Here is a 230,686-nt window from a genome sequence, read left to right as displayed (position 1 = left end):
CCCGGCATCCGGCCGGATGATCTGGAGCGGATCTTCGCGCCGTTCGAGCGCGGCGCGCTCGGTGCCGCGCAGCCGCAGACCGGCACCGGACTCGGGCTCACGATCAGTCGTCTGCTCGCCGGCGTCATGGGTGGGGACATCAAGGTCGAGAGCAAGGTCGGTGCCGGCAGCACCTTCAAGGTCAAGATCCTGCTATCCGAGGTGACCAACCCGACGCGGCATGCGCCGGTGAAGGCCCCCATCTCGGGCTATCTCGGCCCACGCAGGACGATCCTGATCACCGACGACGATCCCGTGCATCGCGACCTCTTGCGCGAGGTGCTGACGCCGCTCGGATTCATCCTGCTGAGCGCGCCGGATGGACCGGCGTGCCTCGCGCTGGCGCAGCACTGCCAGCCGGACCTGTTCATCCTGGACATCTCGATGCCCGTCATGGACGGCTGGACCGTGGCCGAGACCTTGCGCGACAGCGGCCATCGCCACGCGCGGATCCTGATGACCTCGGCAAGCGCCCTCGAAGCTCATGGCCGGCCACTGGCGCAGCCGTTCCACGACAGCTACCTGATGAAGCCGATCGACATTCCCCGGCTGCTGGAGGCGATCCGCCAATTGCTCAAGCTCGAATGGAGCTATCAGACCGACCAGCCCGTAGCCCAGCCGCTTTGGCGGCCTGAGACCGGATCACGGCCGCCCCTGACATATGTCGAGGAGCTGATGGGCCTCGGCCAGATCGGCTATATCAGAGCCATTCAGCTCAAGCTCGACGAGATCGGCAACGCTCACCCGGAGCATGCCGACTTCGTCGCCCAGATGCGCACGCTGGTCGATCGCTTCGACCTCGATCAGTACATGGCAACTCTGAAGACCCTGCATGCTTATGAGCACTGACAGCAAGAAGCGCGATGTCGCGCTGGTGGTCGACGACTCGCCAGAGACGCTCCGGCTCCTGACCGACGCGCTGGACGGCGTCGGAATGACCGTGATGGTCGCGCTCGACGGCGCGGCGGCGATGCGCATCGTCGAGCAGATCACACCCGATATCATCCTGCTCGACGCCGTCATGCCCGGCATGAACGGCTTCGAAACCTGCCGCAGGCTCAAGCGCGAGGCCGGCCTTTCCAACGTGCCCGTCATCTTCATGACCGGGCTCGCCGACACCGAACACATCGTGCAAGGGCTCGACGCCGGCGGCGTCGACTATGTCACCAAGCCGATTGCGGTCGAGGAGATGCTGGCGCGGATCCGCGTGCACCTCGCCAACGCCCGCATGACGCAGAGCGCGCGCGCCGCGCTCGACGTCTCGGGCCGCTTCCTGCTCGCGGTCAATCGCGACGGGAGGCTGATGTGGGCAACCCCGCAGGCGCAGAAGCTGCTGTCGGACAGCCTCGGCACGAGCGAGGAGCTGGTGCTGCCGGAGGCGCTGCGGCAATGGCTGGATCAGGCGCAGACGGGCAAGGGCGGCGCCAAGGCCGCAGCGTCGATCCCGGACCATCCGGAACTGCGCCTCTACTACATGGGAAGCGCCGGCCCGAACGAGTTCCTGCTGCGGCTCGCCAAGGAATCGTCAGGCGAACTGCCGAAGCAGTTTTCCAGCGAATTCGGTCTCACCGTGCGCGAAGGCGAGGTGCTGTCCTGGCTGTCCAAGGGCAAGACCAACCGCGACATTGCGCAGATCCTGGGCCTGAGCCCGCGCACCGTCGACAAGCACCTGGAACAGATCTACGCCAAGCTCGGCGTCGAGAACCGGACTGCGGCGGCGGCGATTGCGACCGGTGTGACGCGGCGGGAGAGTTGAGGCGAGTTGCGAGCTTAGGAACACGCTGTCGTCCCGGGCAAGCCCGTTGACGCGCAGCGTCAGCGGGTGCCGACCCGGGACCCATACCGCCTGATCTATCTTTGAGGCAGGCTGCGTGTTGACCCTTCTCGCCAGCCGACATCCGCCTGTGGTTATGGGTCCCTGCGTTCGCAGGGACGACAATTGAGATTGTGGCATCAGCAAAGCTCACAAGACCGGCACTCACCCATACACGAATGCCGGATCATCCAGATCAATCGCCGGGATTTGATCCTTCTCTGCCCAGTAGTCCTGGCTGTGCTGCCATTCCGGCTTGTCGCCGCGCTTGGGCAGCAGATGCATGTTGCGCATCATGTAGCCCGGATTGAAGTTCTCCGGATCGATCCACGGCAGCAGCGGCATGTTGTGGTCTTCGGGGCGCAGCGCCGGCGTGACCTTGCCGACCCCCTTCTCCTTCATGTGCGCGAGCAGCCGGCACACGAAGTCGGCGACCAGATCCGTCCGCAGCGTCCAGCTGGCGCGGAAATAGCCGAACACCCAGGCGAGGTTCGGCACGCCCGTGAACATCATGCCGCGATAGGTCACGGTCTCGGCGAAATCCAGCGGCTTGCCGTCGATCGCAAACGCGATGTCGCCGAGCACGCAGAGATCGAAGCCGGTCGCGGTGACGATGATGTCGGCCGGAAGCTCGCCGCCCGATTTGAGCTTGATGCCGGTCTCCGTGAAACGCTCGATCTCGTCGGTCACGACCGAGGCCTTGCCGCTCTTGATGCCCTCGAACAGATCGGCATCGGGCACGAAAGCGATACGCTGCCGCCAGGGACGATAGCTCGGCGTGAAATGCTTGGCCGTGTAGTCGGGGCCGAGGATCGCGCTGATCTGGCCGATCAGCTCGTCTTTGACCTGCTCCGGCTCACTGATGCACCGCTTGGTGAACCAGTCCTGCTCGAACAGGATCTTGCGCCTGACGATCTCGTGGATCCATTCTTCCTTGATCTGCAGCCGGCGCAGCTCCTCGGCCAGCTCGATCGCATTGCGGCCGATGCGGAAATAGGTCGGCGAGCGCTGCAGCATCGTGACATGCGCGCATTTGCCCGCGATCGACGGCAGGATGGTTGCTGCCGTCGCCCCTGATCCGATCACCACGACACGCTTGTCGGTGAGATCGAGATCGGCGGGCCACGCTTGCGGATGCACGATGCGGCCCTTGAACTTCGCCATGTCCGGCCACTCCGGGGTGTAGCCCTTCGAGTGGCGATAATAGCCCTGGCACATCCAGAGAAAATTTGCGGTGAAGGTGACCGGCTCTTCGGTCTTGCCCTTCACCGCATGGACGGTCCAGAGATTGGTCGCGCTCGACCAGCTCGCTGACACGATGCGATGGCCGTAGCGGATGTGGCGACCGAGATCGTTGTCCTCGATCACTTCGCCCATGTATTTCAGGATTTCCTCGGCGCTCGCGATCGGCGGACCGACCCACGGCTTGAAGCTGTAGCCGAAGGTGTGCAGATCGCTGTCGGAGCGGATGCCGGGATAGCGATGCGTACGCCACGTGCCGCCGAAACTGTCCTGGCTTTCCAGAATCAGGAAGCGCGTGTCGGGCAGGCGCTTCGCGAGCTGATAGGCGCTGCCGACGCCGGAGATGCCGGCGCCGACGATGAGCATATCGACGTGTTCGGTCGCATGGGAAGACGCAGCCTCCCGGATGGGCGCGATGACGTTCATGGAAGTCCTTGGGATGTCGTCTTGATGTTGTTTCCTCGCGTGACAGGCTGAACCCGATCACGACGACGGTCAACCCAGCGCGACGCACGGCCTCATGAACGCGATGCCGTCAATTTCCGCCGAGCGGCATGCCCCATTGCCGCGCGGTCTGCACGACCCAATCGCGATAGAGCGTGAGCGGCGTGACGCCGGTCATGCCGCCGCAGCCGTCGCCGACGTTCGGCCCGGTCGACCACGAGATCACGCCGATCAACACCTGCCCTTGCGCCTGCGTCTCGAACGCAGGGCCGCCGGAATCGCCGGTGCAACCACCGAGTCCGAACCGCGTGCCTAGCGTCGCCGGATCAACGAGCCGGATCTGCAACGTCCCAGGCTTGCCCGTTGCGACCAGCGCTGCCGAACGGACCACGCCGCCGCTCTTGCCGTCGCCCGGAATCGCGACGCCAATTCCGGCGACCGTAAACGCATTGCCGGCCGCAAGCGGCTGCTGCGGCTCGCCGAGCGCGGCCGGCACGCGATCCCCGGCGGGCGCCTCCATTTCCAGCAGCGCCACGTCGGCCGTAGCGCGGTGCACCAGGATCGACTGCATGCTGAAGCCCGGATGCACGGCGAAGCGCCGCACCGTCTTCAGGACCGGCTTGCGGTCGCGATCGTATTCCACGATGCGGTAATCGAGACCCGGCTGCACGCAGTGGCCAGCGGTCAGCACCAGCTTAGGAGCGATCAGCGCACCGCTGCAGAAATTGCCGCGGGAGCCTACGATCGTGACGACCGAGCGGCCGACGCCGTCGTTCAGGGCCGGAGCATTGCCGACGATGGCAGAGACCGGCGGCGAGACCAGCAGGGCAAAAATGGCGACGATCGCAAGAAACGGCTTCATTGCGGCAGCAATAGCGGCTGCCGTCGATATCGCCAAGCGCGGCGTGCCGTGTTAGCGATCGAAGAAGCCGAACGGGATGTGCGAGGAAGCGATGGTCGAGGCGGTGATCTTTGATTTCGGCGGCGTGATGACGACGTCTCCCTTCGAGGCCTTCGCTCGCTTCGAAAGGGAGCGCGGCTACCCCCTCGACATCATCCGCAACACCAATGCCGCCAACCACCTGGAGAACGCCTGGGCGAAGTTCGAGCGCGCCGAGATCGATCTCGACACGTTCGACCGGCTGTTCGCCGAGGAGTCGCTGGCACTCGGCGGCGCCGAGGTCCGCGGGCGCGATGTGCTGCCGCTGCTCGCCGGCGATCTTCGCCCCGACATGGTCGAGGCGCTCCGCCGCATCAAGGCGGAGTGCAAGACCGGCTGCATCACCAACAACCTGCCGGCCAATGCGATCGGCAGCCAAGGCGGGCGCTCGTTCTACGTTGCGGAGGTCATGGCGCTGTTCGATCACGTGATCGAATCGGCCAAGATCGGACTGCGCAAGCCCGATCCGCGGATCTACCAGATGATGATCGAGACGCTCGGCGTGCGTCCCTCTGACTGCGTCTATCTCGACGATCTCGGCGTCAATTTGAAGCCCGCGCGCGAGATGGGCATGACGACGATCAAGGTGGTCAGCGCATCGCAGGCGATCACCGAGTTGGAGGCCGCGACGGGGTTGAAACTGACTTAGTCGTCATCGCGAGCGCGGCGACGCGATCCAGCATCACACCAAGAGTCTGGATTGCTTGCGCCTACGCCGATGGGCGTCGGCGCAAGGGCGCCTCGCAATGCCGGAGACACTGCTAATCGTTCGTCGGCTTCGCCCGTTCCGGAAATGCCGCCGCCAGCGCCGCGCCGTCGGCCTGCAGCAGGCCGCGCTCGGTGATCAGCCCGGTCACCAGCCGCGCCGGCGTGACGTCGAAACCGTAATTCGCCACCGGCGAGCCCGGCGGCACGATGCGCACGGTCTCGATACGACCGTCCGACGTGCGGCCGGTCATCTCCGTGACCTCCTGCGCGCTGCGCTGCTCGATCGGGATCTGCCGGCCCTCGGCCACCGCGAAGTCGATCGTGGGCGACGGCAGCGCGACATAGAACGGCACGCCGTTGTCGTGCGCCGCGAGCGCCTTCAGATAGGTGCCGATCTTGTTGCAGACGTCGCCATTGGCGGCGACGCGGTCGGTGCCGACGATGGCGAGATCGACCATGCCGTGCTGCATGAGGTGACCGCCGGTGTTGTCGGGGATGACCGTATGCGCGACGCCGTGGTGTCCGAGCTCCCAGGCGGTGAGCGAGGCACCCTGGTTGCGCGGCCGCGTCTCGTCGACCCAGACATGGATCGGAATGCCGCGATCATGCGCGAGATAGATCGGCGCAGTGGCGGTGCCCCAGTCGACGGTCGCCAGCCAGCCGGCGTTGCAATGGGTCAGCACATTGACCGGCTCGCCCGGCTGTTTGCGCGCCGCCGCCGCCTCGATCAGCGCAAGGCCATGGCTTGCAATGCCCTGGTTGATCGTGACGTCTTCGCCGGCGATGTCGACCGCGCGCGCATAGGCGGCGTCGCGCCGCTCGGACGGAGCCAGCCGGCGCAGCATCGTGCTCATCGTGTCGAGCGCCCATTTGAGATTGATCGCGGTCGGACGTGTCGCGATCAGCATCTCATAGGCGCGGTCGATGCCCGGATCGGAGCGGTCGTCACGCATGCCGAGCGCCATGCCGAACGCGGCCGTGGCGCCGATCAAGGGTGCGCCGCGCACCAGCATGGCGCGGATTGCATCCGCCGCCTCCTCGCAGGTCGTGATCTTTGCCACAACGAACTCATGCGGCAACCGGCGCTGATCGATCGCACAGACCGACCAGCCGTCGGCATCGAGCCAGATGCTGCGGTAATGCTTGCCGTCGACCTTCATCGGTCCGTCCTCAAATCAGCTGCGCAGGATGCGGCCTGCGACCGCATCGAGCTTCTTCAGAAGTTCGGGATCGCGCGCCTCGGGCGCCGTGATCAGTGCGGTGTCGAGCGTGCGATCGGAGCCGATCGGGCACGGCTCGTGCTCGCGGGGAAATTCGCGGGCGAGCCGCGCAACCAGCGCCTTGGCCTTGTCGGCGTTGGTCGTGAGTACGCGGATGATGTCCTGCACGGTGACCGCGTCATGGTCCGGATGCCAGCAGTCGAAGTCGGTCACCATGGCGACCGTCGCGTAGCAGATCTCGGCTTCGCGAGCGAGCTTGGCCTCGGGCATGTTGGTCATGCCGATCACCGAATAGCCTGCCGTCTTGTAGGTCATGCTCTCGGCGTAGGTCGAGAATTGCGGTCCCTCCATGCAGACATAGGTGCCACCGCGCGCGATCGCGATGCCCTCGGCCTCGGCCGCCGCAGCCAGATGAATGCGCAGCCGCGGTGACACCGGATGCGCCATCGAGACGTGGGCCACGCATCCCCTGCCGAAGAACGAGCTCTCGCGCTTATGGGTGCGATCGACGAACTGGTCGACCAGCACGAAGGTGCCCGGCGGCAGCTCCTCCTTGAACGAGCCGCAGGCCGACAGCGACACGAGGTCGGTGACCCCTGCCCGTTTCAGCACGTCGATGTTGGCGCGATAATTGATATCGGACGGAGACAGCCGATGTCCCTTGTCGTGGCGCGGCAGGAACACGATCGGCAACCCTGCGATGGCTCCGCGGCGCAGCGGCGCCGAAGGCTCTCCCCAGGGGCTTGCGATCACCTCTTCGCGGGCATCTTCCAATCCCGGCAGATCATAGATGCCCGAGCCGCCGATAATGCCAAGCACAGCCTTCGTCATGACGTCCCCATCTCCAAGGGAGACGAGAATGCCAGCTTTGAGGCAAATTGAAAACAGCTGTGCCGGAGCCAGCAGCCGCAGGCGACCGGGTTACGCGGCCTTGGCCGCCGCCAACTGCCCGGCGACCAGACGCTCCAGCGTCACGACCGACTGGAAGTTCTCCGGCGTGATCAGTTCCTGCGGGATGGTGAAGTCGAACTCGGCTTCGAGCGACAGCATGAGGTTGACCATGTCCATCGACGTCAGGCCGACATCGACGAGCTTCGCCTCGGGCAGAACATCCGTCACGATCGAGTTCTGCGCGAGGATGTCGCGCACGAGCGTCACGACGCGGTGACGGATATCGACATCGAAACCCGGCATGGAGGACCTCTCTTCTCACGGCTGCTTCCGGCATCGTCGGGTCGGATCCGACGCACAGCCGAGAGATAACGCATCTGAGCGGAAAAAAAGTTACGTCCCGCTCGCGTTGCAATCCTGAACTCGTCTTAACGCTAACGTGGTGTCGAGGATTCGTAAGATCGAAACAACCAGGAATTAACCGCCACCTCTCGATTGCATCGCGTTTACCCTGAATTTCGTCGACGCATTTGAATCAAATCCATACCCTGCGTCCATAGCCCGAGAGATGCAGGGTGAAGAGACGCCAAGGGATCGGTCACGCGTAACGGGATGCGCGGGCCGGCCTCTCACGTCGGCACAATCCGGAGACCATATCGGTCATGACTGTCCAGGAAAGCGCGCTTCGTAATCCCATCCTCGACGACCGCGAGCAGCTCCTGCTCGATCGCAACTCATTGTTTCTGCAGCGGACGGCCGCCGTCGCCGCACAAGCCGCCGCCGAGGCCGATGACGTCGACCGCGAGGGACGGTTTCCGAAGGCGGCGATCGACGCCACCCGCGAGCACAAGCTGTTGGGAATGCAGATTCCGGTCGAGCTGGGCGGCTTCGGCGCATCGATCCACGACATCGCCGACGTCTGCTATGCGCTCGGTCGCGCCTGCGCCTCCAGCGCGATGATCTTCGCCATGCATCAGACCAAGGTCGCCTGCCTGGTGCGCCACGGTCGCGGCACCCCCTACATGGAAGCCTTGATGCGCCGGATCGCCTCAGAACAGCTGCTGATGGCGTCCTCCACCACGGAAGGCCAGAACGGCGGCAACATCCGCGCCAGCGCAGCGGCGGTCGGCCACGACGGCGACCGCATCACGCTCACGCGTGACGCGACGGTCATTTCCTACGGCGCCGAGGCCGATGGCCTCGTGACGATCGCACGGCGCGCCGACGGCGCCGCCGCCTCCGACCAAGTGCTGCTGGCGCTGACCAAGGACGACTACACGATCAAGCGCACGCTGGGCTGGGAGACGCTCGGCATGCGCGGCACCTGCTCGACCGGTTTCGAGCTCCAGGTGAGCTGTCCGTCCGACCGGATGTTCACCGAATCCTATGATCGCATCCACGGCCAGACCATGACACCGTTCGCGCATCTGACCTGGTCGTCAGCGTGGGCCGGGATCGCCGCGGCCTCCGTGCAGCGGGCGCAGCGTTTCCTGCGCAAAGCCGCGCGAGGCACGGGCGGACAGATGCCGCCGGCAGCGGCGCACTACACGGCGGCGAGGATGGCGCTGGCACGACTGCGTGCGATGATCGTCACCAATATGGACGCCTTCGCGGCCCACGAATACGACGAGCGGGCGCTGACCTCACTCGATTTCCAGTCCTCGATCACGCTGTTGAAAGTGCAGGCCTCGGAGCTCGCGCTCGAGACCGTGATGCATGCGATGCGCGCCTGCGGCCTCTCCGGATATCGCAACGACGGCGACTTCTCGATCGGACGGCACCTGCGCGACGTGCTGTCCGCGCCGATCATGATCAATAACGACCGCATCCTGGCGAACGTAGCCACAGCCAATCTGATGAGCGCGGTGCCCGCCTCGCTCTACGAATGATCATGCCGATTGCCGCCATTGCCTCCACTCAGGACTTTGCAGAATGAAGATTCCCGTTCTCCCGCAGTCGCCCGAGATTGCCCCTCAGCCGGCCGACGCCCTGGATCATCTGACCGACGCCCTATTCCATCGCATGGGAGCGGATGGCGTCTATGCCCGCACCGCGCTGTATGAAGACGTGGTGGAGCGGCTCGCTGCGCTCATCACCCGCCATCGCGAGCCGGGCACGGAGGTGATGCGTTTCCCTCCGGTCATGAGCCGCGCGCAGCTGGAGAAATCAGGCTATCTGAAGAGCTTTCCCAATCTGCTCGGCTGCGTGTGCGGTCTGCATGGCACAGAGCGGGACATCCACGAGGCCGTCGCGCGTTTCGACAAGGGCGGCGACTGGACGACGTCGCTGTCGCCGGCCGATCTCGTGCTGTCGCCTGCTGCCTGTTATCCCGTCTATCCGATCGCAGCGAGCCGCGGCGCGTTGCCGGTCGGCGGCCTGCGCTTCGATGTTGCGGCCGATTGCTTCCGCCGCGAGCCGTCGCGCCATCTCGACCGGCTGCAGTCGTTCCGGATGCGCGAATATGTCTGCATCGGCACGCCCGACGACGTCTCGGCCTTCCGCGACCGCTGGATGGTGAAGGCGCAGACGATCGCCCGCGATCTCGGCCTGTCGTTCCGTGTCGATCACGCCAGTGATCCATTTTTTGGTCGCGTCGGCCAGATGAAGGCCGTCAGCCAGAAGCAGCAGGCGCTGAAGTTCGAGCTGCTGGTGCCGTTGCGCTCGGAAGAGCAGCCGACGGCCTGCATGAGCTTCAACTATCACCGCGAGCATTTCGGCACCACCTGGGGTATCGCCGATGCCGACGGCGCGCCGGCCCACACCGGCTGCGTGGCGTTCGGCATGGATCGGCTGGCCGTTGCGCTGTTCCACACCCACGGTCTCGATCTGGCGCGCTGGCCGTCGCGGGTGCGCGAGGCGCTGCAGCTGGAACGCCTCGCCAGCGTCGTCGGTTGATATCGCAAACGCCGCGAGCCTTCGGGAGGGATCGGCAGAGGAGTTCATGACCGCGCTCAAACCGCTGATCCGGTGCCGCGAGATCAGGGAATCCGATCTGGAGGCCGTCGCCGAGCTGCTCACGCGCGGCTTCCCACGGCGATCCCGGGACTATTGGCTGGGCGGCTTGAACCGACAGGCGACGCGGGCGGCTCCGCACGGCTATCCGCGCTTCGGCTACCTGCTCGACAACGACGGCAGTCCGGTCGGCGTGCTGCTCCTGATCTACAGCGATCGAGGCACCGCCACGCAGTCCGAGATCTGGTGCAACCTGTCGAGCTGGTATGTCGAACCGGAATTTCGCAACTATGCGACGATGCTGACGAGGATCGCGCAGCGATTGCCCGAGGTGACCTACGTCAACATCAGCGCGGCACGGCAGACCTGGCCGATCGTGCAAGCGCAGGGCTTTCGGGCCTATTGCAGCGGCGTCTTCCTTTCAGTTCCATCGTTCTCATTCGCCGGCCTTGGCGCGCGGGTGGAGCAAGTCGCGACGGATGCGCAAGCCCTGCAAGGCATTCCATCCGATGAAGCCGACCTGCTGATCCGGCACGCTCGTCATGGCTGCCTCAGCGTCGTCGTGAGATCGAAACAGGGGCCGATTCCTCTGGTTCTGCAGCATGTGCGGATTCGGCAAGGGCGCTTCGCGCTCCCCGTGATGCAATTGATCTACTGCCGCGATGTCTCGGACTACGTCGCAAGCGCTGGTGCAATCGGCCGCTTCCTGCTGCGACGCGGCCGCGTGTCCGTCATCATCGACGCCAACGGACCGATATCCGGACTCGTCGGCTTCTACACCGACCGCCGGGGACGGAAATACGCAAAGGGACCACGGCAGCCACGGCTGGGAAATCTCAGCGACACCGAGCTTCCACTCTACGGCCCCTGACTTATGCAGCCGCTCTGACTGCATGCGCATAATCCCAATAGAGCCGGCGCGCCCGGCTGTAGACCGGGCCGATCGGCAGCGTCCGGTCATCGATCCGAACGACCGGCGCGACCTTGGCGAAATTGCCGGAGGAGAAGATCTCGTCGGCGTTCAGGAAGTCCTCATAGCGCAGCGTCGTCTCGACCACGCTCACACCGTCGCCTTTGAGAAGCTCGATCACGCGCTGACGGGTGACCCCGTTGAGGAAGGTCCCGTTCGGCACCGGCGTGAACACGACGCCGTCCTTCACCATGAACACGTTGGCATTGCCGAACTCGGCGACGTTGCCGAGCATGTCCAGCATCAGGCAATTGTTGAAGCCGCGCGAGGCCGCCTCGATCAGCGCGCGCGAATTGTTCGGATAGAGGCAGGCCGCCTTGGCATCGACCGGCGCGCATTCGGCTGTCGGCCTGCGGAACGGCGACAGCGTGATCGCGTTCCCCGTCGGCTGCGGCATCGGCGCCTCGTAAATGCACAGGCACCAATTGGTGGTCTCGGGATCGAACAGGACGCCACCGCCAGCGCCATGCTGCGCCCAGTACATCGGACGGATGTACAGCTCGGCTCTCGATCCGAACCGTGCGATGCCCTCGCGGGCAAGGCCCATCCAGGTCTCGGCATCGACGACAGCCTTGAGCCGAAAATTGACGGCCGACCGATTGACGCGCGCGCAGTGTCGATCGAGATCGGGCGCGACACCTTCGAATGCGCGCGCGCCGTCGAACACGGTCGATGCGAGCCACGTCGCATGCGTCCGCACGCCCATGATGGGCGCATTTCCTTCGCGCCATTCCCCGTCGAAGAACGTCCAGGTCTGCGAATAGCTGACAGGCTTGACGAGATGGGTCATGACGATACTCCCGTTCGACAGCGATCAATTCTGCACTTCTGGGGTGAATATTCTAAGGAATTTCCTCTCATGCCCAGCCGCTCACGGTCGATTCACGCTTGATGGGTACAATGGCCACGCCTTGGTTAACTGGAACCGCCATGCCGCTCGACCCTCGCGCCCAGCGCCTGCTCACAATGGTGGCCGCGGCGGCTCCGGACGTTCGGGACCGCCCGACCCCGGACCAGCGCCGGCGGGCGCTCGCCAAGCTGATGCAGTTCGCGCGCAACGACTGCGGGGCTGTCACGACGCAGGACGGTCACTTTTCCGCTCCCGCGGGTCCGCTCCATTACCGTTTGTACTCGCCGGCCGTAGACACGGAGGACGTTGACGCGCGCCTTCCAGGTTTCGTGTATTTTCATGGCGGCGGCCTGGTAGCGGGCAACATCGAGACTCACGACAGGGTCACGGCGGCACTCGCAGCCGCGTCCGGATGCCGGCTGCTCTCGCTCGACTATCGCCTCGCGCCTGAGCACAAGTTTCCCCGAGCCCTCGAGGATGCGATTGCGGCGGTCCGATTTGCTGTCGCTCACGCGGCTGCGCTCGGCATCGACCGCGACCGCATCGTCGTCGGCGGCGATTCCGCCGGCGCGACGCTCGCGGCCGCCGTCTGCCAGCATGCGATCGGGACGACGGATCTCAGGATTGCAGCGCAATGCCTGATCTGCCCCGTGCTCGACTTTTCGCAACCATGGCCATCGCGCGAACTGTTCGGAACCGGCTATCTGATCGACAGGACGACGTGGGAGGCCGATCTCGCCGACTATCTGCCCGAAGGGACCGAGGCCGACGATCCGCGGATATCGCCGCTGTGCTGCGCCGATCTTTCCGGACTGCCACCCGCCATCATCCACACGGCGGAGTTCGATCCGATGCGCGACGAAGGCAATGCCTATGCGGCGCGGCTCGCAGAAGCAGACGTCACGGTTGCCCATGTCTGTCACCAAGGCATGATTCACAATTTCCACGCGCTCGGCGCGATCCTGCCGCAGGCAAGAGCCGCTCTTGATCTGGTCGGGCAACAAATTCGGTCTCTCCTGCAACCGGCACCGCATTAATTCAACATTTATCGACCACACATCGTTAGGGTTATTTCGTCGTTCTTGTCGCGAATTATTGCCCGCTTTACGCCTGCGATCCTACAACAGCACCACTCGCGGAATACGTGCAGCTCGCTTCGTCGACCGAAGGGAGCGTGGAGATCGCCGATGCGCAACGAGACGATTGCAATCCACGCCGGCTACGAGCCGGAGGCGACCACCAAAGCCGTTGCGGTTCCGATCTATCAGACGGCCGCCTACGCGTTCGACAGCGCCGACCACGGCGCTGCGCTGTTCAACCTGGAAACCGAGGGCTATCGCTACAGCCGCATCTCCAATCCGACGACGGCCGTGCTCGAAAAGCGCGTGGCCGAACTCGAGGGCGGTGTCGGCGCGCTCGCGGTGGGCACCGGGCAGGCCGCGCTCCATTTTGCTTTCGTCAATGTCGCCGACGGCGGCGGCAATATCGTCTCGGTGCCGCAGCTCTATGGGACGACGCACACGCTGCTGGGCCACATCCTGCCGCGCCAGGGCATCACCGGACGGTTTGCCGAGAGCGACACGTCGGAGGCGATCGAGCGCCTCATCGACGAAAACACCAAGGCCGTGTTCGCCGAGACGATCGGCAACCCCGCCGGCAATGTCTGCGACATCGAGGCGCTGGCCAGGGTCGCGCATCGCAACGGTGTGCCGTTGATCGTCGACAACACGGTCGCAACCCCCATTCTGCTGCGTCCCTTCGACTACGGCGCCGACATCGCCGTGCATTCGCTGACCAAGTTCCTCGGCGGCCACGGCACCACGCTCGGCGGCATGCTGGTCGACAGCGGCAACTTCCCCTGGAAAGATCACGCCGATCGATTCCCGGCCTTCAGCCAGCCTGACGCGTCCTATCATGGAATGGTCTACACCGATCATTTCGGCCGCAGCGCCTATATCCAACGGGCGCGTAGCGTCTATCAGCGGACGATGGGCGCAGTGCTGTCGCCGTTCAATGCGTTCCTGCTGCTGCAAGGCATCGAGACGGTCGCGCTGCGCATGGAGCGGCACGTCGAGAATGCCCGCAAGGTCGCCGAATTTCTCCGCAATGATCCGCGCGTGGCGTGGGTCAACTACGCGGGTTTCTCCGACAGCCCCTATCATCCGCTGGTCCAGAAATATCTCGAGGGCCGCGCCTCGTCCCTGTTCACGTTCGGGATCAAGGGCGGCATGGAGGCCGGCAAGGCGTTCTATGACGCGCTGAAGCTGATCACCCGCCTCGTCAACATCGGAGACGCCAAGTCGCTGGCCTGTCACCCGGCGTCGACGACGCATCGCCAGATGTCGGCGGACGACCAGCGAAAGGCCGGCGTGCTGCCCGAGGCGATCCGTCTCTCGATCGGCATCGAGCACATCAGCGACATCATCGAGGATCTCGACCAGGCGCTCGCGCAAGCCTGCGCGCGCCCCCGTCGGCTGGATGCGGCGGAGTAGAGCCGTCCGGCAATGACTCTGCTGTTCGACCGACATCGCAGGATCACGAGCCCTGCTCTCGCCCCCGCCGATCTCGACGGTCGCACGCGGCACCCGGTCGAGCTCACGATCGGTCTCGTCAACAACATGCCGGACAGCGCGCTGAAGGCGACCGATCATCAGATCGCGCGGCTGCTGCAGAACGCCGCGCCGCGACACGTCCACATTCGCCTGCACTGCTTCTCGTTGCCGTCGATCGCGCGCGCGCAGGCGGCTCAGAACCATGTCGCTCAGGCCTACACCGACATCACTGAGCTCGACGGCCTCGGCATCGACGGCCTGATCGTGACCGGAGCGGAACCGATTGCGGCGGACCTGCGCGACGAACCCTATTGGCCGGAGCTGACCTCGATCATCGACTGGGCGAAAACCAAGACGCGTTCGACGATCTGGTCCTGTCTCGCCGCGCATGCAGCCGTGCTGCATCTGGACGGCGTCGAACGGCAGCGGCTCGCGACCAAATGTTCCGGCATCTACGACTGCATCAAGGTTCAGGACGACTGGCTGACGCACGGCATCCGCTCCCCACTCGAGGTGCCGCACTCGCGTCTCAATGCCGTCAACGAGCCGCTGCTGACGGCGCGCGGCTACGACATTCTGACCCGGTCGGACGACGTCGGGGTCGACATTTTCGCGCGCTCGATGCCGAGCCGCTTCGTGTTCTTCCAGGGCCACCCGGAATATGACGCGCTGTCGCTGCAACGGGAATACATGCGCGACATCGCACGGTTTCTGGCGGGGCAACGCGATGACTATCCACGCTTCCCGAAATCCTATTTCAGCGCGGAGACCGAGGCGGTGCTGAACGCGTTCGAGGCGCGCGCCAAGGTGAAGCGCGACCCCACGATCGCAGCCGAGCTGCCCGGACTGACGCTTCGTCCGGATCTTGCCGCTGGCGACGCTGCGCAGCTCCTGTTCACGAACTGGATCAGTTTCCTGGCCAGGCAGGCGGGATAGCCGCGACACCGTCCACACCTCATCCGCGTTCGCCGAGCGAGGCCAGCGCCGCGTTTCCGCCAGCGGCCGCCGTGTTGATCGTCAGCGTCTGTTCGGTGGCGAAGCGTGCCAGATAATGCGGACCGCCGGCCTTCGGACCCGTTCCCGACAGGCCACAGCCGCCGAACGGCTGCACGCCGACGACCGCGCCGATCATGTTGCGGTTGACGTAGATATTGCCGATCGGCAGCCGACCGACCCGGTCGACGAGCTGGCTGATGCGCGAATGCAGCCCGAACGTCAGCCCGTAGCCGGATGCGGCAATCGCCTGCAGCGTGCGTTCGAGATCGTCACCGCGATAGCGCACCACATGCAGCACCGGGCCGAACACTTCCTGGCCGAGATCCGCAGGCTGCGGCAGTTCGAACACGTGGGGCGCCACGAAATGCCCGACGTCCGGTGTAGTTCCGGCGTAGTGGACGCGCGCACTCGCCTTCATCTGCGAGATGTGCTGATCGAGCCGCGCCTTTGCCTCCTCGTCGATCACCGGACCAATATGCGTCGACGCATCCCGGGGGTCGCCGATCCTCAGCTCTCGCGCAGCGCCGACGATCATCGCGATGATGTCGTCGGCGACATCATCCTGCAGGCACAGCAGCCGCAGCGCCGAACAACGCTGCCCGGCCGAGCGGAACGCCGAGGTGACGACGTCGTCGGTGACCTGCTCCGCCAGCGCCGTCGAATCGACGAGCATCGCATTGATGCCGCCGGTCTCTGCGATCAGCGGCAGGATCGCCCCAGGACGATTGGCGAGCGCGATGTTGATGGCACGCGCCGTTTCATACGAGCCGGTGAAGACCACGCCGGCGATGGCTGGATGGTTCACGAGACGTGCGCCGATCGCGCCGTCACCGGGAACGAGCTGCAGGGCCGAGACCGGGATGCCTGCCCCGTGCAGAACCCTGACCGTCTCGGCCGCGATCAGCGGCGTCTGCTCGGCAGGCTTGGCGACCACCGTGTTGCCGGCCATCAACGCCGCCGCGATCTGTCCGATGAAGATCGCGAGCGGAAAATTCCATGGCGAGATCGCGACGAAGACGCCGCGCGGCCGCAGGCGCAGCGTGTTGGACTCGCCGGTCGGCCCGGGCAGGCCGAGCTCGGCACCGAACAGCGCCTCCCCTTCGGCGGCGTAGTAGCGGCAAAAATCGACCGCCTCGCGAATCTCGGCGATCGCATCATCGATGGTCTTGCCGGCCTCGACGGCCAGAAGATGGATCAGACGGGCGCGCTGCGCCTCGATCAGGTCGGCCGCACGCCGCAGTGCCTTGGCGCGCTGCGCCGCGGACGCCGAACACCACGTCGTGAATCCGGCCGCGGCGGCGTCAACCGCCCGGTCGGCAATCGCGACATCGGCCTCGACGACCGTCCCCGCGACGACGCCCGGATCGAACAGGCTTGCAACCTGACGTGACGGGCCACCCTGAGCCGTGCCATCGATGATCGGCGCTGCCGCTGCAGGCGCGGCGCCCGCCCGCGTGACCTCGGCATGCAAGGCCGTCAGCGACGCGTGATGTCCAAGCTCGACGCCGCGTGAATTCCGCCGTGCCGGCCGGTAGAGATCGCCCGGGCGCGGAATGTGCGGATGGCGCGCGGCTTCCGCCTTGCCGATGATCTCGGCCTCGCTGGTCACGAGCTGATCGATTGGAATATTCGGATCGGCAGCGACCGAGACGAACGATGAATTGGCGCCGTTCTCCAGCAGCCGCCGCACGAGATAGGCAAGGAGATCACGATGCTGGCCGACCGGCGCGTAGGTCCGGCAGGCGATGCCGGGATGGAGCTCGCGCAAGGTGGCATAGAGCGCCTCGCCCATGCCGTGCAGGCGCTGGAATTCATAGCCGTTCGTGCCGCCTGCTTCGTGAACGATGTGCGCGACCGTCATCGCATTGTGGGTCGCGAATTGCGGGAAGATGCAGGCGCGCTGCGCCAGCAACTGCCGCGCGCAGGCAAGGTAGTTCAGATCGGTCATCGCCTTGCGCGTGAACACCGGATAGTCGTCGAGGCCGCGCTCCTGCCCGCGCTTGATCTCGGTGTCCCAATAGGCACCCTTGACCAGCCGCACCATGAAGCGCCGGCGATGGGATTCGGCGAGATCGGCGATGAAGCCGATGACCCGGTCCGCGCGCTTCTGATAGGCCTGGATGGCGAGGCCGAAGCCGTCCCAACCTGCGAGCAGGGGATCAGCGACGACTTGCGCGATCACGGCCATCGAGAGGTCGAGTCGGTCGGCCTCCTCGGCATCGATGGTGAAGTTCAGATCGTACGACTTCGCCTGTCGGGCCAGCGCAATCACGACGGGCACGAGCTCGCGCAGCACGCGCTCGCGGCTGATCTCCTCGTAGCGCGGATGCAGCGCCGACAGCTTCACCGAAATGCCGGGACGCTCGGGCAGTATGGCGTTGCCGGCGGCGCGCCCGATCGCGTCGATCGCCTCGGCATAGGACTGCCGGTAGCGCGCAGCGGCGGGGGCGGTGCGGGCGCCTTCGCCGAGCATGTCGAAGGAATAGCGGAACAGCCGGCCGCTGCTTGAACCGGCGCGATCGAGCGCCTGGGCGATGGTCTCGCCGAGCACGAAATGGCTGCCGAGCAGCTTCATCGCCTGCCGGGCCGCGGTGCGCACCGTCGGCAGCCCGAGCCGGCGCGCCAGGCCGGCCACCACGCTCTCCGGCGTCTCGCCCGGCGCGATCACGCGCGCAGCGAGGCCGAGCGCCCAGGCCGAGGCCGTGACCAGCGGCGTGTGCGACTTGACCTCATGATGAAGAAAACCGCCGTGGCCGAGCTTGTCCTCGATCAGCCGGTCAGCGGTGTCATCACCGGGCACGCGCAGCAGCGCCTCGGCGAGGACCATCAAGGCCAGGCCTTCATTGGTCGACAGCGAATATTCCTGCAGGAAGTCGTCGATGCCGCCGAACCGCGAGGCCTTGGCGCGGATGCCCTCGATCAGCCGGCGCGCGGTCGCCTTGACGGCAGGCAGATCGGCCCGGTCCTGGGCGCGGAGCAGGCGATCGGCGATCGCGACGTCATCCTCGGCATAGGGCGGCGAGAACACCGGTGCGGCAGAAGACATCTTATCCAAGCGGCGGCCTCCGGCAGTTCAACAAGTGCTCAGCCTTCCGGAACCGGATGGCGAGCGCTGCGTCGATGCACGCTGCATGCCGCCAAGCTTTGTGGCCCATCGCTGTGTCTGATAGATTGGCGCTGCAGTTCCATTGCGCAAGGATTCCATGGCCCGTCGCACCGGCAGCGCCGATCTTCCGCTCCATTCCGGGCGCGTCCCGGCCTGGCTCGGCACGCGCATGGCCTCGCTCGGCGCCATCATCACCCAGGCGATCGTGCATCATTACGGCCGCGACGAATTCCTCAGCCGGCTGTCGCATCCGTTCTGGTTCCAGTCGTTCGGCGCCGTGATGGGCATGGACTGGCATTCCTCCGGCATCACCACCAGCGTGATCGGCGCACTCAAGCGCGGGCTCAAGCCGCTGTCCGGCGAGCTCGGCATCTACGTCTGCGGCGGCCGGGGCGAGCATTCGCGCAAGACGCCCGACGAACTGCGGCTGCTCAGCGACCGGCTCGGCCTCGACGGCGAGGATCTGGTGCGCACCAGCAGGCTGGTCGCCAAGGTCGACAGCGCCGCGGTGCAGGACGGCTTCGACCTTTATCTGCACGGCTTCTTCGTCACCGCCGACGGCAAATGGACCGTCGTGCAGCAGGGCATGAATGGCGATGCGCGCCAGGCCCGCCGCTATCACTGGCATTCGCAACAGCTTGCGAGCTTCGTCGACGCCCCGCACAGCGCGATCGATGGCCCGACCCAGGGCGAGATCGTCAACCTCACCGATCGCCGCGCAGCGCCGTCGCGCCACGCGCAGCTCGAGCTGCTGACCGATCTCGGTCCCGACCGCGTCGTCACCGAGTTCGAGCGGCTGAGCACGCCGGCGCCCGCGCAGGGCCTGCTGCCGCATCTGATCATGCCTGATCATCACGACGTCCGGCCGAAGGACGTGTTCGCGCGCCGGCTGCACGGCACGCTGGCGGCCGCCGCCGAACGCGGCCCGGTCGACTTCCCCGAGCTGCTGCTGACGCCGGGCGTCGGCGCCCGCACCGTGCGCTCGCTGGCGATGGTCGCCGAGGTCGTGCATGGCGCGCCCTATCGGTTCACCGATCCGGCGCGGTTCTCGCTGGCGCATGGCGGCAAGGATCGTCATCCCTACCCCGTACCAATCAAGGTCTATGACGAGACCATCCGCGTGCTGAAGTCGGCGGTCGGCAATGCCGGGCTCGGCCGCGACGAGGTGCTGGCGGCGCTCAAGCGGCTCGACGACCAGGCTCGCCGCCTTGAGCGTACCGCGACCGGCCCGTCGCTCGGTGCCTTCATCGCAACCGAGCGGGCCGCTTCGCCTGATCTCGATGGACGCTCGGTGTTCGGCTGGGAGCGCGATCTCATCCAACGCACCGGCGAGGTGTGAGGCGATGCCGGCGCGCAGCGCGGGCGTGCTCGCCTTTCGCCGGACAGCCGGCACATTCGAGGTGCTGCTGGTGCATCCGGGCGGGCCGTTCTGGCGCAACAAGGATCTCGGCGCCTGGTCGATCCCGAAGGGCGAGTTCGGCGCCGGCGAGGCGGCCGAGGCGGCGGCGCGGCGCGAATTCGCCGAGGAGCTCGGCACCGCGCTCACCGCGCCGCTGTTGCCGCTCGGCGAGATCAAGCAGCGCGGCGGCAAGCGGGTCGAGGCTTTCGCCGCCGAGACCGACCTCGATGCCGAGACCATCGTGAGCAATGAATTCGAGCTCGAATGGCCGCCACACAGCGGCCGCCTGCAGCGCTTCCCCGAGGTCGATCGCGCCGCATGGTTCGATCTCGCCGAGGCGCGGCGCCGCATCAATCCGGCGCAGGCCGCGCTGCTCGACCGTCTCGCAGAGATCGGCGGACGGTGAGCATCACCATCCGCGTCGCTCACATCACGCGGCGCGGACGTTGCCGAGGAATCGCCCGGTCTGGGTCTTGAGCTGATCCGACTGGCTGCCGAGCTGCGACGCCGCGCTCAGCACCTGGGCGGCGGCGGCGCCGACCTGGCCGGAGGCCTCGCGGACGCCGACGATGTGCTGCATGACACCCTGGGTGCCCTGCGCCGCCTGCTGCACGCTGCGGGCGATCTCCTTGGTCGCGACGCCCTGCTCCTCGACCGCGGCCGCGATGGTCTCGGTGATCTCGTTCATCTGGCCGATCGTGGTGCCGATGTCGCGGATCGCGGTGACGGTCGAGGTCGTCGCGTCGCGGATCGCCTCGATCTGGCTGGTGATCTCCTCGGTCGCCTTGGCGGTCTGCGCCGACAGCGCCTTGACCTCGTTGGCGACGACCGCGAAGCCCTTGCCGGCCTCGCCCGCACGGGCGGATTCGATGGTGGCGTTCAGCGCCAGCAGGTTGGTCTGGCCGGCGATGGTCTGGATCAGCGCCATGACCTCGCCGATCTTCTGCGATGCGTGCACCAGCCTGTCGACCATCGCCTCCGTCCGGGTCGCCTGCCCGACCGCGTTCTGAGCGATCGAGGACGACTGCGTCACCTGCTTGGCGATCTCCTGGATCGACGACGATAGCTGCTCGGCCGAGGCCGACACCATCTGCACGTTCTTCGCGGTCTGCTCGGCGGCCGCGGCCACCTTGGCGCTCTGATCGGTCGTGCCCGAGACGATGCTGGACATCGACTCGGCCGACGTTTGCAGCTCACCAGCCGCGCTGCTCGTGGTCTGGATCACGCCGCCGATCGAGCGCTCGAACTCGTCGGCGATGCGCGCCAGCACCGTGCGGCGCTCCTCGGCCGCCTGCTGCTTGGAGTGCTCCTGCTCGGCTCTGATACGCTCGCTCTCGGCCAGATGATCCTTGAAGATCTGCAGGCTGCGCGCCATGCGCCCGATCTCGTTCCTGCGGCCGGTGTAGGGCACCTCGAACGCCAGATTGCCCTTGGTGAGCTCATCCATCACGGCGCAGGTCCGGTCGAGCGGCGCGACGAGGCCGCGGCCGAGCCAGAAGGCGACCAGACCGGCCACGATCAGACCGGCGAGGCCGCCCATGCCGGCCCACAGCGCGCGCTGATAGACGACCGCATCGATGTCATCGACATAGACCCCGGCCTGGATCGCCAGCATCTTATCGCCGCCGCCATAGGCGCCGACATAGGACATCTTCGGCAGCTCGGTGGTTCCCCCGGCGCGCGGCACCCGGTATTCGACGAAGCCGCCACCGGCGCGCGCGGTGCGAACAATGTCCTGAATCAGCAGCTTGCCGGTCGAATCCTTGAAGTCCCACCGGTTGACGTTGATGTATTTCGGATTGGCATGGACATAGGTGACGCCGGCATCCGACATCCCGGTACCGTAGACGCCGAGGTAATCGGCATATTGCCCCCAGCGCATCGCGCCGATCGCGGCAAAGGCCTGCTGGCGGGCTTGATCCGACGGGATCTTTCCGGCTGTCACCGCCGCGTCATAATAGCTCAGGACCTTCATGGCCGAGTCGACGAGGTTGCGGACCATGGCCTGCCGTTCTTCGATGACGGTTCCACGCAGCATCATGATCTGCATGGCGGATACGGCAAAGAGTGTGACCGACATCACTGCGATGATGGCCGCCAGGCGCTGGTAGACAGTGAGGTGTCGCATTGTCCAAATATCTCGGTTTATGCACTGTTAGAAGCATACCGACCTGAACTTAACGGAATGCTATCCCTGGCTGCTGAGACCCGACTAATCAGCTCGCGTCAGCAGGATTCTGTTAGGGCCGCTTCACAACTGAGACCGGCCACGTGGATGGACAGGTCCGCGAACGGACAGACGATCTCCACCAGCGGTCGCAATGCAGGTTCACGACGGACATTGCAGACATGGAACTTCATCGTCGCGGCGCGTTCAGCGCCCGAGCTTTGCCAAGCGACACCCTCATCCAATCGAGGGCGCAGGGAAGACCAGGCATCGGCTGATTCCTGCGGCCCCCGTGCGGAAAGAATGCACGGGGCAGGAACCACAGGTTCAGCCGGATCGCCCGGCCTTCCCTGCGCAACGGTTTACGACTTATACGCGCTCTCCTCGGTGCACCGGGCTTGTTGGCCACCGTGCGCAACAGCGCGCCTTCAGCGCGCTCTCGCGGGATACCAGCATCGGGGTATCAGGACCACGCGACTTCGCCGTCCGTGCCGGCGGCCCTCGTCAGTCGCCGCCTGCACGTCCATCGCATCCCGCCTCAACGCTCCTGACGATGCGCAGCGCCCCTCGTCGATGAGGCGGGACCGGGATAGACAATCATGATTTCCGATAAAGCGAAATACAAAAATTTTCGCGCGCGCATCTGGACAGAGGTGATCGCATTGGACGGCCGATCGAAATTCGCGTTTTCGCGCAGGCCGATTCGACCGCGTTCGGAGGCATCGACGCGGGAGCGGCTCACCCGATCACGGACCGATTTGCCCGACGGGCACGCCAGCGAACGCCGCGTGCCGTCCTAGCCGCCAGCCATTGCGCGCGTCGGTCGACGTCGCCGCAACAGCAGCAGGATCACCACGGCGGCGCAGGAGCACACCAGGCTCAGCGCCAGCGGCGCGTTGCTGCCGTAACGGGTGAGCAGCTCGACCAGGATCGGCGCCGACACCGCCGACAGCAGGTTGAGCGGCAGCCCGATCTGCGCGGCCGTCTTGGCAAACGCCGCCTTGTCGTAGAACACCAATGGCATGGTGGCGCGCGCCACGGCCAGCGCGCCGCTGCCGAGACCGTAGATCAGGATGAAGGCGGCGATCGCGGCATGCGAGCCGCTGCTCAGCATCAGCAGCAGCATCGCGACCGGCAGCGCCAGGCCGGCGACGATCGCCGTGGCAATGCCGTCCCAACGGCCGCCACCGAGGAAATCGATCGCGCGGGCGCTGATCTGGATCACGCCCAGCATCGACCCGAAGCCGATCGCCTCCGCCGCCGACAGGCCTTTGGTCTTCAGGAGCTCGATCAGCACGGCGCCCATGCCGAACGCGACGAAGGCGTTGAGGCCGGAGGCGCCGACCAGCAGATAGAACGTGCTGCGCGCCGGCGCGGCCGCGGGCGGCGGCGGCGCGACGTCCGATGCCGGCGGCAAATGATCATGGACGCGCCGCGGCAGCAGGAACACGAACAGCGGCAGCGAGACCAGGAGCAGCAGGCCGGCATAGACCAGGCATGTGCTACGCCAGCCGATGAGCCCTGATAGCGCCGAGGTGAGCGGCCAGAAGATGCTGCTCGACAGTCCGGTGACCAGCATCAGCGCCCCGATGGCGCTGCGCGCGCGCAGGCCAGCGACCTCGTTGAGCACGATGTAGGAGGCGGTCGAGAGCGTCGCACTGCCGGCGATGCCGAGCAGCAGCCACGCCGCATAATAAGACAGCGGCCCCTGCGCGGCCGACAGCATCACATAGCCGGGCGCCGCGAGCAGCGTGCCCGCGATCATCACCCGCCGGCCGCCATGCTTCACGAACGGCCGCGCCAGCAGCGGCGAGCACAGGCCCATCGACATGTACAGCACCGACGTGCTGGCGAAGATCGCGGTCAGGTCCATCTCCAGATCGGCGCCCATCTGGCGGCCGAGCACGGCCGGCAGACTGAGCGTGCCCCAGGCGATCAATTGCGTGACGGCAAGCACGACCAGGACGCGCAGAAGAGAGGGATCGGCGATGACGGGGGGCATTTCCGGAGATTGAGCACTGCAGGAGGGTGGCGCCTGGACACGACGCACGGCGCGATAATGCTTTTAGAGCATTCGGGCCGCGTCAGCCCCGCTGTTTCGGAATTGCCGCCCCGACGAAGGCGGGGTACTCGCGCTATGCGCGGGCGATCGGGAGCCAAGGCAGACGTTGCGACCGGCTGCGGGCAAGAAAGCTGGACCACGTGGCAGCGCTCCAGCACGGCCGGCCTCCCCAGTTCAATCGGTCTGCGCTGCTTCATCGAGGCAGCGGCTCGGTGCCACGTTCCAGAACGTCGAGATATTTGCGGTAGGCAAAGACGCGGCGACGCAGTCGCCCGGTCGTCTCGCGGACGATGCCGACTTCGGCGAGGCGATCGAGGGCTTTGCCGACGGTCGGAATTGACAGTTTGAGCTCGGTCGATGCCGCCTGAATCGTGGTGAGTGGCCGACGCTGCATGAAGTCATGGACACGATACGCGGAGGCCGAGCTGCGCCCGAGTGTTTGGATTGCGGCACGATCTTCTTCAAGTAGGATGATCAACTCACCGGCAGTATCGACCGCCTGTGCAGCGCCACAAAGCATCAGCACAATCAGAAGCGGCCAAGACGACCGTCTCCATCGCGAAACGCGTGGATCGTCTCGAATTGCACATGCGCAAGCCCCGCCTTGATGAGCGGCTCATCTTGTTCCACTCATGTTCTCGGAACTTTAAATTAGGACAGCGCCCAATTAAAGGACACCCCTCTTTCGTTTAATTACGGTGTCCGAGCAACGCTCCGGGGCGCGGCTGAAGCGACGCCCCGCGAGTAGGGGGCGTCAGCCGCCCGAGACGCAAGACCGCCACGCGAGGCCTTGACTGGATGCTGAGCGCCGCCAAGGCTTGCAATTGCCATCACGAGGACAGTGCATGTTCGTCGCGCTTATTCGGGACAAGTCGGCCACATTCCCGGACATCGACAATCCCGAATCCATCACGGCGCTGAAGATATGGAGCTGCAGTTTCCGGAGCTTCAGCTCTCTGTCGTCTTTCCCCAACTTGCGAGAGCTGACGATCCTTGCCTATCCCGACCCGAGCTTTGATCACATCGCACAATGTTCGAAACTCGTGAGCCTCAGCGTCTGCCACTTTCCGAACGCGCACGATCTTGCGCCGCTGCAGCGCCTGAGCAACCTCGTCTCCTTGTCGCTGGCGACTTTGCCAAGCTGGGATTCGAGCGGCAAGGTTCAGGCGATCGACGCGCTGGAGCCGCTTGCCAGGATCGACGCGCTGCAACATCTGGAATTGTTCGGCGTCCGGCCGCTCGACAGATCATTGTCGCCATTGAAATCCTGCAAGAACCTCAGGTCGCTGCGCTGCTCCAAATATCCCAAGACGGAGATCGAGCGATTTTACGCGGAGACCGGATGCTCGAACGAACGATGTCCGCCTCCCACACTCATCCGCGAGTGAAACGGTGGAGATGAGCCAAATTCGAACTCCCGCCAGGTCGAACATCGCCGCCCATCGCAACCAGGCCCACACGCGCCCCACCGGAATGCCACTATTTCTTGCGTCAAATGTGACTCACACCATCACTGGCGCGTCACCCTGTGGGCGAAACCGTCGGTTCATGGGGCGAAAAACGGCTTGAGACCGGCCGAAGGGAGCGATCGTGGAGAGCGGATCGTCGCGCTTGCGGTGCGCACGGCAATGTCACTACTGTGTATGCTCGTGCCCGGTGTCTCCATCCGTCCGCGACCACTGGTTCCGGATGTCGGATCCAGGACAAGTTCGGCTTGGTACGCTGGATCGGGCTCGATCACTACGGAGCAGAAGCAGTGTTCAAACCGGAAAGCTTCCCGATCGAGAAGATCTTCGTTCCCGAGAAAATGCGGAAGGCCCTCAAACCCGAACTGGTTCAAGAACTGGCGGAGAGCATTCTCGACATCGGACAACAGTCCCCCATCGTTGTTCGGCGGGAGAAGGACCGCTTCGTTCTGGTCGAGGGGCTGCATCGGCTGGAAGCCTGCAGAGCGCTCGGGGAACGTGCCATCATCGGACTGCTGGTCTCGGCTGAGGAGGCACGTCAGAAGCCGCCGGGGTCCCAGGCTGCGGACCCGGAACTGCAGAACATGGAGCGGCTCCGAAAGCTCCGTCTCGAAAGGGAGGCCGCGGAGAAGCTGGCCGGGACTTCGAGAGCGGACCTGGCGACGAACGCTGCGACGCGTCAGCGAGAACACCCGGAGAAGACCAACCGGAGCAAGCTGAAGGCGGCGCCGAAACAATCGGGTCGCGAGCGTTCGGGATCATCAGCGAGGACGCTGTCGGATTGGATCAAGCAACAAGAGCGCAGTGGTGGTCGCTACTGACGGTTCACCGGGCTGCCGCGCGACCGCAGGTCGCCAACTGCAACATGTCATGCCTCGTGCGCCGTATCCCGACGCGAGGGCGTTGGACAGCGCAAGATTTCAAACCCTCGACATTGACCGATGCACGCGGTCGCCCTGATAAAAAGTCACGCGCGGCAAGCCGCGCGTGACTTCGGTGACACTGCGTTCAGGAGCGACTTCGCGCTCAGTTGTACTCGAACTTGGGCATCGCCTTCAGCTGATCCGCCGTCAGATTGATGACTGCATGATCCGGGTACCACCGCTCGCCGCTACTTCGGACCGGCGCTGCTGTCGTTGCCGCTCCAGTCGTTGTCTGACGTCCGACATCGGCGGTTTTGGGTGATGCCGTCGATGCGACTTTCATTTCGACCGCTTGATTGCTGAACTTGAGCTGCTCATAGCTGACCGCGACCATCCGCTCCCCAACGCCGAGAAATCCACCGACACCAAGAATCGCCGTCTGGATCGTTCCCGTTTGATCCACCAGGAGGTCCGAGATGTCGCCGAGCTTCTCATTGTTCTGATTGTAGACCTCGAGACCGATCAGCTTGTAGACCCGCCATTGATTGCTGTAGGCCTGATTGGCGCCAGCCACGGTTGCTTCGGTCCGCGTTGCCGATGCCGGGGTTTCCGCCATTGCGGTGCTGGCGGCGAAAACGGCCGCGACCGCTCCGACGAGGATGATCTTCTTCATTGTTCTGCTCCGGGACATGCCTGCTCATGAGACTGAGAAGGCGGGTGAGCGTCGGGGGCGTCGCAGCGAATCTGGCAGCCCCTTTCGCTTCGGGAGGTCTACTCGCACGACACGCGATGGTTCCGGCGTTTGGGCGTATTGGAGCACGAACAGCTTGTGGGCGGTACGGCTTCTGCGAACGACGCACGCCAGAGGCGACTTTCATACGGCGAGCCGTATTCATCCCTTGGAGCGACCAAGCAGAGCGAATGCGACAACGGCGAGACCAAGCGTGCAAGCAGCGACCACGGTAAACGCCGTCGTATAGGCGTACGGATCGTTGCGCTCGAGCAGCGCGCCGATCAACGCGATCCCGAATGCGAAGCCGATCTGTCGCATCGTCACTGAGATCGCCGATGCCGTCGCCGCACGATCAGGCGGCACAGCCGAAACGGCCGCAGCCGCGATCTGCGCATTGAACACCGCGCAACCGCACCCGCCGATCAGCAGCGCACCGACGACGGCCCAGATGGCCAGTGGCGCGCCGAGGTCGCGGGCCGCGAGTGCGAGCAGGAGATCCGCTCCACCCACGATCCCAAGCCCACCGGCAAAGTACCAACGCGCCGGCAGCTTCGCCGCCAGCTTGGCGCCAACAGATGGCAGCAGGACCATGGGCACCGTCAGCGCGGTCAGCAGAAAGCCTGTCGCAGCCGGGCTCAGCGCCATGGGCCCTCTGGCCATTTGCGGCAAGTGGACGAGCAGGGCCCAGAATCCGATCGAGCCCGCGATGGGGACAAGGCACATCGCGACAAATCGCGACGAGCCAAATAGCGCGAAGTCGAACGCGGGCGCAACGTGCTGCCGCTCGACGCGGATGAAGAGCGCCAAGGCGCCGACGCACCCGCCAACCACGACTGGCATTGGCATGACGACCGGCCCTGCAGGGCCGTGACCAGCCAGCATGAGGGACGCGAGCGACCCGACGGCCAGCGCGAGTGCTGCCGGCCCGGCCCAGTCCAGCGGAGCATACGTTCTTGAAAGGGCCTGGTCGCTTGCGGTTCGCGCCGTCAGCAGCACCAACGCGACGCAAATCGGCAGGTTGATCCAAAACACCCAGGGCCATCCCGACACCGCCGCAATGACAGCACCAAGCGGCGGCCCGGCCACCATCGACGCGCCGATGACTGTGCCGCATATGCCGAACGCCCAGGCCCGGCGAGGGCCGGGATAAGCGACCGCGAGGAGTGCTGACGCGGACGCCGTCAGCGCGGCGCCGGAAATCCCCTGCAGCACGCGCCAAGCCAACAGACCTGAGAGGGTGGTCGCGGTCGCACACAGGGCCGACGCCAAGGCGAAGACAACAGCGCCGGTCATGAACATGCGCCGTCGCCCGTAGCGATCGGCGACCGGGCCCGCCAGCGGCAGCGCGAAGATCAACGCCAGACTGTAGACGTCGATCACCCAGGCCTGGTCCGCAACGTCGGCGGAAAGGCTGGACGCAATATCCGGCAACGCCGCCGACAGCGCGGTGAGGTCGAACTGAAACAAGAAGCCGCTCACACACGCGGCGATCAGCGTTGATAGCGCGCCACCAGCGTGCTGCGAATCCGCGATCGCGTGTTGCGCCGTCCTGTCCACCGGGGACGGAGAGGCGGCTGTCCGGTTTGTCGAAGACGCGTTTGGCATGCCGCTGTCATGCCGCACGCCATCGGCGAAACGCGAATGATCGTTCCTCAAAACGGCATGAATCTATATCATGCCGCTGGACGACCTGCCCCAAGGACCAGCTTGATGACCCGACGTCTGCCACCCTTCGGCCCGCTCATCGCGTTCGACGCCGTCGCCCGCCACGGCTCGTTTACGCGTGCGGCCGATGAACTGGGTGTGACCCAGAGTGCGGTCAGTCATCAGGTGCGCCGTCTTGAAGACTTCTTCGGTGTGAAACTCTTGAACCGACTTAATCCCGGGGTCGAGCTGAGCGGCGACGGCGCAAAATTACGCGGCGAACTGGCACCCCTGCTGGACGGAATAGCGGGCCTTGAGCCGAGCTTGCGCCGTCGACCCGGCCGGCAAACGCTGCGCCTGGGGGCCGGCTCTTCGTTGGCCGCATGGTGGTTGGTTCGCCGGCTGAGAACCTTTCGCGCGCTCCACTCGGATATCGAGATCGACTTCGTGCCCATCGAGTCCGAGGCTGCTGGCGAGCCGTCGCTGGACGTGCGGATTTTGTGGACCACGCTGCCAGAGTCCCGTGCCACGTCATTGCAGGCGTCGCTTTTTCGCGAGCGTGTCTTTCCAGTCTGCGCTCCGTCGCTGCTTCCGCGTGGTAGGCCGCTGTCCGACCCAGCGGCGCTGCTCGACCTCCCGTTGATCCAGAAAGGTCATACTCCATCGGGTGAATGGAGTTGGGCCTATTGGTTGCCGAAACTTGGGCTCGAGCGCGCCGCGCCGCGCGGTCTTGTCCTGGGAGACATGGGCCTTTGCCTGACAGCCGCCGTGGACGGAGCCGGCGTCGCCATCGCGCGCTCGCTCCTCGTCGCCGATGCGATCAACGACGGACGTCTTGTCCCTGCGCTTGCAACCACTCCCGATGTGCTCTCGACCAAGGTCCACGTTGCACGCTGGAAGCCGGACCTGATCGGAGACCGCAACACCCAGGCTCTGGTCAGCTGGCTCGCGCAGGCCGCCGAGGAGACCAGCCGTGGTGTGTCGAACGGCTCACCCGCGTGATGGCTCGTTCGGCACAACGGCGTCGCTCAAGCGCCGTACACGAACAAAGCTCCAATGGAATTAGTAACGCGGGCCTGCACGCCAGGTCGCGTGGCCACGACGTTCGCTATCCCTGACGACGGCATCAGGCTGAATGCAGTCGACAGCGCATCCGCTTCGGTGGCGGTTGGCGCAATGACACTCACCGTGCTGTAGCGCTGCGGACTGCGTCCCGTCGCTGGATCGAACAAGTGGGTAAACCGGCCTGCGGAATCGAACCGGAATCCGGCGCCGGCCGATGTCGCGACGGCACGATCGACGAGGTCGACGGTTTCGGCGAGCGCGCCCGGATGGTCGGGATCGGCAAGGCCGACGCGCCACGGCGTCCCCTCGGGTCTCGCGCCGATGGCCCGGACCTCGCCCATATTCACCAACGTCGTCGAGAGCCCCGCCGCACGCAGTCTGTCGACCACACGGTCGGTGGCATAGCCCTGCGCAATCCCGTTCAGCGTGATCGCTGCGCCGTGCTTGACCAGAACGACACGATCCTCATTCACAACGAGTCCGTGGCGGCCGACCTTCGCCAGTGCTTCGGCCAGCTTCGCTGGCGAAGGCCCTCCGCTATCCGGGCTGTCGGACGCGAAATGATCCGCATAGAGCTGCCACAGCGGCTGCACCGTCGGATCAAATGCTCCGTCGGTCAATCCGCCGAACAGCAGCGAGGCTTTCAGCAACGTCACCATGTCGGCGTCGGGAGCGACGAGAATGCCGGTGCGGTTGAGGGTACAGATCGCAGAGTCCGCGCGGTACAGGCTGAACTGCTGCTCCAGCCGCCGCACATCCTGGATACAACGCTCGACCAGCCGTGCGGCCTCGGCCCGGTCCGGATGATGGATCTCGATCGACACCTGTGCGCCGAGCGCGGATCCGCACCAACGCACCGGATCGCCCGCCGCCGCGGCGGTTCGCCTGCCGGTCAGGAATGCCGATCCGGCTGCGCATGCGGCAATGACGATCATGCGCCGGCGGGTGAGACTTCGATCGAACATTGGCCGTTCCTCGTCAGTGGAGCCGCGCGTCCGAATGATCCTGTTGGCTCGGCTCGCCGGGCGCGTCGCTGCCGAGCACATAGGCACGCGGGATGTCCGTGAATGTCGTGACCCGGCCGCCATTCGTCGCGGCAAAGGCGGCGGCGGCCTCGCGATTCCCGAACGGTATTGCCTCTGCCGCGCCCATACCGCCCTTCTTGCGACTCTCGATGACGAAGAATGCCTTGCGCGCGTCGATCCAGTTCGTGGCACCCGGATCTTCCCAGCTTGCCGCACGCGCCATGTCCGAAACATAGATCGCCCGGATGTCGCGGGGCTGCTCGGGCATCAAGGTGAACGCCACGGTATCGCGGACCGAGGTGAACCAGAACGGGTCGATCCTGCTCGCCGTGATGATCTGCCCCTTCGGACCCGGATGCTCCATCAGGTTCATGCCGCAGAACACGCCGGTCGCATCGCCGTTGAGCGTGACCGGAGGCGGAACGGCTGATGTGTCCGCATCCTGATTGCATCCGGCCAGGAAGACGGTGACGAGAAAGGCGCAAAGCACACGCAGCGTCATAATTCCCTCCGCGCAAAAAACACGGTCGCGAGCCCGAGCGGGGCGGCAATCCAGACCATCAGGCCCAGCAGCAGCGCGCCGACGCCCACGCTCGCGGTCCCGGCCAGTCCCGCCATGCCCGCGAACTGGCTGACGTTGAACCCGGTCAGATTGGTCAGCCGGTAGAGATCCGTGGGATTGAGAAACAACAATGCCTCGAGAACCGGCGCCGAGATGATGCGCCCCTGATCGATCACCAGGACACCGAGCAGCCCCATGTCGAACACCAGAACCATCAACAGCCAGATGCCGACCGAGAGTCCCGCCGCGGTGCCGCGATCGCGAACCAGGCTGCTGATCAGGTATCCGATCGCGACAAAGACCGCGCCAAGCAGGATCGAGGTCCCAAGCATGGAGGCGAAGGCATACCAGCTTGCCGCCAGCACCGAGGCGCCGGTGACGGCAAGCGCAACGGCGGCCGCGCCATAGCCGATGACGGTGGCGAAGGCGAGGATCAGGACATGCCCGCAGAATTTTCCGAGGAGGACCTGATAGCGCCCTACGGGATAGCTGAGCAGCAGGATCATGGTGCCGCGCTCCATCTCGCCGACCACCGCGTCATGCGAGATCAGCAGCGCAATCAGCGGCAGCAGAAAGATGGTGAGACTGGACAGGCTGACCACCACCACGTCAAGCGCGCCGGCCCCGACGTTGCCGGTGGGCGCGCTGCCGAGAAATGTCAGGGACAGCGACAGCGCCGCCAGCAGCAGCGTGGTCGCCAGAACCCAGCGATTGCGCAGCCCTTCCTTGATTTCCTTGCCGGCGATGATGATGATGTTCCTCACGCGGAATTCTCCCGAAGAAAATGCGCATAGAGGTCATCGAGGGTCGGCGCCATGATCTCGATATTGGTGACGCGGGAGTCGCTGGCCGCGACCCGCAGCAACGCCATCTTGCGGGCCTCATCGGGCACCAGCATGACCCGGCCGTGCGGGGTTGCGGCGCCAGACCCGTTCATCCATGCCGGTGGGACGCCGCCGGCGCCGGGCGCGAGATCGAGCGAGACCCGGATCGGCAGTTGCGCGAGCGAGCGCAGTTCCGCCAGCGTGCCCTGCGCGACCAGAAGCCCGCGGTTCATGATCAGAACATGCTCGGCGCGATCCTCGAGTTCGTTGAGCGCATGCGAGGAGATCAGGACGGTGGCGCCGTCGTCGCGAAGCTCGTTGAGGATTTCATAGAAGGTCTGGCGCAGCGCGGGATCTAGGCCCGTCGTCGGCTCGTCGAGCAGCAGGACGCGCGGCCGTCCCAGCAGCGCCTGGGCCAACCCCAGACGTTGCCGCATGCCCTTGGAATAGGTTCCGACCCTGCGATCGGCGGCATGCATCAGGCCGACGCGGTCGAGCAGCGGCCAGGCCGAGGCCGGCTTGATCTGTTTCAGCCGTGCATAGAATGCCAGCGTTTCGCGCCCGGTCAGCGCGGCGTTGAACGCGACGTTTTCCGGCAGATAGCCGAGTAGCCGGCGCGCCGAGAATTCGCCGGCCGCGGGATCCTCACCCAAGACGCGGACCGCGCCGCGGTCGGCGCGAATGAGGCCGAGCATCAATTTGATCAATGTGGTCTTGCCGGCGCCGTTATGACCGACCAGCGCGCTGAGCCGACCCGGACCGAGGTCGAACGAGACGCCGCGCAGCGCCTTCACCGCGCCGTAGTCTTTCTCCACGCCGTTGACGGCGACGGTGACGGTCATCGCAGGCTCCGGCTGGACGTTGGTTTCGGCGGCGGCGCGATCAGGGGATGGGTATCGACGACACCGCCGGGATAGAGCGCGGGAAACTGCGCCTGCGCCCAGCGCAGCACCTGCACCGCCGGACTGTTGATCAGCACCTTGGCCGCCGGCGCGGTCCACAGCACACGATCGACCAGATCGTTCGGACGATAGGCGGTGTCGGCGATGCCGTCGCCGTTGAGATCGAATGCCGGATTGTCGCTCCAGTAGTTGCCGCGACCGCCCTTCGACCAGTCGAGGTCGCGGGTGCCGACATATTTCACCTGGTTGCGGTTGCCGACAAAGGCGTTGCCGGTGATCTCGTTGCCTTCGGAGCCGGCCGTGAAATGCACCCCGATGCCACAGCCCTCGAACCAGTTGTCTTTGAACTTGTTATGGTTCGTGTTGTAGATGAAGACGCATTTTTCCGGTCCGCTGCGCAGACCAGGGGTGCGCTTGATCTCCGGCACCATGCCCCGCTCGTCCTCCGGACCCTCGCCCTGGCTGGTTGCGATGGTGTCGAGCGCGCCGCCTGAGACCCGATTGCGGTCGATCTCCGAATAATTGGCATAGTTGAACAGCATGCCGTGGTCGCGGTCGCGATCCGAGATGTTATTGCGGATTTTCAGCCGGTTCGAATACATGATGGCGTAGCCGACATGATTGCCGACGGAAACGTTGCCGCTCACTTCGCTGTCGTTGGTGTACATGTAATGCACCGCGAACCGCACCTGCTCGAAACGGTTGTTGATGAAGCGGTCGTTGCGGCTGGTAATCGTGAAGATGCCGTCGCGGCCGTAGCGGAAGGTGTTCTCGGCGATGGTGACATCGGGCGCGTTCCACAGCGACACACCGTTGCCGGCCTCCTGCAGGCGCCCGCCCCGCGCACCTTCGACGATGTTGTGCAGCACGCGTGAGCCCGACGCACCATGAACATAGATCCCGAACAGATTGCCTTCGAACCGGTTGTTCTCGATCAGGGCGCGCTCCGCGCCCTTCTCCAGGAACACCCCTGAGTCCATGGTCTCCAGATCGTGGCCGGATCCCCGGATGGTTACGCCCCGGATCGTGACGTCCGGCGCCGTCACGGTGACGACATTGCCGGCGCCCGCGCCGACCAGCACCGCGCCCGGCCGTCCGGTGATGACGACGCGCCGGTCGATCCTGATCGCGCCCTTGTACTCACCCGGCGCGAGCTCGATCACGTCGCCGTCCCGCGCCCGGTCCAACACCGCCTGCAGCGGCTGCTCCAGGGCGGCCTTGATCGTCTCCGCAACCGCGAAGCCCGGAACTCCGGCGGCGAAGATCACCGCCGGAATGATGCGCGAGAACCAGAGCACGCGTCGTTCCCCTCAAGACGTCTTGGGTTCGACGAACATGCGGCCCTTCATCTCCATGTGCATGGCATGGCAGAACCACGAACAATAGTACCAGTAGACTCCGGCCTTATCTGCCGAGAACGAAACCGAGGCCGTCGCCATCGGCGCGACTTCCATATTGATCCCGTAGTTCGTAATTGCGAAGCCATGGGTGAGGTCCTCCACCGCATCGATATTGGTGATGTAGATGGTGACCAGGTCTCCCTGTTTGACCTGGAACTGCTCCAGGCCGTACGCTGGCGCGGTTGACGTCATGTAGACGCGAACCTTGTTGCCGTCCCGGATGACCTTGGAATCGGCCTCGAGGTTGATCCCATCGGCCTTGGCCTGTTTGACCGCATCAGCAAACATCGGATCGGCACGATCCCAGATCGAAATCGGGTTGATCTTGGAACGATGAACGATCGTGGCGTCATGGGGTTCGGCAAAGCTCGGACCGTCATGAACCAGTTTCATCTTGTCGCCGGAGATATCGATGAGCTGATCGTTCTCCGGCTTCAGCGGACCGACGTTGAGGAACCGATCCTTGGAAAACTTGTTCAGCGAGATCAGCCACTTTCCGTCGGCTTCCTTGGTCTGCCCCATCGACGTGTGATTGTGGCCGGGCTGATAATGGACGTCGATCTTCTGGATGATCGGGTCGACCTTCTCGCCTTTGAACGCACGCTTTGCCAGGTCGATGTTCCATTTGCACACCTGACTGTCGAGGAACAGCGTCGTATAGGCGTTGCCCCTGCCGTCATACGCCGTATGCAAGGGCCCAAGACCAAGTTCCGGCTCCGCAACCACGACGTCACGCGGCTTGATCTTGTCGTCGAAAAGCTGGTCGAACAGCCGCACATCCATCACCGTGACTGTCGGCGAGAGCTTTCCGGCAGCGACGATATGAATGCCGTCCGGCGCCGTGTTCATGCCATGCGGATTGTTTGAGACGGGGACATAGCGCGTATATTGCGAGCCCTTGCGGCCATCGATCACCGGCACGCCGTTCATTTCCTTGAAGTCGCCCTTCTTGACCGCCTCTTCGATGCGCTTGAGGTTGAAGATGACGACCCAATCCTGTTCACTGGCGGTCATCTCCGCCAGCGTGACACCCTCCTCCGAATTGTAACAGGTGGAGAAGGCATATTTGCCTTGGTAGTCGGCGTCGACATTGTCGAGGTTGCCGCTGACGATCACCTGCCAGGCGACCTTCATGGTATCGCCATCGATCGCGCTGAAGATCGCACGATACTGCTTCGGATCGTCGAGGGTCTTGCCGTCGTTTGGCAGCGGCACGCCATCCTCGCCGTTTGCGAATACATAGCCGGTGCGCGGGTATTTCTGCACGCGCAGGCCGTGCACCGAATGCTGGTTCGGAAGCTGAATGATCTTGTCGCACTTCATGACGTCGAGGCGCACCCGCGCGACACGGGTATTGGCCTTGTCGTTCATGAAGGCGTAGCGCCCGTCATAAGTGCCGTCGGTGAACGAGAGATGCGGATGATGTAGGTCGCCGTTCGTGTAGGTGCCGCCGCGCGTCTTGAGAAATTCGCGGGTTTCGGGAAGCAGCCCCTCGGTCAGCACTTTCAGGCTTTCGTTGGTCAATCCCCAGCCGGTGGCGCTGCAGCGATTGAACACCGGAACGCGCATCAATTCGCGCATCGAGGGAAGCCCGACAATGCGCAGTTCGCCGGACTGGCCGCTGGAAAAGAAGGTGTAATATTCGTCGAGTTCGCCGGGCGCCACCTCGGTCTTCTGAAGAACCGCGGGTCGCGCGGCTGGCGCTTGCGGAGCGGCGGTCTTGGTCTGCGCATCGGCGGTCGTGACAAATCCCTTGCCATCCGTGCCGAGACCAACGCCGCCGGCGAGACCGACACCCGCGGCCGCCGCGGTCGTTCCGAGCAGAGTACGCCGGCTGACGTTCTTTCCGTTTTCGCTGTCGCTCATCATAGCCTCCAGGGCTTTCAGGTTGCAGGTGGTGTGACCGCATCGGCGGTCGGCAGGTCGATAGGCTTGCTGCCGGCGGTGATAATCGTGCTCGGCCCCTTGCCGCCGCCGCGCATCGAGGGCGACGACAGCGCATCGCGCTTCTCGCGCTTCAGCCGCACCTGAATCATGTGCGGGCAGCGGTGGTCGTCGAAATACAGCTCCTGGCAATGCATGCAGTAGATGCACTCATTGACGTTGATGTGCCCCTCGGGGTGAATCGCCTGTACCGGGCATTCCTTGGCGCAGCGCTGGCAGGGCGAGCCGCATTCAGGCCAGCGCCGCAACCACTCGAACATCCGGATCCGCCCCGGAATCGCCAGCGCCGCACCGAGCGGGCACATGTAGCGGCAGAAGAAGCGCTCGACGAACAGGCCGGCGGACAGCGTCGTCAAGGCGTAGATGACATACGGCCATTCGCGCGCGAACTTCAGGACGATGGCGGTCTTGAACGGCTCGACCTCCGCCAATTGCTCCGCAAATGCGGTGGAGTACAGCGACATGCCGAACAGGCCGAGGAAGATGATGTATTTGATCGGCCACAGCCGCTCGTGCAGACCCCACGGCAGCCTGTATTGCGGAATCTTCACCGCCTGGGCGATGTTGTTAAGCAGTTCCTGCAGCGCCCCGAACGGACAGAGCCAGCCGCAGAATGGCCCGCGTCCCCAGAACAGAAGTCCGGCGGCGATCGAGGCCCAGAGCAGGAAGATCAGCGGAGCCGACAGGAAGTATTCCCAGCTGAAGCCGGTCAGCAGCGAGTTGGCGAAGGTCAGGACGTTGACGACAGAAAGCTGGGCGTTCGCGTACCAGCCGAGCCAGACCAGGATGAAGAGCAGATAGCCACGGCGAATCCATGCGTAAAGCCTGGGGCGGCGCACCAGCGTATTCTGGAAGAAGAAGATCAGGGTCAGCGCGCCGAGTGCAAACACCGTGGTGGCGATCTTGACTACGTCACCGCGCCAGATCTTCATCCACAGCGGGTCGTCTTCCGACGGCGCAAGAATGTTTCCCGCCGCGATCCTTGCGGCGACCGGGGCCTCGCTCGCTGCGTGCCCCGCCGACGGTACGGCGGCGGCCTGCGGCCGGAGCGGCGGCGCCGGCTCACGTTTTTGATAGGCGTCCGGCAGCGTGTAGCCGAGATCGAAGGTGAGCCAGGCTTTTTCCCGAGTTGCGACCACGCGCTGGACCAGGAGTTGCAGCACCCACGGCTCGGTCGGATCAAGGGCAAACTCCGGGGGCACCACGAACAGCGCAATCTCGGGGAACTCAGGCGCGCCAGCGGCGGCAAGGCCCCCCAGCCTGGTGTGGTCGCGGTCGCGAAAGCGGATACTGTTGGTGTCCTGGATCAGTTCGATGCGGTCAAAGATGCCGCCGCGGACATACGCCGCTCCCTTGAACGAATACCGGCCCGATCCCGCGACCACCAACGCCTGCTGGCCGGGCTTGAGCCGGCCTACCAGCCGGTTGAAGCCTTCATCACCGAGCAGGCTGCGGCCGATGGTCGACACCGCGACGTCGGCAACGTAGAGGTCGATAAAACTGTCGTCGGGATCGCCCTCCTCGGGATGCGCGGCCGCTCCTGCGCTGCCCGATTTCTCGAAGGCCTTGTTGACGTCGGCAATGGTGAGGGTCAGCCGGCGGACCGAACCGTCACCGACGAGGCTCGCCCAATCGCGAATCTCGCTCTTTCCGGGATCGATCACCTTGGCGGCCTGCGGCGCCGCGCTGGCGGTGGCGTTACCCGGAGCGCCGAGCCGGCCGCCCCTGATCAGCTTGGTTGCGGAGCGGACGATGCTGTCGCCCATCACCAGCACGGTGACGGTGGCGCCACTGACGATGTCGACCTGCGGCGCGGGCGCCGTGCCGCTCGCGACGCGGCCCATGTCGGTGCCGATCAGCTTGTTGACCGCCTCCAATATCCGCGCCACCGGAATGCCCACGAGCACGATGGGTTCCTTGTGATCGACGAGCTTGAGGCCGGTAATCACCCCCTTCGGATCGATGCCGATCAACAGCTGGATCGGCTTGCCGGAGTAGCCGATGGCGTTGGCAAAGTCGGAGTTCAGGTAGACGAAGCCTGCGAGTTGATCATCCTTGTAGGCGGGCGCAATCGCAGGATCGCCCTGCATCGGTCCAAAACGGTTCGCGCCCGGCACCAGTTCCGCCGGCTCGGCCTTGGCCAGATAGTCGTTCAGCCGGCCCGCGGCGCAAGCCTGGCCGAGGCCACCGAACCAGCCGAAAATGGTCAGGGCTGCAACTACGACAATGAGGTTGACGGATTTGTTCAAAGCGCATGGTTCCAGAATTCAGCAGAACGCCGTTGTTCTGGAGTGCGAGCGTCATAGTCCGCGACGTCTTGCTTAGGACACCGCCCAGCTTGATGTTTGCGCTGGATCAAACTGCGGCACTGTTATCGAGTCAAACTACAAAGAGAGGATATCCGACATGCGCAGTGAGCCGCTTCTGACCGCCGTGCCGCCGGGTCCGGTGCGGAACTTGGCCGAGCTCTACGCGATCGCGTTCGATTTCGCGCAAAAGGCTGTCCAGCGCTACGGTGAGCTTGCCGCGAGAGACGACGACGGCTTTGCTCCGCTGCGCCGCGTCTTCGAAGCGCTCGTCACGCGTGAGCGTGATCGTGCCGCAACTCTCACGACCGCATGCCGCGCCGCGTGCGGCAAGCCTCCTGATGCGAGCGATCTGCGCTGGGCTCCGCTTGATCTCGTCCCGGCCGCGGAATTGGCCGAGATCGAGAACTCCGGATTGTCGACCGCTTACACCGCGTGGGCGCTCGCGGTGCGCCAGCGTCAGCGCGGCTTCGTGTTCTGGACCTACGTCGTCGCGCTTGCCGAGGACGCAGCCGTCCGGCAGACCGCGGAAGGCTTGGCGCGCGAGGCGCTCGACGACGGCAATCTGCTGCGTCGTGAGCGTCGGGCAGCCTGGCGGACCGAGCGGAGGGCCGCAGCTGATGCCGCCGCGAAAACCGGCGCAACCGAGCAGCCCGAATCGGCGGCGTTGCTGGAGAGCCTGCTGCTTCGGGACATGATGACCTGGGCGCAGGGGTTGGACCCCGCCCAGCGCCAACAGCTCTTGACCCTCGGTGCGGCTCCGCTGCCGGAGCCGCTGCCACCGCCCGACGGAAACCGCACTGACGAAGGCATTGCCGATATCGAACAGATCAAGCGTCGCGCGCTGCGCCGCGCGGAGCAGCTGTCCAACATCTATCTCGACGAAGCCGATCGCGCCGGCGATCACAACGGCATGGAGTTAGCGCAGAAACTTGCCGGGCATTCCATCATGCGCCTCGCGGGGCTGCGTCAACTTGCCGCCGAATCAGGATGGCGATGATCCGCAGACCAGCGGATGCATCTTCTAGCTCGCGCCGGCCTACACCGCCTTCGACATCGCTTGGCGGCAACTAAGTCGAACGATTCGAACGAGAGATCTGCGGGATCTCTCCGGTTGCGATATGTAGCTTGGCACCGCTGGACATCACGCAAGGCCGTTATTGGTCCAGCAGGTCGAAAAGCTCCTCGACACGTTTCAACGGATGCTCTTCGCTCTTGCTCGGATAGATGACGCGGTCTCCATCGCGTTGCAGCAGCCGCGAGCACGATTTCCTGAGCCGCCCCGCGAGCAACGTTGCCGCAATCGCCTCCGGTCCTACATCCAGCCGGATAATTCCCCTCTCCTTGCAACTGATCCTGAGCCTCGCGACGGCGAAGAAATCGACCGCAGACGGCGGCAGCTTACCAAACCTGCGGAGCGTTTCGTCCTCGAGCTCCTCCAGCTCGTCTTCACCTCGGCACCGAGCGGCCCGAACATAGATTTCAAGCCTGACCGCTTCCGATTGCACGTAGCTCGACGGCAGCAGTTCCGGAATCGGCAAGTTCAACTCCGGGACCCAGAACGCGGACATTCCAGCGCGATCGCCTTCCAGTGCCAGATTCAGCAGATGGCCATAGAGCGTGGACCCGAACACCTGCATGTGGCCCGACTGTTTGTCGGAGAGCAGATCGCCACCGCCGCGGAGGTCGAGATCCCGTGCGCCGATCGCAAATCCCGCACCAGGCCGGCTGAGTTCTTCGAGAACGGCCAGCCGCTTCTCCGAACGCTCGGAACCTGAATCGGTGAGGAAATGCGCAAACGCCCGGATGCCGCCGCGCCCCACCCGTCCCCTGAGCTGATGCAGCTGAGCCAGCCCGAACTTCTCCGGCCAGCATACCACGATGGTGTTCGCGCGCGGGATGTCGAGACCGCTTTCCACGAGGTTGGTCGCAAGCAGAACATCTGCGTTGCCCTCGACGAACCCCATCAGCCGCTCGTCGAGCTCATCGGCGGGCAGCTTGCCATGAAGGCTGGTGATGCGCAGTTCAGGCGCGAGGGAGTGAATCCGGGCCAACATCGGATCGAGATCCTGAATCCGGGGGCAGATGACGAAGCTCTGACCGCGCCGCCTGTGCTCGCGCAGCAGGGCGGCGGCGATCGCGGCATCGGACAGCGGCGCGACCCTGGTGGCGATCGGGACGCGATGAACCGGCGGCGTCGCGATCACGCTGAGATCCCGCAATCCGGTCAACCCGGCCGCAAGCGTGCGCGGAATCGGTGTCGCGCTCATCCAAAGCCGGTGGCCATTCTTGTTGAGGCTCGACAGCGTCGCCTTTTCAGCCGCACCGAAATGCTGCTCCTCATCGATGATGACCAGGCCGAGATCGGAAAATTTCACGTCCTTTGATGCCAGCGACTGGGTTCCGATCACGACTTTCAGTGCCCCGGTCTTGAGGCTGTCCTTCACCTGCCGCGCTTCGGCGGCCGACGCGACCCGCGAAAGGTTTCCGACCTCGATGCCGAGAGGTGCAAAGCGCTTTCGAAACGTCTCGACGTGTTGTCGCGCCAACACCGTCGTCGGCACCACGATTGCGACCTGCTTTCCCGCCAGCACCGCGGCCGCAGTCGCGCGCAACGCCACCTCGGTCTTGCCGAAGCCGACATCGCCGCAGACGATCCGGTCCATCGCGTGGCCCGAGGCCAGATCATCCAGCACGTCGCCGATGGCTTTCGCCTGGTCTACCGTCGTGAAATACGGAAATCGGGCAACAAACTTCTCGTAGCTGGCAGCGCGTGGCACCAGCTTCGGCGCCAATCGACGCCGTCGCTGGCTCAGCCGCTTGGCAAGTTGCTTGGCGACAATCTGAATTTCGTTCTCGGCGCCGGCCCGGCGGGGCCGCCATGAACTTCCATCGGCCTTGTCGAGCGAAACGTTGCCCAACTCCGATGCGTAGGGCCAGATCAAGGTCAGCTCAGCCAGCGGGACCAGCATCGCGTCATTCCCGGCGAACACCAGCCTCACCATTTCCCGCGCCGACAGGCCTGCTGCGCCCATCGCACGCAAGCCGTCCAGGCGGGCCAGCCCCCGCTGCAGATGGACGACCACCGAACCAATCGGAGGAACGTCCACCGCATCGAATCCCGGCGTCCAGACCGGGCTCATCGTTTGAGGATGATGCGCCCTGCTTCCGAGCACGTCGCCGGCCGTGATGACCACGATGGGCTTCTGCCCAGGAATGACAAAGCCCGCATCGAAGCCCGCCAGAACGGCCGCCTCGCGTCGGCCTCTGACTGTCGCTTCCGCCCAGTCCGCGACGCATGGCGCCTTCACGCCGCTCATCCGGGCCATCAGGCGCAAATCCGCCTCCACGGCAGCGACGAACAGGAGGCGCGCCCCCTTGCGTTGCGCCTCCTCGACGAAAGTGCGCAGGGCCTTGCGGGGCGAGGCCAGCCTGGAAAATTCGGGAATCGGACGATAGGTAGCGGTCGGCGGCAGCACATCGATCTGCTTCGTCGCCTGCTCCCATTCCCGTCGGCTCAGATAGGCGCGATCCCGCTCCGCGCGGGCAGCCGCTTCTTCGATCGTGCTCAGCCAGGCACCGGCCTGCGCGGGTACGGCCGCGTCGGCGATCCATGTGGCGCGCGCGCAGTAGTCGAACAGGCTGGACTTCTTCCGGCCGCGATCCGTGAATGCCGCCCGCTCGGACATCGGGTCCACCAGCAGCTCTTTCAGCTCGGAAACGACTTCCTGATCGACCGGATTGAATGCCGTGATCTGCCGGATCTTGCCGCCGGAATGGCCGATCCGGAACGGGCCGGGCGCGCCGGCCGGAAATATCTCGAACGTATTGCCGTGAAACAGCACGCCGCCGGGAAAATCCGGACTGTCGTCGAGATCGTATCCGAGCCCTTCGAGACGGGCCTTGAGATCGGCTTCCGAATGCGCACCGCCGATCTTCAAGGTCAGGTTGACCCGCGACCAGTTCGCCGGCAGCGGCAGCCGTTCCATCACGGCTTCAGGCGTGGTGATCACAAGGATCGGCTTCTTGGATGCGGCAAGGCGTCTCAACACCGAGCTTCGCCGGCCGGCGATGTCTTGCGAGGGCTTCAGCTGATCGAACGGCAGCGTATTCAATCGCGGGAAGACGAGCACGTCGCAGGCGGGGTCGAGCGCGTGGATGATCCCGCCCAGCCGTTCCGCCCGGCCCTCGTTTTCGCAGAGAAACACGAGACCGCCGCGGCCGGATGTCTGCCACTGCGTCAGCAGATGCAGTGCCAACATCCCCAGCGGAGATGAGGAGGATATGCCGGGCCGGGACGAAGCTGTCTTCCTTGACGAAGTGGCGGCGTCCTTTCGCGAAGCAGCCTTCTTTCGTGGAGCAGTCGTCTTTGGTGAAGTCGCCTGCTTTGGAGAAGCGGTCTTCCGCTGCGTTGCGCTGCGGGCAGTACGATGAGAAGATGTCACAGAGGTCTCGTGTTGGATCGGCGACGCGAGGCACGGCCGGCGAATCTGCAGCAAGCTTTACAGGATTCGATATCCGAAGGCACACCCAGTTCGCGGAGAAGATTCCGATCACCTGACTCTTGTTCCGAGATGATCCTGGCAAATCGCAACCTGAAGTGCATGCGTCGTGGATGCGCCGAACAAGCTGAAGGTCTTATCTAACCGGGCCTGAGCCCGATCGACTTGATCACGGGAGCCAGGCTTGCCGACGTGGCTTCAACAATACGTTGGAACTTGTCCGGGCTCGACTGGCTGTCCGGCTCCAGACCTTGGGAACGGTAGGCTGCCTGCAGAGCCGGGTCCGCCATGACCGCGCGCGTCGATAGCGCGATCCGGTCGACGATCGAATCCGGGGTCAGGCTGGGTGCAAACAAGCCGAACCATCCCTCATATCGAAGATCCGGCATGCCGGATTCGACTGCGGTCGGTATCTCCTGTGCCGCGCTTAGCCGCGTGTCGGTGGTGACCGCGAGCAATCGAAGCCTGCCGGCCCGGCTCAGTTGCTGCAATTGAATCGACATGACGGCGATCAACAATGGGATTTGACCGCTGACGAGATCATTCGTTGCCGGCGCCACGCCACGATAGGGAATATGGACGATATCGAGCCCGCCTGCCTGCCGCTTGAACATTTCGCCAACGAGGTGATTTCCGGTGCCAACGCCGGGCGTGCCATAGGAGAGCCTGCCGGGATTGACCTTGGCGTACGCGATCAGGGCTTGCAGATCCCGCGCGGGCACCGAAGGATGAATCGCGAAGACGAGCGCGCTCGAGACCAGCCGGTAGATTGCTCGGAAGTCGCCGGCGGAGTAGGCGGGCCGTTCTGCCAAGGGAATGATGACCTGCGTGCTGCCGTTGCCCAGAAGAAGCGAATAGCCGTCAGGCTTTTCGCGCGCGACTGCCGCAGCGCCGATCGCTCCGCCCGCCCCCCCGATGTTCTCGGCGAAAACCGGACCAAGCTGCGATGCCATGCCGTCGACCCAGGGGCGCCCAATCTGGTCACCCGATCCACCCGCGGCATATGGAATGACCAGTCGAATGGGGCGCGACGGATAGTCGGCGGCTCTTCCGTTGCGCGCGACTGCGGCAAGCGCGCCTGCACATGCGGCGGCATTGATGAGTTGTCGGCGTGAGAGCAAACGCATGTTCAATTCCGCAAGTCCTCAAGCACCCCAGGGACGAGGCCACTCCTAACCACTCATTCTCAGCCCATTCCAAGTCACGACCACTTGCAGGATCGGTTGTCTGGGCGATCGCATCAGCTCGATCAGGTAGATCCTGCGCGCTCCCGCCGCAACCAGCAGCCTGCCGGTCGGGCTCGGCATTCGCTTGAGCCATTCGTTCGAAACAACATGTCCGCAGCACGTGGCACGGCAACCGGGTTGGCTACCAAGCCGGTCCTGCCGCTTCCGCCAGTTTACTCCACGCCTCGATCTGGTACAGAAATACCAAGCAATTCTTGACTCCCTGCCGAGGGGACGATGGCGCATGCCAGACAATGACAATCAGGACTCGGCCATTTCATTTGGGCCATTTCGCCTATTCCCCAAGTCCAGGCTCTTGGAGAAGGATGGCGCGCAGCTTCATGTCGGCGGTCGTGCCCTCGACATCCTCATCGTCCTTGCCAAGCGGCCCGGCGAGGTCGTCGACAAGCGGGAGCTGGTCAAGCGCATCTGGGCCGACGTGCATGTCGATGAAGGCAGCCTTCGCTTCCACATCGCCGCCTTGCGCAAGGTGCTCGGCGATGCCGGCAAGTCAGCCCGCTATGTCGTGAACGTCCCCGGACGCGGCTACTGCTTTGCCGCTCCGCTCGCCCAGGCGGTGCCTTCGGTCGCCCCTGCCTCCGTCGAAGCCGCCGCGCCTCGCGCACCGCTGCCTCCTTCGCTCGCGAAGATGATCGGGCGGGAGGACGTCGTTGAAAAGATTTCAATCGGGCTCTCGCTGCACCGCTTCATCACCGTGGTCGGCCCGGGCGGTATCGGCAAGACCGCCGTCGCGGTCACCGTCGCGCATCGCCGCTCCGCGGACTTCGTCGGACAGGTCTTCTTCATTGACTTCGGACCGTTGAGGGATCCCAGACTCGTCGCGACCGCAATCGCCTCGGCGGTGGGGCTGGCCGTCAGCGTGGACGATCCGCTACCGGCGCTGCTGGCAAATCTGCAGGACAAGCGGACGCTGCTGATCTTCGACAGCTGCGAACATGTGCTGGAGACCCTGGCGCCGCTCGCCGAACGTCTCGTCCGCGACGTGCCGCAACTGCACGTCCTTGCCACCAGCCGGGAGTCGTTCCGCAGCGAGGGCGAACGGATCTTTCGACTCTTCCCGCTGGATTGTCCGCCCCAGCGGGACGATCTCGGCGTTGCGGAGATCCTCGCCTACCCCGCGGCACAACTGTTCGTCGAACGCATCGCCCAGGGCTCGGGGCCATTCGAGCTCAGCGCGGAAGAGGCGCCGTTCGTCGCGGACATTTGCCGTCGCCTTGACGGCATCGCGCTTGCAATCGAGCTCGCGGCCGGCCGCGTCAACGCATACGGCATCGCCGGCACGGCGGCGCTCCTCGACAGCCGCTTCTCACTGCAATGGCGCGGCCGGCGCACGGCCATTCCGCGACACCAGACACTGAGCGCCGCTCTCGACTGGAGCTACGATCTGCTGTCGGCCTCCGAACGCACCATCCTGCGACGATTGTCGGTGTTCGTCGGACCGTTCACGCCGGAGGCTGCCGCGGCCATCGCATCCGGCGACGGGCTCAGCCCGTCCGAAACGAGCGAGGCGATCGACAACCTCGTCACCAAATCGCTGATCGTCCCGTCGGGCGCGCGGACGCTGCGCTATCGCCTGCTGGACACGACACGAACCTATGCTCTCGGAAAGCTCGCCGGGTCGGGAGAAGAACGGCGTCTTGCGCAGCGCCGCGCGGAGTATTTCCGCGACCTGCTCAATCGCGCCGAAACCGAGACATCCGCGCCGCTGCACGCATGGTTGAACACCTATGGCGGCGAGCTGGACAATGTACGCGCGGGGTTGGACTGGGCCTTCTCCGCCGACGGCGACGCTGCGCTCGGCATCGCGCTGACGGCAGCCGCCGTCACGCTGTGGGTGCGCCTGTCGCTGTTCGCCGAATGCCGCGAGCGGACGAGGGCCGCGCTTGCGGTGCTCGGCGACGACGCCGACGGCGTCGACCGGCTTCGCGTGCAGCTCCTGGCCGCCCTCGGCTGGTCGCTGATGTACGGCGAAGGCCGGGCGCGCGAAGCTCGCCCGATCCTCGAGGCGACGCTGGAGCTGGCGGACCGGCTCGACGACAAGGATTTTCGGCTGCGGGCGCTGTGGGGATTGTGCATCGACCAGTTCAACAATGGTGAGTTCGGCAACGCGCGCGCGCTTGCCGATCGCTTCACCACGATCGCGGCAAGCTCCCCCGACACGACCGACCTGATGCTGGCCGACCGGCTGATGGCGGTCGCACTGCATTATCTCGGCGACCAGACCGAGGCCCGGATCCGCATCGACCGGGTGAACGCCTCCCTGCATGTGCTGACCGAGAAGCCGAAGATCTTCCCGCTCGATCTCAGGGTATCGACGCAATATTTCCGGGCCCGCATTCTGTGGCTGCAGGGCCTGGCCGACCAGGCGCTCGAGCTCGCCGCACGCAACATCGAGGAAGGGCGAGCGAACGGCCACGCGCTGACCTTCTGCAGCGTGCTCGGGCAAAGCGCCTGCCTCCTCGCCTTCTTCGCCGGCGACTACGATGCCGCGCAACGCCATGGCGCCGAGCTGCTCGGACACGCCGACCGCCACGCGATCCGACTCTGGGGTCTCTGGGCCCGCGCCTTCAACGCGATGATCGTCGCGAGGAGCGGGGACATCTCGGCAGGCCTGCCGCTGCTGCGCGAGGAGCTCAATCGCGCAGGCGACGCCCGTGTCCTGCCGCGCTTTCTTCCCCTGCTGGGCGAACTGGCGGCATGCTCTGGAGAGGCCGGCCAGGTCGATCGCGGTCTCGCCGCCATCGAGGACGTCCTGAAGCGCTGCGACGACCGGCAGGAACGGTGGTATTTGCCGGAGTTGATCCGCATCAAGGGCGAACTGATGCTCAAGGACGCGGAGCAATCGACCGGCGCCGAGGCGTGCTTTCGCGAGGCCATGGCAATCGCAACCCAACAGGGTGCCTGCTTCTGGGAGCTGAGATGCGCGATCAGCATCGCGCGCCTTGAGATGACGCAGGGCCGCAACGCGGAGGCGGCGGAAGTTCTCGAGACGATCTGCGGGCGGCTTACCGAGGGAGCGGACACCGCCGACATGCGCATGGCGCGTGGCCTGATCACGCAGCTTCGGGCCTGAGCGACGTTGGCGGCAACAATCGGTCGACGCGATCTTGCAGGCTCCGCTCGTGGGTCCGTCCCGCGGCAACGGCCTTCAGCCCAGCCCCTCGACGATGCGAACGTCGCGCTCGCAGGCGTTGCCCATCGCCTCGAGCGCCTCCTGATAGGCGGGACTGTCGTGAGCGGCGATAGCGCGTTCGACGCTATCGAACTCGATCACGGTGGTGCGCTGGGCAATGCCCTGCTCATAGGTCTTCGCGGCGGCACCGCGGGCAAGGAAGCGGCCGCCATTGCCGGTGATCGCGGGCCCCGCGAGCTTCGCATAGGCGGCCAGCGCATCCGGATCGGAGATGGAGCGATAGAAGGTGATCCAGTATCCCTTCGCCATGGCTAGCCTCCCGCAGCAGCTTGCGCGCGCCGCGGCAGCTTCCAGCCGGGACGGATGAAATGACAGGTGTAGCCGTCCGGATAACGCTCGAGATAATCCTGATGCTCGGGCTCGGCCTCCCAGAACTCGCCGGCGGGCGCGACTTCGGTCACCACCTTGCCGGGCCAAAGATGCGAGGCCTCGACGTCGGCAATCGTGTCTTCGGCAATCCTCTTCTGCTCGTCCGTCGTGTAGAAGATGGCTGAACGGTAGCTCGTGCCCCAATCGTTGCCCTGACGATCGAGCGTCGTGGGATCGTGAATCTGGAAGAAGAATTCCAGCATCGTCCGGTAGCTCGTCTTCGCGGCATCGAAGATGATCTCGATCGCCTCGGCATGCCCTTCGTGATTGCGATAGGTCGCGTTCTTCACCTGTCCGCCGGTGTAGCCGACCCGGGTCGAGATCACGCCCGGCTGCTTGCGGATGAGATCCTGCATGCCCCAGAAGCAGCCTCCGGCAAGCACTGCGCGCTCTTTTGTCATGTGACGTGCTCCAATTGATCGAGATCGTGTTTCAGCGAGCATAGTGGTTGAAGACAAAGTCTCGGGCTTTGACAATCGAATGGCAAGCAAAGCAGGTGCTTTGCACCGCCTCGCCGACGGGTTCCCCGTCATCGAATTGAGCAAACCCCCAGCCGCCGCTGGCGGCGTATCTGCTGGAATCCTTGACCATGACCTGGACTCCGTTCTTGGGCCGTCCGGCCACGTAGGACTGGGGATGGCCGAAGGCCTGGGCGCTTTCCTCGAGTGGGTCGTAACTCCAGGCGAGCCGGACAATGATAGCGCCATCCGGGTACGGGAGCTTTCCTTCCCGCGACGTCGCAATCGCGATGTCGTTACCGAGAATGGCGCGCAGATCGTTGAGCTTTCCTTCTTCATGAGCCACGGAGATCACCCTCCAATCACGGTACCCGGATGGCAGTTTCAACCCGGAGATCGGGGCCGAGTCGTCATCAGCCTGTCCCGTTGCGGGAGCCATGCATGCGATCCCGCCGACCAGCACTGCAACCGTAAACGGCATGACGAAGCCCCTGCATCGCGCGCGCATCGTGAAACCCTCACTCTTGGAAGTATCGGACGTTCGGCTCATTCCGCTGTCGAGCGCCAGAAATCGAGGATAGCCTTGCTCAGTTCGTCCGGGCATTCCTCCGGGAGAAAGTGACCGCAGCCGTCCCCCGGCTGAGCCAGCGCCGGGGCGATCGAGCCGCCCTGAACGCGGTCTCCGATGGTCGTAACAGTTGCCCGAAGCGCGTCACCCACGCCTTCGGATCCCCCGAGCGCCAGGACCGGCATCGTCAACCGCTTTGCCGCCCGCAGCTTCGCTTCCGCGAGACCCGCTGCGTCGAAGTTCGACCGGTACCAGGCAAAGCCGGCACGCATCGCTCCAGGCGCGGAATACACCCGCGTATACTCCTCGAGAGCTGCCGGCTCGATCGCGGAGGATCGGAAGCTCTTGGTCGCGAATATCCAGGCCAGGAAAGCCTGCTCATGTCCCTGGACCAGCATTTCCGGGAGATCGTTGAGCCGGTTGAATGCAAATTGCCAGCTCTTCAGGTTCATGGCTTCGCTCGGGATTCCGACCGTCGCGAATGTCGTCACCCCCGGGATGTTCGATTCGGTCAACACCAGCCGTTTGACGTCGGCCGGATAGTTTGCAGCCAAGGCATGCGCGATCCAGGTGCCGACATCGTGGGCGACAATGTCCACCCCTCCCGGGGCGGCAAGGCTGGTCGCTTCAAGAAACCCATGCAGGTCGCGCGCGGCGGTGTCGAGATCGTAACCACCGAGCGGCTTGTCGCTGTCACCGAAGCCGCGAGCGTCGAGCACAACGACGCGGCGCCCGGCACCGACCAGCAACGGCAGGACCTTCCGCCAGGCGATCCAGCTCTCGGGCCACCCCGGAATGAGCAACACCGGATCTCCGCTGCCAGCCGTGACGTAGTGGAACCGCGTGCCGTCGATCTTCACGACGTGGTGATCGACCTGATCGGCACGCAGCTGCTCCGTGCCCTCGGCCTGGGCGCCGGTGACGAGAACAGCGACCGCAGCCATCGCAGCGGCCAACAGCCGGCGCCCGCTTCGCGTAGCGCTTTCCAAGCCTGTAAGAGCGCGCATCATGGCCCTCCTTGCGCTGGCTTGCGCGGATCATCGTGGGGGTCGTGATATTCAAGGCCAAGCGGACCGATCGCGGAAACCTGCGTTACGTACTCGCCTGATTTCGCCCAGTGGAAATGCCAGGTCTCGCCGGGCAGGACGATGACACTGCCCGGCGGATAGGCTGTCACCTTGTCGCCGTCGAAGACTTCGCCGAGCCCGATGTAGAAGACACCCGACATGACCGTGTAGATGCGGTCCTCCGGATGCTTGTGCGGCATCAGCTTCGTATCCCCGGGCACCTTGACCCGGACGACGTAAGGGCCGGGCTCGGCGGGATGGCCGACCATGACGGCCAGCCGCGCGCCCGGCGGAAACGCCGGGAACGGCTTCCACGCAATGTCCTCGGGCAGGATCGCCCGAAACCTGTCCTCATCAGGCTGATGCTGGTGGGCCATGGCGCGCTCCCTGCCGTGTCCGGCTAGATCAGCTTGGCGTCGAGCGTGATCGCAGCATTGAGCACTTTCGACACAGGGCAATTCTTCTCGGCTTCGCCGGCGATGCGGGCAAAGCCGGCATCGTCGAGGTTCGGCACCTTGGCGCGCAGGGTGAGCGTCGATTTGCTGATCTTGAAACCCTTGCCTTCCGGCTCGAGCGTGACGGCCGCCTCGGTAGAAAGCTCGGTCGGCGTGAATCCCGCGAGCTGCAGGCCGAAGGCCAGCGCCATCGTGAAGCAGCCCGCGTGTGCCGCCGCGATCAGCTCTTCCGGATTGGTGCCCTTCTCGTTCTCGAAGCGGGTCTTGAACGAATAGGGCGTCTCGGCGAGCACGCCGGATTCGCTGGACAGGTGCCCGCTGCCATCCCGGCCGGTGCCGCGCCAAAATGCCGTTGCCTTGCGGATCATGATGTTTCTCCTTGCTGATGGTGGTCTTGCTCACACCTTGAGCGCGTTGGGGTCGATGGGCATCTTTCGCAGCCGGGACGGCGTTGGCGATGGCGGGAACGATGCCGGACGTGCCGGCCTCGCCCATTCCGCCCGGCGGCTCCGCACTCTTGACGAGGTGGACCTCGACTGCCGGCGCATCGTTGATGCGCAGCACCTGGTAGGTATCGAAATTGGCCTGCTGCACACGGCCGTTCTTGAGCGTGATCTCGCCGTAGAGCGCGGCGGTCACGCCGAACATCACGCCGCTCTGGAGCTGCGCCTGAACCGTGTCCGGATTGACCACGGTGCCGCAATCCATCGCGCAGACGACGCGATGAACCCGGACCGAGCCGTCCTTCGCGATCTCGACTTCGGCAACCTGCGCCAGCAGACTTCCGAAGACGTTCTGCAGGGCAATGCCGCGCCCCCAGCCTTTCGGCAATGGAGCACCCCACCCGGCCTTTTCGGCGGCAAGATCGAGCACGGCCTTCGCCCGCGGATTGTGATCCAGCAGCGCGCGGCGATAGGCCACTGGATCCTGCTTGGCAGCCGCCGCCAGCTCATCGATGAAGCTCTCGGTGACGAAGACGTTGTGCGAGGGGCCGACGCTGCGCCAGAAAGCCGTCTGGATGCCGGGCGGCTCGACGCGCACATACTCCACGTGGAAGTTCGGAAGTGCGTAGACCAGATCGATCGCGCCTTCCGTCGTATCCGGATCGAGGCCGTTGTTGAAGGCGGGCGGAAGATAGCGCGCGATCACCGACGAGCCGGCGAAGCGATTGGTCCAGGCGACAGGCCTTCCATCCCTGTCGAGGCCCGCCTCGATGCGATCCACCCAATAGGGCCGGTACATGTCGTGCTGGATGTCCTCCTCGCGCGTCCACACCACCTTCACGGGACCATCGACCTGCCTTGCGATCTGGACCGCGCGCACCGCGCCGTCCGCTTCCAGGCGGCGCCCGAAGCCACCGCCGATGAGATGATTGTGGACGATCACCTTCTCGATCGGCAGGCCGGCGGCCTTCGCCGCCATCGCCTGGACCCGCGCGATTGCCTGGGTGCCGAGCCAGATCTCACATTCACCGTCGCGGACATGCACGGTGCAGTTCATCGGCTCCATCGTGGCATGCGCGAGGAACGGCACGTGATAGTTCGCCGCAATCCGTGTCGCCGCATTTGCCATCGCCGTTCCGGCGTCGCCGACGTTCTGCGCGACCGGGCCAGCCCTGAGGGTGGCCTGCTCAAGCTCGCGCGCGACCTCCTCGGTCGCCAAGGCTGCATTGGCGCCCTCGTCCCATTCGATCTTGAGGGCTTCCAGCCCCTTCTTCGCGGCGCCCATGTGATCGGCGATGACGGCGACCGCATCGTCGAGCCGAACGATCTGGCGCACGCCCTTGATCAGCTTGGCGGCGCCGTCGTCCACGCTCTTCACGCGGCCGCCAAACACGGGCGATTGAGCCAGCGTCGCGATCTTCACTCCCGTCGGCCGGGCATCGATGCCGTAGACCACGGAGCCATTGACCTTGCCCGACGCGTCGAGCCGCTTGGCTGGCGTTCCGATCAGCTTGAATTCCGCCGGGCTCTTCAGCACCACATTCGTCGGAAGCGGCAGACGCGCCGCATCCGCGACGAGCTCGCCATACGACAGGCGCCGCCCGCTCGGGCTATGGATGACCTCGCCGGCTTCGGCGTGACAGGACTTGGCCTCGACGCCCCACCGCTTCGCGGCCGCCTCGATGAGCATCAGGCGCGTGGCGGCGCCGGCTTCGCGGAGCGGCTTCCAGGCACCTCGAATGGCGTTCGAATTGCCGGTCGCCTGAACGCCCAGCAGCGGATTGACGTAGAGCTTCTCGTTCGGCGGCGCATGCTCGAGCCTGACCCGCTTCAGATCGACCTCGAGCTCCTCGGCGATCAGCATCGGGATCGACGTATAGGTGCCCTGCCCCATTTCGACATAGGGCATGGTCAGCACGACCTGGCCGTCATTGCCGATACGAATGAAGGCGTTGGGCGCGAAACCGTCCGCACCCGTGGCGCTGCTCTGGCCGAGCGGCACGGCAAAGCCGATCACGAGGCTTCCGCCCGTCATCGCGGCGGAGACCAGAAAGCTTCGGCGGGAAAGGCTCGTGTCGGACGAGCGGGATGTCGCGCGATCGAAGATCATGGTCAACCCTCCTTCACACGCGTTTGCGCGGCGAGCTTGATCGCCTCGCGGATGCGGACATAGGTGCCGCAACGGCAGATGTTGCCGCTCATGGCATCGTCGATATCCGTATCGGTCGGATGCGGCTTGTCCGTGAGCAGCGCCGTCGCCGACATGATCTGGCCGGACTGGCAGTAGCCGCACTGGGCGACCTCGCGGTCGAGCCAGGCCTTCTGTATGCGTTCGCCCGCCGCCGTCGCGCCGATCGCCTCGATCGTCGTCACTTTGGAGTCGCCGATGCTGTCGATGGCCGTGATGCACGAGCGAATGGCGGAGCCATCGAGGTGGACGGTGCACGCCCCGCACAGCGCCTGACCACAGCCGAACTTGGTACCGGTCATGCCGAGCACGTCGCGCAGCACCCAGAGCAGCGGCGTGTCGCCGTCGACATCGACACTGCGCGGCGTTCCGTTGATGTTGATCGTAAAGCCCATGATCAGGTCCCCTTGTTCCGGATTGGCCCGGCACGACTTGCGGTCGCGCCGGATCGTTCATGTCGGCACCGGTGCTCCGCGCCCTGTGGTCGAGCGCCGCAGTCTTTTCGTCAGTCGCCGAGCTGCCCGACGTGGAAGCCGAGCCGGCTCTCGACGTCGCCCGCGCGGTGGAAGCCGCGCGCCATCAGCGCCTTGATCCTGTTCCGGCTTGCCGGACGGCCGAGCGAGGCCAGGAACGCGTCCCACTCCGGCTTGATCTCGAGGTCCGGCGGCAGGCTCGCGACATCGACGAGGCGTTTGGTCTCTGCGATCGCGTCCTTGTCGAAGGATGCGATGCGCATGGCGAGCGCCTCGACGAAGCCGTCGAGCTCGGCGTCCGGCAGCGACCGGTTGACGTAGCCATAGCGTTCGGCGAGATCGCCATGGATGTCGTCAGCGCCGAGCAACACCTCGAGTGCGCGGCCGCGACCCATCAGGCGCGGCAGCCGCGCCATCGGCCCGCCGCCGGGCACCAGGCCCGCGCCGACCTCCCATTGCGACAGGATGGCCTTCTCGCGGCTGGCGAAGCGCATGTCGCTCGCGAGCGCGAGTTCGCTGCCGACACCGGTCGCGCGTCCGCGGATCGCGGCGATGGACACGACCGGCGCCCGGCTGAGACGCACCAGCATGTCTGGAAGGGCCTGAAGGCCGGTCGGACCGGGCGGGACGCGTTGGGAGTCCTCGAGCGGTGCGAGGAAGTCGTAATGCGTGATGAAGAAGCCATCGACTGCGCTGTCGAACACCACGACCTTGACCTGCGGATCGGTCTCGATGGCGGTGATGATGTCGCTGAGCAGCGGAAGGTGTCTCGGGCCGAAGATGTTCACCGGAGGCATGTCGAAGGTGACGCGCCAATATGACGGCAGCCGGCGCTCCAGCCTGATATCCCCGGTCGTGAAACTTCGTTCTGGGCGATTCACGGTTTGCACTCCTGATATGGTCCTGAAGGAGGGACGCGCGATGGTGCGCGTCCCCGTTTCGTCTCAGATCGACTGGCGCAGCGGACGGAATGCGGTACGCATTTCCGCGCAGAACAGCGCGGGTTGCTCCCAGGCCGCGAAGTGCCCGCCCTTGTCGAGGCGGTTGTAGTGGATGAGCTTGGCGTAGGCCTTCTCGGCCCAGCTGCGCGGCGCCGCATAGATCTCGTCCGGGAACACACTGACGGCGACCGGAATCTCGACGTGCTTGGGTTCGAAAAAGACCAGCTTGTTCTCCCAGTACAGGCGCGCCGACGACACAGCCGTATTGGTCAGCCAATAGAGGGTGATGTTGTCGATGACGTCATCCCGCGACAGACCTTCGATCTTTCCGTCGAACACCCGCGCAATCATGGCGGTGCTGCGCGCGTCGTGATCGAGCATCCAGGACGCAAGACCCGCCGGCGAGTCCACGAGGCCATAGAGCGTCTGCGGCCGGTTCGACATCTCGATCGCATAGCCGAGGCCGTGCTTGTAGAAATCGTCGAGCTGGTCGTAGGCAGAGTTCTCGTCGGCGGAGAGTCCGGATGGGCGCGACCCGCCAGGCTGCAGCGCCTTGGCGATATCATCGGGAACCGTTGCGGGCATGTTGGTGTGGATGCCGAGCAACTCGGGCGGCGCCAGCAGCGCCATCTGCTCGGTCACGGCGTTGCCCCAGTCCCCGCCCTGGGCCACATAACGGGTGTATCCGAGCCGCTTCATCAGCACGACCCATGCACGCGCGACGCGCTGCGGGTCCCAGCCCAGCGTCGCCGGCTTGCCGGAAAAGCCATGGCCCGGAAGCGACGGGATGACCAGATCGAACGCCTCGGATGCCTTGGCGCCGTGCGCCGTGGGATCGGTGAGCGGGCCAACGATCTTCATCTGCTCGATGATCGAGCCGGGCCAGCCATGCGTGACGATCATCGGCAGGGCGTTCTCGTGCTTGGAGCGCACGTGAATGAAATGGATGTCGACGCCGTCGATCTCGGTGATGAACTGCGGCAGGGCATTCAGCCGCGCTTCCATCTTGCGCCAGTCGTAGTCGGTCTGCCAGTAGCGCACGAGCTGCTGGACGGTCGTCAATTGCACGCCCTGCGACTGGTCGGTGACGATCTCGCGATCCGGCCACCGCGTGGCCGCCAGGCGGCGGCGCAGGTCGAGCAGGTCTTCCTCGGGAACGTCGACCCGGAATGGGCGGATTGCGCCGCTCGCCGTCGCCTGCGCGCGATCCGGAGGCAGCAGGCTCGCGACGCTCGCAGCAACCGCGCCGATCGCGGCTTGGCCCAGCAACTGGCGGCGGTCGGGATTCAGGACATCGGTGCGTATTTGTATCGGCATCGTCAATCTCCCTGGCTTTGCTGGCGACGTTGACCGAATTCGAAGTGGATCGATCGGTTCGTGCTGCAAACACATTGGCGCAGGCGCCGGCCATTTGCCCGTTATGGATTGTTAGACCGCGTTAGCCGTTGCGAGACGGGCGACGCGTAGATCCCGCCATGGATCTCGTGCGCGAACTCGAGGCGAGGCGTCCCGGACGCATCCAGCAAAACCTCACGGCGCTGCGACCCTCGACCACATCGAGACGACGCAGCGCCATCACGATTCTCCTGATCCTGTTATCGCGCGTCAGGACGGCAGGGGCTCGCCGGCCTGCTCACGCACGATGTAGTCGGCGTACCAGTCCGCCCAGTTGTCATCGTGCCCACCGGCGCGCTTCTCGTGCTCGCCATGCGCGGACGCTGCACGCCGCAGCGCTGCGGCGAGCTCTATTGACGAGGTGAACGCCGTGTCGGCGGCTTCGACGCGTCCGGGAAGTCGTGCGGTCACCTCCTGGAAGAGCCAGCCATTGCCGTCGGGATCACTGAACGAGGCGAACGAGCGATAGCTGCCACGCTCGGGATCGACACCGTCGATGCGACGGCGGCCGAACAGGTATGGCGCATCGGGTCCGGTGAAATTGCCGCCGGCGTCGTGGAACGGCTCACTGACTTTGACACCCCGGCCGAGCAGCTCCTTGCGGGCCGCTTCGATATCCGAGACGACGAGGTACAAGCCTTGCGCCGAACCGGGCGCCGCTGCCGTCACGTTCGTGCCAAAGATCACCGAGCAGGCCGAGCCGGGCGGCGTGAACTGGATCACGCGGTAGTCGGGGCCGGACGCAAAATCGGCGTCCAGCCTCCAGCCCAGACCCGTGTAGAAGGACTTCGCCCGATCGACGTCGGAGACGGGAATGACAACGATCTCGAGCCTTAGATCAATTCCACGCGATGTCGAGGGCCTGGCGTCAGCTTGCCGGCCCATCTCGGTCGTGGTCATGGCGGCCTCCCTGGTTCGAGGATCTGACTTCGTGCTTTTCGAAGCCCCAATCGGCAGGGTGACCATCGCGCGATCCAAGGAATATTGCGCGTTATGGGTTGTTAGAGGTCGTTAGCTGTTGCGAGCAGCTCGGCAGGCCCGTCGCGGCCGCCGGATCCCCGCCCGGCGGGGCTTGCGCCCGATTTGATCTGGCGCCCGACGCCGGTTCCGACCTAAAATCCAAACCAGTTCAAAGCGCTAAGAAAGACGACGCAACGATGCCGCCGCCAGCGCAGAGTCAGGAAACGATCTCGTTCGGTCCGTTTGAGCTGACCGTCAACGAGAGACGGCTGACGAGAAATGGTGTCCGCATGGAGCTCGGGGCGCGGGCCTATGAAATCCTGGTGACGCTGCTGTCGCGCCCCAACGAGATCATCGACAAGACCGAGCTGATTGCGAAGGTCTGGCCCGGCATTGCGGTCGAGGAGGGCAGCCTGCGCTTCCACGTCGCGGCCCTGCGCAAGGTGCTCGGCGACGGCAAGGACGGCGCGCGCTACGTCTCGACGACACCCGGACGCGGCTACAGCTTTGTCGCGGCGATCTCGCGGACGCCCCGCCCGGTTCGCAACCAGCCTCATCCCCTCTCCGACGGTTCGCCGGCATTCGTGCACTACAATCTGCCCAACCGGCTGAGCGCGATGATCGATCGCGAGGACGACCTCGAAAGGCTGTCGAAACAGCTCTACGCCGAGCGGTTTGTGACCATCGTTGGCTCTGGCGGCATTGGCAAGACCACCGTCGCGGTGGCGACTGCCCATCAACTACGCGCCGTCTTCAACGGCGCAGTTCTCTTCGTCGATCTGAGCATGCTGAGCGATCCCAGTCTTGTCGCTACCGGCGTCGCCTCCACGCTCGGCCTGTCCGTACAGAGCCAGGACGTTATGTCCAGCCTGATTGCCCATCTCAGGGACAAGTATCTTCTGCTCGTTCTCGATACCTGCGAGCACCTGATCGCGGCCGTCGCCGTGCTCGCGGCGGCGATCTTCAACAACGCGCCGCAGGTTCATATTCTCGCCACCAGCCGCGAAACGCTCCAGGTCGAGGGCGAGCATGTCTACCGGCTGGACCCGCTTGCCTTTCCTGTCGACGACCGGGAACACCTCTCGGCCGACACCGTCCGGACGTTTCCAGCCACCCAGTTGTTCGTCGAACGCGCAACGGCCAGCGGCGCCAATCTGGTCTTCGACGACTCCGATGCCGCCATCATCGCACGCATTTGCCGCAAGCTCGACGGAGTCGCGCTTGCCATCGAGCTGGCGGCACGTCGCGTCGATGTCTACGGGTTGAACGAAACCGAGGCCCTTCTCGACCAGCGGCTGTCGCAAATGTGGGCGGGCCCCCGCACCGCGCCGCCACGTCAGCAGACGCTCCAGGCGACACTCGACTGGAGCTACGGCCTGCTCTCCGAAACCGAGCGCATGGTGCTTCGCAGGCTTGCGATCTTCGTCGGAAACTTCACGCTGGACGCAGCCCTGGCCGTCGTGGCCGGCGACGGGCTCGATCAGGCCGACGTGTTTGCGGCGATCGACAGCCTGGTCGCCAAATCGATGGTCGCGACCCGTTCGCTCGGCACCGTCATGCGATATCGCCTGCTCGACACCACGCGCACCTACGCGCTCGACAGGGCGGCCGACGACCGCGAGGCCGCGGCCCTGGCGGTTCGCCATGCCCGCTATTGCCGGCAATGGCTCAAGCGAGCCGGCTCCGAATGGTCCAGCCTCTTGTCCGGGACAGAACGGGCTCCCTATTTTGCCGCCGTCAGCAATGCTCGCGCTGCGCTGGAATGGTGCTTCGGCCCGAACGGCGACCTGCGAACTGGCATCGAACTCGCAGCCGCCGCCGTGCCGGTCCTACTGGCCATGTCGCTGCTGCCCGAATGCCATCACTGGTCGGAACGGGCATTGGCCGCCGGCCAGGCCGCGAGCAGATCGGAGCAGATGCATCTGCGGGCTGGCCTCGGCATCTCGTCGATGCATCTTTACGGAGAAAATGAGCACGCACGCGCCGCCCTGAACAGCAGCCTGGAGATCGCGCAGGAAGAGCGTGACGCCCCCAATGAAGCCGGTCTGCTCGGCATGCTCCACATGTTCCACTTCCGGGGCGGCGACTTCGACGTTGCGCTGTCCTTTGCGCGGCGGTGCCGGACCGTCGCCGACGATGTCGACGACCCCGCAGCGCTTGCGCTCGCACATTCCATCCTGGGTCGATCGCTTCTGATGATGGGAGATCTGAGCGGCGCGCGCGTCGAGCTCGAAGAGCTGTTCAAGACCTGGTCGCCGTTACAACAGAGCAGCACGATCTATCTCGTCCATGACAGGCATTACCGGGCCGGCATCGCCTTGGCACGCACGCTGTGGCTGCAGGGCTATCCGGCCCAGGCCGTGCAACGCGTCCATGAGTTCGTCGATGGCGCGCGGCAGATGGATCATCCGGCTTCGGTGACCGTCCTGCTCGCATGGTCCGCATCGATCTTCCTGTGGACCGGAGATCTGCGCAATGCCGAGAGGCATATCGATGCATCCATCACCATGGCCGAGTCAAACTCGCTCGGTCCGCTCGCAGCCGTCGGGCGCGCGCGCAGAGCGCAACTTGCCATTCGGCAAGGCGACGCCGTTGAGGGCGTTGCGAGCCTGAGCGCTTCCCTCGCAGCGATCCATGCCGTGCGCTACGAGCTCATCACCACCGAGTTCAACATCTCGCTGGCACAAGGCCTCGCAGCGACGGGCCGGCTCGATGGGGCAATCGCCCACCTCGACGAGACGATCCGGAATGTCGGTCGCAATGGCGACACCTGCTACATGCCGGAATTGTTGCGGGTGAAGGCAGGATTGCTTCAGTCGATGGCCCAGCCGCGCATCGAGGAAGCCCAGGCCTGTCTGGAGCAGTCGCTGGCGCTGAGCCGCAGTCAGGGCGCGCGAGGCTGGGAATTGCGCGCAGCGCATGATCTTGCGGTGGTGTTGGCCGGCAAAGGCCAGCGGCCGGCCGCGGACCAGATGCTCCGGCCGGTGTTTGACAGGTTCAACGAGGGATTCGACACGGGCGATCTACTTGCCGCAAAGCGGCTGCTGGCGAGTTTGTCGTGATCGCATTCGACGCAACTGGGCCGGGCGCTACGAAGAACTTCGACGACCGACTTCAATCGGCGAGGGCTGACATTGCAATGGTCACGCGCGTGCCGTCTTGCCCGGTCTCACCGTGCATCCGGGCGCGGATGCTTCGCGCCAGGCCTTCCAGAATACGACTACCCGTGCCCTGAAGCGGCCCGGTCACACCGACCCCGTTGTCGGCCACCGTGCAGAACCAGCATCCGTCGCGCCGGACCACATCGACACGGATCAGTGCATCCTTCTTGGTCGGAAAGGCATGCTTTGCCGCGTTTGTGATGAGCTCGGTCAGCATCAGGGCGAGCCGATGACATTGCGAAGCCGGCAGCATGCCGTCCTCGATGGCGGCTTCACAACGGATCCCTGCAGGCTCCAGGATTGCCTCCGACACGGCCCCGCAGAGTGCCTCGAAGAAGGTTGCGACGGAGACCGCCGGAAGATCCTCGTCATTCGACAAGAATTGATAGAGCCTGCCGAAGGCGACGAGACGCCGCTCGAACCGGTCCACGGCAGCCGACACTTCGCCAGGCCTCGCCCGCGTCAGATCGCGGCGGACTGACGCACCGAGCAGCGTCAGCGTGTTCTTCATCCGATGATGCGATTCCCGCAGCACCAGGTCCCAGTCCGCCTGGTCGCCGAGATTGGCGGCCCGATGAGATTGAACAATATCGTCTTTTGGACGAGTTCCGATACCGCGCATCGCAGCCTCCCCCGCTAAAAATCAGCCTTGGCCTGCACCCATCATGGAGGAGGCCTGCGATTTTCGCTCGTTAGACGTTGCAAGATTTTGTTATGATTGTTGCGGCTACACGGCGATGCCGTCGGCCTAGCAGCCCGCTAGGCGTCGGTTCTAGTTCGAAGAATCATACGCAAATGAGCGAAACGTTCGACGGACGAAAAGTACGTGGCAGAGTATGACAACCAGGATTTGGCCGTTTCTTTCGGGCCATTTCGGCTGTTTCCGAAGTCGCGGCTGCTGGAGAGGGACGGCGCGCCGCTTCACGTCGGCGGCCGCGCGCTCGATATCCTGATCTGTCTTGCCGAACGCGCCGGTGAAGTCGTCGACAAGCGCGAGCTCGTCAAGCGGGTGTGGGCCGACGTGAATGTGGACGAGGGCAGCCTGCGGTTCCACATCGCCGCGCTGCGCAAGGCGCTTGGCGACGGCGGCGAAGGCTCCCGCTACGTCGTCAACGTGCCCGGACGCGGCTATTGTTTCGCCGTGCCGCTATGGCGGCCTGCGCCGTTGGAGGATCGACCGACCGAGATCGCCTCGTCGGTCCGCGTCCTTCCAGCGCCCCTCGCCAGGATGATCGGGCGGGACGATGCGGTTGAAAAGATCACGTCCGAGCTCTCCCTTCATCGGTTCGTCACGATTGTCGGTCCGGGCGGCATCGGCAAGACCTCGGTCGCTCTGGCCGTTGCGCATCGCCAGCTTGCTGCGTTCGACGGCCAAGTCAGCTTCGTCGATTTCGGCGCGGTGACCGATGCCAGGCTGGTGCCCGGCAGCATTGCCAGCGCGCTCGGCCTGACCGTCAATTCCGAGGATCCGATACCGGGGCTGCTGACATTCCTGCGCAGCCGGCAAATGCTGCTGGTGTTCGACAGCTGCGAGCACCTCCTCGACGAGCTCGCGCCATTGGCCGAACGCCTGGTTCGCGAGGCGCCGAGCCTGCACGTCATGGCGACGAGTCGCGAATCGCTTCGCTCGGAGGGCGAGCGTGTCTACCGACTGTTCCCGCTGGATTGTCCGCCGCAACGGGACGGACTTGGCGTCGCCGATATTCTCGCCTATCCCGCGAGCCAGCTCTTCGTCGAGCGAATTGCCGAGAGCCTGAGCGAATTCGAGCTGAGCCATGACGAGGCGCCTCTCGTTGCCGACATCTGCCGGCGCCTCGACGGCATCGCCCTGGCGATCGAACTCGCCGCGGGCCGGGTCAACGCCTACGGAATTGCCGGGACCGCCGAACTTCTCGACAGCCGCTTCTCGCTGTTGTGGCGCGGGCGGCGCACCGCCATCCCCCGGCACCAGACGCTGAGCGCGGCGCTCGGCTGGAGCTACGACCTGCTGCCGGCGACCGAAAGCGCCACGCTGCGCGGCCTGTCGGTGTTCGTCGGTCCGTTCACGCTCGAGGCCGCGCTTGCCGTCGCATCATGCCAGGGCGTCAGCGAGCCGGAGGCCATGGAGGCGATCTCGAACCTGCTCTCCAAATCCCTCATCGCGACCTCTCCTGCGCAGCGGCGGCTCCGGTATCGACTGCTCGACACCACCCGCGCCTTCGTCGCGGACAAGCTCGTCGAGAGCGGAGAAGCGCCGCGGGCCGCGCGCGCTCACGCCGAATATTTCCGCAACTTCCTGCTCGATATCTCCCTCAAGTCCAACGGCTTGCAGAGCGCAGGCGGGTTCCTGCCCTATGCAGATCACCTACCCAACGTGCGGGCCGCGCTGGCCTGGGGCTTCTCCGAGGAAGGCGACCGGGTCATCGGCGTCGATCTGGCCGCTTCGGCGGCCCAGTTCTTCCTCGAGCTGACGCTGCTGACGGAGTGCTACCGCTGGACCCAGCAGGCGCTGGCATCGCTCGACACGGCCCCTGCGGACGCCCGGCAGGAGATGACCCTGCAGGCGGCGCTCGGCGTCTCCGTGATGTTCACGCAAGGCAATACCGAAGCGGTCCAGTCGGCCTTCACACAAAGCCTGCAGCTCGCCCGGGAGCTCGACGACCTGCATTGGCAGCTATGGCTATTGCGCGGACTGCACATTTATCTGACCCGCGTCGGGGATTTTCACGGAGCGCTCGCGACCGGCGAGCAGGGCGAGAGCGTTGCCAGCAGACTGAACGACCCGACCGGCACGCTGAACGTCGAATGGATGCTTGGCGTGGCACATCACCTGATCGGCAATCAGGACAAGGCCGTTCAGTTCTGCGAAAGCGCGATGGTGCACAACCCGAGCTCGCAGCGGCTGAACATCGGGCATCTCGGCTATGACGACCGCATCGTCGCGCTGGTCGCGCTGGCGCGCGGCCTCTGGCTCACCGGCCGGCCCGATCGCGCCATTGAGGCGGCCCGATACACGGTTCGCGAGGCCGAGGCGCTCGAACAGCCCCTGACGCTGGGCATTGCGCTGATCTGGACGATCTACGTGTTTCTGTGGGTGGGCGACTGCAGCAGCGCCGAGAGCATGATCGAGCGGCTGATCGACCATGCTGCGCGACACTTCCTCGGGCCTTACCACGCGGTCGGTATCGGTCAGAAGGGCTTGCTTCTCCTGCAGCGCGGCGACGTCGACGGCGGCATCGAGCACCTGCGCCGCAGCCAGGCCACGTTGTATGCGACGCGGCACCGGATCATGACGACCGTCTTCGCGACGGCGCTTGCGGAGGGACTGGCGTCACAAGGCAGGCCCGAAGAAGCTCTGGGCACGATCGACGAGGCGATCGCCCAGATCGGCGACCACGGCGAATCCTTCGACATGCCGGAGATGCTGCGGGTCAGGGGGGACATCCTCGCGCAATTGGGGCACGACGCGGAGGCCGAGAGCTGCCTCGAGAATTCGCAGGCCCTGTCGCGCCGGCAATGCGCCCTCGCCTGGGAGCTGCGCGGAGCCCTGAGCCTCGGCCGCATCTGGCAGCGGGCCGGACGCACCGGCGAGGCAAGCAGCATGCTGGCGCCGCTCGTGGCACAATATCAGGAAGGGCTCGCGACCCGCGATCTGGCCCGTGCAAAGGATTTCCTCGGCGCCATCAATTGAGGGCATCTTCATACGTCATACCGCCGCGTCGAGCCCTTGCAACTCCTAACAATTTCTAACACGCCAAGCTGCCCGTGCCCCGCCATGGTGATTCCACCTCTCGGTGGATACGACAAGACATGGCTCTTCTTGACGATGTAATCGACGCGAACGGCGGCATCGCCCGCTGGAACAGCCTGAGCCGGTTCACGCTGCATCTTTCCGTTGGTGGGACGCTGTTCTCGAGCGCAGGACGTGCCCGCGAATTCAAGGACGTCATCGCGGAGGGATCGACACGAACACAATCGATCCGCTTCACCGGCATCACCGGCGGCGATCGGTCGGGCTCGTTTCAGCCCGACGCGATCACGATCGAAAGCGTCGATGGCGAAGTCTTGCAGACCTGGAGCAACCCTGACCTCGCATTTGACGCCGGCCCGCAAGTTCTCGCGGACGAACTGCATCTGATCTTCTTCTGCGGCGTCACGATCTGGAACTATCTGACCACGCCCTTTCTTCTCGCCCGTCCCGATGTTGTCGTCGAGGAACTGCCGTCCTGGGGGGAAGGCATCGAAACCTGGCGGCGCCTGCGTGCACAATTGCCGCCCAAACTTGTCACCTTTGCGGGCGAGCAGATCTTTTACTTTGACGAGAATGCCCTGCAGCGCCGGACCGATCACGATCTTTTTGGCATGAAGGTCGCGCACTACTCCTGGGCCCATGAGAGCTTCGACGGCATCGTGGTGCCAACCCTTCGTCGCTCGCAGACGCGTCAACCCGACGGAACCGTGAACGCCAAGCCTGTTCTGATCGACGTCGAGATCTTCGACGCGTCTTTCGAGTAGCGGCCGCAAGACACGAGAGCAGGACACCCGCTCTCAACGTCTAACACTACATAACGGGCCAACAGCCCGACTTCGGTGCAGAGTTGACCGCGAGCCGTCAACGACATCGCAGAGCTTGCCTGAAACAACCCGAAACAACGAAGACAGGAGAGTGACATGTCCGACAAGATCAATCATGGTCGACGTCGCTTCTTTGGCCGTGCAGTCATGACGCTGGCGGCGGCACAGCTTTCGCTGAGCGCAACGGCCACTGCTGAGACCGGTCAGTCCGCGAAAGCCGGCACGACCGTCAAGCCGGGAGGCAATCCGTCGTTTGTCGCGCTGAAGCAGATCAATGCCGGTCTCCTCGACATCGGTTACGCCGAGGCTGGCCCCGCCGACGGATCGCCCGTGATTCTCCTGCACGGCTGGCCCTACGACATCTACAGCTTCGTCGATGTCGCGCCCATCCTTGCCTCGGCCGGCTATCGCGTGATCGTGCCCTATTTGCGCGGTTACGGTACGACGCGTTTCCTGTCCGACGCGACCATCCGGAACGGACAGCCGTCGGCCATCGCGACCGACATCATCGCCCTGATGGATGCCCTCAAGATCGGCAAGGCGACGATCGCCGGCTTCGACTGGGGCGCGCGCACCGCCAACATCCTGGCGGCGCTGTGGCCCGAGCGCTGCAAGGCAATGGCCTCGGTCAGCGGCTATCTCATCGGCAGCCAGCAAGCCGGGAAGATGCCGTTGCCGCCGAAGGCGGAACTTCAGTGGTGGTATCAGTTCTATTTCGCGACCGAACGCGGCCGCGACGGCTATGACAAGTATCGGCGCGAATTCTCGAAGCTGATCTGGCAGCTCGCTTCACCGCAGTGGCACTTTGATGACGCGACCTTCGAGCGCAGCGCAACGGCTTTCGACAATCCGGATCACGTCGCGATCGTGATTCACAATTATCGTTGGCGCCTCGGTCTCGCCGAGGGCGAAGCGAAGTACGACGATGACGAGAGGCGGCTCGCGCAAGCCCCCGTCATCGGCGTGCCCACGATAACCATGGAAGGCGACGCCAACGGCGCGCCGCATCTCGAGCCGTCGGCCTATGCAAAGATGTTCTCGGGGAAATACTCGCACCGCACCGTCAAGGGCGGTATCGGCCACAACCTGCCGCAGGAGGCTCCCAAGGCATTTGCCGACGCGATTATCGACGTCGCCGCCGGCGTGTAATCGGCGCGGCGTTGGTGCGCGAGCAAAGGGAAAGAATATGCAATGCGCAAAGCAATCATCGTTGCGGCACTAACGGTCGCTATCCTCCTGGCACTGATCCAGTTCGTTCTGCCTTTGTTGTTCGGATGACCGGGATTTGCTCCGGTCGTCGAGGGAGAGAAACCGCATGGGACGCGTGCTTTCGGTGAATGTTGGCTTGCCGCGCGACATCGCCTGGCAAGGCAAGACGGTCCATACCGGCATTTGGAAGGCGCCGGTGAGCGGACCGCGCAAGGTACGCGGCCTGAACATCGATGGCGACGGACAGGGAGACTTGGCAGGCCACGGCGGCGAGCACCGGGCCGTGTTGGTGTATCAGCATGAGTCTTACCAATACTGGCAGAAGCAGTTGGGCCGCGCCGACTTCACTTACGGACAGTTCGGCGAAAACCTCACCGTCGACGGTTTGCCAGACGCGGAGGTGTGCATCGGAGACCGCTACCGGATCGGAAGCGCTCTGTTCGAGGTGACGCAGCCTCGCGTGACGTGTTACCGGGTCGGCGTCCGCATGAATGAGCCGGAAATGGCCGCACTGCTGGTCAAGCACGGCAGGCCCGGCTTCTATCTTCGTGTGCTGGAGGAAGGGGAAGTCGAAGCCGGCGACGAGATCGCGCTGGTCGCGTCCGGACCCGAGCGCATGAGCGTGTCCGAGGTCGACGCGCTGCTTTATCTGCCCGGTCACCCTCGCGAACAGCTGGAGCGTGCACTGCGCATTCCGGCGCTGAGCGTCGGTTGGCGCCGTTCCTTCGAGGCCTTGCTCGCCCAAGAGAGCGAGGGTGGAGCGGCATCGGGAAACGCCGGACTTGGTCCGGCATCCGGCCCATCGCCGGCATGGTCCGGGTTTCGCTCCTTCCGCGTGGCGCGCAAGGTGCACGAAAGCGACAACGTGACTTCGCTGCTGCTCGAGCCCGTGGATGGCCAGCCTGTCGCCACCGCGCTTCCCGGACAGTTCGTGGTATTGCGCCTCGGAACCTCATCCGAGAGTGCGCTCATGCGCAGCTATTCGCTGTCGGGACAGCCGAACGCCGCATTCTATCGCATCAGCGTCAAGCGCGAGCCGCACGGCGCGGCCGGCACCTACATCGACGAGCAGCTGCGGGCTGGTGACATCGTGCAAGCAAGCGCGGCGCGCGGCATTTTCACGCTGCGCCCGGGCGACGCGCCCGTTGTTCTCCTCAGCGCGGGAATTGGCGTGACGCCGCTGCTGGCGATGCTTCACGCGCTATCAGCCGGAGCTTCGACGAGAGAAATCTGGTGGTTGCACGGAACCCGCAACGGCCGCGAGCATGCTTTTGCTGCCGAGACGCGCGAACTGCTCGCGGCGCTTGCGCTTCATCACAGCTACGTCTGCTACAGCGCGCCTGAGCCTGGGGATCGGCTCAAGTCCGATTTCGACGCTGTCGGACGGCTGAACACGCAGGCTCTTGCAGAGCTCGGCATTCCCCACGATGGCGACTTCTACATCTGCGGTCCGTCGACCTTCATGAGCGACTTGACCGCTGGCCTCATTGCGCTGGGCGTCTCGCCGGAGCGCATTCACACCGAGTTGTTCGGTGCCGGCCCCTCGATTGCTCCGGGCATTGCCGTATCCCCGCGCGAGGCGCCGCACCTGCCAGCAGGACCGGCCGGCGGAGGACCCATGGTGTCCTTCGCCCGGAGCGGTCTCGATGTTCACTGGGGGCCCTCCTACAAGACACTGCTGGAGCTCGCGGAGGCCTGTGACGTGCCTGTGCGGTGGTCATGTCGAGCTGGCGTATGCCACACCTGCGAGACCGGACTGATGGCTGGGACGGTCGGCTATCAGCCGGCCCCCGTTGATGCACCGATGGAGGGGAACGTGCTGATCTGCTGCGCCCACCCTCAGGGCGACATCGTGATCGATCTGTGATGGCCGCGGGCCGCGGCTTCATGGAGCCATAGAGGAGGCGTTCAAATGCGATCCGACATGACGCCAGGGGCTACCTTCCCGGACTACGAGCTTAGCGACCACACAGGGAAGCATCGAAAGCTCTCCGAGTTGCAGGGGCAGGATCCGATGGTGGTCGTGCTCGGTCGCGGCGGCTTCTGTCCAAAAGATCGGCGTCAGGCCGAAGGATTGCTTGAGCTCCACCGTGAGATGGAGGTGGGCTATTGCAGGCTGGTCACGATCACGACCGATAACATTACCCAGACCTACGAATATCGCAGCGGCGTCGGAGCGCACTGGCCCTTTCTGTCCGACACGCGGCGCATCGTGCAAAAGGACCTCGATATCGCCGAGTACACCGATCCCGTCCATAATCCGATGATTCCGCACGTCGTGGTGCTGGAGCCAGGCCTTGTCATTCACAAGATCTACAATGGCTACTGGTTCTTCGGACGTCCCACCGTCGAAGAACTTCGGCAGGACCTGCGAGCCGTCAGCAGGAAATGCAGACCGGACTGGGACATCACGACGCCGGAACTGAGAGCCGCATGGCAGCAGGGTAGAAAAGAACTGTTCTATCCGTACGGCAGAGCCTCCGCCCTGCCCCCGGGCGAACAAGACTAAGCGGACCGCGATAGGAGCGCGCTCATCCGAATTTCTACGGTCATCGAAAGCCCTCAGCGGCGCTTAACAACGCTCAACGAGCGCCGCCCGCGTTGGCATGACCTGCATGGGCAACAGCACCCACGCGAAAGGTACCTGCCGGACCGGTCACTCCAGTCGCACCAGCGGGCCTTGAGCGAAGGGTTTCGACAGACAGCCCACGGTGCGCGCCCTATTGCGACGTGCAGCAAACCCGAGGCATCCAGGTCACGCCGACAATCCTCAAGCCGAGGGAAGTGTCGGCGCAAAAAGCATCGAATGCGTCTGGTTTGCTCGCGCGAGGCTGGTCCAACGCTTGGACGGATAGCTGCCGCAAGCGCCTGCATCGATTGCTCAAAGCCGGCGCCGACTTGGCAAATTTGAGCTACCTCAAAGCGCATTCTGTAGATCCTCACAAGATGGGCTGCAGTCGAATACATGTCGTTCGGGTGCCGATGGCCCCCACTCGAACGGCTTCGCATCGAGGTGACGATGAAGATTCTGGCGGACGCCGAATCCGCGCTCAAAGAGGTCGAGCGCGATAGCAACAGGCTACGATCAAAAGAGCTTCGCGAGGCAATCCAGCAGCACATCAACGAGCAACGAGAGGCCATCAAGGCGCTGCGCCGGCTTTACAACTAGCGACGCGTCGCCAAGGCGCGGCTCGGTCTCGGAACAGCGCGGTGGTCCCAGCTCACGGAGTGGCGCCGCCGCGCGCTGATCTCGGGGATGGAGGCAACCGGGGCACGGAGCACGTCACGGCTGGCGGACCGCCGCATCGAAGCAGCGCTTCCGATGGGTACGGCTTCCTTGCGATGCCGGCCAGGACCGCGTGTCTGCAGGCGGCGTCCGAGTGTTTGCTTGGCTCGGCGATGGTTATCAGGCCGCGGCAAAACTCGTTCTCATCTCAGCCACGAACCGAGACGTCATCGAGCGAGGCTTGGATCCACGAAAAGTCCCCCCGACTAAATCCCAGGCCAGAGGGATCTAGTAGTCTGGGGATCTTCTAGGCGGCTTTCAAAATCGATGTTCGATTCAGGAGATAGCTGGCGCGCCCGGAACGATTCGAACGTCCGACCCTCAGATTCGTAGTTCAAAAACATTGCTTCGCCACGCTATCCGACTGTACGCCACGGCGCAACGGTAGACGCAAAAGTCCTTAATTTCGAGACATTTATCGTACATCCTCGCACAACGTCGGGGTCGGACCGTCGAACTCCCCGATTTGCCAAAACCGTTTGAAAAACCGTTTTAGTTTTGGAGCGCTCCGATGGCCGATGTCCGCCTCCTGCTGACCGACAAGGAAATCGCTCGCCTGCCGACCCCGAACGAGGGCTGGTACCTGGCGCGGGACACCGAACTGAAGGGCTTCTTCGTCGTCGTCGGAAAGCGGAAACGAACCTTCACCGTCCAAGGCGACCTCCGCGAAGACGGCAAGCGAGCGACGTCCGTCCGGGTCGCAATCGGCGACGTCAAAGAGCTTTCGACAAGGACGGCCCGCGCGACTGCCAAGGAATATCTTGCTCAGATCAGCCGGGGTCAGCACCCCAAGCCCGGATCGAAACCGAGTCGCATCGCGGGCGGCGGTGACGGCACGACGGCGCACCAGTCCGGCGGCATCACGCTGAGGCAAGCTTGGGAGCGATATCGCGACGCCCACATGATCCGAAAAGGCCGCAGCGAGCGCACGATCGAGAGCTATCGGGATCACGTGGAGCGGATCTTCGCCAATTGGCTCAATACGCCATTGGAGGATCTGGGCAGCCATCCGGCAAAGGTGGTCGAGAGGCATGACGAAATCACCAAGGCGAACGGACCCTATATCGCGAATGGCAGCATGCGGACTCTCCGAGCCATCTATGCCCACGCCCGCAAAGCCAACAAGACCTTGCCGCCGGATAATCCCGTCGGGGCGATCGACTGGAATGGAGAGAAGCGACGCGACACCGGCATGGGACCAGGTGACCTAAAGGCCTGGTTTGCCGAACTATCCGCCTTGGACAATCCGATTCGCCGCGAATTCCATCTCTTCACGCTGCTTTCGGGATGTCGGCCGACCGCGCTACAGGAAACAACTCCCGGCGATATCGACTTCAAAAGGCGGATCTTGCACATCCCGAGGCCTAAGGGCGGCTCGAAGCGAGCCTTCGATATTCCCCTGTCGCGCGAAATGATCCGCTGCCTGATCCGAGTCATGCGCTTTGGACATCAGATGCATCCGTCGCACGCCCGGGCGTGGATATTCCCGGCCGACAGCGTATCGGGACATATCGTCGAGCAGAAGGAAGATCGGGCCACGCTGTCGAAGTGGGGTAACGATCTACGGCAGAGCTTTCGCACCATCGCAGCTGCAGCTGGCGTATCGGAGTTCGATGCAAAGCTGCTGATGAACCATGCAATTCCAGGCGTGAACGCTGGTTACATCACTCGCCCAAAATTGCTCGAGGATCACCTACGACGACAACAACAGGCGATCAGCAGCGCCGTATTTGCGGCATTGAATACGAATAATCCAAGCATCCGTCGATGGCTGAAATCCACCAGCTCGCAAATTCTCAACGCACAAGTCCCTATTATTAATAACGACGCGCGGGCGGAACAAGGACAGTCGTCAGCGACGGCGGCGTAGCAAGAGTGCGCTCAGTGGTTGAGGGGAAGGCGCACCACCGATACCGACTTTCGCGTGCCATCCGCGGGGAGGGCACGACGGGCTCAGCCTCTTGCAGAGGTTGGAGCTCGAAGCCGGCGTTGAACTAGTTTTCACGAGTATGCAGCGAGGGAGAGCGTCCGCCAAATTGCGCGCTCCAAATCGCAGTCGGAGATTTAATCCAGGGCCGCGCTATACTTCTTTCAACTCGCCGCCTCTTTCCGCGACAAAGCCGGGCAGAGCTTCGATCCACATCGCCGGCTCCGGCGCCAGACCGGCAGCTCAACAATCGCGTCAGCGAGTCTTTCAAGGTCTTCGGCGCGATCGAGTACAAGCGCGACGACGAGCGGGCCTATTGGGGAACGCCCCTAGTGCCGGTTGCCTTCTCCGGGCCGTTTGCCAGGACTGGCGGCGGCGCGCTGTCCGGCAAGTACAATGGCGACAAGCTGCCGGCGGGCGCGCGTTTCAGCAACTACCTCAAAATGGGCGGCCGTCAGGCAACGATGGCGCGACGCTTCGTCAACGACAAGACCCTGACCTCGACCGAGCGCTTCGCCGCGATCGCCGCGGAAGCCGGGATCTCCGTGGTCACGCTGGCCACGGCGTGGAGCAAGCAGCATGACTTCGTCGCCTCGACCATCGTCGGCGCGACACATCCCGACCAGCTCGACGATATCCTAGCGGCCGCCGACCTGACCTTGGACGCGGATGTCCTCACCAAGATCGACGCAGTGTCGAAGGAGATCCTCTACCCGATGGGCTGAAGGTTGAGACGTTCGCCCGCATCCGCGATTGGGGTATCGTCTTCACTGAGGCGCTGGCGGAGAGTGTGTCCGCCACACCTATCAATCTAAGAATTTGATAATATGCAGTTTTGGACTTGGCCTATAGAGTTCGACACCCGGATTAATACCCGGCCTTACCCAAACCCCATTTTCACGATACCCTCCTGCAAGGTAGTGGCGATTGCCGTTGCGGAACTGCCCCTCATTCCGGCCGCTTGTAAGGCCACGGTACCGTAACCGAGAGGTTCGCCGCTAACGAGATCGGCCGCGTGACGCCCCGCGTTCCAGTCCCGCCTACCCCGGCCCGTCTGTCGTCCCAGTTTCCATTCTCCGTCGTCCTTCTCGAAGGTCTCGCCGACACGGAGCCATCGCAGCGTTCCGGCACCTTCAGCAGGTCCGTCGACGCACTTGCCTGAGCAACTCGCGGCTTCGAGCCGGATCTCACGATCTTGGCCGAAACACCGTATACCGGCCTCCTCGGTCGCCCCCCGCGGTTCGAGCTTGATCAGCGCTCCAGGCGCCTTCGAACGGGCCGTCCTGGGCGAGCGGCAAGCGAAAGTTCGCCATCTGAAATGACACTTTCGCCATTCACCAGCAGATGCGCGACGCCCTGGCTTGGCGCATTCATGTGATGGAAATCGGCGCGATCAGACAGCCGATTGAGGTCGAAAACGACAAGATCGGCATCGCAGCCGGGCTGCACGCGTCCCTTGGTCCGCATCTGCGGCGTGCCAGGCTCCAGAATCTGGGCAGGTATCAAACTGCACTTGCGAATGCCATCGATCAACGACATCTCGCGGCGCTCATGAACCCACTCGCGCAGAAACTTAGAAAACGTGCCGGACGAGCGTGGATGCGACGTCGCGTCGGCCGGGAGCGGCCACTCGTCGCCGGTGTAGGTGGTACCATTGGCCAGCGTCCACGGCATGGCATCGGACGCGATGGCCCCACCGGGAAACATGACGGCGATATCAAGCAGGTCTCGATGCCACGGGTTAACCGCCACGTCGAGGAAATGCAGCAGCACCAGGGCGCCGGGGTCCTTCGATTGGCAGTCGACCAAGTCCTCCCGATTTCGAAGCCGACGACGATCGACCAGAAGCTCGATGCTCCCATAGTCCGATCCCATGCGTGCCGCGAAGTCGCGATCCGAGAAGAACTCGGCGCTCACTACGGTCGATCCTGTTCCGTACGGGTAGGCCTCGACCGTGACCTTCAACCCTTGCAACTGGGCGGTCGAAACCAGCCTGGCCGCCCGCTCCACGTCGTGAAGGCTGGTGCTGTTGAAGTGGCAAATGTGCATATGCGCGCCGGTCGACCCTGCGAGTCCGATGAGCCGGGTATAGGCATCGATGGAGCTGCGCGGATCAACATTGGACATGTACGCGATATGGGTAAATGTCGGCACGCCTGAATGCGCGGCGAGCTCGCAGAGCTGCGATAATTCCTTCATACCCGTCCCGGGAGCATACCCATTTGGAAAACCTATCCCGAGTCCCCCTTCTCGCAAACCTGTATCGACCCGGTCCAGGATATCGTCCAACTCCTCGGGGCTCGCCACGTTGTCGATCCACCGCCTGTCGCCTGTCGCGCGGCCCATGCCTTCAAGACCTGGGGCGACCTGCTGCGCGGTCATCGTCGCGATACGGCCGAACACCCAGCCGACCGATGCGCCATAGTTGAGAACCCGTCCCATATGGGCCTGTTCCGCATACCATCTTCCAACCGGAAGGACCCCAAGCTCGAGCTCCAGCGCTGTGGTTACGCCATCAAAAGCCTGCATGCGATCGGCCGGGATCGATTGTCCGTGCGCATGAATGTCAATGAAGCCGGGGCTGACGATCAGGCCTTGCGCATCGATCGTATCCTCGCCGGCCTCCAGCCCATCGCCGACGATCGCAATCTTGCCGTCCTTGATTGCAACGTCAGCGATTCCATTGAAGTTCGTCTCCGGATCGATCACTCGTCCGCGGCAGATGACCAGGTCGTATTTGCTCATCTATTTCCGTCCCATGTGGCGTCGATCAGAACGCTCTGAAAATGCTCGGCTTTCCTAACAAAATGGGACCGTCGTCAAAGCGACCGGTTTCCAATTCGAGCAATTTCACCGACGATGCCGCGACGGAACAAAAGCACACAGGCGACAAAGATCACGCCCTGGATCACCTGCACCCACTGGCCGAAGCCGGCCAGGTATTCCTGCATGGCCACGATCACGAAGGCGCCCACCACCGGCCCGAACACCGTGCCAAGACCACCCACCAGCGTCATCAGCACGATCTCGCCGGACATGCTCCAGTGTACGTCGGTCAGCGAAGCATTCTGCGCCACGAAAACCTTCAGCGCGCCGGCCAGACCGGCCAGCGAGCCCGAAAGGATATAGGCGAGCAGCTTGTACTGGTCCGTCTTGTAACCCAGCGAAATCGCGCGCGGCTCGTTCTCGCGGATCGCTTTCAGCACTTCGCCGAAGGGCGAATTGATGGTGCGGTAGATCAGGAGAAACCCGCCGAGAAACCCGACCGTCACGACGTAATAGAGGGTGGTCGACTTGGAGAGATCGAGGACGCCGAACATGTGTCCTTGCGGGATGCCCTGAATTCCGTCTTCGCCGTGGGTGAACGGGATCTGCAAGTAGATGAAGTATAGTAGCTGCGACAATGCCAGGGTGATCATCGAGAAATAGATGCCCTGGCGCCGGATCGAGATGTAGCCAGTAACGACGCTGAGCGCGCAGGCGGCCAGGATACCGACGATGATGCCGAGTTCGGGCGGCAGACCCCATACTTTCAGTGCGTGCGCGCTGCAATAGCCAGCCGTCCCTAAGAACATCGCGTGCCCGAACGACAGCAGACCGCCATAGCCGATCAGCAGGTTGAAGGCGCAGGCGAGCAGCGCAAAGCACAGCGCCTGCATGACGAAGAACGGGTAGATCCCCGTCCAGGGCACGATGGCGAGCAGCGCCGCCATGATGACGAACACGATCATCTCGTCGCGCATCGCGCGCGGGGTGATCGGCAGAGTCTCGTCGGTGATCGATGTCATGTCAGGCCGCCCGTCCGGTCAGACCCGTCGGCTTCACCAGCAGCACCAGGACCATCAGAACGAAGACCACGGTGTTGGAAGCCTCGGGATAGAAATATTTGGTCAGTCCCTCGATCACGCCGAGAGCAAAGCCGGTGATGATGGAGCCCATGATCGAACCCATGCCGCCGATCACGACTACCGCGAACACGACGATGATCAGGTCGGCGCCCATCAGCGGCCGCACCTGGTTGATCGGTGCCGACAGCACGCCGGCGAGCGCGGCGAGGCCGACGCCGAGGCCGTAGGTGAGCGTGATCATACGCGGCACGTTGATACCGAAGGCGCGCACCAGCGTCGGATTCTCCGTCTCCGCCCGCAGATAGGCGCCGAGCCGGGTCCGCTCGATCAGGAACCAGGTCGCCAGACACACCACCAGCGAGAAGATGACCACCCAGCCACGATAGACGGGCAGGAACATGAATCCGAGATTCATGCCGCCGCGGAGCTGATCAGGGATGGCGTAAGGCAGGCCCGAGGAGCCGAAATAGTTCTGGAAGATGCCCTGCACGATCAGCGCGATGCCGAAGGTGAGCAGCAGGCCATAGAGATGGTCGAGCCCGGCAAGCCACTGCAGCAGGGTGCGTTCCAGGATCATGCCGAAGATGCCGACGATGACCGGCGCTAGCAGCAGCGCCCACCAGTAGTTGATGCCGCCGATGTTCAGCAGGAAATAGGCGCAGAACGCGCCCATCATGTAGAGCGCGCCATGGGCGAAGTTGATGATGTTGAGCATGCCGAAGATCACGGCAAGCCCGAGGCTGAGCAGCGCGTAGAACGAGCCGTTGATCAGTCCGACCAGAAGCTGTGCGTAGACGGCTTGCATCTTTCTCCCACCTTGTTGCCTCAGACGCCGAGATAGGTGTGCAGCTTGTCCTGGTTCGCCGCGAGATCGGCGTTGGAGAAGCCGTCAATGACCTTGCCGTGCTCGACGACGTAGTAGCGGTCCGCCACCGTGGAGGCGAAGCGGAACTTCTGCTCGACCAGAAGGATGGTGAAGCCCTCCGTCTTGAGCCGCGCAATCGTGTGACCAATCTGTTGGATGATGACCGGCGCCAGCCCTTCCGTCGGCTCGTCCAGCATCAGGAAGCTGGCGCCGGTGCGCAAGATGCGCGCGATCGCCAGCATCTGCTGCTCGCCGCCCGACAGCTTGGTACCCTGACTCTTCAGCCGCTCCTTCAGGTTCGGAAACAGCTCGAAGATCTGGTCGAGTGTGAGCCCGCCCGGCCGCACGACCGGCGGCAGCAACAGGTTCTCGCGTACGTCGAGGCTGGCGAAAATGCCGCGTTCCTCGGGGCATAGCGCCATGCCGAGCCGCGCGATCTCGTCCGAGGTGGCGCGAATGATCTCTCTGTCGCTGAAGCGCACCGAGCCCGTGCGCTTGCCCAACATGCCCATGATCGACTTCAGGGTCGTGGTCTTGCCGGCGCCGTTACGTCCAAGCAGGGTGACCACTTCACCCGCATTCACGTTGAAGTTCATACCGTGTAGGATGTGGGACTCGCCGTACCAGGCCTGGAGGTTCTTGACGTCGAGAATGGTGCCGCCGTGGGCGCCGCTCTCGGCGATTCGGGTCGCCATCATCAACTCAGTCATGTCCGGCTCCCAGATAGGCTTCCTTGACGCGCTCGTCTTTGGCCAGGTCGGCGTAGTTGCCTTCCGCCAACACCTGGCCACGGGTCAGCACGGTGATGACGTCGGACAGGTTGGCGACAACGCTCAGATTATGCTCGACCATGAGGATGGTATATTTAGCGGAGATGCGCTTGATCAGCGCGGCGATCTTCTCGATGTCCTCGTGCCCCATGCCGGCCATAGGCTCGTCCAGCAGCATCATCTCGGGATCGAGCGCCAGCGTGGTCGCGATCTCCAGCGCTCGCTTACGTCCATAGGGCATCTCAACCGCTGGCGTGTTGGCGAACTCGCTCAGGCCGACGTCGTTCAGGAGCTCGTGGGACCGGCCGTTGAACCGGTTGAGCACCGTCTTGGAGCGCCAGAAGTCGAACGATTGCCCGTGCTGGCGCTGCAGCGCGACACGGACATTCTCCAGGGCCGTCAGGTGAGGAAACACCGCCGAGATCTGGAAAGAGCGGACCAGGCCGAGGCGCGCAACATCCGCTGGCGCAGCGGCTGTGATGTCCCGTCCCTTGTAGATGATCCTGCCCAATGAAGGTTGCAGGAACTTGGTCAGGAGATTGAAGCAGGTGGTCTTGCCGGCGCCGTTCGGACCGATCAGCGCGTGGATGGTGCCGCGGCGGACCTTTAGTGAAACGTCACGGACAGCAAAAAAGCCTTCGAATTCCTTCGTGAGGCCGTGGGCCTCGATCATAAACTCGGTCACGGACCTATCGCACCCAAAACGAGACAACCACGGCGTTCTCTACGATCGGCCTCAGCCGCAACTGGCGGCGGTGCCCCGCGCATGTCGAGGCGCCCGCCGGGCACTTAGTTCCACGGCCCCTAGTTGCCTTGCGCCTTTAGCAACGGGCACTCGCTCCGGTTCAGCGGTTCATAGGCGTCGGCCGCCGCAATCTTCTCGATCACCTTGTAGTAGTCCCATGGCGTCGTTATCTCTGACGGCTTCTTGACCTCAACAAGATAGAAATCGTGGATCAGCTTGTTGTCGGCACGCAGCCGAGCTCCCCGGGCGTAAAAATCGTCAACTGGCAACGCCCGCATTTTGTCTAGAACGGCCTGGGTCTCATCCGTTCCCGCGGCAGCCACCGCCTTAAGATAGTGTGTCACAGCCGAATATACCGAGGCCTGCGGTGCGGTCGGCATGGCGTTGTGACGTTTGTAGAACCTTTGAGCGAATGCGCGCGTCTCGTCGTTGAGAGCCCAATACCAGGCCGTGACCGTCGTAAGCCCCTGAGCCGTCTCGGCGCCCATGCCATGGACATCCGTCAGGAACATGAGCTCGGCCACGGGCTTCTGCGACCCGGTATTCATGCCAAACTCGTTCCACTGCTTCATCGAGTTGACGAGTTGTGTGCCCGCGTTGGCAAACGCCACAACTTTGGCGCCGGAGGCCTGAGCCTGCAGCAGGAACGAACCATAGTCAGCATTTCCCAACGGATGGAATACAGCGCCGAGCGATTTTGCTCCCATCTCAGCAAGGACACGCTTGGATTCGTCGATCATATTGCGTCCGAAGGCGAAATCGGCAGCGATGAAGAACCAGGTATCATATCCCTCGGACACGAGTCTTCGTACCGATCCGGTAACAAGGTTGTAGTTGTCATGTAACCACACCAGGCCGGTCGGCGAACATTGCTTGCCGCCGATCTCGGTGGTCCCCACGGCCGCATACGCGACGATCTTTTTCTTGTCACGTGCCACCGACTGGATGGCCAGTGCGACCGCCGAGTTGCCAACGTCCGCAACCATATCGACACCGTCGACGTCGAACCATTTCCGCGTGATCTGGACGCCAATATCAGGCTTGTTCTGATGGTCGGCGACCACGATCTCAACCTTCAAGTCCGGTTTCGATTGCCGAAAGTCTTCGATGGCCATCTTGGCTGCAACGACGGAGCCTGGCCCGGCCAGATCTGATAGCGGTCCCGTTTGATCATTGATGATGCCGATCTTGACCGAGCCATCGGAAAGATCCGCGGCGCGCCCCCGCTCCGCTATCGTGAACGGACACAGCACCAAGGCAACCCCCAACATCCACCGCCGAAGCTGGACATGCCGCGATCGGTACTCAGCAACTCGATAGTTCACCATATGCCCGCCCTTTCCAGTCACGCGAAAAATTCAACAATGATCTCCCCTTGGCCCGGCGCTGTTCTACGCGCCGAACCTGGCCCCCACCTTGTCGTTCGCTCCTGGTTGTTCCGGGCTGCCTTACTGGCACCTCGTTATATGCTGGTGCCGACAGCTCGCCTGACGAACTCCAGCCGTCGCGCCTGGGCAGGTGCGACCCGCTCCTTCATGGCGGCGAGGACCTCCGCCGGCGCCGTCTCCGGCGAGCCTGCATTGAACGGGGGTGCGGGATTGTACTCCATGCGAAGCTGGATCATTTCGGCCGCCTGCCGGTTGATCAACATCGAGACCAATGTCAGCGCGAAGTCGATCCCCGCAGTGATACCGCCGCCCGTTATTCGATTGCGATCGACGCATACACGTTGTCGCGATACCGACGCTCCGAAGAACGGCAAAGCGTCCACGGCTGTCCAGTGCGTGGCCGCCTCGTAGCCCTTCAGCAGTCCGGCCGCACCGAGCACCAGCGAGCCGGTACAAACGGACGTGACGTACTTCGCGCCCTTCTCCTGCTTGCGCAGAAATTCGAGGACTTCCTCGTCCAGCATCAGCTCATCAGTGCCAAAGCCGCCCGGAACGCAAATCACATCGAGCTGCGGGCAATCGGCCATCGTCGTGGTCGGCGTCAGCGCGATCACGGAGTCACTCGGTACCGCTTCAATGCGTTTCCAGATCAGATGCACGGCCACATCCGGCAGACTGGAAAAGACCTGGGCGGGACCGGTTAGGTCGAGTTGAGTGACGTGGGGAAAGACCAGGAGACCGATCTGCAACGGGTTCGACATTTCTCAACCTTGAAATCGCGCTTGACGAAGTAAGTCTGTCATGATGGCCTTTGGCTCGAAATGGCTTATTTCCCTCAATATTGGACATGCTCATGATCGGCTTCCTGATCTTTCCCGATTTCCAGTTGCTGGACGCGGCTGGACCGATCTCGGTCTTTGAGATCGCGAGACGTCAGATCCGAAACGCACCCACAGTGCAGGTCATTGCGATCGCGCCAGGCCCTGTACGCAGTTCTTCCGGCACCGAGATGCTGGCTCGCGGCCTGCGGCCCTCGAGTAGAATCACCACACTATTTGTTGCTGGTGGAGAGGGGGTCGACGCCGCGCTACGCTGCAAGTCGACGATTTCCTTTATACAAAAGATGGCCGGACGCGGCGTCCGGATCGCAAGCGTTTGCTCCGGGGCGTATCTGCTCGCCGAGGCGGGCATTCTGGACGGTCGCCTTGCAACGACGCACTGGTCGCTCGCACCTGACTTCATTAAACGCTATCCCAAAGTCAAACTCGAGGCGGACCAGATTTTCACCAGGGATGGCGGCGTGTGGACATCGGCTGGGGTCACCGCGGGGATAGATCTCGCGCTCGCCATGATCGCCGAAGATCACGGCGACAAGATTTCGCAGGCGACAGCGCGGCAACTCGTGCTCTATCATCGCCGCAGCGGCGGACAATCGCAATTCTCTTCACTCCTCGAGCTGAAGACACCGAATGGCCGTTTCGGCGGCCTGCTGTCCTGGGTGCGCGAGAACCTCGACGCGCATTTGACAGCAGAGACCCTTGCCGAACAAACCGGATTGAGCACGCGACATTTCGTCCGCACGTTCATCGCCGAGACGGGGTCGACACCCTCCAAAGCCGTGGAACGGTTGCGGGTCGAGGTGGCGCGGGAGCGGGTACAATCCTCGGGCGAAGCAATCGAGCACGTTGCGCAAACCACGGGATTTCGAGATCCCGAACGGATGCGCAGAGCGTTCATTCGCGCATTCGGTCAGCCTCCGCAGTCGCTGCGACGCGCGGCGCGCCTCGCCTGACTTGCGTGAGCGACCGATCGGAGCATTGCCAGGATGCCCCGACGCTCGCGTAAGTTCTTCCAGCAACGCTGAGTTGGCGTGAAACGAGGGAAACTCGCCGTTGTGCTTCGGCTTCTCAGCCTTGAAGATCAGGCTTCTGAAGCGATAGAGGTGCCCTCTTGACTGCAACCCCCTTAGAGATCGGCCTCCTGTTCTTTCCCGGCATGACCCAGCTCGACGTCACGGGACCGTTCGAAGTGTTGGCGCGTCTTCCCGGAGCGCGGATTCATCTGCTGTGGAAACGGATTGAGCCGATCACGAGCGATGTTGGCCTGACGTTGCTACCGACCACCGCTTTCGCGGATTGCCCACAACTGGATGTCCTCTGCGTCGGCGGCGGGCCCGGCCAGATGGCGTTGATGGACGATTTGGAGGTCATGACCTTCGTGGCGAAGGCCGGCGCGACCGCGCGCTATGTCACATCGGTTTGCGCGGGCTGCTTCATCCTTGCGGGCGCGGGTCTTCTGGACGGCTATCGGTCGGCGTGCCACTGGCTCTCGCGTGACCAGCTTGCAATACTCGGCGCGATCCCCGTCGAGGACCGTATCGTGGTGGACCGCAATCGCATCTCCGGCGGCGGCGTGACAGCCGGGATAGACTTCGCGTTCCAGGTCGCCGCAGAGCTATGCGGATCCGAGGTCGCCAAGCGCCTGCAGCTGATGCTGGAATACGATCCGAAGCCACCTTTCGATATCAATGAGCGGAATGCACCGCCTGAGATGATCGCGGAGATCCGTGCATCCGCGCGTTCCATGCTCGATGAGAGGCGGCGATCCAACGAGCGAGCCATGGCGCGCCTCCGCGCCGGACACGTGGATAGCCGGACGGCGTAGGGCCGCATGTCGGACGTTCTTGCAAGCCGACTGCAAGTCCCTAACATCTGCTGATCCTAGTCAGCGGTGATGATCACTTCGATGAGATTCGGCACGCCGCTCGCAATTCCCGCTTCGATGGCGGCCGCGACGTCCGCCGGCCGGTCGACGCGCTTGGCAGGCAAGCCCATCGAGCGGGCCAGAGCGAGATAGTCGACCGCCGGATTGTCGATCTCCATCGCCAGATAGGAGTTGGCCTGCGCCGACAGATAATGCGTCTGCGACTTCATGAAGTTCTTCAGGACGTTGTATTCGCGATTGTTCATGACGACGAATGTGACGGGCAGCTTCTCATGGGCTGCGGTCCACATCGCCTGCGGCGAGTAGAGAGCCGCACCATCGCCAACGAGCGACACGACGGGCGCCCTGTCCAGCCCGAGCGAGCAGCCGACAGCGGCCGGCATGCCCCAACCCAATCCCCCGCCGCGCAGAAACGAATACTGATTCGGACTCGCACTGTCGAGAAACCTGCGGACGTGGGCGGACGTGGCGATCGCCTCGTCGACGATCGCCACGTCCGGTCCGATCGCACGGACCGCCTCTCGTGCGGCGACGAGCGGCGACACCGATGCCTGCGCCAAGCCGGCATCGGCGATCGATGCCAATTTGGCGCGCTGCACCTGGCGCCGCCCGGCTAAATTCGCCACGAGCTTTGAATAGGCGCCCGCATTGGCCTTGGTGGCTTCGCGCAGTACAGGCAGCAACACCTGAAGCGACGCCTTGATCTCTCCCATGACCGACAGGCGCGTCGTATAGGTTCGTCCGAGATCACGGACGTCTGACGACAGCTGGAAAACGTCGCAACCGGGAGGGACAGCCGACCCCTCGGTGTAGAGGATCGTGATCAGTGACTTCCCGCCCAATGCGAAGATCGCATCGTAGTCCGAGAGGATCTCCGCGATCGATCGCGCCATCGTCGGCAGATTGCCCGACCAAAGCGGGTGCGATGTCGGGTACGGGATCCGCGAGGGCCAAGACGATCCATAGACGGGAGCGCCGAGAATTTCGGCGAGAGCGACGACCTCGGAGGCAGCCTGACTGGTGTAGATCTCGTCGCCGGCAATGATCGCCAGCCGACCGGGCCTGATTTCCGCGAGGTGCGAGGCAAGCAAGCCTAGCGACCCGGCGGTGAAGCTCCGGTCAATATTCGATGTGCCGGAAATGCCGATCGTGCTCATTTCTTCCATCACGTCCATTGGAAATGAGAGGAAGACGGGGCCGCTGGGTGCCGCATTGGCGTCGTGAAAGGCGCGTCTGACAAGAACCGGGAGTTGATCAGCACTTGCGATTTCGCGGGCCCATTTGACGGCGGGCTCCGCGATCCGGACGAGGTCGCCGAACAGCAGCGGATCGCTGATCGTGTGGCGCGAATCCTGCTGGCCAGCCGAGACCACGAGTGGCGTCTGCGAGACGCTCGCGTTCAGCAGATTTCCCATTCCGTGGCCGAGGCCGCCTGCCGTATGCAGGTTGAGAAAAGCCGGCCGGCGGGCCGCCTGCGCGTAGCCATCCGCCATCGCGACGACAGAGGCTTCCTGAAGCCCGAGCACGTAATGGATGTCGGGCGTCCGCACCAACGCGTCCATCAATGGAAGCTCCGTCGTCCCCGGATTGCCGAAGATGTATCTGACGCCTTCGCTTTCAAGCACTTCGAGCAATACCTCAGCGCCTCGACGCGCATTCACTTTGCCGACCTGGGCAACACCGCTGTTCATCAGGATCTCCGTTGAGGGCGCTTCGCGCACGCATTCGCTGCCGGCTATTCGAACGCGACGTGACGTACACCTGGATGACGCGTGAGGCGCTGGACGAGGTTGTCTTTCTCGATCGCCGGGACGGCCGCGAACTCGAGGCGCGCAATGGCTCCGGAGCAGGCATCGCTCCAGCTGACGCGTTTGAGCGTCGCACCGAACCGCTGCAGGTCACCCAGTATCCGCAGCAGGCTGTCGCTACCGGACGACAGTTCCGCAATGATCTTCAATTCGCCGCTGTCCAAGTTCAATGCGCTTGCTCCGCCGTCTACGATAAGATTATCTTGGTATGGCGCGTTGGGTTGTGCTTATTCTTTGAATGAATTGGCTTCACTACAGAACAAGATCAGGAAAAATGCGAACCAGACAGAATGTACGTTCTGACGCAAATCGTGGATCGGAAATCCTGGACAGCATGGATCGCAGGATTTTGTCAGCCCTGCGGGAGGATGGACGGCTCACCATGACGGAATTGGCGGCACGCGTCGGGCTTTCCCAGTCGCCATGCTGGACCCGTGTCAAGCGACTGGAGGCGTCAGGAACGATCGAAAAATATGTCGCGCTGCTCGACCACAGGGCTATTGGACTTCCAAACATCGTCTTCATAGAAGTCACCCTCGACAAACATGACGAGAAGGTACTCGAGCAGTTCGGTCGATCGCTGGCGAAGATGCCGGAGGTGATCGAAGCCCACCTCGTTACAGGAGACTACGATTACCTCGTCAAGGTTGCGGTCTCCGGAACCGAGCATTACGAACGCTTTCTGCGCGAGAAGCTCTACCGCATTCCGGGTATCCGTCATTCTCGCAGCACATTCGCGTTGAGAGCTCTAAAGCAGATGGCTTCGGCGGACCCTATGGTTCAATAGCAAGAGGCCATGAAAACAGGAAAGCCAATCGCCTCACGCATCTCCCTCAAGAGCGACCCGGAGGGGCTGCACTTGGCTTGCTGAACTTATTCGTTGCGTGGACTCAATTCGCAACTCGTTGCATACGGTCTGATTTTATTCCTTCGGCAACAGTTTAATGCCCAGCGCCGGCTCCTTTTAATCCACCAGCAATTTTCTGCCTGCCAGGAATCTCGATCCAGCGATGAACGCCGCTCTCGCATTCCTGCACGGCAGAAAATATAGAACCTCGCTCAGCGTCAGCGCGCGTGACAGATGGACCACAACCATGAATTCGTCGTATTACTCGTTGGGCAGGTGACCACTACGCGACACCTCCTTCTTGACGCCCTCGTTATACTGTCAATTTTCGTTTGAATCATCGGCGATCGGTCCTGCCCACGGGACGAAGCCGTCGAGATAAGATCGCTTGGCGTTGTCGACCCTATATCCGTAACACACCTCGCATAGATAGGCGCAGCCTGTGACGGCGAGAGCAGCATCCATGGTGACGACGAACGCGCCAACGTCGATGCGCTCAGGCATGGTGAAGCGTTCGTGACCGATGCAAGCAGGCCCGTCCCATAAATCCGAGACATGGAGCCATACCTGAGCGGCCATTGCGCAGCTTCCGGCGGCGACCGACGATCAAGCCCTCATCCAGGAAGGCGGTTGCATGCTTGTTAGCATCTCTAGAATTGTCGTCATCCAGCTTCTCGCCTTCGGGCTGCAGATGAACGTTGTGTCAGCCGCTGAGCCGCAAGCAAATGTATCGGGCGATGTGGTCTCCATGCTCAAGACGCTCATCCGCTACGACACCACCAACGCGCCAGGAGATACCCGCGAGGTCGCGGCCTATCTCAAATCGGTGTTCGATGTCGCCGGCATCCCCAATGAGATCATCCTGGCCCCGAACGGCAAGGCCGCCCACTTCATTGCCCGCCTGAAGGGAGATGGTCGCGAGCGTCCCGTGCTGCTGGCTGCCCACACCGACGTAGTGCCGGTGCAGCGCGAGCGCTGGAGCGTCGAGCCGTTCGAGGCGATCGAGAAAGACGGCTTCGTCTATGGCCGCGGCGCACTCGATAACAAGGGCTCGGTCGCGGTCTACGCCCAGGCCATTCTGAAGCTTGCCAAGGACCCCGCGCCACGCACACGGGACGTGATCTTCCTCGCAGAAGCCGACGAGGAGCAAGGCCAGTTCAACACCAACTGGCTGGCAGAGCACCATTGGGACAAGATCGATGCGGAGTTCTCGCTCAATGAGGGCGGCAGGACGGTTCTGATGCCGGATGGGCGAATCCAGCAGTTGCAGATCAGCTACGCCGACAAGCTGACGCTGAACCTGAAGCTGAAGGCGCATGGCCCGACTGGCCATTCGTCGCGTCCTCTTCCGGTGATGGCCAGCGCCAATGGCCAGTTGATCACCGCGTTGGCAAAGCTACAGTCTCATGAAACTGCGGTGCGGCTGTCGCCCGAAATCCGTACCTATCTCGAAAAGTCCGCCAAGCTCAGTGCGCCTTCGCTGGCTGACGCCATTGCAAGGCTCCTCGCCGCCAAGGACGCCCCCGCGGAGCTGGCTGCCGCTCGCGACGTCGTTGCCAATGATCCCGGCGGCTGGGGGATCGAGGGGCTACTTCGCGACACTCTCGTCATCACCGTGCTCAATGCGGGCCAGAAGCCGAACGTCATTCCGGGCGATGCCGAGGCCGTGCTGAATGCGCGCCTCCTGCCCGGCATCACCGTCGAAACGTTCATCGCCGAGTTGCGGCAGGTGATCGACAATCCCGGAATCGACATCGAGATCCTGAGCGCGCGGCCCAAATCAGAGATCGCCGGCTTCTACGCCGCTTATGCCAGGATCGCCCCCTCAAATCTCAAGACCGCGCTGTTTGACGCTATCGAGGACAGTGCTGCGGCGATGTGGCCCGGCGTCAGCATCCTGCCGACGCTGCTCGTTGCCAGCACGGACGCGACGCCTTGGCGCAGGCGCGGCGTGCCGGTCTACGGCATCGGCGCCGTGCCGTCGGATCCGAACAGCGCGAGCCGCATCCACGGCGATGACGAACGCGCAGGGGTCGCTGCACTCAGGCAGGGTGAAGCTTTCGTGTACGGCATCCTCAAGCGAATCACAGCACCATCCTAGGTGAGTTCGCCCTAACCCGGATTGAGCTTGATGCCGAACTGCGGTGCGACGCGGCGCAGTTCGGCAATGAACGAGCGATGCAGCAGCGATGGCGGCGTGTTGTCGCGAAACACCAGCACCTCGCGGAATTCCACGACGGGCCGCATCGGCCGGGTCACGAGGCCCAGTTCCTTGAAGCCAGCCGCTGCGCATGGGTTGACCATACCAATGCCGACACCGGCCAGCACCAGCGCACAGACCGTGCTGGAGCTCGGCGTCTCGACGACGATCCTTGGCCGGACGTCGCGCTTCTCCAGCACCTGTTCGAGGCGCTGACGGGCCTTGTCTTCCGGTGCCAGCGCAACGAAGGGACAGCCCTCGATGTCCTCCGGCGTGATGGTCTCCTTCAACGCGAGCTCATGTCCTGGCGGCAACGCGCAGACGCCGTGGCTGCGGCCGAAGTGCTCGTGATGGATGCCGGTCAGGTCGACCTCGTCGGCGGCGATTCCGAGGTCGAAGCTGCCGCTCGCGACGAGCTCACGGACAACCGACGAGGCGCGGATCTGCAGCGTGACGGGAACGCCGGGATGGCGCTTGTTGAAGGCGTGGATCGCCTTCGGCATCAACGTATTTGCGAAGGCCGACAGCGACGCGATGCGGATCGCGCCGGCACCGAAGTCCCGAATCCGCGCAGCCTCCGCACGAATCCGGTCGAGGCCGACGAAAGCACGATCGACCTCGGTGAACAACAGCCGCGCCTCAGCCGTCGGCGACAGCCGCCCGCCCGAGCGATCGAACAGGGCAAAGCCGACCGAACGTTCCAGCTCGGCGATGGCACGGCTGACCGCGGGCTGCGTGATGTCAAGCAGCTCGGCCGCGCGCGATGCGGATCCAGTCAGGATGACGGCTCGAAAGGTCTCGATCTGGCGGTAGTGCATGTTCTCCCGTCCCATAAGCTGGACGCATACGATGATGCATCTACTTCAATTGTAAGCATAGGCTGGCAAGGTAGCCTTTGGCCATTCCAAACGAGGCTTGCATGCACGATCTGACCTGCTGCGTTCAGCACCCCGCCGTATCCCACGAGGGCTTCTCGTCACTCGCGGTCCCCACCTATCGCGCATCGACGATCGTCTATGACGACCCGCAATCCTTTGCGAAACGTTCGGAGCGCGGGCTCGACGGCTACACCTACGGCCTGCACGGCACCCCGACGACCCGCACGCTGGAGGCGCAGCTCACCGCACTTCACCGCGGCGTCCGCACCATGCTCGTGCCATCGGGACAGGCCGCAGTCGCCGTGACAATGCTCGCGGTGCTGCTGCCAGGACAGAAGGTCCTGATCCCCGACACTGCCTATCCTCCCGTACGCAGGCTGTGCGAGGACTATCTGGCGCCGCGCGGTATTGGACATGCGGTCTATGATCCCCTGATCGGCGAGGGCATCGCCGATCTCATCGATGCGCAGACCCGGCTGGTCTGGATGGAATCTCCGGGCTCGGGAACGATGGAGGTCCAGGATGTCCCCGCCATCGCCAGGGCCGCGCGCGCGAGGGGCGTGCTGACCGGCTGTGACAACACCTGGGCAGGTCCGCTGCTGTTCAAACCGCTCACCCATGGCGTCGATTTCGCGGTGGAGGCGCTGACAAAATATGTCGGAGGGCATTCCGATCTGCTGCTCGGCTCGATCACCGTGAACGACCTCGCCTTGCGCAAGTCCATCAAGGACGTGCTGCGCATGGTGGGTATCGGCGTGTCGCCCGACGAGGCGGCGCTGGCCCTCAGGGGCATCGAGACGATGGGCGTTCGGATGACACACACAGGCCGTGTCGCCAGGCAGTTCGCCGAACGTTTGCAGAATTCGCCGGTCGTCAGCCGGGTGCTGCATCCGGCACTTGCCTCCTGCACCGGCCATCACCTGTGGGCGCGGGATTTCGCCGGGTCTAGCGCGGTGTTCAGCATCGTCGTGAAGCCCGAGTTCAAGGAGCGGCTCTATCCCGCGATGGCCGGGCTGAACGTGTTCGCCATCGGCGCCTCATGGGGCGGCACCCGCAGCCTGATCGCTCCGATGAGCATCGCAGGCGACCGCACCGTCCGGCCCTGGGACGCATCGGAAACTCTGGTGCGCATCAGTGTCGGCCTCGAGGAGCCTGCCGAACTCTGGGCCGACCTCGAGAGATTTCTCGCCGCCATCACCGCAAACTGACGCCTCCCCCCCCCCGAACAGCAAAGGATGAGCCGATGAACGTTCGCGCCGCGTTGATCATGGCCGTTGCCGCCGTCATCGCCGTCGATGCGGCCGTCACGACCGGCCGGGCCGATGATGGCAGGCTCGTCGAGATGCGCACCACCGGGACAATGCGGGTCGGGGTGACCCTGACCAGTGCGCCCTGGACCTTTCTCGGTGGCGACAACAAGCCCGCGGGCTATGACGTCGAAGTCGCCCGGGAGGTCGGCCGCCGGCTCGGAATCGCCAACGTCGTGTTCATCGGTGACAGCTTCAAGAACTTCATCGAAGGCCTGCGCACCAACAAATACGATGCTGTCTTCAACGACCTGACCCCGACGCCGGAACGAGCCACGCTGGTCGACTTCGCCGAAGCCTATGGCGTCGAGGATTTCCGCATCTTCGTCAAGACCGGCAATACGACGATCAAGGCTCTCGAGGACCTCAAGGGCAAGACTGTCGGCGTCACCACCGGCACGACTAACGAGACATGGGCACGCGCGAACATCCCGCAGGCGAAGATCGCGGGCTATGAGAACGGCAGCTTCATCTTCCAGGACCTCGGCTTCGGCCGGGTCGACGCCACCATCATCTCGCATTTCGGTGGCCTGCGTTATGCGAAAGCGACCAATCTCGGCGTCACCGAGATCGGAGGACCGCTGACCTATCAGCTGTCCGCGCCGGCCATCCGCAAGGGCGAGCCTGCCCTCAAGGCGGCCATCGACGGGGCCATCCGGGAGATGCTCGCCGACGGCACAATCGATCGTCTCGGCGAGACCATCATCGGTCATGACTACAAGATGTCCGATGCCATCGCGAAAGCGAAGGCCGAGCAGGCTGATGCGAAGCCATGATGGAACTGTTGGTCCGGGCCTGGCCCCTGCTTGAGACGGCCGTGCCGATGACGCTGTTTCTCGGCCTCTCCTCGTTTTGCCTCGGCAGCGTGCTGGGCTTGGTCATCGCCTTTCTTCGCCTCGCTCGTGCGCGCCTCATCCGCTGGACTGCCTTTGCCTACGTGTCCGTCTTCCGCGGTACGCCACTCTTGGTTCAGATGCTCCTGATCTATTTCGGCCTGCCTCGGCTCGGCCTTACGCTCGATCCGTTGTCCTCGGCGATCCTGGCGCTGACGCTGTTCTCGGCCGCCTATCTCAGCGAGAATTTTCGCGCCGGCATCCTCTCGGTCGACAGCGGGCAATGGGAGGCAGCCGCGTCGCTGGGTATGGACCGTTATAGGACCATCAGCCGCATCATCCTGCCGCAGGCCCTGCGGATCGCGCTGCCTCCGGTCGGCAGTCGCCTGATTGCCCTGATGAAGGACACGTCTCTCGCATCTGCCATCACGGTGGTCGAGGTCACGCGAGTGGCCGAGCAGGTCGGCGCGGCCTCGTTCCGCTATCTGGAAATGTTCCTCATCGCCGGAGCAATCTATTGGATCATCAATCAGTTCCTCACAGTGGCGCAGATGCTGCTCGAGCAGCGCCTGTCGAAGCACGTGCAATGAGCGCAAGCGACCAAGCCGAATGCGCCGTCTCGATCCGCGGGCTCCAAAAGCGCTTCGGCACGGTCGATGTATTGCAAACGATCGACCTCGATGTCGCACCTGGCGAGGTCGTCGTGCTGGTCGGCCCTTCCGGCTCGGGCAAGACGACGCTCCTGCGCAGCATCAATCTGCTCGAACGGCCCAGCGCCGGCCGGGTTACAGTCGGTGGCGACACCTTGAGCTTCGCGCCTGGCGTCCACACCACGCGCGCCGAAACCCTGCTGACGCGACGGATCCGGCTCAAGACCGCCATGGTGTTTCAGGCCTTCAACCTTTTTCCACACATGACCGCACTGGCGAACGTGGCCGAAGGTCTCATCAGCGTGAAACGGCTGGACCGTGAGAGCGCCCACGCGGAGGCGCTGGGCCTGCTGGAGCGGATGGGACTAGGGAGCAAGGCGAATGCCTATCCCGCGACACTTTCCGGCGGGCAGAAGCAAAGGGTCGCGATCGCGCGCGCCCTGGCGATGCGACCGCAAGTCATGCTGTTCGACGAGCCGACCTCGGCACTCGACCCGGAACTGCGCCGCGAGGTCTTGAGCGTGCTGCGCGACATCGCGGCCGGCGGCATGACGATGGTCGTGGTCACCCACGAAATGGCGTTCGCGCGGGAGATCGCCGACAAGATCGTATTCATGGAGAATGGTCGCATTCGCTTGTCCGGATCGCCCGATGCGTTCTTCGGCAGCAAGGATCCGCGGATCCTGCAGTTCCTAACGGCAATCCTGGCGTAGCTATGGTCCCCTTAAACGCTGACCATCAACGGCACGCCAGACTCTACGCCGGCAGTGCCCTGCCCCAGAACGCAAAATCCTTCGCGGCAAACTACACAGCCTTGGGCTCACTGAGATCGCGAAGTTTACACCCCCAAGGTGCGCTGCGGCGTTCGAAGCTACTTATTGTGTCGCCCGCAGCCACGTACTCGTCCGTCGATATCCAACGGAAGAGATTTGCTCCATCTCCTCAAAGCTCGGCAATAGCGCCACGGGCTACATGACCGCGTAGAAGTTGACTGCCCGGATTCGGGGGGAGTTACCGCATGACCCGTCAGAATCCTCAGTGCTTCTACGATCGACCCGCGTGACATTTGAGAGACAGTTGGCGCGCATTTTCGTCTGGGTCGCTTGGTGCACTCGCGAGCAAGGTCGGTGCCGTCGACTCTCCTCTCGCACCATGATTAGGTCCAGGTACTCCAACGAGGCAGTGACTCGTGCGGCAACGGCTGCAACTCCATATCCCCGCGTTTTTGTTGGCGCTGATGATGCAGATCATCGCGCCCGTCGCGGCGTCATGGGCAGCGGCTTCTGCCGTCTCCGATCCATTGACCACCCTTGGCGATATCGCGATCTGCCACTCCGGGAGCGGGGAAGCCGGCAGGCAGCCTGACCAGACCGACCGCCATGTCCACGATGGTGTTTGCGCCCTGAGCTGCCTTGCGGCGCATGCCAGCGCAACACTGGACACGCCAAACATCGCCGTTGCCGCGCCCTGTCGATCGCCGTCGACCGTGGTCTGGCACAACATGGCCCAAGACCTGGAGGGCTCGCTTAAGGGCACTCAGGCCAAGGCGCGCGCTCCTCCTTCATCGAACTCCTGACTTTTCCAAAAATCGCAAGATCGTTGCGGCCGGCCGGCCGCAATTGATGCTGTTGCCGACCGTTGGCGGGCCGTGCGCCCGAGTTAGAGAGATTCAGATGTTTCGCTTTCGTGCCTTGGGAGGCGTGAGCTTCGTTGCCCTTCTCGCCGTTCCCGAAGTCGTTCTTGCCCAACCCTCAGAACTACCCGGCGTGACTGTCCAGGCACCAGGCCAGACACGACCTGCTGCCGCGATCGTTGCCGGAAACAGGTCGGGCACCAAACAAGCGAGGCGCGCAAGCGCAAAGCCCACGGCACCAACAGCTGCGGACAAGCCACTCCCAAATGCCCTCGGAACGTATAATCCAGCACTGGATTTGCCGGGTCTCAAACTCCCGCCGGGAACCACGCTGACGACCGCGGGGCCCGTCGATGGCTATCGGGCGCTGTCTGCGTCCTCCGCAACCAAGACGGCGACGCCGATCGAGCAGGTCCCGCAGTCGATTCAGGTGATCCCCAGAAGCGTGATCGCGGACCAGAACAACGTCACGGTCACCGAGGCCATCCAGAATGTCTCCAACGTGCAGGGAACGAATACGCTCGCAATTGGCACCACGGGACCTTTTGGCCAGACCACCATTCGCGGTTTCCTTGCCCAACAATATCTCGACGGCATGTTCAACATGTACAACGTCGGCGACCGCGATTCGCTTGTGAATGTTGAACGGATCGAGGTGCTGAAGGGACCAAATGCCATCCTGTATGGCGGCGGAGCCGGGAGCCCGCTCGGTGGCGCCATCAACATCGTCTCGAAGCTGCCGACAGACAAGGCAAGCCTGGAAACAGGTGTGACGTTTGGCTCGAAGAGCTACGTGCAGCCGTATTTTGACGTCAACCAGCCGCTTTCGCCCGACAAGACCGTGCTGTTCCGGTTCACGGGCGCTTATACGTCAAACAACACATTCGTCGATGTTGTGCATCAGGACCGCTACTCGCTGAATCCAACGCTGACACTGACGAATAAGGAAGACACGACGCTGACGATCCAGGGGCGCCTCTCGCGGCTCGAGCAGCAGGCCTACCAGGGCTTGCCGGCGGTCGGGACCGTGGCGGGAAGCTTCCGCCTCAATCCGGATCTCTACATCGGCCCCTCGAACATTCCGAAGAGCTACAGCGAAGTGAAGAGCGTCACAGCGACGTTCGACCACAGATTCGATCCCATCTGGTCCTTCAACATCAAGGCACGCTGGGCGGACCAGAACTTCGATCAGAGGAGCCAGACGACACTCAGCGCGGCACCGGATTTTCCGCCAACCACATGGGCCCTGCAGAATATCGAGCTCTTGCAGAAACAGCGGGAGATCTCCGTCAATCCCAATCTGGAGGCGCGGTTCAGGTTGGGACCGACCAACAACGTCTGGCTCACTGGCGCCGACTACAGCCGCATCACGGATCGCGGTCACATGAACGCCGACCTCGGCGTTCTGCCGGTTGATCTGTTGAACAGCCCCATGTTCCCGACGCCGTACACGGACCCCAGCACGGCCTCGCCGACGTTTTTTTTGTATACCGACATCAATAGCGTCTACACCACCAAGGGCCTCTACACGCAATTGCAGTCGACGATCTACGACCGGCTTCATATCCTCGCCGGCGTGCGGCTCGCCAGCATCAATATCGACTATGTCGAAAACTACCCGTTTAGTTTGGGCGTCTTCTCGCCGACACAGTTCGGGTCCGACACGACCAGGGCTCTGCCCCGGGCCGGAGCCGTTCTCGATCTTGTTCCGGGACTTTCGGTCTACGGCAGCTATAGCGAGGGCATGCAGGCATCGACCTTCACTCAAGCCTTGAACACCAACGTTCAGCCTGAGACATCGAAGCAGGTCGAAGGCGGCTTCAAGTTCAACATCAACGACCAGTTGACCGGCACCGTGGCGGCGTTCGACATCCGGCGCCAGAACGTGCCTGTCGTCATTGGCGTCGGCGTCGGGGCCCAGTCTGCGCAGGAATCCAAGGGCTATGAAGCCGACTTGATCTGGCAGCCCACCAGGAATTGGAAGGTGATTGCCAGCTACGGTCACACCGATGTCAGGTACTCCGACTCGAATTCGGGAACGCCGCAAGGCAACAGGGTCCCCGGCGTGCCCGAGGATTCAGGCCGCTTCTGGGTCAACTACACCTTCGACTGGCCCGCTCTCCGAGGCTGGAGCGCCGGCGCTGGTGTCTATGTGGCGTCCTCGCAGTACGTCGACAACTTCAATCTCTACAAGACGCCGGGATATTTCACCGTCGACGCCAAGATCGCCTATGAGACCGAGCACTGGCGGGCATCCTTCAATGTCAAGAACCTGACCGGCCAGAAATATTTCGTGCCCTTCACCTGGTTCGGCGGCCAGGTGGCCCCGGGCGACGGCCGCGCCTTCTATGGCACGCTGTCCTATCGATACTGATATCGTCGTCTCGGCTTATCACCGTCAAGGGAGTGAACGAATGATATCGAAACGAGACCTGCTTCTCGCCTCTGCCGCAGGCCTCGCCACGGCGGGTCTGCGGTCCGCTCCGGCCGCCGACGTCGCGGCCGGAACGACGACCGCTCATGACATGTCGCAAGTGCCCGCGAGCTGGATGGGAAAGGAGCAAATCGCCTTCCTCGTCTATCCGGAGTTCACGGCCCTCGACATGGTCGGGCCGCACGCCATGCTGACCGGCCTCATCGGCGCGACGACCCACATTGTCGGCAAGAGCCGGGACATCGTGAAGAGCGACACGGGACTCATGTTTCAGCCGAGCACGACCTTCGATGAGTGTCCGCTCGACCTGGACATCATCTGCGTCCCCGGTGGCTCGACCGGCACGCTCGCCGCCATGCAGGACGACGGCACGCTTCGCTTTCTCAGGGATCGCGGATCGCGCGCCAAGTTCGTCACCTCGGTCTGCACCGGTTCATTGCTGCTGGGAGCGGCCGGACTTTTCACCGGCTACAACGCGACGTCGCATTGGGCGACAGTTTCGCTGTTGCCGCTGTTCGGCGCGACGCAGAGCGACGACAGGATCGTCCGCGACCGCAACAGAATCACGGCCGGCGGCGTGACCTCGGGTATCGATTTCGGCCTGTCGCTGGTCGGGCAGTTGCGCGACAGGCAATATGCGGAGTCCGTTCAACTGATGGCTCAATACGCGCCAGAGCCGCCATACGACGCTGGAACGCCCGCAAAGGCTCCGGTTGAGGTATCAAAAATGATGACCGAGATGTTCGTCGACTTCAACAAGCAGGCCGAAAAGGTCGCCCGACAGGTTTATCCCAGATACCGCAATGGCTGAACGTCGGATGGATCGGCATAAGCCAGTGTGACACTCAGGAGTTGAAGATGCTCAGAAAAGCTTTGGTTGCACTGATGTCGCTGATGATCGTTCCGGTCGCCTGCATGGCCGCGCCGACAGGCTCTGACGAGGCATTCATAAGCCAGCTTCTTCATGGCATGTTCGATAAGCCGCAGGAGCCGCTTTCGGTCGAACCGATCTTGGTGTCAGGCAAGCACGCAGTCGCCGATTGGGCCCAAGGCGAGATGGGCGGCCGTGCCCTATTGCGCAACGAGCATGGGTCCTGGAGAATCATCCTCTGTGCCGGAGACGGCATCAAGACCAGGGACGCATTGGCGAGAGCTGGCGTCCCGCTCGCGGATGCCGAGAGGCTCGAAAAGGATTTGTCGAGTGCCGAAGCCAGGCTTCCGCCCGAAAAAGCTGCGATGTTTTCACGCTTCGAAGGCATCGCGATGATGAATGGTGATACGGATCAACATAAGCCGGCGCATGGAAGCAAAGAGTAGGAAGCCATTCTGACTCGTCGTGATTTGGCATCGTACTTCGTGCGTTGCCGCTTATCTCGTAGAGTCTTAGGACAACATCCGTCACTGAGACGGCGGAGCCCCGAAGCCAATCATTGGATACGCGACCCGATCGGCAGAGGCGCGGAATTCCATAGGCCTTGCCGCATTTGATCGTTCATCACCCGACACGTGCGATAATAGAGGCGCAACACCGACTTCGTCGATATCCAGAGCCGATGGAAAGCAATGGACTATTTGGTCCAAATCCTGAGCGGGAAACTCCCATCCCGACCACAATCCATGAAGCCGTGATACGACTCGGAGAAGACTCCCTTATACGTGCACTTGCTGCCTTCGAAATCCAGCGTCGCGCTGATGCGAGACGACCGCCTGTCGAGATCGACACGGATCTCGCCCACCGATTCTTTCGGGCCATCGCGCGTGCAGAGTCCGACGTGCTTTACCGTCAGTGGACCAGAGAACGTCCTTGTTCCGTTCAAATCCTGCCGTGACGCCGTGCCGCTGAGCTCGTATTCGCCAGCGTATCCGGTCACCCCATGGATCAGCAACGGCTCAGCATGAATAGGTAGTGCGAGAACGTTCGCAATCAGAAGCAAGCTGAACGCTCTCACAGAAACCTCGCCTCAGTTTGCCACGCTCGGACTTCAAGTCGCCAAGAGAGACGGAAGATGGCGTTACCCGTCATTGGATGACTCCCCTGAAATCGTCGGCACATACGCCCGAAGCCAAGCGGGTCGACGCAGGCATCGCGTAGATCGTGACCAAGTCGTCTTATGAGATGCACCAGGTATTTGCCTCGCCCTGAGCATTCGTACCCTCACACGAAAGAACGGAGTGAGGGGGACTCACCAAGGATGGGGCTCCAGGTAGTCCCCCTCTCCGCCGCACCGCGACGGCTGCGGTGGCGGCGAAAGCTGCACCTGCTCGTCACTCAGCCACTAGAGCGCGCTCAGATAGGCCACGAGGTCATCGATCTGGGCGTCGGTCGGCACGAGACCCGTGTCCATTTTTTTGGCATAGACCCCCCACATCAGCTTCACGGCGTCGCGCAGCGAAGCGGTACGCCCATCGTGGAAGTACGGAGCGGTCGACGCCACAGCGCGAAGCGACGGCACCTTGAACTTCCCGCCGGTCCCGATGTCGTCGCGGCTGGATTTATCGAGACTGGGCAGGACATGGCAGGTGCCGCAGCCACCGTCGCCGATGAACAGGTCAAAGCCTCGTTTCACCGCTTCTGTAGCGATCGGTGAAGGCGTGCCGTCGTCGTTCAGCTGCCAGTTCTTCGGATAAGGCAGTGACCGGACATAGGCCGCCAAGGCCGCCAAATTCTCCTTGGACGGTTCGGCTCCCTTCATCCGATTGACGATGATCCCGCGAATGCTCTCTTCGAGCGTTGGCGCCGTGCCGGCCCACCCATACACCGAGCGCTCGCCGGCCCCCCACAAAGTCGGCGTGCTGCGGCCGTTGGCGTCGCCGTCGGCAACCACCTCGAGACCGACATAGGTCTTGTTGTTGGTATGGCCCGTCGAAAAGTGACAGGTCGCGCAGGAGACACTGCCCCCGCCCGACACGCTTGTGTCATTGAAGAGCTGCAGCCCCTTGGCGACGAGCGCCGGGTCCGGCATCGGGGAATTTTCCGCGCCCATGGCCGGCGTCACAAGCAGAGCAATGGAGACAGCGAGGCAACGCAACTTGAAAGACATGATATACTCCTGAATGTCGTGATTGGTCGACAGCGCTTGCGCTGAGTGCGCACGACGCTTGCCTGAAACTCCCAAGGGGATGGTCGGGACCAGGGCCGCGTCCGGCGAATGGCATCGTCCGTCGCGGCGCAGTCGTGACCATCGGTATCGATGGTCAGGAGATGCCCCAACGGGCATCGCTCCCGATCAAAACCGGGTAAAGCGGGTCAGGCGATTGGTGGACCGCGGGGGCTACACAGCGTTCGCCGGCGTCCGATATCGACACGGCCGTCTGCCGAGCAATGGACGGAGGCGCTATGCTCAGACAACCGAGGCACTGCCAATGACGGGGCAGTCGGCGGCACGCCGCTCGCGCCGAACATGGCGCCGCCCGTCAGGCAACAGGTGGGAAGGTGCGACTGCTGGTGCTCCTGCCCAGAGCCATCGCGACTGGTGGTGTTACCCTCGGATCTGCAGATGTCCGAAATCGCCGGCTCCGCGGAGCCAGCCATCGCCCCTGCCGTAAGGCTGAACATCAGAGCCTGGAACGCGAGCAGATAAGCGAGGCCGAGCGCGACACAGGCACGCGCTCGTAGCCGCTTATTGCCGAATGAACGGAACATAGTCCGACTGCTTGTCCTGCTGCAGGGGATTTCTTGATTGACCGATCACCGGACGAAAACCCGCGCCTGTCATGCAGCAACTATCAGCCTGAGCTGTGGCCGAACTGAGGTCTCGCGTCGGCGCGCGCTTCATTTTCGTTGAGCTCTCATCGAGCGGCAATTCTGCGGCTTTGTCGCGCCATCGTGGCTGCGACGGGCATCGTCGCCAGGCCATTTTCGTGTCCCGTGGCGTCGCGGCCGCGGTGGGGCACTGGCGGCTCTCGCCAAACTGATCAGCCTGCGACAGACCGACGATGGCCTCCTCGCCGGAGACATGCCGACGGTCTCGTTACGGCGCTCGATTTCGCCGCCGTCCCTCTCGATCGGATGGGTCGAGTGCAGTTTGGCGCGATGCGCAACTGGGTAGCTCATAGAGACCGGCACGTGGGATCTCTGAGTCGTCCATCCAGGCGGTAAGATTTGACAGCTCGACGCAGATCTGGTCGCCCACCCAGGACCTGTGCGCTCGGCAAGCTAACCAGGCGTCGCCTTTCGCGGACGCAGTGGCGACGACGTCGGAGAAGGCAGGGCCTTGCCGACGGCAGCGCCGCCCACCGACATTTCCTGACTTCGGGAGGTGACCCGTCCCGTGCCAGCACGACCGCCATTGTGCGGAAACAATGCGACATATTCGTCACACTTGTAACCGGACGATCCGCCGCGGCTTCGCGACATATGGACTCGCCCAAGCTCGACACTATCGTTCGCGGGACCGGGGTGGTGGGACAAAGTCATGCGGGGAGGACGACGAGCAGAGCGACACTCTACCGCCATGCTTGCGGTCGCTTTGCTGTTCGTCTTCCAGACGATCCTCGCCGGCTCGCTCGCCTCTCGCATGGAAGGCAGCGCTCTGGCGTTCGGATCGGCTTTGGAGCTGTCGATCTGCGCTTCCGATGATCATTCATCATCGGAGATCGACCCCAAGAGCCATCCGCCTCTCCACAAGTCTCTCTGCGACATCTGCGTGTTCGCAGCACACGCAGGGCTTGCCCCCGCACCCGCCACGATTCACATCCATCAGATCGCCCCCGCAAGCGATGTCGCAGATTCCAAACCTGCCGCAGCCACGCTTGCGCGACGACACCAGCCACGGCTGACGAGAGGTCCCCCGAGCGAGGCCTGAGATTGACCTCACCGTCCTCAGCGTCCATCGGAGCATCCTACCGTGTCACATCGACTGCCCACCCTGGGTGCGGCGGCGGCTGTTGTTGCTGCTCTTATCGAACCCGCACAGTCCCAACCCCAATCAGATCGCAATCTCCCCTCCGTTACGGTGGATGCGCCCACCGAGAGGAAGCCGGCCAAACCCGTGCGCCGCGCCAGCTCCAGCCAGCCGCCGGCAGCGCGGCCGCAGCAGCGGACGGCTCCGCCGCCGACCCAGACGCAGCTCCCCAGCGGCGTGATCGTCAACCCGGCCCTGCCGGTCACCCAGACGACGGCGGGTCCCGTGCAGGGCTATCAGGCGCTGACCGCGACCGGCAGCACCCGGACCAACACGCCGACGGAACGCATTCCGGCCTCGATCAACGTCGTGCCCCGCGCCGTCATCGACGACCAGAACAGCCTGTCCGTCGCTGAAGCCACCCGCAACGTCAGCGGCGTTCAGGCCACCAGCCCGCTGCAGACGCCGGCCTACGAAAGCGCCCGCATCCGCGGCTTCGCGGCCGAACAATGGCTGGACGGCCTCACGAGCTACTACAATGCGGGCAACCGCGACTCGCTCGTGAACGTGGAGCGCATCGAGGTGCTGAAGGGCCCCAACGCGATCCTGTATGGCGGCGGCTCCGGCGCGCCCCTCGGCGGCGTCATCAACATCGTCTCCAAGCTGCCGACCAACCGCGCGTTCAGCGAGTTCGGCTCGACCTTCGGCAGCTACGGCTTCGTGCAGCCCTATTTCGACATCAACCAGCCGCTGTCGAAGGACGGCACGGTGCTGTCGCGCCTGACGGGTGAATACACCTCCTCAAGCTCCTTCATCGATACGATCGACACCAAACGCTATGCGATCAACCCGACGCTGCTGTTCACCAACAAGGAGGATACGACGCTGACGATCCAGGGGCGGTTCTCCGACTGGCGGCAGCAGGAGTATCAGGGTCTCCCAGCGGTCGGCACCGTCACCGGCGACTTCCGGCTCAACCGCAATCTCTTCATCGGTCCGTCGAACATTCCGAAGTCGTACTCGACGACCCAGAGCGTGACCGCCAAGCTCGATCACGAGTTCAACGAGGTCTGGTCGGCGAACGTGCAGGTCCGGGCGGGCAAGACCCGCTTCCAAGAGCTGGCCCAGGACATCTTCTCCAACGCGCCGGCCTTCGGCTCGACCTGGGGCGTGACCAACCTGGCCCTCGGCCAGGAGCAGAAGGAGCTTTCGGTCGTCGCCAATGCGCTCGCCAAGTTCCGTCTCGGCATCAGCGAGAACAGGCTGCTGTTCGGCTACGACTATAGCCGCGTCACTGATGTCGGCGCGATGTATGTCGACCCGGCCCAGTTCTTTGCAGGCGGCGTCCCCGTCGATCTGCGCAATCCGGTTTACCCGGCCTATGTCGAGCCGGTCCGCGGCCCGTTCTCGGTCGTGGTCGACGGCGACAACGTCTACAGGACGCAGGGCTTCTATACGCAGTGGCAATCATCGCTCTGGGATCGCGTCCATCTGCTCGGTGGCGTCCGGCTCGCCAACCTGCACATCGACAGTGTCCAGCCGGCCTTCGCGACGACGGATATCACCGATGTCACCAAGGCCCTGCCCCGCGTCGGCGCAGTCGTCGATCTGGTCAAGGGCTTCTCGGTATTCGCCGACTACAGCGAAGGCCTGAAGGGCAACCCCTTTGCGCTCTACTCCGGACCTCCGAAGCCGGAGACCTCCAAGCAGACGGAAGCGGGCATCAAGTTCAACTCTGGGGCCGGGCTCTCGGGCACGCTGGCGGTGTTCGAGATCAATCGCAGCGGCGTTCCTATTTCGGATCCGAACAATCCCCTCGTCAGCATTCCCGCCGGCGAGCAACGGTCCCGCGGGCTCGATCTCGACGTGCTCTGGCAGCCGACGGCGCAATGGTCCGTGCTCGGCAGCTACGCCCATGTCGATGCGGTGCTGACCAAGGATGTCGCGGCCACGGTGCGCGCCGGCAACAAGCTAAACTGGGTGCCTGCCGATTCCGGCAGGCTCTGGGTCAACTATCGCCTTGACGGCCGCTGGCAGGGCTGGAGCCTTGGCGCCGGCGTCTATGCGGCATCGGGGGCCTATGTCGATCCCGCCAACCTCTACAAGACGAGCGGCTACTTCACGATCGATTCGAAGATCGCCTATGACGACCCGCGCTATCACGTCTCGTTGACTTTCAAGAACCTGACCAACGAGAAATACTTCGTACCCTACGCCTATTTCGACGGACGTGTCGCACCGGGAGAAGGGCGCACCGTCTACGGCAAGCTGGCCCTCAAGTTCAACTGAGCAGGCATCATGGAAACGACACGACGAGACCTGGCCGCGCTCATTGCGCTGGCCTTCTCCGGCGCAGCAGCGACTGCGGCGGAAAGCGACAGCGCGTTGCCGCCGCCCGCCCACGACATGTCCGCGATGCCGGCACATTGGACCGGGAAGGAGCAGATCGCCTTCCTGATCTATCCGGCCTTCACCGCGCTCGACATGGTCGGGCCGCACTACATGTTCACGAACCTGATGGGCGCCACCACCCACATCGTCGCCAAGACGATGGCGCCCGTCACCAGCGACACCGGTCTCGTCTTCACGCCGAGCAAGTCGTTCGACGATTGTCCCGATCAGCTCGACATCATCTGTGTGCCGGGCGGGACATCCGGGACGCTGGCGGCGATCCGCGATCCCGCGACATTGCGCTTCCTGGCCGATCGCGGCGGCAAGGCGCGCTTCGTCACCTCGGTCTGCACTGGCTCGCTGCTGCTCGGCGCGGCCGGGCTGCTGGACGGCTATCGCGCCACCTCGCATTGGCTCACCCGCTCCATCCTGCCGGCGGTCGGCGCCATCCCGGCCGAGGGACGCATCGTACGTGATCGCAACCGGATCACCGCCGGCGGCGTCAGCGCCGGGCTCGATTTCGGCCTGTCGATGGTCGGGGATTTGCGCGACCGTCAATATGCCGAGGTCGTGCAATTGCTGGCCGAATACGCCCCGGAACCGCCGTTCCAGTCCGGCACGCCGGCTCTCGCCTCGGCGGCGACACGGAAGCTGATGGACGATATGTTCACCGGTTTCCTGGCAGACGCCAAGGCCGCCTGCGAGACCGCTCGCAAGACGTAGGGGAAGGCCGGCGTGGCATGCCTGCGAGCCTCACGACAACCATATGATAACCATTGAACCCGATTGGGGGTCAGCGTGAACCGCGATGGACTCAGATCGTTTTCGACGCACGTTCTCATCCCGTTCGTCATGGGCACGAGCCTCGGCGTGCTGTTCATGTCCGCGATCTATCTGCTCGACGTCGGCGGATTGCGTTCGCTGCTCGTCGGGGCCGGCGCAAGTCTCTTCGATGTCGGCCTCATCCCGATTGCGTTCGCATTCGGTTCGCTCGCGATCGGCACGAAGGAGTTTCTGATCGGAGACTAGCGGTCAACAAGACGGCTTTGACGCAGCGCAACGACTTCCGAAGCAGCATCGCGTCAAATGCCTCCACAATGTTCGACTTCGATCAGCCTCTCTTCATCGCCGGGTTGCTGCTTGGCTTCTCCTCGAGCCTGCATTGCTTTGGCATGTGCTCGGGGATCGCATCGAGTTTGCATTTTGCAGCTCAGTCGGGTCGGTCCTGGCCGCAAGACGATCCTTGGTCCGCGGCGGTTCTGATCAATGGGGGTCGAATTGCGGCCTATGTCCTGGCGGGCGCCACCGTCGGCGCAGCCGGGTCGAGCGTGATTGGCGCGTTCGACCACACATTGGAGCATTTCATCCTGCGCTGGGCCGCGGCAGCGGCGCTCGCCTGGATCGGACTTTCGATGCTCGATCTCGTGCCGTGGCCGACGGGCCTCCATCGCCTGGCATCCTATGTGAGCTCCAAGATGACCCGCATCGCTCGCACAGCGAGCCTTCCTCCCAAGATGGGGCTCCTGATGAGCGGCGTGGCCTGGGGCTTTCTGCCATGCGCCATGGTCTATGCAGCGCTCTTCTATGCCATGCTGTCCGGCTCATGGCTCGGTGGCGCGCTGGCCATGGGCGGCTTCGGCGTCGGCACCCTCCCCGCGCTGCTGGCGGCCGGCCTCGGCCTTCCGATCCTGCGCCGCAGAGCTACTTCAACATGGCTGCGCAACGCGGTTGGCTTGGCCATCATCACAGTCGGGGTCGTCAGCGCCATCATCCCGCCATCGACATTGGCCGCATGGTGCCGCTCCTGATCTGCGTCCCTGTCAGCATCCTCTCTGCTCGATCGAGTCCGGATATCCGACCCGACTAACGCCCGCGAGGGTCCATCGAACCTTGGCAAGTCGAGGAGCCGCGTTGTGATGCGCGTCGAACCAGGGGCATGCCACCGCGGGCCGTCGTCGGCAAAGGAAACCGTTCACTCGAAGCTGCAGCACTAGAACTTGAACGACGTCTCGATCTCGTAGGTCCGCGGTGCTCCGAGGAAGATCTGATCGGGATAGTTCGGATCGCTCCAGACCGCATACTTCTTGTCGGTCACGTTGCGAACGCGGAAGGTGACGCGGGTATTATCGACGGTGGGCAACACCGGTGACTTCGGAATGTCGACGAATGCGAACAAATCCGCGGTGGTGTAGGCCCGCATCGTGACTGTGTTGGCATCCGTCGTGAAGCGATCACCGACGTGCCGCACGGAGAAGCCAAGCTCGACCGGGAACCAACCCGGATTGAGAAAGCGATAGGATGCGCCGCCATTGACGACCAGCGACGGAATGTTCGGCGGCGTGTTGCCCGAATAGGTCCCGCCGGTGAAATCATAATCAGCGTAACGCGCGTTGACATAGGCAACATTGGCCCAGACCTTGGTCTCCCGCGTCGGGCGCACGGCTCCTGACAACTCGATGCCCTGCGATTTCACCTTGCCTGCGAGATTGAGCCTCTGACCGGCCTGCGCGGAGTAGACATTGCTCCGCTCGATGTCGAACAGCGACAGCGTCCACTCGGCCCGACCGTCCCACAGCAGGTTCTTGACACCGGTCTCGTAACTCCGGGCGGACGTCAAGGTGAGCTTCTGCGTCGGGCTGAGCAGGAACAGGCTGCCGACCGAGAGATCGCTGGCGGTAGCGTATTGGCTATAGAAGGTCAGCCCCGGAACGGCTTCCCAGGTATAACCGATCCGCCCGGTCACGGGGTCCCAGCTCGCCGAGTAGGGAAAGCCCGCCTTTGTGGCTCCCGCGGAGTTCACCGAAGTTCTGTCCAGCGTAAAGGGATTGTAGCGCAGGCCGCCGATCAGCGCGAAGTTGTTGGTGATCTTCAGCCGGTCTTCCAGATTGATCGCGAAACTGTCGATCGCGGCGGTCTGTCGCTGCGTTTGCAGCTCTCCGTAGTAACCTCGTACTGGATCGACCAGGGAGACCTGGTCGTACGGGTAAATGGCTGCACCGGGCCGGGCAAAATCGAGATGGTAGACCTCAAATCCCGTTACCAGCCGATTGTCGAGGCCAAGAATGTTCGAATTCCAGGTCACGTCGGTATTGTTGCCGACCATGTTCTGGTTGTGGTGGACATAGAAACGCTCGCGGTCAACCGAGTTGCTGGTCGAGTTGAACGCAATGACCTCGTTGTTGTACCAGTCGCGGCTGGCGTTGTAGTTATAGAATTGGCTTCGGACGGTCACGTTGTTGGTCGCGGCCCATTCAAACCCGCCACGCACCCACGACTCCTTGATGGTCTTGTGACCATCGAGCACGTTGTAGTTGGTCGACAGAGTCCGACTGTCGATCGTCACGTTGTTGAGCGGGGTAAGGTTATAGTCCGATATCTTGTTACCGGACACGATCCCCGAGGTTGCGAAAGCACCACTGTAGGACGAGGGCACCAATGGCGTGCCTTCGTAGAGTTTCGCCTGATAATCCTTGAATTCGGCAGCCGCGAACACCTTGAACGTATCCGTCAGCCGATAGTTCAACTGTCCGGACACGTGGAGGTTCTTGGTGTCGGTGCCGTCGATGAAGCCGACCTCCTTCGACTTGCTGATGTCGAAGCGATAATCGAGCCCCTCGATCCTGGTGCTGCCGCCCGCCCCGTAGCCGGTGCGGATGCTGCCGCGGGAGTCGAAGCCGACGAAAGCCTCCTGGGTGATCGGGCCGGTGTGCGGCGCTTTGGTCACGAAGTTGATCGCGCCGCCGACGGCGCCCTGGCCGGACACGATGGAGGACGGCCCCTTCAGGAACTCGACCCTGTCGAGATTGAACGTCTCCATCGTCAGCGCCGTGAAGCCGGTCGGGCCGATATTGATGCCGTTGTAGGTGACGTTGATCTGATTGCCCTGGAAGCCGCGCATGGCATAGGCGACGTCATTCGGCGCATCGCCCGCTGTCACGCCGGTCGCGCCCTTCACCGTGTCGACCGTCGTATGATAGCCCTGCTCTCGAATCGTGTCGGCACCGACGACTTCGACGCTCGCCGGCGTCTCGCGCGGCGTCAGCCCGAGGCGGCTGGCGCTCGCAGCAACACCGTTCGTATTCAACGGCGTCGCGCTTCCGCGCTGGTCACCCTGGCCCTGTCGAGCCGCAACAGAACCAACAGGCGCCACGCGTTGTATGTTGGACCGAACTGCGGATTGACGCCTCTGCGTATCAGACGGACGCGGCGACGTCGTCGTTCGCCGCGGCTTTGGCGCGGAGACATCGACCTGCGGAAGCAGCGCCGGCTCTCTGGCCGCTGTCGACGTCTGCGCGGCCGCATCGACCGAGACGACGCATGAGCCGATTGCGATCGACACGCTGATCGCCGAAACCGAGCACAGAAAATAACGCACAACCACCCCCAGCAATGCTGGTGAACGGCCGCCCCGTTGCTGTCGTCCACCCGAGCCCTCACGGCTTCTTGATTAATCAGTCTCGTCGAGTATGATGTCAAGAACGAAAGATCATACTGTTACTTGGGCCCACCATCTCGTGTGCCGAATGTAACTCATTCGGCACGATCGGAAGCCACGCAGCTGATCGTGACGTTTCAATGAAAGAGCACCGATGCTCGACGCAATCGCCGTGACCAAGCAGTTTGGCGACAAGACTGCCTTGGATGAGGTTTCGCTCAGCGTTTCGCCGGGCGACATCTATTGTCTGCTCGGGGCGAACGGTGCCGGCAAGACGACGCTGATCAATCTCTTCCTGAATTTCATGCAGCCGACGTCGGGACAACTGAAGATCAGCGACCTTGACGTGACGCAATCACCGCTCGAATCCAAGCGTCTTCTCGCCTACATTCCGGAGCAGGTGACGCTCTATGCGACGCTGACCGGCGTCGAGAACCTCTCCTTCTTCTCGTCGCTGGCAACGGGCGAACGCCTGCCACGCCAGCGGCTGCTCGACTTGCTGCAAGCGGCCGGCCTGCCTGTCCAGGCTGCCGATGACCGCGTCTCGACCTATTCGAAAGGCATGCGCCAGAAGGTCGGCATCGCGATCGCCCTTGCCAAGCAGGCCAGGGCGCTGCTGCTCGATGAGCCGACATCCGGTCTTGATCCCTCGGCGGCCAACGAATTCTCCGAGCTGCTGATCAACGCCAGCAGGTCGGGCGTCGCAGTGCTGACCACGACTCACGACCTCTTCCATGCCAAGCAGACGGGGACACGGATCGGCATCATGAGGCGCGGGCGCCTCGTGGAGGAGCTCAAGAGCGAGGATGTCAGCCATGCCGATCTCGAAGCGCTCTATCTCAAGCACATGAAGAACTGACGTGTTTGCGTTCATTGCCGCCAAGGACACGCGCGAAATCATCCGCGACGGCAGACTGCTGTGGGCGGGCGGTCTCATCTGCCTGCTCCTCGCAGTCGCGCTCGCGGCCGGCTGGCAACGCCATGCCCAGGTCAACAGCGAGCGAAGCGCAGGCCAGGCGCTGGACTATGAGGCCTGGCTGCAGCAGGGCAAACGCCATCCGCACGATGCGGCCGAGCAGGGCATGCACGTCTTCAAGCCGGAGCCGCCCCTGTCGATCCTGGATCCCGGCATCGAGCCGTATGTCGGGTCCACCGTGTGGCTGCAGGCGCACCGGCAGAGCGAGCTGAAATTTCGGCCGGCGCAGGATGCCACCGGACTGCAGCGGTTCGGCGAATTGTCGCCGGCCTGGGTGCTTCAGGTCCTGATGCCGCTGCTGATCATCGCGATCGGGTTCAACGCCATCAGCGGCGAATATGAACGCGGAACACTGCGGCAATTGCTGAGCATTGGCGTCTCTCCCCGAAGTCTCCTGCTCGGCAAGGCTGCGGCCCTCGGCGGCTGTACCGCCCTTCTCATCGTCCCGGTTGGATTGATCTTCTCCGCCATTCTGCTCGTGCGCGTCGAAGCCGCAGCGCGCCTCGACGTGCTCAGCCGGATCGGCTTTCTCGTCCTGGGTTATGGTCTGTATCTTGGGTTTTATGTCTTCCTGACGCTTGCCGTTTCTGCCTTCGTGCGGTCGTCACGCGCTGCGCTCGTCATTTTGCTCTCGTTCTGGGTCGCGACGGCATTGATCGCACCGCGGGCGGCCTCCGAGGCAGCGAGCCTGATCTATCCGACTCCATCGCGCCTCGACTTCGACCAGCACCTCTCGCACGACATCGGAGAGGCGGCCGATCAAGCCTGGGCCGCGAATTTCGGCGTCCGCACCCAATGGGACGCCGCGCTTCCATTGAGCAAATGGGGGGCCGCGCTGAAGGTCGACGACCATGCCGGCTATGGCGTTCTCGATCAGACATTCGGCAGATTGTGGGACACGTTCGAGCGCCAGGAGCGGTTGCAGCGCTGGGCCGGGTTCGTGGCTCCCATCACAGCGCTGCGCAGCTTCTCGATGGGGCTCGCCGGGACCGATTTCGCTCAGCATCGCGACTTTTCCTCGGCTGCCGAAGCTCAGCGCCGCACGATCCAGGACATCGTCAGCGACGACCTGATCAAGCACGCCGACCCCCTGGGCAATGCCCATTTCACCTATAAGGCCGGCCCGGAGCTGTGGGCCAGCGTGCCGCAGTTTCACTATGCGCTTCCGCCGGTGTCGTTCGCGCTGACGCATCATTGGCAAAGCCTGTTACTGCTGGCGGTTCTTTTCGGTCTGGCAACCGGGCTCGCCTACCGAGCCGTGTCGCGGCCCTTGATGCGCTAGATTGGACATCGGCAATGCACTCCCGACACGCTCGCTGGTCTGCGAACTTCTGGCTCATCGTCCGGCACGAGACGCGCGTTCTGCTTCGCGACCGGACATTGCCTCTCGTATGCGCCGTGTTGGCACTGATGGTCGGTTGTGGCCTCTTGGTGGGCATGGCGCAGGCCTCGCTCCGCGAACGGATGATCGCCGAGGTGACGGAGCACGAACGCGAGGCCCAGCAGAAGAACCAGGACACCCTCAGGGCCGTGCTGACCGGCAGGGAGACCCTGGTGCCCTTCTCGAATCCGGCCAATCCCGCCGCTCTCGCCGGCACGCTGGCCGGAAGGCATACGGTGCTGCCCAATGGCGCGCTCGCGGCGCTGGCCGTCGGCCAGTCCGACATGATGCCGAACTACTACCGCATATCGTATCTGAGCAAAGTGCAGTTCATGTACGATTCCGAGATCGAGAACCCCTGGAATCTCCTCAGCGGACATTTCGATTCCGCCTTCGTCATCGTGTTCGTGCTGCCTCTCCTGGTCATCGGCCTGGCCTACAATCTGCTGTCCGCAGAGCGCGAGCAGGGCACCCTGAGAATGCTGTGCTCGCAACCGCTGTCCCTGGCGACCTTGCTGACCGCGAAGGTCACGGTGCGTCTGATCGCGGTGCTGAGCGTCGTCATTCCCCTGCCCTTGATCATCCTGCTCGCGAGCCGTCCGGAAACCCGCGCGCTCGGTCCGATCCTGCTGATGCTGTCCTGGGCGGTGCTGGTTGCCGGCTACACTCTATTCTGGTTCGCAGTCTCCGCATTGGTCAACGTACTCGGACGCCCCTCGTCACAGAACGCCTTGATCATGGTCGCGCTCTGGACCGTGCTCGTCCTCATCCTGCCGGTCGCGATGAACCTCGCCGTCAACGCCGTCAGCCCCGCGCCATCCCGGACAGAGCTGGCCAGCCGGACGCGAGTCGTCACCGCCGACGCACTCCGCGAGTACGAGAATCTCTACAGCGCGGACTATCGCTACGCATCCGATCCGGAAGCCCTTGCCGTCAAGGACGGTCGTATCGAGGTGCCCTCGCGCATGCGGGCCTTCTTCCTCGCCAAACAGCGCGTCGACGAGCAGATCGAACCGCTGCTCAAACGCTTCGATCACCAGCTTCTGGAGCAGCAGCGCCTCGTCGACATCGTCGGCTTCTTATCGCCGGCGATCATCGTGAACGAGGCCCTGAATTCGGTGGCCGGGAACGATTCGCGCCGCTTCGTCGCCTTCAAGGCGCAGACCGAAGCATTTCACAACGTTTGGCGCGCGTTCTTTTCGCAAAAGATTCTCGAAGACCGTGCGACAACGACGGATGACTTGGACCTCCTGCCGAAATGGCGCTGGGCGGAATTGACGGCAGAAGAGACACGTTGGCGGATCTGGTCCCGCACGGCCTTGATCTTCCTGCTCGTGATCTGCATCGGCTCACTCGCGGTCGCGAGGGCGGCGCGCCATCCAATCGTGTAGGCGCACGGTCAAGCTTGGCAACCCTGCCCTTCGAGGCTCACCAACGGCGCTCCGACGACGATCCTCTCGATCCGTCGAGCCACCTCCGGAAACGGCGCAGCGCCATAGTGTACGTACGGCGCACTGAACGATCAGCTTGCGTGCTCTGGCGTGAGATACAGGGGCGACTGCACTCACGATGAGCCATCGCTTACGCGATGCGTTTCCGGACGAGGCTCGAAAACGTCCCGGGACATCGAACGCACAAACTTCAATGAGGGCAAAGTTTACGCGCGATCCGCTAGTAAGACAATGCCTGACAATCCTCATACTGAAAAACAGCTTTCAAATTCAATCCAGCCGGATCTTTGCACCTGCGACACGAGCCGAGTGTCGCGCACGCGCGACCGATGTTGTCGAGAAGAGCCGTCAGGAGCTGTCGTTTGAGCAAGATCAATTCGACAATTGCGGGCCGAGGGCACTCTCGGCGTGCGCTGGCATCCACCAGCGTGCGACGCCCGTGCCGACCAATCTACGCCAGCAACTTGCAGCCGATGCTCCAATCACCCTCGACGACCTGCAGCAACGCGGCGCAGCGGACGTCTCGCGATGTCTGAGCGGCGGTTTTCGACGCGAGGCATGAGCGGTCGCGCCAAGGGCCGGTGTCCGCCTGTGTGTCGGCGCGGCACGACGATCCTCGCCTGGCTCGTCGCCTATGCCCTGCTCTGGCAGGCGCTGGCAGCCAGCCTTGGCGCCGTGGCCGGCCTCGAGCCGGAGCAGACGTGGATGGCGGGCGCGATCTGCTCATCGACCGCCGATGGCAATGGCGCTGAACCCCATGGCCAGCCGGCCAAGCCGGGCGCAGATCATGGTGCAGCCTGTTGCATTCTCTGCTTGAGCCCATCGCTCGCAGCCGGCGGCGTCTGCAGCACGGCGTTCCTTCCAGTTCGCATCGGCATCCAGTTGAGACCGGATGGCGGCTCCCCCGTAACGGAGCTCGCAGCGATCGTTCATCCCGGCCAGCCGCGCGCTCCGCCTCATCCCACCTGACCAGCGCTAGCCATCTCGAAGTCCGAGCCTGCCGGCCTGCGTGAACGCCGACGATCGATGTCGGGCGCCATGCATCGATGGCCGTGCAACTCCGCCGTGCCACAGCGGCCGGTTCGCGACCTCCCATGTTCCGATCATCGGCAGACCACGTGCGCATTCGCCGTGGCGCCGCGAGAGCCACCATGTCAGACATCCAGACTTCCTTTTCGATCCCGCTTTCCAACACCACGGACGCGCCAAATCTCTCCGGTCTCAGGTCCATCGCCGCAGAGACCGAAGCCGCAGCGACCGCTGCAGGCCCCGATAGCAAGTCCAGCCCGTTCAACTTCGTGATCTCGCCGCATGTGGCGATCGGCGGTCAGGCCGCCCTGTTCATGGGCCTCGCCTTCAGCACCCCACTGGCAATGCTGTCGATCGGGGCCGCCGTGATCGGCTTGTGGCCGATCAGCCTGTGCACCGGCGCAGCCATGACGGCGCTCGTCATAGCGATGACGTATCACCGCTCGTCGCTGCGCCGTTACGAGCAGATCTATCTGCACGGTGGCGCGCTGGTGATCGAACGGACGGCTCACACCGGCAGGTCCAGGCGCACCGAGATCCCCGCGCTCGGTCTGAAGTTGGAAGCAACCATCGATCCCGATTTCGGTCAGCTCGGTATTGCCCTCCACCACCGCGGCAGGCGCTTCGAGATCGCGCGCGACCTGTCTCCGGCCGAGCGACCGACACTGCAGGCTGCCTTCCTCGGCGCCATGCAGCAAGCGGGATACTTCATTCCAGTGACCACACGCCGGCTGCCGGCGATCGGCATGTCGGAGCGTCGGACATGACGCCGGTGAAGCATGCGCATCTGCCGGAACGACAGCGACCTCTCTATCCCGGCAATTCCTTCAATCCGCCACGACCGGTGCTCTCGGCATTGCTCCACGGGCTGTGCTGCCGCTGTCCGTGCTGCGGATGCGGACGGCTGTTCAACGGCTTTCTCGCGATAGCGCCATCCTGCGCCTCTTGTGGCGAGGACCTGCATCATGCACGCCCGGACGATGCCCCAGCCTATTTCGTGATACTGATCGTCGGCCACATCGCTGTGTTCCTCGCGCTGGCCATGGAGCAAGAGCTGGCACCACCGCTCTGGGCGACGATGACAGCGGCGATCATCGTGACCTGCCTGCTGACCGCGGTCCTGCTGCAGCCCACGAAAGGCGCGATCATTGCGCTGCAATGGGCGCTCTGGATGCATGGCTTCGATCCCACACAGCCTCACGACGATCCGACACATTGTCCAGCGGACCTCGTGGCCGACGACGGCGTCGCAGAACGGCCTTCGCCCGTCGGCGCCATGCCACATCTACCGGCCTGACGCTCCATAGGCCCCTATCGCGCTGGCCGGCGGCTGCTGTCGCGGCCGGCGCGCAGGTCACCAGACCAAAGCCGAAAGTCTCCTGCCCCGAGCCGAAATGGCTCGAGGCAGGTCTTGGTCAATCCGACAACGCCTCGTCCGGCAGGTGCATCTCGTGCCAGATCGCGTTCAAGACGCCGAAGCCGACGGCGAGACCGACGCCGAGAATCCACGTGAAGTACCACATCGTGAGTCTCCTTTCATTTGCTTTCAATACAGCTTGTGGCCGTCGGCCTCGACTTGCGCAGTGGTCACGTAGCCCCGCAGCACGCGGTAGACGAGTGCAGTGTAAGTGAGCACGACCGGCAGGAATATGAGCGTCGCGATCAGCATTACGAAGAGCGTGAGCCGGCTCGACGAGGCATCCCAGACGGTGAGGCTCGCTTTCGGATCGAGCGAGGACGGCATCAGGAATGGAAACATGCTGACCCCGGCGGTCGCGATGATTCCGAAGATGGAAACAGCGCTTGCCAGGAAAGCGGCAAGCGGACGCGCGACGCGGCTCGCCGCGATCAATCCCAGCGCACCGAGAAACCCGAGCGCGGGCGCGGCCATCAACCAGGGATGACTTGCATAGTTGGCGAGCCATTGCCCGGGCTGACGCAGGACGGTCTTGAGGAGTGGATTCGACGGACCAGCCACATCGACGTCTCCGGCGAGACTGTAGCCGGAAATCCCAAGCGCAATCCAGACACCGGCCAGCGCGAACAACACGATCGTCACGAATGGAAGCATGGACGCAACTGTCCTGCATCGATCGGCAACGTTCCCGGTGGTCTTCAACGCCAGATACGCAGCGCCATGCGAGGCCAGCATGCTCAGCGACACCAATCCGCAGAGCAGGCCGAACGGATTGAGCAACTCGAACAGTCCGGAGCCGTCGTAAAAGATCCGCAGGTCCTGGTCGATCCGGAATGGAACGCCTTGGAGCAGGTTTCCGATAGCAACGCCAAAGACGAGGCTTGGAACGACGCCGCCGGCAAACAACGCGTAATCCCACGCCGAGCGCCAGCGCGATCCTGGCATCTTGTTGCGGAACTCGAATCCGACCGGCCGCAAGATCAAGGTCGCGAGCACGAGGAACATGGCGATGTAGAAGCCGGAGAACGCCGCGGCATAGACCATCGGCCACGCCGCGAAGATCGCGCCGCCGCCGAGGATCAGCCAGACCTGGTTGCCATCCCAGACCGGCCCGATCGCGTTGATCGCAACGCGACGTTCGGTATCGGTTCGTGCCACGAAGGGCAGCACCGACGCGGTACCGAGATCGAAGCCGTCCATGACGGCAAAGCCGATCAGCAACACGCCGAGCAGGACCCACCAGATCAGACGAAGAATTTCATAGTCGAGGAGAATTTGCATTGTGGGACCTCATTCGGCGGGGGCGGCAATGGCTGCGGCGCGATGGCCGGAGCTGGGAGTGACCGCGTGAGGCGCGAGCGCCTTGACCGGTCCCATGCCGATGTATTTCAGCATCAAGGCGACATCGATCACGAGCAGCGTGGAGTAGAACAGGACGAAGCCGGTCAAGGTGAAGAGAACCTGAGGGACCGACAGGGTCGATGAAGCCAGCGCCGTCGGTAGAACACCGTCGATTGCCCAAGGCTGCCGGCCATATTCCGCGACGATCCAGCCGAGCTCCGCTGCGATCCACGGCAGTGGCCATGACCACACGGCCGCCCGCAACAGCCAGCGCCGGTCGAAGACGCGCCGGCTGGCCGACCAGAACGCAACCCCGAGCAGCGCGATGAAGTAGAATCCCAGCGCAACCATCGCGCGGAACGACCAGAACAGCGGCGTGACCCGCGGCACGGTGCTCCACGCAGCCTTTGCGATCGTAGCGTCGTCGGCCGTGCGCGGATCGCTCACATAGCGCTTGAGGAGGAGCGCATAGCCGAGATCCTTGGCATGGTCGTCGAGCGCCTTGCGCGCGGCCTGGTCGGTGCGGTTGGCCCGCAGAGTATCGAGAGCCCCATAGGCCACCAGACCGTTGCGAATCCTCGCCTCGTTCTCACGCACGAGGTCGCTGATGCCGAGCAGCTTCTGATCGAGCGAGCGGGTCGCGATCAGGCCGAGCGCCCACGGAACACGGACTTCGTAGCGGTTCTCGTGCCTGTCCTGGTCCGGGATCGCGAATGCCGTGAATCCGGCGGGGGCCGGCTCGGTATGCCACATGGCCTCCAACGCGGCGAGCTTCATGCGCTGGTTCTCGCTCACCGTGTAACCGCTCTCGTCACCGAGCACGACCACCGAAAGTGCCGATGCGAGCCCGAACGATGACGCCACCACGAAGGAGCGCCGCGCGAAGGCGAGATGCCGCCCGCGCAGCAGATACCAGGACGAGATCGCCAGCACGAAGATCGAGCCGCAGACGTAGCCGGCGCTGACGGTGTGGACGAATTTAGACTGGGCCACCGGGTTGAACATCAGTTCATAGAACGACGTCAGCTCCATCCGCATCGTATCTGGATTGAAGACTGCTCCCACCGGATTCTGCATCCACCCGTTGGCGATGAGGATCCACAAGGCGGACAGGTTCGATCCGATCGCGACGAGCCAGGTCACGACGAGATGACCAAGCTTGGAGAGCCGATCCCAGCCAAAGAAGAACAGGCCGACGAATGTCGATTCGAGGAAGAAGGCCATCAGCCCTTCGATCGCCAGCGGCGCGCCGAAGATGTCGCCGACGTAGTGGGAGTAGTAGGCCCAGTTCGTCCCGAACTGGAACTCCATCGTGATTCCGGTCGCAACGCCCATCGCGAAATTGATGCCGAAGAGCTTGCCCCAGAACTTCGTCATGTCGCGCCAGATCTCCCGGCCTGTCATGACATAGCTCGTCTCCATGATGACGAGGATGAAGGATAGTCCGAGCGTGAGGGGAACAAAGAGGAAGTGGTAGAGAGCCGTGAGCCCGAACTGCAGTCGGGCGAGGCCAGTTGGGTCGAGGTCAAACATGTGATCCTGCTGAGAATGAGGGCTAACGTTGCTCGACGCCGATCACGCGGGCGACGGCGTGATCGGAAGCCACGACGCGCGAGTCGTCCAAGGCGACGAACATGCGCATCGAGAGCACGACGAGCAGCTTGATGCAGAGCGCGGCAGCGATCGTTCGTTGCAGCGGCGTTTTGGGACGCAGGCCAGCGTCGACGAATGCACGTAAGGAGACGAGCAGCGGCCACGATCGGGTATCGACCGCCGACGGACACAACGGTGCCTGTCGCCGCGGATCCGCGACCTTGGGCGGCCGCTCGTCGGCTGAAGCCGGACGGCGGAGCAATGACATACTTGTTCTTTGCTGATGCGCTGGAAGACTGGATGGACAGAGCGTGACGGAACGATTGGTTGTCCCGGGAGCGCCTACTGCCCTGACGAGCCTATGCGATCCGAGCAGCGGGTGGGGCGCGAGGCCACGCCGCGGAGCCTGTCGTCGTCACAACCACCAGGACAGCGGCATAGGGGCCGCACACCAGCCTGGTGTGGCCTATCGGTGCAGGGATTGCGGTTTCGGACGAAAGTCCGGCATGTCCATTGCTGAGCGGAAGACAGAACAGACAGAGCGGTCCGTCGTGCCCCGAATCACCCGTCTGCTCGTCCGGAACACGATGGCCGTCGGCATCGGTGATGATCAAGCCGCCGGCGGAGCAGATGACGTTCCAGCCGTTCAGCAGAGCCCGCGCGGCAAGATCGGTGCGAGAGGGCTGGAACGAGAGCGCGATGCCGAACAGGATATTGAACGCGACCGCCGTCAAGCAGACGACGGCAACGAGCTGCCGGCGTCCGGCGTCACGCGTCCGATCGATGAACGTATCGTATGGGCGCTTCAATCCGCGCGCTCCGGGAGTTTCAGGCAGCTACGATACCGACACGATCGGCAGCATCGATTGATCGAGATCAAGCCAAGCGACACGGGGCATCGACTACGAGAGCGACAACTCCTGAGAAGCTCAATCAGGAGATCGAACGCTCATCCAGTACTCCACGGGCTCGCCGACACAGACGCCTTGAGACTCCGCACAAGTGAGGCGCCGCCTTCCAAGCCATGATGGCGGATCTCGGCATCGTACTCGCTCCTCGTGCTGTGCGGACTCGGTGTGGCAAGTCCGAACCTCCGCGATCGAGATCGACGTCGATCCCGCGACAACGTTTGGCCTCGCGGGTCTACCGTGTCACGCATAGGGGACCGCCCGGTGCGGAGAGCAGCAGGCCGAGCGTTCCCGTGGAGGCGATGCCAAGTCCGATCAGAACGCGGGCGCTGCGGGCAGGAAGCAGGCTGGGCATCGCGCTCAAGCCGAGCGCCGTGGCCGTGACCGAGGGAAGCGTCCCCAGTCCAAAACCCGCCATCAGCAAGGCTCCGCCTGCGCCAGATCCCGTCAGCATGGCAGTCAGCAACGACGCATAGACCATGCCGCACGGGAGAAAACCCCAGATGAGGCCGGAGAACAGGGCGGTGCCTGTGGTCGACGCAGACGGCGACACCTCCAGTGCAAGCATCGCGCGGGAGACGGGCCTCAGCAGACGATCGAACACCGACAGAGGCGGCAGCAGGCCGGCAACCGATAGACCGATCCAGCCAAGACTGGCTGCAGCGCTCCATTGCAGGATGCGATACCCCGCTTCGCGGTCGAACAATCCATAAAATTCGGACCCGAACGCCCCCAGAACGAAACCAGCGGCACAATAGCCGAAGATGCGACCCGACTGCGCGATGAGCAGGATCCCGGCGCGCCGGCGCACCGAGCCGTTTGGCGCCTGAACGAACAGCAGCGACGTGGCGATCGGTCCGCACATGCCCATGCAATGCAGGCTCGACGCAAGACCCAGAAGAATGCCGCCGAGAAATGAGAATTCCGAGATCATTGCAGCTTTGCGTGCTGGTGCAGAGGGGCAGCGTCCGACGGCTGAGAGGCTCCGCCAATCGGAGAAGCGGCATCATCGGGCTTCGATCCGTTGATCGCGATCAGCATCAACCCGAGCAGCCAGACCGGGGTGGCCACCAGTGCCGCGTAGAATGCGACATCCATCCCGAACAGCGCACAGCCAATGATCAGAAGCAGAAGCAGATTTGCGATCAGCATCGTCAGGCTTTCCGGCGCGCCGAGCGAACTGAAGAAGGTCGATGACGCCTGACCGCCGGAGCTGGGCGAGGCACTCCTGCTCGGCAGCAGGGGTCCTACGGCCTGTTTCACCTGCTTGACGCCCATCAGCAGGACCGCGGCCAACATCGTGAATGCCATGACAACGATCGCTGCCAGCATGACGAATGGGAAGGCAAGCACGCTCGCAATCGCCCTGCCCGCTTCTGTTGCGACCGCGGCTTGCACCATTTGACGGCGCTTCGGCATGACCAGCGACCTCAACCGGGCCGCCGTCGGCATGGACGCGGCGACCACCATGCACGCGAGCGCTCCAAGGACACCGCCTGTCACGCCCCACACGGCGTAGCCGAGAATGCCGGCACCGAGTCCGTTGAGCAGGATCAGGACGGAGTTTTCTGAATCTCGTGACCGGGTCTGTTGTCGGGTATTCATTTCAGATCTCCTTCTGGTTCGGTGGGTCCTCGTCGTAGAGGATGCGTTCGGCTGCGCCCTGAAGATCCTCGTACTGGCCCCCCTTGATCGCCCAGAAGAAGGCGAACAGGCCCAAAGTCCCCAACGCAAGTGCGATCGGGACGAGCACCAGCAGAACATCCATCAGGCCTCTCCCCGCATGGAGAGGTTGAGACGCAGAGCATTGAAGGTCACCGCCAGCGAGCTCGCTGACATCGCGAGCGCGGCGATCCAGGGCGTGACGATTCCAGCCATCGCGACCGGGATCCATGCCGCATTGTAGACGAACGAGAAGCCGATATTCTGGATCACGATGGCACGCGCCTGCCGCGCGGTCCGCAGCAACATCGGCACCGAAGCGAGGCTCCGGCCCAACCACACGCAATCCGCGGCGCGGCCTGCGACGTCGGCCGCTTCCGCGGGCGCCAGCGATGCGGTTGCGGCAGCAAGGGCCGGCGCGTCGTTGATGCCATCCCCGACCATCAGGACACGGCGACCTGCCTGCAACAGACGCTCCACCCGCGCGATCTTCTCGCGCGGAGACACTCCTGCGTGCCAGTCGGCAATACCGACCGCAGCAGCAATGTCTCCGACGGTTTCGGATCTATCTCCGGAGATGATCGCGAGCCTGTAGCCGCTCCGGCGAAGCGCAGCGACCGTCTCGACCGCACCGGGCCGCAGCTCGGTTGCGAACGAAAATCGCCTGGGCGGGCTGCCGGGGCTCACCAGCCAGGCCTCTGCGTGGGAATCGAGAGACGGTTCGATCTGGCACCAGGCTGCCGATCCGAGGCGAACCTCGCCGTGCGGCCCGTTCCAGCTCAGTCCGAAGCCTGGCACCTCCTGGACGTAATCCAGCATGGGCGCGTCCGGAATGGCGTTGCGGATCGCCACGGCAAGCGGATGGCGGCTGGCGGCTGCAAGCCCCGACGCCAGGCGCAAGATCTCGGCGTCGTCGGGATGCTCGCTCAGCACCGGCTGCGCGAGTGTCAGCGTACCCGTCTTGTCGAACAGGATGGTATCGATGCTGGCCAGCCGCTCCAGCGCCGTTTCGGATTTCAATAGCAGTCCGGCTCGCATCAGCCGGCTCGCCGCGACGACCTGGGTCACCGGAACGGCCAGTCCAAGGGCGCAGGGGCACGCGATGATGAGCACACTGACAGCATTGACGAGCGCAACCTGCCAGCCGGCTTCCATGAGCAGCAGCCAGCCCACGAACGTGGAGGCGGCCAGCACGTGCACGACAGGCGTATACCAGCGCACGGTGCGATCGGCGAGCGCAACGAAGCGGCCTCTCTTCTGTTCGGCGGCTTCCACGAGGCGGATGATGTCCGACAGGACGGTCGACGCCCCGGCCGCCTGGGCCAAGATGCTCAGCGGCGAAAGAAGATTCAACGTACCTGCAAAGACCTGATCACCCTTCGTGACCGGCTTCGGTGCCGACTCGCCGTTGATCAGGGATGTATCGACCGAGGAGTGTCCAGCGATGACCACACCATCGACGCCGATTCTTTCGCCGGCTGCCGCCAACACCAGCTCGCCGGATTTGACCAGGTCCGCCGGCGTGGCGCGCGAACGACCATCGTCACCGATGACGCTCACGGGCCGTGCGGCGAGGATTGCCAGATTCTGAACCGCCGACCGCGCCTTGGCGCGCACCTGCTGGTCCAGATAGCGCCCGAGCAGCAGAACGAACAGCAGCGACAACGCGCCATCGAAATAGACATGCGGGCCGCCGCGGACGGTCTCGGCCAGGCTCATGGCTGCGGTCAGGATCACGCCGAGCGATATCGGAACATCCATGTTGGTCCGGGCGCGCCGGACGGCAGACCATGCCGATGCAAAGAAGGGCGTCCCTGCATAAACGATCGAAGGAACAGCAATGAGCGCGGACATCCAGTGGAAGAAGGCCCGCGTCCCTTGTCCCATGCCCCCGTCATGCCCCACCCAGACGGCCCACGACAGCATCATGACGTTCGAGGCGGCGAAGAAGGCGACCGCCAGCGCCTTGAGCAGCGTCGACTCGGTCGCCCGATCGCGCTCGACGAGCGCTTCAGCCACATACGGAGACGCCTCGTAGCCAAGGCCGGCGAGCATCGCGATGATCTCGTCGGCGAAATCCGCCGTGCCGTGCCACCTGACATCCAGACGTCGCGTCGATAGGTTGAGGCGCACCAGCTCGACCGCCGGCTCTCGGGACAGACGGCTTTCGATCCGTCGAATGCAGGCGCCGCAGTGAACCTCCGCGACCAGCAGACTGAGGCCGCAGCCGCCGTTGCCGCGACATGCGACATAGCCTGCCTTCGTTCCCGGTCCAGGCATCGCCGCCGCGCGGCCCTGCTGTCCAACGTCGAGCAGCGAAACAGTGGTCATGACTGAGTACGCCCGCCAATCATGATATCCTGGACGTGACGGTCGATGGCATCTCCTTTGCGTACGACGACCCGAAGCATCCAGCGACCGCCGAGCGGGAGCCGGAGCTGCGCATCGTAGTTCCCCGGCGACGTCTCCTTGAGGTCCGTCACGATCGCCTGGGTGTGCCGCGTCACCTGCGTGGCGACGACCTGAACGAGAGCTGCCGTGACGGGCGCGCCCGCCTTGTCGCGAACCGAGACGAGCAGGATGTTCTCGGCGCCTGCCGATCCTGCGTAGGAGGTGCGGACGGTCCAGCCGCGCGCCTTCTGAGCTGCTTCCGCCACGAGAACGTCATTGTAGTGCAGGCCGTGCTCATAGGGCTGTTCGGTGACGACTCCCGGAAAGGTGGAGACGGCCAGGAAGATGAAACGCGCTTCGAGTCCCGCCAGTCCAAGAAAAACGACGACGATCAGGGCCGGAATCCACCGGTCATTCGCGATCAGATTGCGGACGATGCGGTTCATGGTGCGCGCGTCCCGCCCTCGGGACCCCAGAAGTAGCTCACCACGGTCGCAACCACCGCACCGCTGCCGGTGTCCACGACATGGAAAGTCAGATCGCGGCGGCCGGCGGGCGCCGCGATCGAGGGGACGGAGACCACCAAACGGAATGTGGCTTCGCCAGACGGCGTTCCCGCAAATCCAAGCTCGTCCGCGTGCGCGCCTTGCTCGGCGCTTCGGCTGACCTGGACGACCGCTCCGGCCAGATCATCGACGGTAACGCGGAGCCGGGACCGCTCCGCCCGGCGATCGGCGACACGAAGTGTGAAGATGTTGCGGATCGAGCCGTCGGACAAAGTGACAAAGGGTGGCGCGCGGTCGTGAGTGATCGCGACGTCGATCGTCGTTCGCTCGAGCAGCGACCACACGATCAGGCCCGAGGTGATGGTGAGAAGAGCCGCGAAGGCAACCGGCCTGATTCGAAAGCGGCGAATACCGGCCGTCGATCCGGCATCCGGGGATGCCATCTCGCGTTCACTGACAAAAGAAATGAGGCCGAGCGGACGGTCCAGCTTCTTCATCACCCCATTGCACGCGTCGGCACAGAGGCCGCAACCGATGCAGGCCAACTGCATGCCGTCACGGATATCGATGCCCGTCGGACACACCGCGACGCACAGACCGCAATCGACGCAATCGCCGCCCTGACCGTCCGACCGCGGCCTTGCGCGCTTGAGCGGCCCGCGAGGCTCGCCCCGTTCCGACAGATAGCTGACGATGAGCGTGTCGCGATCGAGCATGGCGGCCTGGAATCGAGGCCATGGACACATGTGCGTGCACACCACCTCGCGCGCGAAGCCCGCAAGGAGGTAGGTCGCGGCGGTGAAGACCAGGACGAACGTCGCCGCAGCAGCGGAAGCCGAGCCTGTCAGGAACTCCGGCCAGAGCACCCTTGCATCGACGAAATAGGAAACGACGGTCAACCCCGTCGCGGCGGAGATCGCGAGCCAGAGCCCGTGCTTTGCCGGCGTTCGAAGCCAGTCGCGGCCATTCTGGGGATTGGCGTGGCGTCGGATGCGGTCCTGGCGGTCGCCCTCCAGCCATCGCTCGATCATCACGAACAGATCGGTCCAGAGCGTCTGCGGGCAGGAAAATCCGCACCAGACGCGACCAACCAGGGTATTGGTCAGGAACAGTGCGAACGCCGCGGCGATGAGCAGCGCCAATAGCAGGAACAGATCCTGAGGGCCGAATTCAAAGCCGAACACATAGGCATGGGCCGACGCAAAGTCGAAGAGAACGGCCTGTTGCGGCCGCCCGGCCTCGCGTGACCATCGCAGCCACGGCAGCAGATAGAGTGTCCCGGCGACAGCAGAGAGAACGACGGTCTTGACCGTACGCCAGCGCCCTTTGACCCGCCTCGGACGGATTCCGCGCGCGAGCTTGCGCGGGATGCGAGACGCTCGACCTGAGGCGGCGGTCGTCGCGGTCATTGCGCCGCTCCGGAACGCTCGCCGCCGCCGAGAGAATGGACGTAGACAGCAAGCATCTTCACCGTCTCGTCCGAGAGGCGCAGACCGAACGCGGGCATGACGCCGTGCCGCGGATGCGTCACTTGTGCCATGATCTGGGATTTGGCCCCGCCGTAGAGCCAGATCGCGTCATTGAGCCGAGGCGCTCCCATTTCGCGTCCGCCCTGCCCCTGTGCCCCATGGCATCCGACGCAATTCTGCTCGAAGATCGCGGCCCCCGGCAGGGATCCCCTGCCGTCATGGCCCTTCGCATTCGGGTTGAGCACTTGGACGTATTCGGCGACCTGCTCGATCTGCTGGGGCGACAGCATGCCTCCGAATGTGGGCATCATGCTCGATCTGGCTTCGTCCGAGGCGTTACGAATGCCATAGCGGATGGTGCGGTAGATTTCCTCGATCGACCCGCCCCAGATCCAGTCGTCGTCGATGAGGGACGGAAACTGTCCGATCTGGCCGCCTGCGCTCGCGCCATGGCAGGCGATGCAATTGACGACGAAGGCGGCATGACCTCCGTTGAACGCAAAGCGCGACAGATCCGGATCTTTGAGGATCGCCTCGACGGGCAGACTCGAAATGCGGGAGAGATAGCTCGCCTGTTTCTGCTTGGCGGTCGCGATGTCCTCCGCCAGATCGCTGCGAGCGGACCAGCGCAGACTTCCGGGTGCAAAGCCACTCAGCGATGGAAACGACGGGTAGAACACGATATAACCCAGCGCAAAGGCGATGCAGACGAACCACGCCATCAGCCACCACGCCGGCACCGGTGTTCTCAGCTCCTTGATGCCATTCCAGACATGCCCGGTCGTATATTGTCCGGTCAGCGGATCCCGTTCAGGCGCGGCCATTGTCATCCTCCTGGCTGAATGGAATGCGAGCATGCGCCTCCATGGCCTTGCGCTCGCGCGGATCGAACACGCGGAGTGCGATCCAGCAGATCACGACGATTGCGAGCAGGAGGAAGCCTCCTTCTGCGTAGCCGAGGAGAACTTCATTCATCGTGCCCGCTCCGTCGTCCCGCTGTCATAGGGCGCAAAGTCGACCATCGTCCCGAGGACCTGGAGATAGGCGATCAGCGCATCCATCTCCGTGATACGTTCAGTTTGTGCGGTGAAGGGGCCGACGGCGACCTTCGGATAGCGCCGCTTCAGGGCCTCGACGTCGCCGTCATCGGGATTGGCCTGGGCCCTGATGTCCGCTTCGGCCGCGGCGACCATCGCCGCGGTGTAGGGAACCCCGAGTTGGCTCAACGTGAGAAGATGCATCTTGATGTCACGCGTCTGGATCGGGCGACGGCGCAGAAACTCATAAGGCGGCATGATCGATGACGGCAGCACGTCGCGCGGATTGATCAGGTGGGCTGTATGCCACTGGTTCGAGTACTTGCCGCCGACGCGGGCAAGATCCGGCCCCGTCCGCTTCGATCCCCACAGGAACGGATGATCGTACACGCTCTCAGCGGCAAGGCTGTAGTGCCCGTAGCGATCCACCTCATCACGCAACGGGCGCACCATCTGGCTGTGGCAATTGTAGCAGCCCTCGCGCATGTAGATGTTGCGGCCGATCTGCTCGAGCGGCGTGTAGGGTCGTACGCCCTTGACGGGCTCGATCGTGCTTTCGATCTTGAACAAGGGGACGATCTGAATCAGACCGCCGATCGCGATCGTGATGAATGTCAAGAGAACGAAGAGAGGCGCGCTCTTCTCGACGACTGCGTGATTGATCATCTCGATTCCTTCATTGCGCCGGAAGCGGAGCTGCGGCGCCGCGAATCCGATCAGGCACGACGTTTGCGAGCGGCTGGGATATCGTTCGGAACAGATTGTAGGCCATCACGATGCCGCCGCTCAGGTAGAACAGGCCCCCGACAAATCGCGTCACGTAATAGGGATGCAGCATCGCCACGGTGTCGCTGAACGAATATTGCAGGAATCCCTGCTCGTCATAGGCCCGCCACATCAGACCCTGGGTGATGCCCGACACCCACATTGCGCTGATGTAGAGAATGATCCCGATGCTGGCGAGCCAGAAGTGGGCTTCGATCAGCCCGGTGGAATAGAGCGGCCGGCGCCATAACCGCGGTACCATGTAGTATGTGGCGCCGAAGGCGATGTAGGCCACCCAGCCCAGCGCCCCGGAATGGACATGCCCGATGGTCCAGTCGGTGAAGTGCGAAAGCGCGTTGACCTGCTTGATGGCCATCAGCGGTCCTTCGAACGTTGCCATGCCGTAGAATGCGACGGCGACCACGAGGAAGCGAAGAATCGGATCGGTTCGAAGCTTTCCCCATGCGCCGGACAGCGTCATGATGCCGTTGATCATGCCACCCCAGGACGGCATCCAGAGCATCACCGAGAAGACCATGCCGAGCGTCTGCGTCCAGTCCGGCAACGCGGTGAAGTGCAGGTGATGCGGTCCCGCCCAGATGTACAGAAAGATCAGCGCCCAGAAATGAACGATCGACAGCCGATAGCTGTAGACCGGGCGTCCCGCCTGCTTGGGCACGAAGTAGTACATGATGCCGATGAAGCCCGCGGTCAGGAAGAAGCCGACCATGTTGTGGCCGTACCACCACTGGATCATCGCGCTCTGGACACCGCTCCAGAGCGAATAGCTCTTCGTGGACGTGAACGAGATCGGAACCGAGAGATTGTTGACGACGACCAGGACGCCGACGGTCAGGATAAAGGCCCAATAGAACCAGTTCGCGACGTAGATATGCGGCTCCTTCCGGCGAGCCACCGTCCCGGTGAAGATCACGAAATAGACGATCCAGACGATCACCAGCCACAGGATCGCGAACCATTCGGGTTCGGCATATTCCTGGCTCTTGGTCACTCCGAGCACATAGCCGGTGGCGGCCAGGATCAGCGTCAACTGGTAGCCCCAGAACAGAAACTCCGACAGACCGCGGCCGCCGAACAGGCGGGTCTGGCAGGTGCGCTGCACAACATAGAGTGACGTACCCATCAGGGCGTTTCCGCCGAAGCCCAGAATGACGGCACTGGTGTGAACGGGACGGAATCTGCCGAAATTGACCCATTCGGCGAAGTTCAAGGCAGGAAAGGCCAACTCGCCTGCAATGAACACCCCCGCCGAGAAGCCGACCAGCGCCCAGATCACTGTGGCGACGGTGAACAGCCGGACGACATCATCGTCATAACGGAGGGGCGGACGGACGGATTCGGACATGGCTAGCCTTGCAAGGAGCAGGAGGTCTGGGAACGGGGTACGCGTGCCGAGCTTGCTCTTTCGCAGCAAAGGGCTAGGCTTTGCGCTTCGACGGCGCGAGGCGGCAAAGACCGCCCGCGGCGTCCGGGAAACGCGGACCGCAGCAGCAGCAAAGGCGAGCTTCGCCGGGAGGTCGTTGCATGATCGAAATGACGTCGGCCGGGCGCAAACTGATCGATGCCCCCATGGACGACTCCGACGACGAAGACGTTGGATTCATCCCCGCCGGCTATATCGCGCCGCCCGCCATCCGCGATATTCCGGTCACCGACGTGTTCGCGTGCCTGCGGCAGGGCATCAGCGATTTCCGACGCGCCACCAGCTATGGACTGCTCTTCAGCAGCGTCTACGTCTTCGGCGGACTTGGGCTCGTTGCGGCCCTTCTGATCGACCGACAGGAATACCTCATTTTCCCGGTGGTCGCCGGATTCCTGCTGATCGGTCCGATCACCGCGGTCGGCCTCTACGACATCAGCCGGCGCCTGGAAGCCGGCGAACCGCTGCTGCTCCGGCCGATCCTGCTCTCGTTCATGCGGCATGGCGGCACACAGCTGCTGCTGTTCGGCTGCGTTCTCGTATTCGCGATGGTGGTATGGTTGAAGGCGGCTGGCGTGATCTACGCCATCGCATTCGGCCTTTCTCCGATGCCGATCAGCGAGCTGCTGACGCGGGCCCTGAACTCGCCGCGCGTCATGGCATTTCTTCTGGCAGGCAATGCGGTCGGAGCGATCCTTGCGACGCTCGTTTTCGCGATCAGCGTCGTCGCAGTGCCCTACCTGCTCGACAAGGATACGGATTTCATGACGGCGCTGACGACCAGTCTCAGGGCCGTCATCCACAATCCCGTCACCATGCTGATCTGGTCTGCGACGATCAGCTTCCTTGCCTTCATTTCGGTCATGACCGGGTTCATCGGCTTCTTCGTCACGCTTCCTGTCGTCGGCCATGCCACTTGGCATCTCTACCGCCGCGTGGTTATCCATCCGGAGATCAACGACGCCCCATGAGGTCCGGCCATGTCTGATACCATTTTCCTCGCACTGCTCGCGGCAGCCCTGGTGGGGGTCTACAGGACGGTCGCTCCGCATCTGGCTACGGACCGGCGGACCAACGACCGTGCCGCGACCGAGCTGATGTCGGACCAGACCAGTTGGTGGATCGGCCTGCTGCTCGGTTTTGCCGCCATCGCGGCGGTTGGAATTGCTGCGGTCACCGAGGATGCCAATTTTCGACTCTTCGCGCTGATGTTCGCATTTTTCGGCACGGCCATGAGCGCGGCCGAGATCATCCGCCGCGTGGATGCGTGGCGCCGCATCCGGGCAAATGCCGCGGAAACGATTAGATAGCTGGAGCAGCGCCGGGGATTTGGCAACGGCGGCGGTCGCCCGCGAGAGCGAGGCGGGATAAGCAAATCGCATGTTTGGTTCCAGGATCGCGCAAGTCTGGTCCCGTCGTCGGAATTCCGAACGGACGGCTCAGGAGTCAGACGACGACATCTGGAGAAGGCGGTCCTCGGATACAGTGCCTGCGCGTTTGCAGGAACGGGATCGGCGCATCGCTCGGGACGGCAAATTCCAAAGACAGCCTGTCGCGCTCAATCCGCACGTGAGACGCGTCGATGGGCGGAAGGCCGGGGGCGCTGGCGAGGCGGCAAGCATCGCAATGTTCGACCTGGATCGAACCGTCAGTCTCGCCGGGCGGCGAGCGCTTCTCGGTCAGGCAGAGAACCGGACGTGAACCGTCCGGCAAAACATACGCAGCAAGGGGATCGGAGGGGATGGCAAGGGGACGATGACCGGCGCCAACGGACAGCCCGGCGAACAGATAAAGACCTGCCGCCAGGATTCTGATCGTCGCCGATCGCAACCTCGTCAACATCGCTCCTCTCACCCTGGTTTCTAGAAATGGCGTTTGTGCTGAACGCGGTCCAGGCGCGGTTGCCGGACAACGAGTCTCACTGCCGCTCGTCGTCGCCGCAGGTTCCACCCTCGGCAGTCCATTTGCCGCGCGCCAGAAGGAGGCTCCTCCTGGTCGTAGGGCAACAACATGATTGCAAAGCCCATTTGCGCGCTGGCAAATGTCAGACCGAGCATGAACGTCAGAAGCCCGATGACAAGCCAGCCCCGCTCGGCATGCGCGATCAGTGAGCCGATACGCGCGACGTCGAAGACCACGAGACTGGCAACAGCGAGGGCGGCGATCGCAAATCCGATCAGCGCATTCCTTGCAAGCAAGCGAATCAGACGGGGCATTCGAGACGCTCCAGCGAAGAAGGACGAGCTGCAAAACCCAACTCGCCACGAACAGGGACACAACCAACGGCGCGTCGCCGGCGAGAGAACCGCATCTGCAATTCCGCTCGATCTCTCATGATCGCTGCTCCGGCCGAGCCTCCGAGCACACCGCCAGGAGACCTTGGAAGTCATCAATGCGGAGGATCTCCCGCGCCTTTGGCGTAGGCGTGCTGATGAAACCGCGTCGGCGAAACTCGGCAAAGCATCGAGACAAGGTTTCGGTGGTCACGGACAGGTAGTTTGCGATTTCATAGCGAAGCAGTGGAATGCGCAGCTCGATCGGCTCGGCATCTGCGGCTCCGCCGTTCAGAAGCTGAGGCGTTTCGCGCTTCGCCCATCTCGTCAGGAAGTCCGCGAGCCGCTCACGGGCCGAAAGCTGCGTGATTGCCACGCAGTGGCTGAAGCTCGCGCTCATCTGCGCCTGGAGCTGCCTGTTGATCGCATGAATGCTGTTGCTGTCAACTTTTCCGCGCGCGAGGACCCTGACCTGGACCGGCGTCAGGGTTTCGGCGCTGCAGAGATTTCGGCCATCATCTGACAGCCCGAAACAATCGCCCGCTCCGAGCAGGGCCACGATCTGTTGCCCGCCGTTGCGTGCTGGCGCCAACAGCTTCACGTGCCCGGTTACGATCTGAAAAACCGCGCCGGCACGAGATCCTGCGCGGTGGACGGTATGGCCAGCCGCGAAGCTTCGAATTTCATTCGCACTGGACAGCACCAGGGAGCGCGGTGCGGAGGCTCGCTCATACCCCAATTGTTCGAGTTCAATTCCGTCGTGCGAAGACGCAGGCGCGCCGGCACGCGTCAGCGCACCATCAAGAAGGCTGTTCATGGCTCGATCAATCAATCGGATAGCCGCGACCTGCGGCAATTGCGCACGCGCGCGCACGAAGCGAGCGGCGGCGCGATTTGGCTCGAACTAACCGATCTGGAGCACCGGGGGAGCCCGCGGCCAGGCGCCGAACGCCGACAGCCGCACGACGGGCATCGAGGCCGGTCGAGAGGCAGGATCGGCCAGCACAAATTGAGCGGGCACCGGAATTTCAATCGCCGGCGCCAGCGCGACATTTCCGTGCATCAAAGGCAGGCAGAAAACGCAATGCTCGGACGCAGGCCCCGCCTGGCCCGTCTGATCATCAGGGACGCGGTGACCGTCAGCATCGAGGACGGTCATCCCGCCGGCCGAACAGATGATCGTCCAGCCGTGATCCAGGACCGCAGCCGTGAGCTCCAACGGAGCCGACCTGAACGGAAGGGTCAGCGCGCCGACGAGATTGAGCGCGACCGCGACCATGCAGAACAGCGCCGCGAGCGTTCGCCGACGCTCGCCCCGCGATTCATTGATCGACGTATCGTATTGGCCGCTCAACTCACCCGCTCCAGCCTGGACCGTGACCAACAAAGGCGGTCCAGGATTGATCCGTCATCTTCAGACTACCAAAGTCCCACCTGACGGCTGTCGTCCATCACTTTACCGCGCGGCGCCATTTGTCAATGGATTGAACATGCCGTTTTGCATCTTCCCTGGCTCGCTGCGGGACGATCGGTGCGACCGTCGGGCCAACGCCGATAAATTCCCAATCGATCCAACGCATTAGACGTTCCCGCGCGGCCGCGGCGAGCAAGCCGGCTCACGTGGACAAGATGACCAATTGACACGACCGAACCGTGAAATCACGCGATCGTACCAGATGATGGTATCGCCCTGGCCACACCATGATCACCCTCATCAAAACCTAAGCGCATAGTGTTTGGAGGCTCAGATCCAACGCTTGGATCTCCCTGTCACGGGCACCACAACCTTGCCGCGCCGACCGGCGCGCGAGCTTCCCACTTCTGGTGCCGAGCATTGGCACTGCGAGGACGGGCCAGCCATAAGCCACCATCGGAAAGCCGATGTTCGCCGCGGCGACGACACACATCCCGTCCCTTGTTCGCTGCTAAAATTTCCCCCGACTACTCGAAATGCGAAGCCGAAAGCGGAATCTCAAGACCAGAAGATTGCAACCGTTTGACATAAGTCAGAGCGATCCGGTGCGCGAGGTGCTCCGCTTATCCTCGCTTTCGCGACATTCCAGGAACGACGTTGAACCATGTACCTGCGTCACGATCCTGTCCCGGCAGAGCTTTGCTGCAGCGGGCGCCGATTATACCGGCGGCCGGTTCGGAGCTTCGGCCTCGACAACGGTTGGGCCTCGCCCTCTGACGTGATTCAGAGCGCACGGACGACCGGCCTCGATCGGCCTGCCGCGTGCCTGGCCGCCCACGGGCTGGTTCGTCGTTGCGACGGAGTTCTTTGTCAATTCGAATACCAACCTGAAGACGGAGTTTGATCCCATGAACCATCGCATCACGCGCCGCTCCTTGATCGCCTCAGGCATCACCTCCGTCGCCGTGCTCGCCACATCATCGGCTCGTAGCGAGGACATGACACTGTCGCCGACTCAATGGACGGACAAATACGGCCTCATCAAGGATCTCCCCAAGGACAAGGAGCCTCTGACCGACGAGTTGAAAAAGTATCCGCGATGTCGCTACTGCGGCATGGAACGAGCCAAATTCAGCCATTCGCGCCACCTCATCGTCTATGAGGACGATGCGGTCGATGCGACCTGCTCCCTGCATTGTGCAGCGATCGGCCTTTCACTCAACATGGACCGCGGGCCGAAGTCGATCTACGCAGGCGATGCTGGCGCCGACGCGGCATCGAAGCCGCTTGTGCTTGTCGACAGCGCGTCCTATGTCGTCGATCCATCGAAGCCCGGCACGATGACCAAGGTGTCTGTGCTGGCCTTTGCCGACAAGGCGAAGGCCGAGGCAGCAGCGAAGGCGAGTGCGGGAGCGGAGGTCGTCGACTTCAACGCGGCCTTACGCAAGGCCTATGTGGTGATGGCGGACGACACGATTATGCTTCGCCAGAAACGCCGCGAAACGCGGTCGAAAATGTAGCGCGAACAGGGGCCCCTCCACGCCACGTCGGCGCCGACGGTGACGGGAGGGGCTGACAATTCCAGGAATGCTTCAGCATGACACTGACCAGCCATCCGAGCCGCCGCGTGGTGATCGGCGGCCTTGCGGCTCTCTTCTGCTCGGAGGTCAAGGCGACACCGGTGCATTTGCCGCCGCCCGGACCGCGCGATACCTGCCCCGTGTGCGGAATGTTCGTCGCGCCGTACCGCTTCTGGGTTGCCACCATCGCCTACGCCGATGGAGAGGCCGCGCATTTCGACGGCGCCAAGGACTTGTTCAAATACCTCACGGACATGCCGCGCTGGGCCGGCGGAAGGAAAATCACGGACATTGCGGGCATCGGCGTCACCTCCTACTACGATACGCGTCTGATCGATGCCAAGGACGCCATCTATGTCATGGGATCCGACGTGTTGGGACCCATGGGTCATGAGCTCGTTCCTCACGAAAGCCAGGACGACGCCGAAGAATTCAGGCGCGATCACAAGGGTAAGCGGATCGTTCGGTCGTCCGACATCACACCGGCCCTGCTCGCAGCCCTTGACGACGGGCGATTCGAGTGAACCGGCGGGGGTCGTCCCTGGTCGTCGGTCTCTGGGCTGGGCTGGCTGCGGCTCTCGCCGGGTGCATCGCCGTCAGCATGCAGGGTCGAGCAGGAACCGGCGTTGTCTCCAACCTCGTTGCTCGCCTTGGGCTGACCGATGTCGCTTTGCTGAATGAGGCTCGATACGTCCGAAACCCGGCCCTGGCAGATCTGCATTCCGCATTTCAGGACGGCCCCGGAAGCCTCGAGCACTTCCCGACCGGTGCGCTGACGGTGCCTACGACGCGGGGCCTCGGCGGCAGAGTGGAGACGACCGAGCCTTGACGGCCTTTGCGCGAAACCGCCATCTGCTCGATTTCGCAGTCTCCTCGCTGCTGCGGCAGCGCGGGCGAACGATCCTGATCACCCTTGTCTACGCGACCATCGTCGCGCTGCTGGGCTCGGTCCTTCTATTCGGGGCCGCACTGCGCGGACAGGCATCCGCGCAGCTTGCTGTCGGTCCGGACATCGTCGTGCAGGCGATGGTGATGGGGCGGCACGACTTCGTCACGGCGACTGATCTCGACATGCTCAGGTCACTGCGCGGCGTCAGACGGGCGGAGGCGAGGCTTTGGGGCTATCTCTACGACAACTCGACGGCGGCCAACTACACGCTGATGGCCGATCCGGAGCTTTCTGCCGGCGAAGCGGCAATCGGCGAGGGCGTAGCGCGCCTGCGCAAGCTTGACGCCGGCAAACCGTTATTCATGGTGTCACCTGCAGGCAAGCTCGTCAGACTCAAGGTCGCATCGGTGATTGCGTCCGAGTCGGCCCTGGTATCGTCCGATCTGGTGCTGATGAACGAAGCCGACCTGCGGGCCTTCTTCTCCGTTCCCCCCGGAGTCTATACCGACCTTGCGCTGTTCGTGGCCAATCCTCAGGAGGTAGCGAAGATCGCCGAGAAAGGCGCCAGCCGCCTGCCGGGTCACCGCTTCGTTACGCGCGCGGATCTTGCCCGCTCTTACGAGGCACTGTTCAACTGGCGCGAGGGGGTGGTTCTGATGGTCATGGCATGCGCAATCATTGCGTTTGCTATCTTCGCGTTCGACAAGGCGTCGGGCCTTTCTGCGGAAGAGCGCCGCGAGATCGGCATTCTCAAGGCCATTGGCTGGGATACATCCGACGTGATCGCCCTCAAGCTCATGGAGGGCGCAATTGTATCGGGAACGGCCTTCCTGCTCGGCTTCACGGCAGCCTATGCCCACGTGTTTCTGTTCAGGGCCGGCCTGTTCGAACCCGTTCTGATTGGTTGGTCGTCGCTGTATCCGCATTTTAGACTCAGTCCCGACATTGACGGGCTTCAGGTCGCTACTCTGGCCCTTCTCACTGTTCTCCCCTATTTCGCGGCGATACTCGTGCCGGTCTGGCGGAGTGCATCGGCAGATCCGGGCGAGGTGATGCGATGATCGAGCTCGACGACATCAGTAAGACATACAATGCAGGATGCCCCAACGAGGTTCACTCGCTGTGCTCCGTCAGTCTCAGCATCGCAGGACGAGCGATGACGGTGCTCGCCGGACCGAGCGGGTCCGGCAAGTCCACGCTCGTCTCGATCATGGGATGCCTTACCCGGCCAACCTCGGGCCGCGTGCGTCTGAACGGAGAAACCGTCTCGGCGCTACCGCAGCGTTTTTTGACCAATTTGCGCCGACGCACTTTCGGATTCGTGTTTCAGCGCTTCAACCTCGTTCGCGGCATTACTGCAGTCGAGAACGTCATGTTGCCGGGCTATCCCGAGGGCCTGTCGCACGCAAGGTTGAGGACCCGCGCCGTCGAACTATTGGCAGACTTCGGACTGGAGCATCGTGTCGACCACCGGGTCGAGACCCTCTCCGGTGGTGAAGTGCAGCGTGTCGCGATCGCGCGCGCGCTCGTCAACGATCCCGACATCATCATCGCTGACGAGCCGACCGCCAGCCTCGATAGAGAACGTGTCGCTCAGTTCCTTGCCATCGCCGCCGATCTGAAAGCGCGCGGCAAGACACTGATCGTAACCAGCCACGACCCGCGGATCACGGGCGCCCCCATCGTCGACGGCGTCGTTTCCCTCGCCGACGGACGGGTTGCGGAGGTGTCACCATGATTCTGCAACCGGCGGTTCTTGCGCTTCTTGCGGCTTCCTGCTTGTCCGCACTGGTGATGTTGCCCGCCTGCGTGTTCGCGCTGCAACTTCTCCTGCAATGGGATCCCGCTTCCGGCAGCGAGAGGCAGATCAGGTTGGAGAAGATGACCTATCTGGTCTCGACCCAGGTCGCCTTCGTCGCTGCCGTGGAACTGGTGTCGCTCGCGGCCTTCGCCTTCAACGCGGACCGCATGTCGGCGCTGTTCGTCGGCGCAATGTGCGCAGTTGGTACCCTGAATGCCAGCGTATACGGCTTCCCGACTTTGTTCGCCAAGATCGCCGTATTCTTCGTTACCTTCGTCTGGCTGATCCTGGACAGGACCGACGCCTGCGGGCGCGACTATCCGTTCATCCGGCAGAAGTACTTCGGAATCCTGCTGCTCGGCCCCCTGATCATCCTCGAGTCCGGCCTGCAACTGGCGTATTTCGTCGACCTCAAGACCGCGACGATCACCTCGTGCTGCGGCAAGCTGTTCGGAGACTCTGGCCGCGAAGCTGGCGCCGACATCGCGGGCATGAATCCAAAGCTCGCCCTCGGATTACTCGTCGTCGGACTGTCCATCACAATTGCACTCGCCGTTTTTGCACCCAAGTCGCGTCTGGCCGCGCGCCTCCTCGGGCTCGCCAGTCCGGCAGCTTTCATCATCGCAATCGCTGCCGTGATCTCGGTCATTTCGGTGCATGTCTACGAGCAACCGCACCATCATTGCCCGTTCTGTCTGCTGAAGCGCGAGTACGGATATTTCGGCTTCATGCTCTACATCCCGCTCTTTGCCGCAACGGGGACCGGCATGTCCGCCGGACTGATGGCGGCCCTTCCCGAACGGGCCAGCCTCGCCGGCCCCATGCCGCAGTTGCTGCGTAGGCTCAGTCTGGTCACCATGCTCGGGCTTCTGGCTTTCGGCGGTCTATCGCTTTGGGCCGTAACCATGTCGCGCCTTGCGTTGACCTGACCGCGATCAGTCACACAGGCCTTCCCAAGATGCGAGGCTGCCTCCACCCGCAGCATGTGCCTCGCGCAACTGCCACTACGGCTTCACAAAGCCAGCTCCCTCTGGCGATGTACGCCAGGGCACGATGCGCCTAGCTAGAGCATCACTCGCTCAGGGCGTCGGCATGAGCCGCGGCTTCATCGCCGAACTCGCGCCCGCCGACATGGCCACGTGCATCGAGATCAATCTGATCGGCGCGCTCACGAGCGCTCATGTCGCCGCGCGCGGCATGCGGGAGGCCGGGCGCGGCTGGATCTGGCCGACGGAAGGGCTCGGCAGCACGGGCCCGGTCCTGCCGGGCAGCGGCCCCTATGCCGCCAGCAAGGCGGGGGCGACCAAAGCCTTCACCGTGCTGGCGCGCGAATGTCGTGGGACCGGAGTGAAAGTCGGCTTCCTCTGTCCGACCCTTATGCCAACCAACCTGGTGAAGCCAAAGTCCGACCCACGCGACCAACGCCGCCTCGAACTCACGATGAGGCTTCTGGGCGAAACGCCCGAGCATGCCGCAAGCTGGTTCGTCCCGCGCATGCTCACCACGCGACGCACGGGCACCCGTCTGAGCCGGACGAGGCCCTTGCAGCTTGCCGGTCGAGCGCTCGTCCGAAGCATCCGGAGCGGACGCGATCTCTCGCTTCTAGCTCAGCAAACCGTCCGCTCGCGATAGCGGCGCAGGTAACGGACAGCTGGCGCAGAAGGGGATGCGCGGATTGATCCTCGGCAGATGGCCAGTTGGACGACGGCGGGATTGACGCCCATGTCGAGCCCAAAGCCATTGTCACGCCAACCCGTGTTCGAGCGCGATTCGCGCAAGATCCATCAAGCTTCGGGCGCCGAGGTTTTTCTTCAGGACGGTGCAATTGTTGGCGATGGTCTTGTATGAGACATCCAAGGTGTCGGCGACCTCCGCAGGGGTCCGGCCCGCGCCCAAGAGCCGAAGAATCTCGAGCTCCCTTGAGTTCAGATCGCGAAGAGGACTTGATCCTCCCGACGCCTTGAGGAAGGCAAGCTTGCAGGCAATCTCCTCCGAAAGATAAACGGCACCTCGCCCAACCTGGTACATCGCGTCCACGAACCTCGCCGGGTCGTCGTTCTTGGATATGTATCCCTTCGCACCGACGTCGATCGCGCGGGCGGCGAATACGGGATCACTGTGCATGCTGAGAATCACGATCCGAGCTTTCGGATCGCGCAGCAAAATCCGTCGGCACAATTCGAATCCAGAGATGCCCGGGAGGTTGATGTCGATCGCTGCGACGTCCGGACTTGTCGAAAAATACTTGGAATAGCCGGCCTTGCCATCCGCAGCGTCGACCAGCTCGATCTCGGGATTGTTCTCGATCAAAGCTTTGCAACCCGAGACGATCAAAGGGTGATCATCGACAACGAGAATGCGCATACATCTGCCCGGCGACATTTCAAGGAACGATGTAACTATTCGTCCTGCCGACAGCAAGCGCCGCAGCGATTGCCGACCTCAATTCCAAGAGGAATAACTGTCTCCGATTGTAGCAGGAGCAAGACCTACTAGACTGAAAAGTGATCCGGGCGATGGTGGAGGCTTGTTCAACCCAAGCGCCACATCAACCAATGGTTGCAATTGTGCACGCTCGTTTCGTTCAATAAGCGTCGTCGAACGCCCATGATTTAGCATGCCAACATCCGCTGCCTGGGCTGCGCCACGCCAACCGCTGATATCGCACCTTTTGTACTGTCTCCAGAGCGCCCGGCACCGGATGAAATCGGACGCCAGATCGCGCTCGCCCCGAGACCAAGCAATCGGGCTTGGTCCGCGCGGGAATTTTTTCCCGATAAGTGCGGGACATTCTGGTGAACCTACATGTCTCCAGGACCCATTTGCGCTCATCTGCGGAATCATCTGCGCGTTGTGCATCGAACTCAGAATCCCTTTCGTACTTTCGCCCCGATCCGGCACGACGGTGAGTTTTGAGCGACGACATCAGAGTTTGATCCGGACACGAACTCGCATGGATGTCGCCTCGCGGCACATCGGTCGTCGTCGAGCTGGTCCGCGGCATGTCTCGCGGCAACGCCAGGTCAGGAATCAGAATGAGCCCCCCAACGTCATCTCGGCCATCGCAGCGATCCGGCACTCTTGCATGCCGGATTTTGATCGCTGCCATCATTGTCGTTTCCGGATTGTATTGGTTCGATCGAGGGGCCTTGGCGCAAGGTCCCTCATCGCCCGCCGGAAGAACGCTGGTCGAGGCAGGTGGCTTGACGTCTTTTGCCACAGTGCCATCGGACGCGGGCTCATCGTCACCGACGGCACGCACTCCGGCACCCGATGGACCATCAAATACACCCGGCGCGAGTGGGGCTGCAGTCACGGCGCAGCCGCAAACGCCGGTGACCGGTGAGCTCGCGCAAGACGCGACACGCGCGCCCAGCGCATCCCCTCTTCCTCCACAGCAGCCCGCCCATGGCAGCGAAGCTACGCCTGCCGAACTTTCCCCCTTGGGCATGTTTCTCGGTGCCGATATCGTCGTGAAAAGCGTGATGATCGGCCTGGTCCTCGCCTCCGTCCTGACGTGGACAGTGTGGCTATACAAGATTGTCGAGCTGCATCTCGCAAAACGGAACGTCCGGGCGGGGCTGCGTGTCCTGACCAGCGCACCGACACTTGCGGCCGCGGCATCGGAGTTGGGGCTTCATCGCAACATCGCTGCCAAGTTCGTCGCAGCTGCGCAGAGGGAAGCCGAACTCTCAGCCGGTGTTTCCGAGCATGGCGTGAGAGACAGGCTTTCCTGGCAGCTCGAGCGTGTCGAGGCCGCTGCGAGCCGGCGCATCGCGTCCGGCATGGGATTGCTTGCCACGATCGGCGCTGTCGCCCCCTTCGTTGGCCTTTTCGGCACCGTCTGGGGCATCATGAACAGTTTCATTGGCATCTCGCGCCTGCACACCACCAACCTTGCCGTGGTGGCTCCCGGTATCGCCGAGGCGCTGCTCTCGACCGCGGCCGGCCTCGTCGCCGCGATTCCGGCGGTCGTGATCTACAATGCATTCACGCGCGCGATCGGCAGTTACCGCGCGACATTGCGGGATGCGTCGGTCGCCGTACTCTGTCTGACGGACCGCATTCCGGTCCACTCGCCGCCAACATGGATCGCGGCGGAAGCGCCGACCCAGCCCATCACCGAAGCCGCAGAGTAGGCGCTGCAATGGCCTTTCGAGCCGAAAGTGGCGACGATCTCACGATCAACCACGAGATCAACGTCACGCCGTTCATCGACGTGATCCTGGTGCTCCTGATCGTCTTCATGGTCGCGGCACCGCTCGCGACCGTGGACGTACCGGTCGACCTGCCGAAATCAACGGCTGCGCCACAGCCGCGGCCGGACCAGCCGATCTTCGTCACGCTCAAGGCCGATCGCTCGCTCGCGATCAGCGACACGCCTGTGGCGCGCGAGGCGCTCGGAGGAGCGCTCGAAGCGGCGAGCGGCGGCGATCGCGACAAACGGCTGTTCTTCCGCGCCGACAGCGCGGTGAGCTATGGCGAGGTGATGGAGGTCATGAATCTCCTGCGCGCGACCGGCTACACCAAGGTCGCCCTGGTCGCGCTGGATGTCAGGCAGGGGACATGAGCAGCCGACCAGCCGCTTGGCACGACGAAGAAGACCAATCACCCTGGACCGGATTGGGCTTGGCGGCGACGATCGTATCGACCGCGCACATCCTGGCTTTCGTCGGCTATCTGGCGTTTTACCGCCCCACGGCCGATCTGGCCGCAGCGCCCGTCGTCACCGTCGAGCTCCTGCCGCCTCCGACCGAACCGCCATCTCAGACCGTAGGCCAGGCGCCGACGCAGAACGCGCCCGTGCCGCAGCCGGCGGAAGAACTTGCACCGCCGCCAGCGCCCTCTCCTGAGGACCGTCCGCCAGAACCAGAACAACAATCGGCGGCTGCCGAGCCTCCACCGTCTTCGGCACCGGCAGAGCAGACGCCGCAGCCAACGGCGCCATCCGAGACCGCGGAGCCGCTGGTCGAGGCTCAGGCGCCCGTCGAAAAGGTGGTCGAACAGCCGAAGTCCGAGACGAAGATCGGCCCGCCCCCGGCCCGGCGGCCCAAGGTCGAGCACGCGGATCGCAAGAAGCCTGCTGCCAAGTCGGCTGAAACCGCCCCCGCACAGGCCCCCAAACTCATTGCACCGCCTCGACACCAGGCCGATGCGAGTGTCGGCGCCGATGACGGACGCTCGGCGTGGCTCGGCGAGCTGAGGGCCCGGGTGCTGCGCGAAAAACGCTATCCGGCGGCTGTCGAGCGTCAGAATGTCACCGTCCAGCTCAACTTCACCGTGACCCGGAACGGCCGCGTTCTGTCGCGCCACATCACACGCAGCTCCGGTTCGCCCGCATACGATCAGGAAGCGTTAGCCATGATCGAACGCGCCCAACCGCTCCCGCCTTTTCCGCCGAGTATGCCCCAGGCCCAGACCGTCCTGACCATTCCGATCACGTTTACTCATTGAGAAAGCCGGACGCTCGCCAGGAGGCCCGGAGATCGGCTCCGTCCTGTCACCAAGAACGTTAATCGCGTCATCGCAGCCGGTTAGCTTTGGAAGGCGCACATGGTTGCGTACGCCAGCGCCTGGTTTCCGTTGGCCAAATATGCTGGGCCGCTGATCGGCACTGGCCGACGCACCACAGCTATTGAGAGGTATGGGAACGAGTCCGATGAGATCGTGACGGATGGCTTTGGCGCCTATTGAGCAGCCGATCTTCGGCTTGCGCCGCGAGGATCGTTCGGGGACCCGCGCAGCCTGGTGAGCATTGCGCACGTCGCAACGGCCATAGCCTTGCAGCACTCGAGAACACGAGCGAGAGCGGTGCTGGCGCAGCTCCCTCACGTCGCCGAAGCCGCGACATTCCTCAGTCCGTCGCGGCTTCGTTGCACCCGTGGCGACGATCATGTCACCTCGTTGCTCGGCTTTAGAGGCTCACTTTCATGCTGAAGAGGAAGGTGCGCGGGTCACCGACCGTGATCCAGTTCGTCTTGCTTCCCGACGACGGATAATAGGTCGTGTCGAACAGGTTGTTGACCTTGAAGGACAGTGTCGTCAGCGGTCCTCCAGGCTGCGGCTTGAAGCTGTAGGACACGCCGGCGTTGGCGATCACATAACTTGGCAGAAAGAACGTGTTCTTCGAATCGACGGCGTTCCTGGTGGCACCGCTCAGCCCCGCGGACACCGTGAGGCCGTCGAGCGCTCCGTCCATGAAATGATAGGCACCGAACAGCGCAAAAATGTCGCTGGGCGCGTTGACCACCTGCTTGCCGATCGTGTTGTTCGCCGCGATGTCGTCGGTCACGTAGACGCGCTGATGGCTGTAGGCGACATTGACGTCCACGTTCGGCGTGATCTTGCCGAGCAGCGAGAGCGCAACGCCTTCCGAGCGCTGGGCCTGCTGAAACGTCAGGGCGCTGCCGATCAGTGTCTGGACGTTGGTCTTGTCGATCCGGAACACGGACGCTTGCGCCAGCAGTTTGCCGTCCAGGAACTTGGCCTTGATGCCGCCTTCGTAGCCGGTGCCCTGCTGAGGCAGGATCGGTCCGACGAATTTGAGGTTCACGCCAAGGCCCGTGGCGAAGATGTTGGGTCGATAGGATTTCGAATAATCGGCGAACAGCGAGGCGCTGTCGTTGATCTTCAACAGAGCCGAGGTCGACGGCAGGAAAGCGTAAGACGTATAGTCGGTTTGGGTCGAACCCGCATAGCGCTGATATTCATAGATCTGTGCGTAGCGGCCACCGCCGGTGAGCGTCAGCCTGCCGAGTGTGACGGCATCCTGCGCGAATACGCCGAGCTCGCGGATCTTCTGCAGTGAAAGCGGCTCGCCAGCCGGATGGCTCGTGGCGGTCAACGTCCCAAAATTGGCCTGACCATAGACCGGATTGTAGAGATTGAATCCGCCGAAACTCTTGCTGTTCCACACGTTGTTTTCGGTCAGCGTCGCGTCGTAATAGTCGGCGCCGGCCTGGACCTCATGACGCAGAATTCCCGTGTCGAAGCGGTGGGCGCCGCTGAAGCCGATGAGACCTTGGTCAGTGACGCGGCCATCGGGCCCGTTCGTGGAGAAGTAGCGCTTGAGGTCGCCAGTCGCGGCATTGAAGTCGCTCTGGTTGTCGGACCGGATCACCGACTGGTTCATCTGCGTGGAGGCATAGGAGTATTTGAGATGAAAATCGGTGTTTTTGTCGAGATTGAAGTCGGTATGGCCATGAACCCAGTCGTATTTCTCGCTATAGTTCGAGAATGGCTCTGAGTATGACACCGTCCGCGGGATATTCAGCGGCGCGTTGTTGAAGCTGGTGACACCCCGGTCATAGGGTTGCCTGTTCTGCCCATGCTCGTAGGCGAGCACCGAATTGACCATATCGCTGTAATACGCCAACGTCGGCGCAATGAGCTCATCGCGGCTGACCGGGTTGCCCGTGCGCCAGGGGTCGCTCTTCGACGCACTGGCGACGAATCGGTAGGCAAACACGCCATCGGCCGTCTTGGCCAGCGGCCCGGTCGCATCGATCGAACCTGCGAAGTTCTTGAAATCGCCGCTGGGCAGGCCGCCAAGGAATTCCGCCGTGTAATGGGCTTCCGGGAGCGGCAGCTTCCGGTTGACGTTCAAAACGCCGCCCTCAGACGAATAGCCATAGAGGTAGGAGGCGGGCCCGCTGAGAAGTTCGACGCTGTTCGAGTTCGCGTTCAGCGCACGATTCATCGGCGCTCGAACACCGTCGACCAGCAGCCCGTTGCCACTGCCGACCAGGATCGCGTCCGTCGTATTGACCTCGAATCCCTTCAGGGTGAGGTAGTCCGTGTTGCCGCCGGTACCGTTTCCGGCATAGACGCCCGGAATGCTACGGACCGCTTCGACGAGGCTTTGCGGCATCTGCTGCTGAAGCGTCTGCGGGGTGACGACGTAGACCGAGCGTGGCGTGTCGAGGATCGGCTTGTTGACGCCGGTCACATCGGATGTCTCGGCGACGGCCCCGTTGTATTTTCCGCTGTAAGGATCGTATTGCGTCGGTGCGGAGACGACGACTTCCGGGACAGCGATTGGAGCCGTCCCTCCGGCAGATTGAGCGAAGGCGTTGTGCGCCACCGTCGTCAACAGCATTGTAAGCAGACTGCGTCTCACCATGTCACCCCAGATCCCCTCAGTGATTTTCTATTAGCTCTGCTTGATAGCTAGGAACCGATTCAGGCAGCAACACAGCGCAAATTTGCCAAACGCAAGGTTGAGACAAAGCAGGCAACCAACTTCCAATTTTTCCCGAAATCCGATTACGGAAATTCCCTTGGACGAAGCTTCATGCTCCCGGCAGGCTTCAATCCAGACCAATGGATCACGCAATTGATGTGTCCTTGCCACGCCTGGAAAATACTCTCCTGCAAGGCTTGCGTGTTAGTTGCCAATATCGATCGGTGATTGCCGCTTATCAGAATGCATCCGTCAGTATCGCCGGACGGCTCGCGTCACAACGCGTGCGTGATCCGCGCCATGGTTGAACTTGCGAATCTTTGGATCAGACATGCAGAATCAACGGTGACTGACACGAGACTGAAGCTCGGGGTGATCCCGAGCTTCGGATCTCCAAGTACGGAAAGAGGGATCGGACCACTGGCTCGAAGGAGCCTGCGCGCGCCGATTTCTCCTCGCCGCGCTTGGTCTCGTAGAGCCGCGCATGCCTTGGTTCTGACGAGGCAACGGTCAGAAGCACCGGAGCAAAAGCCGCCGTTCAGCCGGCTCGTTGCCGCTCCGCGGCCGGACCGTGCCTTCGCGACAAAACAGGCTTGGGCGGCTGAAACCTGAACACCGTGCCTCCGTCCACGCTCGACCCGCCATGCGCCGTCGTCCCGAAGAGAATGCCGTCGCAATTGACCAGAGCGGCGGCCGGATTGGCGCCGTCCAGGCCGCCGCTGAATTGATAGACCATCTGGAAATTGCCGGTGCTGGGATTGATGCGGAACAGGGTGCCGAAATCCCCGGCTCCTCCCCCTCTGGTGCTTCCATAAAGTTGGCCCTTCACTTCGACCAGGGCCGCGGCCGGGTTCGCTCCATCGTCGCCGCCAAAGAAGTGGAGAACCGACAGGGCTCCCGAAGCGGGATCGATCGAGAAGACCGTGCCATTGTCCGACGCGCCGCCTGCGAAGGTCGTTCCGTAGAGTCTGCCGCGGACATACGTGAGCGCACTCAGAGGCTGAGCACCATCGCTCCCCGCGAATGCGTGCAGGACCCTTTCCGCGCCCGTGGCCAGATTGATGGCGAACACCGTGCCCCGCCCCGAGGCCCCGCCGCCAGCCGTCGTTCCAAAGAGGTTGTCTCCAACCCGGACCAGCCCGGCCACGGGAGGCTGTCCGTCGCTTTGCCCGGCGAAGGAATAGACGACGATGGCACGGTTGCTCCCAGGGGCGAACTTGAAGACTGTCCCGCAGCCGCCACCACCACATCCGGCCCCGCCACCGAGCGCGGTGATCCCATAGAGCACGCTGCCGACCTCCAGCAGACCCGACTCCGGCAGCTTGCCGTCGCTATTGCCCTGGAACGAGTAGCTGACCGTTTCGCCGGCCTGGGGCGAGATCGTGAAAATGGTCCCGCAACCGCTGCCGCTGCAGGGATTGGCCCGCCGAGGACCGTCGTGCCGATCAGATAAGGACCAAACTTCATCACGCCGGCATAGGGAACGGCGCCGTCGGGTCCTCCGAAGGAATGAAGGATCTTTTCCGTACCTGCCGCCGTGATCTCGAAGACCGTCCCCTTGCTCGAGGTGCCGCCAGCCGACGTCGTCCCGAACAGCTTCCCGTCCGCGTTCAACAGCGGCCCTGGCTTCAGGCCGTCGCCCGATCCCGTGAAGGCGTGGAGCGTCGTCAGCGTCTGGGATTGCGCGGCAAACGGCACGAACAGCGCGCAGGCGCTGATCAGTGCTGATAAGGCAAGTCGCGACTTGATCATGGGTGATGTCTCCATGGACGCGTTACTGTGAGCACTTCCTGTGAAGTTGACTAACCGAGACGAGGATCCGCCCTCATCGTCGCCGATTAGTTCAGTTGACGCGTGTGCACGATCAAGCGGTACGTTTTGGGGCGGTATCGCGAAAGTCTCGCGACATCTGTTTTCATCCGATCCCGGATAGTGCGGGTAGATTCACCCGATGTGTTAGTTAAAAAATCCCTTCATGGATGCGTAGAACCGGTACAGGCTGTCGGGATCTGTCAGTCCGCGCGTGCGCCGGACCCAGTCCCGCTTCTCGAAGTACCGAGGTCCGTGAGGGTTCTCATCAGATCCCACGGCGTCACCGAGCTCCCAGAGCTCTCGCCCGTCGGCATGATAGTGGGTGAACATGATCCGGCGCGGGATGTCGGGATTGCGCGCAATGAGCGAGCCATGCAGTAGGTCGTTGGAGAAGATCAGAACGTCACCTCTACGAAGCATCACCGGGACAGGCTGAGCACCGGTCTCCTCGATCCAGTCGGCGAGGATCGCCATCGAGTGATCGCCGACCTCGCCGTGCCAGCTTAGCCAATCTTCCGCGCTGCCACCGTGCTGCCAGAGCTGGTGCAGGCGGTCGCGGCTGTTCGGAATGGCATCGAGCAGTCGATCCGGAAATGAGGCGAATTCGACGTGCGACCGCGGCAGCACCCACATCGGGCCCGCGTCGGGATGAACGTCGTCGACAGGGGTCCAGGCGATCGCCCGGCCGCCCGGCGGGCGCGTCGCCATCCCGAAATTGTGGAGATGGGGCGTGCCGCGTCGCGCCGCGTTGACCGGCAAGGCGCCTGGGGATTGAGCCAGAAGCCGCGTGTACCGCGCCACCGGCGCCTGACCGAACACCTGGTGAAGCGCGTCACGAATCGTTGGATGGAGGGCAATCTGCTCCACCGCATCGATCTCGTTTCCTGCCTGCGCCACCCTCACCATGGATTCGATCCGGTCGCGGGCGGGTGCGGTCGACGGAACAATGAGGTCCGGACGCAGTTCGCGCAGCGTTGCGAGAGACGCCGCGCATGCGTCAATCTCAGCGGCTGACAGGACGTCGTGAATCACGATGTATCCGTCGCGGGCAAACGCCTCAGGCCAATTTGATCGAAGCGTCTCTGCCGTTCTTTCGACGATCTCGGTCATGGCGTGCCGCCCTCCATGGCTTTGATCAGGCTGCGCGGACGCATGTCGGTCCAATTCTCGTTCACGAAAGCAAGCGCCTCGGCGCGCGCAGCGTCCCGCAGCCGGACCTCCCAACCGGGAGGAACGTCTGCGAAGGCGGGCCAGAGCGAATATTGCCCCTCGTCATTGATGAGAACGAGGTATCGGGCCTCGGGATCTTCGAACGGATTGGTCATGAGAGGATCTCCTGCTGGTTGGCTTGCGTCAGTAGGTCGTTGAGGATGTGACAGATGCGAGCGAGCGGGCCGGGTTGCAGCATGTCGCCATGGCGACAGGGAATGAGGTGGCGATGGAGCGTCCCGCCAACTCGGTCCGTCCAATCGAATGGCGGCAAGGAGCCGGCATCCGCGATGAAGAGATGCGCGTCACCTTCCAGACGGGGCGGCTCCCAGCCCGTGGCCATTCGCACATTGTTGCGCGTGATCTCGACGAGGGCGTCGATATCCCCTGCACTGAGCGTGGAGAGCACACCGCGGTCGGCTAGCAGCGCCTCGCGCAGGGACCCCGCGCCCTTCCGCCGAGGAACCGCCCCCAACATCGCGACCTGATCGGCGAGCAATTCATCGTCATGGAGCGGCATGGCCTGATCCGCAGCGCGGACCGGATAGGCATCGAGCAGCGCGACGATCCCAGGAGCCGCGCCCTGCCCTTGCAGACGGCATGCAATGGCATAGGCGGTCAAACCACCGAACGACCAACCGAGAAGATGGTAGGGACCTTCCGGGCGGACCTTGCGCATGGCCGCCAGATAGTCGTCCGCCATCGACTCGATGCTCGAAGCAAGCGAGTCGCCGTCCTTGAAGCCACGGGCTTGCAGCGCATATATCGGCTGATCGGCCGGGAGATATCGCATCAATCGCGCATAGACCCAGCTCAGGCCACCACCTGGATGGATGCAGAAGAGTGGCGGTCTCGTGCCGGCAGCTCTGATCGCGATGAGCCCCTCCAAGGGATTCCCCTCGGGGGCGACGTGATCGATGCTGTTCGCCAGGGCTTCGACCGTCGGATTGTCGAACAGCGTGCGGATCGAGCAGTTGACCTGGAAGCGGGCTCTGACCAGCCCGATCAGCCGCATCGCGCGCAGCGAGTCGCCACCCAGCGCAAAAAATTCCTCGTCGACACCGACCTCGGGCAGGCCGAGAACCTCGGCGAACAGTCTGCCCATCTCTTCCTCGCGCCTGTCACGCGGGGCGCGCCTGCCCGAGGACACGGCGCGTTCCGGCGCGGGCAGCCTGTCGCGGTCGAGCTTGCCGTTGCGGGTCAGCGGCATGCGGTCCAGCATCATGATGTGCGACGGCACCATGTAGCCCGGCAGGTAGGCCGCCAGCGACGCCCGCAGGCTCGCCTCAGCATGCACGGCATCCTCGCCCAGCACGACATAGCCCACGAGCCGCCGATGCCCCGGCTCGTCCTCGCGCAGGATCACGGCCGCCTGCCTGACGCCATCGAGCAGCGAGAGCCGGCTTTCGATTTCGCCGAGCTCGATGCGGAAGCCGCGCATCTTCACCTGAAGATCGGAGCGGCCGACATACGCCAGGCTTCCATCCTCGCGCCGCAAGGCAAGATCGCCGGTCCTGTAGAGTCGTCTGCCGTTGTCCGCCGGATCGGCGACGAAACGTTCGGCGGTCAGATCTGGGCGCCCGAGATAGCCCCGAGACACGCCGCCTCCGCCGACGAAGACCTCGCCGATGATTCCGATTGGCACTTCGCGCAAGGACGTATCTAGGAGGTGAATTTCGAGATCATCGATCGGGCTGCCGATCGGGCTACCGCCTGCGTCCGGCGAGACCGGCAGGAGCAGATGCGTGACATGGACCGTCGTCTCGGTGATTCCGTACATGTTGACGAGTTGCGGCCGTTCGGTTCCGAACCGGTCGAACCAAGGCCGCAGCCTCGCGACGTCGAGCGCCTCGCCGCCGAAGATGATCCAGCGAAGCGCTAAACTCGCAGCGAGCTCGGGCTGCAGTTCGATCGCGTCCAGGAGCTGGTAGAACGCCGACGGGGTCTGGTTCAGGATCGTGACACCTTGCGCCTCGACCAGGGCCAGGAAGGCGCCGGGGTCGCGCGACGTCTCCCAGGGAACGATCACGAGGCGACCGCCATGCAGGAGCGCGCCCCAGATCTCCCAGACCGAGAAGTCGAACGCCACCGAGTGGAAGAGCGTCCAGCAATCCTGTTCATTGAAGGCGAATTGCTGCGTGGCCGTGAAGAGCCGCAAGACATTCGCGTGGCTCACCACCACGCCCTTGGGGCGCCCCGTGGAACCGGATGTGTAGATCACATAGGCGGCTGCCAGCGGATGCACCGTGATGGCGAGCGGCGTTGACGGTGACGAGGCGATGCAAGATGCGGTCCTGGGATCATCGAGGACGATCGCCGTGATGCCGTCGCGCAACGACAGGTCTATCGCTTTCACGGCCACCACGAAGGCCGCACCGGATTCCGTCAGGATGTCAGCCACGCGGGCGGCCGAAAGCGCTTCGTCGAGCGGGATGTAGCAGCCCCCGGCCTTCAGGATCGCCAGCATCGTGGTGACCTGCTCCGCACCTCTCGGCAGAACCATGGCCACGGATTGACCGCTGCGCAGGCCCAACGTGACGAGATGCCGGGCGAGCCGGTTGGACGATGCATCCAGCTCGGCATAGGTGATCTTTCGCGCTCCATCGACGATGGCCGTCGCGCCGGGCCGCTGTTCGGCCTGGCGCGCGAAGACATCGCAGATCGAAGGTTCGGGCTGCTCGGCCACGGCGCCACGCAGCGCCGGTGCGACGGACGACCTTCTCGTTCCAAGAGCCCCCACGGGCCGATCGGTCTGCCGCGACAGATCGTCAAGAAGCGCAACGAATTGCGCGGCAATTCCCTGCAGCGTCGTTTCCGGAATGATGTCCGCGCGGGCGTTGAACCTGATTTCGAGCGAGCCGCTCGGTACGATGACGATCGAGAGCGGATAATGCGCGAAATCGACGCTCCAGACGCGGGCGACCGCGAGGTCTCCCACCGGCCGCGCAAGCGCGGCCCGGTCGAGCGGGTAGTTCTCGTAAGCCAGCAGCGTGTCGAACAGATCGCCCAATCCGATGGCCCGCTGGATGGCCGTGAGGCTCACATGCTGATGCGACAGCAGCGCGGCTTGAGAGGCTTGAACCCGTTGTAGAAGCGCATGCGCGCTTTCGTCCGGACGCAGCACAACCCGCAGCGGAAGCGTATTGATGAACAGGCCCACGCTCGACTCGACGCCTGGCAATTCCGCCGGCCGGCCACCGATCGTGATGCCGAAGACGACATCGTTGCGTCGCGTGAGCCGTCCGAGCAGGATGGCCCAGGCAACCTGCATCACGGTGTTGACGGTCAGATTGTTGGCGCGCGCGAGGGCAAGGAGGCCAGCCTCCGTATCGGGGGCGAGGCCGCGCCTGATCTGCAGGTGCGGGCCGTCGCCCGGAGCGGCGGCGCCGGCCAGCCGGACCGGCTGGTTGAGTCCATTCAAGGCGTTGAGCCACGCGCCGATCGCGGCTTCACGATCCTGCGCGGCGAGCCAGGCGAGGTAGTCCTTGCGCCGACCCGGAGCAGCCAATTCCGCCGAGGGATCGGCGTTCAACGTCATTAATTCGCGAATGAGGTTCGGGATCGACCACCCGTCGATGACGATATGATGGAAGGTGCAGAGCAGGCTGTAATGCTGCGCGTCACGGCGGATGAGGCGGAAGCGGACCAGCGGATCGGAACGATCCAAGCGGAAACCCGCGCAGCGATCCGCGTCCATGATGTCGCGAACGGCCTGATCGGGGGCGAGGTCGCTTTGCTCCGGCAGGCTGATGACGCGCCAGTCGAGCGGCACCGTGCGGCGGATCGCTTGCACCGGCCGCGCATCGCTGGTGTCGAGGAAGGTCGCCCGCAGGCTGTCATGCCGGTCGATTAGACGAGCAGCTGCCGCGCGCAGCCGCTCCTCATCCAGCGGACCTTCGAGGTCGAGAACGACTTGAGACACATAGAGCGCGCTCGCCTCTCGCTCGTAGCGGGCGTGGAACAGGAGGCCTTCCTGGAGCGGCGCGAGGGGCAGAATATCGACGGCGTCGGGGACGGCCCTGAGGAGGCCGTTGACCTGCTCCTGCGACAGCGCGACGAGCGGGAAATCTGACGGCGACCGCCCGCCCCCGCCCCGCGCCACCGAGCTCGCGATGTCGGCAATCGCAGCGTGCCAATGATCAGCGATCGCCGCGACATCCGACGCGCCGATCAGACGGGGAGCGAAAGACCAGTCGAGATCGAATGCCGCCCTGCCGTCTTGTTCCTCGCGGGCGATGGCATTGACGGTCAGGATATGTGCGAGCGGCAAGTCGTCGTCGGCGCTCGCCGCGAATTCGTCGAGCGCACCTGCCGAGCGTCCCAGATAGTTGAAGAGGATCTGCGGCTCAATCCCGTTCGCGGTCAGACTCCGGGCGTCCACGTCGCCCTTCTCGGCCAACGCGCGGAGGATGCCGTAGCCACTGCCATCTCCCGGTGTACGTCGCCGCTGCTCCTTGATCGTCAGCACCGCGTCATCGATCGCGCTCGACGACGCGAGATCATCGAGCGACAGGAGGAGCGGATACATCACGGTGAACCAGCCCACCGACCGCGAGACATCGAGAGACCCGTGGCTGCGTCCGTGGCCTTCGACGGCCAGGAGCAGGGTCGGCCGTGCATCCCCTTGACCTTGACGCCAGCGTCGAACGGCGATCACGAGCGCCGTCAGCAGGATGTCGTCAATGCTCGCGGCGAAGGCTTGCGGGATCGGCCCAAGCAGCGCCAGGGTCACCTCATGCGGCAAGGTCGTGCGGAGCACCTGTCGGGTGCCGAACGTATCGCGTGCCCGGTCGAGGGAGACGTTCGGCAGCAGCTGGCCCGTCGAATCGAGCTGCCCGTGCCAGAACGGGAGCTCATGCCGGCGCGACGAGGCATCGCCGGCCAGTTCGCGCGCGTAGGTGGCAAACGGCGTCGAGGGCTGATCGAGTGCGCGTCCGCGAAGAAGGTTGTCGAGATCTTCAATCAGGATCCGCCAGGACACACCATCGCAGACGAGATGATGCAGGCAGAGCAGCAGCCAGAGCCGATCCTCACCTGCAAAGATCGTTGCCTGCAGCATGATGCCGCGTTCGGGCGAGAGAGCCGACGCCAGCCTCTCGCGCTCCTCCGCAAGCTGCGCTCTCCACTCCGTCGTAGCCGCGGCCTTCTGTGACACGTCTGGTGGTGTGGCAGCTTCAACCGGCAGGATCGTGATGGCGTCGGCAAGCTGCTTGGCGCGGAGCATCTCGTGACGACGCCAAAGCGTGCCGACGGCTTCGATCACCGCAGCGGCGGTGGTGTCCGCCCCCAGGTCGATGACGACCGACTGGGCGTAGCGCCCGATGGGACCGCCGCGGCGCGACAACCATTGCATGATCGGTGTCGGCTCGAACGACGTCGCCGCGGCAGGCCGCGCGGCGGCGTCCGCCTTCACGGGCCGGGCTGCGGCCGCAAGGGCGCGCACCGTCTGCAGCTCGAACACCTGTTGCGGCTTCAGCACATAGCCCGCGCGACGGGCGCGGCTGACCAGTTGGATCGACAGGATGGAATCGCCGCCGAGCGCGAAAAAGCCCGCATCGGCACTCACGCGATCGACCTTGAGAAGGCCTGCGGCGATCTGCGCGAGTGCGCGCTCAGCCTCCGTCGCCGGCTCGACGAAACCCTCGGCCTTGCGCGTCGGGGTCAGCAGCCCGGCCCGATCGATCTTCCCGTTGGCCGTCAGCGGGAACTGGTCGAGTGTCACCAGATCGTCCGGCACCATGAAGTCCGGCAGCCGGCCCGCCAGCAACTCGCGCCAGTGCGGAGGCGCGGCGCGGGCGATGGCATAGGCCACCAGCCTCTGCCGCCTCGCCTCGTCGGACCTCGCCAGCACCAATGCCTGATCGATGCCCGGCAGTTCGAGAAGCGCCATCTCGATCTCGGCGGGCTCGATCCGGTGACCCCGCACCTTGATCTGATGATCCGTGCGGCCGAGGAAGACGAGCGCGCCATCGCCCCGGCGCTGCACGAGGTCGCCAGTCCGGTACATCCGCGCGCCGCGACCGCACCAGGGAGCTGCGACGAAGCGCTCGGCGGTGAGATCGGGGCGCCGGAAATAGCCGCGCGCGAGCCCGGCGCCCGCAATGTACAATTCGCCGGGCAGTCCGTGAGGAACGGGTTGCAGCGCCTCATCGAGGATCAGGAGCCGTGTGCCGGCAATCGGTGCGCCGATCGCGACGGCGCCCGCTTCCGGATCGTCCGGCCGCACTTCATAGGCGACGCAGCCGACGACCGTTTCGGTCGGACCGTACTCGTTGATGAGACGCGTGTCCGGCGCCCCTCTCCGCCAGGGCTGCAGCGTTTCCGCTGCCAGCGCCTCGCCGCCGATGACGAGCCGCTGCGCCAGTCCGGCGAGACGTTCCGCGGTCGACATCTGCGCCAGCAATCCGACCTGGGTCGGAGTCAGCTTGAGCAGGGAAAGCCGCTCACGCGGATGGGCGAGGAGATCGAACTGACGCGCCTCATCGAACAGCGTGACGCGTTCGCCGGCCAGGAGCGGCAACAGCAGGCTCGTGATGGTTGCATCGAACGCGACCGAGGTCGTGACCGCTGCACCACCGCCCTCGCCGAGGCGATAGGCGTCGATCGCCCAGCCGGCGTAGTTCGCAAGCCCGCCATGGGTGACGACGACTCCCTTCGGCCGTCCGGTCGTGCCGGACGTGAAAATGAGATAGGCCGGACTGTCCGCAGACGGAACGGTCGCCGGAAAATGCTCGCCGATCTCAGGGGCATCGACCAGACTGATCTCGGACCGCAGGCGTTGCCTTGCGGCGGCGTCACCGAGCGTCATGCGGACGTCGGCTTCTGCGATGAGGGCCTCGATCCGCGCGTCGGGATATTTCGGGTCGAGCGGCACGAACGCGGCGCCGGTCTTCAGGACGGCGAGGAGCGCTGCCACCAATGCGGCTCCGCGGTCGAAAATCAGAGCGACCCGATCTTCCGGCCCCACGCCCCTTTTCGTCAGGCGCGCGGCAATCGCATCCGCCCAGACGTCGAGATCTTGGAACGTCAACTGGTCCGGCCCGCTCTCGACGGCGATCGACGTCGGCCGACGTGCGACCTGCGCGTTGAACAGCGTGATCACGTCTCGGGGCTGCGTGACCGGGTCGGGACCGCTGATCAGCCCGGGCTGCGAATCCTCAGCAGAGCTGGCACTCAGCGCACCGACGGCCTGATCCGGGTCGGCGCAGAGTCCGAGCAGAAGACGCCGAAAGCGGGCAAGCAGTTCTTCACCCACGCCCGGCTCGAACAGATCAGCGCGATAGTTGAGCCGGAAGGCGAGCTGCCTGCCTGGAAGCGCCAGAAACGAAAGCGTGTAGTGCGATGTTTCACGCCCCTCGACAGCGTCGATCCGCAAGCCGCCCGCGCCGAGGCCGGCTTCGCGGTCAGGATAGCTTTCATACACCACCAGCGTATCGAACAGTTTGCCGTCCGCGATGCGCTGGAGATCGGCCAACGGCACGTCGGGATGTGCGAGCAGGAAGGCGACCCTGTCCTGAACGGATTGGCAGAGCTGCCGCAACGTCATGTCCTGCCGGACGGAGACCCACAGCGGGAGCGTATTGATCAAAAGACCGACGATCTGGTCCGCGCCTGGGAGTTCCGGGGGCCGGCCCGAAACGGTGATCCCAAACGAAACCTCATCCTGGCGCGTCAGACGCGACAACAGGACCGCCCACGCGGTCTGTACCAGCACGCTCGGCGTGGTGGACAAGGCTGCGGCACAGGCTGCGATCGCAGAGGTTTCCACAGCGCTCAAGCACTCGCGCGCAACGGCGTGGAGCATCGACCGGCTTGCATCCTTCTTCTCCACCAATGGCGTGAGAGGCGGGGCACCGGCAAGGGCTTCGGTCCAGGACTTGAGAGCCTCGGCCTGATCTTGAGCGGCCAGCCATTGCAGAAAGCGACGATGGGGAACGGCCGCCGGGAGACCGACGCCGTCATACAGCGCGGCGAGATCGCGGATCACGACCGGAATCGACCAGCCATCGAGAAGAAGGTGATGCAGACTGAGGACCAGCAGCGAGGTCCCGTCGTCTCGTCGAAGCAGCGTGAAGGCGACCAAAGGAGGCCGGGCGGGGTCGAAGCGCCTGGCCTGGTTGGAGGCGAGCCAGGCCTGCTCGTCATGCGCATCGGCGATGCGTACCTCTTCCCAGCACAGCTCGACCGCTGATGAGACGATCTGGATCGGACGATCATGGCCCTGGTGCTCGAAGCATGAGCGCAGGATGGCGTGTCGCGCGACGAGGCCAGCACATGACGCGCGCAGGCGGCCCGGATCCACCTGCCCTCCCAACCTCAAGACCAGCTGGACGAGATAGGTGTCATCGCCCTCGTCGTCATAAAGCGTGTGGAACAGCAGTCCTTCCTGAAGCGGCGTGAGCGGAAGAACATCCTCGAGCTGCGCCCGCCGCGCAGCGAGCCCGTCGATCTCGGCCTGTGACAGCTTGACCAGCGGCAGATCGGCCGGCGTCAGGATCGAACGGACGTCGTCCCTGCCCGCGAAATCGAGGACGGACCGGAGGGCGTCGTCCCACGACCGAGCCAGTGCTTCGACGGTCGAGCCCGCGACGAGATCGGGTGCCCATGCCCATTCGATCGAAAAGACAGGACCGGATTTGTCATCCCTGATGTGCGCAAGGACCTCGATGGCATGCGCGACAGCCATATCGGGATCGCGGACGACGCCCAGCGCCGGATGCTCGGGCGCCGGCAGCCATGATCCCGCTCCGTCGCTGAAGCGGCCGAGATAGTTGAAGCAGATCTCAGGCGTCGCAGCGTCCCGAAACGGCTGGCCTTCGGACTCGTTCAAGTAGCGCAGCAGCCCGAACCCCACGCCATTGGCGGGGATCGTGCGCATGGCCTGCTTGACGCTGCGCAGGAGCGCCGGAAGGTCGCCTGCTCCGTTTCCGGCAGGACCGCCCAACACTGCGGGAAAGAGGCTCGTGAACCAGCCCACCGTCTGGCCGGCGTCGATCCCCGCGACGACGTCTTCGCGTCCGTGCCCCTCGACGTCGATCCTCAGCGCACCATCGTCCGACTGCGCGGTCCGGCGCGCAGCCATGAGAAGCGCCGTCAGCAGAAGCTCGTGGATCTTCAGGTTTAGCCGGCCGGGAGCGGCGAGGAGCGATCTCGTCTCCGCCGGCGTCAGAGATCTGGTCATGCGGTTGACCACCGCGACACGATCGCGGGCCGCGGTCAGCGGGCCCGATGCGAACCTGATCGTGGGTGCATCCAGAACACCGCGCCAGTAGGGACTCTCGCCGACGACCGCAGAGCTTCGCGCCGCGCCGCTCAGTCCAAGAGCCCAGGCGCGAAAGGTCGACGGCGGTGGCGGCGGCAGCGCGGTCCCGTGCGTGAACTCCTGCCACAACGCCGCAAGTTCGTTCATCACGATGCGCCAGGACACGCCGTCGATGGCAAGGTGATGGATCACGAGGAGCAGGCGGCGTCCGCGATCTCCGGACTCGGGAGCGAGTCGCGCCTGCAGCAGCCGGCCTTCGAAGGGCTGAAGCTGCATCGCTGCCTCCTGCTCCGCCAGAACCACGTCGGCCCCAGCCAGCAATGTGGCAACCGCGCCGGCATGGAAGCCGGCTTCGGCCGGACGCACCTCGAGGGTCCAGTCGACGTTGAGACGAAGCCGCAGCGCATCGTGGCGGGCGGCAAGCCGATCGAGCAGCAAGGCCACCGCAGTTTCGGTCAGGTCGGCGGGGACATCGAGCAGAATGGATTGGCTGAAATGGGCGCTCTGCCCGCGATCCCGCAGCCAGAGCATGATCGGCGTTGCCGGCAGCGATGTCCCCGGGATCGGATCGGACGAAGGACTATCGGCAGCCGGGCTGGCCACGAGCGCAAGTCCGGCGACGTTGGGATGACGGAAAACCTGACGCGGACTGATGGACAGGCCGCGCGCGCGGGCTCGCGCCACCAGCCGCAGCGATGTGATGCTGTCCCCGCCGAGATGGAAGAAGTTTGAGTTTGCATGGATGTCGGGTGTGGCGAGCAGGTCCGCGAAGATGTCGGCGATGATCGTCTCGGTCGGCGTCGAAAGCGGGACGGCGGTCTCGCCCCAGCTCCCGGCCCGCGGCGCAGGCAGCGCGGCACGATCGAGCTTGCCGTTGGCGTTGAGCGGCAGCGCGGCAATGCCGATGAAGGCTGACGGCACCATGTAGTCCGGCAGCGTCTCGGCCAGATGAGCGCGCAGCTCCGCAGCCGGCGGCAGCGCATCGCGCGCCACGACATAGGCGACCAGCGAGGCGAGGCCTGATCCGAGGTCGCGCGGCACGACGACGGCATCCTTGATGGCCGCATGACGCACCAGCCGCTCTTCCACTTCGCCGAGCTCGATCCGGTAGCCGCGGACCTTCACCTGGTGGTCGGAGCGGCCGAGATAGTCGAGGTTGCCGTCGCTACGCCACCGGACGATGTCGCCGGTGCGGTACATCCGCTCGCCGGGAGCGCCGTAGGGATTGGCGACAAAGCGTTCGGCGGTGAGACCGGGACGGTCGAGATAGCCGCGCGCCAACCCGACACCAGCGAGATACAGATCGCCGGTGACGCCGGGAGGCAAAGGTTTCAGAGCCTTGTCGAGCACATAGACGCGCCGGTTGCGCACCGGCTGCCCGATCGGCGGCACCTCGTCGCCGCTGTCAGGCGCATGCCACGCGGTCGCGTAGACGGTGGCCTCCGTCGGGCCATAGACGTTGGAGATGCGGCAGCCGGGACGCTCGGCCCGAAGCCGGCGGATGAGGCGGGCCGGCAAGGCCTCGCCGGCCAGCACGACGGCGGACAGGTTCGGCGGCAGGGCGGCGTGATCGAGCAGGCTCGCCAGCGCAGACGGAACGCCGCTGATCATCGCGGCCGGGCCCGCATCGCCGGCATGCTCGGCGAGCGCGAGCAGGTTCTCCAGGAGATCGATGCGCCCTCCCCGGCACAGCGGCGACAGGATCTCGAAGACGGAGACGTCGAAGGCGAGCGATGTCGTGACGAAGACGCGGTCGAGGCTGCGGCCGTAGGTGTCGTGGGCCCAGGCGATGAGATCGGCGACGCCGCGCTGCTCGATGACGACGCCCTTGGGCAAGCCGGTCGATCCGGAGGTGTAGATCACATAGGCGGCGTTGCCGGGAGCCAGGTGGTGATGGCCCTGATGCGGAGACGGATCGGTCTCCTCAGCGGCGAGCGCATCGTGGCCCAGACGCAGGCAAGGCAGGTCCGCCGGCAAGCGCTCCACATTGGCGTCATCGGTCAGGGCGAAGCGGACATGCGCGTCGCGGATCACAGCCGCGATGCGCGCCGGCGGATAGGTGGCATCGAGCGGCAGGTAGGCAGCCCCGCTCTTGAGCACGCCCATCAGCGCCGCAATCAGATCCGGCGTCGCGCGCGACATCACGATGGCGACGCGGTCCTCGGGCCCGATGCCGTGAGCGAGCAGCGTATGGGCGATCCGGTTGGCACGACGATTCAGCTCGTCATACGTCCAGGCGGCAGCACCGCAGACCACCGCCGTCGCATCGCGCGCACGCTGAACCTGCGCCTCAAACCACGCCGCGGGCAGCCTCTCGGGCAGCGGGGCCGCCGTCGCGTTCCAGCGACCGAGCACCAGATCGCGCTCCTCCTCCAGCAGCAGATCGACCGCACCGACACGGCCATCCATGTCAAACGTCAAACACGAGAGGAGATGCAGGAAGCGCTTCTCGAACAGTTCGATCGTCCTCGGGGCATAGAGTGACGTGCTGTATTCGATGACGCCGCTCATGCCGAGCGGACGGAGATCCGGATCACGGTGATCGCGAAAGGTGAACGACAGGTCGAATTTCGAGGTCTTGGTCGACACCGCGCGGCGTCGGACCGACAATCCGGGCGCCTGAGGCAACGGATCGGCGTTGCCAAAGGCCAGCATCACCTGAAACAGCGGATGGAGAGAGAGCGAGCGCGGTGGGTCGAGGAGCTCGATCAGGCGCTCGAACGGCAGAGCCTGATGGTCGTAGGCGGCGAGATCTGCCTCCCGAACCCGGGCCAGCAGAGTTCTGAACGACGGGTCGTCTGCGAGGCCGGTTCGCAGCACCAGCGTGTTGGCGAAGCATCCGACCAGATCGCGGAGCACCGGATCATGGCGTCCATCGATCGGCGTGCCGATCGGCACATCCGTTCCGGCGCCGAGCCGGGACAACAGCACCGCCAGCGCCGCATGGATGAACATGAAGAGCGTGGCATCGGCTTCGGCCGCAAGGTCGAGGATGCGGCGATGCAGTTCGACAGGAATGACGAAATGGTGCTCGTCACCGCGGTCGTCGAGAACCGCCGGACGGACGTAATCAGTTCGAGGCGTCGCTTCCTGCGGCAAGCCGTGGAGGGTCCTCTTCCAGAAGGCTTCGTCATCCGGCAGGCTCGATCCCGGCGAGCCATCGCCATCTCCGCCCCGCTCGGAGAGTGCGACATCGGCATATTGGAGAGGCAACGGCGCCAGCGTCGCGGGGCGACCGGCACGCCGATCCGCATAGCTATGGATGAGATCCCGCAACAATGGCGTCAGCGACGCGCCATCGATCGCGATGTGATGCACGGTCAGAAGGAGAACATGCAGCTCCGGAGCAATCCGGAACAACACCGCGCGACAGGGAATGTCGGCCTTGAGATCGAAGGGGCTTCGTCCTTCGGCCAGGATCGACGCGTCGACTTCCGCCGCTTCGACCTGCACGGTCTTCAGTTCGAGATTGATGCTCGTTTCGGCAACGACGATCTGAAACGGCTCGCCGTCCTCCTCGCCGAAGCAGGTCCGAAGCGGCTCGTGGCGCCGAACGATGTCGTTGATTGCGCTTCGCAGCGCAGCCTCGTCGAGGGGACCCGCAAGCTCGATCGCGACGGGAACGTGATAGGCGGGCAATGAGCCTTCGAGGCGATCCAGCAGCCAGAGGCGGCGTTGGGCTCTGGAGAGCGGGATCCGTTCGGGCCGTGGACTAAGACGGATCCATTGCGGCTGGTCGTCACTCCGATCGCTGCCGGCAGCTTCCCTCTCGACATGCTGCGCCAGCATGGCCACGGTCGGCGATCTGAACACCGTGCTGAGCGGCCAGCGTCCCCCCACTCGTCTGCGCAGGGCAGCGACCAGGCGAACGGCCAGCAGCGAGTCCCCGCCGAGATGGAAGAAGTTCGAGTTTGCATGGATGTCGGGTGCGGCGAGCAGGTCCGCGAAGATGTCGGCGATGATCGTCTCGGTCGGCGTCGAGAGCGGGACGGCGGTCTCGTGCCAGCTCCCGGCCCGCGGCGCAGGCAGCGCGGCACGATCGAGCTTGCCGTTGGCGTTGAGCGGCAGCGCGGCGATGCCGATAAAGGCGCCGGGCACCATGTAGTCCGGCAGCGTCTCGGCCAGATGAGCGCGCAATTCCGCTGCCGGCGGCAGCGCATCGCGCGCCACGACATAGGCGACCAGCGAGGCGAGGCCCGATCCGAGGTCGCGCGGCACGACGACGACGTCCTTGATGGCCGCATGACGCACCAGCTGCTCTTCCACTTCGCCGAGCTCGATCCGGTAGCCGCGGACCTTCACCTGGTGGTCAGAGCGGCCCAGATAATCGAGGTTGCCGTCGCCGCGCCAGCGGACGATGTCGCCGGTGCGGTACATCCGCTCGCCGGGGGCGCCATAGGGATTGGCGACAAAGCGTTCGGCGGTGAGACCAGGACGGTCGAGATAACCCCGCGCCAACCCGACGCCGGCGAGGTACAGATCGCCGGTGACGCCGGGAGGCAGCGGTCGCAACGCTTTGTCGAGCACGTAAACGCGCCGGTTGCGCACCGGCTGCCCGATCGGCGGCACCTCGTCGCCGCTGTCGGGCGCATGCCACGCGGTTGCGTAGACGGTGGCCTCCGTCGGGCCATAGACGTTGGAGATGCGGCAGCCGGGACGCTCGGCCCGAAGCCGGCGGATGAGGCGGGCCGGCAAGGCCTCGCCTGCGAGCACGACGGCGGACAGTTTTGGTGGCAGGGCGGCGTGGTCGAGGAGGCTCGCCAGCGCGGACGGAACACCGCTAATCATCGCGGCGGGGCCCGCATCGCCGGCATGCTCGGCGAGCGCGAGCAGGTTCTCCAGGAGGTCGATGCGACCTCCCCGGCACAACGGCGCCAGAATCTCGAAGACGGAGACGTCGAAGGCGAGCGATGTCGTGACGAAGACTCGGTCGAGGCTGCTGGTATAGATGTCATGAGCCCAGGCGATGAGATCGGCGACACCCCGCTGCTCGACGACGACGCCTTTGGGCACGCCGGTCGATCCAGAGGTGTAGATCACATAGGCGGCGTTGCCGGGCGCCAGGCGGTGATGGCCCTGATGCGGAGGCGGATCGGTTTCCTCAACGGCGAGCGCATCCTGGCCGAGACGCAGGCAAGGCAGGTCCGCAGGCAGGCGCTCGAAATTGGCGTCATCGGTCAAGGCGAAGCGAACATGCGCGTCGCGGATCACGGCGGCGATGCGCGCCGGCGGATAGGTCGCATCGAACGGCAAGTAGGCAGCCCCGCTCTTGAGCACGCCCATCAGCGCCGCAATCAGATCAGGCGTCGCGCGCGACATCACGATGGCGACGCAGTCCTCGGGACCGAGGCCCTGGGCGAGCAGCGTATGGGCGATCCGGTTGGCGCGACGATTCAGTTCGTCATACGTCCACGCGGCGCCACCGCAGACGACGGCCAGTGCGTCACGCGAGCGGCGGACCTGCGCCTCGAACCAGGCCCCGGGCAGCATCTCGGGCAGCAGGGCGGCCGTCGCGTTCCAGCTGCCGAGTACCAGATCGCGTTCCTCCTCCAGCAGCAGGTCCGCCGCGCCGACACGGCCATCGACGTCCGACATCAAACGCGACAGAAGATGAAGGAAACGTCGACGAAACTGCGTGAGGTCCTCGTCGTTGCGCCGCCCGGCATTGGCGTTGAAGTCGATCCGCAATGCGGGTTCGTCACCGTTCGGATAGGCGACGACCGAGTAGTCGTCGACCGGACCGTTCGAGAGGTTCTCGAGCTTCGCGGTCTCGTCCCCGAATTGCAGGAGGTCGAAGAACGGGATGACGTTGACCACGACGGAGGTGAGCTCATCCCCTGCCCCGGTCAGGGACAGGTCGCGGCGGATATCCTCGAGGCGTGTGCGCTGATGCTGGAGCGCGGCCTTTATCTTCAACCGGATCTCGGCCAGAAACTCGCGCCAGCTGGCGCGGGGATCGACGGTCAACCGAAGCGGGACCACATTCGAGACAGTGCCGGGCGTGTTCCGCGCCACTGCGCCGGACCGCGCCGAAACCACGAAACCGATGACGGTATCGCCAGATCCACGGCTCGACGAAGAGATCACCGCCGCAACGGCACAGAGGAGGGTTGCGATGCTCAGGCCGGTCGTCGCAGCCATCGTCCGAAGAGCGGTGGTCAGCCCTGCGGAGAGATGTTCCGTCTGACGTCGAAAGCCATTCCAATCCGGATCATGCCCTATCGCGGATGCACCATGAACGAAGCCATCGAGCTCGTTTCGCCAGTAGGCGCGGTCCTGCAAAGCGTCATCGGACGCGCGATAGTCGCGATCATCAGCCAGCAGTTCCGCGAAGGCCCCGAACGGCCTTGGGGAAGTCTCCCTTCCCGAGACGAGCCGACTGTATGTGTCGGCAACGCGCTTGGCAAAGAGCGCACGTGCAAAGCCATCCATGGCGATGTGGTGGTAGAGCTGGCACCAGGCGAAATGACCGTCTTCGACCCGCAGCAACAGCAAGCGTGCGAGACAGTCACCTTCGATATCGATGGGGACGGCGAGCTCGTGCGCGAGTCTGCCTGTAAGATCGGCGTTCGACGGGAGCGGCGTTTCATCCTGCACGAGGTGCCATCGCGGTCGGACACCGAGCCGTTGGACAGGCCCCCGATCCGAGCGTGAGAACCGGACGTGCAACGCATCCGTCTCATCGACCGTCTGCCGGAGCGCACGCTCGAAACAGCCGAGATCGAGGGTGCTGGGAAGATGGATCACCTCGCCGACGGTGTAGGAAGGACTGTCAGGCTGCAGCGCCTGCGCGAGCCAGATCTCCAACTGCGCAGCGCTGAGCGAAACCAGAGGACCTGTCATCATTGGGAAGCGCCGTCAGTTGGGAGAACAAGAGATTGAGCCTGTATCGGGTTCCGGTAGTCGCTAAGGCGATGGCAACCGCCGCAGCCTGCGCCAGCGCACGCGGCTATGGGCGGCGCGGGACAATGAGCGGATAGGCCGGGCTGAGCCAGTGCTGGCCGATATCGCCGATGTGAATCTCACGGTTCGTGAGAACCACGATCCCCTTCGAACGTCTCGGTGCGAGGCCGAAAAATGCGCGGAAACCGGAGCCGCCGCCGCCATGATAGAGAAGATGATCGCCATGGGTGGTTCTCGACCGAAGCCCGATCGTCATATCGAGTTCAGGCATCCCCGTTGGCCGTGACACCGTCAGCATGCGGGACAGAGCGGATTTGGCCGGCGACGACTCGCGCGCCAGGAAGGCGGCGAGAATCCGGTGCAGATCGTCGATCGAGGTAGCCATGTCCGAACTGCATTCGTAGAAATGGAAGCCTGTCTCTTGCGTCCCGTCCGGCAGAGTCCTTCGTGTCCTGGACACCGTGTTGGTCATGCCGAGCGGATCAAGGAGATACCGCCTCAGGACCTTCAGGTAGTCATCGGCCTCGCCATGACGCAACGCGAAGCCAAGCAACGAGATTCCGAGCGAACAATACTCATACGTCCTGTCGCTCAGATCGCCCTCGAACGTCTCGAGATAGTTGCGAAGACCGTCTTCCGAGCAATTCACGAGCTCCTTGACATAGGCCGGCAAGCCCGACGTGTGCGTGGCCAGGTCGGCCATCGAAATACAATCGGCAAGCGTTTGAGGGAGCCGCCACTCGCGAGGGAGCCTCCTTCCTAACGCGGTGTGGATCGTGATCCGGCCGGCCTGCTCCATCATGCCCAGCAGCAGCGAGGCGAGGAATTTCGAGATCGATCCCAGCGGAAAGGCGACATCCGTCCGATCGCTGGCGCGCCGCTCACCGGGCGAGAACAGCAGGAACTGATCGCCCTGCTCCGTCACCGTGGCGACGAAAGCCTTGGCGTCGGAGGACTCGTTGCGAAATCGCCCTTCGAGGATGGCTTCGATTTCGGCAAGGGACATCGTGGCGCCGATCGCCTCGGCCCGCGCGACGACCGCACGAACTGCAACCGCAGCTTTGGCTGGTTTGAAGCTCTCGACATGGCGGGCCAGCAAGGCGATCGTCGGCGCGGTGAACATCGCAGTCGCGGCGACGTCGGCACCGATATCGCGACGGATGGCACCGGCGATGCGCAGCGCCAGCAGGGAATTGCCGCCGAGGTCATCGAAGAAGTTGTCGTGGATGCCAACCGTCTCGAGTTGGAGCGCGTCTGCAAACAGCCGGCCGATGATCTCTTCCATCGCGGTTCGCGGAGCCATCGGCTCCTGGCTCGCGAAGCTGGGCGCCGGGAGGCTGCGCCGATCGAGCTTGCCGTTCGGCGTCAATGGCAGAGCCTCGAGCCTGATGATCACGGCCGGCACCATGTAGTCCGGCAGCTTCGTCGCGAGCTGGCGCCTGAGCACTTGCGGGTCAGCACCCTCGTGGACGACGTAGGCCGTGAGGAGATCGCGCCCAGCTGATCCTTTGTGCAGCACGACTGCGCTCTGACCGATCCCGAGCTCGGCGAGCGCGGCCTCGATCTCCCGTGGCTCGATGCGAAACCCGCGCAGCTTGAACTGCGAATCCGCGCGGCCCGCGAACATCAGATATCCATCCTGGTGCCAGCAGGCGCGATCGCCGGTCCGATACATGCGCTGACCGGCGGGTCCAAACGGGCAAGCGACGAAGCGCTCGGAGGTGAGATCGGGGCGCCGCCAATATCCCCGCGCCAACCCTGCGCCCGCAATGTACAACTCGCCGACCACGCCGGCGGGTAACACGCGAAGCCGGCGATCCAGAACATAAGCCCTGACATTGTCCAGCGGCCGGCCGATCGGCACCGGCACTGTCCGGGCCGGACGCTCCGCCATCTCATGGGTCGTGCAGAAGGTGGTGGTCTCTGTGGGGCCGTAGCCGTTCACCACACGGAGATCCGGGCACGCTTCAAGAACCTTGCTGATGGCCTCGGCCGAGAGCACGTCGCCACCGGCCACGACTTGGCGAAGACCCGCGAAGGAAATCGGCGACTCATCCGCAATGAGATGAAACAGGCCAGCCGTCAGCCACAGATCCGTGACCCCATGCGAAGCGATGACGTTTTCCAGCGTACGCGAATCGAGCGTGCCGGGGGGCGCCACCACGATCGAGCCGCCGTTCAGGAGCGGAACCCAGATTTCGTAGGTCGAGGCATCGAACGCTACCGGCGAATGGACCAGCATCCGGATAGGCGCCGACTGCTGCCAGCGGCGATCGCGGACGAGGTCTGCCACGTCACGATGCGTGACGACGACGGCCTTTGGCTGCCCGGTCGAACCCGATGTGTAGCAGAGATAGGCCGGATGATCCGGCAGCAGCGCGCGGGAACGCACGATCTCCGCCGCGGCGGCTTCGCAGACGTCATCCGTACCCCAACTCGTGCCGGGATCATCGATAACGATGATGCTGTCGCCGTTGAGCTCGGCGCCGGCCAGAGCCTCGATACTCGCGCGATCGTCATGGCACGTGACGATGGCAACCGGATCCGCATCAGCCAGAACCAGCGCGAGCCTGTCACGCGGGCTGTCGAGATCGAGCGGAAGATAGGCCGCCCCCGTCTTGAGGATTGCGAGCAAAGCCAGAATGAGCTGCTCGGAGCGGCGCATTGCAACCGCGACCCGGGTTTCTGGACGAGCGCCGAGGGCATTCAGGGCAAGGGCGATACGATTTGATTGCCTGTCGATATCGCGGTAGCTGAGTTTCACGTCGCCAGCGATGATGGCGATATCGCTGCCGGCACGTTGGACAGCCGCGGCAAACGTGTCCGGCAGGGTCGCATCCGGGACGTCGTTGCTGGTATCGTTCCAGCCCGTGAGGATCCGCTCCCGCTCTCCAGGTCCGAGGAACGCGGCCGACTCGACCGGCGCATCGGGATCCGCAACGAGAGCTGCGAGCAGAAGATCGAACTGCTGGCGAAATTGCGCGACATCGGAGGCGCTCCGCCGAGAGCCGTTTGCCTTGAAATCGATCAAGATCTCGTCGTCGTCCGGGTGGTGATAGACCACGATCGCAAAATCATCGACCGGGCCATTCCCCATATTGCGAAGGCGCACCGTGGACCCGCCAAAGCAGATGGGTCCATAGAACGGCGTGTAGTTGACGACGATCGAGGTGAGCTGGTCGCCTTGACCGAACAAGCCGAGATCCCGCCTGACGTCCTCCAGACGTGCCCGCTGATGCCGGAGCCCCCTTTTGACCTGCCTGCCCGTCGACGAGATCAGCTCGCTCCAGCGAAGCCCCTTTGGTACGCCCAACCGCAGGGCGACAATGTTGGACACCGCACCAGCGATGCTCCGCGATGGACCATCCGGCCGCGCGGCGACGACGAAGCCGATGACGGTGTCGTCGGTATCCCTTCGAACCGAGGAAAGGACGCCAGCCACAGCGCAGATCAGGCTGGGGAGGGTCGTACCGGCGGAGGTGGCGATGGCCTTCAGCCGCGCGGTTTGATCACGACATAGACGTGCCGTCTGCAGAACCGCCGCATAGGATGCCTTGGCTCCCTGCCCCTCCAACCTGTCATCCAGTCCGGCGAGCGCCTCTCGCCAATATCTGCGATCGTCCTCGGCCCGCTTGGAACTGCGATAATCGCGATCGGCAGCCAACAGAGAGCCGAAATGTTCGAACCGGCGCGGCGCCGGCTGGCCGTCACGAACGAGACTCCCATAGTGTTCGGCGACCCGCGTGGCGAACAACACGCAACTCAAGCCGTCCATCGCAATATGGTGAAAGAGCTGGCAGTACTCCCAGGCTCCATCCTGGCGCCGAAACAGAAACACCCGGAAGAGCGCGCCTTCCGCGAGCGGCAACGGCCAACGCAAAGCCTTATCGATGATCCTGTCGATGTCAGCCGGTGGCAACCCGAAGCTGCGCTCGCCCTCTAGGCTCCAATGCGGAGCAACACCCAGGATTTGCAGCGGTCCCGTCTCGTCCGAAACGAACCGCACATGCAAGGCGTCGGTCTCATCGACCGTCGCCTGCACCGCGCGCTCGAACAAGGTGATATCGAGCTGGCCCGGAAGCGTCGCCCTCTGGGCCAGCGTGTAAATCGGACTCTCTGGCGCGAGTGCCTGCGCGAGCCAGATTTCGCTCTGCGCAGCCGACAGGGCAGTCGCCGCCGAGGGCGCCATTTTCAGTTGCGACGCGGCAGGCGTTGGACCGGACGCATCTAGGACAGACGTCGAGACGTGCTGCATGTTCAGATCATCTGCATTTCGAATAGGCATCGCAGAGCGACGCCAGGATCAGCCTGTCTCCGGTGAAGGGCTCGCGGCCATGCGCCACCTGCATGTTGTCGACCAGGAGCACGTCGCCCTGCTGCCAGTCGAAATGCACCTTTTCAGCTTCGAAGGCCGCTCTGATCTCGGCGAGTTGGGCGGAGGGAATCTCGCTGCCATCGCCGAAGCACGCGTGACGTGGCAGATCCTCGAGTCCGAAGGTCTCAATGAGCGCATCGGCCGTCTCACGACCCAGGCTCGTGACATGAAACAGGTGGGCCTGATTGAAGAAAATGGTCTGGTCCAGCGCATGATGGCGCGCCACGCCCTGGGCGAGTTGCCGCGTCCGCAGACGCTCGCCGTCGTCCACCCATTCGAAGTCGATCTCCAACCGCCGGCAAATGGCGCCCACCTCCTCGCGCGACTCGGTCTGGAAGACGTTCCGCCAGCTCAGATCGAGTCCGTCATGATAGTTGCGGAGATAGGCGACCCCTTTCGTCCTGAAACTGTCGAAACAGTCCGGTGAAATCCGACTCATCACAGCAACCATGTCAGCCAGCGGCGTCTGACCACCGGTCCGCGGGGCGCGCGCGCAGGCGAACAGGAGCTTCGTCGGCCAATCGCGCTGGTACGCATTTTCGCAATGCATCGGAATCGTATGCATCGCCGGATACTCGGAGGCGGTATAGGTGGCACCTCCAAGCTTCTCTCGTGGTGTCGAGCGATATTCGTACGCCAGCGCCTCGTTGGTGAGCGCCTGGATGACGACCTCGAATCGTTCGACCGAGTCGATCGAGAAGCCACGGAACAGGATCGCTCCATGCTGCAAGAGCAGATGGTCGATGGCGGCGCGATTGGCGCGCAGAAACGGGCCTGCCTCGAGATCATCTCTCACCGGCCGCACGACCAGCGGTAGACGCCCGTCCTCGCGCAACGGCTGCGCGGTTACGTCAGATCGATCCAACAAGAGAGCCTCCCTTCAAACGGGCCCTTCTGCCGTTGCCTTCATCCACACGCACAGCGCGACTAAATCGCGGCATGTGTCCGGGCATGGGCCCAGAGCGCAATCGATCGCTGCGCCGATCGTCGATCAGGCGCCGACGACAACGATGGACTTTGCGACGGATGTCAGGAGCTTTGCGGCAGCAAGCTAAGAAGTGCCTGAAAGCTAGCGCCGCCAGGACACGATGATTTCGGTCGAGGCTGCCGGAGATGCTTCAACGGCCGACTGCATCGATCGACTTCGTTCAACCGCCTGGGAATGCTGAGCACTGAAATGACATTTGACCATGTCCCCTCCCGAAATCCGGCGACGATCCGCTTTGGATGAAAGTGGTAACCTGAAACCAATTTTGCCCGCAACTCCGCCCACCGCGAAGCTTTCGCGGGCCAGCCGCTTCGTTTCCAGATTCTCCCGAAATCTGTCGCAACGACTCCTGTTGTCGAGACGCAGCTTTCCCGAAATGCCGCATTGCTGACCTCGGAATCGAAAAATGATGTATCCGCGCCACGCTCGAACAAATAATCCAGACGCCTCATACAGTCGTGAGGGTCGTGGACGACGCCGACCGTCGTGACAGTTGTTTGATACTATGCCGACGCATGGTCACAATGATGGCCTTCGCTCGCCCATCGTGACGTCGACTCTCCGTCGGCCGAGCTGAAATAACTCATATTCATCAGGCGGCTGTTCAAAGACGCTTTTTGTCGTCTGGACTACGCTGTAAAGAATCAACCTCAATTGAATGCCAAACCTCCCAACGAGACCTACTCTGTGACGAATACGAACGACACGCCCTGGATCGTAAAGTGGCGGAGCACCTCAGCAGGACGCGCCACTCTCCTGGCATTTCCGCATGCTGGCGGGACGGCATCGATGGCACGCCGGTGGACTGATCATCTGCCGGACTGGTGCAACCTATGGGCGATCCAGTATCCCGGACGCGAAGCGCGTTTTGCCGAAATGCCGTTCAGTCGAGCCGAGCCGCTAGCCGACGCCATCACCGCGGCCGTCATCCCCCATTTGTGCGGTCCGGTCTGCTTCTTCGGTCATTCCTTGGGCGCATTGCTGGCTTTCCTGGTCACTCAACGGCTGATTGCTGCCTCGCAGCCCGCCCCTCGTCACCTGATCGTCTCGGGACGGCGCGCACCGCATCTTCCCGATCCGCAAGACCCCTCGCACGGCCTGCCCGAGCCCGAGTTCATCGCGCGTCTACGAAGACTGAACGGCACGCCTCCTGAAGTCTTCCATCATGTCGGACTGCTGGATCTCTTGCTGCCAATGCTGCGCGCCGATTTCGCAGCGAGCGAAACCTACCGATACAAGCCAGGTCCACCACTGTCATGTCCGGTCACGGTCTTCGGCGGCATCCGTGATCCGCTGACGACGCCAGACGATCTCCGCGCCTGGGCCATATATGCCCCGGAACGCACGGCCACGCACATGTTTGATGGCGACCACTTCTTCTTCCGCTCCGCCGAGGCGGACGTTCTCACACACGTTGCTGCGATCGTCACCCGAATCGCGGCTCAGCAGTGACCACGATCGACATTCTGCTCGGGCGAGCACCGACATCAGTGCCGTCATCGCTATCACCTGATGCGTTTGGTCAATGATGTCTGACGAGGTCGCATAGGCTCAAGACAACAGTCGACGCCTTGACACGCCTCGAAAGGAATGATCGGCAGAAGCCCGGGGCAAGGATAGACGATACTGCACGGCTCAACAGGTCGCTTCACTGGTCACGCGGGCGAAGAAATCGCTTCGAGATCGCAGATCATCATACGTACCGTAGCCTTCTATGCGCCCGTCGTGAACCACGATCACCGCATCGCCTATCGCCATGGCGCTGGGTCGATGCGTCACCATCAAGATCGTTGCCCCCGCAAATGATTCGAGAATCTGGTCGATTACCCAGCGTTCGGTCACGACGTCGAGCGACGACATCCCCTCATCGATCACTACGATGTCGGGGACGCGGAGGAACAATCTCGCCAGAGCAAGCCTCTGTCGCTGGCCGCCCGAGATCGTGGCACCGCGATCGCCGAGCAGAGTGTCCAGGCCATGGGGCAAATTGCTCAAGAAATCGTCCAACCCAGCGCGGTCAAGCGCTGAAAGCAACTCCTGATCGGACGCCGACGGGCGCGCGATCAGCAGGTTGAAGCGGAGCGTGTCCTTGAACAGGAATACATCCTGAGACACGCATCCGACCCGCTCATTCAAGGTCCGCACGTCAAAGGTGGCAATATCCTGCCCGAACAGCCGGATCGATCCGTGGTCCGGCGGGTACTGCTTCGTCAAGGCCTTGACGATCGAACTCTTGCCCGCGCCGCTTGGTCCCGTGATGACGATGCGCTGCCCCGGCGAGACGGTAAAGCTGACCTCCTTGAGGACTGCAATCTGTGCGCCGGGATACGTCAATGATACCTGCTCGAACTCGATCGCAGGGCATCCGGGGGCGGAAACGGTCGCCGAAGCAGGCCTGAGAACGGAAGCCGGAGCGCGGGACAGCTTTTCGATGAATTGTCCGAACGTCGCAAGCGACCGATTGATCTCGGCGAACATGTTGCCGAGAGTCTCGATCGGCGAAAGTAGCGTCAGGGCGTAGGTACCGACAAGTACGAGATTGCCGACTGAACGCCCCTCTTGAACAACATCGTAAAGGGCAAACATGAAGGAGGCGCCGAAGAGGCCGACGAACAGCAGCGCATTCACAAGCTGCATCTGGGCGCTGACGTTCCAATAGGCAGCCTGCGCATCTCGATCCTCATCGAGCGCTTTGCGGTACCTTGCGAGCAGAAAGTCGTACCCATTGAATTGGCGCGCGACTTGGATATTGGCAATCGAATCCACCAGTGTCGTATAGGTCCTGCGGCCGGCGACCATTGATCCCGTCTTGAGCGCACCGAGCTTTCGACCCTGGACACGATGGTTGACCATGAATAGCACGACATAGACCGCGATCAATCCTGCCATGATGACGTTCCGGTTGGCCGCAAGCACGGCGATGGCGATGCCGATCTGCACGAGCGGCGCGACGGCGGAGGACGAAAAGCTTCTTATGATGATGTAAAGATCGTTCGACGCCTGCGCGATCTCCTGGCTCAGTTCGCCTGAGTTTCGCTTTGAGAAGAAGCTGTCTGATTGCTCGCAAAGATAGTCGAAATATCCAGCAAGCAGCGAGCTGTTGGCGTTGAGCCGCAACGTGCTCTGGAGCTGGAGCACCAGCACACCGATGATTCTCGGCAGAGCGATCGTTGCCAGATATCCGAAGACCAGAAAGACGATGTACCAGCCTGAACCGGACCTTGCCTGCAGCAGACCATCGGTCAGACGACCGAGAAGAAGCGGCGACATCGCCATGCAACCTGACGCGATGATCACACAGAGCACGGTCACCACAATCATCCGCCGCTCCCTGAGCCGGAGGTGGCGGGTCATCCAGACCGACAGCTTGATCCACTCCTTCATGACGAAAACACCTCACGGCACTGCGTCTTGCGCACGCACATCGATCGTCGACCCCGTCGTCGCCTGGAGCGGAAATGGATTCCACACGCTGCTCCAGCGGCCGTCGGTCCGACACAGCGTAGTGCCGAAGTGACCGCGGCCGACCGCACTCTGCGGGCAGGTCTGCGCATTTGCAGCGGGGGCTGCCGCCGGTATGGAGGCTGCGCCAGACAGCGCGGAGCGGCTCTCAATCTATTCACGTGCCGAAACAAATACCGAGTTCGTGCTGCCTTTCAGCCGATGGTCTCGATGGGTAACTTGGCTACGATCTGAACGGCAACGATGGGCCCAGTTGCGCAAGCAAATCTTGCCGGAAAACGGCCAGCCGAACTCCGGTTCCTCCTGAACTGTCGGGCAAGACGTCCCCGTTTTGCGCGCTCAAATTTCCCGAATGACCATCATTCAAGCTTAAGTGGCCATAGACAGAGCCCTTTTTGTCACGCTCGATATTTTTGTTCGACAAGACGTTTGCTGCTCCGCATCGCGATTGCTGCGCGCGGTTCGCCCTGTGGCGCGGGACCAAACCAGCGCCCTTTCGTTCCACGATCCACCTGGCAAAAGGGCCGAAACGAGCATTCATCTGATCCGCATGTGCTCCACAACAGAAAGCCCGCGCCGGTTTCCCGTGGCGGGCTCTCTATTCAGCGGACCGTTTCGCTCCGGTGCAATTCACTTCAACAACTTGGCGACCGACTTCAGCTCTTTCGAGTCCAGCGTGCCGTCATTGTCGGGATCGGCCGCCTTGAATCGGCTTGCGACGAGGGCAAGATACTCGTCCTTGGTGAGGGTCCCGTCGTTGTCTGGATCAGCGGTCTTGAAGTCCTTGGCGGACACGCGTCCACGCAATTCCTTGGAGTCCAGCGTCCCATCATGGTCGCGGTCGAGACGATCGAACAGGGCATTGGCCGCAGCGCGAACCTCATTCGTGTCGGCGGTGCCGTCCTTGTCGGGGTCGATCGAGATCATCAGTTTCGATGCGGCCGGCGCGCTCGTCGCCATCGTCGACGTACCGGCCATCGCGGCCACGCCAAAGGCAACCGCCGTCGCTATCGTTCTGAAATTCATTGAATTTGTCCTTTTCTTACGCCCGCCAATGGGCCGCGATTGATGCAGACTGACACATATGGAAATGCGCCCCGTTCGCAGGACGCGCGCCGAATGTACAACTGTGGCCCAATTTAGGCCGCACGATTTCGCAAACGCAATAGGCCGAAGGGCCGGGAAATTACTGGGCGCAGCGCCGCTCTTCTGACCTTGCGATCCGGAGAAGCCATCCGACGGACGCGTCGAATTGGCGTCATGCACGGCTTGAAGCAGGCGCATTTTCGGGCTCCGGCCGACGTTATGCGGGCCCTATGCACGATGGCTTCCCATCTGACTTCACCCACCGAACGCTGAATGAGTGAAGCTGGCAGCTGACGCGCTGGCTTCGGTCCTCGCTCCGAAACAACGACATTGGGCTGCACAACCGCGACGGCGAACTCGTCGCCACAAGTTCGCCGCACGCCAAATGAGTCGCTAGCAATACAGCAGCAAGACGGCGAAGCCGAAATGCTCGGGACTTCTTCCCGCGTATCGTTGGCTGTTTTGACCACAGTCACGCCCCTCAACTTGAGGTATACTCATAACTATCAAGTTTATCTTCCTCGAACTTTCGCCACAGATATCGATGAGTTGTTCGATGTCACGCGGTAGAAGGAGACCTATGCATGCAGCGCACGATCTCAGTCAAGGCGTCGAGCTCCTTCAAGCGCTCTGTGTCGCACTTCCGTCGTGGCCTCCGGGAGCTTACGACGCTGACGGCTTCAAGCAGCGCGTCTCGTACACGGCGTCCCGTACCGGGGATACTCATCGTTCTGGCTGTGGCGCAACTGATCCTTCCGAGTCTGGATGCCAAGGCGCGGGATGTCGACGGTCGATACGCTTCCTCTCCCCTGAAGAGCTGGTTCGAGACGCTGCGTTCGCAGAAGGGCCCGTGTTGTTCCGATGCCGATGGAACGGCTCTGTCCGATATTGATTGGGACGTGACCGACGGTCAGTACCGCGTCCGAATCGAGGGACAGTGGTGGAACGTCCCCGAAGAAGCCATCATCAAAGAACCGAACCGCGCCGGTCGGACCATGGTCTGGCCGGTCTACTATTGGCAGCTCGATCGCGCCTTGCGCATCGACATTCGCTGCTTCATGCCGGGCCACATGACTTGAGCGATAGTCGTCTTCCTTGCTCCTGAGACCAAGCCGAATCAATGAAGCCTAGACGCTCAAAGCTGAGAGCAAGGAATGCTCAGGAAGCGTCATCAACAAGTCATCTTGTTCGAAACATGAACCACTTCGCCGGATGCGACATCGCCAACGTTTCCGGACACGAGTTTGCCTCGAGACGTCGGATCGCAGCCAGCGTCTCGGTATCGCCCATCGAGATGTCGTCGGTACATCGCGGAAGGTCATGCTTGCCCGCCTCTTAGTGCGTAATTCCATGATCATTCTGAAGCGCGAATCGGATCAAGTCGGCCAAAGTCCTGACCTGCAGCTTTGTCCGCATCGACGAGCATGCGTTGGTGACCGTGCTGTAGCTGATGCCCAGCTTAGTGGCGATCTGATCGTAGTTGTTCCCTCTTGCGAGCAGCGACAGAATCTGGATCTCGCGGTCGGTCAGATTTTTGGATGCCAATTCGTCACTCTTGTTACGCAACAGCGCAACCTGCACCGCGATCTCGTGACTGAGATGCGTGGATCCAGTTGCTACTTTCTGAAATGCAGCGACGAACTCCGAAGAAGGTGAATCCTTGAGCACATAGCCGGCCACGCCACTGTCCAAAGCGCGTTTCACGATGGTCGGATCATTGTGCATGCTCAAAACCAGGATCCGCGTCTTTCGTTCGGCCTGAATGATCCTCTGAATCAACGACAATCCGCCGAGATCGTCCCCGGCCAGCGTTAGATCGACGATCACGACATCGGGCCTGTGCCTCAGGAATGCGCCATGGCCCGTCCGGACATCGGTGGCCTCGATGATCGGATCGACGCCGATATCCTGCAGAAGATGCCTGCAGCCCTGCAGCATCATGGGATGATCGTCGATGAGAAGCGCTGAGGTCATGATATGACATCCTCCGAAAGCACGACGACGGGGACATCACCTCCGTCGGTCGCAAGCACGACGGTCAGCGTCGTGCCGCATGATGAGCTCTCAAGCCTGAAGGCGCCGCTCAGCGCCTCAACCCGTTCGCGCATTCCGGCCAGTCCCACGCCGGCTTTGAAGGGCCGGCGCAATCCGATGCCATCGTCATCGACCCGGATGAAGACAAATTGCCGTCCAAGCATGTCCTTTTGATTGATCATCAAAATGATTTTCTGCGCCTGCGCGTGCCGGATCGCGTTGAACATGCCTTCCTGGACGCATCGGTAGATCGTGAGGTCCAGGATCGCACCATAGCTCTCCTGTAGCTCGCCGATCGTCTGCTCGAATTCGGGCGTATTCTCCGTCCTATCGAACTCGACGAGCAGCTTGATCAGGCAATCCCTCAGCGGGATCTGCCCCAGCGCCATGGGGCGAAGCCGGTCGAGCAGCCGTCGATTGATTCCTTGAATCTGCGACACGATGTCGACGACGTCCAAGGCCCTCTCGTGCAATCGGCCAAGATCAGGTCGATCCTTGGACATCCGGGCAATCGACGTCGCGCTGGCTTCCAGGGTGAAAAGACATGGGCCAACCTCGTCATGGAGTTCCAGAGCCGTTCGCCGCCGCTCTTCATCCTGCGCCGTCAGCAGCTTCAAATTTAGGCTGCGATTGGCCTGATACGCGCCGGCAAGTGCCTCAGCAGTCTGATTGAAATGGTCTGCAATGATGTCGAGCTCCGTCATGGATGTGCTCGGCAGGCGTACGGCATAGTTCTTGTCGCCGAGATGTTTCAGGCCGGAGACCAGCCGCGTGAGCGGCTTCAGTATCCGCCCGAACAGAAGGAACAATGCGAAGATGACCGCTGCGTTCAGGCAGCACGCTGTGAGGACCAGTGCGCGAACATAATTCCATGCCTCGTTGATCTCGTCGCTCGGATCCGATGTAATCACGACGGTGCCGAGTCTTTGGCTGGCCGCGATGATCGGAAAGTTGTTGCGCTCGACGGGTGGCGCGACGAGGCGGGTGAACCATTCTGGCGCATCATGAATATCGGCGCCTTCCAAGATCTTGTCCGACGATGATGCCGGCACCGCGACGGATCTGCCTTCGGCATCGATCACGGATATCTTGATGTGACGAACGGATTGGAAATGCAGATCGATGCTCTTCAGCAGCACTGACGCCGGCATGAATTGCAGCAGACGTATCGTATCTGCCGTAAGGGCATCCGCAAGCCGCATTGACGACGCGATCTCCCTACGCGTATTCGTTCGTGCGTTCAAGACAACCACCGTGGTCGTCAACGCCGCGGCGACGCAATCGATGAGAAGCACGATGGCGATCAGACGAAGCCGCAGCGAACGAAAGGAAAGCGACGTCAAGAACGATGCCGCGGCTTGCTTCCAGGCCGCCTGCGCAGTCGTAGGTCCAACCGATGTCGCCGGCACCAGTGAGGACTTCATCATTTCGCGTCCGTGCATGCAGACTCCCTGCAGGCATTTGCATGCCTGAACTTTGCACCGACATGCTCGAGCGCCTGCGTACGTCCCTCGCCGTTGCGCCTGAGGATCAGATAGTGCTGGCACATTTCGCCATAGAGCTTTCTGTCCGATGACAGGTCGGCGGCGTCGACCATGCCGGTCAGGATGTCGACATAGCGCTCGGGCTGCCCCGCTTCCGCCAACGCGTCCCCCGTCTGCGCCGTCCGGTTTGCGATCATGCGCTCGTCTTCGTAGAAGCGCGAGACAGCCTGCCGGATCGCCCTCCGCAACCGGTCGGCCTCCGAATCGCTCGCAAGGACGTCATGGCCAACCTCCCGGCTCCGCAGCCAGAGCGCGGTCTCGATCTTGTCGGTGACTGAAAGCCATGTCGAGACCTCCTCCGGCTTCTTGACGACGACTGTTCGTTCTCGCCGCGCGTCCGGCTCCTCGTTGCAGGCGGCAAGAGCCAGCACGTATCCCAGCAGCAGGACGAACAGAGCGCGGCGCATCACTCCGCCTCGGCCCTTGCCTTGATCCCGTCGAGGCCTGCCCGGAACAATTCCCGCAATGCCGTTTTCGCGGCCTCGTCGTTGAGTTCGTCCGGCGGTTCGTTCTCCGTGTCACCGCGGTAGACACGCGCAGACCATTTGACGCTGCTCCCCTGCGCGTCCGGTGTCACGACCAGGGTCGCCGAGTAAGAACTCGCCGGCAAGGCTTTGACGTTCGGATTGAGCATTCGGTAGGAATAGGTCATTCTGGCCGGGTCATATTCATCGACCTCCTCCTCGAGCGTCTCGCCGTTGGTGAAGGTCAGCACCCGCTTCTGGTTCGACCCTTCGCTCGCCTTCACCACCGCATCCCATTTGGAGATGCCGGCATAGTCGCCGGCCACGGCCCATACCTTGTCCGGTGCAGCCCTGATCGTGACGGTCTCCTCGACTTTCTGCGGCGTCGGCCCGTGTGCGAAGGCCGCCGTGATCAGAAAGAGCAAGCAGGAAGCTGCATAAACAGGGTGAAAGCTCATCGGAAAACCTCACGGTTTGGCGGATTTCAGGCTGGCGAGGCGCCGGCCCAGCGGCGAGAAGACGGCGAGAAGAGCCGACAGAGCGAGAAGCCCCGGCAGCCAGCGCAGGTCGGTCAGCCCATGGCTGGCACGCGGCACGGACACGGGCAGATAGGCCTCGGTGAGTCCCGCCGGACCATCCAGATGCGCGTAGGCGAGGCCGGTCTCCTGAGCGAGTTGCTTCAGATAGGGCTCTCGCACGGACGACAGGTGTTCCGATCCCTTCGCCGCCACCGACCCGAACGGCGCATTCCGCGGATTGTAACCGGGCCTGGTCTCGGCGTCGGGCGGCGGCGGTCCGAAGCGGTTCTCGTGCGGCACGTCTTCCGCGCCCCAGAAGCCGACCTCGTTGCCGCGATCGTCGAATTTCGGGATCGGCGAAAGCGAATAACCACCGGCACCGACGATCAGGCCCCTCACCTCGTTTCGCTTGCCCTCGAACGGCGGTGGGCCGGACGCTGGCAACGGCGGCGCCTCCTGGCCATCGGTGATGAAGATCAGGTCGATGCCGAGACTTCTGGCCATCTCGATCGATCGGAACAGACCGGCGGCGATGTGGCTGTCGCCCTCCCAGGCCTCGCGCCAGTCGATCGCATCAATCGCGCCCGACACTGCGCCGTAGTCGCGGCAGACATCGATCGGCTCGAACAGCAGGAACGGCACGCGCTCGCTGAACAGCCCCAAGGCCAACCGGCTCGGACACGGCAGTCGGCCGATCATGTCCTTCAGCGCGGTCTTGGCGATGGCAAGGCGGCTGGCAGGCTTGCCCGCAGCCTGATAGTCGCGCGTGTTCATGCTGCCGGTGATGTCGACGACGACGAGCACATCTGCGCCCACCAGCGTCATCGGCAACGGCGGCAAGACGATCGCGGCATACAGCAGGACCAGCGCCGCCTGCAGGAGCAGAGCCAAGGGATCGCGCAGTTTCTGCCGCCAGCGCCACATCGCAACGCCTTCCCCGAACGACGTCATGGCAGCCCCTGCGGCTTGCCTGGGATGTCCGTCCAGATCTTGTTCCGGTCGGCCTTGATGTCGTCGCCCGAGGTCCGCTCGAACGCCGGAAAATCGCGGATCAGCCGGGAGGCCACGTCGAAATTGAACTTGGCGTCCCAATCGTCGGGCGCCAGCGTCAGCGCCCGGCGGTACGCATCGCGCGACAGCACGACGAAGGGGCCCGCGCTGTCGAGCTTGCTTGCAGTGATGAGGTCGAAGGCCTGGCGCAGGCGGCTGTTGGCGAGATCGAAATGCGCGATGGCCGCGAGCCGTCCACCGTCCTGCCTGTCGAGCGCTTCCAGATATGGCCGCACCTCGTCGGTCCGGTCGTGATCGAGCAGGAACGAGATGCGTGCCAGCAGCAATTCGGCCGGTGCGTTCAGCGCGACGTCCACGTCATGCCCGGCCCTCAACCGTAGGATCGTTTCATTGGCTTTCGCGATGCGAAGCGTCCCGGCAAGCAGCGCAAGACATGACAGAACGAGCAAGATCAACACTGCGACCAGCAGATGCGATCGCCCGCGTGACCAGAGCGGCGCCAGTTTCTTGAACGTCCGGTCAGGACGAGGCTCGTTGCGACCAATCGCGAGGGCCCTGTGCGTGAGGTCGCTCATGCCGTCGCCCCGACGGGCGCTTTGGCTGCGCCAGCGCCGGTCACCAGACGCACTTCGAGCAACTTGCCGGCGACCAGCACAACGGTGAACACACAGGCGAGCGCGTAGGCCAGCCCTGTCAGATCGCGGCGCGGAAGGCGTTCGACATAGGTGATCGGAAAGCGTTCGAGCTCGTCGATCTGGTCGATGGCATCGGCGACCTGATCCGGGTTCTCGGCCTGGAAGGCGCGATATGGGACGCCGAGAGTCTGGAAGAACAGGTTGAGAAAGCGCTCGGGCATGGCCCGCGGCGTATCCTCACCCGGACCTGGCTTGTCGAACATGCCGCGGCTTCCGGCCGTTCGCAGGAACAGAAAGAACAGATCCGCCTTGAACTTGCGGAATTCTGCGCGGAGCTGATCCTGCAGATGGGTCTCGATCACGGCGCCGCCGTCCGACACCAGCAGGATCGCGTGGTGCTCATCCGGATGATCCGCGGCAAACATCGACAGCGCCATGCCGAGCCCGCGGGCCATGTTGGTGAAGTCGAGGCCTGGGCGGTCGCTCGCATCGATCGCGGCCCTGACCGCGTCGTGATGATCGGTCGGCGGCAACACCAGCATTGGCGACGTCGAGAAGGCCGCGACGCCGAACAGATCGTGCGGTCGCCTGCCGACGAAATCGCGCAGCAGCCGCTTGGTGGCCAACGCCTTGGACTCCTCGCCACCGGCCGGCGTTCGACCGGCAAAGGTGTCGTTCATGCTGCCGCTACGGTCGAGCAGGATGACGACCTGCGCTCCCTCGCCGGCCCGGCTCACGATTTGCCCGACACGATACGGACCGGCGAGCGCCGCCACGACCAGCGCGATGGCGGCGACAGCTGAGCCGCGCAAGGTCCAGGCAATGAGCGTCGACAGCGGATCGGCGGGAACGACGGACACCGAGCCCACCCGGGTCTCGCGATGCGCGGAAAACATCAGCGGCAGCATCGCCAGCACCAGCGCCAGCAGCACCCAGGGACGGTCGACGGCGAGGTTCATGGCCCGGCCCTTTCTGCGACCGCCAGCTTGCGCGTGAGCGTTTCGATCCGATCGAACGAAAATTCTCGCCGCGCCCGCTCGGGATCATTGGCGAAGAACGCCAGACGCGACGCACCGAAGAAATCGCCCAGACCATCCTTCAGGGCGCGATAGGCTGCATGGCGCTGCAGGAAGAGATCGAGGTCATCGGCGAGCACCGATCTGTCGTCGGCGCGGTCGATGCCTCGATGCAGAATTTCGAGCGCCTCAAGATAGGCCGCGATCTCGTCCTCGCGGCCACGCAGCCGCCGCAACCGATGAGCGGCCTGGGAGAATGTACGGGCCGGACGCCGCAAGAACGGCCACCAAGCGCGATTATATGCCACCAGAGCCAGACACAGGAACGCAGCAGCGAGCGCTGCGATCAGCGACCAGATCCACGGCGAAAGATCGATAATCGCAGCCCGGCGATCCGGTCGCAAATAATCCTTTGGATCGCTCTTGACCGGTGGGGCCACTTCGCGCAGCGGCGAGACGCCGATGGTCCAGGCCGGCACCTGGAACGAGGCGGTTTCGTCGCCGCGATGGAACAGCAGCGGGATCGTCGGGATCTCCTGTTGCCGGACGTCGAGCGCATCGTAGAAATTCTGGTAGATGATCGTCAGGACATAGCGGCGATCGCCGCCGGCGGTGTCCTGCTTGACGTCGACAGACCGGATGTCGAGCCAATAGGCGACGCTGCCCGGACTTGGCAGCGAGGCCGGGTCGATGCTGGCGTCGCCATCGACGATGAGCGTGATATCCGCCTTGATCAAATCGCCGACGAAATAACCGATATCCCGCGGCGTCCGGATCGTCACCTGCTTCACGACGGGCACGTCGGCCGCGAACGCAGCCGGCGCCGAGATCGGCACAAGGGCCGCGAGCACCAAAACCGCCAAGCCGATCAGCCGGATGAACGTCTGCATGACGGCTCTAGGCCTCCATGAGCTGCCGCGAGATCAAGTCGACATCTATGACATCCGTGATAAGGACGGGGGCGCGCCCGAACCTCAGCAGGATTCGCCGGATACCGGCTCGGCGCTCAGCCTCCTGCGCAAGCCAGCGGCGCTTCAGGGCCGGACGCATGAACACGACCTTGCGCTGCAAGGTCTCAAGATCCGTCAACTCCAGCAAGCCCCAATCCGGCAGATCGCTGCGCTCTGACGAGTCGTCGATCACGACCGGGATGAGATCGTGCTGGCTGAGCGCCTCACAGCCCGCCTCCAACAGATCGAGCGGCAGCAGGAAGTCGGAGACGACGAAGACTATCTTGCGTCTGCCGCCGAGCCGGCGAGCGGCGTCATGCAGGCCTTTGGCATCGCGCCCGCGCCATTCGGCCTGGCGCAGCAACGCCTCGACGTCCACCGCGCTGCCAAGGCGCCGATTCGGCGGAATGAAGCAGTCCGGCCGAATGTCGCTATCGAAACCGATCAGGGCGAAGCGGTCGCCGCTGCGGATCACCGAGCGCGCCAGCGCGCCGCAAAGCTCGGCGACCAGGTCCTGCTTCCGGGCCCGCCCCTCATAGGACAGCGATCGTGTCATATCGACCAGCGCATAGACATCGATCGCATTGCGCTGTTGGAAGCGGCGCACCAGGGTGGCCTCGAACGGATCACGCAACGTGCCGCGGACATCGATCCGACGCGCGTCGGGATGCGCCATGAACGGCACCTGGTCACGAAACGTGCCGAAGGTGCCGATACCCCGGCTCGCATGCGCGCCGGCCCGCAAGCCGGAGATGCGGCCGCGCGGCCGGTAAACGATGTCACGGGACTCCGTCATGGCGCGGGCACGCTGGCAAGCACCGCAGTGCAGAGATCCCGGACGATCTCCTCACGGCGCATTTCATAGATCGGATCGAGGAAGATCCGATGCGCCATCGTCTCGACGAAGATGTCGCGGATATCCTCGGGCACCAGCATATCGCGCCCCTCCAGCCAGGCGCGCACGCGCGCCGCACGCACCGCGAAGGCAAGTCCCCGGGGACTGCCGCCGCCCTGCACGAGCCGCCCGGTGTCGACGCCGGGGATCACAATGCCAGCAGCAGCCGGACGAACGATCGCATCCCACAGCCGGACCACATAGGTCTGCAACGCCTCGCTCGTGTGGATGCTCATCTGGATCAGCGGCGCACAGACGACCAGGGACTTGAAGTCGAGCGCCGGCGCGTCGATTACCTGCAGCAGCGTCTCCGTGTCGTGGAAACGGGGATCGAACACCAACTGGCGCCTGACATCGGTATCAACAGGCGCCTCGACAGCAATCTCCATCAGGAAGCGATCGCGGGCCGCGGCAGGGAGCTCGAACGTCTCTTCCTTCTCGACGCGGTTGCGGTCTGCGTAAACCTGCATGTAGGGAAACTCGAAGGTTCGGTTGAATGCTGTGACGCTGCGTTCCGCCATCAGACGGAGAAGCAGTGAATGCATCTGCGGCCGCGCGCGGTTGATCTCGTTGAAAAAGAACACGGACAATTCGTCAGATCGCCCCAGGATCGCCGACGGCTCGACCCTCGGCCGGCCGTCATCACCGAGAAAGGTGTGATAGAGCAGGTCGCTCGGCATCATGTCGACCGTCCCCTCGATGCGCTCGTAGCTGCCGCCAAGGGAGCGCGCCACCGCACGCAATAGGGTCGTCTTGCCGACGCCGACATCGCCGGCCAGCAAAACATGCCCGCGCGCGAACACCGCGATCGTCACCAGACGGACCGCACGCGGCTGCCCGACGATCACCTGCCTGACCGACGCCTCGAAGTCTGATGCGGCGGATCGCCAGCGCTCCAGCAAGGAGGCGGTTGAAACGGCATCGTTCATCGAGACTCCGGAAAGTGACGATCAGCTCTTGTCATGGGCCGCGAAAGCCGAACGGATCGCTGACTTCGACCTTCCATATGGCCTTCCGATCGACTTTCAGCATCGCGCAGCCGGCAGAGATAATGCACGCCGCCGGCTCGTCAGCACGAGACGCAGACTGGAACGGCTCACCGAGCTACTTGTCCGCGATCTTGTCGACCTCATAGACGAATCTCCCGGTCTTGCGGAAATTCTCGACGCGACGCGCGTTGCGCGCTTCCATCTCGCGCTCGGATGCGTCCTGCTTGGCGACCTCCTTCGGATCGAGCTTGGGATCATATTTGGAGCCGGCAATCTTGTCCGGGAAGCCTGGCTTGGGTTCCCAGCAGTTTCCTGGCGCCTTGCACTTGGTCCCGTCATAGGCCGACGCCGGGACGGCCATTCCCGCTGCCATAACCGCGACGATCGCAATGATGGAGTTCATAGCTTTTGTCATTGGGTCTCCTCCTCTTGCTGAAGCTTTTTGTTGTCGTCCAAATACCCTCTCACGCCACTCAGCAGCATTCATGGCGCTTTGCACAGTCCCGGCGGATCATCCGGGAAGGTCTCTCCTCGCTTGAACGGCGTGAACTTCCTTCTCTGATCGGCTGTCAACCACGTCGCCGCCTTGACGTCATCCTTGTAGATATGCCGGACCCACGCCATCACCTGCAGCATCTGGTCGAGCGTCAGATCATCATAGTGCGGACCCATCTGCGCCCTGGCGCCGCCAAAGATGGTCTCGAACAAGCCCTGGTCCGTCGTGTTCTTTGGATAGGTCCAATAGTCATCATTCAGACCCGGACCGATCTTTCCTTCCCCGATCTCGCCATGGCAGCCGGAACAGGATGTGAGATAGAACGATTCACCTGGCTTGAGGCAACTGGCGTCCTCGATATAGGGATTGATCCCGGTCTGGAAGAACTTGCGCACGCCCTCTGTGTTGCGGCCTTCCTTCTGCGCATTGGACAAGTCGAGCGGCTCCCCCGTATCGGTGTTGCGGAGATCCATCGAGGTCGGCGGTATCGACTCGTCGGGTGTTGCAAACAGGCCTTGAGCCGTCATCCAAAGCACAAAAGACCAGACGACGAGTAACGATCTTCTCATTGTTGATCCTAACGCGATTCCAGTGATCGTTACTTAGTTCGAGCTCTGGCCCTTGAGGATCGGAATACCCTCATCTCTGAGGATGTCCGCGATCTCGGGTGCCACCTTTTCCAGAGCGGTGTCGAGTGCAACCAGAAGCGCTTCGTCGCCATGCCGCACGCCCATCGATTGATCGTATTGCTGCGGGATCCGCTCGCCGTCGCGGTCCGCGTCATCCTTGATCGGCACCATCTTGAGCGCCGCATTCGCCTTGACGTAACGGGCAATGTCGGGAGCGAACACCGCCGCGACGCCCGCATTGCCGCTTTCGACCTCGGAGACGATCTTCTGCGGCGGGATCTGCGTGTACTGGTTGCGCGGCGACCGGAAGCCCACCAGCGAATACAGATAGGCCATGTTATCGGTGTACTTGCCGATCTCCTTGAGCATGACTTCGCTCGGCGAGCCGAACTCGACGACGATGTGACCCACAGATTTGATCTGCGGATCCTCCCATGACTCGAGTTCAATGTTCCTGTCCTTCCGGGTGACAAACACGTAGCCCGCACGGTAATAAGGTTTCGTCGTCAGAACCCGCTGATCGCCGCTGTCGAGGCCGACGACGACGTCGCATCTGCCCTTGTCGAGCCAGTCGCGGACCAGATAGATCGCTGGCTTGTCCGCGAAAACAAAGACCGGCTCGCGCCCCATTGCCTTCGCCACGACACTGGCGATCCTGTTCTCGAAGCCTGTCTGGTCTTTCGACGAGAACGGCAATTCGTTTCCGGCCGCACAGATGCGCAGCTTCGATGCATCGGCCTGCTCAGCCACGGTTTTCCCGCCTATGAGAGCGGAACCGGTCGCCTCGGCCGCGGCCGCCGGCAACGGGGGCTGCATCAGGCAGGCGAGGATGATGGCGGGTGCAAGCGTGGAAGACATTAATCGTGACATGCTGAACTCAGTGGTTTTCGGAGTGGTTTTCGGAACACCGAAGGAGATGCGAGGGAGCAGATCGAGGCGGGCTCGATTCGGGCGGCCGTCCGTTCCGGCCGTCGGGGCCGGAACGGAGTCTTGGTCTGCGTCAGTATCGCAGCGAAGCCTAATTCGACGACTTGTATTCGCCGAGGTTCACGTCGTCGAAGGGGCCCTTGCCGTTCAGCGAGAAGACCATCACGCCGCCGCCCATCTGGGTGTAGTTGGCGAGCTGCTTGAAGGCACCGACCGCGCCGAGACCCGCCGTCGGATCCTGCAGGTCAAACACCAGACCGACGCCCGGCCAGCCGCCGACGCCATAGTAGATGGCGACATACTGGGTGCCGTCATGCATGTAGGAGATCGGGTAGCCGATCACGCCGGAGGGCAGCTTGAACTTCCAGAGCAGTTCGCCGGTGTCGCTGTTGCGGGCCTTGATGAAGCCGTCGAGCGTACCGTAGAAGACGAGATTCCCCGCCGTCGCCAAGGTGCCGCCCCAGACCGCAAAGCGCTCCATCTTCTCCCATTTGAACTTGCCGGTGATGGCGTTGTAGGCTTTGATCTGGCCGAGGCCCTCGTAGTTCTGGCGATCACCCTTGGGGCCGGGATACATGTTCAGCGTGGCGCCGACGAAGAACTGTCCCGCCCGGTAGGGCAGCATGAAGGGTTCCCAGTCCATGCAGATGTGGTTGATCCCCATGAAGAACAGTTCCTTGGTGGGATCGTAGGAATCATGGCCCTGGTTGTGATAGCCCATCGCCGACGGACAGATGTCCTTGGCGAGGTGGTCCATCCTCGTGCCATATTCCGGGTCGCGCACCGGCTGACCGCTGGCGAGATCGACGGTCTTGAACACGTTGACGGTGTCGTCGATCTTGTTGGCTGACACCAGATCGCCGTTGGTGCGATCCAGCGTGTAGACGATGCCGTTGCGATCGGGGTGCGTCAGCAGGCTGCGGGTCTTGCCGTCCTTATCCTTCTGCTCGGAGAGCATCATGACGTTGACGCCGGCATAATCCCACTCGTCGTGCGGCGTCTTCTGGTAGCCGAACTTGGCTTCGCCAGTGTCGACGTCGCGGCCGAAAATGGTCATCGTCCACTTGTTGTCGCCCGGACGCATGGTCTCGTTCCACGGCGCCGGGTTTCCTGTGCCGAAATAGACCAGATTGGTCTTCGGATCGAACGCGTACCAGCCCCAATTGGTGCCGCCGCCGACCTTCCACGCGTCGCCTTCCCAGGTCGAGAGGCCGAGCCCCTTCTGGCCATATTGCGGGTTCTTGAGGTTGAAGTCGGACGCCAGCAGCAGGTCCTTGTCGGGACCAGTCGCATAGGCCCGCCACTTCTGCGCGCCGTCGTGAACGTCATAGGCCGTCAGATAGCCGCGAACGCCGAGCTCGGCACCGGACGATCCGACCAGCACGGTGTCCTTGACCACATAGGGCGCAATGGTGAGCGTCGAGCCGACCTTGATGTCGGAGTTCTCCATCTTCCAGAGCAACTCGCCGGTCTTGGCGTTGAGCGCCTCGATATGCCCATCGAGCAGTGTCTTGAGGATCAACGGCGGCGTCTTGGCGTCTCCCGGCCAATAGGCCAGGCCACGATTGACGATGTCGCAACACGCCACCGCACGGGCGGCCGGATTCTGCTTCGGCTTGTCCTGCCACAGGATCCGCGTCGGATCCTTGAGATCCAGTGCAAATGTATTGTTCGGGAACGAGGTGTGCACGTACATCGTTCCGTTGACGACCAGCGGCGCCCCCTCGTGACCGTTGAGCAGTCCCGTCGAGAACGTCCAGGCGGGCTTCAGATTCTTGACGTTCTCGGTGTTGATCTGGGTCGCCTTGCTGTAATTGTCCGAATTGTAGTCCTTGCCGGGCATGATCCAGTTCTCGTCGCTTTGCGAGAGCTGGTCGAGCTTGTCGTTCGCACTTGCAAGCCCTGCTCCCCCCAGCGAACCCATCGCAAGAAGCGCTGCAAACGATGCTGTTTGTAATCGCCTGTACATGATAGGCCCATCTCCTGCTGTTTCCTGCCCTGCCGGGATCGACAGTGCCGCGCCCATGATTTGACGGAGTGCGTTTGGCCGCACTTCCAGCGAGCCCCACTCCAATGAGGATCGCATTGAACGATGCTAGATCGTCGAACCAAGGAACGCACCAGGATGATGTCTTAAAAATCGGTCAGACCTTTTGCGGCCAAGTCGGGAAACTTTCCTATGGCACCGTTCGGCGATGATGGGACTACATAGGACAGCACTGCTTGTCTTCTTGGGAGCAATCATCGAATGACGCGGCACGAGGTTCGCCCCGATGCAAATCAAAATCGCTTCGACAATCAGCATCGTCGTCGCCTTGTTGACACCGTTAGGCCACAAGACGCTCGAACCGACAGCGGCAGCCCTCTATCTAGAGGAACATCGCCGGCCGATGACGAGCGACGACTACCGTCGATATCCGGGGGCCGGTGTGCTGTTTTGTCGTGATGAGGCGAAGCTGTTCAAGAAGGCCGCCACGGCTTGGCTGATCGGCGCTCGATCGTTGGTGATGATGAACGCACACAATTTCCGCAATCGCGAAGGGAACGAAACTCGATCCGTCAATGACTGCTATCTTCAGATCAGCGGCAGGAATTACGATTTCGACGGAGATTTGGAGCTTGGCATTCCCAGTGACGGCAAGGCCTTGCATATTACCGACGATTGGGCCCTGGCGCACCTTGCGCATCCCGTCGAGGTGACCGTCAATCCGCAGCCTGCCCCGACAATATCGACACTTCCGACCGGCGATCTCATCGTGACGGTGACGATGGTCTCGCCAGCGGGCCACGGGAACTACAATGGTTCGACCAGCATCGAGCCGTGCCGCATTCACCAGGTCGACCCTCCGACGGAAGGCGGGATCCGTAGGGCGCGGCACGATTGCAACGATGGCTACGGCGGATCCGGCTCGGGCCTGTTCGACAAAGGCGGTCATCTGGTCGCGATGCAGAGCGCTTCACTGGACATGAACCGGCGGCTCGCCTTTGATCGAGAGCTGCACTACGGCTCCGCTCTCCTGATCGAGGGCGAGCTCCGTGATGCGATCATGAGGAACCTCGAAAAGACGCCATGAGCCCATATAACAAGACAGCGTCCGCGGCGTTCGCGCTTTTGATGATGAGCGGAGCGCGGTCATGCGCCGAGTCCTCGATCGAGCGCGGCGCCTACCTCGTCAACGCAGTGGCGGCCTGCCGGAGCGGTCATACGCCGCGGGATCCGTCTGCAGCTCCGCTGTCCGGCGGCCCGCGATTTGGCAGCGGCGCGTCCGCTGTGTTTGCGGCGAATATCACGCCCGACGTCGAGACCGGACTCGGGACCTGGTCGAGGCAGCAAATCATCGATGCTCTGCGCCTGGGCGTTCGGCCAGACGGTTCGCATATTGGCCCGCCGATGCCACAAGGAGCCTACCGGTTCATGTCGGACGATGATGCTGCGGCGATCGCGGACTATCTGCGGAGTATCGCGCCGGTCCGTAACGCCGTTCCCCGCGCACCGTCTCCATCGCCAGCCGCAGTCAGTCCAACTCCCGCTCCAAGGCCGAGCAGCCAGCGGGACGACCCAGTCTCACGCGGCTCGTACATCGTGACCGCCCTCGCGCACTGCACCGAATGTCATGATCGCGGCACGATCTCTCCGAGCGGGAGCACCGTGCCCAACGGCCGCGTGTTCCGCGGTGCCTGGGGCGTCGTCACAGCTCCCAGCATTGCGCCCGAGGCGTTGATCGCTCACACAGATGCTGAACTGGCGAAGCTGATTACCACGGGCCAACGCGCCGACGGTTCCGTGCTGCGTGGCCCAATGCCGGTGGCGGCCTACGCCTGGCTACGGCCGGACGATCTCGCTGCGATCGTCGCCTACCTGCGCGATCAATCGCCCTCTTCGCCAAAGTCATCTCCCGTGCGAGACTCGACGGCACCTTCGGTGCCGGTCGACACAGCGCGCTCACCTGCAGATCGAGCGAGATAGGATGTCAACGAGATGAGTCATGGAAGGTAAACACGCCGTTGCGAGTCCGCCCGCCGCACGGTCTCGACGTCAATAGAAGATCCGTTGGCGTCTGAGCATGCCGAGATCACAACGACGAAGTTACTCGCGGCGATCGGCGCGCCATCGCCCGATCGACTGCAAAGAAGAACCGTTCTTCGTCGCGAAGCCGGATGAGCCGGCTCAATCAAACAAGCCCGCCTCAGAGAGGCGGGCTTGATGGGATAGAATAGACGAGCCACGCACAGTGCTAAAATGCGCGGCAGGACACTCATGAAGTTCTGATCGACAAAAGGCAACATGAAGAAGATGCAGATTTGATGGGAATTTTGCCCGATCGATGTCCACGGACACGACGAGCGCCGCTCAAGCAATTGATGCGGCAACCTCCGTGCTGCATCCGGCAAACGCTCAGACCCTTTCCGGTGATTGTGGAAGCAACGGTCTCCACCGGCTTACAGCCGATCTCGTCGAGTGCTCCCGTCGACCGAAGCTACTACTTCCGCGGGCTGATAAGGCGTTTTAAGAAATCGGTTCCCTGCGACGGCGCCGCAGCACTCGGCACCGCTTCGGTCCTGCTCTCGCGCGATCCGGCCATGCGTGGTCGTTCGCGGCTCTTCGCACCTGTCTTGTCCGTCGAGTGGGAGTCCTGACGACTCTCTCCGGATTTCGATACGACAGTGATCACGATCTTCTCGGAGACGACAGGAGGATCGAAGCTGAGATGGTTGGCATCGCCGAGCGCAAGTTGCAGCGTATGCTTCCCCGGCGGCAACTCGACGACGGCCTCGGTCTCTCCCCCGGCGTAGTGAATGTGATTCTTGTCGTGTGGAATCGGCTGACCGGCCTCGATCGGCTTGTTTGTGTCGATGAGCAGATGATGATGACCACTGCCAGGAAAGTTGTCACCTGCATGGGTGACCGACATGTTGCGCAAGCCGAACCGACAGCGGAACCCGCGCTTGACCGTGTCGCCGTCGCTTGGCGAGATGATGTAGACATAGGCGCCCTTCGGCGCTTTTGTGCCTTCTCCCAAGGAGGGATGAGCCTGGAGAAGCAACGGCGCGGCGAACGCCATGCAACGGAGCAGTCTTTTCCGCATCACATTAATTACCTACATCGATGATGCCACTCGAAATCCGAGCGTCGGATATCTGAAGCGACCGTCATAATTGTCGCGGCTGGCCGCTCGCACATATCGCGGCTCGCTCTTCCACGAACCCGATCGGATGACGTGAACATGGCTGCCGTCGGCGAGCCATGGCGTGTTGTCGGCCGGGGCGCCGTGATAGTTCTTGTGCCAGCCGTCCGAGACCCATTGATCGACCCCGCCACCCATGTCGAAGAGACTGAAAGGGTTGGCTCGAAAACTGCCGACCTTCACGCGTTGCGCCGCGCCGGACTCGTTGCATCCGCCGCAGCCCGCCATGCCGGCCTGCATCTGATCACCCCACCAAAAGCGGGTTCGACGTCCGCCGCGTGCGGCATATTCCCATTCTGCTTCGCTCGGAAGCCGATACGCCTTGCCGGTGTGCTGCGACAGCCACGCAACGTAGTCCTGGGTATCCTGGAAACTCACATTGGCCATCGGATGGTCGTCAGGGCCCAAGGCGATGTCCGCGCATTTTCCAGCAGCCACGCAGTCCTTCCATTCACCGACGGTGACCGGGAAGCGTCCGAGCGCGAACGGTCGAATATCGACATGGTGGATCGGTGTCTCCGATGGATCATCGTTGCTTCCCATGCTGAAGGCGCCGCCAGGGATCGGCACCATTTCGGGAATGCGTGGTTTGGCGACGGTGCCCTGCCCGACGTCGACCGCTGGCCTTGCGACCATGATGGCATCACGGCTCGACGACGAATCGTCGGCCGCCCGCTCGACGTCTGCGTCAGTCCGCACGCTTGGCTTGGCCGCGTTTGTGCTGCTCGGCGCAAAGTCCGACGGGGCGGCGTTCGGAACGGCCTCTCTTGCGGAGGCCATCCTGTCGTCGCCGGATGACGGCGGCACGGTCGCTTCGCTGGATGCGGTCGGGCCAACATCAGCGATCTGCAGCGAAGACGATGCTTCCCCGCCCTGCAACCGCGCCCATAGCTGCCATGCCACGGCGACGAACAGCATGATCGCGACGCAGCCGCTCAATGACCAAGCCGCAACCTTCACCCGCGAACGCGTCCCTCGCGTGGGCCTGATGTCGACATCCGCCATTCGGTCTGACGGATCGGAAGCGTCGGTCGCTGTGCGATCGGATGTCCAGCCGCCGGCTGGATGAGGCAGCGCATCCTGCAGGGATCCGCACATCATCAGCAGCAGGTCTCGTTCGTCACCACGCTCAAATCGCTCATTGATCTCCGGACAAGAGATCTGATCCCTCAGGTGCCGAAAAGCCGGAGGGTGCAAGCGGCTCGCTGCGACTTGCACCGGGCGGCCGCAGCGCCCGCATGTGGTGGTCACGAAGCTAGTCGGCAGCGCGTGGGCGGAGGTCGCCGCAGATTGCCGGGGACGTATGGCGATATTCATGCCGTTCTCACGCGGACTTGCCCACTTCATTGCTCCCAGGCTGCAAACGCGTCCTTGAACGAGAGATCGCCGTCCGGCCCCTTTTCGATCGACAGCAAGGCCCTGGCTCCGCCCTCGTAGACGATCGGGATGTCGAACCAGGACTTGCCTTTCAGCAGGACCAGGTTGCGCTTGGTGTCGACGTCGACGGCAGACAGCGCGACCATGAAGAATTTCGACGTGACCTTTGCCGTCTGAGCCGACAGAGGCACGCCGCGCGCCACCTCGCTGCCTTTCATCGTGATGCCCTTGACCGCAGCGATGACTGGAGCGGAGGGGTCGGCGGGAGGCTCGAAGGTCAGCTCCATGACGTGGCTGGCTGGCAGCTCGGAATCGACGTTGCGCCGTAACGACAAAGCGACCTTGGCATGGTTGTCCAGCTCGATATCGGCCTTCAGCACGCCGGGCGACTTCGTCGCGGCAGCACGCTCGAACCGCCAACTCACTTTGCCCAAATACCGCTTGCCTTGGGCGTTGCGCGCGTCCTCTTGATACAACACGGCCTGCGCCGGAGCGCTCGCGCCCTGCCCTGCGCTCCTACCGACCGTCACGGGCCTGGCGTCCGGCAGGATCCGTTCCGAGCTGACCTTGTGCGGCCCGAACTCGTCGGCTCGCGCCACGGCCGGAGATGCCGCCCCCCAACCTCCGGAACTCTCACTCTGCGCTCGCCGCCAATACTCGGCTCCCGTTGCCAGGATCCCGAGCAGCACGACGGCAGCCATTGCAGCTCGACGGGACCACCTGCGGTCCGCATTCGGCGCGGACTCTGCTTCAACTGGTGCAAGCGCAAGTGAGGGCGGTGGAATGTCCGGAGCCATCGTGACGATCTCCGTCAGTCGTAGGCTTTCGAAATGCATCGAACGATCGGATTGCCCGCTATCTGTCGAACCGTCCGCTGAATGGATTTCAGTACGGCGTGCGGGGCCGGAACTTGCATCCTTTAGTGCGTCGCTTGCGCTGAGACGCGGCGCAAACCGCGATCTCGCCGTGCGTGGAGACGCTTCCGGCTCCACCTGACCGCTCGGCTTCCCGACCGCGCGTTGCGCACGAGAGCGACGCGAGACGGAGAGATGCTGCGCGACCTTCGCGATCTCGTCCTCGATCGCCCCTGCGGCCAAAACAGCCGGCGACGCGGGCCGTCCAACCATCGCGCTGCTAGGCCTGACCACCAGCTCTGCCTCGGGTTCAGGGCTGCGCCGCTTCAGCGGGCCGGAAGATCTTTCCGTTGCATCCAGGTTGACAGTTGCCTCGGGAAACGCCGCCCGTATCAGATGAGCAATGGGAACTCTCGCCTGCAGCATCTCACTCAAGACGGGAGGCAGCCGCGACAGATCTCGGCCACTCGGCGGGACCCGGCGTTCGACACGCTCCTCGCCATCCACGAGTGTCCCGAGGTTGTGATCAACGAGCAAGACCTTCCTGGCGCGCGACATCGCCACGAGCCCATCCAGGTCCGATTGAGGCGCGCCATCCAGGATGAGCAGATCGAAGCCGCCGATCTGGGGCGCCAGCAGCTCGGGGACACGCCAGCTCGGAAGCATGTGACAAGGGATGTCCTCGACGCACGTCTGTAGCGCCTCGCGTGCCGCGATCCAGAAACGGCACGCCGTCTGTCCGGAATAGGCGCTCGCAAGCTTTCGCATTGCGTCGGCAAACTGAGACAGCGCGCTCTCGCCTGCTCGCCCTTGCTCTGCATCAACGCGAACCGCATCCGCGCGCCAATGACCTCGCCCATCAGTTCGCCAGAGCGCTTCTCGAGCTGTGCGCGCTGCGTCGAGAGCTCAGCGAGCAGCCGGTGCCGGTCGAGCACGCCCGCCTGCATCAGGACTGCGTGGTTCCAGGCCATGCGCCAGTCTCGATCCAACACGGGATCACGATCCGATCTCGCCGGCTCGGACCGCAGCAGCCGAGCAAAGGCTGGCGCTCCCCTCTCCGCGGCCATGACGGCAGCCGCTTCAATGAACTCGAAATCGGGACCACAATCACTGAGCGCCCGGATACGATCACGCAGGGCGTCCCATCGTCTTTCGATCTCGCAAGGCGGTATGTCATCAACACCGATGCGGGATAGGATATCCACGCGTCCGGCGACGGCCAGTTCCCCCTCGCCCGAGAACAGCTCCTTGAGACCGGTCAGCTCGCGTTGGCGTGCAGACATGCGAGCGAGCGTCGCCCTGAGCGCTTCGCCCAGCTTTCCCAGTTGCTTCGTATCCTCGAGCATGTCGTCGGAGATCACGAGCACGGAAAGCGCTTTCCGGACCCGTCGGATGGCCATCGCCGCAGAAACCACGCCGACCTCGATGAATCTGGCGATACGCTCCAGCGTCTCGGCCGTGACGACCAGATCTCCATCGAGTGGCGGAGCACCGAGCTCGCGAGCGAGCGAGCGCCAGGTGGCATGAAGCTCACGGAAATCGCGGCGCCAGACCAGATGGTCGCGCACGGAGACCCAATCGGCCACCTCTGCCGGAGGACGTCCGGCAATCCTGATAGTCTTGAGCGATCTTCGCGACCGCCGGCCGAGCGACAACGATACGGCGAGCCCTTGATCGCCGGCGGAGAGCCGATCGACGGCGTCGATCAATGCGTCGTCGTCAAGCGCTTCGTCGGGCACGTCGACTGCGCGCGCCCCCAACTCCGCTCGTCTGGCGACCAGGAGAGATGCCGCTCGCGCCCAGCTGATGATGATGCTCGCCCGATCAGATTCCCCCTCGTCGTCGGCGAGCGGAGACACGCGGGTGAGCCAAGGTTCATCAAGGAGGACGCGTCGCGCGGCGATGAGCGCCTCGATATCTTCCGCCAGCCTGCCCGCGCCCGAAGCCCCCATCAACGCGATAGCGCGGTGCGCAAGTTCCTCGCCATCTCCGCCGCCGTTTTCGGGAGAGCAGGACCCGAGCAGATCCTGGTGCAGCCTCGCCACTGCTCGACCGTCAGGTAGACAAGTGATGTCAGGCAGAGTTTCCGCCAGGTGTCGGAGTTTATCGGCAGTGCGACGGCGCGCTTCCTGGGCTGCCACGACCGCAACGACGAGCGGGTCTTGTGGGCCGATGATCCGCGAGGGGCGGTCGGCAAACCAGGTATGGTCGTGGCCGCCCGAGAGGAGCTTCGTCAGCGCCTCGTACGGCTTTTCTGTCTCGGCGGCACCGATGACATCCCGCAGATCATCGCTGACAAGATCTCCGATCTCGTCGTCGAGCTGCGCCAGCTCCGAATGTGTCGTAACGACGTTACGCTCCAGCCGGGAGATCTCCGTGACCGAATCTTGGAGATCGTCGCGATTGAGCTGCGACTGCAGTCGCGCGGCCAGCGCTCCGGCCTTCCTGAGAACCGCATCGTCCGAACCGATCAGGCACGTGGTGAAGTCTCGAACAGTCTGCGGCACCGTCTCATAAAGGCCGAGCAGCGCGTCATTCCTGCTGGAAACGACTAGCACCCGCATTCCCATCGCCAGATAGTGACAGATGAGGTTGGCGATCGCCAATGTCCGCTGCCCACCCTTGGCCGTGTCGAGCATGGCACCATCGGAAACCGCGAGTTGCCGTACCACAGCGGCCAGACCGGGTTGCGAAGGGAACGGGAAGAACAGATCCGCAGCATCCGCCTCAGGTTGCGACGTGGAGACGACCGGTTCGCCGATGTTGCGGGATAGCCGGAGTTGCCGGCCGCGTGGGGCTCTTGGGAATGCTCCGAGCAGCACGTCCGCCATCGACGACAGACAGCACCGGCCGCCCCCGGCACGCATGCGCGCCTGCCTCAGCAGCTCGACGTCCCGTAGCGCAGGAAACATCGCGCGTGGACGAGCGCGCAGGACCCAGCGGTCTGTGTCAATGGCCGTGCTGGAGGCAAGTTCGTCGTTGCCAGCGGCTGTTGCTTCATGGTGGAGCTGCGATGCGACGAACGTGACGACCGGCGCCAGATCATTCGTCTTGAATGGGGACAGCTCTCCCGATTGCGAAAGCGCGTCGAGCATCCGGCCAGCCGCTTCGCAGAGCATCTCGGACTTGTCGGGCCTCAGCATCGCGATGGCGTCCCGATTGATGCGGGGGCCAGCGAGGCATGGCCTGACCCTGATCTCACCGTCGGCCCGGTCACTCACCTCGATATCGATCGGATGCTCGATCAACGGCAAGCTGACCGGGTGGCCAGCGTTCCCTTCTGTCAGACCGACCAGCCCCCACACGACCTCGCCATGAAAGCTAGTCCGCACTTGCGCCCCGATGTCTCGGAGCCGCCGATGGATCTCCAGATTGCGGCGGACACGGCGTTCGGCATCGGCCCACGCGGCCCAGACACCCGTGACGTAACGGTCGATTCGCTCGACGATATCGGGACGGTCAGTGGGCTCGATTGAAAGGGTGAATGCTGGCAGTGCTCTTGTATCGGGCTCGACGGCTCGAAAGCTGTCCAAACTTGCGCGTCCTGACGAGATCAGGAAGTCCTTCTCGGATTCGCTGACCGTGATGATGTTCCGGTCGGCGATGACGGGGCTGCGATCCGGGTTCGAGGACACACTGACCCATCCATGGAGATCGACATCGAGCGGCGGTGGCTTGGCTGAGGCGGCGAGCTCTATGGCGAGCCAGATCGGCCCGTCCGCATCGTATGTGTTGACGACAACGCCCGGAAGCGCCTCGAGCTCTTGCGCAGTGAGGACGAGATCTTCCGTACCGGCACCATCGTGCCCTCCCGGCTGGCGTGAGCCATCCGACTGAAGGCGGGCGACATCCGTCAGGAGCTCGAGCAGGTCATGCACCCTCTCGACGCCGAAAGCCGAATGGGACAGGCGGTTCATCGGCAAGCCATCTTCGACCTCCCTCCCGCTGCAAAGACCTGACCGAGGCCGAACGGATGAGTGGAGGTGGGAGATCCTGCCGTATCAGGCGCCGCGACGAGCCAAAAGGCAGGCTGCGCGTCAGGCTCGTCGGTTATCATCGTCGTACGGAGACCGGTATCCAGGCCCGGCATCAACGCGCAAACCCGGAGACGCACGATCTGCAGCGCATGCGGCGTCATGTGCACGTCCTTTCGACAGCGAATGAGACGCCGGCGTTGTCCAACGATCTGACGGCAATCGCACGCCGACTCTGTGACACAAAAGGCAGTGGAGCGCGGCCATTGTCGTTCCAAAGCGCCGTTCGGGAAAAACTCACGTCTCGTCTGCGCAAAACGTCTCAGCTGACCGCTGTTGCGGGGAAGGTGTCGCCGGTAGCACAGCACGGATCTGACAAAGCGTCTTCCCATCCTTGCCGATCGCTCCTCATGCTTGAGTCCGCCCAACACCGGAAGACGCTTCTGATTCATTGCCACAAATTCGACGCCGCGGGGCATTCTCTCATCGCGGAGCCGAGACATTATCCCGGTCAGAAAGCCGCACATCTCCCGACTTGGCGACACTATTTGCCCATCGCGGACTCCCAACAAGCTACCTTACTACTTAATCAGCTTATCGTCGTGCGCGAGGTCTTGTCAGACTGGCTTTGGATAATTTTGCAGTAACTCATAATAAGCATCGGCATAAATGCGAAAAATCAGAGATCAACCTGAGCGCTATTTTGTAGTCTGGAGATCTCTGCTGAGAACCATCGATACCCAGACCTTCGCAACGAGCGCAACAAAGGGATACATATCTCGAACTTTCGCCATACAAATCGACGAACTACGCAATTATGAATTATTGTCGTCGATCGCCCGCCCTCGGACTCTTCGTAACAGAAGAGCTCGGTATGGCTCTTCTCGCAGAGCTGCAATCCCGAAGGCTCTTCAAAACGATCCATTCGGCTTACATGCCGAGCGAACGATCGGCTCCGCACGTCACGGGCTTGGGCCCGCTCATCCACATCTCGACGAACGACTCGAACGTCCGTAGGGGCCTGCTGGACGCTCGACGCGATCCTTGAGAGTGACAGCCTAGGATGACGTCGTCGACGTCGCGCACAGCGATCAACCAGGAACAACAAGGTAGGAGGACGCCATGGCCAATGAGCGGAAAACCCAATCTGTCTCGTGGATCGTCTCTCTCGGCACTTCGCCAGACTCACCTGAGACTGGTCATGGCATCCACACGATGCCCGATCCCGCGCCTCCTGCCCCATCATCCTTCCATCCCGCAGGCTTCGACATCGCACCCGAGCTGGCTCTGGTGGACGTCCGGCATGGGGAAGAACAGTCTCACATCGCTCCCGGTCGCATGCCCGCCATCACCACAGACTCGACCGGCGCGATCGGACACGACGATGCAACACATAGCTTCGCGACTGCACCTCTGCCCTCTGGCGCAATCACCGCTGACACGGCGGCATCGCCCATCCTGACCGACGACGCTCCCCTGATGGTTGCTTTTGATGTGCCCCTAGGTGGGCAATCCCAGGCGGATGCCAACCACGCGACCGCAATGGTCGATGGCGGAGCCGCCCTGAGCACCCCAAACGACGGCAGTCCGCGCCAACATGTGCTTCCTGACCCGGGCAGCGATCTGCTCGTTTCCAGCAAGGAGAGCAACAGCGCCGCTGACACCAGTACCCGCACGAGCGCTTTCGCCACGACGGCCTCCACCGAAGCGCCGCCCACGGATGATCTGTTCGACGACCAGTGGCATTTCGGGTTTCTCGGCGACATTCAGAAGATCTGGGAGGAGTTCACGGGGGCCGGTGTTCATGTCGGCATCTACGACGACGGCATTCAAACGGTGCATCCCGATCTCGCGCCGAACTATGACGCCGGCCTGGAAGTCACCGTCGGCGGCGAGCACCTCGATGCCAGCCTCCCCATCACGACCAGCCTCGGCGGCGCGCACGGCACCGCCGTCGCCGGGTTGATCGCCGCCGCGCGTGACGGCTTCGGCACGGTCGGCGTCGCCTATGGCAGCAGCATCACCGGAGTCCCGATCTTCAGCGGCACCGCCAATATCAACGGCAACTTCGCAGGCTTCCTGGAGGCGCTCAGCCAGGCAGGCAAGTTCGACATCATTTCCAACAGCTGGGGCGCTCAGCCGATCTTCTACCAGGCGGCCAATGCATCGAACGCGCAGATCGTGGCGGGCTTCATGGCCGCGGTCGAGTCCGGCCGCGGCGGCCTCGGCACGATCATCACCAAGGCCGCGGGGAATGACGATCTCAATGCCAATGGCGACGCCGCGGATACGTCCCGCGCGACCATCGTGGTCGGCGCCTATGACGCGACCGGAGATGCAGCCTGGTATTCGAACTTCGGCGCCAACCTGCTGGTCTCCGCGCCGTCGAGCGGCGATCGCCGCGGCTTCCTCGACCCGGCCGACGTGCATATCGATCCGGGGCTCGTGACGACCGATCTGCTGGGCGATCTCGGCTATAACATGAGCGGTGACCTGATCGTCCCGTCCGACTATACTAACCAGTTCGGCGGCACCTCCGGTGCGACGCCGATCGTCTCCGGCATCGTCGCCCTGATGCTCGACGCCAACGCAGATCTCGGCTGGCGCGACGTCCAGAACATCCTCGCCTATTCAGCGCGGGAGATCGGCAGCGGCATCGGCGGCCAACCCACCGCGTCGGAAGACAATAGCTGGTTCTATAACGGCGCCAACAACTGGAACGGCGGCGGCCTGCACTTTTCGGAAGATTATGGCTTTGGCGCGGTCGATGCCTACAACGCAGTGCGCATGGCCGAGGTGTGGAGCCTGTTCGCGGCCCCGCAGGTCAGCGCCAACGAGACCTCGGTGTCGTCGACGTTCTCCGCCGGCGCCGCCATCAGTGATCTGACCAGCACGGACATCCAGTTCGATTTCTCGGGCAAGGATTTCGACGTCGAATTCGTCAACATCGACATCGACATTGCCCATAGCGCGTCGACAGCCTCGGTCGTCATCGACATCTTCGGCGGCATCGAAGGCATCGGCTCGAAATATCTCGCTGATCTCAGCATGTCGTTGATCTCGCCGGATGGCACTGTCGTCGAACTCGCCGACTTCAACCGGGATTTCATCTTCGACGACGCAACCGGCGGCGTACACCTCAGCCTTGGCGCCAACGCCTTCCGCGGGGAGGACGTCAACGGCATCTGGACCCTGCGCATCACCGATTCCTGGTTCGGCAACGAGGCCGGGCGTCTCAACGCCGCCACCGTCACGCTGCACGGGCGCGACGACGCAGCCGGCGGCAACGACCTCTCGAACGATGTCTACCACTACACCAACGAGGTCTTGTCCACGCTGGCCAACCAGAGCTCCCGCCAGACGTTGAGCGACGACGGCGGCAACGCCGACTGGCTCGACATGGCCGCCATGACCGGCAACCTGATCGTCTCGCTCGTCAGCGGCGACACCTCGAGCGTCGACGGTCAGGCGTTCCTGACCTTCGCCGCCGACACCGCGATCGAGAACGCGGTCACAGGCGATGGCAACGACGTCATCACCGGCAATCAGCTCGACAACAAGCTGTGCGGCATGCGCGGCAACGACATGCTGATCGGCGGCGACGGCAGCGATACCCTGTCCGGGGGCGCCGGCAGCGACGTTCTCGAGGGCGACCAGGGAGCGGATCATTTCCTGTTCGATCGCGCGCTCGATGCGACGGCCAACCTCGATATCATCGTCGACTTCTCGCATCACGAGGATACGATCTGGCTCGACTCGTCGATCTTCGCCGGCCTCGATCTCGGAACGCTCAGCATCGACGTGTTCTATGTCGTCGGCCAAGGCTCGCTGACGGCGCTTGACCGCATTCTGTATGACGCGAGCACCGGGGCTCTCTTCTTCGACGCCGATGGCAGCGGCAGCGCCGCCGCCGTGCAGTTTGCGCGGCTGTCCGATGCGCCTTCGGACCTGTCGGCCGACGACATTGCCGTCGTCTCCTCTTCGCCCCAGGCGATCGTCGCAGCCGACGATCGGACCGTCGAGGCGCCGCCGACCGTCACAACCGCGCCGGCAGACCGTCAGGGGGCGGGCACGGTCATGGGGACCTCGGCAAGCGAGACCCTGCGGGGCGATGCCGGCGACAACGAAATCTACGGGCTCGGCGGCGACGACATCATCTTCACCGGGCCAGGCAACAATTTCGTCGACGGCGGTGCGGGTATCGACACGATCATCGGCGGCGACGGCAACGACACGCTGATCGGTGGCGGGGCGTACCCGTTGCTGGGCGATTCGATCGCCGGCGGCGGCGGCAACGACCTGCTCATCGGCAGCGACGATCAGACCAATGACGAGGCCTGGAAGTATCTCGGAGCTCGTGGCGACTACCTCAATGGCGGCACCGGCAACGACAAGCTCTATGGCCTGAGCGGTGACGACCTGCTGGTCGGCGGCGATGGAAACGATCTGCTCGTCGGCGGCTCCGGTAGCGATGACCTGATCGGCGGCGACGGCGACGACCGCCTGCTGCCCGGCAGCGGCGACGTAGACTACGTCACCGGCGGCGCCGGCCTCGACACGCTGGTGCTTGCCGGCAAGGAGGCGGAGTATTGCATCTACATGCTCGATACGCTGACCCCGGCGTTCCATGACCAGACCGTCTACTTCGAACGGATCGTCAACGGCGTGGCCGAGCGGACCGGAATGAAGTACGACGATATCGAGCAGATCGCGTTCGCCGATCATACGAGGGCGCTCTCGCGCCCCGTCGTCGACGTCATCCAGAACGGCTATTTCCAGCAATCCTACGATCCGATCGAGCGTCAATATGACGGCTACGAGATCGGCTCCGTCATCGACTGGGCCGACGACGTCACCATCGCGGATCTCGGAGCCGAGCATGGCAAGCGCGACATGCTGCAGACGGTCGGCATCGAGCACACCTATGGCACGGTCGACATCTCCAGCGATGCCCTGACCCTGCTCGAGCTGACCTGGCTCGGCAGATACACGCCGAATGGAAATGCGCTCAACCAGGAGATGACCGAGACCGTGACGGTTCACGCCGCCGCGGGTACGCGCGAATTGACGTTGATGACGTTCGGCATGAACATGGGAGCCGACGCCAAGATCATCGACGACACAGCGACCAGTGTCCGTCTGGTGTCGGACCCCGTCGGCTCCGGCCTGCTGGCCGACAAATGGAACGGCGCAGCGGTCAACGACTTCAATCTGTCGTTTGCGTCGGCCACATCGTTGACGTTCCTGCACGTGAACGGCGGCGCGATCAAATGGTACGTTCCGAACGTCACGACGATTACGGCGCCCTTCACCGGTTTCAGCCCGGTCGAGCATCTGTCACAGCTCGGTCAGTTCGGCATTCTCACCATCGAGACGCCATTGGACGACAGCCGGCTGGCGACGGCGGGCGGTGACGCCGGCTACTCCTTCTCCGGCGGCATGGGCAGCGAACAGATCCGCTTCGGCAATCTCGGCGACGTCAACATGTCCAATGACGGCACGCAGGGCGAGGACGCCGGCACGAATGCCGGGCGCGGACTGCGCGGCAGCATCAACCTTGGCGCCGGGGATGACGAGGCGCGCATTCTGGGAAGCGGCGCATTCCAGGATGGCGGCACGCTCGATGGGGGCGTATCGGAATTCACGCCAATCGGCTCGCCTCCCATTCAAACCGAAGTAGCCGGCGATACGCTACGGATGACCTTTGCCGTTGCCGCCGCGATCGGTGACATCAGCGGGCGCATCCAGAACTTCGAGACCCTTCAGCTCGACGCGACATCGCTCACCAACCAGGTTGTCGACGTCGCCCATTTCGACAGTCTCGCCAAGCTGCGCTTTACCGGAGGGACCCATGCCGATGTCGACAACTCGGTCATCGGCGTCGTCGACCATTCCGACGTGACCATCCGCTCGGTGTCCGATCCCGTTCAGTCCGTCGACGGCCTCGGCGGCTTCCTGTTCACGACCTATGGGAACGATTTCGGCACGCTTCATCTTGATCTCGCTGGGGATTCTGCCAACGATACGATCACCCTGCATTTCATCGGGCTCGCAACGGATGGCGAGGACCAGGGCACGATCCACATCGTCGACGCAGAGACGGTCAACATCACGACGGACTCGCGCGATGCGACTTATCATGACGCCCCCTTCGATCCGAACATCGACATCCCGCCCCTGTCGTCCGCGCCGACGGACGCGCTTGCGCAGATCCTCGACCTCGATGCAACGACGACATTGAAGATCTCTGGCAATACCGGCTGGGATCTCACGGTCGATGGCACGGATATCGGCGCGCTGCGCACCCTCGATGCATCGGGCGTCACCGGCGAGGGCGCGGTCGGTTCCGTGAAGGCGATCGCGCAGACCAGCGAAGCCGTCGTCTTCACCGGCGGCATGGGCAATGACGAGCTCACCGGCAATGTCGGCGACGACACGCTCGCCGGCGGAGCCGGCGGCAACGACACGCTCGATGGCGGCGCGGGCACGGATACAGCCGTGTTCACCGGCACCATCGCGGATTATGCCATCACCATCAACGACCGCGTGGTCAGCGTGACGAACCTGCATGACGGCACGGTGGACACCGTCACCAATGTCGAGCTGTTCCAGTTCGCTGACGGCACACTGACCGACCGGGACATCGGGCTGCCGCCGCCCAATCAGCCGCCGACCGAACTATCGCTCGCGAACGCCGTGACCGAGATCGCCGAGAACAGCGCGACCGACGAGCGGATCAAGATCGCCGACATCGTGGTGACGGACGACGGCCATGGCACGAACACGCTCGGCCTCGCCGGCAGTGACAGCGGCCTGTTCGAGATCGACGGCAACGCGCTCTACCTGAAGGCCGGTACGGTGCTCGATTTCGAGAGTGGCAAGACGCAGCTCGACGTGACTGTCACGGTCGACGACGCGGCCGCCGCCGGCTCGCCCGACGCCAGCATAGCTGTCTCCATCGCGATCACCGATGTCAACGAGGCTCCGACCGACATCGCGCTCGGCGGCACAGCAGTCGCAGAGAATGCGGTTGCGGCCACAGTCATCGGCATGCTGTCGGCATCCGATCCCGACGCGAACGATGTCCAGAGCTTCGAACTGACCGACGACGCAGGCGGGCGCTTTGCAATCGTCGACGACAAGCTCGTGGTGGCAGACGGTGCCGTCCTCGATTTCGAGACCAATGGCTCGCACGAGGTGAGCGTCAAGGTCACGGATTCGGGGGGCCTCAGCACCGACAGGACCTTCTCGATTGATGTCACTGACGTGAACGAGGCAGCCTCGGTGTCACTCGCGCCCGTGCTGTCCTCGATCGCGGAAAACACGCCCATTGACGCCCCTCTGAAGGTTGCCGACATCATCCTGCGCGATCCGGATACGGCGAGCGGCTTCCGGCAGAACACCCTTGCGCTCGCCGGCAGCAATGCCAGTGCGTTCGAGATCCTCACCGTCGCGGGCGTCACCGGGCTCTATCTCAAGGCCGGCGCGCAACTCGACTACGAGCAGATGCACGGCCTGGACGTCTCGGTCGTGGTTGACGACGCCTCGATCCCGGGGGGACCGGAGGGGACCGTATCCTATCATCTCGCCATCACCGACGTAGCCGAGACGCCTGTCATCCGAGGCACCCCCGGCAATGATACGCTCGTGGGCACCGACGGCAACGATCTGTTCGACGGCGCCGGCGGACGAGACACCTTCATCGGTCATCGCGGCGACGACATCTATCTCGTCGACAGCGCGAACGACAAGGTGATCGAGCGTTGGCACGAGGGGACCGACACGGTCGAGAGCTCGGCCATCAACTATACGCTCGGACACAATGTCGAGAACCTCGTGCTGCTCGATGGCGCCAGAAACGGCAATGGCAACTCCGAATCCAACGCCATCACCGGCAACGCTGATGACAACCGGCTCGACGGACGCGGCGGTGACGACATCATCGAAGGCGGCGGCGGCAATGACGATTTGCGCGGAGGCGCCGGCATCGACACCGTGTCCTACGAGCATGCCACGTCGGCCGTTTCCGTGAGTCTCGCTATTTCATGCGCGCAGGACACGGGGACGTCGACCGGCATCGATACGCTTCGGGGTTTTGAGAATCTCAAGGGCTCCTCCTTCGACGACCACCTCGAGGGCGACCGCAACGCCAACGTCATCGAAGGCGGCGCAGGCAACGACGTGATCGATGGTGGCAGGGGCAATGACACGCTCACGGGCGGCGACGGCGCGGATGCCTTCGTGTTCAGCTCACCGCTGTCGTCCGGCTGCCGCTGGACCCCATGGGGGCCTGGCAGGGATGAGTGGAGCCATCACGGCGCGGAGAACCACGACACGATCACGGACTTTTCCGTCGCCGACGACACGATCTGGCTCGATCACCAGATCTTCGCGGCGCTGCGCGGTCACGAGGGCCAGGCGCTGTCGGCCTCCGAATTCCGCGTTGGATCGAAGGCGCTCGATGGCGATGACCACATCATCTACAACGCGGAGACCGGCATGCTGATCTACGACGCCAATGGCAACAAGGCCGGCGGCGCGATCGAGATCGCGATCCTCTCCAAAGGCCTCGCCATGACCAACGAGGATTTCCTCATCGTCTAGCCGAGCGCTGCTGGGCGATGGTGGAATAGGCTCCCCCCTGCCCTCTCGTGCCGGATCTATCGCTGGGGCCAGGCGCAGTTCATCAAGTGGAGAGATGACCATGTTGTTCGGAAAGAAAATCGCCTCGGACGAGGCGACCGCTTCACAGGCCGCTGGCGACCCGGTCCGTGCCACGCCAGCCGCAGGCACCGCGGCTGCAGGCGATACGGCCGCTGCCACAGCAGGAGCCAATGAAGCGTTGAGTCCCGAGGACCTCAAGAAGCGCATGATCGCTTCGAAGCAGATGGCGGCTGCGTTCGGCGAGATCGTGACGCTTCTGATGCGCTCGCCCGGCGACAAGCATCAGTCGCTGGCTGACCTCGAATGGCTGGTGGTTCCCGCGGTCGTGCGCGGCCAGTACGCGCTCGCAGAGGCGCGTTCGAAGGACACCGGCGCGACCGTCCCCGTCGGCGCCGTGCTGTGGGCGCTGGTCTCCAAGGAGGTCGACGAACGTCTGTCCGATCCCTCGCATCCGCTGCGGCTGAAGCCGGACGAGTGGCGCTCAGGCGACATCCCGTGGATCATGCACGCAGCCGGTGACGTGAAGGTTCTCGCCGGTCTCGTCAGGAGCCTGCCGCAGGCTGCTCTCAGAGACCGTCAGCCGAAGATGCGGGTGCGCGGCGCGGACGGCAAGATCTCCGTCGGCCATCTCGACATCAAGAAGAAGACCGCGGTCGACACCGCGGCGTCGGGGCCCCATCGGGATCTCGTCGATGCGTGACGGGGCCGCGGCAGGCCTCTTCGCCGGGCCGATGCAGAAGGCGCTTGCCCGCTGCAGCCTGATCTTTGCGGGTGTCGCGGTGTTCTCCGGTGCGATCAATCTGCTGGCACTGACCGGCTCGCTCTACATGCTGCAGGTCTACGACCGCGTCCTGCCGTCGCGCAGCGTGCCGACCTTGATCGGCCTGTCGCTCCTGATGCTGGGGCTCTACGTCGCCAACGGCTTTCTGGACTTCGTTCGCGTGCGCGTGATGAGCCGGGTCGGCGTCAGGATCGACGACGAGCTCAGGGACCGCGTCTTTGCCGCCGTGCAGCTGCTGCCGCTGAGATCGCGGCACGGCGGCGACGGCTTGCAGCCGGTGCGCGACCTCGATCAGATCCGCTCGTATCTCTCGGGACTCGGACCGACCGCCCTGTTCGATCTGCCATGGATCCCCGTCTATCTCGCCGTCATCTTCGTGCTTCATCCCCTGCTCGGCGTCTTCAGCGTTGCAGGCGGCCTCGTCCTCGTGGCCCTGACATTCGTGACGGATGTCAGGAGCAAGGGCCCCTTGAAGGCGGCGGCGCTCTCGGCCTCGCGCCGGCTTGCGCTGGGCGAAGCGGCACGCCGCAATGCCGAGGTCATCCAGGCGATGGGCCTCGGGCCACGTCTCGCCCGCCGCTGGAGCAAGGTGAACGCCATCCACATCGATGACCAGCTCGAGGCATCCGACGCAGTCGCGGGAATCTCCGCCATCTCGAAGGTGTTCCGCCTTCTGCTTCAATCCGGAATGCTCGGGCTCGGCGCCTATCTCGTCATCATCGGCTCGCTCTCCGCCGGCTCCATCATTGCGGCGTCCATCATCATGTCGCGGTCGCTTGCGCCGATCGAGACATCGATCGCGCACTGGCGCGGCTTCGTCTCCGCGCGGCAGAGTTATCGGCGGCTCTCCGATCTCTTCAGGGCGCTTCCGCCGGTGCCGACCGCCGGCGTCCAATTGCCGGCGCCCAAGTCCTCGCTCGCGGTTGAAAATCTCTCGGTCGCTCCGCCCGGCGCGGGCAAGCCCGTCCTCCTCAACGTCGCCTTCGCGCTCAGCGCCGGCGATGCTCTCGGCATCATCGGACCGAGCGCATCGGGCAAGTCGAGCCTGGCGCGGGCTCTCGTCGGGGTCTGGCAGCCGCTCAAAGCAAATGGCAGCGGCCCGACGGGCGGCGTCCGCCTCGACGGTGCGACGCTCGATCAATGGGCGCCGGCGGAACTCGGACGGCACATCGGCTACCTGCCCCAATCCATCGAGCTGTTCGACGGGACGGTGGCGGACAATATCTGCCGCTTCGACGAGACCGCAACCAGCGAGAAGATCATCGCAGCAGCGCGCGCCGCCGGCGTCCATGAGCTCATCGTGCATCTTCCCTCGGGCTATGAAACGGAGGTCGGCGAAGGAGGCAGTGTGCTCTCCGCCGGTCAGCGCCAGCGGATCGCGCTCGCACGCGCGCTCTACGGAGACCCCTTCCTGGTCGTGCTCGACGAGCCCAACGCCAACCTCGATCACAGCGGCGATGTCGCGCTCACCGACGCCATTCTCTCCGTGCGACAACGTGGCGGCATCGTCATCGTGGTCGCCCATCGTCCCTCCGCGCTCGCAGGCATCGACAAGGTGCTGGCGCTGGTCGACGGGCGCGTCCAGGCCTTGGGCGCCAAGGACGAGATCCTGCGGCGCATGCTGCAACCGGCCTCCGTGGCCCAGCGTCCAGCAGCCTCTTCCACGTCGGGCCTCAAGGTCGTCACCGAGGCGCTCGCCGGGGCTATGCCATGATGAAGCGGGAGCAGGTTTCGGAACGCACCAAGGCACGGGTGCATGGCTACATGCTCTCGGGCTTCGCCGCCATGTTTCTCCTGGTCGGCGGGATCGGCGGCTGGGCCGCAAGCACGCAGATCTCGGGCGCCGTGATCGCGTCGGGTCTCGTCGTGGTCGACAGCAGCGTCAAGAAAGTCCAGCACCCGACCGGCGGCATCGTCGGCGAGATCAAGGTCAGGGACGGCGCCAAGGTCCGAGAGGGAGAGCTGCTCCTGCGTCTGGACGAGACGCTGACGCATGCCAATTTGGAGACGGTGACCAAGCAGCTCGACGAACTCATGGTGCGCGAGGCCCGGCTCAAGGCAGAGCGAGATGGCCTTGCCGAGGTGATTGTCCCGGCGAAGTTGGAGGCACGCCGGCGCGAGCCTGCCATTGCGGAGCTGGTTGCTGCCGAGCAAAGCCTGTTTGCGACCCGGCGGGATTCGCGAGAGGGACAGAAATCGCAGCTCAGGGAGCGCGTGACCCAGCTCAAGGAGGAGTTCCGCGGCATCGCAGGCCAGATCACCGCCAAGGGAAAGGAGATCGCGCTCATCGGCAAGGAGCTCGACAGCCTGTCGGGGCTCGAGGCCCAGAGGCTGGTGTTGAGCGCGAAGATGCTTGCTCTGCGGCGCGACACCGCGCGGCTCGAGGGAGAGCACGAGCAGCTCAAGGCATCGGCCGCGCAGACCAAGGGAAAGATGACCGAGATCGAGCTGCAGATCCTGCGCATCGATCAGGAATTCAGGTCCCAGCTGCTCCAGGAGCTCACCGAAAATCAGTCGAAGCAGGCCGGCCTCGTCGAGCGTCGGATCGCCGCCGAAGATCAATTGAGGCGAATCGACATTCGAGCGCCGCAGTCCGGTATCGTGCATCAGCTCAACGTTCACACAGTCGGCGGCGTGATCAATGCCGGCGAGCCGGTCATGCTCATCGTTCCGGAAGGCGACAAGCTCGTGGTCGATGCCAAGGTCGCACCTCATGACATCGACCAGGTGCTGCAGAGCCAGCAGGCGTTCGTGCGCTTCGCCGCCTTCAACCAGCGCCGGACCCCCGAGCTCGAAGGTCTGGTGCACTCCGTCGCGGCCGATCTGACCAAGGACGAGCGCTCGGGCGAGCAGTTCTTCACGGTCCGCGTGGAGATTCCCGACGTCGAGCTCGCCCGGCTCGACGGCAAGCGGCTCGTGCCGGGCATGCCGGCGGAGGTGCACATCCGCACCGGTGATCGCACGGCGCTCTCGTATCTCATGAAGCCGATCGAGGACCAGTTCTCCAAGGCCTTCAGGGAGAGATGATCTTGCCTGAGCTGGGTGCCGCAGCCCGCTGAAACTCGAGAAATCAACATGGGCATCGCGCGGTGACCGGAGCAATCGGCTCCGGCCACCGCATGTTGGCTGCTACGGCTGCTTCGGTCGGATGGCGTCGGCCGTCGCCTGGATGAAGGCCTGGATCTTGACCACGTCCTCCTCCTTGAGCTTGCCAGTGAAATCAGGCATGCCGCGGTCGCGGAATGGTCCGTTGAAGACGATGTCCTTCAGCTTGGTGATCTCCTCGGCCGGCACGTAGCCGAGATTGCGGATGTTGCCGCCGCGATCGACGCCGGGTACGCCATGACAGGTGGCGCAGGCGGCGACATAGAGCGCCGTACCTTCGGGCACGTCCTTCGGGTCGTATTTCACGCCCTGCAGCAGGCCCTCGGTCTGGTACTTCACGAACTCCGGCAGCTTCGCCTTGGCACCGACGGCGAAGGTGTAGACCGTACCGGGCGTGCGCAGCTCGGTGGCGCGCGCCGCAAGCCCATAGACGCCGCCCCAGCCGACCGCAATCGAGACATATTGCACGCCGTCGATCATGTAGGTTGAGGGCGCGGCGACCACGCCGGTGCCGGTCGGCGTCTCCCACAGCTTCTTGCCGTCGCGAGCGTCATAGGCGACGAAGCGGCCGTCCGCGGTGCCCTGGAAGACGAGGTTGCCGGCGGTGGTGAGCGTGCCGCCGTTCCACGGCGAGGCGTGCTCGATGCGCCAGACCTCCCTCTGCTGCACCGGGTCCCAGGCGAGCAGCCGCCCGAATGCCGGCGCCTTCGGCGGCGTCGCGTTCAACGCGAAGCCGAGATTCCACGCCGTCACGCCGCCGAACTTGCCCGGGGTCGGCGCATTGTTGACGAAGGTCTTCTCCGGCGTGAGGTTCACGGGGATGTTCTGCGCGGGAAGATAGACGAGGCCGGTTTGCGGATTGAACGACATCGGGTGCCAATTGTGCGCACCATAGGGACCGGGAATGGAATCATAGGGATCGTCGCCGCGCGCGGCGGGCACCTCGACCGGGCGGCCATTGGCGTCATAGCCGGTCGCCCAGTTCACATCGACGAAGTTCTTGGCCGAGATGAACTTGCCGTTGGTGCGGTCGATCACGAAGAAGAAGCCGTTCTTCGGCGCGTGCAGGATCACCTTGCGCGGCGCGCCGTCGATGGCGATGTCGGCGAGGATCATCGGCTGGGTCGAGGTGTAGTCCCAGTGATCGCCCGGCGTCTCCTGATAGTGCCAGATGTATTTGCCGGTGTCGGCGTTCAGCGCGACGATCGAGGCGAGATAGAGATTGTCGCCGCCGGAGGGGCTTCGGATCTTGCGATTCCACGGCGCGCCGTTGCCGGTGCCGAGATAGACCATGTTGAGATCGGGGTCATAGGTGATCGTGTCCCACGGCGTGCCGCCGCCGCCGTTGATCCAGTACTTCGTCGACGGATCCCAGGTCTTGGCCGCCGCTTGCATCGACTCGTCCTCGAACGGCTTCGACGGATCGCCGGGAATCGTGAACCAGCGCCACAGCTGATTGCCGGTCTCGGTGTCGTAGGCGGTGATGTAGCCGCGCGCGCCATATTCGGCGCCGCCCTGGCCGATCACCACCTTGCCGTTGAACGCGCGCGGCGCGCCGGTGATGGTGTAGGAATGCTCGTGGTCGATCAGGGTGTCCTTTTCCCAGACCTTCTGACCCGTCGCCGCGTCCAGCGCGATCAGCCGCCCGTCATAGGCGCCGACGAACACCTTGCCCTTGTAGACGGCGACGCCGCGATTGACGACATCGCAGCAGCCCTTGTAGCCGAGCTCGCGCTTCACGCCGGGATCGAACGTCCAGATCTTCTTGCCCGTGCGCGCGTCGATCGCATGCACGACGCTCCAGGAGGCGGTCTGATACATGATGCCGTCGACGACGACGGGCGTCGCCTCGACGCCACGCTCGGAGTCGAGATTGTAGCTCCAGGCAAGCCCGAGATCCTTCACGTTGTCGGCGTTGATCTTGTCGAGCTTGCTGAAGCGTGTCTCGCCGTAGTCGAGACCGATGGTCGGCCAGTCCTTCGACGTCGCGGCATTGACCTTGATCATCGCGCTGTCCACGGCCGAGATCGTCGCCTTGATGCGATCGGGCGTCAATTCCTGCGCGATCGTTCCGCCTGCCGGAATGACGAGCGCCACACAGAGGGCGGCAGCCGCGCGCAGAGCCGAGCGAGCTCGCGCTCGATGCAGACCTTGTCTTACTTCCATGTCGTTCCTCCATGGATCTCTATCGGATCCTTCGCGCATCGTAGAGGCCGGCAAAAGCGAGCGTCAAGAAATGACGAACAAGTCGCATCATCCTTCATCCAACTATTTCGATTTGATAGTTGTCGCATCAGGATCTTCCTGCCCTGACGTGGAAAACTTCCCGATTTGATTGCGCGTTCTGTCCTGAAAGCTCGTCGCAAAATTCAGGGTTCACCCGTCCGTCGCGATAGGTTACGCTTCAGGCATTCATCATCTTTCCGATACCCATCTCGGTCTCCGGCTCCCCCAAGTGCCGGAGGCCGTCTTTTGCCAGCGCCAAAGTTGTTGCTGATTTGCGTCCCTAAGGAGCTATTCCTCAGGATCGAGCGTTGCCGTTGTCTCAGTTCACCAATTCGCATTCGCCGACAACTCGAAGGTCGGCGGAACGGCGAGGTAGACCTGGTCGGGGTAACCAGGATCGGACCGGGCGGCATCGAGCATATTCGTTGTGTTGCGCACGCGAAAAGAAAAACGCATCCGCTCGAGCCCCTGCCATGCCAGTCGCGACCCGGAATGTCGACGAAGGCAAAAGATCGGCTCTCGTGTAAGCAACACGTCTGTGAGATTGTCGTCGAACAGATAGCGCTGTCCGACATGCCTGACGGAGCGCACGATCTCCACCGGCCACCGACAATCATTGAAGTGATAGGACGCGCCAGCATCGATGATCACCGGTGTCTCGCCCTCCATGAACTCGTCCCGGCTGCTTATCACCCTAGCTTCGGCAACCGAATAGACCGAGCACCTAGTTGCATACAATCGCGCACGATCGCCTATTTTTTCGGCAGATGCCGAGCTTGATTGTGCTAAGCACCATGCCATCTCGGATGCTCGCAAGCCTCTGAATTTGCGAACATTTCTCGACAAAGCGAAACGCCGACCGAATGGTATGATCTTTGCGACAAAACATCATACTCGTTGAGTGCATCGCACCCCCAACGAGATGTGTGGTTGAGGGCCGAGACCTATGTTCAGGACAGTTTTGGTTGCGAACCGCGGCGAGATCGCCATGCGGATCATGCGTACGCTCAAAGCAATGGGCGTGCGTGGCGTCGCCGTCTATTCCGACCCTGATCGCACCACTCCGCACGTCAGCCTTGCCGATGCAGCGGTCCATCTTCCTGGTAAGTCCGCGGCAGATACCTATCTGCGCGCGGATCTGATCATCGCCGCAGCCAAGGCCGAGGGGGCTGACGCGATCATACCGGGCTATGGCTTTCTTTCCGAGAACGCCGATTTCGCTGAGCAATGCGAGGATGCTGGCATCGCATTCATCGGACCCACCTCGCAGCAAATTCGTAGCTTCGGCCTCAAGCACGCGTCGAGGGAGATCGCCGCACGTGCGGGCGTCCCACTCGTTCCAGGAACCGGCCTTCTCGACAGTCTCGACGAGGCACTGCAATCGGCAGATCGCATTGGCTATCCCGTGATGCTGAAGTCGACGGCTGGCGGCGGCGGCATCGGTCTCACGCGCTGCGCCAACGCTGGCGAACTTTCTTCGGCCTATGACACCGTTCAGCGCCTAGCTCAGAACTTCTTCAAGGATTCCGGCATTTTCCTCGAACGTTGCATCGACAATGCCCGGCATGTGGAGGTTCAGATTTTCGGCGACGGCCACGGTGCCGTAGCCGCACTCGGCGAGCGCGATTGCTCGCTCCAACGCCGAAACCAGAAGGTCGTCGAGGAAACGCCAGCACCAGATCTCCCTACCGCCACCCGCCTGCGTCTGCTGGAGGCCGCAAAGAAACTCGGTATGGCTGTGAGCTACCGATCCGCCGGGACAGTCGAATTCATCTACGATCGCGCACGCGACGAATTCTATTTTCTCGAGGTCAACACACGCCTGCAGGTCGAACATCCAATCACCGAAGCCGTTTGTGGCATTGACCTGATCGAATGGATGGTGCGGACAGCCGCTGGCGATCCGCCCAACCTGACGTGTTGCCCCCAGCCGCGCGGCGCCGCGATCGAAGTCCGGCTTTACGCCGAAGATCCGGTTCATGATTTCCAGCCCTCGCCAGGGATCCTGACCGAGGTGGTTTTTCCCAACGACGCACGGATCGACGGCTGGATCGCAACCGGTACGGAAGTCTCGCCATACTACGACCCGATGCTCGCCAAAGTCATTGTTCACGGCGCTGACCGTGACGAGGCGATCGCGAAGATGAAAGCGGCACTCGCTGTCACGCGAACCGCCGGGATTGCAACAAATCTGGACTATCTCCGGGAGATCATCGAATCGCCGATGTTCGCATCCGGCGATGTTTCGACCAGCGCGCTTTCGGAGCTTGCCTACCGGCCGAACGCGGTTGAAATCGTCGTAGCCGGAACCCACACGACCATCCAGGACTATCCTGGTCGTGTCGGACACTGGAATGTCGGCGTACCGCCGTCCGGACCCATGGACGACTACGCCTTCCGGCTCGGCAACAGAGTTGTCGGGAATGAAGAAGCTGCCGCGGGGCTTGAATGTACGCTCGCGGGTCCGACGTTGAAATTTCATTCGAATAGCGTGATCGCACTGACGGGTGCATCCACAGAGGCTACGCTCGACGGCTCTCCAGTCAAATGGTGGGCTCCGGTTGAAGTCAAGGCTGGTCAAACGCTTGTCTTGGGTCGCGTCAAGACGGGATGCCGAACCTACGTCTCTGTGCGCGGCGGCATCGATGTGCCCGTCTATCTCGGGAGCCGCTCGACCTTCGTGCTGGGTCAATTCGGTGGCCATGCGGGGCGCCCCCTGCGGCCCGGCGACGTTCTCCCCCTGGGCCGTCAAGCTTCCCTGGCACCGGGTGCCGCGCCCAAGGCACTCATTCCAACCTACACGAATGAGTGGGACGTCGCCGTGCTGTACGGTCCCCATGGCGCGCCCGACTTCTTTACAGAGGACGCGGTTTCGACGTTCTTTGATACCGCATGGGAGGTGCACTACAACTCGAACCGATTAGGCATTCGTCTGATCGGACCCAAGCCGAGTTGGACGCGGACCGACGGGGGCGAAGCAGGCCTGCACCCATCCAACATCCACGACTGCGAGTACGCTGTCGGATCCGTGAATTTCACCGGCGACATGCCGGTGATCCTCACACGTGACGGGCCGAGCCTTGGCGGCTTCGTCTGTCCCGTCACCATTGCGAAAGCCGAGTTATGGAAAGTCGGTCAGGCCAAACCCGGCGACCGCATTCGCTTCAAGCCGATCAGTTTCGATGATGCACTTGCGCTTGAGAAGGCGCAAGACAAGGCAATCGCCACCCTCGTCCCTGTCCTCTCTCTTGAGACGGGTACTGCGCCGGCTCTTACCCGCTCGACGACGGTCTCCGCCACGATTCTCTTGGCATTGGCGCCGGAGGGCGATCGCCCGGCGGTCGCATACCGCCAAGCCGGCGACCGCTACGTTCTGCTTGAATACGGCCCGAACGAACTCGATCTTCGCCTGCGCTTCCGTGTGCATGCGTTGATGGAGGATCTCAAGGCCAATCCTGTCCGCGGCATTCTAGAGCTATCGCCTGGTGTACGCTCGCTTCAAATCAATTACGACAGCCGCGTCATTCACCAGAAAGATCTCCTTGACGCACTGCTGGCCGCAGAGCTGCGCTTGCCAGCCGTCGACACGATGAAGGTCAAGACCCGCGTCGTCCATCTTCCAATGGCCTTCGAGGATTCCGCAACGCTCGACGCGGTCGCTCGCTACGGCGAAACCGTTCGCGGCACCGCTCCGTGGTTGCCAAACAATGTTGATTTCATCCAGCGGATCAACGGCCTGGACCATCGCGATCAGGTCCGAAGCACCATATTCCAGGCCAGCTACATGGTGCTGGGGCTCGGCGACGTCTATCTCGGCGCGCCATGTGCCGTCCCCGTCGACCCGCGTCACCGCCTGCTGACATCGAAATACAATCCTGCCCGAACCTTTACGGCGGAAGGTACAGTTGGTATCGGCGGCGTTTATATGTGCATCTATGGCATGGACTCGCCGGGCGGCTATCAGCTTGTCGGACGCACGCTTCCGATCTGGAACAAATTCCTGAAGAACCCAGTGTTCGCGCCGGGCGAGCCTTGGCTGCTGCGCTTCTTCGATCAAGTGCGCTTCTACCCAGTCGACGAGGCGGAGCTGACGCAGCTACGCGAAGACTTCCGCGAGGGACGCGCGACTATTCGCATCGACGAGGAGGTTTTCGATCTCGGTGCTTACCATGCGTTTCTCGACAAGGAGAAAGAGAGTATCGCGACGTTCAAGAAACGGCAGCAGCTCGCGTTCCAGCAGGAGGTTGCGCGCTGGCAGGCGGATGATGGCCAAGCGTCAATACGGGACGACGTCATGGCGGACGATGACGAGGCATTGGATGGCCACCTCGTTGCTTCGGATTTGCACGGGAACGTGTGGAAGGTGCTCGTGGAGGAAGGGCAAAGGGTCGAAGCCGGATCGCCCATTGTGATACTCGAAGCGATGAAAACCGAGCTGAACATCCTTGCCCCCGTCACCGGCACCGTCCGCGCACTCTATTGCCGGCCAGGCCGGCCGGTTGCCACCGGCGACCGGCTTCTCGTGATCGAGCCTCTCGTTTGATGCCGTTTCAAGGAAGACGAATGTCAAAGACGTTTCCGACCGTCGCCTCGCTCCATACGGCGTATGCGCATGACCTTTCGCCCAAGGAAATGATCGCCAACGTCTACCGCCGCATCGCAGAGGTCAACGATCCCGGAATTTTCATCACGCTGATACCGCAGGATGCCGCAGTAGCGGCGGCGGGCGCGTTGCCTGCTTTCGATCCGGTCACTTATCCGCTATGGGGCGTCCCCTTTGCGGTCAAGGACAATATCGACGTCGCAGGAATGCCGACGACGGCCGCCTGTCCGGAATTCGCTTACCTCGCCGCGTCGACGGCATTCGCCGTGCAGAAGTTACTTGATGCAGGGGCCCTGCTCATAGGCAAGACCAATCTGGATCAGTTCGCGAACGGCTTGGTCGGCATCAGAACTCCTTACCCGGCGCCGAAGAACTCTTTCAACACGGACTACGTTCCGGGGGGATCGAGCTCCGGTTCGGCGGTTGCCGTCGCCCATGGCCTCGTGACCTTCGCGCTCGGCACGGATACTGCGGGCTCCGGACGCATACCGGCGGGCCTCAACAACATCGTGGGCCTCAAGCCGTCGCTGGGTAGCGTGTCGAGCTCGGGAGTCATCCCGACTTGCCGTACGCTCGATACGATATCCGTGTTCGCGGGCACTGTCGCCGATGCCACTCGCGCATTTCAGGTGATGGCAGCATTTGATCCAAAGGACGCTTATTCCAGAGCTCTTCCGGTACCGCCTCCTAGCGGACTACCGCCCGGAATGCGCGTCGGCATTCCCGATGGCAAAGGTCGACGCTTCGGCGGAGATACGCTGTCGGAGGCCGCGTTCGATGCCACGCTCGCGGATCTCTCATCGGTGACGGGAAACACAATGCCGACTCCCGTCGACATGACCGCGCTGTTCGACGTTGCGCACCTGCTCGACAGCGGTCCTTGGGTAGCAGAACGCCTGCATGCGATCGGCAACATGATTGCGGCCAAACCGGAAACGTTACATCCGACCATGCGCAAGATCATCGAGTGCGCAAAGTCCCTCTCGGCGGTCGACACATTTGCAGGACTCTACCGGCTCGGAGAGCTCCGCCGCATCACCGACGCAATCTGGTCGCACGTAGACGTTCTCATCGTTCCGACCTATCCGCGACCGCGCAAGGTCGACGAGCTCATGACCGACCCGACTGGCCCCAATGGCGAGCTCGCAACATATACGAGTTTCGTGAACCTGCTTGATCTGTGCGCATTGGCCATCCCGGGTCGGTTCCGCTCCGACGGCTTGCCGTCAGGCGTTACGCTGATCGCGCCCCGCGGTCGCGATGGCCTCCTCGCTGCATTGGGAGAACGGTTGCATTCAGTTTCTTTAAACGGCATCGGGGCCAGCACGGACAAAGTCCCACCACCGTCTGACAGCTCTTCGATTGCCGCGCCAGGGGAAATTGAGCTCGTTGTCGTAGGCGCTCATCTGTCAGGCATGCCGCTCAATCACGAACTCACAAGGCGCGGCGCGAGATTCCTCCGAGCCGAACCAACCACAAAGGACTACAAACTCTTTGCACTCCCAGGCGGGCCGCCCTACCGTCCTGGATTGATGCGCGTGCCCGACGGGACCGGGGCACAGATCGCTACAGAGGTCTGGGCGCTGTCGGCGGAAGGTCTCGGTAGCTTCATCACGGGAGTCCCGGCACCGCTCGGGATCGGCACCACGCGCCTCGCCGACGGAACGTCGGCCAAAGGCTTCATCGTGGAAGCCGAAGGCATCGTCGGCGCCAAAGATATTTCGGAGTTCGGGGGCTGGCGAAATTATATCGCGAGCCTGTCCACAAGCTAGAGACGGGCCAAAGTCATTTGGTATTTTTGCAACATTCGGGTGTATGCGAGGACATTGCAAGACCGGACACGAGAGCGACTGGAACCTCGTTCAGATCGTCAAGAACAGTGACGATCCGGGGAGGAGACCGCAATACACGTTTGAAAATCGCAGCGCTGCGCAATCGTCGCCTATGGTCATCCATTCATCGCTCGACGCACGAGGCCTTGCGCCGCTACACCGAAGATGCTGCAGCGGCGCGAGCACGGTGGCATGATCAGGCTTCGGCTCGCAGCTCCCGCGCTGCAGCAACCATGTTCACGAGCGCAGGGCGTACCTCCTCCCACTTCCGGGTCTTCAGCCCGCAATCGGGATTGATCCAGAGCTGGTCATCGGACAGCCGCTTCCTGGCCAGCAAGAGCAGTTCCTTCATCTCCCCGACTTCGGGGACGCGCGGGGAGTGAATGTCGTAGACGCCGGGGCCGATCTCGTTGGGGTACTTGTAGGTGTTGAACGCATCGAGCAGTTCCATCTTGGAGCGCGAGGTCTCGATGGAGATGACGTCGGCATCCATCGCCGCAATGGCGTCGATGATCTGGTTGAACTCCGAGTAGCACATATGCGTATGGATCTGGGTCTCATCGGCAACGCCCGTCGAGCAGACGCGGAAGCTTTCCACCGCCCAATCGAGATATGCCTGCCAGTCGGACTTGCGCAGAGGCAGGCCCTCGCGCAGCGCTGCCTCGTCGATCTGGATCATCCTGGCGCCGGCGGCTTCGAGGTCGTTCACCTCGTCGCGAATTGCCAGTGCGATCTGGCGGCAGGCCTCGCTGCGCGGGATGTCGTCACGGACGAACGACCAGTTCAGGATGGTCACAGGTCCGGTCAGCATCGCCTTCATCGGCTTCTCGGTCAATGATTGCGCATAGCGCCACCACCCGACCGTCATCGGCCTGGGACGCGTGACATCACCGAACAGGATCGGCGGACGGACGTAGCGCGAGCCATAGGATTGCACCCAGCCGAATGTGGTGAAGGTGAAGCCGCCGAGCTGCTCGCCGAAATACTGCACCATGTCGTTACGTTCGAACTCGCCATGCACCAGCACGTCGAGACCGATGTCCTCCTGCCAGCGCACCGCACGCGCCGTCTCCTCCTTGAGGAACTGCTCGTATTGCGCATCGCTCAGCGTGCCGTTGGCGTGAGCGGCGCGCGCGGCGCGGACCTCGGCCTTCTGGGGGAATGACCCGATGGTCGTCGTCGGGAACGCCGGGAGACCGAACTTGGCGCGCTGCAGCGCGGCCCGCTCGGCAAACGGATGGTGCCGGCGGCGCATCGCCTCGTCGATTGCGGCCATCCGCCTGGCGACGCCTGCATTGTGGATCTTGGGCGAGGTCTGGCGCGCAACGGCTGCGCTCTCCGATGCGGCCAGCTCATCGCCGACCGACTCGCGGCCGCCGCCCAGAGCGCGGCCCAGCGTCGCAAGCTCGCCCATCTTCTGAATGGCGAAGGCCAGCCAACTCCTGATGTCGGCGTCGAGATCGGTCTCCAACGCGAGATCGATCGGCGTGTGGAGCAGCGAGCAGGACGGCGCGATCTGCACTCGGTCCTTGCCGAGGCTCGCCACGACGGGCTCGATACCGTCGAGCAACGCCGGCAGATTTGACCGCCACACATTGCGGCCGTCGATGATGCCGAGCGAAAGCACCTGCTTTCGACGCGCGCCGGAAGCGATCGCGCTCAGTTGCTCCGGAGCACGCACGAGGTCGATGTGAAGGCCGGCAACCGGCAGCGCCAGCGCCGTCTCCAGATTGTCGCCGAGCGCGCCGAAATAGCTCGCCAGCATGATCTCCAGTCCTGGAACTGCTTCGGCAAACACAGCATAGGCGCGGTGCAGCGCGTCACGAGCGGCATCATCGAGATCGAGCACCAGGATCGGCTCGTCGAGCTGCACCCATTCGGCGCCGCGCTGCTGGAGTTCGCGCAGCACCTCGACATAGACCGGCAGCAGCCGGTCGAGCAGCGACAACGGCTCGAACGACGCATCGGCGCTCTTGCCGAGCTTCAGGAAGGTCACCGGGCCGACCAGCACCGGACGGGTCTGATAGCCGAGGCCCTTGGCCTCTTCATATTCCTCGATCGGCTTGCGCGAGGACAGCGCGAAGGTCTGGTCCCTGTGAAATTCGGGCACCATGTAGTGATAGTTGGTGTCGAACCACTTGGTCATTTCCTGTGCCGGAACACCGTGCGAGCTGCCGTGCTGATGATGGGCATGACCACAATCGGCATCATGAGCATCGCCCTGCGCGCCGCGCGCCATTGCGAAATAGGTCGCAAGAGACACCTGGCCGCCGGTCCAGCCGTAAATGGCGGGAATCGCCCCGACCATCACGCTGGTGTCGAGCACCTGATCATAGAGCGAGAAGTCATTCGACGGAATGACGCTCACACCGAGCGATCGCTGCCGCGCCCAGTTCGCGGCGCGCAATCCGGCTGCGGCCGTGAGCAGATCCTGCTCGCCGGACTTTCCGGCCCAAAAGCGCTCGAGGGCAAATTTCAACTCACGACGCGGGCCGATCCGCGGCGTGCCGAGCGTAGCGACTGGAAGAGAGAGTAGACATAGCTTCAACCCCATAAATGGGGGCAAAAGGCCATGGCGGACGCAATGCAGGAAAGACCGCGCAAGCGGCTGCTGCCTCGCGCACCACCGGGACACCCCGCCCGTGGACGATATGTTGTCGAGGCAGGTCTCCTGGCTCGCGGGTCAACGTCAGCATCCGGCCTTCCCGAAGCATCGGCTTCAGTGACACGATAAGGATGCAAACTCGCCGCTTACAGTTGCGGGGGCAGCGCCGGCATTGCGACTGATCGAGACTGGATCAGTGGCGCACCGGCTTCCCTCTTAGCTCCGGATCAAGTAGGATCTGGAGAACCACGACAGTCTCGGTTAGCCGCAAGACGTTGAGGCCGTCAAGATCGCCGCCCCATCTCCACGCCGATGAGGATGTGGGGTACTGCCCACAACGCTCCGGCACTCCTGACCTTCACGATGGCCGGTGGGACGATGTCACTGGCCTCCGATCAGCGCCGAGGCATGCCCTGCGGGATCAGGGTCTCGACGATCGAGGCATCGAGCGCCTCATAGTCATGCAACCCAATCGTCGCATAGAGTTCCGCGCGGGTCTGCATTTGGTCGACTACTCCATGCGCTCCGCCGTCGCGTGCGATCGCGGCGTAGAGATTGGCCTGCGCCTTGTTCGCGACCCGCAATGACGACACGGGCCAGATGACCATCGCGTAGCCCATGGCTTCGAACTCTGCGGCCGTGAAGAACGGTGTCTTCCCAAACTCCGTCATGTTTGCGAGAAGCGGAACGCCCGGCAGACGCTCGGCAAAGACGCGGAACATCTCCTCGGTATTGAGCGCTTCCGGAAAGATCGCATCGGCGCCGGCCTCCATGTACAGCTTTGCACGCGCGACGGCGCCTTCCAGCCCTTCAAGCGCCGCGGCGTCCGTTCGGGCGATGATCACCATATCCCGGCGCGCCTTTGCCGCTGCGGCTACCTTGGCCGCCATGTCATGCGCGTCGGCCAGGCGCTTGTCATTGAGGTGACCACATTTCTTGGGCAGCAGCTGGTCCTCCAGGTGAAGCGCGCCCGCGCCTGCGTCCTCGAAGACGCGGACAGCATGCATCACGTTGAGCGCTTCGCCGTAGCCGGTATCCGCGTCGACGAGCAAGGGCAGCCCGGACGCGCGTACGATCTGGCGGATGAAGAAGGCCACCTCTTCGACCGTGATGATTCCGAGATCGGGGAGCCCCATCGACGCAGTCATTGCGGCGCCGGAGAGATACAGCCCATCGAAGCCTGCGGCCTTGGCCTGCAGCGCGGCCATGCCATTGTGAGCACCTGGAAGCCGAAGAATGCCGGGTCGTTTCAGCAGCTCTCGAAAACGGCGGCCGGCGGAGACGTGCGGCAGATCGGCAGCGACGACATATGGCATTTCAGAGCCTCGGGGCTAGGCGGCGCGGACCGACGACGAGTGGCCTCGTCGGTCGATCGGCACGAAGGTCTGGTTTTCGGGCCCGACATAGTTTGCCGACGGGCGGATGATCTTGTTGTCTACGCGCTGCTCGATGATGTGTGCCGCCCATCCGGAGGTCCGCGAGATGACGAACAAGGGCGTGAACATCGCGGTCGGCACGCCCATCAGGTGATAGGACACGGCGCTGAACCAGTCGAGATTGGCAAACATCCGCTTTGTCTCGGCCATGACGGCCTCGATGCGGTCGGCGATCTCGAACATCTTCATCGCGCCCGCCTCCCGCGACAGGCGACGGGCCACCTCCTTGATCACCTTGTTGCGTGGATCGGCGATCGTATAGACGGGGTGACCAAACCCGATGACCACCTCCTTTGCCGCAACACGGCGGCGGATGTCGGTCTCGGCCTCGGCGGCGTCGGCATAGCGCTTCTGCGTCTCGAATGCGACCTCGTTGGCGCCGCCATGCTTGGGGCCGCGCAGCGCGCCGATCGCGCCGGTCACGGCCGAATAGATGTCGGCGCCGGTGCCCGCGATCGACCGCGCGGTGAATGTCGAGGCGTTGAACTCATGCTCGGCATAGAGGTTGAGCGAGGTATGCATGGCCCGCACATGCGTCTCGGACGGCCCTCGTCCGTGCAGGAGACGCAGGAAATGGCCGCCGATGGTGTCGTCATCGGTCTCGACCTCGATGCGGCGGCCATTCTGCGCGAAATGATGCCAATAGAGCAGCATCGATCCGAGTGAGGCCATCAGCCGGTCGGCAATGTCGCGCGCAGCTGGATGGTTGTGGTCATGTGCCTCGGGCAGCACGCAGCCGAGCGTCGAGACGCCGCTGCGCATCACATCCATCGGGTGGGAAGCGGCCGGCAAGGTCTCCAGCGCCGCGCGCACGGCGGACGGCAGGCCGCGCAGGCTCTTCAGCTTGGCTTTGTAGCCCGCGAGCTCGGCCGGCGTCGGCAGACTGCCATGGACGAGCAGATGCGCGATCTCCTCGAACTCGCAGGTCTCGGCGATGTCGAGGATGTCATACCCCCGATAGTGCAGGTCATTGCCGGTGCGACCGACCGTACAAAGAGCGGTGTTGCCGGCCACGACGCCGGAGAGCGCGACCGATTTCTTGCGCGCCGGCGTGGCCGGCGTCGTCGATTGTTCTGCCATGGATCCTCCGTTCGTTCGTCTTGTCGTTCGCTGGCCCCTGTCTCAGGACGCCCAGTCGAAGATTCCCCGTGCGCGGCTGTCTCCGAGCTTCTCCGGGTCGACCGAGAATGTGAGCGACGCGACATCCTGTGCCGACAGCTCCGGCAGACGCTCCACGAGAGCAAGGAATCGATCCTGCTCGGCAGCATGGACGACGCCGGCCGCGAGCTGCCTGAACTTGTCGACATATTGGGCACGGGCAAACGGCCTGGCACCAAGTGGATGGGCATCGGCCACCGCGATCTCGTCCTCGATGATCGATCCGTCATCGAGCGTTACGACCACGCGCCCGCCGAACGCCTTCTGCTTCGGATCGTGACTGTGGTAGCGCCTCGTCCATTGCGGATCTTCTGATGTCGAGATCTTGTGCCACAGCGCGATGGTCTCGGGGCGGTTGGCTCGCTCCGGCGCATAGGATCTCGCGTGATGCCAACCACCGTCCTCGAGCGCGACCGCGAAGATGTACATGATCGAATGGTCGAGCGTCTCGCGGCTTGCATTCGGGTCCATCTTCTGCGGATCATTCGCGCCCGTCCCGATCACGTAGTGGGTGTGATGGCTGGTGTGGATCACGATGCTCTCGATCCTGTTGAGATCTCCAATTCTCGGTCCCATTCGCCGCGCAAGATCGATGAGCGCCTGGCTCTGATATTCGGCCGAGTGTTCCTTGGTATAGGTGTCGAGAATCGCGTGCTTGGGCTCGCCCTTTTCCGGGAGCGCGACGCTGTACTCCGCCTTTGGCCCGGACAGCAGATACGCAATGAACCCGTCCTCCCCTTCCCAGGCCGGCGACGGCGCACCTTCGCCGCGCATCACGCGGTCGACCGCCTCGATCGCCATCTTGCCTGCGAACGCGGGCGCATAGGCTTTCCAGCTCGATATCTCGCCCTTGCGCGACTGCCGGGTCGTGGTGGTGACGTGAAGCGCCTGCTGCACGGCTTGGTAGATCGTTTCGGCCGGGAGCCTGAGCAGCGCGCCGATTCCCGCCGCCGCCGACGGGCCAAGATGGGCGATGTGATCGATCTTGTGCTCATGCAGGCAGATCCCCTTGACGAGATCGACCTGGATTTCATAGCCGGTCGCCACGCCGCGCACGAGCGCCGCACCGTCAAGGCCGCAATGCTGCGCCACGGCGAGGATCGGCGGAATGTTGTCGCCGGGATGCGAATAGTCGGCGGCGAGGAAAGTATCGTGAAAATCCAGCTCGCGCACGGCGACACCATTTGCCCAGGCCGCCCACTCCGGTGAGAGGCGCTGCCGTTGGGGCAGACCGAAAACCGTCGCGCCCGGCTTGAGAGGATGGGCGATGGACTGCGCTCGCGCGCTCGCAACCGGACGGCGCGCCAGCGACGCAGCAGCGACGGCCGCATTGTCGATGATGCGATTGCCGATCATCTCGATGATTGCGGGTTCCACTGCAACCGGATCAGCCGCGACCTCGGCAATCTTCCAGGCCAGCTGATCTGCGCGCGGCAAGTTCTCTGACGATTTGTGGGTCCTGACCTTGTGCGACTTCACGACGACAAATTCCTTTCGATCTCGTCTGGGGCTGGGACATCGATGGGCGTCGGACGTCCCGCGGCATCGACGGCAACCATCTCGAAGGAGCCGCGCATGGCGACTCGCCGCGAGCCCGTCACCAGCGTTTCCGCGACGACTTCAACGACGACGGTCATCGACGAGCGTCCGATGCGCTCGACGTGGGCAGTCAGCTCGACGAGCTCTCCCACGCGAACCGGTTCATGGAATTGCACACGGTCAGATGCAGCCATCACCACCGCACGGCGTGCCCGGCGGGTCGCGGCAACGAACGCCGCCTTCCCCATCAGACTCAGCGCCGCGCCACCAAACAGCGTGCCGTAGTGATTGGCCTGCTCGGGAAAGACGATCTCGACGAAGCGGGTCGGTTCGGCCGCGCTGGAGGTAGGCTGAAGAAGGACTTGCATCGATGAGGCGTCCGGGTGCTCTTGCAAGTTGGTTCGGTGTTCGCAATATCTGCAACGCGAGACACGCGCCTAGTGCTGAAATGGCAAAGCTTTGCGAAGCTCCTCGCGCAATTCAGCGAAGCTTGCGAAGAGACTTGCGATAAGACTTGCGGAGAGCCCGATGAAGAAAGCCTATATGGGAGTACGCTTGAAGCGGCTGCGCGAAGAGCGCCGGCTGACCCAGCAGGCGCTTGCATCGGCCATCGGCATCTCGCTGAGCTATCTCAATCAACTCGAGAACAATCAGCGTCCACTGACGATCCCGGTTCTGCTCAAGCTGAACGCAGCGTTCGGCGTCGATATTCAGCTGTTCTCGGAAGATGACGAGACGCGCTTGATTGCCGACCTGCGCGAGGTCCTGTCCGATCCGCAGATCGGCGAGACGATCTCCACGGCGGAGCTGCGGGAGCTGGCCGCAAACATGCCGGCGATCGGTCGCGCGCTCGTCACCCTCAACAGCAAGCACCGTCAAGCGATCGAACGAGCAGCGGCGATGGCAGCGCGGCTGGGTGAAGACCGCCAAGCGGAGACCGTAATCCTGCCGTCGACGCCCTACGAGGAGGTCCGCGACTTCTTCTATGCGCGGCACAATCACATCGCAGAGCTCGATGATGCCGCCGAGCACATGGCGCAAGCCCTCACCCCGACGGGAATGGTGACGCCGGCCATTCTCAGCGAGCATCTGCGCGCCAGTCACGGCGTCACGGTCGCGATCGACGGATCATCGACGGGGTCGCACCGCCGCTTCGATCCGAAAGCAAAGACGCTGCATCTATCACGTCTGCTGGAGCCCGGGCAGCAGGCGTTCCAGCTTGCAACACAGATCGCCATGCTGTCGCTCGACCGCGAGCTCATGGCGCTCGTCGAAGGCGGCAGTTTCAGGAACGCCGAGACGAGCGTGCTCGCCCGCATCGGCCTCGCCAACTATTTCGCAGGAGCATTGATCATGCCCTACGGCCGCTTCCTCGCCGAGGCGAGGAGACTGCGCTATGACATCGAGCTTCTCGGCGATGAGTTCGGCGTCGGCTTCGAGACGATCTGCCATCGTCTGAGCACGCTGCAGCGTCGCGGGGCGCGCGGCGTTCCCTTCTTCTTCATCAGGGTCGATCGCGCCGGTAACATCTCGAAACGCCAGTCGGCGACGGACTTCCATTTCTCGCGAATCGGCGGAACCTGTCCGTTGTGGAACGTCTACGAGGCGTTCGCCAGTCCGGGGCGCATTCTTACGCAACTCGCGCGGATGCCGGACGAGCGAACCTATCTCTGGATCGCGCGCACGGTCACACACCGAAGGGGCGGCTATGGCTCGCTGAACAAGACGTTCGCCGTCGCCCTGGGATGCGACGTCAGGCACGCCCCCGAAATCGTCTATGCAAGCGAATTGAACGTCGACAATGCTGCGTCAGCCACTCCCATTGGCACCGGATGCAAGGTGTGCGAACGTGCGAACTGCCCACAGCGCGCCTTTCCGCCGCTTGGGCGCCCGCTGGTCATCGACGAAAGGCAATCGTCCTTTGCGCCATATGCAAGTTCAGCCAGATGACATCGTCAGCCCGATGACACGTGCATGAGTGCAGAGCGTGATCGTTACCTCGATACGTCCAAAGTGGCGTCCTTGCGCACGGTCGAGTTCTCCCCCTCGCAGCAGCTGACCTCGGGCAGCACCAAGAAAGCGAACACAGCCCTGCGGCTGATGCGCTCGATCTTTCGACAGAAGCTCGATTGCGTGGTGCAAGATACTGCATCCGGTGTCTCGATCGCGTGCCCGCGTGCGACAGAAGCCGAGATCCTGTCGCTCTGCGCGGTCGTCGAGGAACGGCTCGGCCTGTTGCAGCAGCAGCCTCTGTCCGCCAAGACCGTGGAACAGATTCTCTCGATTTCAGGGGCCGAACGACGGCGCTGGTCGAAGGACGGTCGCTTGCCAAGCGCCGGGCAGTCTTTCTTCAGTCAAGGCAAGAAGCAGGTGAGCCTTCCCATCTACGCCCCAGAGGTCATCCGCAGCCTGGCCGCGCGCCCCGATCAGGTCGCGGCGTGGCGGCGCGCCGATGCGGGCACGGAACCGCGTCCCCTCCACAGCGAATCTTTCCAGGGCCGCTAACGAATCGTTGACACTCCGCATCGAATATCACCACATATGGACGTCACGGTTCCACTGCTTCGCAAGATGTGGTGGCTAAGAGGGAAGCCGGTGAACCACTTTGACAGGTGGAATTCCGGCGCTGCCCCCGCAACTGTCAGCAGCGAGCTGCCTCCGAATGACGTCACTGGCGCAACCGCGCCGGGAAGGCGGGAGGCGAGCGATGACCTGCGAGCCAGGAGACCTGCCGCGACAACCTGAACGTCCACGGGCGGGGTGTCCCGGCGGTCGCTGGCACGGCATCGTTCGGCGTTTCGCCGCGCGGTGCGCTGCTGCGCCCCTGTCTGCCCCGTCCAAATGCAAACTGCGCATCACGGGGCCCTTGATGTCACTCAGCTCGACCTTCGCCGACAGCGATTCCGCATCCATCATCCAATTGCGTTCCGACCCGCCGGCTGCCGCGCAAAGCGCGCCCGGCATGCAGATCATCCGCCGCAACGGCAAGGTCACTCCATTCGACGCCACCAAGATCTCGGTGGCAATGACCAAGGCTTTCCTCGCCGTGGAGGGCAACAGCGCGGTTGCATCGCGCCGGGTGCATGAAAGTGTCGAGCAGCTGACCGCCGAGGTCGTCTCGGCGTTGATGCGCCGCGCCGGCGACGGCCGAACCTTCCACATCGAGGACGTGCAGGATCAGGTCGAGCTCGCGCTGATGCGCAGCGAGCACCACAAGGTTGCACGCGCCTATGTGCTGTACCGCGAGGAGCGTTCACGCAAGCGGGCCGCAGACGTCGCCGCCGAGCGGACGCAAGCCGCGGAGCCGGTGCTGCGCGTCACGCTGGCCGACGGATCGCGCGCCAGGCTCGACCGCCGCCGGCTGGAGCTGATCATCAACGAGGCATGCTCCGGTCTCGACGGCGTATCGGCTGCGCCGGTCCTCGCCGAGACGACCCGCAATCTCTACGACGGCATCACTCACGACGAATTGGCACTCGCGCCGATCATGGCCGCACGGACCCTGGTCGAGCAGGAGCCCAACTACGCCTATGTCAGCGCCCGCCTGCTGCTCGACAAATTGCGCGGTGAGGTGCTCTCTCATGTCCACGGCGTTGCCACCTCTGCGTCGCAGGCCGACATGACGACCCGCTACGGTGAGTATTTCCCGGCCTATGTGAAGACCGGTATTGCTGCCGAGCTGCTCGATCCCGAACTCGCCCGCTTCGACCTCGACAGGATCGCGGCTGCCCTGAAGCCGGAACGCGACCTCAAGTTTCAGTTCCTCGGCCTGCAGACCCTGTATGACCGCTATTTCCTGCACGAGCGTGGCAAGCGGATCGAGCTGCCGCAGGCCTTCTTCATGCGCGTCGCCATGGGCCTCGCGCTCCGCGAGATCGACCGCGAGGCGCGTGCGATCGAATTCTACGATCTGCTGTCATCGTTCGACTTCATGGCGTCGACGCCGACGCTGTTCAACGCCGGGACGCTACGCCCACAATTATCGTCCTGCTTCCTGACCACCGTATCCGACGACCTCGACGGCATCTTCAAATCGATCAAGGACAATGCCCTGCTCGCGAAGTATTCCGGCGGACTCGGCAACGACTGGACGCCGGTCCGCGGGCTCGGAGCGCACATCAAGGGCACGAATGGCGAGAGCCAGGGCATCATCCCTTTCCTGAAGGTAGCCAACGACACCGCGATCGCGGTCAACCAGGGCGGCAAGCGCAAGGGCGCGGTCTGCGCCTATCTCGAGACCTGGCACGTCGACATCGAGGAGTTCCTCGATCTGCGCAAGAACACGGGCGACGACCGCCGCCGCACCCACGACATGAACACCGCCAACTGGGTGCCGGACCTGTTCATGCAGCGCGTTGCCGAGGACCGGGAATGGACCTTGTTCTCGCCCGACGAAGCGGCCGATTTGCATGACCTGACGGGCAAGGCCTTTGCCGAGCGCTATGCGGCCTATGAAGCCAAGGCCGCACGCGGCGAGCTCAGGGTGTTCAAGACCGTCCGGGCCGCCGATCTGTGGCGGCGCATGCTGACCATGCTGTTCGAGACCGGCCACCCCTGGATCATCTTCAAGGATCCCTGCAATCTGCGCTCGCCGCAGCAGCACGCAGGCGTGGTGCATTCGTCGAACCTCTGCACGGAGATCACGCTCAATACCTCCCACGACGAGGTGGCCGTCTGCAATCTCGGCTCGATCAATCTGCTCGCCCACGTCACGGCCGACGGCCTCAATTTCGGCAAGCTGCAGCGGACGGTGAAGACTGCCGTGCGGATGCTCGACAACGTCATCGACATCAACTTCTACACCATCCCCGAGGCACGCCGCTCCAATCTTCGTCACCGGCCGGTCGGTCTCGGCCTGATGGGTTTCCAGGACGCACTGCACGCGATGCGGATTCCGATTGCCTCCGAAGCGGCGGTCACGTTCGCCGACAGCAGCATGGAGGCGATCAGCTATTGCGCAATCGCAGCGTCGTCCGATCTCGCCGCCGAACGCGGCCGCTACCCATCGTTCGACGGTTCGCTGTGGTCCAAGGGCATCTTGCCGTTCGATTCGATCGAGCTGCTCGCCGAGGCGCGTGGCGGCGTCGAGATGGATCGCTCAGCAACGCTCGACTGGGACAGCCTTCGCAAGAAGGTCACGACTTCGGGCATGCGCAACTCCAACGTCATGGCGATCGCACCGACCGCGACCATTTCGAACATTTGCGGCGTCGCCCAGTCGATCGAGCCGAGCTACCAGAACCTCTACGTCAAATCGAACATGTCGGGCGATTTCACCGTGGTGAACGAGTTCCTGGTCCGGGATCTCAAGGCGCTCGGCCTCTGGGATGAGGTCATGGTGTCGGACCTGAAATATTTCGACGGCAGCGTCGGACAGATCGACCGGGTGCCGGATGACATCAAGGCCCTCTATGCAACCGCCTTCGAAGTCGACAGTGCATGGCTGATCGAAGCGGCCTCGCGCCGCCAGAAGTGGATCGACCAGGCGCAGTCGCTCAATCTCTACATCGCCAATCCCTCGGGCAAGAAGCTCGACGCGCTATATCGCCTCGCCTGGAACCGCGGCCTCAAGACCACCTACTATCTCCGGTCTCGCTCGGCGACCCATGTCGAGAAATCGACGCTGAAGGGCACCGACGGCAAGCTCAATGCCGTGTCCGCCGCTCCGGCGCTGTCGCATGCGCCGATTGTCGTCCCTGCAGCGGCGATGCCCGACATCGACGGTATCAAGGCGTGTCGGATCGACGATCCCGACTGCGAAGCGTGCCAGTAAGAACAGCAAGAATAAGAAGGGAAGCCACGATGCTAGACTGGTCAGATACCGAGCCCGCGGTCGCCACGGTCCGTTCGCTCGCCCCTCGGCGGCAGGCCGTCCTCGCGAGGCTCGAGCCGGCGAGACAGGAGCCCGCAGACCAGAGCGGTCTCGGCGCGATCGATCGCGCCGGAGGCCGCGTCTCCGTCGACGACAAGCGGATGATCAACTGCCGCGCCGACGTCAATCAGCTGCTGCCGCTGAAGTACCGCTGGGCGTGGGAGAAGTATCTCTCCGCCTGCAACAATCATTGGATGCCGACCGAAGTATCGATGCAGGCCGATATCGCGCTGTGGAAGTCGCGCGACGGACTCACCGACGACGAGCGCCGCGCCATCAAGCGCAATCTCGGCTTCTTCGCAGCCTCCGAGTCGCTGGTAGCCAACAACATCGTGCTGGCGATCTACCGCCACCTCACCAACCCGGAATGCCGGCAATATCTGCTGCGACAGGCCTTTGAGGAGGCCGTTCATACCCACACCTTCCAGTACGTCGTCGAGAGCCTCGGTCTCGACGAAGGCGAGCTCTTCAACATGTACCGCGAGGTGCCATCGATCACCGACAAGGCGGCCTGGGCGCTGAAGCACACGCAGCACCTCGACGACCCCACCTTCAGGACCGGAACGCCGGAGCATGACCAGGCCTTCCTGCGCGATCTCGTCGCGTTCTATGTCGTGTTCGAAGGCATGTGGTTCTACACCGGCTTCGCGCAGATCCTGTCGCTCGGCCGCCGCAACAAAATGGTCGGCATCGCCGAGCAGTACCAGTACATCCTACGCGACGAGAGCATCCATTTGAACTTCGGCATCGACGTCATCAACCAGATCAAGATCGAAAATCCGCATCTGTGGACCCCTGACTTCCAGGAGGAACTGCGCGGCATGCTGCGGGAGGCAGCCGAGCTCGAGGCCGCCTACGGGCGTGATACGATGCCCCGCGGCTTTCTGGGACTGAATGCAGCGCTATGCGAGCAGTACATGCACTTCATCACCAATCGCCGCTGCGCCCAGATCGGACTGCCGCCCGTGTTTGCGGAGGCAGAGAACCCGTTTCCATGGATGTCGGAGGCGATGGATCTGAAGAAGGAGAAGAACTTCTTCGAGACGCGCGTGATCGAGTACCAGAATGGCGGCGCGCTGAGCTGGGACTAGACCGCATCGCCAGGAACGTCGATGACATGATGCCGGGATCCGCAATGGATCCCGGCACATTCGACGCAGAGCAAGTGATCTATCAGACCAATGTTGCGGCCGGCCCGGCCGGTCGCATCCATGCATGAGCCAGTGATCCATCACCGCTAAATAAGCGGCCGTTGTCGGCGTCTTCAGGCCTCTCACCAGCAGCCAGCAACTGCCGGCTGCGAGGACGAGGACGGTGAGACAGGTCAGGATGGTCGGCGCATGGAAAGGCGCCACGGCCCACTCCGGCTCGATGATCACGCCGCTGCCGAATGCTCCGCTGCTGTTGGAGCACAGAGTTGCAAATGCCGGGTCCGCGGCAATGTCGGCCGCGATCCGGGCGCTGCACCCCGGCTCGGGAACGTCCGTTCGATCTGGACACTGACGGCGGGACTGCTCGGACGGCATTCGCCGCCGTTATGGCCGGGCATCGTCGATAAATCGATAGCCGAACGCGGGTTGCCTCGTTGCGCCGTGCCTCGCTTCGCGAGTCGCTCGCAGAAGTCATCCCGGCCGGAGAGACGACATGGTTGTCACGCTTGAGCAACAGTGCAGGTTAGACATCCGTATACCCGATCGACCGATTGACTCGAACTTTGACAAACTCTTAACATGAACGCGACGGTGCCCCCTAACAGGGGCTCAAAAGGGAATGCGGTGCCGGACAAGTCTCGCAGGAGACATGATCGAAGGCCGCAGCTGCCCCCGCAACTGTAAGCGGCGAATCTCGCGCCAGATGCCACTGGGAAATCTCGGTCCCGGGAAGGCGGCGTGGAGGTGACGACCCGCGAGCCAGGAGACCTGCCGTCAGCCGTGGTCACACGCGAAGATGCCGGTCGGGGCGTTTATTGGCATCGTTTCTGCGCCGGATAGTATTATCTGGTGTGGGACCTCGTTCGCGGTGACGTGCCACTGACGTCATGCCCAGGGTCCCTCGTGTTCTCTTTTCTGTCTATCGCCCGGCGCGAACGCGCCGGCCTGTTGTCGTCGACCGCTCTTTTCGCTCTCGCCGCTTTCGGGGCAGCCCCGGCGAATGCCCAGCAGTCCGCCTCTCCCAACCTGCTGCCGCCCGTCGAGGTCGACCCGCCGCGGGTGACGCCACGACCAAAACCCGTCGTGCAGCGCGCGACGCAGACGCCGCGGGTACGGCCGCCACAGCCTATGCCCTCACAGGCCCCAGTTGCCACGTCGGCACCGGCTAACGCACAACTCGTCGTCAGCCCGACCGGCATCGTGACGCCGGCCGCCAACGTGGCGAACGCGATTTCGGTGGTCACGGAGAAGGACATCGCCACGCAGCAGTTACGCAGCGTGCCAGACATCCTCGCCACCATTCCCGGATTGAACGTCGTGCAGACCGGCGGCCCTGGTGGCCAGAGCTCGGTCTTCACCCGCGGGACCAACTCCAATCACACCACGATCCTGATCGACGGCATCGACGTCGGTGACGTCACCAATGCCAATGGCGCCTTCGACTTCGCCCATTTGCTGACCTCGGACATCCAGCAGTTCGAGGTGCTCAGGGGCCCACAGAGCGGCCTCTATGGCTCCGATGCGATCGGCG

General features: G+C 63.5%; 174 protein-coding genes, 1 tRNA gene, 1 pseudogene and 3 riboswitches (2 of these 179 running past the window's edge). Of the genes and pseudogenes, 74 read left to right on the top strand and 102 right to left on the bottom strand.

Translation table 11 applies throughout. From position 1 onward, the window contains the following. Positions 1-888, top strand: partial view of a hybrid sensor histidine kinase/response regulator gene (locus LQG66_RS26590; RefSeq protein ID WP_231318597.1) — the final stretch only. The gene continues 2,487 nt to the left of window position 1, outside the view; only the last 888 of its 3,375 coding nucleotides appear in the window; its start codon lies off the left edge, out of view; it ends in the stop codon at positions 886-888. Beyond that, complete coding sequence (locus tag LQG66_RS26585) at positions 878-1,795, top strand: response regulator (protein WP_231327953.1); 918 nt, start codon at positions 878-880, stop codon at positions 1,793-1,795. The genes LQG66_RS26590 and LQG66_RS26585 overlap by 11 nt, the downstream gene beginning before the upstream one ends. Positions 1,796-2,017: 222 nt before the next feature. On the opposite strand, the gene LQG66_RS26580 is transcribed toward LQG66_RS26585, so the two are convergent. After that, a complete protein-coding gene (locus tag LQG66_RS26580; protein WP_231318596.1) occupies positions 2,018-3,520 on the bottom strand; it encodes a flavin-containing monooxygenase in 1,503 nt (500 codons plus the stop codon). Between the two features lie 109 nt (positions 3,521-3,629). Continuing rightward, complete coding sequence (locus LQG66_RS26575; protein WP_231318595.1) at positions 3,630-4,400, bottom strand: S1 family peptidase; 771 nt, start codon at positions 4,398-4,400, stop codon at positions 3,630-3,632. Positions 4,401-4,491: 91 nt separating this feature from the next. Between LQG66_RS26575 and LQG66_RS26570 the strand changes: the two genes are divergently transcribed. Continuing rightward, positions 4,492-5,127 (top strand): HAD-IA family hydrolase, encoded by a 636-nt coding sequence (locus tag LQG66_RS26570; protein ID WP_231327952.1) that lies wholly within the window; start codon positions 4,492-4,494, stop codon positions 5,125-5,127. Positions 5,128-5,239: 112 nt separating this feature from the next. Here LQG66_RS26570 and mtnA read toward each other — a convergent pair whose 3' ends face one another. From mtnA to LQG66_RS26555, 3 genes are all read right to left on the bottom strand, one after another. Next, positions 5,240-6,346 carry an S-methyl-5-thioribose-1-phosphate isomerase gene (gene mtnA / locus LQG66_RS26565; RefSeq protein ID WP_231318594.1) on the bottom strand — a complete coding sequence of 369 codons (1,107 nt, stop codon included), beginning with the start codon at positions 6,344-6,346 and terminating at the stop codon, positions 5,240-5,242. A 15-nt stretch (positions 6,347-6,361) separates the two neighbouring features. After that, the gene (locus tag LQG66_RS26560; RefSeq protein ID WP_231318593.1) at positions 6,362-7,237 is read right to left on the bottom strand and encodes an S-methyl-5'-thioadenosine phosphorylase; all 876 of its coding nucleotides are present in this window, start codon (positions 7,235-7,237) and stop codon (positions 6,362-6,364) included. 90 nt (positions 7,238-7,327) lie between these two features. After that, entirely contained in the window at positions 7,328-7,600 is a 273-nt protein-coding gene (locus LQG66_RS26555; RefSeq protein ID WP_231318592.1) for a phosphopantetheine-binding protein, read from the bottom strand. A 359-nt stretch (positions 7,601-7,959) separates the two neighbouring features. On the opposite strand from LQG66_RS26555, the gene LQG66_RS26550 reads away from it, so the two are divergent. From LQG66_RS26550 to LQG66_RS26540, 3 genes are read left to right on the top strand one after another with little or no spacing between them, the layout of a single operon-like run. After that, on the top strand, positions 7,960-9,186 hold the full coding sequence (locus tag LQG66_RS26550; protein ID WP_231318591.1) for an acyl-CoA dehydrogenase family protein: 1,227 nt from the start codon (positions 7,960-7,962) through the stop codon (positions 9,184-9,186). A 43-nt stretch (positions 9,187-9,229) separates the two neighbouring features. After that, positions 9,230-10,192, top strand: a complete 963-nt coding sequence (locus tag LQG66_RS26545) for an amino acid--[acyl-carrier-protein] ligase (RefSeq protein ID WP_231318590.1) — start codon at positions 9,230-9,232, stop codon at positions 10,190-10,192. Positions 10,193-10,238: 46 nt separating this feature from the next. After that, a complete protein-coding gene (locus LQG66_RS26540) occupies positions 10,239-11,120 on the top strand; it encodes an acyl-CoA acyltransferase (protein WP_231318589.1) in 882 nt (293 codons plus the stop codon). A gap of 1 nt (position 11,121) precedes the next feature. Here the strand turns inward: LQG66_RS26540 and LQG66_RS26535 are convergent, their stop codons facing one another. Next, positions 11,122-12,009 (bottom strand): branched-chain amino acid aminotransferase, encoded by an 888-nt coding sequence (locus LQG66_RS26535; protein ID WP_231318588.1) that lies wholly within the window; start codon positions 12,007-12,009, stop codon positions 11,122-11,124. A 140-nt stretch (positions 12,010-12,149) separates the two neighbouring features. Between LQG66_RS26535 and LQG66_RS26530 the strand changes: the two genes are divergently transcribed. The 3 genes from LQG66_RS26530 to metA all read left to right on the top strand — a co-directional run bounded on the left by LQG66_RS26530 (position 12,150) and on the right by metA (position 15,557). Further along, entirely contained in the window at positions 12,150-13,106 is a 957-nt protein-coding gene (locus LQG66_RS26530; RefSeq protein WP_231318587.1) for an alpha/beta hydrolase, read from the top strand. A 150-nt stretch (positions 13,107-13,256) separates the two neighbouring features. Continuing rightward, on the top strand, positions 13,257-14,561 hold the full coding sequence (locus LQG66_RS26525) for an O-acetylhomoserine aminocarboxypropyltransferase/cysteine synthase family protein (RefSeq protein WP_231318586.1): 1,305 nt from the start codon (positions 13,257-13,259) through the stop codon (positions 14,559-14,561). Positions 14,562-14,573: 12 nt separating this feature from the next. Continuing rightward, positions 14,574-15,557: a homoserine O-succinyltransferase MetA gene (gene metA / locus LQG66_RS26520; RefSeq protein WP_231318585.1), complete on the top strand. Its 984-nt coding sequence runs from the start codon at positions 14,574-14,576 to the stop codon at positions 15,555-15,557. Positions 15,558-15,576: 19 nt separating this feature from the next. On the opposite strand, the gene putA is transcribed toward metA, so the two are convergent. Next, complete coding sequence (gene putA / locus LQG66_RS26515) at positions 15,577-18,663, bottom strand: bifunctional proline dehydrogenase/L-glutamate gamma-semialdehyde dehydrogenase PutA (RefSeq protein ID WP_231327951.1); 3,087 nt, start codon at positions 18,661-18,663, stop codon at positions 15,577-15,579. A 157-nt stretch (positions 18,664-18,820) separates the two neighbouring features. On the opposite strand from putA, the gene LQG66_RS26510 reads away from it, so the two are divergent. Both LQG66_RS26510 and LQG66_RS26505 read left to right on the top strand, forming a co-directional pair. Next, a complete protein-coding gene (locus LQG66_RS26510; RefSeq protein WP_231318584.1) occupies positions 18,821-20,062 on the top strand; it encodes a DUF763 domain-containing protein in 1,242 nt (413 codons plus the stop codon). A 4-nt stretch (positions 20,063-20,066) separates the two neighbouring features. Next, positions 20,067-20,528, top strand: a complete 462-nt coding sequence (locus LQG66_RS26505; RefSeq protein WP_231318583.1) for an NUDIX hydrolase — start codon at positions 20,067-20,069, stop codon at positions 20,526-20,528. Between the two features lie 24 nt (positions 20,529-20,552). Here the strand turns inward: LQG66_RS26505 and LQG66_RS26500 are convergent, their stop codons facing one another. From LQG66_RS26500 to LQG66_RS37470, 4 genes are all read right to left on the bottom strand, one after another. Further along, positions 20,553-22,250 carry a methyl-accepting chemotaxis protein gene (locus LQG66_RS26500; protein ID WP_231318582.1) on the bottom strand — a complete coding sequence of 566 codons (1,698 nt, stop codon included), beginning with the start codon at positions 22,248-22,250 and terminating at the stop codon, positions 20,553-20,555. 835 nt (positions 22,251-23,085) lie between these two features. Continuing rightward, on the bottom strand, positions 23,086-24,291 hold the full coding sequence (locus tag LQG66_RS26495) for an MFS transporter (RefSeq protein ID WP_231318581.1): 1,206 nt from the start codon (positions 24,289-24,291) through the stop codon (positions 23,086-23,088). A 253-nt stretch (positions 24,292-24,544) separates the two neighbouring features. Then, the gene (locus LQG66_RS26490; protein ID WP_231318580.1) at positions 24,545-24,871 is read right to left on the bottom strand and encodes a hypothetical protein; all 327 of its coding nucleotides are present in this window, start codon (positions 24,869-24,871) and stop codon (positions 24,545-24,547) included. An 8-nt stretch (positions 24,872-24,879) separates the two neighbouring features. Further along, on the bottom strand, positions 24,880-24,939 hold the full coding sequence (locus LQG66_RS37470) for a hypothetical protein (RefSeq protein WP_425601361.1): 60 nt from the start codon (positions 24,937-24,939) through the stop codon (positions 24,880-24,882). Positions 24,940-25,196: 257 nt separating this feature from the next. Here LQG66_RS37470 and LQG66_RS26485 point away from each other — a divergent pair, with 257 nt between their 5' ends. Both LQG66_RS26485 and LQG66_RS26480 read left to right on the top strand, forming a co-directional pair. Then, positions 25,197-25,739 (top strand): hypothetical protein, encoded by a 543-nt coding sequence (locus LQG66_RS26485; protein ID WP_231318579.1) that lies wholly within the window; start codon positions 25,197-25,199, stop codon positions 25,737-25,739. Positions 25,740-26,107: 368 nt separating this feature from the next. Next, complete coding sequence (locus tag LQG66_RS26480) at positions 26,108-26,638, top strand: ParB N-terminal domain-containing protein (protein ID WP_231327950.1); 531 nt, start codon at positions 26,108-26,110, stop codon at positions 26,636-26,638. Positions 26,639-26,843: 205 nt separating this feature from the next. Here the strand turns inward: LQG66_RS26480 and LQG66_RS26475 are convergent, their stop codons facing one another. Then, positions 26,844-27,353 carry a PRC-barrel domain-containing protein gene (locus LQG66_RS26475; protein ID WP_231318578.1) on the bottom strand — a complete coding sequence of 170 codons (510 nt, stop codon included), beginning with the start codon at positions 27,351-27,353 and terminating at the stop codon, positions 26,844-26,846. Positions 27,354-27,572: 219 nt separating this feature from the next. Beyond that, a complete protein-coding gene (locus LQG66_RS26470) occupies positions 27,573-29,018 on the bottom strand; it encodes an MFS transporter (protein ID WP_256460640.1) in 1,446 nt (481 codons plus the stop codon). 105 nt (positions 29,019-29,123) lie between these two features. Here LQG66_RS26470 and LQG66_RS26465 point away from each other — a divergent pair, with 105 nt between their 5' ends. Then, complete coding sequence (locus LQG66_RS26465) at positions 29,124-30,059, top strand: LysR substrate-binding domain-containing protein (RefSeq protein ID WP_231318576.1); 936 nt, start codon at positions 29,124-29,126, stop codon at positions 30,057-30,059. A gap of 26 nt (positions 30,060-30,085) precedes the next feature. Here LQG66_RS26465 and LQG66_RS26460 read toward each other — a convergent pair whose 3' ends face one another. From LQG66_RS26460 to LQG66_RS26430, 7 genes are read right to left on the bottom strand one after another with little or no spacing between them, the layout of a single operon-like run. After that, the gene (locus LQG66_RS26460; protein WP_231318575.1) at positions 30,086-31,087 is read right to left on the bottom strand and encodes an FAD:protein FMN transferase; all 1,002 of its coding nucleotides are present in this window, start codon (positions 31,085-31,087) and stop codon (positions 30,086-30,088) included. A gap of 13 nt (positions 31,088-31,100) precedes the next feature. After that, positions 31,101-31,649, bottom strand: a complete 549-nt coding sequence (locus LQG66_RS26455; protein WP_231318574.1) for a nitrous oxide reductase accessory protein NosL — start codon at positions 31,647-31,649, stop codon at positions 31,101-31,103. Continuing rightward, positions 31,646-32,473: an ABC transporter permease subunit gene (locus tag LQG66_RS26450; RefSeq protein WP_231318573.1), complete on the bottom strand. Its 828-nt coding sequence runs from the start codon at positions 32,471-32,473 to the stop codon at positions 31,646-31,648. The genes LQG66_RS26455 and LQG66_RS26450 overlap by 4 nt, the downstream gene beginning before the upstream one ends. Next, positions 32,470-33,375 (bottom strand): ABC transporter ATP-binding protein, encoded by a 906-nt coding sequence (locus tag LQG66_RS26445; RefSeq protein WP_231318572.1) that lies wholly within the window; start codon positions 33,373-33,375, stop codon positions 32,470-32,472. The genes LQG66_RS26450 and LQG66_RS26445 overlap by 4 nt, the downstream gene beginning before the upstream one ends. Continuing rightward, positions 33,372-34,733 (bottom strand): nitrous oxide reductase family maturation protein NosD, encoded by a 1,362-nt coding sequence (locus LQG66_RS26440; protein ID WP_231318571.1) that lies wholly within the window; start codon positions 34,731-34,733, stop codon positions 33,372-33,374. The genes LQG66_RS26445 and LQG66_RS26440 overlap by 4 nt, the downstream gene beginning before the upstream one ends. A 12-nt stretch (positions 34,734-34,745) precedes the next feature. Then, positions 34,746-36,701 carry a TAT-dependent nitrous-oxide reductase gene (gene nosZ, locus LQG66_RS26435; protein WP_231318570.1) on the bottom strand — a complete coding sequence of 652 codons (1,956 nt, stop codon included), beginning with the start codon at positions 36,699-36,701 and terminating at the stop codon, positions 34,746-34,748. Positions 36,702-36,718: 17 nt separating this feature from the next. After that, the gene (locus LQG66_RS26430) at positions 36,719-38,989 is read right to left on the bottom strand and encodes a NosR/NirI family protein (RefSeq protein WP_231327949.1); all 2,271 of its coding nucleotides are present in this window, start codon (positions 38,987-38,989) and stop codon (positions 36,719-36,721) included. A 196-nt stretch (positions 38,990-39,185) separates the two neighbouring features. Between LQG66_RS26430 and LQG66_RS26425 the strand changes: the two genes are divergently transcribed. After that, on the top strand, positions 39,186-40,085 hold the full coding sequence (locus tag LQG66_RS26425; RefSeq protein WP_231318569.1) for a ferritin family protein: 900 nt from the start codon (positions 39,186-39,188) through the stop codon (positions 40,083-40,085). 157 nt (positions 40,086-40,242) lie between these two features. Here the strand turns inward: LQG66_RS26425 and LQG66_RS26420 are convergent, their stop codons facing one another. Both LQG66_RS26420 and LQG66_RS26415 read right to left on the bottom strand, forming a co-directional pair. Beyond that, on the bottom strand, positions 40,243-43,347 hold the full coding sequence (locus tag LQG66_RS26420; protein WP_231327948.1) for a DEAD/DEAH box helicase: 3,105 nt from the start codon (positions 43,345-43,347) through the stop codon (positions 40,243-40,245). 380 nt (positions 43,348-43,727) lie between these two features. Further along, positions 43,728-44,714: a Bug family tripartite tricarboxylate transporter substrate binding protein gene (locus LQG66_RS26415; protein ID WP_231318568.1), complete on the bottom strand. Its 987-nt coding sequence runs from the start codon at positions 44,712-44,714 to the stop codon at positions 43,728-43,730. A 343-nt stretch (positions 44,715-45,057) separates the two neighbouring features. Here LQG66_RS26415 and LQG66_RS26410 point away from each other — a divergent pair, with 343 nt between their 5' ends. Then, positions 45,058-47,907, top strand: coding sequence for an ATP-binding protein (locus tag LQG66_RS26410; protein ID WP_231318567.1), 2,850 nt, complete (start codon positions 45,058-45,060; stop codon positions 47,905-47,907). A gap of 75 nt (positions 47,908-47,982) precedes the next feature. Here LQG66_RS26410 and LQG66_RS26405 read toward each other — a convergent pair whose 3' ends face one another. From LQG66_RS26405 to LQG66_RS26360, 10 genes and pseudogenes are all read right to left on the bottom strand, one after another. After that, positions 47,983-48,276: a DUF1330 domain-containing protein gene (locus LQG66_RS26405; protein WP_231318566.1), complete on the bottom strand. Its 294-nt coding sequence runs from the start codon at positions 48,274-48,276 to the stop codon at positions 47,983-47,985. A 2-nt stretch (positions 48,277-48,278) separates the two neighbouring features. Next, positions 48,279-48,797 carry a peptide-methionine (S)-S-oxide reductase MsrA gene (gene msrA, locus LQG66_RS26400; protein WP_231318565.1) on the bottom strand — a complete coding sequence of 173 codons (519 nt, stop codon included), beginning with the start codon at positions 48,795-48,797 and terminating at the stop codon, positions 48,279-48,281. Positions 48,798-48,828: 31 nt separating this feature from the next. Further along, positions 48,829-49,335 carry a cytochrome P460 family protein gene (locus tag LQG66_RS26395; protein WP_231318564.1) on the bottom strand — a complete coding sequence of 169 codons (507 nt, stop codon included), beginning with the start codon at positions 49,333-49,335 and terminating at the stop codon, positions 48,829-48,831. A 65-nt stretch (positions 49,336-49,400) separates the two neighbouring features. Continuing rightward, positions 49,401-50,282 carry an alpha/beta fold hydrolase gene (locus tag LQG66_RS26390; RefSeq protein ID WP_231318563.1) on the bottom strand — a complete coding sequence of 294 codons (882 nt, stop codon included), beginning with the start codon at positions 50,280-50,282 and terminating at the stop codon, positions 49,401-49,403. Between the two features lie 607 nt (positions 50,283-50,889). Beyond that, positions 50,890-51,312, bottom strand: coding sequence for an OsmC family protein (locus LQG66_RS26385; protein WP_231327947.1), 423 nt, complete (start codon positions 51,310-51,312; stop codon positions 50,890-50,892). A gap of 232 nt (positions 51,313-51,544) precedes the next feature. After that, positions 51,545-53,422: pseudogene (locus LQG66_RS26380) on the bottom strand (xanthine dehydrogenase family protein molybdopterin-binding subunit); the annotation flags it as partial. 77 nt (positions 53,423-53,499) lie between these two features. Continuing rightward, the gene (locus LQG66_RS26375; protein WP_231318562.1) at positions 53,500-53,970 is read right to left on the bottom strand and encodes a (2Fe-2S)-binding protein; all 471 of its coding nucleotides are present in this window, start codon (positions 53,968-53,970) and stop codon (positions 53,500-53,502) included. A gap of 110 nt (positions 53,971-54,080) precedes the next feature. Next, the gene (locus LQG66_RS26370; protein ID WP_231318561.1) at positions 54,081-54,929 is read right to left on the bottom strand and encodes an enoyl-CoA hydratase/isomerase family protein; all 849 of its coding nucleotides are present in this window, start codon (positions 54,927-54,929) and stop codon (positions 54,081-54,083) included. A 63-nt stretch (positions 54,930-54,992) separates the two neighbouring features. Next, positions 54,993-56,306, bottom strand: coding sequence for an epoxide hydrolase family protein (locus LQG66_RS26365; protein ID WP_231318560.1), 1,314 nt, complete (start codon positions 56,304-56,306; stop codon positions 54,993-54,995). Positions 56,307-56,594: 288 nt separating this feature from the next. Further along, complete coding sequence (locus tag LQG66_RS26360; protein WP_231327946.1) at positions 56,595-57,284, bottom strand: VOC family protein; 690 nt, start codon at positions 57,282-57,284, stop codon at positions 56,595-56,597. Between the two features lie 257 nt (positions 57,285-57,541). On the opposite strand from LQG66_RS26360, the gene LQG66_RS26355 reads away from it, so the two are divergent. Continuing rightward, complete coding sequence (locus LQG66_RS26355; RefSeq protein ID WP_231318559.1) at positions 57,542-60,406, top strand: ATP-binding protein; 2,865 nt, start codon at positions 57,542-57,544, stop codon at positions 60,404-60,406. A gap of 52 nt (positions 60,407-60,458) precedes the next feature. On the opposite strand, the gene LQG66_RS26350 is transcribed toward LQG66_RS26355, so the two are convergent. Further along, the gene (locus LQG66_RS26350) at positions 60,459-61,127 is read right to left on the bottom strand and encodes a sensor histidine kinase (protein WP_231318558.1); all 669 of its coding nucleotides are present in this window, start codon (positions 61,125-61,127) and stop codon (positions 60,459-60,461) included. A gap of 204 nt (positions 61,128-61,331) precedes the next feature. On the opposite strand from LQG66_RS26350, the gene LQG66_RS26345 reads away from it, so the two are divergent. The 6 genes from LQG66_RS26345 (at position 61,332) to LQG66_RS26320 (ending at position 69,437) form a co-directional block, all read left to right on the top strand. Next, entirely contained in the window at positions 61,332-64,175 is a 2,844-nt protein-coding gene (locus LQG66_RS26345; RefSeq protein WP_231318557.1) for an ATP-binding protein, read from the top strand. Positions 64,176-64,294: 119 nt separating this feature from the next. Then, positions 64,295-64,999, top strand: coding sequence for a hypothetical protein (locus tag LQG66_RS26340; RefSeq protein ID WP_231318556.1), 705 nt, complete (start codon positions 64,295-64,297; stop codon positions 64,997-64,999). Positions 65,000-65,155: 156 nt separating this feature from the next. Beyond that, positions 65,156-66,208: an alpha/beta fold hydrolase gene (locus LQG66_RS26335; RefSeq protein WP_231318555.1), complete on the top strand. Its 1,053-nt coding sequence runs from the start codon at positions 65,156-65,158 to the stop codon at positions 66,206-66,208. A gap of 166 nt (positions 66,209-66,374) precedes the next feature. Continuing rightward, positions 66,375-68,135, top strand: coding sequence for an MOSC and FAD-binding oxidoreductase domain-containing protein (locus LQG66_RS26330; RefSeq protein WP_231318554.1), 1,761 nt, complete (start codon positions 66,375-66,377; stop codon positions 68,133-68,135). A gap of 45 nt (positions 68,136-68,180) precedes the next feature. After that, positions 68,181-68,777 (top strand): redoxin domain-containing protein, encoded by a 597-nt coding sequence (locus LQG66_RS26325; protein WP_231318553.1) that lies wholly within the window; start codon positions 68,181-68,183, stop codon positions 68,775-68,777. A gap of 510 nt (positions 68,778-69,287) precedes the next feature. Beyond that, positions 69,288-69,437 (top strand): hypothetical protein, encoded by a 150-nt coding sequence (locus LQG66_RS26320; protein WP_231318552.1) that lies wholly within the window; start codon positions 69,288-69,290, stop codon positions 69,435-69,437. 405 nt (positions 69,438-69,842) lie between these two features. Here LQG66_RS26320 and LQG66_RS26315 read toward each other — a convergent pair. Continuing rightward, a tRNA-Arg gene (locus LQG66_RS26315) sits at positions 69,843-69,934 on the bottom strand. A 131-nt stretch (positions 69,935-70,065) separates the two neighbouring features. On the opposite strand from LQG66_RS26315, the gene LQG66_RS26310 reads away from it, so the two are divergent. Further along, positions 70,066-71,424, top strand: coding sequence for a tyrosine-type recombinase/integrase (locus LQG66_RS26310; protein ID WP_231318551.1), 1,359 nt, complete (start codon positions 70,066-70,068; stop codon positions 71,422-71,424). A gap of 389 nt (positions 71,425-71,813) precedes the next feature. Beyond that, positions 71,814-72,206: an aldo/keto reductase gene (locus tag LQG66_RS26305; RefSeq protein ID WP_231318550.1), complete on the top strand. Its 393-nt coding sequence runs from the start codon at positions 71,814-71,816 to the stop codon at positions 72,204-72,206. Between the two features lie 526 nt (positions 72,207-72,732). Here LQG66_RS26305 and LQG66_RS26300 read toward each other — a convergent pair. From LQG66_RS26300 to LQG66_RS26270, 7 genes are all read right to left on the bottom strand, one after another. After that, on the bottom strand, positions 72,733-74,226 hold the full coding sequence (locus LQG66_RS26300; protein WP_231318549.1) for an amidohydrolase family protein: 1,494 nt from the start codon (positions 74,224-74,226) through the stop codon (positions 72,733-72,735). A gap of 74 nt (positions 74,227-74,300) precedes the next feature. Continuing rightward, complete coding sequence (locus LQG66_RS26295; RefSeq protein WP_231318548.1) at positions 74,301-75,269, bottom strand: branched-chain amino acid ABC transporter permease; 969 nt, start codon at positions 75,267-75,269, stop codon at positions 74,301-74,303. Position 75,270: 1 nt separating this feature from the next. Continuing rightward, entirely contained in the window at positions 75,271-76,134 is an 864-nt protein-coding gene (locus tag LQG66_RS26290) for a branched-chain amino acid ABC transporter permease (protein WP_231318547.1), read from the bottom strand. A 20-nt stretch (positions 76,135-76,154) separates the two neighbouring features. Next, on the bottom strand, positions 76,155-76,892 hold the full coding sequence (locus tag LQG66_RS26285) for an ABC transporter ATP-binding protein (protein WP_425601360.1): 738 nt from the start codon (positions 76,890-76,892) through the stop codon (positions 76,155-76,157). 4 nt (positions 76,893-76,896) lie between these two features. After that, the gene (locus LQG66_RS26280; RefSeq protein WP_231327945.1) at positions 76,897-77,637 is read right to left on the bottom strand and encodes an ABC transporter ATP-binding protein; all 741 of its coding nucleotides are present in this window, start codon (positions 77,635-77,637) and stop codon (positions 76,897-76,899) included. 131 nt (positions 77,638-77,768) lie between these two features. Further along, complete coding sequence (locus LQG66_RS26275; protein WP_231318545.1) at positions 77,769-79,037, bottom strand: ABC transporter substrate-binding protein; 1,269 nt, start codon at positions 79,035-79,037, stop codon at positions 77,769-77,771. 134 nt (positions 79,038-79,171) lie between these two features. Further along, entirely contained in the window at positions 79,172-79,858 is a 687-nt protein-coding gene (locus tag LQG66_RS26270; RefSeq protein ID WP_231318544.1) for a DJ-1/PfpI family protein, read from the bottom strand. Positions 79,859-79,950: 92 nt separating this feature from the next. On the opposite strand from LQG66_RS26270, the gene LQG66_RS26265 reads away from it, so the two are divergent. Together LQG66_RS26265 and LQG66_RS26260 are read left to right on the top strand one after the other, a co-directional pair. Then, a complete protein-coding gene (locus LQG66_RS26265; RefSeq protein WP_231318543.1) occupies positions 79,951-80,889 on the top strand; it encodes a GlxA family transcriptional regulator in 939 nt (312 codons plus the stop codon). A gap of 158 nt (positions 80,890-81,047) precedes the next feature. Then, complete coding sequence (locus LQG66_RS26260) at positions 81,048-81,761, top strand: DJ-1/PfpI family protein (RefSeq protein WP_231318542.1); 714 nt, start codon at positions 81,048-81,050, stop codon at positions 81,759-81,761. A 56-nt stretch (positions 81,762-81,817) separates the two neighbouring features. On the opposite strand, the gene LQG66_RS26255 is transcribed toward LQG66_RS26260, so the two are convergent. Next, positions 81,818-83,512: a thiamine pyrophosphate-binding protein gene (locus LQG66_RS26255; RefSeq protein WP_231318541.1), complete on the bottom strand. Its 1,695-nt coding sequence runs from the start codon at positions 83,510-83,512 to the stop codon at positions 81,818-81,820. Between the two features lie 44 nt (positions 83,513-83,556). Beyond that, positions 83,557-83,799 carry a hypothetical protein gene (locus LQG66_RS26250; RefSeq protein ID WP_231318540.1) on the bottom strand — a complete coding sequence of 81 codons (243 nt, stop codon included), beginning with the start codon at positions 83,797-83,799 and terminating at the stop codon, positions 83,557-83,559. 164 nt (positions 83,800-83,963) lie between these two features. Between LQG66_RS26250 and LQG66_RS26245 the strand changes: the two genes are divergently transcribed. Continuing rightward, positions 83,964-84,416, top strand: coding sequence for an Lrp/AsnC family transcriptional regulator (locus tag LQG66_RS26245; protein ID WP_231318539.1), 453 nt, complete (start codon positions 83,964-83,966; stop codon positions 84,414-84,416). Positions 84,417-84,797: 381 nt separating this feature from the next. On the opposite strand, the gene LQG66_RS26240 is transcribed toward LQG66_RS26245, so the two are convergent. Next, positions 84,798-85,055, bottom strand: coding sequence for a hypothetical protein (locus tag LQG66_RS26240; protein WP_231318538.1), 258 nt, complete (start codon positions 85,053-85,055; stop codon positions 84,798-84,800). A 55-nt stretch (positions 85,056-85,110) separates the two neighbouring features. Here LQG66_RS26240 and LQG66_RS26235 point away from each other — a divergent pair, with 55 nt between their 5' ends. Beyond that, positions 85,111-86,577: a M20/M25/M40 family metallo-hydrolase gene (locus LQG66_RS26235; RefSeq protein ID WP_231318537.1), complete on the top strand. Its 1,467-nt coding sequence runs from the start codon at positions 85,111-85,113 to the stop codon at positions 86,575-86,577. 11 nt (positions 86,578-86,588) lie between these two features. On the opposite strand, the gene LQG66_RS26230 is transcribed toward LQG66_RS26235, so the two are convergent. After that, the gene (locus LQG66_RS26230; protein WP_231318536.1) at positions 86,589-87,494 is read right to left on the bottom strand and encodes a LysR substrate-binding domain-containing protein; all 906 of its coding nucleotides are present in this window, start codon (positions 87,492-87,494) and stop codon (positions 86,589-86,591) included. Between the two features lie 101 nt (positions 87,495-87,595). On the opposite strand from LQG66_RS26230, the gene LQG66_RS26225 reads away from it, so the two are divergent. The 8 genes from LQG66_RS26225 to LQG66_RS26190 all read left to right on the top strand — a co-directional run bounded on the left by LQG66_RS26225 (position 87,596) and on the right by LQG66_RS26190 (position 95,728). Next, on the top strand, positions 87,596-88,762 hold the full coding sequence (locus tag LQG66_RS26225) for a trans-sulfuration enzyme family protein (RefSeq protein WP_231318535.1): 1,167 nt from the start codon (positions 87,596-87,598) through the stop codon (positions 88,760-88,762). A gap of 35 nt (positions 88,763-88,797) precedes the next feature. Then, positions 88,798-89,637 (top strand): transporter substrate-binding domain-containing protein, encoded by an 840-nt coding sequence (locus LQG66_RS26220; protein ID WP_231318534.1) that lies wholly within the window; start codon positions 88,798-88,800, stop codon positions 89,635-89,637. Then, positions 89,634-90,284 (top strand): amino acid ABC transporter permease, encoded by a 651-nt coding sequence (locus tag LQG66_RS26215; RefSeq protein WP_231318533.1) that lies wholly within the window; start codon positions 89,634-89,636, stop codon positions 90,282-90,284. The genes LQG66_RS26220 and LQG66_RS26215 overlap by 4 nt, the downstream gene beginning before the upstream one ends. After that, positions 90,281-91,057, top strand: a complete 777-nt coding sequence (locus LQG66_RS26210; RefSeq protein ID WP_231318532.1) for an amino acid ABC transporter ATP-binding protein — start codon at positions 90,281-90,283, stop codon at positions 91,055-91,057. Before LQG66_RS26215 ends, LQG66_RS26210 begins: the two co-directional genes overlap by 4 nt. Positions 91,058-91,533: 476 nt before the next feature. Then, a complete protein-coding gene (locus tag LQG66_RS26205) occupies positions 91,534-91,920 on the top strand; it encodes a DUF2946 family protein (protein ID WP_231318531.1) in 387 nt (128 codons plus the stop codon). 46 nt (positions 91,921-91,966) lie between these two features. Further along, the gene (locus LQG66_RS26200) at positions 91,967-94,351 is read left to right on the top strand and encodes a TonB-dependent siderophore receptor (RefSeq protein WP_231318530.1); all 2,385 of its coding nucleotides are present in this window, start codon (positions 91,967-91,969) and stop codon (positions 94,349-94,351) included. A gap of 40 nt (positions 94,352-94,391) precedes the next feature. Then, positions 94,392-95,222 (top strand): DJ-1/PfpI family protein, encoded by an 831-nt coding sequence (locus tag LQG66_RS26195; protein ID WP_231318529.1) that lies wholly within the window; start codon positions 94,392-94,394, stop codon positions 95,220-95,222. A 47-nt stretch (positions 95,223-95,269) separates the two neighbouring features. Beyond that, positions 95,270-95,728 carry a copper uptake system-associated protein gene (locus tag LQG66_RS26190; protein WP_231318528.1) on the top strand — a complete coding sequence of 153 codons (459 nt, stop codon included), beginning with the start codon at positions 95,270-95,272 and terminating at the stop codon, positions 95,726-95,728. Between the two features lie 251 nt (positions 95,729-95,979). Here the strand turns inward: LQG66_RS26190 and LQG66_RS26185 are convergent, their stop codons facing one another. Then, positions 95,980-96,345, bottom strand: a complete 366-nt coding sequence (locus LQG66_RS26185) for a hypothetical protein (RefSeq protein WP_231318527.1) — start codon at positions 96,343-96,345, stop codon at positions 95,980-95,982. Positions 96,346-96,687: 342 nt separating this feature from the next. Continuing rightward, positions 96,688-97,452, bottom strand: a complete 765-nt coding sequence (locus LQG66_RS26180; RefSeq protein WP_231318526.1) for a cytochrome-c peroxidase — start codon at positions 97,450-97,452, stop codon at positions 96,688-96,690. Between the two features lie 1,950 nt (positions 97,453-99,402). Here LQG66_RS26180 and LQG66_RS26175 point away from each other — a divergent pair. The 4 genes from LQG66_RS26175 to LQG66_RS26160 all read left to right on the top strand — a co-directional run bounded on the left by LQG66_RS26175 (position 99,403) and on the right by LQG66_RS26160 (position 103,454). Then, the gene (locus LQG66_RS26175; RefSeq protein WP_231318525.1) at positions 99,403-101,544 is read left to right on the top strand and encodes a TonB-dependent siderophore receptor; all 2,142 of its coding nucleotides are present in this window, start codon (positions 99,403-99,405) and stop codon (positions 101,542-101,544) included. Positions 101,545-101,553: 9 nt separating this feature from the next. Then, complete coding sequence (locus LQG66_RS26170; protein ID WP_231318524.1) at positions 101,554-102,369, top strand: DJ-1/PfpI family protein; 816 nt, start codon at positions 101,554-101,556, stop codon at positions 102,367-102,369. Between the two features lie 75 nt (positions 102,370-102,444). Next, entirely contained in the window at positions 102,445-102,675 is a 231-nt protein-coding gene (locus LQG66_RS26165) for a hypothetical protein (RefSeq protein ID WP_231318523.1), read from the top strand. A 17-nt stretch (positions 102,676-102,692) separates the two neighbouring features. Then, positions 102,693-103,454 (top strand): sulfite exporter TauE/SafE family protein, encoded by a 762-nt coding sequence (locus tag LQG66_RS26160; RefSeq protein ID WP_231318522.1) that lies wholly within the window; start codon positions 102,693-102,695, stop codon positions 103,452-103,454. A 182-nt stretch (positions 103,455-103,636) separates the two neighbouring features. On the opposite strand, the gene LQG66_RS26155 is transcribed toward LQG66_RS26160, so the two are convergent. Further along, positions 103,637-106,027, bottom strand: a complete 2,391-nt coding sequence (locus LQG66_RS26155; protein ID WP_425601248.1) for a TonB-dependent receptor — start codon at positions 106,025-106,027, stop codon at positions 103,637-103,639. Positions 106,028-106,235: 208 nt separating this feature from the next. Here LQG66_RS26155 and LQG66_RS26150 point away from each other — a divergent pair, with 208 nt between their 5' ends. From LQG66_RS26150 to LQG66_RS26120, 7 genes are all read left to right on the top strand, one after another. Continuing rightward, positions 106,236-106,940: an ABC transporter ATP-binding protein gene (locus LQG66_RS26150; RefSeq protein WP_231318520.1), complete on the top strand. Its 705-nt coding sequence runs from the start codon at positions 106,236-106,238 to the stop codon at positions 106,938-106,940. A gap of 1 nt (position 106,941) precedes the next feature. Next, positions 106,942-108,339 (top strand): ABC transporter permease subunit, encoded by a 1,398-nt coding sequence (locus LQG66_RS26145; RefSeq protein ID WP_231318519.1) that lies wholly within the window; start codon positions 106,942-106,944, stop codon positions 108,337-108,339. Positions 108,340-108,353: 14 nt separating this feature from the next. Then, positions 108,354-109,829 carry a DUF3526 domain-containing protein gene (locus LQG66_RS26140; RefSeq protein WP_231318518.1) on the top strand — a complete coding sequence of 492 codons (1,476 nt, stop codon included), beginning with the start codon at positions 108,354-108,356 and terminating at the stop codon, positions 109,827-109,829. A gap of 178 nt (positions 109,830-110,007) precedes the next feature. Beyond that, positions 110,008-110,451, top strand: a complete 444-nt coding sequence (locus LQG66_RS26135) for a hypothetical protein (protein WP_231318517.1) — start codon at positions 110,008-110,010, stop codon at positions 110,449-110,451. Further along, the gene (locus LQG66_RS26130; RefSeq protein WP_231318516.1) at positions 110,448-110,858 is read left to right on the top strand and encodes a DUF2946 family protein; all 411 of its coding nucleotides are present in this window, start codon (positions 110,448-110,450) and stop codon (positions 110,856-110,858) included. The genes LQG66_RS26135 and LQG66_RS26130 overlap by 4 nt, the downstream gene beginning before the upstream one ends. Before the next feature lie 182 nt (positions 110,859-111,040). Next, the gene (locus LQG66_RS26125; protein WP_231318515.1) at positions 111,041-111,685 is read left to right on the top strand and encodes a DUF2244 domain-containing protein; all 645 of its coding nucleotides are present in this window, start codon (positions 111,041-111,043) and stop codon (positions 111,683-111,685) included. Then, positions 111,682-112,215: a DUF983 domain-containing protein gene (locus LQG66_RS26120; protein WP_231318514.1), complete on the top strand. Its 534-nt coding sequence runs from the start codon at positions 111,682-111,684 to the stop codon at positions 112,213-112,215. The genes LQG66_RS26125 and LQG66_RS26120 overlap by 4 nt, the downstream gene beginning before the upstream one ends. Positions 112,216-112,333: 118 nt before the next feature. Here the strand turns inward: LQG66_RS26120 and cydX are convergent, their stop codons facing one another. From cydX to ccoN, 15 genes are all read right to left on the bottom strand, one after another. Then, complete coding sequence (gene cydX / locus LQG66_RS26115; protein WP_231318513.1) at positions 112,334-112,441, bottom strand: cytochrome bd-I oxidase subunit CydX; 108 nt, start codon at positions 112,439-112,441, stop codon at positions 112,334-112,336. 23 nt (positions 112,442-112,464) lie between these two features. Then, positions 112,465-113,616 (bottom strand): cytochrome d ubiquinol oxidase subunit II, encoded by a 1,152-nt coding sequence (gene cydB / locus LQG66_RS26110; RefSeq protein WP_231318512.1) that lies wholly within the window; start codon positions 113,614-113,616, stop codon positions 112,465-112,467. A 9-nt stretch (positions 113,617-113,625) separates the two neighbouring features. Further along, positions 113,626-115,209: a cytochrome ubiquinol oxidase subunit I gene (locus LQG66_RS26105; RefSeq protein ID WP_231318511.1), complete on the bottom strand. Its 1,584-nt coding sequence runs from the start codon at positions 115,207-115,209 to the stop codon at positions 113,626-113,628. 22 nt (positions 115,210-115,231) lie between these two features. Beyond that, on the bottom strand, positions 115,232-115,537 hold the full coding sequence (locus tag LQG66_RS26100) for a hypothetical protein (RefSeq protein ID WP_231318510.1): 306 nt from the start codon (positions 115,535-115,537) through the stop codon (positions 115,232-115,234). Positions 115,538-115,628: 91 nt separating this feature from the next. Continuing rightward, the gene (locus tag LQG66_RS26095) at positions 115,629-116,078 is read right to left on the bottom strand and encodes a DUF2946 family protein (RefSeq protein ID WP_231318509.1); all 450 of its coding nucleotides are present in this window, start codon (positions 116,076-116,078) and stop codon (positions 115,629-115,631) included. Positions 116,079-116,412: 334 nt separating this feature from the next. Continuing rightward, the gene (locus LQG66_RS26090) at positions 116,413-117,111 is read right to left on the bottom strand and encodes a sulfite exporter TauE/SafE family protein (protein ID WP_231318508.1); all 699 of its coding nucleotides are present in this window, start codon (positions 117,109-117,111) and stop codon (positions 116,413-116,415) included. Then, positions 117,108-117,782, bottom strand: a complete 675-nt coding sequence (locus tag LQG66_RS26085) for a hypothetical protein (protein ID WP_231318507.1) — start codon at positions 117,780-117,782, stop codon at positions 117,108-117,110. The genes LQG66_RS26090 and LQG66_RS26085 overlap by 4 nt, the downstream gene beginning before the upstream one ends. Position 117,783: 1 nt before the next feature. Continuing rightward, positions 117,784-117,945: a cbb3-type cytochrome oxidase assembly protein CcoS gene (ccoS, locus tag LQG66_RS26080; RefSeq protein WP_231318506.1), complete on the bottom strand. Its 162-nt coding sequence runs from the start codon at positions 117,943-117,945 to the stop codon at positions 117,784-117,786. Further along, positions 117,945-120,170: a heavy metal translocating P-type ATPase gene (locus tag LQG66_RS26075; protein WP_231318505.1), complete on the bottom strand. Its 2,226-nt coding sequence runs from the start codon at positions 120,168-120,170 to the stop codon at positions 117,945-117,947. Before LQG66_RS26075 ends, ccoS begins: the two co-directional genes overlap by 1 nt. Then, complete coding sequence (locus LQG66_RS26070) at positions 120,167-120,676, bottom strand: FixH family protein (RefSeq protein WP_231318504.1); 510 nt, start codon at positions 120,674-120,676, stop codon at positions 120,167-120,169. The genes LQG66_RS26075 and LQG66_RS26070 overlap by 4 nt, the downstream gene beginning before the upstream one ends. Beyond that, positions 120,673-122,145 carry a cytochrome c oxidase accessory protein CcoG gene (gene ccoG / locus LQG66_RS26065; protein ID WP_231318503.1) on the bottom strand — a complete coding sequence of 491 codons (1,473 nt, stop codon included), beginning with the start codon at positions 122,143-122,145 and terminating at the stop codon, positions 120,673-120,675. The genes LQG66_RS26070 and ccoG overlap by 4 nt, the downstream gene beginning before the upstream one ends. Next, positions 122,142-123,029, bottom strand: coding sequence for a cytochrome-c oxidase, cbb3-type subunit III (gene ccoP, locus LQG66_RS26060; RefSeq protein WP_231318502.1), 888 nt, complete (start codon positions 123,027-123,029; stop codon positions 122,142-122,144). The genes ccoG and ccoP overlap by 4 nt, the downstream gene beginning before the upstream one ends. Next, positions 123,016-123,180 (bottom strand): hypothetical protein, encoded by a 165-nt coding sequence (locus tag LQG66_RS26055; RefSeq protein WP_231318501.1) that lies wholly within the window; start codon positions 123,178-123,180, stop codon positions 123,016-123,018. The genes ccoP and LQG66_RS26055 overlap by 14 nt, the downstream gene beginning before the upstream one ends. Further along, complete coding sequence (gene ccoO / locus LQG66_RS26050; RefSeq protein ID WP_231318500.1) at positions 123,177-123,908, bottom strand: cytochrome-c oxidase, cbb3-type subunit II; 732 nt, start codon at positions 123,906-123,908, stop codon at positions 123,177-123,179. Before ccoO ends, LQG66_RS26055 begins: the two co-directional genes overlap by 4 nt. A gap of 10 nt (positions 123,909-123,918) precedes the next feature. Beyond that, the gene (ccoN, locus tag LQG66_RS26045; RefSeq protein ID WP_231318499.1) at positions 123,919-125,373 is read right to left on the bottom strand and encodes a cytochrome-c oxidase, cbb3-type subunit I; all 1,455 of its coding nucleotides are present in this window, start codon (positions 125,371-125,373) and stop codon (positions 123,919-123,921) included. Between the two features lie 179 nt (positions 125,374-125,552). Here ccoN and LQG66_RS26040 point away from each other — a divergent pair, with 179 nt between their 5' ends. Both LQG66_RS26040 and LQG66_RS26035 read left to right on the top strand, forming a co-directional pair. Then, the gene (locus tag LQG66_RS26040; protein WP_231318498.1) at positions 125,553-126,419 is read left to right on the top strand and encodes a DUF2189 domain-containing protein; all 867 of its coding nucleotides are present in this window, start codon (positions 125,553-125,555) and stop codon (positions 126,417-126,419) included. A 9-nt stretch (positions 126,420-126,428) separates the two neighbouring features. Next, positions 126,429-126,758 (top strand): hypothetical protein, encoded by a 330-nt coding sequence (locus LQG66_RS26035; protein ID WP_231318497.1) that lies wholly within the window; start codon positions 126,429-126,431, stop codon positions 126,756-126,758. 136 nt (positions 126,759-126,894) lie between these two features. Here the strand turns inward: LQG66_RS26035 and LQG66_RS26030 are convergent, their stop codons facing one another. From LQG66_RS26030 to LQG66_RS26015, 4 genes are all read right to left on the bottom strand, one after another. Continuing rightward, positions 126,895-127,290, bottom strand: a complete 396-nt coding sequence (locus LQG66_RS26030; RefSeq protein WP_231318496.1) for a hypothetical protein — start codon at positions 127,288-127,290, stop codon at positions 126,895-126,897. A gap of 20 nt (positions 127,291-127,310) precedes the next feature. Beyond that, positions 127,311-127,664, bottom strand: coding sequence for a hypothetical protein (locus LQG66_RS26025; RefSeq protein ID WP_231318495.1), 354 nt, complete (start codon positions 127,662-127,664; stop codon positions 127,311-127,313). 115 nt (positions 127,665-127,779) lie between these two features. Then, on the bottom strand, positions 127,780-128,538 hold the full coding sequence (locus LQG66_RS26020) for a Crp/Fnr family transcriptional regulator (protein WP_231318494.1): 759 nt from the start codon (positions 128,536-128,538) through the stop codon (positions 127,780-127,782). An 87-nt stretch (positions 128,539-128,625) separates the two neighbouring features. Then, the gene (locus LQG66_RS26015; protein WP_231318493.1) at positions 128,626-129,075 is read right to left on the bottom strand and encodes a DUF2946 domain-containing protein; all 450 of its coding nucleotides are present in this window, start codon (positions 129,073-129,075) and stop codon (positions 128,626-128,628) included. 1,058 nt (positions 129,076-130,133) lie between these two features. Between LQG66_RS26015 and LQG66_RS26010 the strand changes: the two genes are divergently transcribed. The 6 genes from LQG66_RS26010 (at position 130,134) to LQG66_RS25985 (ending at position 135,037) form a co-directional block, all read left to right on the top strand. Next, positions 130,134-130,655: a nitrous oxide reductase accessory protein NosL gene (locus LQG66_RS26010; protein WP_231318492.1), complete on the top strand. Its 522-nt coding sequence runs from the start codon at positions 130,134-130,136 to the stop codon at positions 130,653-130,655. Between the two features lie 107 nt (positions 130,656-130,762). Then, on the top strand, positions 130,763-131,239 hold the full coding sequence (locus LQG66_RS26005) for a nitrous oxide reductase accessory protein NosL (RefSeq protein WP_231318491.1): 477 nt from the start codon (positions 130,763-130,765) through the stop codon (positions 131,237-131,239). Between the two features lie 301 nt (positions 131,240-131,540). Continuing rightward, a complete protein-coding gene (locus tag LQG66_RS26000) occupies positions 131,541-132,665 on the top strand; it encodes an ABC transporter permease (protein WP_231318490.1) in 1,125 nt (374 codons plus the stop codon). After that, positions 132,662-133,342 carry an ABC transporter ATP-binding protein gene (locus LQG66_RS25995; RefSeq protein WP_231318489.1) on the top strand — a complete coding sequence of 227 codons (681 nt, stop codon included), beginning with the start codon at positions 132,662-132,664 and terminating at the stop codon, positions 133,340-133,342. Before LQG66_RS26000 ends, LQG66_RS25995 begins: the two co-directional genes overlap by 4 nt. Then, positions 133,339-134,334: a hypothetical protein gene (locus LQG66_RS25990; protein WP_231318488.1), complete on the top strand. Its 996-nt coding sequence runs from the start codon at positions 133,339-133,341 to the stop codon at positions 134,332-134,334. The genes LQG66_RS25995 and LQG66_RS25990 overlap by 4 nt, the downstream gene beginning before the upstream one ends. A gap of 124 nt (positions 134,335-134,458) precedes the next feature. Continuing rightward, positions 134,459-135,037, top strand: coding sequence for an SDR family NAD(P)-dependent oxidoreductase (locus LQG66_RS25985; RefSeq protein WP_256460585.1), 579 nt, complete (start codon positions 134,459-134,461; stop codon positions 135,035-135,037). A 111-nt stretch (positions 135,038-135,148) separates the two neighbouring features. Here LQG66_RS25985 and LQG66_RS25980 read toward each other — a convergent pair whose 3' ends face one another. Next, positions 135,149-135,769, bottom strand: a complete 621-nt coding sequence (locus LQG66_RS25980; protein WP_231318486.1) for a response regulator transcription factor — start codon at positions 135,767-135,769, stop codon at positions 135,149-135,151. A gap of 971 nt (positions 135,770-136,740) precedes the next feature. Here LQG66_RS25980 and exbB point away from each other — a divergent pair. From exbB to LQG66_RS25965, 3 genes are read left to right on the top strand one after another with little or no spacing between them, the layout of a single operon-like run. Continuing rightward, positions 136,741-137,544 carry a tonB-system energizer ExbB gene (gene exbB, locus LQG66_RS25975; protein ID WP_231318485.1) on the top strand — a complete coding sequence of 268 codons (804 nt, stop codon included), beginning with the start codon at positions 136,741-136,743 and terminating at the stop codon, positions 137,542-137,544. A gap of 8 nt (positions 137,545-137,552) precedes the next feature. Beyond that, positions 137,553-137,975, top strand: a complete 423-nt coding sequence (gene exbD / locus LQG66_RS25970) for a TonB system transport protein ExbD (RefSeq protein WP_231318484.1) — start codon at positions 137,553-137,555, stop codon at positions 137,973-137,975. A 59-nt stretch (positions 137,976-138,034) separates the two neighbouring features. Further along, positions 138,035-138,859: an energy transducer TonB family protein gene (locus LQG66_RS25965; RefSeq protein ID WP_231318483.1), complete on the top strand. Its 825-nt coding sequence runs from the start codon at positions 138,035-138,037 to the stop codon at positions 138,857-138,859. Positions 138,860-139,319: 460 nt separating this feature from the next. On the opposite strand, the gene LQG66_RS25960 is transcribed toward LQG66_RS25965, so the two are convergent. Beyond that, a complete protein-coding gene (locus LQG66_RS25960; RefSeq protein ID WP_231318482.1) occupies positions 139,320-141,527 on the bottom strand; it encodes a TonB-dependent siderophore receptor in 2,208 nt (735 codons plus the stop codon). Positions 141,528-142,125: 598 nt separating this feature from the next. After that, positions 142,126-142,875 (bottom strand): choice-of-anchor tandem repeat GloVer-containing protein, encoded by a 750-nt coding sequence (locus LQG66_RS25955; protein WP_231318481.1) that lies wholly within the window; start codon positions 142,873-142,875, stop codon positions 142,126-142,128. 270 nt (positions 142,876-143,145) lie between these two features. Between LQG66_RS25955 and LQG66_RS25950 the strand changes: the two genes are divergently transcribed. Continuing rightward, complete coding sequence (locus LQG66_RS25950; protein WP_231318480.1) at positions 143,146-143,370, top strand: hypothetical protein; 225 nt, start codon at positions 143,146-143,148, stop codon at positions 143,368-143,370. Positions 143,371-143,543: 173 nt separating this feature from the next. Here LQG66_RS25950 and LQG66_RS25945 read toward each other — a convergent pair whose 3' ends face one another. From LQG66_RS25945 to LQG66_RS25925, 5 genes are all read right to left on the bottom strand, one after another. Continuing rightward, a complete protein-coding gene (locus tag LQG66_RS25945; RefSeq protein WP_231318479.1) occupies positions 143,544-144,509 on the bottom strand; it encodes a phytanoyl-CoA dioxygenase family protein in 966 nt (321 codons plus the stop codon). Then, positions 144,506-144,724 (bottom strand): MbtH family protein, encoded by a 219-nt coding sequence (locus tag LQG66_RS25940; RefSeq protein WP_231318478.1) that lies wholly within the window; start codon positions 144,722-144,724, stop codon positions 144,506-144,508. Before LQG66_RS25940 ends, LQG66_RS25945 begins: the two co-directional genes overlap by 4 nt. Continuing rightward, complete coding sequence (locus LQG66_RS25935) at positions 144,721-160,713, bottom strand: non-ribosomal peptide synthetase (protein ID WP_231327944.1); 15,993 nt, start codon at positions 160,711-160,713, stop codon at positions 144,721-144,723. Before LQG66_RS25935 ends, LQG66_RS25940 begins: the two co-directional genes overlap by 4 nt. Positions 160,714-160,819: 106 nt before the next feature. Next, positions 160,820-164,962: a non-ribosomal peptide synthetase gene (locus LQG66_RS25930; protein ID WP_231318477.1), complete on the bottom strand. Its 4,143-nt coding sequence runs from the start codon at positions 164,960-164,962 to the stop codon at positions 160,820-160,822. Between the two features lie 73 nt (positions 164,963-165,035). Next, positions 165,036-166,016, bottom strand: a complete 981-nt coding sequence (locus LQG66_RS25925) for a TauD/TfdA family dioxygenase (RefSeq protein ID WP_231318476.1) — start codon at positions 166,014-166,016, stop codon at positions 165,036-165,038. 774 nt (positions 166,017-166,790) lie between these two features. On the opposite strand from LQG66_RS25925, the gene LQG66_RS25920 reads away from it, so the two are divergent. After that, positions 166,791-167,588: a thioesterase II family protein gene (locus LQG66_RS25920; RefSeq protein WP_231318475.1), complete on the top strand. Its 798-nt coding sequence runs from the start codon at positions 166,791-166,793 to the stop codon at positions 167,586-167,588. A gap of 183 nt (positions 167,589-167,771) precedes the next feature. Here the strand turns inward: LQG66_RS25920 and LQG66_RS25915 are convergent, their stop codons facing one another. Both LQG66_RS25915 and lanM read right to left on the bottom strand, forming a co-directional pair. Further along, a complete protein-coding gene (locus LQG66_RS25915; protein ID WP_231318474.1) occupies positions 167,772-169,520 on the bottom strand; it encodes an ABC transporter ATP-binding protein in 1,749 nt (582 codons plus the stop codon). 708 nt (positions 169,521-170,228) lie between these two features. Further along, the gene (lanM, locus tag LQG66_RS25910) at positions 170,229-170,585 is read right to left on the bottom strand and encodes a lanmodulin LanM (protein ID WP_231327943.1); all 357 of its coding nucleotides are present in this window, start codon (positions 170,583-170,585) and stop codon (positions 170,229-170,231) included. Between the two features lie 818 nt (positions 170,586-171,403). Here lanM and LQG66_RS25905 point away from each other — a divergent pair. Next, positions 171,404-171,763 carry a hypothetical protein gene (locus LQG66_RS25905; RefSeq protein WP_231327942.1) on the top strand — a complete coding sequence of 120 codons (360 nt, stop codon included), beginning with the start codon at positions 171,404-171,406 and terminating at the stop codon, positions 171,761-171,763. A 256-nt stretch (positions 171,764-172,019) separates the two neighbouring features. On the opposite strand, the gene LQG66_RS25900 is transcribed toward LQG66_RS25905, so the two are convergent. The 14 genes from LQG66_RS25900 to LQG66_RS25835 all read right to left on the bottom strand — a co-directional run bounded on the left by LQG66_RS25900 (position 172,020) and on the right by LQG66_RS25835 (position 184,716). Further along, entirely contained in the window at positions 172,020-172,658 is a 639-nt protein-coding gene (locus LQG66_RS25900; RefSeq protein ID WP_231318473.1) for a response regulator transcription factor, read from the bottom strand. Continuing rightward, a complete protein-coding gene (locus tag LQG66_RS25895; RefSeq protein WP_231318472.1) occupies positions 172,655-174,160 on the bottom strand; it encodes a LapD/MoxY N-terminal periplasmic domain-containing protein in 1,506 nt (501 codons plus the stop codon). Before LQG66_RS25895 ends, LQG66_RS25900 begins: the two co-directional genes overlap by 4 nt. Then, positions 174,142-174,669 carry a hypothetical protein gene (locus LQG66_RS25890; RefSeq protein ID WP_231318471.1) on the bottom strand — a complete coding sequence of 176 codons (528 nt, stop codon included), beginning with the start codon at positions 174,667-174,669 and terminating at the stop codon, positions 174,142-174,144. Before LQG66_RS25890 ends, LQG66_RS25895 begins: the two co-directional genes overlap by 19 nt. Then, on the bottom strand, positions 174,669-175,184 hold the full coding sequence (locus tag LQG66_RS25885; RefSeq protein ID WP_231318470.1) for an SRPBCC family protein: 516 nt from the start codon (positions 175,182-175,184) through the stop codon (positions 174,669-174,671). The genes LQG66_RS25890 and LQG66_RS25885 overlap by 1 nt, the downstream gene beginning before the upstream one ends. A 9-nt stretch (positions 175,185-175,193) precedes the next feature. After that, positions 175,194-176,195: a vWA domain-containing protein gene (locus tag LQG66_RS25880; RefSeq protein WP_425601247.1), complete on the bottom strand. Its 1,002-nt coding sequence runs from the start codon at positions 176,193-176,195 to the stop codon at positions 175,194-175,196. After that, positions 176,192-176,713, bottom strand: a complete 522-nt coding sequence (locus LQG66_RS25875) for an MxaK protein (RefSeq protein WP_231327940.1) — start codon at positions 176,711-176,713, stop codon at positions 176,192-176,194. Before LQG66_RS25875 ends, LQG66_RS25880 begins: the two co-directional genes overlap by 4 nt. A gap of 113 nt (positions 176,714-176,826) precedes the next feature. Then, on the bottom strand, positions 176,827-177,849 hold the full coding sequence (locus tag LQG66_RS25870; protein WP_231318469.1) for a vWA domain-containing protein: 1,023 nt from the start codon (positions 177,847-177,849) through the stop codon (positions 176,827-176,829). Then, positions 177,846-178,796 carry a nonribosomal peptide synthetase MxaA gene (locus tag LQG66_RS25865; protein WP_231318468.1) on the bottom strand — a complete coding sequence of 317 codons (951 nt, stop codon included), beginning with the start codon at positions 178,794-178,796 and terminating at the stop codon, positions 177,846-177,848. Before LQG66_RS25865 ends, LQG66_RS25870 begins: the two co-directional genes overlap by 4 nt. A gap of 7 nt (positions 178,797-178,803) precedes the next feature. Then, positions 178,804-179,652, bottom strand: coding sequence for a DUF58 domain-containing protein (locus tag LQG66_RS25860; RefSeq protein WP_231318467.1), 849 nt, complete (start codon positions 179,650-179,652; stop codon positions 178,804-178,806). Continuing rightward, positions 179,649-180,680 (bottom strand): AAA family ATPase, encoded by a 1,032-nt coding sequence (locus tag LQG66_RS25855; RefSeq protein WP_231318466.1) that lies wholly within the window; start codon positions 180,678-180,680, stop codon positions 179,649-179,651. The genes LQG66_RS25860 and LQG66_RS25855 overlap by 4 nt, the downstream gene beginning before the upstream one ends. Positions 180,681-180,855: 175 nt before the next feature. Continuing rightward, positions 180,856-181,155, bottom strand: a complete 300-nt coding sequence (locus LQG66_RS25850; RefSeq protein ID WP_425601246.1) for a methanol dehydrogenase — start codon at positions 181,153-181,155, stop codon at positions 180,856-180,858. A gap of 68 nt (positions 181,156-181,223) precedes the next feature. Continuing rightward, positions 181,224-181,763, bottom strand: coding sequence for a cytochrome c(L), periplasmic (gene moxG / locus LQG66_RS25845; RefSeq protein WP_231318465.1), 540 nt, complete (start codon positions 181,761-181,763; stop codon positions 181,224-181,226). Between the two features lie 75 nt (positions 181,764-181,838). Then, positions 181,839-182,723: a methanol oxidation system protein MoxJ gene (moxJ, locus tag LQG66_RS25840; RefSeq protein ID WP_231318464.1), complete on the bottom strand. Its 885-nt coding sequence runs from the start codon at positions 182,721-182,723 to the stop codon at positions 181,839-181,841. Between the two features lie 160 nt (positions 182,724-182,883). Further along, complete coding sequence (locus LQG66_RS25835; protein WP_425601245.1) at positions 182,884-184,716, bottom strand: methanol/ethanol family PQQ-dependent dehydrogenase; 1,833 nt, start codon at positions 184,714-184,716, stop codon at positions 182,884-182,886. Between the two features lie 349 nt (positions 184,717-185,065). Between LQG66_RS25835 and LQG66_RS25830 the strand changes: the two genes are divergently transcribed. Next, positions 185,066-185,866 (top strand): trypsin-like serine peptidase, encoded by an 801-nt coding sequence (locus tag LQG66_RS25830; protein WP_231318462.1) that lies wholly within the window; start codon positions 185,066-185,068, stop codon positions 185,864-185,866. Between the two features lie 1,407 nt (positions 185,867-187,273). On the opposite strand, the gene LQG66_RS25825 is transcribed toward LQG66_RS25830, so the two are convergent. From LQG66_RS25825 to LQG66_RS25810, 4 genes are all read right to left on the bottom strand, one after another. Further along, positions 187,274-187,855, bottom strand: a complete 582-nt coding sequence (locus LQG66_RS25825) for a DUF4399 domain-containing protein (protein WP_231318461.1) — start codon at positions 187,853-187,855, stop codon at positions 187,274-187,276. Between the two features lie 36 nt (positions 187,856-187,891). After that, positions 187,892-188,677 (bottom strand): formylglycine-generating enzyme family protein, encoded by a 786-nt coding sequence (locus LQG66_RS25820; RefSeq protein WP_231318460.1) that lies wholly within the window; start codon positions 188,675-188,677, stop codon positions 187,892-187,894. Positions 188,678-189,321: 644 nt separating this feature from the next. Beyond that, positions 189,322-190,644 (bottom strand): hypothetical protein, encoded by a 1,323-nt coding sequence (locus LQG66_RS25815; RefSeq protein ID WP_231318459.1) that lies wholly within the window; start codon positions 190,642-190,644, stop codon positions 189,322-189,324. Next, positions 190,641-194,126 carry a DEAD/DEAH box helicase family protein gene (locus LQG66_RS25810; RefSeq protein ID WP_231318458.1) on the bottom strand — a complete coding sequence of 1,162 codons (3,486 nt, stop codon included), beginning with the start codon at positions 194,124-194,126 and terminating at the stop codon, positions 190,641-190,643. The genes LQG66_RS25815 and LQG66_RS25810 overlap by 4 nt, the downstream gene beginning before the upstream one ends. 1,656 nt (positions 194,127-195,782) lie before the next feature. On the opposite strand from LQG66_RS25810, the gene LQG66_RS25805 reads away from it, so the two are divergent. The 4 genes from LQG66_RS25805 (at position 195,783) to LQG66_RS25790 (ending at position 206,655) form a co-directional block, all read left to right on the top strand. Next, positions 195,783-202,787 carry a S8 family serine peptidase gene (locus tag LQG66_RS25805; RefSeq protein WP_231318457.1) on the top strand — a complete coding sequence of 2,335 codons (7,005 nt, stop codon included), beginning with the start codon at positions 195,783-195,785 and terminating at the stop codon, positions 202,785-202,787. 100 nt (positions 202,788-202,887) lie between these two features. Then, entirely contained in the window at positions 202,888-203,547 is a 660-nt protein-coding gene (locus LQG66_RS25800; protein ID WP_231318456.1) for a toxin-activating lysine-acyltransferase, read from the top strand. After that, on the top strand, positions 203,540-205,342 hold the full coding sequence (locus LQG66_RS25795; RefSeq protein ID WP_231318455.1) for a type I secretion system permease/ATPase: 1,803 nt from the start codon (positions 203,540-203,542) through the stop codon (positions 205,340-205,342). The genes LQG66_RS25800 and LQG66_RS25795 overlap by 8 nt, the downstream gene beginning before the upstream one ends. Further along, the gene (locus LQG66_RS25790; RefSeq protein ID WP_231318454.1) at positions 205,339-206,655 is read left to right on the top strand and encodes an HlyD family type I secretion periplasmic adaptor subunit; all 1,317 of its coding nucleotides are present in this window, start codon (positions 205,339-205,341) and stop codon (positions 206,653-206,655) included. Before LQG66_RS25795 ends, LQG66_RS25790 begins: the two co-directional genes overlap by 4 nt. Positions 206,656-206,757: 102 nt before the next feature. Here LQG66_RS25790 and LQG66_RS25785 read toward each other — a convergent pair whose 3' ends face one another. Then, positions 206,758-208,899, bottom strand: a complete 2,142-nt coding sequence (locus LQG66_RS25785) for a PQQ-dependent dehydrogenase, methanol/ethanol family (protein WP_231318453.1) — start codon at positions 208,897-208,899, stop codon at positions 206,758-206,760. Positions 208,900-209,283: 384 nt separating this feature from the next. Then, a complete protein-coding gene (locus LQG66_RS25780; RefSeq protein WP_231318452.1) occupies positions 209,284-209,628 on the bottom strand; it encodes a hypothetical protein in 345 nt (114 codons plus the stop codon). 277 nt (positions 209,629-209,905) lie between these two features. Here LQG66_RS25780 and uca point away from each other — a divergent pair, with 277 nt between their 5' ends. Together uca and atzF are read left to right on the top strand one after the other, a co-directional pair. Next, positions 209,906-213,502, top strand: a complete 3,597-nt coding sequence (gene uca / locus LQG66_RS25775) for an urea carboxylase (protein WP_231318451.1) — start codon at positions 209,906-209,908, stop codon at positions 213,500-213,502. A gap of 20 nt (positions 213,503-213,522) precedes the next feature. Next, a complete protein-coding gene (gene atzF, locus LQG66_RS25770) occupies positions 213,523-215,334 on the top strand; it encodes an allophanate hydrolase (RefSeq protein ID WP_231318450.1) in 1,812 nt (603 codons plus the stop codon). A 256-nt stretch (positions 215,335-215,590) separates the two neighbouring features. Here atzF and metE read toward each other — a convergent pair whose 3' ends face one another. The 5 genes from metE to LQG66_RS25745 form a co-directional block, all read right to left on the bottom strand. Beyond that, complete coding sequence (gene metE / locus LQG66_RS25765) at positions 215,591-217,948, bottom strand: 5-methyltetrahydropteroyltriglutamate--homocysteine S-methyltransferase (protein WP_231318449.1); 2,358 nt, start codon at positions 217,946-217,948, stop codon at positions 215,591-215,593. A gap of 90 nt (positions 217,949-218,038) precedes the next feature. After that, positions 218,039-218,265: riboswitch (cobalamin riboswitch) on the bottom strand. Between the two features lie 129 nt (positions 218,266-218,394). After that, positions 218,395-219,315: a methylisocitrate lyase gene (gene prpB, locus LQG66_RS25760; RefSeq protein WP_231318448.1), complete on the bottom strand. Its 921-nt coding sequence runs from the start codon at positions 219,313-219,315 to the stop codon at positions 218,395-218,397. Between the two features lie 15 nt (positions 219,316-219,330). Next, positions 219,331-220,515, bottom strand: a complete 1,185-nt coding sequence (gene prpC, locus LQG66_RS25755; protein ID WP_231318447.1) for a bifunctional 2-methylcitrate synthase/citrate synthase — start codon at positions 220,513-220,515, stop codon at positions 219,331-219,333. Between the two features lie 42 nt (positions 220,516-220,557). Continuing rightward, entirely contained in the window at positions 220,558-222,072 is a 1,515-nt protein-coding gene (locus LQG66_RS25750; RefSeq protein ID WP_231318446.1) for an MmgE/PrpD family protein, read from the bottom strand. Further along, the gene (locus LQG66_RS25745; protein WP_231327938.1) at positions 222,069-222,500 is read right to left on the bottom strand and encodes an acyl-CoA thioesterase; all 432 of its coding nucleotides are present in this window, start codon (positions 222,498-222,500) and stop codon (positions 222,069-222,071) included. The genes LQG66_RS25750 and LQG66_RS25745 overlap by 4 nt, the downstream gene beginning before the upstream one ends. 160 nt (positions 222,501-222,660) lie before the next feature. On the opposite strand from LQG66_RS25745, the gene LQG66_RS25740 reads away from it, so the two are divergent. The 5 genes from LQG66_RS25740 to LQG66_RS25720 form a co-directional block, all read left to right on the top strand. Next, on the top strand, positions 222,661-224,082 hold the full coding sequence (locus LQG66_RS25740; RefSeq protein ID WP_231318445.1) for a short-chain fatty acyl-CoA regulator family protein: 1,422 nt from the start codon (positions 222,661-222,663) through the stop codon (positions 224,080-224,082). Between the two features lie 24 nt (positions 224,083-224,106). After that, complete coding sequence (locus tag LQG66_RS25735) at positions 224,107-224,637, top strand: hypothetical protein (RefSeq protein ID WP_231318444.1); 531 nt, start codon at positions 224,107-224,109, stop codon at positions 224,635-224,637. Between the two features lie 29 nt (positions 224,638-224,666). Further along, positions 224,667-224,882: riboswitch (cobalamin riboswitch) on the top strand. 119 nt (positions 224,883-225,001) lie between these two features. Next, the gene (locus LQG66_RS25730) at positions 225,002-227,905 is read left to right on the top strand and encodes a ribonucleoside-diphosphate reductase subunit alpha (RefSeq protein ID WP_231318443.1); all 2,904 of its coding nucleotides are present in this window, start codon (positions 225,002-225,004) and stop codon (positions 227,903-227,905) included. Positions 227,906-227,934: 29 nt separating this feature from the next. Beyond that, on the top strand, positions 227,935-229,095 hold the full coding sequence (locus LQG66_RS25725) for a ribonucleotide-diphosphate reductase subunit beta (protein ID WP_231318442.1): 1,161 nt from the start codon (positions 227,935-227,937) through the stop codon (positions 229,093-229,095). 632 nt (positions 229,096-229,727) lie between these two features. After that, a riboswitch (cobalamin riboswitch) is annotated at positions 229,728-229,945 on the top strand. 113 nt (positions 229,946-230,058) lie between these two features. Further along, positions 230,059-230,686: the beginning of a TonB-dependent receptor domain-containing protein gene (locus LQG66_RS25720; protein WP_231318441.1), read on the top strand. It continues 1,454 nt past the right edge of the window; only the first 628 of its 2,082 coding nucleotides appear in the window; the start codon lies at positions 230,059-230,061; its stop codon lies off the right edge, out of view.

It is taken from the genome of Bradyrhizobium ontarionense (genome assembly GCF_021088345.1).
GTDB lineage: Bacteria > Pseudomonadota > Alphaproteobacteria > Rhizobiales > Xanthobacteraceae > Bradyrhizobium > Bradyrhizobium ontarionense.
The sequence above is the reverse complement of the archived record's forward strand: the minus strand, read 5'-3'. Positions and strand labels throughout refer to the sequence as shown.

Coding starts and splice junctions, on each gene's coding strand:
- LQG66_RS26415 (WP_231318568.1), bottom strand. CDS start 44,714: ATGCGTTTGCTCTCACGCCGACAACTCATCAATGCCGCCGCATGTGCA.
- LQG66_RS26455 (WP_231318574.1), bottom strand. CDS start 31,649: ATGACGCTGCGTGTGCTTTGCGCCTTTCTCGTCACCGTCTTCCTGGCC.
- LQG66_RS25980 (WP_231318486.1), bottom strand. CDS start 135,769: ATGCGCATTCTCGTTGTCGATGATCACCCTTTGATCGTCTCGGGTTGC.
- LQG66_RS25825 (WP_231318461.1), bottom strand. CDS start 187,855: ATGGCGTTCGCCGCGCCGTTGCTTCTCCAGGCTCATCCCTCCTTGGGA.
- metE (WP_231318449.1), bottom strand. CDS start 217,948: ATGGGGTTGAAGCTATGTCTACTCTCTCTTCCAGTCGCTACGCTCGGC.
- LQG66_RS26545 (WP_231318590.1), top strand. CDS start 9,230: ATGAAGATTCCCGTTCTCCCGCAGTCGCCCGAGATTGCCCCTCAGCCG.
- LQG66_RS26010 (WP_231318492.1), top strand. CDS start 130,134: ATGACACTGTCGCCGACTCAATGGACGGACAAATACGGCCTCATCAAG.
- LQG66_RS26365 (WP_231318560.1), bottom strand. CDS start 56,306: ATGCCGATACAAATACGCACCGATGTCCTGAATCCCGACCGCCGCCAG.
- LQG66_RS26140 (WP_231318518.1), top strand. CDS start 108,354: ATGCACTCCCGACACGCTCGCTGGTCTGCGAACTTCTGGCTCATCGTC.
- ccoP (WP_231318502.1), bottom strand. CDS start 123,029: ATGGCCGCGCCTGAACGGGATCCGCTGACCGGACAATATACGACCGGG.
- LQG66_RS26025 (WP_231318495.1), bottom strand. CDS start 127,664: ATGCCCCGTCTGATTCGCTTGCTTGCAAGGAATGCGCTGATCGGATTT.
- LQG66_RS25865 (WP_231318468.1), bottom strand. CDS start 178,796: ATGCAGACGTTCATCCGGCTGATCGGCTTGGCGGTTTTGGTGCTCGCG.
- LQG66_RS26445 (WP_231318572.1), bottom strand. CDS start 33,375: ATGACCGTCACCGTCGCCGTCAACGGCGTGGAGAAAGACTACGGCGCG.
- ccoG (WP_231318503.1), bottom strand. CDS start 122,145: ATGACCGCGACGACCGCCGCCTCAGGTCGAGCGTCTCGCATCCCGCGC.
- LQG66_RS26340 (WP_231318556.1), top strand. CDS start 64,295: ATGGCTCTTCTTGACGATGTAATCGACGCGAACGGCGGCATCGCCCGC.
- LQG66_RS26495 (WP_231318581.1), bottom strand. CDS start 24,291: ATGCCCCCCGTCATCGCCGATCCCTCTCTTCTGCGCGTCCTGGTCGTG.
- LQG66_RS25785 (WP_231318453.1), bottom strand. CDS start 208,899: ATGGAAGTAAGACAAGGTCTGCATCGAGCGCGAGCTCGCTCGGCTCTG.
- LQG66_RS25870 (WP_231318469.1), bottom strand. CDS start 177,849: ATGAACCTCGCCGTCGACCGTCCCTGGGTGCTGCTGGCGCTGGTGCTG.
- LQG66_RS25935 (WP_231327944.1), bottom strand. CDS start 160,713: ATGACAGGTCCTCTGGTTTCGCTCAGCGCTGCGCAGTTGGAGATCTGG.
- LQG66_RS26540 (WP_231318589.1), top strand. CDS start 10,239: ATGACCGCGCTCAAACCGCTGATCCGGTGCCGCGAGATCAGGGAATCC.
- LQG66_RS26330 (WP_231318554.1), top strand. CDS start 66,375: ATGGGACGCGTGCTTTCGGTGAATGTTGGCTTGCCGCGCGACATCGCC.
- LQG66_RS26070 (WP_231318504.1), bottom strand. CDS start 120,676: ATGAACCGCATCGTCCGCAATCTGATCGCGAATGACCGGTGGATTCCG.
- LQG66_RS26125 (WP_231318515.1), top strand. CDS start 111,041: ATGTCAGACATCCAGACTTCCTTTTCGATCCCGCTTTCCAACACCACG.
- LQG66_RS25960 (WP_231318482.1), bottom strand. CDS start 141,527: ATGGTGAGACGCAGTCTGCTTACAATGCTGTTGACGACGGTGGCGCAC.
- LQG66_RS26325 (WP_231318553.1), top strand. CDS start 68,181: ATGCGATCCGACATGACGCCAGGGGCTACCTTCCCGGACTACGAGCTT.
- LQG66_RS26035 (WP_231318497.1), top strand. CDS start 126,429: ATGTCTGATACCATTTTCCTCGCACTGCTCGCGGCAGCCCTGGTGGGG.
- atzF (WP_231318450.1), top strand. CDS start 213,523: ATGTCAAAGACGTTTCCGACCGTCGCCTCGCTCCATACGGCGTATGCG.
- LQG66_RS25810 (WP_231318458.1), bottom strand. CDS start 194,126: ATGAACCGCCTGTCCCATTCGGCTTTCGGCGTCGAGAGGGTGCATGAC.
- LQG66_RS26460 (WP_231318575.1), bottom strand. CDS start 31,087: ATGTTCGATCGAAGTCTCACCCGCCGGCGCATGATCGTCATTGCCGCA.
- LQG66_RS26360 (WP_231327946.1), bottom strand. CDS start 57,284: ATGACCACGACCGAGATGGGCCGGCAAGCTGACGCCAGGCCCTCGACA.
- LQG66_RS26395 (WP_231318564.1), bottom strand. CDS start 49,335: ATGCCGTTTACGGTTGCAGTGCTGGTCGGCGGGATCGCATGCATGGCT.
- LQG66_RS26235 (WP_231318537.1), top strand. CDS start 85,111: ATGCTTGTTAGCATCTCTAGAATTGTCGTCATCCAGCTTCTCGCCTTC.
- LQG66_RS26275 (WP_231318545.1), bottom strand. CDS start 79,037: ATGGTGAACTATCGAGTTGCTGAGTACCGATCGCGGCATGTCCAGCTT.
- ccoO (WP_231318500.1), bottom strand. CDS start 123,908: ATGATCAATCACGCAGTCGTCGAGAAGAGCGCGCCTCTCTTCGTTCTC.
- LQG66_RS26375 (WP_231318562.1), bottom strand. CDS start 53,970: ATGGGCTTTACGATCAACATCAACGGAACGCCGCGCAGTGTCGATGTC.
- LQG66_RS26490 (WP_231318580.1), bottom strand. CDS start 24,871: ATGCTTTGTGGCGCTGCACAGGCGGTCGATACTGCCGGTGAGTTGATC.
- prpB (WP_231318448.1), bottom strand. CDS start 219,315: ATGCCATATGTCGTCGCTGCCGATCTGCCGCACGTCTCCGCCGGCCGC.
- LQG66_RS26020 (WP_231318494.1), bottom strand. CDS start 128,538: ATGAACAGCCTTCTTGATGGTGCGCTGACGCGTGCCGGCGCGCCTGCG.
- LQG66_RS25725 (WP_231318442.1), top strand. CDS start 227,935: ATGCTAGACTGGTCAGATACCGAGCCCGCGGTCGCCACGGTCCGTTCG.
- LQG66_RS26385 (WP_231327947.1), bottom strand. CDS start 51,312: ATGATCCGCAAGGCAACGGCATTTTGGCGCGGCACCGGCCGGGATGGC.
- LQG66_RS26560 (WP_231318593.1), bottom strand. CDS start 7,237: ATGACGAAGGCTGTGCTTGGCATTATCGGCGGCTCGGGCATCTATGAT.
- LQG66_RS26350 (WP_231318558.1), bottom strand. CDS start 61,127: ATGCGCGGTATCGGAACTCGTCCAAAAGACGATATTGTTCAATCTCAT.
- LQG66_RS25860 (WP_231318467.1), bottom strand. CDS start 179,652: ATGACGGAGTCCCGTGACATCGTTTACCGGCCGCGCGGCCGCATCTCC.
- LQG66_RS26290 (WP_231318547.1), bottom strand. CDS start 76,134: ATGCAAGCCGTCTACGCACAGCTTCTGGTCGGACTGATCAACGGCTCG.
- LQG66_RS26085 (WP_231318507.1), bottom strand. CDS start 117,782: ATGAATACCCGACAACAGACCCGGTCACGAGATTCAGAAAACTCCGTC.
- LQG66_RS25945 (WP_231318479.1), bottom strand. CDS start 144,509: ATGACCGAGATCGTCGAAAGAACGGCAGAGACGCTTCGATCAAATTGG.
- LQG66_RS25735 (WP_231318444.1), top strand. CDS start 224,107: ATGAGTGCAGAGCGTGATCGTTACCTCGATACGTCCAAAGTGGCGTCC.
- LQG66_RS26420 (WP_231327948.1), bottom strand. CDS start 43,347: ATGTTGGCACTGCATCTGCTGACGCAGTGGCAGACATCCGGCCGCGGC.
- LQG66_RS25940 (WP_231318478.1), bottom strand. CDS start 144,724: ATGACCAATCCGTTCGAAGATCCCGAGGCCCGATACCTCGTTCTCATC.
- prpC (WP_231318447.1), bottom strand. CDS start 220,515: ATGGCAGAACAATCGACGACGCCGGCCACGCCGGCGCGCAAGAAATCG.
- LQG66_RS26180 (WP_231318526.1), bottom strand. CDS start 97,452: ATGTCTTTCAAGTTGCGTTGCCTCGCTGTCTCCATTGCTCTGCTTGTG.
- LQG66_RS26405 (WP_231318566.1), bottom strand. CDS start 48,276: ATGGCGAAGGGATACTGGATCACCTTCTATCGCTCCATCTCCGATCCG.
- LQG66_RS26055 (WP_231318501.1), bottom strand. CDS start 123,180: ATGAATGAAGTTCTCCTCGGCTACGCAGAAGGAGGCTTCCTCCTGCTC.
- LQG66_RS25730 (WP_231318443.1), top strand. CDS start 225,002: ATGTCACTCAGCTCGACCTTCGCCGACAGCGATTCCGCATCCATCATC.
- LQG66_RS26410 (WP_231318567.1), top strand. CDS start 45,058: ATGCCAGACAATGACAATCAGGACTCGGCCATTTCATTTGGGCCATTT.
- ccoN (WP_231318499.1), bottom strand. CDS start 125,373: ATGTCCGAATCCGTCCGTCCGCCCCTCCGTTATGACGATGATGTCGTC.
- LQG66_RS26245 (WP_231318539.1), top strand. CDS start 83,964: ATGGATCGCAGGATTTTGTCAGCCCTGCGGGAGGATGGACGGCTCACC.
- moxJ (WP_231318464.1), bottom strand. CDS start 182,723: ATGTCTTCCACGCTTGCACCCGCCATCATCCTCGCCTGCCTGATGCAG.
- LQG66_RS26130 (WP_231318516.1), top strand. CDS start 110,448: ATGAGCGGTCGCGCCAAGGGCCGGTGTCCGCCTGTGTGTCGGCGCGGC.
- LQG66_RS26230 (WP_231318536.1), bottom strand. CDS start 87,494: ATGCACTACCGCCAGATCGAGACCTTTCGAGCCGTCATCCTGACTGGA.
- mtnA (WP_231318594.1), bottom strand. CDS start 6,346: ATGAAGGTCGACGGCAAGCATTACCGCAGCATCTGGCTCGATGCCGAC.
- LQG66_RS26585 (WP_231327953.1), top strand. CDS start 878: ATGAGCACTGACAGCAAGAAGCGCGATGTCGCGCTGGTGGTCGACGAC.
- LQG66_RS25915 (WP_231318474.1), bottom strand. CDS start 169,520: ATGAAGGAGTGGATCAAGCTGTCGGTCTGGATGACCCGCCACCTCCGG.
- LQG66_RS26575 (WP_231318595.1), bottom strand. CDS start 4,400: ATGAAGCCGTTTCTTGCGATCGTCGCCATTTTTGCCCTGCTGGTCTCG.
- LQG66_RS26485 (WP_231318579.1), top strand. CDS start 25,197: ATGTTCGTCGCGCTTATTCGGGACAAGTCGGCCACATTCCCGGACATC.
- LQG66_RS25830 (WP_231318462.1), top strand. CDS start 185,066: ATGCAAATCAAAATCGCTTCGACAATCAGCATCGTCGTCGCCTTGTTG.
- LQG66_RS25895 (WP_231318472.1), bottom strand. CDS start 174,160: ATGCACGGACGCGAAATGATGAAGTCCTCACTGGTGCCGGCGACATCG.
- LQG66_RS26555 (WP_231318592.1), bottom strand. CDS start 7,600: ATGCCGGGTTTCGATGTCGATATCCGTCACCGCGTCGTGACGCTCGTG.
- LQG66_RS26220 (WP_231318534.1), top strand. CDS start 88,798: ATGAACGTTCGCGCCGCGTTGATCATGGCCGTTGCCGCCGTCATCGCC.
- LQG66_RS26040 (WP_231318498.1), top strand. CDS start 125,553: ATGATCGAAATGACGTCGGCCGGGCGCAAACTGATCGATGCCCCCATG.
- LQG66_RS26225 (WP_231318535.1), top strand. CDS start 87,596: ATGCACGATCTGACCTGCTGCGTTCAGCACCCCGCCGTATCCCACGAG.
- LQG66_RS25790 (WP_231318454.1), top strand. CDS start 205,339: ATGATGAAGCGGGAGCAGGTTTCGGAACGCACCAAGGCACGGGTGCAT.
- LQG66_RS26135 (WP_231318517.1), top strand. CDS start 110,008: ATGAGCCATCGCTTACGCGATGCGTTTCCGGACGAGGCTCGAAAACGT.
- LQG66_RS26195 (WP_231318529.1), top strand. CDS start 94,392: ATGATATCGAAACGAGACCTGCTTCTCGCCTCTGCCGCAGGCCTCGCC.
- LQG66_RS26240 (WP_231318538.1), bottom strand. CDS start 85,055: ATGGCCGCTCAGGTATGGCTCCATGTCTCGGATTTATGGGACGGGCCT.
- msrA (WP_231318565.1), bottom strand. CDS start 48,797: ATGACAAAAGAGCGCGCAGTGCTTGCCGGAGGCTGCTTCTGGGGCATG.
- LQG66_RS26200 (WP_231318530.1), top strand. CDS start 91,967: ATGCTGTTGCCGACCGTTGGCGGGCCGTGCGCCCGAGTTAGAGAGATT.
- LQG66_RS26570 (WP_231327952.1), top strand. CDS start 4,492: ATGGTCGAGGCGGTGATCTTTGATTTCGGCGGCGTGATGACGACGTCT.
- LQG66_RS26535 (WP_231318588.1), bottom strand. CDS start 12,009: ATGACCCATCTCGTCAAGCCTGTCAGCTATTCGCAGACCTGGACGTTC.
- LQG66_RS26475 (WP_231318578.1), bottom strand. CDS start 27,353: ATGAAGAAGATCATCCTCGTCGGAGCGGTCGCGGCCGTTTTCGCCGCC.
- LQG66_RS26090 (WP_231318508.1), bottom strand. CDS start 117,111: ATGATCTCGGAATTCTCATTTCTCGGCGGCATTCTTCTGGGTCTTGCG.
- LQG66_RS26530 (WP_231318587.1), top strand. CDS start 12,150: ATGCCGCTCGACCCTCGCGCCCAGCGCCTGCTCACAATGGTGGCCGCG.
- LQG66_RS26285 (WP_425601360.1), bottom strand. CDS start 76,892: ATGATGGCGACCCGAATCGCCGAGAGCGGCGCCCACGGCGGCACCATT.
- LQG66_RS25890 (WP_231318471.1), bottom strand. CDS start 174,669: ATGCGCCGCGCTCTGTTCGTCCTGCTGCTGGGATACGTGCTGGCTCTT.
- LQG66_RS26295 (WP_231318548.1), bottom strand. CDS start 75,269: ATGACATCGATCACCGACGAGACTCTGCCGATCACCCCGCGCGCGATG.
- LQG66_RS26280 (WP_231327945.1), bottom strand. CDS start 77,637: ATGATCGAGGCCCACGGCCTCACGAAGGAATTCGAAGGCTTTTTTGCT.
- exbD (WP_231318484.1), top strand. CDS start 137,553: ATGGCCTTTCGAGCCGAAAGTGGCGACGATCTCACGATCAACCACGAG.
- LQG66_RS26510 (WP_231318584.1), top strand. CDS start 18,821: ATGGCCCGTCGCACCGGCAGCGCCGATCTTCCGCTCCATTCCGGGCGC.
- ccoS (WP_231318506.1), bottom strand. CDS start 117,945: ATGGATGTTCTGCTGGTGCTCGTCCCGATCGCACTTGCGTTGGGGACT.
- LQG66_RS26310 (WP_231318551.1), top strand. CDS start 70,066: ATGGCCGATGTCCGCCTCCTGCTGACCGACAAGGAAATCGCTCGCCTG.
- LQG66_RS26030 (WP_231318496.1), bottom strand. CDS start 127,290: ATGTTGACGAGGTTGCGATCGGCGACGATCAGAATCCTGGCGGCAGGT.
- LQG66_RS26525 (WP_231318586.1), top strand. CDS start 13,257: ATGCGCAACGAGACGATTGCAATCCACGCCGGCTACGAGCCGGAGGCG.
- LQG66_RS26550 (WP_231318591.1), top strand. CDS start 7,960: ATGACTGTCCAGGAAAGCGCGCTTCGTAATCCCATCCTCGACGACCGC.
- LQG66_RS25995 (WP_231318489.1), top strand. CDS start 132,662: ATGATCGAGCTCGACGACATCAGTAAGACATACAATGCAGGATGCCCC.
- LQG66_RS25855 (WP_231318466.1), bottom strand. CDS start 180,680: ATGAACGATGCCGTTTCAACCGCCTCCTTGCTGGAGCGCTGGCGATCC.
- LQG66_RS25780 (WP_231318452.1), bottom strand. CDS start 209,628: ATGGAGGGCGAGACACCGGTGATCATCGATGCTGGCGCGTCCTATCAC.
- LQG66_RS26355 (WP_231318559.1), top strand. CDS start 57,542: ATGCCGCCGCCAGCGCAGAGTCAGGAAACGATCTCGTTCGGTCCGTTT.
- LQG66_RS26300 (WP_231318549.1), bottom strand. CDS start 74,226: ATGAGCAAATACGACCTGGTCATCTGCCGCGGACGAGTGATCGATCCG.
- LQG66_RS25885 (WP_231318470.1), bottom strand. CDS start 175,184: ATGAGCTTTCACCCTGTTTATGCAGCTTCCTGCTTGCTCTTTCTGATC.
- LQG66_RS26470 (WP_256460640.1), bottom strand. CDS start 29,018: ATGCCAAACGCGTCTTCGACAAACCGGACAGCCGCCTCTCCGTCCCCG.
- LQG66_RS26425 (WP_231318569.1), top strand. CDS start 39,186: ATGCGCAGTGAGCCGCTTCTGACCGCCGTGCCGCCGGGTCCGGTGCGG.
- LQG66_RS25800 (WP_231318456.1), top strand. CDS start 202,888: ATGTTGTTCGGAAAGAAAATCGCCTCGGACGAGGCGACCGCTTCACAG.
- LQG66_RS26210 (WP_231318532.1), top strand. CDS start 90,281: ATGAGCGCAAGCGACCAAGCCGAATGCGCCGTCTCGATCCGCGGGCTC.
- LQG66_RS25930 (WP_231318477.1), bottom strand. CDS start 164,962: ATGGCGCCCTCGGCGGCGACTGCCCTGTCGGCTGCGCAGAGCGAAATC.
- uca (WP_231318451.1), top strand. CDS start 209,906: ATGTTCAGGACAGTTTTGGTTGCGAACCGCGGCGAGATCGCCATGCGG.
- LQG66_RS26255 (WP_231318541.1), bottom strand. CDS start 83,512: ATGAACAGCGGTGTTGCCCAGGTCGGCAAAGTGAATGCGCGTCGAGGC.
- cydX (WP_231318513.1), bottom strand. CDS start 112,441: ATGTGGTACTTCACGTGGATTCTCGGCGTCGGTCTCGCCGTCGGCTTC.
- LQG66_RS26150 (WP_231318520.1), top strand. CDS start 106,236: ATGCTCGACGCAATCGCCGTGACCAAGCAGTTTGGCGACAAGACTGCC.
- LQG66_RS25850 (WP_425601246.1), bottom strand. CDS start 181,155: ATGACAAAAGCTATGAACTCCATCATTGCGATCGTCGCGGTTATGGCA.
- LQG66_RS26500 (WP_231318582.1), bottom strand. CDS start 22,250: ATGCGACACCTCACTGTCTACCAGCGCCTGGCGGCCATCATCGCAGTG.
- LQG66_RS26170 (WP_231318524.1), top strand. CDS start 101,554: ATGGAAACGACACGACGAGACCTGGCCGCGCTCATTGCGCTGGCCTTC.
- LQG66_RS25835 (WP_425601245.1), bottom strand. CDS start 184,716: ATGGGTTCGCTGGGGGGAGCAGGGCTTGCAAGTGCGAACGACAAGCTC.
- nosZ (WP_231318570.1), bottom strand. CDS start 36,701: ATGAGCGACAGCGAAAACGGAAAGAACGTCAGCCGGCGTACTCTGCTC.
- LQG66_RS26465 (WP_231318576.1), top strand. CDS start 29,124: ATGACCCGACGTCTGCCACCCTTCGGCCCGCTCATCGCGTTCGACGCC.
- LQG66_RS26320 (WP_231318552.1), top strand. CDS start 69,288: ATGAAGATTCTGGCGGACGCCGAATCCGCGCTCAAAGAGGTCGAGCGC.
- LQG66_RS26335 (WP_231318555.1), top strand. CDS start 65,156: ATGTCCGACAAGATCAATCATGGTCGACGTCGCTTCTTTGGCCGTGCA.
- LQG66_RS26580 (WP_231318596.1), bottom strand. CDS start 3,520: ATGAACGTCATCGCGCCCATCCGGGAGGCTGCGTCTTCCCATGCGACC.
- LQG66_RS26100 (WP_231318510.1), bottom strand. CDS start 115,537: ATGTCATTGCTCCGCCGTCCGGCTTCAGCCGACGAGCGGCCGCCCAAG.
- LQG66_RS26215 (WP_231318533.1), top strand. CDS start 89,634: ATGATGGAACTGTTGGTCCGGGCCTGGCCCCTGCTTGAGACGGCCGTG.
- metA (WP_231318585.1), top strand. CDS start 14,574: ATGACTCTGCTGTTCGACCGACATCGCAGGATCACGAGCCCTGCTCTC.
- LQG66_RS26190 (WP_231318528.1), top strand. CDS start 95,270: ATGCTCAGAAAAGCTTTGGTTGCACTGATGTCGCTGATGATCGTTCCG.
- LQG66_RS26265 (WP_231318543.1), top strand. CDS start 79,951: ATGATCGGCTTCCTGATCTTTCCCGATTTCCAGTTGCTGGACGCGGCT.
- LQG66_RS26120 (WP_231318514.1), top strand. CDS start 111,682: ATGACGCCGGTGAAGCATGCGCATCTGCCGGAACGACAGCGACCTCTC.
- cydB (WP_231318512.1), bottom strand. CDS start 113,616: ATGCAAATTCTCCTCGACTATGAAATTCTTCGTCTGATCTGGTGGGTC.
- LQG66_RS25880 (WP_425601247.1), bottom strand. CDS start 176,195: ATGACGTCGTTCGGGGAAGGCGTTGCGATGTGGCGCTGGCGGCAGAAA.
- LQG66_RS26505 (WP_231318583.1), top strand. CDS start 20,067: ATGCCGGCGCGCAGCGCGGGCGTGCTCGCCTTTCGCCGGACAGCCGGC.
- LQG66_RS26270 (WP_231318544.1), bottom strand. CDS start 79,858: ATGTCGAACCCGTTGCAGATCGGTCTCCTGGTCTTTCCCCACGTCACT.
- putA (WP_231327951.1), bottom strand. CDS start 18,663: ATGTCTTCTGCCGCACCGGTGTTCTCGCCGCCCTATGCCGAGGATGAC.
- LQG66_RS26075 (WP_231318505.1), bottom strand. CDS start 120,170: ATGACCACTGTTTCGCTGCTCGACGTTGGACAGCAGGGCCGCGCGGCG.
- LQG66_RS25900 (WP_231318473.1), bottom strand. CDS start 172,658: ATGACCTCAGCGCTTCTCATCGACGATCATCCCATGATGCTGCAGGGC.
- LQG66_RS25745 (WP_231327938.1), bottom strand. CDS start 222,500: ATGCAAGTCCTTCTTCAGCCTACCTCCAGCGCGGCCGAACCGACCCGC.
- LQG66_RS25985 (WP_256460585.1), top strand. CDS start 134,459: ATGCGCCTAGCTAGAGCATCACTCGCTCAGGGCGTCGGCATGAGCCGC.
- LQG66_RS25795 (WP_231318455.1), top strand. CDS start 203,540: ATGCGTGACGGGGCCGCGGCAGGCCTCTTCGCCGGGCCGATGCAGAAG.
- moxG (WP_231318465.1), bottom strand. CDS start 181,763: ATGACGGCTCAAGGCCTGTTTGCAACACCCGACGAGTCGATACCGCCG.
- LQG66_RS25990 (WP_231318488.1), top strand. CDS start 133,339: ATGATTCTGCAACCGGCGGTTCTTGCGCTTCTTGCGGCTTCCTGCTTG.
- LQG66_RS26105 (WP_231318511.1), bottom strand. CDS start 115,209: ATGTTTGACCTCGACCCAACTGGCCTCGCCCGACTGCAGTTCGGGCTC.
- LQG66_RS25740 (WP_231318445.1), top strand. CDS start 222,661: ATGAAGAAAGCCTATATGGGAGTACGCTTGAAGCGGCTGCGCGAAGAG.